Genomic DNA, 174,262 nt, shown 5'->3' with positions numbered 1-174,262 from the left:
ATCCAACACTCATTTTTGAATCTACAGGGATTTATTCAAGAGGTATGGTTCGATTTTGCCGAGTCAATCAAATAAATTATATTGAATTAAATCCATTGGAGGCAAAATTCAAAACAAGTTCTTTAAGATCATGGAAAACAGATCAATCTGATGCCCATAAATTAGCCCAATTAGCTCCTAACCTTCAATCCATTAAGCACCAACAAAGCTATTCTGGTATTTTCTTTGAATTACGTGAACGTGCACGATTTCATTTAGAGATGGAAAACGAACAAAATCGCTTGAAAGTAGAAATTGTTGAAGCATTACATCAAACTTTCCCTCAATTAGAAAAATTATTTAAAAACCGTTACTCTCTCATAGCACTTAATATCGCTCAACAATTCCCTCATCCTGACATCGTCTATCAACAAGATTTAGAAACGCTTATTACGAGCATACTCAACTCTACAGATAAAGGTTTATCTATTAAGAAAGCAGAAAACTATGCGAAAGAATTAGTTAAACTTGCACATGAAAGTTATCCTCATGTAGCTAAACATTCTTTTCTAGTTCAAAAAACGAAATTACGCATTCAACAATTAAAAACTTCTATACAACAAATGAGACAATTAGATAAAGAGATGATTCAATTGGCTAAACAACTTGATGCTTTTCAAGCGATTTATTCTATTCCAGGCATTGGAGAACTAACAGCAGCGATGATACTTGGAGAACTAGGAGATGTGACTCAATTCAAATCGAATAAACAATTAAATGCTTATGTAGGTATTGATATCAAACGATATCAATCTGGAGGCACTCAATCCAGAGATACAATTAATAAAAGAGGTAATAAAAAAGCGAGAAGATTATTATTTTGGGTCGTAATGAATATCATTCGGGGGCAGCGACACTATAACAACCATATTATAGATTATTACTATAAATTGAAAAAGCAGCCTAATGAGAAATCTCATAAGACTGCAGTAGTCGCCTGTATCAACCGACTATTAAAAACAATTCATTACCTGATAGTCAATCATAAATTATACGATTATCAAATGGCCCCTCATTAGCCAACCGTACAATCAAATATAGTTTAACACCTTATTTAAAAAAATAAAATTTAAACGGTTGAGTTAAGTATGCTTATTTTATTGTAGAAGCGCTTGACTAATCGTAGGAAATGAGGCTGGGACATAAATCCCAGCCTCTTCAACATCTCGGCAGTAGATGGCTGATTTGAAAACGCGCTTGTATCAAGCTTTTTTCAATTCTAGTCATCCTTGCCGGGGCGGGACAACGAAATCTTCTTATTCAAATTAGATTTCTGTCCCGCTCCCCCTTCGTATAATTGACTCGCTTTCCTATAATGCCGTTTCAGCCTCGGTCTTCGATTAGCACTGCCCCATCTGACACTCTTTGAAGAAACGGATGAATAGGTAAACTTTGAGATTTTGTCGTAAATACTACGAAAATCCCGAAGTTTATGGCTATTTAAACATATTTATATCTCTGGATTCACTTCACACATAGCAAAGTTATTCAACGGACATTAAATAAGGGTAAATAGGCTGTTGTCCATTTTGAATATCAACTTCAATGTCAGGATAGTCCTGCTCAATATAATTGATAACTTCATTCGTTATCGCTTCTTCACTGTCCTGTCCTGTTATGAGTGTAATTATTTCACTCTCTTCAGTTAAAAGGTGACGTATTAAACTTTTAAGAGTTTGCAATAAATCACTAGAGCTAGTAACTATTTTATCTTCCTTTAGTCCTATAAAGTCTTCCTTATAAATTTGGAGTCCATCGATTTGTGTATCTCGCACAGCTTGAGTTATTGACGCAGATGATACAGTAGTTAAAGCCTCTACCATCTCTTCTTTTATTTCGTGTAAATCATTATCATGGTTCACGTGAAATAAAGCTGCTACTCCTTGAGGTATAGATTTTGAAGGAACGACTTCTACGTTAGCATTGACGAGCTCAGCTGCTTGTTCACTTGCCATAATGATGTTCTTATTATTAGGTAATATGATAGCTTCCTTACACTGCGATTGTTCGATTACTCGAGCAATATCTTCAGTAGACGGATTCATTGTTTGTCCACCATGAATAACGTGAGTTGCACCCATCGATTTAAAGATTTCAGTAATACCTTCACCCATTGAAACAACTATGATAGCTCTATCAACAGTTTTGATATCCTCCTCAGACGACTGTCGCTCTTTTTTAACCACTTCACGATGCTGTTCACGCATGTTCTCAACTTTAAGTTTAATTAATTCGCCAAACGTTTGGACATAGTTAAATACATCACCTGGTTTCTCCGTATGAACGTGAACTTTAACTATCTCATCATCATTAACGACAAGTAATGAGTCTCCAAACTGACTCATTTTATCTTTGAAATCTTCTACATCAAACTTCCCGCTCTTTTGTTTAGCATTGAAACGTGCCATCACTTCGGTACAATAGCCATACTTGATATCTTCAGTGTTGATTACACCGTGAAATTCGTGACTCTCTGTAGATAAATCTTCATCGCTTGGTACGCCTTGACGATGTGGTGTGATTTCCTTGCCTTGTATAGCTGCAAAGAATCCTTCAAATATAGTCACTAATCCTTTACCACCGCTATCGACTACTCCTACTTCCTTTAACACCGGTAACAAGTTTGGTGTATTTTCAAGCGAACGATTAGCTTCCTCTAACAATTGTTTGAAAAATTCTTCTAAATGAGTAACTGATTGTTTCAATTGAGTTGCAGCCTTTGCCATATCTTTCGCTACAGTAAGAATAGTTCCTTCAACAGGTTGTATAATTGCTTGATAAGCTGTATCTGCTCCAGCTTGGATAGCATCAGCTAAATTGGAAATATCGATAGTCTCTAAATCTTCTATTTGTTTACAAAATCCTCTAAATATTTGAGATAGGATTACTCCTGAGTTACCTCTAGCTCCCATTAGTAACCCTTTGGAGAAGACTGCACCTACCTCACCTATATGTATATTTCCTTGATTTGCTACAGCTTCCTTCCCAGAACTCATTGTCAGATTCATATTCGTACCGGTATCACCATCTGGTACAGGATATACATTTAGTGAATCAATTAAATCTGCATTATTCGATAAGTTCTGCGCTCCTTGTTGAATCATACGCGCAAACATTTTACCATCTATTTTGCTAACCATGTTCCTTTATCCTCCTATTTAAGTCACTCTACCAATGACTACACCCTTCATTAAATAACTTTAGTCTTTGTAATTCATACTTCGTTAGTAATGTTACTTTGTCTATATATTCATGATAGTTGTATAAATGATACTATTACTCTATTTAAATTTATTTTAACTGCATCTTAACCTCTGAATAACATTTTACTCCCTTAAAACACTCATAATACGGAATTATAACATAAAGTTCAAACCAGTCGAAATAAAACTTCGAAATTAAGCCGTATTTAATTGCTTTGCATACTTAAATATGGTAAATTTTAGAGGTATGTAGTAGTTAAGTGTATTTATATTTATTAAAGGAGGTAGGCTCATGGCTAAACAATGTTACGTAACTGGCCGTAAAGCTTCAACTGGTAACAGACGTTCACACGCTTTAAATTCTACTAAACGTAGATGGAACGCTAACTTACAAAAAGTTAGAATCTTAGTTGATGGCAAACCTAAAAAAGTTTGGGTTTCAGCTCGTGCACTTAAATCTGGTAAAGTTACTAGAGTTTAATAAATATAATGCACAAATAACGTCCAACCTTTATGTGGAAGGTTGGACGTTTTATTTACATTTAGACATTAGAGATTGCTTGTGCAAGCATGGTAATGCCTGAGGTCTATATCTTATAACTTAAACACTGCGTTGAAGAATTAGAAGAGCGAGGCTAACTCCCTATTGAAATAGTGTTTTACTTTATGTAAATAAGCAATGATAAAGAGGGTTTAATGACGCTATTTCAGTTTACACACACTCTATTTTTCTTTTTGAGCGTGGGTAACATGGAAGAGCGAGGCTTACTCTCTTTTGAAGCAGCGATTTTACTTTATGTAAATGAGCAATGATAAAGAGAGTTTAACGACGCTATTTCAGCTTACACACACTCAAAAGGTTCCTAGTCAGAGCTGCGAGAGAGAATAATGCCCCCCCAACAAACCTCGACTTCCCCCACATCACCTTCTAATTCATTTGAGATAGTTAAGGTTGAACCTAATCGAAGCACTTCTTTATTTAAGTTATATTTAAAGTGTGAGAGTGACAATACTGTAGGATACATCACTGGGATAAGTGAGATATAGCGGTATTTCAAGTCTTTCTTCACATAATGTTTGCCCTTGCCTAGATACTGGAGCTCATTTTTATCGTCTATTAATTTAATAGTTATGTTTTGAGCTTTATACTCTGGTTTTTCTAGTATTTGTAGCGCGCCTAAGAAGTGATCTAAGCGTCCTCCAGTTGCGCCGTAAATATTTATTTCTGTGTAACCCGCTTTTATAGATTGGATCACACCTAAAGCTAAATCAGTGTCATCCTTTTCTGACTTATGAGCATCTAGTTCGATATATTCACTAATATATTCCTTTTCTTCTTGAGAAATTGAATCGAAATCTCCCACTGCCATGACTGGTATAATATTCTTTTTTAACAAGAGGAGTGCCCCTATATCGACTCCGCCCCAGGGTTCATTTTTCTTCTCAGTGAATAGATGCTCAGGAAGATTTCTAAGACTACATAATAAATTAATCTGCATCCAATCAACCTTTCAATTGTTTTGCTGCAGTACTATAATCCGCTTGTTGAAAGAAGTAGGACCCAGCTACTAACATGGTAGCACCATATTCTATAACTTTATTAGCTGTATTCTCATTTATTCCGCCATCGACTTCAATTTCATAATTTAGATTTAATTCATTCCTCAAAGTAGCAAGATACTTAACTTTTTCCAAACAAGAATCAATAAAAACTTGGCCTCCAAAGCCTGGATTAACTGTCATAACTAATACATAATCGATGATTGAGAGCAGTGGTTCTATTAAAGAAACTGGCGTTCCTGGATTAATAGCGACTCCAGCTTTAACATCTTTATCCTTGATCTTTTGTATAACGCTATGAATATGGGAAGTTGCTTCTACGTGGACTGAAATCATGTTGGCGCCATAGTTAGCGAAATGCTCTACATAGTGCTCGGGCTCTTCTATCATTAAATGGACATCTATAGGTAAATTTGTGCCTCTGCGAACTGCATTCAGGACCGGTAAACCTACAGATATGTTCGGAACAAATTGGCCATCCATAACGTCAAAATGAAGACCATCCACACCTGCCTCCTCTAATGCGTTTAGTTCTTTATCTAAATATAGGAAGTCAGCAGCTAATAATGAGGGGAATAATTTAGTCATCTTAATATCTTTCCTTTCTTTGAGCCAGCTCCTCATACAATTGTACATAATGATTATATCTCATTTGGCTGATGTCACCATTTTCTACTTTAGCTTTAACGTAACATTGTGGCTCTTTTAAATGCATACAATCTCTGAACTTACAAAGAGCTCCAGCTTCATTAATTTCTCTAAAGTGATGTTTGAGTTGTTCTTTGTCGATATGATCAAAATCTAGAGCACTAAAACCAGGTGTATCAGCTATATAGCCGTTATTGATTGAATATAATTCAACGTGACGCGTTGTATGACGTCCGCGGTTTAGAGCTTTAGATATATGCTGTGTTTCTAGCGATAGTTCGGGATTTAATTGATTTAATAAGGTCGATTTTCCAACTCCAGATTGACCACTCAAGACTATTAATTCCCCTGCTATATCTTTAAATAGTGTTGAAGTCGTATCGTCTTGCCCTTTAGTATTAACCATATAACCAAGTTGATCATAAATCGCTAACTGCTGATTTAATTGCTCATATTCTTCATCGGAAAGCAGATCTACCTTGGTCACTATAATCTGTGGTTTAAGGTGATATGAATGTGCAATAACTAGAAAACGATCAAGCAACTGAGCCGAGAAGTCCGGTGACTTAGCGCTCATCACTATTATTAAGCGATCGATATTACTTACAGGTGGGCGCTTTAGAAAATTCTTGCGCTCATGTATATGATATATGTATCCTTCTTTTTCATTTTCCACTTCAAAATCAACCATATCTCCGACAATTGGAGATAACTTTTTCTTTCTAAATAACCCTCTAGGTTTCGTATTAAATAATTCACCTTTAACATCAACTTGATAGACACCACTCACTAACTTCACTATTCTTCCTGTTCGCATAATCACACATCACCTTCTTCCACTTTTTTATTATTATATCAGAGCTTGTACGATTATTATATTTAACTGATTATAAAAAGGGGTGAAAGAGAACTCCGTATTCCGTAACGAATTCTCCTCCACCTCGTTTTTATCCATTATTTAATTCACGTTTACTTTTTAACGCTTATATAGTATTTAAATTTGTTGCTAGTACAAGTTCAGATGTCCATACACCAGTGCAAAGTGTTTTAGAATTAAGCGTCATCGTAATCTATGTCTTTATCAGCTACGATTTTATTATCTACGCGGACTGTATAACCAGCGTCATGTCCCTTTTCAATCTCAAGTGGTATTGTCACCTCTTTATCACTTGAAATTGAATACGTCTTATAAGGTGAGTCACCAGTATAGTTACTGTCTCGCTTAATAATCTCTACTTTTTGTCGCTTACCATTTTTATCTGAATAAGGTATTTCTACTGTAGCGTCATGCTCTTTAACGCTCTTTTCATCCTCAGAATCTTGAGCTGTGGTACGGCTCTCAGACTTTTTATCCTTTGACTCGTGCTCACTATCTGTATCTTTATTATCGTCATGTTTTTCAGCTTTATCTTCTTTCTTAGCACCTCGAGAAATAATAAGTTGAACCGTTGAACCTTCATCTACCTTTTTATTTTTAGGCGTCTGGGATATGATGTGATTTTTTTCAATTTCATCATCATATTGTTTTTTCGTTATAGTGACATTAAAGCCTTTTTGTTGGAGCTCTTTTGTTGCTTCCTTAACATCATCGCCCTCGTAATCGCCCACTTTAACTTGTTTGACACCTAGCGATTCTGTTAACTTAATATGCGTTCCGTGGATTTTCACTTTCTTTCCTGGTTCGATACTTTGGTCCTCAATATGACCTTTCGCTATATTGCTTTTAGTATAGGCTTGGTCAATCTCTACATCTGTAAAACCTAATTTCTCTAAATGATCTTTCGCTGACTCCTTCGTCATATTAAATAGACTCGGCATTTCGCTCATCTTTGGACCTTTGGAAAGAACTAAGTTTACTTTAGACCCTTGCTTTACACGACTACCAATCTTAGGGTCTGTACGAATGACTTTCCCCTCTTCCACTTTATCGCTGTATTCATGCTGGATTCTTCCTGTTTTTAACTTTTTATTTTTTAACAGACGTTCGGCTTCATTCTGAGTCTTATGGCTTACATCAGGTGCTTCTGAATATTTGTTACCAAACATGCCCCAAATAACAAAACCAATAAGCGCCGCTAAGAGAAGAAGAAAAATGAAAGCCAAGAATATCTTCTTCTTTCTTGAACGCTTTTTAGCTGGTATAGCATAAAATTGACTTTCATCACTTTGAAAGTGTTGGTGGTTTGGTCTATCCTCTGCACTCAAAGAAGACTGGTCATTATCTTGAGTCATGACCTTAGTATCTCGGTTGAAGTTCTCTACTATCTTATCAGTTTGAATAGGCACCGTTTTAGTTTGGGTATTATCAGTATGATACACCTCTTCATTTTGACGTGTTTGATTTAAACATGAATTTAAATCTTCCCTCATTGCTTCAATAGTTGGATACCTATCATTTTTATTTTTTTCTGTTGCTCTAAGAACAACGTTACTCAATGATTGCGGTATTTCTTCGCGCTGTTCAGTGGGATTAGGTACGGAAGATTGAATGTGTTGTAAAGCTACACTAATCGCTGTTTCACCAGTAAATGGTGGCTTGCCTAGAAGCATTTCATAAAGCACGATACCAATTGAATAAATATCCGTCGCTTTATCTGTACGCTCGCCTCTAGCTTGCTCAGGCGATAAATATTGTACCGTCCCAAGCACGCTATTAGTTTCAGTCTTAGCCGTTTCGCTAAGCGCTTTCGCTATACCGAAATCCAATATTTTAAGCTTCTTATCTTTAGTTATTAAAATGTTGTGCGGTTTGATATCTCTATGGACAATTTGGTGAGCATGAGCATGTTCGATGCCTTCTAAAATTTGATGAGTAAAGTTGATTATTGTAGGCACATCAAGGGGATGGTGCGCTCTGATGAAATCATTTAACGTAGGCCCCTCTAAATACTCCATGACGATGTAGAAGTTATCATCTTCACCCTCATCGATATCGTACACATCTACTATATTCGGATGTGAAAGCTGCGTTAAATTATGCACTTCTTTTTGAAAGCGTTGCAGTATTTCTTCCTTTTCACCCGCGGAGACAGCAATCGCTTTCACTGCAACTGAGCGATTTAATATCGTATCTTCTGCTAAATAGACAGTGCTCATACCACCGCCACCTAGCTTTTTTGTTATCCGATACCTCTCATTAACGTAGTGACCCATCATACCTTATCACCGTCGATTTCAGCTATGATAAAGCTGACATTATCCTTTGACCCATGTTGTTGAGATAAAGCTAACAAAGCTTTTCCATGAGAATTTAAGCCATCGTTATCAGCTAATTGAGCTTGTATTTCATGATTGCGTACGTAATCTGTTAAACCATCTGTACACAATACTAGGTAGTCGAAGAATTTAATCTTTTTAGTAAAAAGATCAGGTGTAACGCGTCGATCAGTCCCCATTACCTTCGTGATGATATTACGTTGAGGATGATGGAAAGCTTCTTCCTCAGAAATTTGTCCTGACATCACTAAGTGATTGACAAACGAATGATCACTGGTGATTTGATCAGTTTCTCGACTATTGAATAAATAAGCTCTTGAATCACCGATATTCGCTACAATGATATGGTTATCATAGATCATAGCGCAAACACAGGTCGTACCCATCCCATGATACGCGCTGTGTGCTTCAGCATGTTCATACAAATCGCGGTTAACTTGTTTCAATGTAGTATTAAGCCACGTTTCAGCTTGATCAGGTTCGATATAGTTCTCTTCCTCAAAACGTGTCCTTAACGCTTCAGTTACGAATTGACTAGCTACTTCCCCTGCTTGATGACCTCCCATACCGTCACAGATGACTAATAGTTGTTGCTCCGTTTTGTTGTAGAAGATACCACCTGCATCTTCGTTCTTCTCACGATATTGTCCAGCGTCAGTAAATAATTCTGCATTAAGCATGAGCATCTACCTCGTTTCTACTTGACGTTCTTTTGCTCTTAGTTGACCACAAGCAGCATCTATATCTGAACCTTGTTCACGTCGTATAGTTGCGTTGATACCTAGTCGTTTTAATTCTTTTTCAAATTTAAATATATCTTCTTTAGGTGTTCTGACATAATTTCTTTCTGGCACATGATTGACTGGGATTAAATTGACATGACACTTTAAATGTTTGATTAAATCAGCAAGTTCTCTCGCATGTTCGACTTGATCATTGACGCCACCAAACAAGCCATACTCAAACGTAACACGTCTATTTGTCTTTTCTTGATAGTAATCAATAGAGTCCATCAGTTTCTGCACATCATAGGCGCGGTTGATAGGCATGAGCCGCGAACGAATTTCATTGTTAGCTCCATGTAAACTTACAGCGAAATTAATTTGAATGTCTTCTTCAGCAAAATCATAGATACGTGGAATGATACCGGATGTTGATACGGTAATATGACGAGCCCCAATATTTAAACTTCTGTCATGATTGACTATATAAAGAAAATCCATCATTTCATCATAGTTCTCAAAGGGTTCACCAATACCCATGATAACAATTTGAGATACACGCTCATCTGTCTGATCTAAAGCCTTTTGAACTGTCAACACTTGCGCTACTATTTCTCCTGATTCTAAATTACGGTTTAAACCACCAATTGAAGAAGCGCAAAATGTACAACCGATACGACACCCCACTTGAGTTGTCACACAGACGGAATTTCCATACTCGTGACGCATTAACACCGTTTCGATTGTGTAACCATCCTGTAGCTGAAATAAAAATTTAATCGTACCATCACGACTTTCCTGTTTCACTACGGTAGAAAGGGTGGTAATCGCAAAGTTATCTTCTAACAACTCTCGCAATTCCTTGGATAAGTTAGACATTTGGTCAAAACGGTCAACGCGTTTTTCATATAACCACTGATAAATTTGTTGCGCTCTAAACTTTTGTTGTCCATGTTCTACTAGCCAATCCTGTAATTCATCGAACTTCAGTGAATAAATAGATTGCTTTTCAAAGTTAGGAAGAAACTTATTTTTTTTCTTCTTCTTTTCAGTAATCATTTTAACTATCCTTTCTTCTAATACGTGTTATAAAAAATCCATCTGAATTAAAGTCTTGGGGTAGTATTTGAAGTGTTTTAACCTTCTGATGAGTTCTCGGGTCTTCAATAGGGTCAAATTCAAAGTCTTTATTTTGCTTCAGAAATGTATAAATAACATTCTCATTTTCCAATTGCTCTATCGTACATGTAGAATAAACTAATTTACCACCAGGTTTTAAATGAGATTTAACATTATTAAGAATCTCTAGTTGTAAATCTACTAAAGTATTTATTCTTACTTGTGATTGTTCATACTTTATCTCTGGTTTATGTCTCAGCACACCTAATCCACTGCACGGCGCGTCAACTAAAATTCTATCGTACGTACCTTGATAAGATTGAGTAGCGTCATGTTGCAGGGCATCAATATTATCTAATCCTAATTTAGCTATATTGTGTTCAATCAAGTTTATTTTATGCTCATGAATGTCCGTGGCAGTCACTTTACCTGTATGATTTAATAATTCCGCAATATGACAAGCTTTTCCACCAGGAGCACTACATGTATCTAGCACTCGGTTATCATTTTCTAGATCAAGATAACGTGCTACAAACATAGAGCTTTTATCTTGAATTGAAACCAACCCATCGGTAAAGACTGGTTCTTGAATGATAGAACCGCCTACTACGTGTAGACATTCTGGGATATCTTGATCAAGCTTTACTTGAAAGCCTCTTTCATTCAATAGCTTTGAGACACGTTCGACAGTTGTTTTAGCTGTATTCACCCTCACGGTCTGCCCAGGGTTTTCCAACATCGCTTGCGCTATACGTTCAGTCGTTGCAAAGCCGTGGTGTGTAACCCAATGTTTCACAATCCATAGCGGCACACTGTACGTTACCGAAAGACGCTTGTTGTCATCTTTAATATCTTCGAGAGACGAGAGGCCCGTACGTGTCATAGTTCTTAAGATACCATTAACTATCTTACTTTGATGATGTCCTCCATGTCTCTTTGCTATTTCAACTGCCTCATTGATAACTGCATGAGCAGGTATCTTATCTAAGTAATAAAGTTGATAAATACTCATCCATAACAGTATACGTACCCAGCGTTTCACTTTAGTTTTCAAGAAAGGTTTCAGGTGATACTCAAGGGTGAGTTTGCGCTTTAGTGTGCCATAAACAAGTTCAGTGAACAAACTTTTATCTCTCACAGATAGATCATATTGATTCAATACTTGATTGATAGCGAGGTTGCTATAGGCCTTGTTATTTAGAACATGCTCTAACGTGTTAAAAGTTAAATTTCTTACCGACACATCTTTGGTCATACAAGCACCTTGCCTACAAGTTGTACTTGTACACCACTTAGAAAGTTAGCGACTGACATACGTTTCTTACCAGCCAGCTGAATTTCGGTCAAAGCAATTGCATCTTCTGAACCAGTACCTACTATTAATGCTTTTTTAGTGGTCTCGACGATTTCTCCAGGTTGCCCATTTACACCTTCTACTATTTCGGCAGCAAATAATTTCATATTTGCACTATCTAAAGTCGTATAAGCCACTGGCCAAGGCGAAAGTCCTCGGATGTGATTGTAGATTGTTCGAGCGTCGCTATTCCAATTCACGCGCTCATCTTCTCTAGAAATATTAGAGGCAAAGGTAGCTTTATTCTCATCTTGAGGTATGCTGTCATTAATACCTTTAATGATGTCTGGCAAGGTAGATTGCAATAATTCTGCCCCTAGAAAACTCAATTTATCGTGTAAGCTTCCCACGTTATCTTTATCCTCGATAGTTATCGCTTTTTGAGAGATAATATTTCCCGCATCTAATTTATTAACCATATACATAATACTAATACCTGTTTCTTTCTCTCCATCAATGATCGCTTGGTGAATAGGAGCGCCTCCACGGTATTTAGGTAGTAAGGATGCATGTACATTGATTGCCCCTAGTTTAGGAGCGTCCAATAGCGACTGTGGCAATATCTGACCATAAGCTGCTGTAACTATCAAATCGGAATTTAACCCTATGAGCTCTTCTAAATCTTCGGAACTAGACAGTTTTTCCGGTTGGTAAACGGGAAGACCAGCTGCTTGAGCCACTTTTTTAACAGGTGGGGGCGTTAACTTACGTTTGCGTCCCACTGGTCGGTCTGGTTGTGTGACTACAGCGATAACATCATGTTCTGATATTAACATTTCAAGAACATGGGTTGAAAAATCAGGTGTTCCCATAAATATGATTCTACTCATCTTCAAAATACGCCTCCATTTCTGTTTCAGTTAATTCTCTTTCAATTAAATCGGTAAACCAGATACCATTGAAATGATCTACCATATGTAAGATCATTCTTGCGATATCATCGCAGGCGGTCATCTCTACTTCTCGTCCTCGTTTATCATTACTTTTTAGTACAATCATTTGAGGGCGTAGGACATAACCATACACATCTGGCTTGCTAATTGAGCCTTCTAACTCGTTTAATACCTGTTCGGACGTACGAATAATAGACGGATTGATCAGTTGAAGCAGGCCATCTTGTTCCATATCAATAATTGCGACCTGTTTAGATATACCAATTTGTTGCGCACATATTGCAGAAGCACCAACGTCATACATCGTATCCTCTAAATCGAGTAATAATTCTTCCACTTCTTGATTAAACTCCGTCACAGGTTGTGCAGGCTCATTGAGAATAGGATGACCTGCTGATATGAGGTGTTTGACCGACATACATACTTCTCCTTATAAAATATCATTAAGTAATTATAACTTATTTAGTGAAAAATTGCGATGGTTCTCTCTCATGTCATTAAGAGTTAGGGACATAACGTTAAGGACTTGAGCAGAACCGAACGCTGAGTGAAATCGTTACCAATGTTGACGAGTCGTGAGTGTTCCCGTCGACAATCCTGCTTTTGAGTCGGTGTTAATCGGTTTCGGAGAGTACAGAAAACTTATGTCGTAACCTCAGCTGTGTTAATATTGAAGTCGAATTGCAACAATTTAGGGGAGCGGGACAGAAATCTTTTTAGTCAAATTAGATTTCTGTCCCGCTCCCATTTTTTCTAAAATTAAGGCGATCTTCTAGATCACATCATCATTTGCGGATTAACATCAATTTTTAACGATAACTTGTCCTTTAAATACAAGTCATGATAGTAATCATCTAAATATTGTAACGCTCGGTATAAATCTGGTTCACTTTTGTACTTTATAAGAACTTGGAAACGGAAGGCATTGTTTATTCTAGTTAAAGGCGCAGGTGATGGTCCCAATACCAACGCCTTGTCCGAGAGATGGTTGAGGAGAACCTGATGTACATGTTTTGAAGCTTCTAATACTTTCTTCATATTTTCATGGGATATAGTAAAGTTAATGAGAAAATAGTACGGAGGGTATTTTCCCATCTTACGATAATTCATTTCTTTATGATAAAAAGTTTCATAATCGTTCTGTTGAACATCTTGAATGGCGTAGTGATCAGGGTTGTAAGTCTGAATAATAACTCGCCCTTCTTTCTCGTGACGACCTGCTCGGCCTGCAACTTGTGTTAAAAGTTGATAGGTCCTCTCACTCGATCTGAAATCAGGAAGATTAAGCATCGTATCAGCGTTAAGCACACCGACCAAAGTGATGTTCGGGAAATCGAGACCCTTAGCTATCATTTGAGTTCCTAATAAAATATCGCCTTTTCCTTTACCAAAATCATTTAGTAATTTTTCATGAGCACCCTTACGGGAAGTGGTATCTACGTCCATCCTAATGATGTTGGCATCTTCAAATTCTCGTTGCAACAGTTCTTCCACGCGTTGAGTTCCAGTACCAACTTGTCTAATATGTTCACTTTCACAATTTGGGCAAAGAACGGGTGGTCTCTCTTGATAACCACAGTAATGACACTTTAATTGGTCATTCGCTTTGTGATATGTTAGAGAAATATCACAATGAGGACATTGAGGTACGTGACCACAGTCGCGGCATAAGATAAAGGACGCATAGCCTCTTCTATTTAAGAACAACACGATCTGTTCTTTATTCTCAAGACGTGTTTGAATAGCTTCACGCAATTCATTTGAAAACATAGAACGATTACCTGTTCCTAATTCCTCACGCATATCAACTATATCAATATGGGGCAACGCTTGATTATTAACTCTATTTGGGAGGCTTAATAATTCATATACACCTTTACTTGCCCTCGCGTATGACTCAAGGGAAGGCGTCGCACTACCGAGGATGAGGGGACATTGATGATACCTACTACGCCATTCGGCTACATCACGCGCATGATAACGTGGATAATCCTCTTGTTTATAAGAGGATTCATGCTCCTCGTCGATAATAATAATCCCTAAATCTTTGAATGGTGCAAACACACTAGAGCGTGCACCTACACTCACACGTGCTCGACCATCACGGATCTTTTGCCATTCATCATACCTTTCCCCTTTAGATAATCCTGAATGAAGCACAGCTACTTCATCGCCAAAGCGTCTCTTAAAGCGCACAACCATTTGAGGCGTTAAAGCTATTTCAGGCACGAGCATCATTGCTTGTCGATCTACTTCTAGTACGCGTTCTATAGTTTGTAGATATACCTCTGTCTTACCTGAACCTGTGACACCGTGTAATAAATAAGTATTATAATCGCGGTTATCAATACTCTTCACAATTTGATTATAAGCTTGTTGCTGATCTTCAGTTAAATCGCGCTTGCGTTCCTTTTCAAAAACCCGTGTATCAAAAGGATCTCTTTCTACTACCGCATCGTATTTTTCAATCAAACCATTCCGCGTAAGGGTATTAATACTTGAAATGGAAAAATCCATTTCTTGTAATTCTTTCAATGTAACTACTCTATGACGTTCATCGCTTAAATAAGCATATAAATCATATTGCTTAGGTTTACCTTCTAATTCGGTTAAAACTGTATCAACATCATACAGTTCTGAAACTTTTACAGCACGTTGCGTTTTTTTACCTACATTTTGCGATAATAATGTTTCTTCAGTAATTTCTCCGCTTGATAAGAAGGGAATAATGTCATTCAAATCATTATTTTTTTGAGCCATTTTATACTCATAGTTACCTTTGCTGTCGAAACGGTTCACTAGCTTTGGAGGGACGTTCTCTTTACTGTTTAACTTAAATATTTTAGTGTACTTAGCCTTTAAAGCAGCTGGCAACATAACTTCTAACATTGAAATTCGTTTAGTCACATGATACTTACCGTACCATTTGCTTAGTTCAATAAGCTCAGTCGTAAGTTCTGGCTTGATGTCTCTAACTTCTATTACTTCTTTTAATTTAGACATATCTAAATCACTATTCGCTTGATCCGTAAGTTCCATTACATATCCTTGAATGGTTCTTGAACCAAACGGAACGACCACGCGCATACCCACCTGAATCATACGCTCTAAATTTCGAGGGACGAGGTAATCAAAGTTATAATCTACGTTTTTAGATGGTACGTCTACAATAACTTTCGCGATCATTTAACCCCACCTATTCTCTAATTCATCAATTATCTTCTTAGCTAAATTAACTTTAGATTCTCTGCCCAGCGGCACTACCGTTTCATCTTTAAAGTACATCGTATAATCATTGTTATCAGAGCTAAACCCTATCGTGCGATCACCAACATTATTAGCTATGATGACATCAGTATTCTTACGCTTTAATTTATCTAAAGCATACTGTTCAATATCTCTCGTTTCTGCAGCAAACCCTACTAAATATTGATGTGTCTTATGCTCGCCGAGGTACTTTAAGATATCCTGCGTACGTTTAAAAGTGACACTTAATTCGCCTTCTTGTTTCTTTAATTTATGGGGCAGCATTTCAGCAGGTGTATAATCTGAAACAGCAGCTGCTTTAAATACGATATCGGATTGCTCAAACTGACTCTGTACTGCCTCAAACATTTCATGAGCACTTTCGACTTGAATTACCTTGACGTCCTTAGGCGGTTGCAAAGCGGTTGGTCCTGATACGAGAGTAACTTCGGCTCCACGCGATTGAAGTGTTTCAGCCAACGCATAACCTATTTTACCTGAAGAACGATTAGATAAATAGCGGACAGGGTCTAGCTCTTCTATCGTAGGACCAGCAGTAATTAAGGCCTTCTTTCCATTAAAAGTGCTCTGTTCGTAAGATGCTTCTTTAGCCTCTTCACTAAAGTAAGAATTTATACGTTGAAGTATCTGCAGAGGTTCTTCCATACGGCCTTTCGCTACATAACCACAAGCTAGGAAACCATCCCCAGGCTCAATAAAGTGATAACCATCTTCCTTAAGCACTTCTATATTTCGTTGTGTTCTATTATTCTCATACATATGAACATTCATGGCTGGAGCTATAAATTTAGGAGTTGTCGTAGCTAGGAGTGTCGAAGTTACCACGTCATCTGCTATACCCACACTTAACTTAGCGATCGTATTAGCAGTCGCTGGAGCTACAATAATGACGTCCGCCCAATCTCCTAACGCTACATGCTGAATCTCGTTAGGATTTTCTTCTAAAAAAGTGTTAGTGTACACGGGGTTGCGACTGATTGCTTGGAAAGCCAAAGGTGTTACAAACTCTTGAGCGTTGTCAGTTAACATAACTCTAACATCATACTCTGCTTGTGTGAGCTTGCTAGTTAAATCAATCGCTTTATATGCCGCAATGCCCCCGGTTACAGCTAGCAGTACATTCTTCATTATACTTATCCTCCGTAATACTTATTATAATGTCGTCAATTTACTTTTCATTATACATTAAATCTAATTTGAAAGAAAAAGGAAGTGAGAGGAATCAATATGTAATACACATTAGAATTCCTAAGCTCACTTCCTTATTCAAATCATCTTAATATTTGCGGATTAATCACGAATTTCAGTTTAACTTACCGTCTTATACTCCTACATTCATGACCGAACAGATTGAAATTGATATTTTTTAATAAATCATTTCTTATATATACAGCTGCTGACTGAACATATAAAGCTCTGCAATAGTAGCAGGAATGGATCTTACAAATAAAATGATACGTAACATAATGTCTAACTCATATCATGTCTCATCTTGCTGGATTTACTACTGCTAAAAGATCAGCGCTTAGTTTGGGGCTGAGAGATACCAATAGTAAATCGTCTTAAAAGGCTCATATTGTACCACTGAACATCTACGACATTCCATAGGTCGGGACATAAGCGTTTAGGATTTGAGGAGGGGGCCCCAACAAAAAGAAACTGGTAAACCAGTTTCTACAAGCACAGCGAGTTGGGGTGGGGCCCCAACAAAGAGAAACTGGGACTTAATGTAATGTATCAACTTCTTTCAGCATCTTGGCAGTAGATGACTGATTTGAAAATGCGCTTGTATCAAGCTTTTTTCAATTCTAGTCATCCTTGCCGGGGCGGGACTACGAAATCTTTTTGTTCAAATTAGATTTCTGTCCCGCTCCCAACAAGCACAGCGAGTTGGGGTGGCCTTATAAAAGCGAAGCCGGAGGCTGGAACATAAAGGTCTTTGACTAGAGAGAAAGAGGCTGGGACATAATGTAATGTCTCAGCCTTTTTCAGCGTCTTGGCAGTAGATGACTGATTTGAAAATGCGCTTGTATCAAGCTTTTTTCAATTCTAGTCATCCTTGCCGGGGCGGGACTACGAAATCTTTTTAGTCAAATTAGATTTCTGTCCCGCTCCATGAGCACAGAAACTTATATCGCAACCTGCTAGTTGGTAGACGTTCACAGGCTAACATGGCTAAAAACGCTGCCTGACATGATAAGAATCAACATTGGTAAATCTTTAAGCTGTCATCTTCTAAAATGTTAATGACCTACTGCGGCAAAAGCTAAATCCTCTCATAAGAGCTCTCTAACGATTTGATGTTAAACTCTTGCCATTACATAACACAAATTATTTGTGGTCGCCTACTCCATCAGGATAAACATTTCCACCGGCAATTTCTTCTAAAGCTTTGCCCACTGTCTTAACAGACTTATAGTTATCTAATAAAGTGTTCTCAGGTTTATCTTCTAACTCTCTCGCACGTTTAGCTGCGGTAGTTGCAATTAGATATTTAGAACGAACTTGGTTAGTTAAATCGTTTAAAGCTGGATATAACATTACTTTTTTGCCTCCAATATCATTTTTCTATATTTAGCTTCAATTCGTTCACGCTTTAAGTGTTCTGCATCAACAATTGACTGAATACGTTGCTTAGCTAATTCAACTTCGTCATTGACCACGACGTAGTCGTATAAATTCATCATCTCTACCTCGTTGCGCGCTTCATTCACTCGACTTTGAATCTTTTCATCGCTTTCTGTCCCGCGTCCAACCAATCTTTCGCGCAAATGTTCCAAGCTAGGCGGCGCTAAAAAGATGAATAAAGCATCAGGAAATTTCTTGCGCACCTGCTTAGCGCCTTCTACTTCAATTTCTAAGAACACGTCGTAACCCTCTTCCATCGTGTCCTTGACGTATTGCGTAGGTGTTCCGTAATAATTACCGACATATTCAGCATACTCAATAAATTGGTCTTGTTTAATTAATTCCTCAAATTCCTTACGTGATTTAAAGAAATAATCCACCCCATCAAGCTCACCTTCACGCATTTGACGTGTAGTCATCGAAATAGAGTATTTATATGATGTAGAAGGATCTTCAAATATCTTCTTCCTCACTGTCCCTTTACCTACACCTGAGGGTCCAGAAAGAACAATTAGCAAACCTTTCTCATTATCCATGATAGACGACCTTTCTATCTATTCTTCTATTATTACAATATGATACCATACCGACCATTTAGTTGTATAGCTTCAATCGTAAATCAAGCACAATGACCAATCCTACCACTCATGTTACAATAAGAGAACTGAATTTATAGAAAGTGGTTGATTTAAATGGCATACGATGGACTTTTTACTAAAAAAATGGTAGAAGAATTACAATTTTTAATTAATGGGAGAATCCATAAAATAAACCAACCTGAGAATGACACGATCATCATGATCATACGTCAACAGCGTAAGAACCATCAGTTACTATTATCTATCCATCCTAGCTTTTCAAGAATGCACATCACCGAGAAAAAGTACGACAATCCTTTCGACCCGCCTATGTTTGCTAGAGTCTTTCGGAAACATCTTGAGGGAGGCTTTGTTAAAGAGATCAATCAAATCGGTAACGATCGACGTGTTGAAATTGAAATAGAGAGTAGAAATGAAATTGGAGATACTATTCACCGCACCGTCATCCTCGAAATCATGGGTAAACATAGCAACCTTATTCTTGTGGACTCTGAACGGAACATCATAGAAGGATTTAAACATTTAACTCCAAACACAAATCAGTACAGAACGGTTATGCCTGGATTTAAATATGAGACACCTCCAGCACAGGATAAAATTAACCCATATGAAGTAGAAGCTGAGGAAGTTAACCAATATATTGATTTCAATAGCGGTAACATCGCTCGCCAATTACTTAACACATTTGAAGGCTTCAGTCCATTAGCAACAAATGAAATTACACTTAGACGTCAATTTATGACTACGAAAACCCTTCCCCAAGCTTTTGAAGAATTTATAACTGATACTATGGCAAACAATACCCCGGTCTTTCATAAAAACCACCAAACTGGTAAAGAAGATTTTTACTTTATGAAACTAGAGCAATTTCACGATGACATCATCGTCTATGATTCTCTTCATCAACTACTTGATCGTTATTATGAAGCGCGTGGTGAGCGAGAACGCGTCAAACAGCGTGCCAATGATTTAGTGAAGTTTGTGCAACAACAATTGCAGAAAAACCAACATAAACTCAGTAAATTGATCGATGAGTCTGAAAGCGCAAAAGACAAAGAAACTCAGCAACTATATGGTGAACTTATCACAGCGAACATTTACCGCATCCATCAAGGTGACGACTCAATTATCACACTTAATTATTACTCAGGTGAAGAGGTTAAGATACCACTTGACCCTACCCTATCTCCATCTGAAAATGCTCAGTATTATTACAAACAGTATAATCGACTCAAGCGCCGCGAACATGAACTAACACACCAAATTCAATTAACTAAAGCTAACATTTTCTATTTCGAGAACATTGAACAACAACTCTCACACATTACAGTGGATGATATTGAAGAGATTCGTGAAGAGCTAAGAGAGCAAGGCTATTTAAAACAACGTAAACCATCCAAGAAAAAGAAAAAAGCTCAAATTCAATTACAAACTTATACATCTACAGATGGGGATACTATTCTAGTAGGTAAAAATAATAAACAGAACGATTATTTAACGAATAAAAAGGCAGCAAAAAATCACTTATGGTTTCACACTAAAGATATTCCTGGCTCACACGTTGTTATCTTAAACGACTCACCTAGTGAGGAGACAATTAAAGAAGCGGCTATGTTAGCTGGGTATTTCTCTAAAGCGGGTAACTCTAGTCAAATACCAGTTGATTATACTCGAATTAAACACGTACACAAACCTTCTGGTGCGAAACCAGGCTTTGTAACCTATGATAGCCAACGGACGTTATATGCAACTCCAGATTACGACCATATCAAGAAGATGTTTCAGACCCAATCTAACGCTTAGATACAACAATAAACGACGAAACTTAAGGTTTTTTCCTAGGAATACTTAAGAATATGTCTCTTATTAGGGAGCGGGACAGAAATCTAATTTGAATAAAAAGATTTCTGTCCCGCTCCCTATTTTTTCTAGAATTTAAATCTAGTATGACTTTAACTTCAGATTCTAACCAAGTTCATTTCTCTGGCAAGGCAAGTTGCCAATTGACACCAAAGCGGTCCTGAAGCCAAGAGAATTCTCTAAATGGCGGCATCTCAGTCTTCGGCATCAATATCGCACCTTTATCTTTCAACTTACTAAACAACCGCTCCATTTCCATAGCGTTATCTACCGTTACATATAATGACATTGCTGGATTCATTTCAATATCCATTCCGTTCACATTATCAATAGCCATAAATACTTGATCTTTTAATCTGAAGATAGCGTGTTGCAAGTAATCTGTCGGGGCATCATCATCTTCACCATATCGCACCAAAGCAAGTATTTCAGCATCTTCAAAGGCATCGACATAAGTATGAATTGCCTCTTCAGCTTGACCGTTAAACATTAGAAATGTTGTAACTTTAGGTATACTCATTGGATCACTCCTTCACACTGTTCTAGTTAATTCTCAAATAATTGTAACATACTCTCTCTAAACTAAGATTGAGTAACACTGCTAAACGTTCAACTTTGCGTTTAGCTTTCGCTTTGATAAAATAGAATCAATATAAACTACGGAGGTATAATATGTCACACCTATTAATTCCTTTACTCGTTTTTTTCTGTGCAATCTTTATAGGCTGGCTTCTTATTAAATTGTTTATTCGTTAATTGCGATAATCAAGCTAATTACGTGCCTATCTGTTTTTTCGACGCACCCTTGTCATTGCTATTAAACAGGAGATATCATTAAGTAACAAATTCCCAAGCGCCTTCAGTAGCTAAGCTTGGGAATTTAAAATATAACTTTATTATATTATCATATAAGATTATAAATTATCTCGCCATTCAACGAGAGCCTCTATATCTTCTTTAGAAATTTGGCCTTGTTCTTCAGCAACCTCTATGAGTTCGTTATAGTTACTCAAAGTATAAAATTGTAGACCAGCTTGTTCAAAAGCTTCAGTAGCTTTCTTCAAACCGTAAGTAAATATAGCTACCACGCCTAATACTTCGGCTCCGCTTTCTTTCAATGCTTCCACCGCTGTAATCGAAGAACCTCCAGTTGAAATTAAATCTTCAATCACAACCACTTTTTTACCTTCGCTCTTAGCACCCTCTATTTGATTTTGTTTACCATGACTCTTACTTTTAGAGCGAACATAGTTCATTGGTAAATCTAATGCTTCCGATAAATAGGCAGCATGGGGAATACCTGCTGTTGCAGTACCGGAAACTATTTCTACTTCTTCAAAGTGTTCTCTAGTGAGCTCAGCTAGACCATCACGAATTTGACGTCTAACGTTAGGGTAACCGAGCGTAACTCGATTATCACAATATATCGGTGATTTTATACCTGAACTCCAAGTATAGCGATCTTTCGGTGACAATGATACCGCTTCGATATCTAATAATGATTGCGCAATTTCTTTAGCCATTATGCATTACACCAACTTTCTTTAATTTTCTGATACTGTGCTACAGGATCTTGACTCTGAGTAATAGGTCGACCTACTACAATATGAGTCGAACCATTGATCTTCGCTTCTTGTGGCGTCGTAACTCTTTTTTGATCGTTCGTTTGAGCATCTTTAGGTCTGATGCCTGGCGTTACTTTAAGGAACTGCTCACCTAAATGTTCAGTTAACAAGCGGGCTTCCAGGGGAGAACAAACTACGCCATCAAGATGGGCTTCTTTAGCTAATTTGGCATAATTGAGTACTGCTTCTTCCATGGAGGAATGGATTTTTTGTTCTTGATGTAACATTTCCTCTGTAGTCGAAGTTAATTGCGTAACAGCAATGAGTTGAGTTTGAGGATTATGTTTACGCAAACCTTCAAGCGCTTTTCTCATCATCTCTGTACCACCTGCTGCATGCACGTTAACCATATCTACATCAAGCTGTGCTAATCCTTCCATTGCTTTTCCTACGGTATTAGGTATATCGTGCAGTTTTAAATCTAGAAAGATTTGATGCCCTCTTTCTTTAATTAACTGAATGAGTTCAGGCCCAGTTTGATAAAATAATTCCATACCTACTTTCACGTAAAGCGATTCATCAAATAGGTCTAAAAATTGAAGTACCTTCTCTTTAGAATTAAAGTCTAAAGCAATGATAGGTAATGAATTCACCGTTAGTTTCACCTCGATTGCATATAGTGCTCTAGGTATGATAGAGAACTCGCAACACTTGAGTTCTCTACCTTCTAAAGCTAATTAATCATAATGAAGTTATGGGACCTCGTTACATCGTTCTCATTGAGAATGTCATACTTTCGATGACTGAAGTTAAAGCATCTGCAGTATCTAAAGATGTAAGACAAGGTACACCATTTTCTACTGAAGCACGACGAATTTGGAAGCCATCTCTTTCTACTTCTTTACCTTTCGTCATGGTATTAATTACGATTTGTACTTTATTATTTTGAATTTGTGTGAGAATGTCATTTTCACGACCGATTTTACCAATAACTTGAACTGGGATATGATGGTCACTTAATTTCGCAGCTGTTCCTTTTGTCGCTATAATCTTATAGCCCACTTCATTTAATCGCTGTGCGATATCGACAATCTCATCTTTATCTTTATCACTTACCGTCATGAGCACAGTACCATGATCTTTCACTTCTACACCACTAGCTGTGAGGGCTTTAAACAGCGCTTTATCCATAGTTAGGTCTTTACCCATTACTTCACCCGTTGATTTCATTTCTGGTCCTAGTGTGATGTCCACATTTTTTAACTTATTGAAACTAAAGACTGGGGCTTTTATAAAGACACCTTCGCTATATGGTTGAATTCCTTGTGTGTAACCAAGTTGTTTTAAACTGTCACCCATGATACCTTGCATAGCAATTTGAGCCATTTGAATATGCGTTATTTTACTTAGGAAAGGAACTGTACGACTTGAGCGAGGATTTACCTCTAGAACGTACACTCCGTCATGAGCGATAACAAATTGAATGTTAATCAGTCCAACAATATTTAAACCTTTAGCTAATCGAATAGTATAGTCTTCTAACGTATCAATCTCTTCTTGAGATAGTGTTTGCGGCGGATATACTGCTATAGAATCTCCTGAGTGTACACCTGCTCGTTCGATATGTTCCATGATACCAGGAATAACAACTGTTTCTCCATCTGAGATAGCATCTACTTCTATTTCTTTACCTGTTAAATATCTATCGATGAGCACAGGGTGATCAGGGCTAGCTTTCACAGCTTGATTCATATAGTTTTTTAATTCATCATCACTGTTGACAATTTCCATTGCTCGGCCACCTAGCACGTACGATGGGCGAACAACTACTGGATAACCAATCTCTCTCGCATTTTGAAGCGCGCCATCTGGAGAAGTAGCTGTCTTACCTTTAGGTTGTGGTACATCGATTGTGTGTAACAACGCTTCGAATTCCTTGCGATCTTCTGCACGGTTTAAATCTTCCAAAGTAGTACCAAGTATATTTACACCATGCTTAGCTAACTTGTCAGCTAAGTTAATCGCTGTTTGTCCACCAAACTGTACGACAACACCCTTAGGCTGCTCTAAGTCGATGATGCTCATGACATCTTCTTCAGTTAACGGTTCAAAGTAAAGTTTGTCTGAAATTGAAAAGTCTGTGGATACTGTTTCTGGATTATTATTGACAATAATTGCTTCATAACCGGCATTTTGAATAGCCCAAACAGCATGAACCGTAGCGTAATCAAATTCTACACCTTGACCTATACGAATAGGACCAGAACCTAATACAAGAATCTTCTCTTTTTCTGTAACTACAGATTCGTTCTCTTGCTCATAAGTGCCATAATAATACGGAGTTGTAGATTCAAATTCAGCTGCACAAGTATCCACCATTTTATATACTGGTTTAATACCGTGGTCTTTACGTAATTGATATACTTCCTCTTCTGTCATGTCGAAACGATGAGCGATGACACGATCGCTGAAACCATAATTTTTTGCGAATTGTAAGTAATCAATATCACCTTTATGAGCTTTTAAGTCATGCTCTATATCGATAATCTGTTGGAATTTATTTAAGAAGAAATAATCGATTTTCGTCATTTCATGAATTTCTTCTAAGGTTGTACCACGACGTATCGCTTCACCTATAAAGAATAATCTCTCGTCGTCCTGTTCTTGAATACGTTGTTTAATATACTCTAAGCTAAAGCTTTCACCGTTAGGTAATCCGAGGTGATGCACGCCGTATTCTAAAGAACGAATAGCTTTAAGTAATGATTCCTCATAAGTGCGTCCGATAGCCATAACTTCACCTGTGGCCTTCATTTGAGTGCCTAATACACGTTCCCCTTTTTCAAATTTATCAAATGGGAAACGTGGAATTTTAGAAATAACATAATCTAGTGCAGGCTCAAATGCAGCGTAGGACGTGCCTGTAATAGGGTTTAACATCTCATCAAGCGTTAAACCGACTGCGATCTTTGCTGCTAATTTCGCGATAGGATATCCTGTAGCTTTAGAGGCTAACGCAGATGAACGTGATACCCGTGGATTCACTTCAATGATATAGTAACTCATTGAATCGGGATCTAAAGCTAATTGTACGTTGCAGCCCCCTTCTATTCCTAAGGCACGGATGACTTTTAAAGAAACATCACGTAACATTTGATATTCCACATCTGACAGCGTTTGACTCGGGGCAACAACTACTGAATCCCCTGTATGAATTCCTACCGGATCAATATTTTCCATATTACATACGACGATCGCGTTGTCGTTCTTGTCACGCATCACTTCGTATTCAATTTCTTTGTATCCCGCTATTGATTTCTCTATTAAACATTGTGTGGCAGGGCTGTAGTGCAAACCGTTTGAGACGACTTCTTTCAAGTCATCGTCATTGTAGCAAATACCGCCACCTGTTCCCCCCATTGTAAAGGCAGGGCGCACTATTAAAGGGTAACCTACTTGCTCTTTGAATTGAAAGGCTTGCTCTACCGTGTTGACAATATCACTTTCTGGAACAGGAACCTCTAGTTCATTCATTAAAGTTCTAAATTGTTCTCTATCCTCAGCTTGCTGTATAGATTCAAGTTTAGTACCTAGTAGTTTAACACCATTCGCCTCTAAGACGCCGCTATCATGTAATTGAATAGCCATATTCAAGCCTGTTTGACCACCCAAAGTAGGTAAAAGCGCATCCGGTTGCTCTTTACGAATTATACGCGCAATAAAGTCATGGGTTAATGGTTCGATGTAGACCTCGTCAGCAATTTCCTTATCCGTCATGATCGTTGCAGGATTTGAGTTAACTAAGATGACACGATAGCCTTCTTCTTTTAATGCTAGACATGCTTGAGTGCCTGCGTAATCAAACTCTGCTGCTTGACCAATAATAATAGGGCCTGAACCTACTACGAGAATCGTTTCTATATCTTTACGTTTAGGCATTGATATGACGCTCCTTTTCTTTAAATTCATTCATCATTGCTATAAACTCATCAAATAAATAATTAGAATCTGTAGGGCCTGGTGAAGCCTCAGGATGATATTGTACTGAAAAGGCTGGATGCTTTTTATGTCTTAACCCTTCTACTGTATCGTCATTAATTGCGATATGCGTTACTTCTAAATCTGTATGGTCTAGCGAAGCCTTATCAATTGAGTAACCGTGATTCTGACTTGTCAATGCAATTCTACCCGTTTTTAAATCTTTTACAGGGTGATTAGCGCCACGATGTCCAAATTTCATCTTGAAGGAAGTAGCACCTTGTGAAAGTGCAAATAATTGATGACCTAAGCAAATACCAAAGAAAGGGATTCGTCCTAATATACCTTTTATCATGTCGATGGCTACCTCGACTTCTTCAGGGTCACCAGGTCCATTTGATAACATGACACCATCTGGAGACATCTGTATAATTTCTTCAGCTGACGTATCATAAGGTACGACTGTCACGTTACAACCACGTGCATTAAGTTCTCGTACAATATTTTGTTTTTTACCGAAGTCAACGAGTACTACACTCTTGTCGAAACCAGTTGAGACATAGGGCGACTTTGTAGAAACTGTTTGAACTTCAGTACGTGGTAACTCCGTTGACTTCAACTGATCAATGACTGTCTCAATTTGGTCTTTATTATCTGTGAAACCAGCTTTGAGAACTCCGTACTTTCTAATCTTACGAGTGATACTACGCGTATCTACGCCGGAAATGCCCGGTATATTATACGCTTCAAGCACGTCGTGAAACGTCCGTTGAGAGCGGAAATTACTCGGGTGTTGGCTGGCTTCTTTAACAACTACGCCGTTAAGTGTTGGAACGAGCGATTCGAAATCATCACGGTTAATTCCGTAGTTACCGATTAAAGGATAAGTGAAAGTAATAATTTGACCAGTATAGGATGGATCAGAGATTGTTTCTTGATAGCCCGTCATCGCTGTATTAAATACAATTTCTCCTATTTTTAACTCTTTAGAGCCTAAAGGGTAACCTTCATAATATGTCCCATCTTCTAAGACCAGATAACGTCTCTCAATCATTAAAGTTCCTCCTTAAATTTAACTGTACCTTCTACCATCGTTAATACAGGATTGCCATATACTTTTGCTCCTAAAAATGGTGTATTACTTGCTTTAGAATGGAAATCTTCTGCTTGAATTTCACGTTCTTTATCTAGGTTAATAATTGTTAAATCAGCTAAACTGCCCTCTTCTAACTTTCCATAAGGCAAATTAAATATTTCAGATGGTTTGATCGTTAAATAATCAACGAGTTGTTGTAAAGACCAATCTCCATTTTTAACAAAATGAGTGTAAAGTAATGGGAACGCTGTTTCGCTACCCACAATACCAAAAGGCGCACGTGTCATAGGTTGGTCCTTCTCTTCAGCAGCATGAGGGGCGTGATCAGTTGCGATACAATCGATAGTCCCATCTAATAAACCTTCAATTAAAGCCTTGCGATCTTCCTTACTTCTAAGCGGTGGATTCATCTTGTAAATAGCATTGTCTCCAGGCACATCGTCCTCAGTAAGCAATAAGTGATGAGGAGTGACCTCAGCTGTCACTTTAATGCCAGCCTTCTTAGCATCTCTAATCGCTCTAACGCTTTCTTTAGTAGATACGTGACAGACGTGATAATGTGCTCCAGCAGCTTCAGCAAGCAAGACGTCTCGCGCAATTTGAACTGCTTCACAAATATTAGGAATACCTGGAATACCTAACTCTTTGCTACGTGTTCCATCATGCATAGCACCACCATATATCAAGCTGTTATCCTCACAGTGTGCAACGACAGCCTTTCCTTGTTGTGCTGCTTCTTTCATCGCTTCATACATCATGCTCGCTTCTTGAACACCTACACCGTCATCAGTAAAAGCAAATGCCCCATGTTGAGATAGACCTTTGAAGTCAACATGTTCTTTACCTGCTTGTCGTACCGTAATTGCTGCGTAAGGTAACACTCTCACATTAGCAGTGTCTTTAATGATTTGTTTAACATGTTCTAAATTCTCAACAGAATCTGGAACTGGCTTAGTATTAGGCATTGGGCAAACAGTTGTGAAACCGCCTCGAGCCGCTGCTTTAGTACCTGTTTCGATTGTTTCTTTGTGCTCACCACCAGGCTCACGTAAATGAACGTGTACATCCACCAATCCTGGTACTACGAGCTGATTCCCAGCATCTATAACTTCAGCACCCGTAGTATTATTAATTTCAGTGTCTATAGACTTGATTCTGTCATTATCAATTAAAATATCGACCTGTTGTAATTGGCCTTCCTTTAGTATTTGAGCATTTTTAATTAATTTCATATTTGATGTTACCCCTTTCTTCCTTTTAAGATTGTATCAATTACAGCCATACGTAAATACATGCCATTTTCCATTTGTTTAAAAATTCGAGATTGAGATGCTTCGACTAATGGATCTGCTATTTCTACACCCCTATTCACTGGTGCTGGATGCATAATAATAGAATGCGATTGCAATTTTGAGTAGCGCTGTTGATTCAAACCATACTGCTGGTGATAATCTTGTGCTTTAAATGTGCTTACTTCTGACTTGTGATGTCTCTCATGTTGCACTCTCAGCAACATAACAATATCTACTTGGTTAATTACCTCGTCGATGTCTACATAAGAAGCTCCGATGGACTCATCTTGCCATTCTGGTGGACTTGAGAACATCACTTCAGCTCCTAAGGCTGTTAAACTGTGATAATTACTTCGTGCTACACGAGAATTTTTAATGTCTCCACAAATGAGTACTTTTAAACCTTTAAAATAACCATACTCCTCGTAAATTGTCATGAGGTCTAACAAGCTTTGAGTGGGATGTTGACCGCTTCCGTCACCGCCATTAACAATTGGTATATTGATATTTCTTAGCTCTTCGTAATAGGCATTATTAGGATGCCGGATGACGAGTAAATTCACTCCTATACTTTCCAGCGTCTTACAAGTATCATAAAGTGATTCACCTTTTTGAACTGAAGAGGTCGACGTTTCAAAGTCCACTAAGTTTAAACCGAGCTTTTGCTCAGCAACAAGAAAGCTACTTTTTGTTCTCGTCGAGTTTTCAAAGAACAGGTTTGCTACGAACGTATCGTTATATTTAGGATGATCGCTCTTTCTGGCTTTAAACTCACTTGCTCGACTGATAAGTTGTTCGATTTCTGTGGTACTTAAATCTTCCATCGATAATAAATGTTCCATTGTTAAGCCTCCTTGTTATGTCAAATCATTTATTTGCTTTATGTTGAGGTAAAATTAAATTCAAGATAATGCCTGCTAATGCCGCTAATGCCATGCCTTCGATTTGAAGGTTTATTCCTAAACCTTTTAAATTGAACACTAAATTACCTATGCCAATAACTAAGATAACTGACGCGATGACTAGGTTGCGGTTCTGTGCAAAGTCAACTTTACTTTCTACTAACATCCTTAGTCCACTTGCTGCAATAATACCAAACAGCAAGATTGAGACACCACCCATAACAGGCGTAGGTATCGACGACACGAGTGCAGTGAATTTACCTATAAAGCCCAGTATGATAGCTATGAGGGCAGCTCCACCGATCACATAAATACTATAGATTTTTGTAATCGCTAAGACACCTATATTCTCACCATAAGTTGTACTAGGTGGCCCTCCTATTACGCTAGCAAGCATAGTCGAAACACCATCGCCAATAATAGATTTATCAAGTCCAGGATTCTTGAAGAAATTTCGTCCTACAATTTTATTGATAACCATCTGATGACCGATATGTTCACTCACCGTGACGAAGACAATTGGAACCATCACTAACACTAATCCTAAATGAAAAGATGGCGTATAATCTTTAAATGGCAAATAAATATCTGGTAACTGGAACCACTTGGCATGGATTACTGTAGAGAAATTGACAATTCCGAAACAAACTGAAACCACGTAACCCACAATAATTCCTATCAGCATGGGTATGAGCGATAGAAATCCTCTAAAGCATCCTTGCATAACTATAGTGACTAAAAGCGTAATGATTGCAACTAGTAAATAAGTTAAATTATAACCTTTCATCTCACCAGCATTTTCGTACATAGCCATGTTGACCGCGGTAGGTGCTAAACTTAAACCGATCACCATAATAACAGGGCCAACCACCACAGGAGGCAATAAGTGCATTAACCAATTGATGCCGACTAAGCGAATAAATAATCCAATAAGGACGTACATGACACCACTCATAAATAATGCTACTAGCATATCGCCAAGACTATGGTTTGCGATGCCAGTGATGATGGGTGTGATAAAAGCAAAGCTTGAACCAAGATAAGCCGGGATTTTCGCCTTTGTTATAAGTATGTATAATAGAGTTCCTATACCAGAAGCTAACAAAGCAGCGGATATAGGTAAGTGTGTTAAGAAGGGAACCAGAACAGTAGAACCAAACATGGCAAATAAGTGTTGCATACTAAGCAAAGCCCATTGGGTAGGTTTAGGTTTCTCATTTACATCTAAGACAGGTTTTGATGTCCGTTCAAATAGTGTTTCATTTTCCATAAGAATTCTCCTTAAAAAAAGTCTCTTTACTTGGCGCAAAGAGACTGAAGAAGTGTCTTTAACTTTATAATACGTCGACAAGGCGTATCATAAGTGATATCAAGACGGTGTATTGTGACATGAGCTACTCGGTCCCCGAGTATATACTCATCACAATTGCACACTGCTTTTTCAGTCTCTCGTACTGATTTAAAAGCTAACTATTCAATTATCACTGCATTCCTGTGATCTACTTCCTCTAGATAAACAGATACAGCTTCATCGCGTGCAGTGGGAATGTTTTTACCTACGAAATCAGCTCTAATAGGTAGTTCTCGATGTCCACGATCTACTAATGCTGCAAGACCTATTCTATAAGGTCTCGCGTTTTTTAATATTGCATCTAAAGCCGCACGTACTGTTCGACCAGTATACAATACGTCATCTATGATGATGACTACTTGATTAGTAATTTCAGCATCGATTTCATAAGGAGGATTCCCATCAGCATGGCCATTCAATTGTAAATCATCTCTATATTGAGTGATATCAATCGCGCCAGTAGGTACTGTGTAATCTTCTATTGCTTCAATCTTCTGTTTAATACGCTCCGCTAAATGCGCGCCTCGAGTCTTAATACCTAATAACACGAGGTTATCAATTCCTCTATTATATTCAAGAATTTCATGAGCAATGCGAGTTACAGTACGTTGTATTGCTGCTTCGTCCATAATAATTCTTTCTGACACCTTAACTCACCTACCATAGAATTTCACCAGTGCTAATCCGATCAGGCTTTAATATAGTAAAAAACCCCACGTCTTAACAAAGACATGAGGTCATATAACTGCTATAACAATAGACTCTACACCGCTAGCTCTTTATCGCTACAGTTAATCGATTTAATGCTATAGCGTAGCTTCGACAATAGCAGCCATCAAAACACTTTATCACTATAGTTAATCGATTTAATGTTAGAGCGTCTATCATATACACACGTATGTTATATTATGAATCATCATGTCTTCGAAGCCTCTCTGGGCTTTCAATTAAAGACTTAAATCATTTCTATTATCAATGACTTTACCTAAATTCTACACGTATATTAGACAACGGTCAAGGCAACTGAGGATCTTCTATCCATCAGTACTGCGTATATCTTGTAACACATCTTCAAAAGATTTAGGAGCCGGTGCACTTCGTTCAATATACTCTCCTGTTCTCGGATGCTCGAAGCCGATTATACCAGCATGTAAAGCTTGCCCCCCTATATCTAACGTCTTCTTCGGTCCATACTTTGGATCCCCAACTAATGGGTAACCAATATATTTCATGTGAACTCTAATTTGGTGCGTGCGTCCAGTTTCAAGTTGGCATTCTACGAGTGTGTAATGATTAAAGTGCTCTTTCACATCAAAGTGAGTAATTGCTTCTTTACCATCATCGACAACGGCCATCGCTTGACGATCGTTCTTATTACGTCCTATAGGTGCATCAATCGTGCCGTAGTCATGGGGTATATTCCCATGTACTAAGGCCGAATATTTACGCGTAACTGTCTTAGCCATAAGTTGCTCAACTAAATTACGATGAGCCACATCATTTTTAGCTACCATTAATAATCCGGAAGTATCTTTATCAATTCTGTGAACGATCCCTGGTCTGATTTCGCCATTAATACCAGATAGATTGTTGATTTGATACATGAGTCCATTGACTAATGTGCCGCTGTGATGACCTGCGGAGGGATGTACCACCATACCTTTAGGCTTGTAAACGATAGCTACGTCGTCATCTTCGTAATAAATATCTAAATTCAAATTTTCAGGCGTAATATCTGCTTCTTTAACTTCTTTCTCCGTAACGATGATCTCATCATTTTTTTTAACTTTGTAGTTTGCTTTTATCGCTTTACCATTTACTGTTACAAGCCCTTCTTTGATCCACTCTTGCATTTCTGAGCGCGACCACGTGCTATTAAAGTCAGGAAGCACTTTATCTATACGTACACCTTGATATCTTTCGTCTTCTATGTGAAATGTATGTTTCTCCATCATTTACCTCCTAACTTTCTTTGCGATTAATATCCTTTATTAAAGCAATAATTATTAATAGAACGCCTATAGTCAAGCTTGAATCAGCTATGTTAAAAATAGGGAAGTCATACCCGAATATATTAGTATCGATAAAGTCCACTACTTCACTATGTAATAAACGATCAATAAAATTACCAATAGCTCCAGAGAACAGTAAACTTAGAGCAATTTGCATAAACAGATTGCCTTTTGCTTCTTTGAGATAAAACACAATGAGTAGTACTAATATAATCAGAGTAACGATGACGAAGAAACTCATCTTACCACTTAGAATCCCCCAAGCAGCACCATTATTGCGATGAGAAGTAATATTTAGAAAGTGTGGTATCACTTCGAATGAGTCACCAACGCGCATGGTGGTCGCTATTATATATTTAGTTAGTTGATCTAGAAGTAGTACTACTACAGTTATAAATAGTGTGAATCCTAGATAATACTGTCGCTTCACTTAGGCCCCTCCTTAATAATGATCACTCTTTAACAACATCTTATATTATATCTCAATCAATCCTTAAACAAAAGTCAAGCTTTTATTAACACATAGAGTTTAACCAAATAGTTATTTTAAGCTACAAAGCGGTAGTTAAGTGTTAAAGGCTACGCTATTAGACTCTGCCCCCTTTAAAATACTGGAACGAATACGTCATTCACTGAGCTAACGTTTCGTATTTTTAGCGTCTTACCACCTTCAAATACTAGAGTGAATACATCGTTAGGAGCTAGCTAGCGAATCTTCTACACATCTATATTTATTCTTTTTACGTCATATAGCTTACGCTCTAACCAAAGATGGCGCTACGTATGGATTAATTAATAAGAATTAAAAAGAGGTAGCAAGGAAACGAGCGTTATGTCTCCTTACTACCTGAATTTAATTATGTTTAAAACGATGTTATTACATAATGCCTGTTCAACTCTCACTCGGGTGCTAAGCAAGATGTAAGCTCATTAATTTAATAGTTAAGATTAGCTATTAATACCGTCTGACTTATATGAGCGTTTCAACTACTTGCTGGCAACGAGGACATAATTCTGAGAATTCCCCTATTGAACCTAACTTTTCACTGTAGTTCCAACAGCGTTGACATTTCTCACCATGTGCATGCTCCACTTTAATATCTCCGTGTGCATAAGAAGTGGCACCGTCTACATTATCTTTAACTTCTGCCTGAGACGTAATGAACAATTGCTGTAAATCATTGAATTGCTGTAAGAAGTCGGCCGCTTTAAAATGCTCATTATTGCCAACAATCACTTTGGCTTCAAGTGATTTCCCAATTACTTTTTCATTACGGGCAGTTTCTAATGCTCGATTGACATCGTCACGTAGTTTCATAAATGTATCCCATTTATCAATGATTTCTTGATCAACAGACTTAACTTCTGGCATATCAGTTAAGTGCACACTTTCCTCTTCAACATGTGGTATATAAGACCATACTTCATCTGCTGTATGGACTAATATAGGTGCTAGTAATTTCGTCATATTTACTACAATTTCATAGAGTACAGTTTGCATACTACGACGTTTATGAGAATTTTGTTCTTCGATGTAAAGAATATCTTTACCATAATCCAAATAGAAGTTACTCAATTCTACGTTGATAAAGTTTTGGACTTCTTGGTAAATATTGAGGTAATCGTAATTATCATAATTCTCAATGGTGCTTAGCATAAATTCACGGAAGCGGTTTAGAATATAACGATCAACTTCTAATAACTCACTCTCATTAATAGCGTCAGTGTTAGGATTAAAGTCATTAACATTACCCAACATGAAACGTAAAGTATTTCTAATCTTACGGTAGACGTCTGCTGTTTGTTTGATGATTTCATCAGAGATACGCGCATCAGCCAAGTAATCTACGCTGCTGACCCATAATCTCGCAATATCTGCACCTTTTTGTTTCACGATTTGCTCAGGTACAATAACGTTACCTAATGATTTACTCATCTTTTTACCTTCACCATCCATGACGAAACCATGGGATAACAGCATCTTATATGGTGAACGACCACGTGTAGCTACTGATGTAGTAATAGATGAGTTGAACCAACCGCGATACTGGTCACTACCTTCAAGGTAAAGATCAGCTGGGTATGATAATTCAGGACGCTGTTCTAATACTGCACGATGAGATGAGCCTGAATCAAACCAAACGTCCATGATATCTGTTTCTTTAGTGAACTCACCATTAGGACTTCCCTCATGAGTAAATCCTTCAGGTAATAGTTCCTTAGCTTCTCTCTCAAACCAAACGTTTGAACCATGCTCTTCTACTAGATCCGCAACGTGATTAACTGTCTCTTCAGTCATGATAATGTCACCGTTCTCAGCATAAAATACTGGTAGTGGTACACCCCAGACACGCTGACGAGAAATCACCCATTCGCCACGATCTCGTATCATGTTATAAATTCGTGTTTTGCCCCACTCTACTTTAAACTTCGTCTCATCAATGGCATCTAGGATATCTTGACGAACTTGATCGATAGATGCAAACCATTGAGGCGTTGCGCGGAAGATAACTGGTTTCTTCGTACGCCAATCGTGTGGATAACTATGAGTTATAAATTCTAATTTAAGTAAAGCACCTTTCTCTTTTAATAAATCAGTAATCGGTTTGTTTGCTTTATCATAGAACATACCTTCAAATTGGTCTGCTTCTTCTGTAAAGACGCCTTTATCATTAACTGGACTGATCACAGGCAAGTTATACTGAGTACCCACTATATAGTCATCTTCCCCATGACCTGGAGCGGTGTGTACACAGCCTGTACCCGCATCAGTAGTAACGTGCGAACCGTTAATGACAAGCGATACACGGTCTTCGATGAAAGGATGAGCCGTTTCTACATACTCTATTTCTTTACCTGAGAATGATTTTACCAGCTCAATATCATCCTTATCCCATTCTAAACTTTCAGCTACGTCATCTACTAAATCTTGCCCAATGACATATTTTTCACCATTAACAAGGTATTCACCATACGTTAATTCCGGGTGTACGGTAATTGCTACGTTAGATGGTAACGTCCAAGGCGTAGTCGTCCATATGATAAACTTTGCATCATCATCTACTACATTCTTACCATCTTTAACATCAAACGCGACAAAAATGGATGGTGAGCGTTTATCGTGATATTCAATTTCTGCCTCTGCTAGAGATGATTCACTAGATGGTGACCAATATACCGGTTTTTTCCCTTTATAGATTAAACCTTTATTTGCCATCTCGCCAAATAGACGTAGTTGAGCTGCTTCGTATTCAGGTTCAAGCGTAATGTACGGCTGTTTGAAATCCCCACTAACGCCTAAACGTTTGAAGTCTTTCTTTTGTTGTTCGATTTGATCTAAAGCAAACGCTTTACATTTTTCTCTGAATTCTGAAACAGACATTTCTTTACGCTTTACACCTTTTTTAGTGAGCGCCTGCTCGATAGGTAATCCGTGTGTATCCCAACCAGGCACGTACGGTGTGTAGTAACCACGCATTGTCTTATAACGTGTGATGATATCTTTTAATATTTTATTAAGCGCGTGACCCATATGTAAACTACCATTTGCATACGGGGGACCATCATGAAGAATATATGATGAATTTCCTTTGTTCTTATTCAAAGATTTTTGATAAATATCTTTCTTATCCCATTCTTCTTGAATCTTTGGTTCTTTGTTAGGTAAACCTCCACGCATTGGGAAATCCGTTTTTGGCATGAGTAAGGTATCTTTATAGTCCATTACTTTCACTCCTTTATTCTGATTAAAAAAAGAACTCTAAGTGCAATTAACAGGGACGATTATACCGCGTTACCACCCTGATTAACTCAACTTAGAGTTCTCTTCGTTTAAACTATAGGTCCTGGTCAACTAGTGATATAAGAAACATACATATACTAGGCTTCCACCATCCCTAACTCGCTTAAATATGTTCACTGTTTCTTACGTGTCTATTGACGTCGTACATTTAAAAGTTAACTAATGCGTTCAGTGTAATTCAAACTATTTCTCATTATGTTGCTCATCTTCGTCTTTCTGAGACGCTTGACTCATTTCTTTCTTAGCCTTTTCCTCTGGTGTTAAGTCATCACTGTGTAGGTGCTGTAAATTTTCTTCGGTAACTTGTTGAGCATCTAAATCATAATTCAATAAGTAGTCCCAGTCTTCGTTTTTCAAAAGATCTAGCTGGGCTTCAACTAGCATGCGAAAACGCGATCTAAATATCTTAGACTGCCGTTTCATATCCTCTGTTTGGAAAGATAGACGGCGGGCTTTTTCAATCGCATCATTTACGATTCGATCGGCTTCTACTTGTGCTTTCTCCTTAGTAGCTTCTGCCTCTTTCTCAGCTGCTGCTTTAGTTTCTTCGCCAGCTTTTTGAGCTTGAACTAATGCATCGCTAACGGATTGATGTACGTCTTTATAAGATTTAATATTGGATTCTTTATCTTCGATTACTTTTTCTAACTGTTTTTTATCTTCCTTTAGACGTTCAATTTCTGTACTTAACTGGTCTAAGTAATTCGCTACTTCAGTAGCTTCATAACCATTTTTCACACGTGAAAACGATTTGTTTTTTATTTCACTAGGTGTAAAAGGCATTGATTAACCTCCTCGATCATATCACACGATATTATATAGACAGATATTTTTAATAGTATCTTAATTATTACAACTATTAAAAGGGATAGCTATGCTTAAATTATGTTATTACTTGAATAAAGTTTCAAACTTAATATGCAATTTATCTTTCTTAGTCTTTCCACCAATTTCAGTTATACGGGCTCTACCAAAGCCTTGTATAGATAGCACATCGTCTTTATCAAGTTGAAAGTTAACCGAATTAACAGGCACGTGGTTAACCTTAACCTTTTTTCTCTCTATTAATTGCTTAGCTATAGAACGTGATTTACGAATCATCTCTTTCAAAACTACATCTAAGCGCAATGCACTGACCGTAGCGGAGTATGCTTTCCATTCCTCTTTAGATTGTATCATATCTTTAAGAGGAATAGAATTAAGTTTGACTGACGCGCCCTTAACATGTGTTAATTCCATCATGATATAAGATTCTAATTGCTTTGTCAAAGTAAACTGAACCTTAGAATCTACCACAATATCACCTAGCTTTTCTCTTTCTACACCTAGTGACATAATCGTACCAAGTACGTGTTGATGTTGAATATTAACAAACTTCGTAGGATAGGTCAGTTCAATAAGTGAGATCTCATAATCTGCAATTTCTGGTTCAAAATAGGATGGTGAAATAATAGCTCGTTTACGTTCAGCTTCTTTCCCACCATAGAAACGGATGTGAAGTTCCTCAAAACTGTTCGTTACAACTTCACCTATATACTGTCCTCTAGGATCTAAGAAATGAGTTAGTACAGGAGCGTATTGATCTTGAGCTTGCTTACATTTATCTAACAATTGATCTATAATCTCTTTTTCTTCAGGTCTGAAATGTTGGTATATATCGATGATACTCACTCCACGTGTAAATAGAATTTCTTTCTCTCACTCTGCTCATTTATTGAGAGCAGTCGGGTTAAAAGCGTTGAGGATTTGAGCAGGGGGCCCCAACACAAAGAAACTGGTAAACCAGTTTCAACAAGCACAGCGAGTTGGGGTGGGGCCCCAACACAAAGAAACTGATAAATCAGTTTCTCCAAGCAATGCAGGTTGGGGTGGGCCCCAACACAAAGAAACTGGTACATAATGTAATGTCTCAATCTCTTTCAGCATCTTGGCAGTAGATGACTGATTTGAAAATGCGCTTGTACCAAGCTTGTTTCAATTCTAGTCATCCTTGCCGGGGCGGGACTACGAAATCTTTTTAGTCAAATTAGATTTCTGCCCCTCTCCCTCTTCCAGCATCTCGGCAGTAGATGACTGATTTGAAAACGCGCTTGTATCAAGCTTTTTTCGATTCTAGTCATCTTTGCCGGGGCGGGACTACGAAATCTCTTTATTCAAATTAGATTTCTGTCCCGCTCCCGAATTGTAGCGTATCTACCCACAATACTGCTTGTAGGACGCCGTTAAGCAGTTTATCTAAGCACAGAAACTTTGTGTTTCAACCTCATTTAAAAAGCCCCAACGCTTATTAAATCTAACATAAGTTGGGACTTCTCTCATTTTATTCATTCAACTATACTAACGCATTTATAATCATATTAAAGATAGTAGCTAACCCTCTTTGAAATAACCCTAGAACAATTAGGGCTACTATAGAGGAGATATCAATCATACCTATTGGTGGAATGATACGACGAAATGGTTCTAAGTATGGCTCATATATTTTTGCCATAAATTGGCCCAAAGCATTCTCTCGCGCTCCAGGAAGCCATGAAAGTAAGAAATATATTAGCATACCAAACGAATATATACGCACTAATATTAATATGATTGAAAAAATACTATTTAATAGATGTATGTCCATAAATAAACCTCTATTCGCTGTGGAATTCTCCATTTTCAATTTGATCTGTTATCGTTCCAGCAACTTCCACGTTATCCGGTGTACATAAGAAAATATCTGATCCTACGCGTTGGATATCGCCGCCAATAGCATAGACAGTACCACTTAAGAAGTCAATTATTCTTTTAGCTGAAACCTTGTCAATACGTTGTAGATTAACTAACGTAGCACGGCGGTTTTTCAACTCATCAGCGATATCTTGAGTATCCGAGAATACACGTGGTTCAAATAAACACATCTTTGAACTCTCTTGCACGTATTGACCATCACTTTGATTGTTCATATTTACTACATTGTGTTGAGATTGATTCATTTGATACTTCCTTTCACCTTTATTAGATGACTGGTATCTAGACGATTGCTTTTTAGGTACGGATTGCAACGAACGTTGACGTTCATTTCTATTAGTTGAGGAGGGTTCAGTTGCTTGATTCTTTTCTTGCACAGGCTCTCTATGTTGCTCCTTTTGAGGGGGTGCTTCTAACTCCTCATCCTCTTCTTCCACAGTGAAAAATCCATTAAATAAATCCTTTAAAGCCAATTGCTTCACTCCTTATCTCCTACTAATTTAGTTCCTATTCTTACGTAAGAAGCACCTTCTTCGATAGCAAGTAAGTAGTCATTGCTCATACCCATTGAAAGTTCACTACAAGGCGCATGTTTCAAATTAAGTGATTGAATTTCATCACGTTTCTTTTTTAACTTTTCGAAAATTTGCTTGATATAAATCTCATCTTCTGTATATGGAGCCATGGTCATTAGACCTACTACCTTGATATTAGAGTAATCAGCTAAAGATTGAATAAATGATTTAACTTCGGTTAATTCAAGTCCATGTTTAGTGGATTCACCAGAAATATTAACCTGTACAAAACACTTAACTTGATGATCAGCACGCTTATCGATTTCTTTAGCTATCTTTAATCTATCAAGGGCGTGGTAATAGTCTATCTCACGGACAACTTCCTTTACTTTACGAGATTGAAGCGGTCCAATAAAGTGCATGATGGCGTCATCAGGCAAAGCCGCTTTCTTCTCTAAGAAGCCTTCGACGCGATTTTCACCGAAATGTCTAATACCAGCTGCATATGCTTCTTTAGCTCGGTCTATTGTAACATATTTTGTCACAGCAATCACGTTAGGCTGTGTCGACCTTTTAGCTTTTTGGCTTCTCTCGCTAATTTCTTTTTGAATTTGCTCGAGATTATACTTCACAGTCATGTTGGAAACCCTCCTATCTTTGACCTATATAAGCTAACATTCGTCCGGTATTTCCCTTTTCCACCCTGTATGAAAAGAAAAGAGAAAGATCTTCAGACGTTTCATATTGTGTGATATCAATTTGACTTCTATCGATGCCGTTCGCTTCTAATAACAAAGCATTAGCTTCCTTCAAATCGATACCATAACGGTTCTTACCTCTATAAAAAATATACCTTGAGCTATCAATATTTAATGCTTCAAATTGCTTTCTCACATCTTCATTTATTTCATAGGATGTAGAGGTAGCCGGCCCTATGACTATCCGTAAGTCTTTACGAGGAAAATTGACTTTCTTTAGCATTTCTACAACGATTTGACCCACTGTGCCTCTCCATCCCGCATGAGCTAAACCGATGTAATTATTCTTTTCACTATAGAAGTATATAGGTACGCAATCTGCATAGCACATGGTCAATAAGATGTCACGACTATATGAATACATACCATCGACACCGTGTAGTTGTTGTGAAAGTTCTATGATATTAGTCCCTCTATCACTTTGATCTACTTCCACTACTTTATTCTCATGAGTTTGAATTGGAAAGACCCAGTTCTCGCGAGACATTTGGATTATATTTGAAAGCGTTTCTTGGTGTGCATCAATATTACTGGGATCATCGTTGATATATCGTGCCATATTAAAAGCTCTTTCTGGATATGAGCTCAACCCATCTTCGCGCGTCGTTATTCCTAGAAAGGTATGTTGTAACTGTGGATTTTCATAATTTAAAATATGGTGATGCTTTATAAATTTTTCAGTCATTTTTCTTCACTATCCTACCTATAAATTGATTATAGTAAGCGCACTTGTAAAAAAAGAGTGGGACAGAATCTAAAATTTTGTACAAATTTCGACTCAGTGTCCCACCTTCAAAGGATAATACTTTCCATGTTAAAGATACTTTTATGCAGTACTTCTATAACTATGATCGCTGTGATCTTTTAAAGAAAGCCAAACACTTTATGATCTCAACTGCATGAGCATCTATAGTCAAATTCAGCCATCTAGAAGATTACAACCACTCATCATACTAGGAATGAAAAGCAATCTATGACGATGTCGTTGTTCAATATAGGAATTGTTAGCTGCCTTAACTCATTATTACTTTATAGCTAACAGGATTTAAAATATTGGTACCTAGGCGCTCTAGGTTAAGTATAGATACTAACAATCATAGTCATAGACCTTGAAATTAATTAACGTCTAGATCTTCTTGAACGTCTTTCTTCTCGATTTCTAATAAAGCTAGGAATATCGTCTTCTTTAGTAGAGTGACTTCTCGTTTCTGTAGTGTTCTCAACCCCACCCGCACTTTCTGTTGTACGCGTAGAGAATGAGCTTTCTTGACTACTGCTGGAAGCACTAGAACCAAATCCAGTGTTAGACGCTTTACGACCTTGTGAAGCAGGTTTATCTTCGAAGCCTGTAGCAATGACTGTGACAACAATTTCGTCTTGTAATTCTGGGTTGATAACCGTACCGAAGATCATGTTCACATCTTCATCCGCAGCATCTTGAACGATGTCAGCTGCTTCTTGAGCTTCGAATAGAGATAATGATTCTCCACCAGTAATATTCATTAACACACCTTGAGCGCCGACAATTGACGTTTCTAATAAAGGTGAAGAGATAGCTTTTTTCGCCGCTTCTACTGCACGGTTTTCACCTGAAGATACCCCAATTCCCATCAAGGCAGAACCTTGGTTAGACATAATTGTCTTAACGTCTGCAAAGTCGAGGTTCACTTCACCGGATACAGCGATTAAGTCAGAAATACCTTGAACACCTTGACGTAACACATTGTCAGCTTCCTTAAATGCTTCCATCATTGGTGTTGATTTATCAACTATATCTAATAAGCGATCATTTGGAATAACGATCAGAGTATCAACTGCTGACTTCATTGACTCTACGCCAGCAGCAGCTTGAGTTTGACGTTTACGTCCTTCAAAGCTAAATGGGCGTGTTACAACACCTACTGTTAAAGCACCCATTTCTTTAGCAATCTTAGCAACAACCGGAGCTGCACCAGTACCTGTGCCGCCACCCATACCTGCTGTTACGAAGACCATGTCAGCGCCTTGGATAGCATCTTCAATTTGCTCACGTGATTCTTCTGCAGCTTTCTTACCAATTTCTGGATTAGCACCTGCACCTAAACCACGTGTTAACTTTTCACCAATTTGAATTTTTGACTCAGCTTTAGATAAATTTAAAGCTTGTCCATCTGTATTAATAGAAATAAATTCTACATTATTCATACCATGATCAATCATTCGGTTAACGGCGTTGTTACCGCCACCCCCTACACCGATGACCTTTAACGTCGCTAAATGATTAAATCCTTGTTCAAATTCTAACATTGTATTTCCTCCTAAATTTAATGGCCGATCATTCAAATAGAGATTTCATCAATTTCTTAAATTTACTTTCTTCTTCTGGTTGTTCTTCATGTTGATCGTGTTTAGTTTGTTCTACAGTATGTGGTTCTTTAGCACTCGTCCGTGCTGACTTATCTTCATGATGTGCATCAGATTTACTTGTTTTCTTTTTAAACCAATCAAAACCACTTGTTTTTGAAGAATTCTCCTTATCATTAGCTTCTATCTCTTCTTCTTCAAATTCTTCACTATCATGATTACTAATTGTAACATAATCTAACAGCTCATCGAAAGTAATGCTGCTAGATATTGTTGAAATAGCTGAAGAGAATTCAGGCTTTCTAATGCCCATCTGTGAAGGTGTATGAATTCTAACTTTTTCATTAACCATATCTTGCAGTAATTCTTTTACACCTAGTAGGTTAGCTGAACCTCCTGTAACTATAAAGCCACCGTTCACTTTTGTTAAACCTAACTCTTGCAACACATCAAACACATTGAAGAATATCTCTTCCACACGTGCTTCAATGATATCTGCTAAATCTTTCTGAGTGTATTGAACCGTTTCTTCACTCTCTAATTGATTGACACTAAATACGTCTTGATCTGAGGCGGAATCAAAGAAAGCGTGACCATATTGGTGTTTAATCTTCTCAGCCGACTCATGGGTAGTATTTAATCCTTGAGCGATGTCATCAGTGATATCACGTCCGCCCATCTCAATAGCGTCAGCGTCGACAAGTTCACCGCGCTCATAGAAAGCAATCTGAGTTAAATCTTCGCCAATATCTATGATACAAGCTCCTAACTCTTTCTCAGTAGCCGTGAGAATTGGGCCGTAATTATAGGCGTCAGAATAGACATCTAACACATCAACACCACAAGATTCTACACATTTAATCATATTGATTAAGATTGAGCGCTCAATAGCAATCACGCCCGCCTCTACACGTAGAGCGTGTCTAGCCACTAATTCTTTCGGATCTGAGACTTCATTATCTCCATCCACATAAAACTTAATTGGGAAAGTATCAATGACTTCGGTGCCCTCAACATCATTCTTGTCACGAATGCCTTCTAGGACATCTTCAATATGCGCACCATTGAGTTCTGTATCTTCGTAAAATTCTATTTCATTTGTTTCGTCAAATACTTCTGTTTCAATAATTGGTAATTTCAAGAATACTTCTTTAATATCAACACCTGAAGCAATTGACGCTTTCTTTATAGTGTCTTTAATCGCTTGTTGAGCGATATCAAAGTCGTCTATCAATCCATTTTTAATTCCACTCGTATAGGTTTGTCCCGTACCTATCACATTTATTCCATTATGAAATTTTTCGCCTACTATTGCTTTTATACTCGATGAACCTATATCTATACTTACATAATAATGTTCCTCCATAGATAGGCACCTCCTGACCATAACTTTTCAAATTTACACTACATTCAGTTTACAATACGTAATGTACCTTGTGAACTATAAACACATCCGTTTAACTAATTTTTTTAATTATTTTTTTCTTTACCTTTATCTTTGTTTTTATCAATCTTATTCAAAGTGTTTTGAAGTTCATCTTTAGCTTTATCCTCATGATCAGAACCTTCTTTAACGTTCTTTTCACTATTTGATTGATCACTAGTATTTTCACTGTACGGTACGAAAGCTGCTCCCACAGTCAGATCGATATAACCTGAACGTTTGAGGTTACCACTTTCATCACGTTCAAGAGACTCCGACATTTGAGGATAGTATTTCATCTTACTCGCGATAGTGCGAATATTTCCCAATACTTGGATATCGTCTGACGTGTAAAGTTTGATTTGATTTACATTACCTTTTTCAGGTTGGTAACTAATTTCTGAAATTGACGACCGAACATCCTTAGGTATCTTACTGAGTTCGCTAATCATATATTTTTCTTTTTCTTTGTTGAAATTAGTGAGCACTGGCCCATTATCTTCGCCGGCGTCGTCTTTATCTAATACTTTACCATTCTCTAATATAGGTACATAATTATCTTTTCTCTTAACCAAGCCTACAATTTGATATTCAGCTACTTTAACTGCAAGACTGTTAGGAAACTGTTTATGCACAGAGGCACGTTTAATCATAGTTTTATCCTCTAACTTCTTCTCAGCTTTACCCGTACTAAAAGTGTACATACGAGAGTGAGACGTAACATTGACAGTTTGACGTATCTCTTTGGTTGAAATATTATCATTGCCTGAAATATAAACATGCTTTACTTTGCTTAAAGGCGTAAACATATACAGTAATATCAATATGATGATTAAGAGTAATATACCAAACCCAACTACTTGTATACGTCTTCTTTGTCGTCGTCTTGCAATACGTTTTGCTTTCAGATACTTAGAGTCAAACTTGCTTACGTTCTCTGCCAAATTATTTCACATCCTTTAAAAATGGGGTAAATGTGAACGGAAGCGATCAATAAATTTTTGACCCCGTTCTTCAAAGGTATTATATTGATCCCAGCTTGCACATGCTGGCGAAAGAAGTACAATATCGTTCGGTTCGATAACTTCTTGTGCCTTATCAACTGCATCTTCTACATCAGTAGCTCGAATAACGTATTTCCCTTGACTTGAACCTAACTTAACAAATTTATCTTGCGTTTCTCCAAAAGTTATCATCACGCGAACATTATTCATATATGGCGCTAATTCATCAAATGAATTTCCTCGATCTAGCCCACCACATAACCAAATAATGGGTTGCTCGAATGAGTTTAAAGCAAATTGAGTAGCTAATGTATTAGTTGCCTTAGAATCATTATAGTACTTATTCGTCTTATTAGCTCCTACATACTGCAGGCGATGTTCTATACCAGAGAAAGTGATTAAGCTATCAATGATAGCTCTTACTGGAACACCCGCAAGTAATGATGCTAACACTGCAGCTAAGACATTCTCTAAATTATGTTCTCCTGGTAACACTACATCATCTACGTGAATAATTCTAAACCCTTGAAAAACAATGTAGTTATCCTGAATATAAATACCATCTACTTCTTGCTGTGTCGAGAAGTAATATGTACGCGCTTTTAATGATTCGGATTCAATTAAATGACGTTGATGGTAATTGCAAATTAAATAATCATTTTCTGTTTGATTTTTATAAATATTCTTTTTGGCATTTTGATAATTCTCTAATGTTTCGTGATAGTCGAGATGTGCTGAATAGATATTAGTGATAATAGCGATGTGAGGGCGATATTGCTCGATGCCTAATAATTGGAACGACGAAAGTTCAGTAATCATGTAATCATCTGAACTTACTTCTTGAGCTACTTTTGAAGCTACAAACCCGATATTACCTGATAAACGCCCTACTTCACGACTCTTTTGAAACATATCACCTATAAGTGAAGTTACAGTAGTCTTCCCATTAGTACCTGTGACACCGATGATAGGTGCTTCAGAAACAAGATAACTTAATTCTACCTCTGTTAGTATTTTCAATCCTCTATTAACCGCTTCCACTAAAATAGGTACTGAGTACGGAATACCTGGATTTTTGATAATTATAGGATCTCGATCAAGTAAGGATAAGGGATGATGACCCCCTACAATTTCTATGCCCATGTCTTCTAGATCTTTCGCATGTGAATCTTGGCTTAAATCCTTACCATCATTAACGACGACTTTAGCACCTAATTTATTAAGTAGCTTCGCCGCTTCATATCCGCTTTTGGCTAACCCTATTACAAGTACATTCTTATCTTTTAAACCTGTATAACTCAACATTTATATTAGTGCACTCCAATCCATAAACCAATTAAACCAGCTACAAGGCCTACAGTCCAAAACACAGTAACGACTTTTCGTTCATTCCAACCACATAATTCGAAGTGGTGATGTAACGGTGACATTCTAAATATTCTTCTACCCGTTAGTTTATATGAGGTCACTTGCATCATTACTGATAGCGTCTCTGCAACGAAGACTAAACCTATAAATAAGAGAGATATCTCAGCATTTAAAAGTATGGAGATCGTCGCAAATATACCGCCCAGTGCCAAACTACCTGTGTCTCCCATAAAGACTTTAGCTGGATTAAGATTAAATGGTAAAAAGCCTGCTAGAGCGCATATCATGATGATACAGAAGACACCAATAGCTGCTTGCCCTAATAGAAAAGCCATGATTGCATACATGACGAAACCTATAATAGATAACCCTGTAGCTAAACCATCGAGACCGTCCGTAAGATTGACGGCATTCGAAAAACCAACTTGCCAGAAGATAATAAAAATTACATACACAACAGATAATGGGAGATCAAAGTGTGTAAACGGTATGTGAATACCTGTAGAGAAATCAGCAAGGTTAAAGGCGTAACTCAAAATAAAGAAGATGACTGCTATAGCTATTTGAGCTAAGAACTTCTGTTTAGACGTGAGCCCTTGATTATTCTTCTTTACCACAATTATATAATCATCTATGAAACCTATTAATCCAAACCCAATTGTCACAAACAATAACAGGATGAGTTCGTTTTGATAGTCTGTAAATATAATTCCTACAATTGTAGTTACAATTATACTTATGAGGAAAGTCAAGCCCCCCATCGTAGGGGTACCTGTCTTCTTCATATGACTTTGAGGCCCTTCTTCACGAATGCTTTGCCCAAATTTCATCCTCTTTAAGGTTGGAATGAGTAAAGGCACCAATATAAATGTTATAAGAAATGCACTAATTGCTAATAAATAAACCATATTATCCTCCTTGAATCTGGGAACAACCTTAATTGAACACCGTAATCACCTTATTGAGACAATTTATTACACAAGCTGAGAAAAATTGTCGCTCTATGTTAGCGAAAACTCCCATTATATTGGATTACAATTTCAAACTCTCATGAATATCTCTAAAGGAGCTAAATGCTACCGGAGCTCATGATTAACCTCACACTTGTGAACTAACCGTCTGTTTCAACTAAGAACCTTTCTAAAATTGTATAACGATAGTTGGCTATAATTTAAATTGAGAACGCACTAGTAAACGTCTGTATTACCTTAAGTGGATTTGTCCTTATGTTTAGAAGCATTTTTCTTATCTTTTTTATCCTTTTCTTCTTTTTGTTTACCACTTAAATCTTGCTTCTCATTATTTTCGGTTCCTTCTATTTCATTTGCAGATAATTGCACTGTAACTTTGTCTTTCTTACCAACACTTTCACCCTGTTTAACAGATTGATCACTAACGTAACCACTACCTTTGATATCAACTTTAATATGAGTTAATCGTTCGAAGGCTACGACCTCTTCTTTAGACCAACCGCTCATGTCTGGCACTGTGACATCTCCGTCGGTTAATAGCAACACTCTACTATTCGGAAGTAATGATTTATTGGCCGCTACAGATTGCTTAGTAACTTTTTTACCGCTACCTATAACTTCAGCTTTTAGCGATTTGGATTCAATACTATCTTTAGCATCATCAAGAGACTTGCCTTCTACTTGAGGAACTTTACTATATTTTACGTCAGACTTATCTTTAGAGTTCTTATCAGTAACATTTAGGTATTTAAGCGTATTCTCCATTATAGGTTTAAATGCTTTACTTACACCCATTTCATAAGCCTCTTGGTCATTTTTCTGCGCTAAACTCATTCCGGCGTAAACGATGACTTGAGGGTCTTTCTTTGGTGCTGCTCCAATAAAGCTAACGAAATAAGGATTATCGCCAGTTTCATATCCTCCATTCTTACTTGCCACTTGCGCTGTACCAGTCTTACCTTCCAAACTATAGCCTTTCAGACGATAGTTCTGAGCATGGCTCTTTTCACTATTAACCACCTTATCGAGTTCAGTACGGACTTTTTTAGTCGTTTCTTTAGTCACGGGCTTGCCATTGTACTCTGTCTTTCCTTTATAAAAGGTATCTTTAGTAGAAGGATTATTGATGCTACTCACATACCAGGGTTTAACCATATTTCCGTCATGATAAAACGCTGAATGTGCTTGAAGCATCTGTATAGGCGTAACTGTAGTGGATTGACCAAATGCTGAAGTCTTTTGTTGCGCTTCGTTGTCCCAAGCTATACCACCTTTAGCTTCACTGTCGAATAATCCGTTGGTTGGTTTGCCAAAACCAAACTTTTCATACCACGTCTTCATCTTGTCAGCGCCTACTAAATCTTGAAGGTGCATCATCAGAGTGTTGGATGAGTATGTAAAGCCTAATGTCATCGGAATCTTGCCCCAACCAACTTTATTCCAGTCAGATATTCGTGAACCCATAATATCTCTATGACCTGATTTGTATTTTTCATTCGGCTTAAACTTTCCTTCTTGAATAGCAGCTGCTAAACCATAAGTTTTAAACGTAGAACCAGGCTCATAAGTATTTTGATAAAGGTCATTTGCCCATTTCTTACCGAAGTCTTTTCCAGTTTCTGGATTGAAAGTTGGTCGCTGACTGTAACCTAGTATTTCACCCGTTTTTGCATCCATCACGACTGCAAACAAGTCTTTCGGCTTAAAGTGATCAACCATTTCATCAAGGGCACGTTCCACGAAAACTTGAATGTTTGAATCTAATGTGAGATGAACATCATCACCGCGTTTGGGCATTTTCTCTTTTTTACTATTCGGTGCGATATAGCCCCAAATATCACTAATATATGACAATGAACCTTTCGTTCCTGATAGATAACTATCGAAGATTTTTTCTACTCCCATTGCGCCTTTAAGGTTACCAGTATCTGGGTCTTTTTGAGCTAGTCCAATCAAATGGGAGGCGAAGTTACCGTTAGGATATGAGCGTTCAGTTTCAGGATAGAGTGCTATTCCAGGTAAGTGCATTTTCTCTATTTTCTCTTTTTCTTTATAAGTCAAATTGGTTCCTTTTTGCCCAAATTCAACTTGGAATGCTTTTTTGTTGTCTAATTTGTTCTCAATGTCCTTTGCTGACATATCAAGTACAGAAGATAATTTTTTAGCAGTCTTCTTTTTATCTACCACGTGTTTGGGTTTATCGCTGTCTTTACTAGCTGCTTTATCAATTACAGCTACTAATTTATAGCGCTCGACATCTTCTGCTAGTATCTTTCCATTTCGATCATAAATTTTTCCGCGTTCGGGTTGTTGCGTCTTCTCAGCTAAGTACTTTTGATTCGCTTTTAATATAAGATCCTGGCCAGAAGAATGTCCAGTAAGCATGATATATGTAAATCTTAAAGCTAACGTAAAAAAGAGCAGTCCGAATCCAAGAGTGAGTAGGACTGCCCCTATTTTATTTTTTTTTATTTTAAAAAGAGGTTTTTTTAGTCTAATTTTTCGCTTCGCCATTATTACGCACTACCTTTACATTGTCGTTCTTAAGGCTCATTCCTTGTTCTTTAGCCTTATCGTAAATGCGCTGATATGAGGAGTTTTTCTTGATTTCTGATTCGATAGCACTATTTTCACTTGCTTGTTTTTCTATTTTATGATCTAGATCTGCTATTTTACCATGAGTGTCGTACGCATCCATTTTTAAAGATAGCATATAAATACTTACGAAGGCAATTACAGTTATCAAACCTATGTATAACATTTTTTCAAATTTAGTTAGTTTAACTATGACCTTACGTTTAACAGACTGATCTGCCTTTTTATTAGGTTCTGGTTGCTGTTCAGGTACGTGTTGTGCAGTATTGTATGGTTCATAAATTTTTTCTACAGCCATCGTTATAATTCCACTCCTTATTTTAGTATTTCTGCAACGCGTAACTTAGCACTGCGCGCTCTGTTATTCTCTTCTACATCTTCGTCGGTCGCGACGATTGGCTTGCGATTAACTCTTTTTAATTTAGGTGTGTAAGCTTCAGGTAACATCGGTACGCCTCTTGGTACTTCAGGACCTTTCTCATACTCCTGAAACATCTGTTTACACAATCGGTCTTCTAAGGAATGGAAAGATATTACTGATATTCTTCCATTAACACGGATCAACTCAATTGCTTGTTTAAGCGATTCTTCAAATGCAGAAAGCTCGTCATTAACAGCGATTCTTATTGCTTGAAAGACTCTTTTAGCAGGATGTCCACCTTTACGCCGTGCCTTAGCAGGAATCCCTTCCTTTATAACATCAACGAGTTCCAAAGTAGTTTCGATGGGTTGCTTAGCGCGATGTTGTTCAATACGTCTAGCAATTTGCTTTGCAAACTTTTCTTCACCATAGCGATTGAAAATCCGCACAAGTTCTTGAAAAGTCCAATCATTTACTACATCATAAGCCGTTAACTCTTGAGTCTGATCCATACGCATATCTAACTTTGCATCATGATGATAACTAAAGCCGCGTTCAGGTACATCTAACTGCGGACTTGAAACGCCGAGATCGTAATATATACCATCGACTTTCTCTATATTTAAATCATTCAAAATTTCTGTTAATTCACTAAAATTACTATGTATAAAAGTAACTTTGCTTAAGTGATCTTTAAGCACATCTTTCGCGTTATCTAAAGCAGTTTGGTCTTTATCTATAGCGATTAGATGCCCTTTATCACTAAGTTGTTGTACTAAATAGAGTGCATGTCCTGCTCCGCCAAGCGTACAGTCAACATACGTACCATCTTGTTTTACGTTAAGTTCGTCAATGGTTTCTTTTAACATGACGCTGACGTGATGAAACACACAAATACCTCCATTTAAAATTCAAAGTCAATTAAATCTTCAGCAATATCCTCGAAACTCTCTTCAGATTCTTCATAGAAGTTGTTCCAAGTTTCGCGATCCCAAATCTCAATGCGATTTGAAACCCCAATTACTGTACATTCCTTACTTAAATTAGCGTATTGTCGTAAGTTTGACGGAATATTGATACGTCCTTGTTTGTCTAACTCTACTTCGATAGCGCCAGAGAAGAACATACGCATGAATTTACGTGCGTCTTTTTTCGTCATAGGTAAGGTTTTCATCTTCTCCTCTATCGTTTGCCATTCTTCAAGTGTATAACCAAACAAGCATTTATCGAGGCCTCTAGTGATAATAAAACGTTCATTTAAATCGTAACGAAACTTAGAAGGAACGATCATACGACCCTTCGTATCAAGTTGGTGCTCGTACTCTCCCATGAACATTTTATTTCACCTCACCTTCTATATATATAATTTACCACATCTCCCCACTATCCTCCACTATTTATACAACATTTACCTCATTTCTTTATTTTGCATAAAAAAATACCCGATTTGATTCGACGTCAAATCGGGTAAAACGCTGTGGCTCTAAGGTTTTACAAGGATATGTTTGAATGTGTAATCAAGTGGTGGAAAAGTGGAGCGACTGAACACATCTGTCCCAAATTCGTTCATAATTTGTAACGGATTCCATATTCTCTCTTGTAAACCACCCATAGGATGGAGTACAGATTCAATCTCACGGAAGTGTTTCATGCTTATATCGTTTTCTCGTTCAATATTTAATAGATATCTTTGTAGTAAATACTCGTATTGTTTTTGATGTATTTCATTATTTTTGTCTACTAGCAATTCATTATCGTTATTACCTTTAACTTCAAGCTTAAGTAACTTATAGAGTTCTGATTGTCGCTTTTGCATATGCTCTACTTGTTGTATAAATGAACTTGAAGCTTTACTTCGAATAAATTCCGACTTGTACTTTTCCAAACCACCTTCAATTGCGGTGCTTGTATCTACTTGGTATCGAGAAAGTAACTTTTCTGTGCGTGCGTTGAGATAACTTATTCTAAGTCTAGGTAAGACTATCGGCATTTCAATTTCTAATACTTTAAAGATTTGATTCAATTCAGCCCAATACTTAATTTCACTAGGACCGCCTATAAAAGCAATAGTATTAAAAAGCCATTCTTGCATCAGTGGCCGTGTTACCACATTATTTGAAAACCTTTCAGGTTCATTATCAATTAAGCTAACTAGTTCATCATACGTATAGTATTTATTTGATTTAGAGGTTTTGTAACTACCTTCTTCGAAAGTCAATAATTCTCTGACTTCATCCTCTTCGATAAACAGATGGACATTTGATTCTGTTTGAATCATCTTTTTTAACCCTTGATGTTCTACATCTGTTTGAGCTTGTTTGAACGCTTGATCAATTGATTGATGGTTGTACAGTAAAGATTTTAAAAATGATTTTTCATACTCACGAAGTGGTTTGAATTGAGCATCAATGATTAATAGACCATATTCTTTAAAAACTTGATGAATCAATGCTCGAAACATATCCGACCAATTATCATTGGTCATTATAATTTCTTCACACATTTCTATTAATGGCTTAGTATGCTCAGTCTCAGGTAGCTCTTTAAAGAAATCACGCACTGCTACTTTAAGATCGCTCTTACTAGGATGATAATGAGTAACACTATTTTGCGGCGGCTTTAAAGTATGATATTTAACTTTATTCAAGTTCGCCTCTCCTTGGTTGTATGCAAACGTGTGATTTACTTCATCAAAATCATGATCTTCACCAGCTATCCAAAAGACGGGGACAATTTGTTCACTAAATTTGTCTTTAAGAGAACGTGCTAAAGTTATAATAGAAAAGATTTTATGAAAAGAGTAAAGCGGGCCGCCCAGTAATCCAGCTTGCTGACCTCCAATAACAACTTTCGCCCCATGGCTCAGCGCTTTTAAGTTATCTAATTGCTCAGAGGATAAATCTAAACCTGCCATATATTGTTGAATAATTTCAGAAACCCCTTGTTCTCTTCCATTATTTGAACTATTCATTTTTAATTGATAGCTTTCAGAATCCATCGCATCATATTCGAAAAATTGTGTTAGAACTGTATCGCTGTCTTCTATATTTTTAATAAATTGATCATCATGACTTAACTCAATCGTCTTACTGTGCATTCCCATTCTCCTTAGTCATTTCATTCTATTACAGTATAAAGATTATATTGCCTGATGACAATTATACGGCTTACTATATAAAGAGAAGAAAAAACTAATATTTAATATGCAGATAGCGAGTAAACTCAACTATTCAATCCCATCCATTGATCCTATTTAACAAAGAGGCAGAAGAAAAGGGAGCGGGACAGAAATCTAATTTGAACAAAAAGATTTCGTCGTCCCGCCCCGGCAAGGATGACTAGAATTGAAAAAAGCTTGATACAAGCGCGTTTTCAAATCAGCCATCTACTGCCAAGATGTTGAAAGAGGGAGCGGGACAGAAATCTAATTTGAATAAAAAGATTTCGTAGTCCCGCCCCGGCAAGGATGACTAGAATTGAAAAAAGCTTGATACAAGCGCGTTTTCAAATCAGTCATCTACTGCCAAGATGTTGAAGGGAGCGGGACAGAAATCTAATTTGAATAAAAAGATTTCGTAGTCCCGCCCCGGCAAGGATGACTAGAATTGAAAAAAGCTTGATACAAGCGCGTTTTCAAATCAGTCATCTACTGCCAAGGCTGAAAGAGGCTCGGATTTATGTCCTAGCCTCTCTCTCTAGTCAAAGACCTTTTTGTCCCAGCCTCTTTCTTTCTAGTTAAAGACCATTATGTCCCAGCCTCTTTCTTTCTAGTTAAAGACCATTATGTCCCAGCCTCTAGTTTTCAATAACCAGTCCTATTTGACAAAAAGCCAAAAAAAATACAAGGTCAACGTGTCAGAAAATTATTTTCTTGACACATATTTGACACTTGCAATCGGTAAACGTTGTCATATCAACGTTGTTTAACGTCCTGGGAGGGATTCGAACCCCCGACCGATGGCTTAGAAGGCCATTGCTCTATCCAGCTGAGCTACCAGGACATAACTATTTTTAACACAATATCAATTATAACTAACTGCTTTAAAGAAAGCAATACGTGTATTGTTGAATTTTAAAAAGATTTTTCACTAAATTAGGCTATTTGCAACGTAATATTAAATATGCCCTATATTATTTAATAGTGTCTTTTACCTATTAACTATATAAATTGCTTTCCTCTATCGTATTAAACAGTTTATCATTAAGAGGACAAATGGGAGCGGGACAGAAATCTAATTTGAATAAAAAGATTCCTGTCCCGCTCCCTGAAATTAAAATATTTGTTATATTATAGCTTTTAAATTAGTTATTAGGTGCCCACAGAAGTACATCGTTGCCTTCTTGATTCTGTTCCCCTGTATCTTCAAAACCATGTTTAAGGAAGAAGTCTTTCGAACGATTGCGTGCGATAACTTTAATTGGTAGACCTTGATCTTTGGCAAAATTAAGAAGTTGTTCACCGTAACCTCTACCTTGGAAAGATTTTAATACTTCTAATTTCCATAACACAAGATAGTCATCATATTTAGGGAAATAAGTTTCCTCGACTTCGCCTTTGCGATAGAGAGCCATTCGTGCTCCTAAACGATCACCTACGTAGATACCATAGAAAGGCGAGACTGAGCTTGCGTCAATCATCTCGCCACGCAATTCGTCTACCATAAATAAATCTTTATTTCCAAAGTTACGGAACTCTTCGAAAAGTTCGTCGGTTTTATAATTGATATCGAGACGCTTTACGTCACTCATTATGTACCCCCACCTTTAGTTTATTTAGTACTATTATACATGATTATGTTCAGTATTGACAAAATATTGTTGTTGTTTGTAGATAATGTGACGAGTTTCTTCATTAATATAGGATGGAGGTATATGGTTTCTATATCCTAAAAAACGAATTTACTATTTCTCAAAAGCAGGATGTTCAACAGAGTCGCTCAAATCCTAAACGCTTTAGTCTAGCCTTCTTTTTTAAACTAAAAAATCCCGCCTCCGAAGAGGCGGGTAGAAAGTGTGTAGACATAACACCTTCATACACCTAACTGTTCATTAAATGTAGGTATTAAACCTACTATTTAATTATATCATATTGTTTAGTAAAAACACACTAAAAATTTCTAACTCGCCTCTACGTATATATAGAATATGAGTTTGAATAGAATAACCCCGGGGAGCGGGACAGAAATATAATTTGAATAAAAAGATTTCGTAGTCCCGCTCCCTTTCTCTCTAATTAAAAACCTTTATGTCCCATCCTCATATTGCTAAATATCTATAAAGCTACAATTGAAACACTTCTTCACTAATGACGTCGTGGTTACGATTTCTAAATTTTAGATAGACTTTTCCTATTTTATCATCTACATTTATTTCGGCATATGTTTCTTCAATCCTGCTCCGCGATTGTGAAATACTTCCTGGATTTATAACATGAATGCCCTCTATTTCTTCATGCTTTGCCACATGTGTATGACCATAAAAAGCGAATTGACAACGGTGCATCTTAGCTTGATTAACTAATATATCTCTCGTACGATTGACTTCATGTACATGACCATGCGCACAAAAAGCCCGAACTCCATTAACATTTACGATTTCTTCGGCTGGAAATTCAGGATAAAAATCTGTATTACCTTTTACACGCACAAACTGACTTAGTTCAATGTCGTCATATGTAAATTGCGAATCACCGAGGTGGATAGCTACATTACACTCAGGGAATTGTTTCATTACTTCATATAAGATACCCTGCTCCATGTGATTATCACTAACTAATATCATCTGCGTCATATCATTCATCCTTCAAATATCTTTCTAGTTTCTCTATAGCACGTTTACGATGACTAATTTGATTTTTCTCCTCTGGAGACAGTTGCGCCATCGTTTTACCTTTTTGTTTTAAGTAAAAGATCGGATCATAGCCGAACCCATTTGCTCCACATTTGATTCTTGTTATCTCGCCTTCAACCACACCTTTAAATTGTATCGTCTCCTCATCTGGAGCACTCATGCTAATAATACATATAAATTGCGCATCACGTTGGTCGGTATCTCCTAAGTTATTTAATACTTTCTCAATATTATCGTCGTCGTTTTTACCTTCCCCAGCATAGCGAGCAGAATAGACACCTGGTTCTCCCCCTAATGCATCTACATTTAAGCCACTATCATCAGCAATAACTCTTTTATTTAATGCCTTAGCCGCAGCTTCAGATTTCAGTTTGGCGTTTTCTTCAAAGGTTGTACCCGTCTCTTCTACATCGAAACCTTCAATAATTTCACTTATACCTATGACATTATATTGAGGAAAGATAACTTTAAAATCTTCAATTTTCCCTTTATTATTAGATGCAATAACTAAATCTTCCACATTTATAACTCCTTTGTTTCAAGTTCTATCTGTTTAACTTTAATATTTAGACCTAACCATTCTTTAATAATGTATTCAATATGTTCCGTATCTCCAGTTGCAAAGAATTGGTGCTGTGGAGAATTTTTAAAACCCGCGTGCTCATTACTAAACGTCAGCAAAGCACTGACCTCTCGAGCAGTCTCTAATCCTGATGAAATCACCGTTTTCTCTCCGCCAAAATATTGATAAATTTGTTGATAAAGCAAAGGATAATGCGTGCATCCTAATATGACAGTATCTGCTTCACTATGTCTCCACTGCTTCAACGTTTGATGGATAATAATACTCGTAATCGTCGGTTCACGATAGCGTAATTGTTCAACTAAAGGGACAAAACCCGGACAAGCTACCCCAGCTACATCGACATTAGGATTAATATGCTTAATATGATGGCGATAAGCCTCAGATTTGATTGTCCCCTCAGTTCCTAGTATTAGAACATTATTGTTTGTAGTCGTCATGATAGCTGTGCGCGCACCTGGTTCAATCACTCCTATCACTGGAATAGGAAGTATGCTCTTTAGTGTTTCGAGAGCTACAGCAGTAGCAGTATTGCAAGCTATGACAAGCATTTTAATCTCGTACTGCATTAACGTCTTAGCTAATTCAATCGTAAACCGTTTAACTTGGTCAGCGTCCCGAGGGCCATACGGACAGCGTTTAATGTCACCTAAGTAATAAATTGTTTCATTAGGGAGTTGACGCATAATTTCTTTAGCTACTGTTAAACCGCCAACACCTGAATCTATCACACCGATGGGTTTCTCCATGTTAACAAACATCCTTAGTATTTATTTAATTATATTTTAGCACAATCCTAATTCTGCCATCATTTACTGCGCTTAAAAATATGAAAGTTGGAAACAGTAGCTCAATTTAATCATATAAAAAACATTGCACGATATATACTCTTCTCCGGAACCTATCATTCAATGTACAAATCATTTTGTAGCTCATCCAAAAAAGGGAGCGGGACAGAAATCTAAATTGAATAAAAAAATTTCGTAGTCCCGCTCCCGGTTTTCATTAACCAGTCCTATTTGACAAAGAGCCTAAATACGGTCAGCAAATATTAACTAACTGCTAAAAATACAACCCATATATAACTAAGAAACCCCGACTTAGTGCCGGGGCTTCATCTTCTATTGATTAGTCTACTTTGTGATCTGAACCAAAGAATGATTTAAACATATGGAATGATGTTTCTCTGTTCATAGCCGCAATAGATGTTGTTAATGGGATACTCTTAGGACAAGCGTTTACACAGTTTTGAGAGTTACCACAAGCTTGTAAACCGCCGCCACCCATAAGGGCATCTAAGCGTTCATCTTTAGTCATTGAACCCGTCGGATGCAAGTTGAATAATCTAACTTGAGATATAGCTTGCGCACCGACAAAGTCATTTGTACTAGTCACGTTAGGACAAACCTCTAAACAAACGCCGCAAGTCATACATTTAGATAATTCGTATGCAGTTTGGCGTTTCTTCTCTGGCATACGTGGTCCTGGTCCTAAGTCATACGTACCATCGATAGGTACCCAAGCTTTCATACGTTTCAAGTTATCAAACATTCTTGAACGATCAACTTGTAAGTCTCTGACTACTGGGAACGTGCTCATAGGTTCTAATTTAATAGGTTGTTCTAACTGATCGATAATGGCTGAACAAGACTGTCTAGCCTGTCCATTAATCACCATCGAACAAGCACCACAAACCTCTTCGAGACAGTTCATATCCCAAGTAACTGGTGTTGTTTTTTCACCTTTAGCATTAACTGGATTTCTACGGATGTACATTAGACATGCAATGACGTTTAAGTTCTCTTTATATGGAATCTCAAACTCTTCATAATATGGTTTTGATTCGCTATCGTCTTGGCGTTTAATGATGAGTTTGATGGGCTCTTTATGTTTAGTTTGTTGCTGTGTTTGATCCTTAGTTTGCTCTGCCATTATTTTTTACCTCCTTTAGACTTTTGAGTGTAGTCACGTTTACGAGGTTCAATCAGGCTGATATCCACATCTTCGTATGTGAACTTAGGTGCTTCAGTTCTACCTTGGTATTCAGCTAATGTTGTTTTCAACCATTCTTCGTCGTTACGATCAGGGAACTCTGGTTTATAGTGAGCACCGCGTGATTCATTACGATTGTAAGCACCTATAGTGATTACACGTGCTAATTGTAACATGTTCCATAGTTGGCGAGTGAAGAAAACTGCTTGGTTACTCCAAGTTTGTGTATCTTCAATATCGATATCCTCATAACGTTTCATTAACTCTTGGATTTTCTTATCTGTTTCTAATAACTTTTCATTATCACGGACAACTGTAACGTTGGCAGTCATGATTTCACCAAGCTCTTTATGAAGTTTATAGGCATTTTCTGTCCCCTTCATATTAAGTAACTTGTCGAAACGTTCTTGCTCTTCTTGAACACGTTTATCGTAAATGCTTTGATCCATATCTTTATATGTGTCTTCAATATTTTCAACGTATTTCACTGCATTAGGTCCGGCAACAGTACCGCCATAAATAGCAGATAGCAATGAGTTAGCACCTAATCTGTTACCCCCGTGTTGAGAATAGTCACACTCACCTGCTGCGAATAAACCTTTGATATTAGTCATTTGATCATAGTCAACATACAGACCGCCCATTGAATAGTGAACGGCTGGGAATATCTTCATTGGAACTTTACGTGGATCATCACCGGTGAATTTTTCATAAATCTCAATGATACCACCGAGCTTAACATCTAATTCATGCGGGTCTTTGTGCGATAAGTCTAGATAGACCATATTCTCTCCGTTGATACCTAATTTCTGGTTCACACACACATCAAAGATTTCACGTGTAGCGATATCACGAGGTACAAGGTTACCATAGTCAGGGTATTTTTCCTCTAAGAAGTACCAAGGCTTACCATCTTTATAAGTCCAGATACGACCTCCTTCACCACGTGCAGATTCACTCATTAAACGCAATTTGTCATCGCCAGGGATCGCAGTTGGATGGATTTGGATGAATTCCCCATTAGCGTATTTAGCACCTTGTTGATAAACTACTGAAGCTGCTGATCCAGTGTTGATCATAGAGTTCGTAGTTTTACCAAAGATTATACCAGGTCCTCCTGTGGCCATGATAACTGCATCTGAACCGAAACCTTTAATTTCAGCTGTAGTCATATCTTGAGCGACGATACCACGTGCACTGTCATCTTCACCTTTTACAACACCTAGGAATTCCCAACCTTCATATTTAGTCACTAAGCCATCAACTTCGAAACTACGTACTTGTTCATCTAAAGCGTATAGAAGCTGTTGACCCGTAGTAGCGCCTGCATAAGCAGTACGGTGATGTAAGGTACCTCCGAAACGACGGAAATCTAATAATCCTTCGTTTGTACGGTTAAACATAACGCCCATGCGATCTAGTAAGTGAATGATCTTAGGTGCTGCTTCTGTCATCGCTTTAACTGGTGGTTGGTTTGCTAAGAAATCCCCACCATAAACAGTGTCGTCAAAGTGAATCCATGGTGAGTCACCTTCACCTTTAGTATTAACTGCCCCATTAATACCACCTTGCGCACATACTGAGTGCGAACGTTTAACTGGAACAAGTGAGAATAAGTCTACGTGTGCCCCTTGTTCCGCTGCTTTAATTGTTGACATCAGACCGGCAAGTCCTCCACCGACAACAATTACTTTTTTCTCTGCCATAAATGTCACTCCCCTAGTTATACTCTTAGACTAATTAAACCTTTTACTCTATACGAATGCGATAATTGCACTTACACCAATGTATCCGATAATTAAGAATACAATTAAAGATACCCAAGTAAACACGCGTTGTGAAAACTTAGATTGTAGGACACCCCAAGTTACTAAGAATGACCATAAACCATTAGAAAAATGGAAGACTACTGCTAAGATACCGATAATGTAGCCGCCTAACACTAGTACAGGATGACTTTGGATTAAATCATGGATCATATTATAGTTAACTTCGTGTCCACCAATAGCCTTTTGAATACGCGTTTGCCACAAGTGAATTGCAATGAATATGAATGAAATGATGCCTGTTACACGTTGTAAGAAGAACATTACATTTCTGAAACGAGAATAATGTCCTACATTGACTTGAGCTGTAAACGCGATATGTACACCATAAATTCCATGATAAAGTAACGGTATATAAATAAATAAGAATTCAAGAATAATTAAGAACGGTAGTGATTCCATAAATCCTGCTGCTTGGTTAAATGCTTCTGCTCCTTTGGTTGCTTGATGGTTTACTAACAAGTGAACGATCAAGAAGCCACCAATAGGAATTACGCCTAGCAACGAATGTAGACGTCTAAGATAGAATTGATTTTTTGTATAAGCCAAAAGGAAGTCCCCCCTGAAAAACTAATTAATTTCGATTTCTTTTATAGATATTCCTCTACGCCCTTTTAGGTTGAACTAGAATTCTAATTAATCATCACTTATTTTAAAAACTAACATAAGTTACTCTCACAGATAACCCGTGAGAAAAATCCTCTTATATAAATAGGTTTAAAAATAAGTGATAACACTTCTCAATTAGAAAACGCTTCCACATATCTATAAAAAAAGAAATCCGCTTCACACACATTGTAACACTAAATGGAAGAGTTTTGGGCATGAGAATGATTCTCACACCCTAAAAATTACTTTTTCTTCTCCTCTAAAGCCATTTGTAAATTTTCTGCGACCTTGTGTGGTAAACCTGCATTTTTCAAATCCTCTAGAGAAGATTCTCTCATTTTTTTAATTGAACCAAAGGTACGTAATAGACGTGTCTTACGCTTGGCTCCTATACCTTCAACGGTATCCAATACTGATTTGAAACCGCTTTTCTGTCTCGTTTGTCTATGGAAAGTAATAGCAAAACGGTGAACCTCGTCTTGAACTCTCTGCAAGAGATAGAAAGCTTGACTGTTCTTCTTAAGTGGAACAACTTCTGCATTCTCACCGTAGAGTATCTCAGAAGTTTGGTGTTTATCATTCTTCCTTAAACCTGCTACAGGAATATCTAATCCTAATTCATTTTCTAGAACGTCAATAACACCGCTCATATGCCCTTTACCACCATCTACTATGATCAAGTCAGGCAACGGTGTTCCTTCGTTCAATACGCGAGTGTACCGACGGCGCACCACTTCTCGCATCGATTTATAATCATCAGGACCTTCTACCGTTTTAATCTTATACTTCCGATAACCTTTTTTGTTAGGTTTCCCATCCACGAATGAGACCATGGCGGATACGGGATCCACGCCTTGAATATTTGAGTTATCAAATGCTTCAATTCTTATCGGTGTTTGAATGCCCATACGATCCCCCAGTTCTTCAATAGCTTTAACTGTACGGGATTCATCTCTAGCTATAAGTTCAAATTTATTATCTAGTGAGACTTCAGCATTGTGGTTGGCAAGATCTACCAATTCTTTTTTCTTGCCCCGTTTAGGTTGAACAATCTTAGTATCAACTACCGATTTAATCACTTGAGGATCTAACCCTTTAGGTATGTGCACTTCTTTAGGTAAGAGATGTTGATTCAATTCGTAAAATTGACCGATAAAGGTATAGAACTCTTCTTCTTCAGTTTGCTGTAGAGGAATCATAGTTACGTCTCTCTTAATCATATTACCTTGTCGTATGAAGAAGACTTGTACGCACATCCAACCTTTTGAAACGCTATAGCCAAACACATCTCTCGTAGATTTATCGGGCGACATTATTTTTTGTTTACGTGTTAAATTGTGAATGTGTTGGATTAAATCTCTGTATTCGCCCGCTTGTTCAAAGTCTAATTTCTCACTAGCCTCTAACATACGCGTTTCTAAATTTTTTAATATCGTTTGATCTTCTCCGTTGAGAAAGTCACTAATTTCCCTAGTCATCTGGGCATATCTTTCTTCATTTACATCATAGACGCAAGGGCCTAGGCATTGACCAATGTGATAATACAAACATAATTTATCAGGCATCTTATCGCATTTTCTAAAAGGATAGATTCGATCTAATAGCTTTTTAGTTTCTTGAGCGGAGTAAGCATTAGGATATGGGCCAAAATACTTACCCGTACCTTTCTTTACACGTCGCGTTACTATGAGTCGAGGATACTTTTCCTTAGTGATTTTAATGAAAGGATAACTCTTATCATCCTTAAGCAAGATATTGTAGCGAGGTTGATATTGCTTGATCAGATTTAATTCTAACAGTAAAGATTCAGTCTCATCTGAAGTGACAATAAACTCGAAATGACGTATCTCAGCTACTAACCTCGTCGTTTTAGTATCGTGTGCTCCCGTGAAATACGATCTAAGACGATTGCGTAATCTCTTAGCTTTCCCTACATATATTACCTGATCATTACGATCTTTCATTAAATAACAACCTGGCTCCATAGGAACGACGGCTAATTTCTTCTTAATATCCTCCTGTACTGTGTCCACTACATCACCCTCCCTTCATTGTAACTGTAATATCACACAAATAAGACTGGGAGAAGTTGTCCCAGTTAGTTTAAAAAGAGCCTAAGACAAGTATTGTTGTCTCAGACTCAGCTGTTCACATCATTTAATATAAGCGTGATGACATCATAGTTGCCATAAACGTCCATCGATATGAGCATCGCTTAAAAGCATAGCCTTACTCTTACTTATTGCTAGAGAACATACTAGTCGGCTAACGTAAAGTACGCACGTCTAGTCGTTTATCTAAATATCGCGCTTATAAATGTTTTTCAATTACTTCTGCTAGGTTTTCCTTCGGTTGGAAACCTACCACTTTATCTACAGGTTCTCCGTCTTTAAATAAGACCAATGTTGGTATACTCATCACTTCAAATTTAGCTGCTGTTGATGGATTTTCGTCAACATCTAATTTTAATATATTCGCTTTGCCATCGAAATCTTCAGCAAGTTCTTCTAATACTGGAGCGATCATTTTACATGGACCACACCAAGTCGCCCAGAAATCTACTAAATTGACACCTGATTGTATATTTTCATCAAAGTTAGAATCAGTTACTTTTACGATTGCCATAAATGCCAATCCTCCTTAATATCAAATGTTGTGGAAATTATAACAGAATTTATAATTTCCTGCATACCTTATTGCTCAAATCCTATTTCAGCTGAGCTACCGTAACGCCAAACCCACCTTCGCTCGGCATACCGTTGCGATAGGAAGAGACGCTTTTATGTCGTTTCAGATGTTTTTGCACACCTTTTTGCAAAGCGCCTGTTCCTTTACCATGAATAATGTACACTTGCTCATAATTACTTAATACTGCTTGATCAAGATATTGATCTAATTCAACTAATGCTTCTTCATAGCGGTAACCGCGCAGATCGAGCTCCATTTTCACATTCTGACGATTATGTCGTTTCACCATTCTTTGTGGCTGTGGCTTTTCTTTCTTAGTTTTCTCTAAATCTTTTAATGGCAATTTCATTTTAATGATACCCATTTGGACGACAGCTTCTTCGCTATCAACGAGTTCAATCACTGAGCCCTTTTGGCCGTAAGTAAGGACTTTAACTTCATCGCCTACGCGAATCGCGTCCCACTTTTTCTTTTTAACATCCTTTTTAATAGATTTTTCCTCATATTGATCTTCAAGTGCTTTCTTCTTATCGATGAGTTCATGTTCTTTAACATCAGCGCCCTTTTGATCACGCATCTCACGTAGTTCTTTAAGAATTTCATCTGCTTCACGTGTAGCCGTTTTGATTTTCTGATTTGCTTTATCCTGTGCTTCGGCCATCATATGTTTCTCTTGATTCTTAAACTTATTATATTGATGCGTTAGCTCATCGTGAGTGGATTGCGCTTCTCTTAACAAGCGATCGAGTTCAATTCTTTGATTCTCAACACGTTTCGAGTTTTTTTCAAGTGACGCAATCATATGATTAATTTCTTGTTCATCCTGACCAATCATCGTCTTAGCTTTAGAGATGATCCTCATTCCTAATCCAAGCTTTTTAGAAATATCAAAAGCATTTGAACGCCCAGGAACTCCCATTAATAATTTATAAGTAGGGCTTAGTGTATTAACATCAAATTCCACACTCGCATTCATGACCCCTTCTCTACTATAGCTATAAGCTTTAAGTTCAGGATAATGTGTCGTAGCCATAACTAAAGAACCTATATCTTTAACATAGTCGAGAATACTCATTGCTAAAGCTGCGCCCTCGCTCGGATCAGTACCGGCACCGAGTTCATCAAATAGGATGAGACTATTAGGAGTAGCCTCTTCTAATATAGACACGATATTTTTCATATGAGAAGAGAAAGTGGATAGTGATTGTTCTATCGACTGCTCATCGCCAATATCGCAATAAACATTTTCAAACACCCCTAGTTTACTACCATCTAACGTCGGTATCAGCAACCCTGATTGAGCCATAATGATGATCAGCCCTAAAGTTTTCAGTGTAACCGTCTTACCACCAGTATTAGGCCCGGTAATAATAACAGTTTCTATATCATCTATAAATTCTATCGTATTAGGCACGACCGTCTCTTGGTCTAATAAGGGATGGAATGCCTTAGGTAAGTATATCGAACGATCCTTAGTAAATTCTGGCTTCGTAGCTTTGATCTTATGTGCATACCTAGCTTTGGCCACTAGAAAATCAATTTGTCCCATAATCGTTTCAGACGTCAAGCAATCTTCTGCCACCTGAGCGACTTCTGCAGTTAATTCAGTTAATATGCGCTCTACCTCTACTGCTTCGTCATTGCGCAATCGACTGATTTGATTATTCATCTCAACGATTGATGAAGGCTCTATATATAAAGTTTGACCAGAGGATGATTGATCATGAACTATCCCCTTAAAATCTTGGCGGTACTCTGCTTTCACAGGTATTACATTACGATCGTTACGTACAGTCACAATTGAATCGGATAACTTTTTCTGATTGGAGTGACTTTTAACTACTTTATCTAAATGTTGACGTATGCGTTGATTAATACTAGAAATTCTACTACGAATACCTTGCAACTTATAACTTGCGCTGTCATATAACTCATGTGCATCACACTTTTCGTGAATAGTATGATAAAGATCTGTTAACACAGGTAATTGACGCATTCTTTCATGTAAGATTGGATAGTGTATTACATCTTCGTCATCTTCTAGCATATTAAAGTAGAATGTCTTAAATTGATTTTGAACTTGTATTAAGCGCTTTATATTATTTAACTCAGCAACGTTGAGAACGCCACCAATTTCAGCTCTTCGTATAAAAGGTGAAATCTTAGTGATACCAGTCAGACTTGGCAAACGTAACTTATTATACATTTGTGATATTTCATCAGTTTCGTTCATCTGAAATTCCACAGTTGCAAAGTCAGTTTGGGGCTGAAGGGCTCTGGCTTTCTCTTGACCTAAATCACTTACGGCTTCATTCTCAACCTTACTCACTATTTTATCGAATTCTAAGACATCTAATGATTTTAGTCTCATACAATCCCTCTATTTCGTATTTTTCTCACTAGTAACAAATTGTTTAAACGCTTCACGTGACATAGTATTAATAACTCTATTTTTATTAACAAAGCCTTTCTGTGCAGTGGCAACCCCATATTTCATAAATTCGAGATGCTCTGTATGATGCGCGTCAGTGTTTATCGTCAATTTGACATTCGGATGCTTACGCACTACCTCTGCACTTAAATCTAAGCGTTTAGGATTAGCATTTATTTCTAATACTGTACCTGTTTCTTCCGCTAGTACACATAGCTTATCTATATTCGGCTTATAACCATCCCGCTTCCCAATAATTCGTCCAGTTGGATGAGCAATATGGCGGACATATGGGTTGCGACAAGCTTGTTCTAAACGATACATAATTTCATCTTCAGATTGATTAAAACTTTGATGAATCGCAGCGATGACGTAATCTAATTGAGCTAAAATCTCGTCTCCATAATCTAATTTGCCATCCGGTAAAATATCCATCTCAACTCCGGAATAAATATCTATTTCTTTATACTCTTCATTCAAACTAGCTATTTCATCTCTTTGACGTAATAAACGTTCTTCAGATAAACCATTTGCTACCCGTAGACTCTTCGAATGGTCCGTAATCATCATGTATTGATACCCTTTAGCGATATTAGCTTCAACCATTTCTCTCAAGCTAAACGCACCATCACTCGCAGTAGTGTGCATATGAATATCGCCATTGATATCTTCTAGTTGGATGATCTCGTCTAAATGGCGATCAAATTCGCTACCATCTTCTCTTAGAGCTGGAGCTATCCATTTACAACCATAATGTTCGTAAATTTCTGCCTCACTTTGATATTGAATGAGTTCGCCTGTTTCTTTCTCAATGCCATATTCACTAATTTTTTCATCATTTGCTTTAGCTAATTGACGTATGCGGATATTGTGATCTTTTGAGCCAGTAAAATGTTGTAACGTGTGGTAAAAAGCAGACGGTTCGATTAAGCGGAAGTCGACCCCTATCGTTTCATCATCATACGTCAATTCAAGAGAGACCTTAGTTTGTCCTACCGCGACTTCTTTCACTTTGTTTGGTATAGTCAATAATTGCTGTTGGACTTCTTCTGGTTGGTCAGTACTAATAATATAATCTAGATCCTTACTTTGCTCTTTATATCGGCGAAAGCTACCAGCAACTTCAAATTGATCGACGTGTTTAAGTTCACTGATAAACACATCGATTTCCTTGCTTAAACGGCGCATTAAATCGATGGGATAACGCTCTTTTCTTGCGCCTAGTGCTTTAACAGCTTCTAAGATATTTTTCTCAGTTTTCTTCGCAAATCCACTTAATTCACTAACTCTGCCATCTTCACAAGCTTCTTGTAAAGAAGCTTTATCAGTAATATTTAATTCCTTATATAGTTTTGAAATTTTTTTGCTGCCTAAACCTTGTATCTTAAGTAAAGGTATTAGTCCTTTAGGAACTTCTTGTTGTAGTTGCTGTAAGGTTGAAGAACGCTCTTCTGTACGATATTCATTGATGACCTCGCCAACACCTTTACCTATCCCCTTTAATTCAGTTACATCTTCTATTTCATCCAATGTGCGTTCATCTATTTCTAGCGATTGAGCAGCTTTACGGTATGCGGAAACTTTAAAAGTGTTTTCACCTTTGAGTTCCATGTAAGTCGCTATCTGTTCTAATAGTTTGATTACATCTTTTTTCGTCATTTTCTCACTCCATAGAAAATGGCCAAGACATCTCGCTTCTAATATAAAAATAGAAATTAGTTAGCCCTGACCATAAAATTTAAAGTTAAATGTGTTGTACAAAATTTGAGATATAAGGAATTTCATTAAGTAAAGCATTAGATAAAAATGAAGTTGCTAATTGATGTTGAATCGTTTCATTAGGGTATAAAGAAACCGTATACAACCCTAGTGAAATGATAAATAGTGCAACAATAAGGCTTGGGGCAATGCCTAATAGTCGACTAATTAAATGCGGTCGCTGAGAATGAAACGCATTGCTCAACACACCAATTACAAACTGAAGTAATAGACGCGCTACTAAGGCTATAATTATAAAAGCAATGACATCATCAAAACGTTGCTCTAGGTTATCGAAGTGATATGTGTAATTCATACTATAAGCTTTTGTTTTAGGAAATGGTATCAAAGAGTCTAGTTTTGAGGCGAGTGGCATATAGAAATAGTACGCAATGAATACTGCCCCACTATTAATTAGTAAATTAACGAGACTAGACCACAAACCACTGCTGGAACCTCTCATCACTAGGGCGTAACATATAAAGATTATAGCTGTATCAATAATCATTCTCTTTATACCTCAACTGTTTGATTTCTTGTTCTAAACGGCGCTTTTCCTCTTCTAATTGGACTTTCTCATGCATTACATTAACCGCTGTCAGTATAGCTTTCCGTGTAGTATCAAGGCCCGTACTTCGACTGCCTAACTCTTTTAATTTCTCATCAACCAAATGCGCAACGTGGCGTATATGCTCAGGATTGTCCTCTCCTACAATAGTATAATGTTGGTCATTAATAGTTACATTAATACGATTCTTAAATTCTGCCATAATCTAACTCCTGACTTCATTTTCTTTAAATATTGAAAAGTATATCTCAATTTTAAATGCTCTATTCAAAAATATTTATCACGCACTATTATACACGAGAGCCTTGTATTATGTAAGTAGTTGTATATATATCTTAACTTTTTAATTAACGGTTAAGAGGCTGGGACATAAAGGTCTTTGACTAGAGAGATAGAGGCTAGGACATAAATCCCAGCCTCTTCAACATCTCGGCAGTAGATGACTGATTTGAAAACGCGCTTGTACCAAGCTTTTTTCAATTCTAGTCATCCTTGCCGGGGCGGGACAACGAAATCTTTTTTGTTCAAATTAGATTTCTGTCCCGCTCCCTTTTAGCATCTTGGCAGTAGATGACTGATTTGAAAATGCGCTTGTATCAAGCTTTTTCAATTCTAGTCATCTTTGCCGGGGCGTGACTACGAAATCTTTTTATTCAAATTAGATTACTGTCCCGCTCCCTTGCTCGTATATAAATATGTCAATTCTAGAATTCAAGAGAGGTGAGCTACTTCACTCACATGCCTTCTAGTAACAAACCTCTAGTGAAATAATGTTTTCTAATCAGTGTGTGTGATAAAATTCTAACTGATATTTAACACAAGCGAGGGAAATTGACAATGACAAATGTGGTGGAAAAATTATCTGCGAATCAAGTGGAGTCTTTACTCAAGAAACTACCATTTGAAACCTCCAACTTGCCACAAGGAATGCGCGCTCGAATTAAGCATCAAGGAACGACTATTTCAGTATATCAGTCCAATAAAGTTATGCTTCAAGGGAAGAATGCTACGACATTAGCTAACCAGCTCTTACCTACCAAGGCTGTTAGTACTGTTTCTTCTACCCAAACTAAAAATGTGTCGTCGACGATTCACTTTGATGACTATAATTGTATAGGTAGCGATGAAGCTGGTAGCGGTGACTACTTTGGTCCTCTTACTGTTTGTGCAGCCTATGTCTCACGTCAAAATATTAAATTACTCAAAACGCTAGGGGTTGATGATTCTAAAAAGTTAAACGATAACAAAATTGTAGCACTTGCAGAACAAATCATCTCATTTCTTCCCCATTCTTTACTCGTACTCGATAACGTTAATTATAACAACAAGCAGAGGGAAGGCTGGTCTCAAGTCAAGATGAAAGCAGTATTACATAACGAAGCTATAAAAAATGTAACGCAACGCATCGATCAAGGGGACCTCAACTATATAGTGATAGACCAATTTGCTCAACCTAGCGTATATAAAAAGTACGCTTTAACAGACATACCTTATCCCCAACTCACTCACTTTGAAACAAAAGGTGAGTCTAAATCCTTGGCTATCGCAGCAGCAAGTATTATTTCTCGCTATGCCTTCATCAAACACATGGATCAGTTATCTCAGGCTTCTCATTTCACCTTACCAAAAGGCGCGAGCAACAAGACGGACCTAATCGCAGCACAAATGATTACCAAATATGACCTGAATTATCTAGATAGAATAAGCAAGAAACACTTTGCTAACCGTCAAAAGGCTATCAACCTGGCTAAAGCTAGAACGCGTCCTTACAATTAATGTTTCGCTTCTATCACTGTAAAACTCCTCCAGCTACAAAATCACTCTGCTCATGAGTTAATTTAGCATGCTGGAGGAGTTTCTTAATCTATATCATATAATGAGGGTTTATCTAATTGTTGCACCGCTAGATTCTAAAGCTTCTAGTATATTATTATGCACAGCGTTAACGCGTTCGTCTGTTAGCGTGTTCTCAGTATCAAGATAAGCGAGGCGAATTGCAATAGATTTTTCATCTTCAGCCACATGCTCACCTTCGTAAACATCAAACACTTCAGCATGTTGCAAAATATCGTCACCATTCTGTTTAATAATTCCTATAATGTCTGACGAAGGTGTTGAGCGATTAATCACGAGCGCTATATCTCTTGAGACACCAGGATAGCGCGGTATATGTTTATAATTAATATAGCCAACACTTTCTTGCATTAATCGATCATAATTCAATTCGAATACGTAAGTGCGTGATAAATCTTTTTCTTTCTCTACTTCAGGATGTAATTCGCCAATAACGCCGATACATTCATCACGTAAATAGATTTGAGCTGTACGACCTGGATGGAGACCATCGATCTCAGCAGCAGTATACGTTAATTCTAAATCAAGTTTTTCAGCAATACGCTCTACTATCCCTTTAACTATATAGAAATCGATTTCTTCTTTTTTATTCTGCCATTTATTCACGACATAGTTACCTGTCAGAATACCACTTAAATAAGTTACCTCATCTGGTAATTGATCAGTTCCATTACCGAAGAATACTCGACCGAGCTCATATAAACGCACATCGTGATTTTTACGTGCTACATTGTAAGCCGTTGCGTCAATTAAATTAGGAATCAAACTTTGACGCAGTGTTGAATGCGCTTCGCTCATAGGCATTAAGAGCTCTACGACTGAGCGTTCAGCCAGAGCATAACTAGACGCGTCTTCTTTAGATACTAATGAGTAGTTAATAGCTTCGTTAAGACCAGCGCCTTCAAGAGTTGCTTTAACCGCTCTTGTCTTAGCTTGTTTGTCAGTTAATGCCCCGTTCGTTACGTCGTTAAATACTGGCAGTGTGGAAGGTAAAGCATCATAACCATAAATTCGCGCAATTTCCTCAATTAAATCTTCTGGAATCGAAATATCTTTACGTCTAGAAGGAGCATAAACCGTAAATATAGCTCCCTCACGCTGATGATTAAATCCGAGTTGATTAAATATCTGTTCAATATCGTCAGCGCTCAGCTCAAATCCTATCGTATCATTAACTTTCTCTACTGAAATTTGAATTGGTGTTTCAAATTGACCTAAGTCTCCAGCACTTACTCGACCTTTACGCGTCTGACCATTCGCGTATTGTTCGAGGAGGTAGCATGCACGATCAACGGCTTCATCTACTAACTCAGCAGCCACACCCTTTTCAAATCGACTTGATGCTTCACTGCGTAAATTTAAGCGACGTGAAGTATGACGAATTGAAACGGGATTAAATATAGCGCCTTCAATAATCACATTGGTAGTGCGTTCGGTTACTTCTGAGAAATCTCCACCCATCACTCCTGCTATAGCAATTGGTTCTTTGCCATTTGTGATGACGATATCTTCACTTTGTAATTCCCGTTCTTGTTTATCTAACGTAGTTATTTTTTCATTTGGTTTCGCTTGTCGTACAATGATAGAATTTGAACCGATTTCATCTTGATCAAACATATGTAACGGCTGACCATATTCTAATAATACATAGTTAGAAATATCTACCACATTGTTGATTGGACGTATGCCAGCTTTAATCAAACGCATCTGCATCCATAAAGGAGAAGGTTGAATGCTCACGTCTTTAACGATACGCGTACTATAATAAGGAGCTATTTGGCTCTCTGCTATGCTAACACTTAGTTCTTCTTGCACATCCCCTTCTTCTTTCTCAGGTGTGTGGGGAGGCTTTTGCATCTCTCTATCATATAAGGCTGCTACCTCATAACCCGTACCTATCATACTTAATGCGTCCGCGCGGTTAGGAGTTAAATCAAATTCCATCATTTCATCGTCTAGATACAAAGCGGTTAAAGCATCTGTACCTGGTGCGATGTCACCTGGGAGAACGTATATGCCATCTTCAAATGATTTAGGTATAACATTCGAAGCAATACCTATCTCTTGCAGAGAACAAATCATACCTTCAGAACGCTCTCCTCTGAGTTTAGCTCTTTTAATCTTAATACCGCCTGGTAAGCGTCCGCCAACTTTCGCTACAATTACAAATTGACCTCGTTGCACGTTGGGTGCACCACATACGATTTGTACAGGTTCTGATTCTCCTAAGTCGACCTGACAAATATTTAATTTATCTGCATTTGGATGAGGTTGCTTATCAATGATATAGCCCACAACTAGATTTTTAATATCTTGAGTTAAATCAGTTATATCATCAACTTCAATACCTGTGCGTGTAATTTTTTCGGCAAGTTCTTCTATAGGCTCGTCAATCGATACGTAATCTTCTAACCATTCTTTAGATATTAACATTCAGCTTCACCTCTGTCTTCTACTGATTTAAATTGCTCTAAGAAGCGCATATCATTTGTATAGAAATGGCGGATATCTTCAATGCCGTATTTCAACATCGCTATACGGTCAGGTCCTAAACCGAAAGCAAAGCCGGTATATTTCTCAGAGTCAAATCCTGCCATCTCAAGCACATTAGGATGTACCATACCTGAACCTAACACTTCTATCCAGCCAGTGTGTTTACAGACGTTACATCCCTCGCCTTTACATTTAAAGCATGAGACATCTACTTCAACAGAAGGTTCTGTGAATGGGAAATAACTAGGTCTCAATCGAATTTCACGATCTGCTCCAAACAACTCTTTCGCTAGCAATTCAAGTGTGCCCTTTAAATCGCTCATCCTAATATTTTCAGCCACGACTAAACCTTCTATTTGAGTGAACTGATGACTGTGAGTTGCATCATCTGAATCGCGACGATAAACCTTACCAGGACAGATAATTTTCACTGGTCCTTGACCATTGCGTTTCTCAAGCGTTCGAGCTTGGACCGGTGACGTATGTGTTCTCATCAATATCTCATCGGTGATATAAAAGCTGTCTTGCATATCACGTGCAGGATGGGATTTAGGTAAATTGAGCGCTTCGAAGTTGTAATGATCGTGCTCGACTTCAAATCCTTCTACTATTTCATAACCAAGACCAAGGAATAAATCTTCTATTTCTTCAATCGTACGAGTTAGCGGATGTTTAGCTCCGAGGCTAATTTCGCGACTTGGTAGCGTCACATCAATTTTCTCTTCACGCAGCTGGGCTTCAAGCTGTTCATTAGCTAGTACCTCTTGTCGAGATGCTATTTCAGACTTAATTGTTTCACGTAACTCATTTACCTTTTGACCATATGCAGGTTTCTCTTCATTAGATAATTCCTTCATATGTTTCATTAACCCTGAAACAGATCCCTTTTTACCTAAATATTTAACTTTGACATCTTGTAAAGCCTTTTCATCTTGAGCTTCATTAATATCAACTAGTGCTTCTTGCTTCAGTTGAGACATTTCTTCACTTTGAGTCATAAATTCGTCCTCCTTTGTTAAATGTGATGTGACAATGTGTTAAGACATTTGATCGGTTAATGAGAGAAATAAAAAAAGCCTTTCATTCCCTAGCAATGGGACGAAAGACTTCCGTGGTACCACCCAAATTTATACGATCTACCGTACACACTTGATAAGTTGATAACGAACGCATAGTCCGACTTAAATCTCTTTAAGTAGCCAAAAAGACGAAAGAACTAATTTCAGACGGAATAACTTTCAGTCATGATTATTCTCCCTGGGCGACTTACTACCATAGTTCACTTCTTTTTATAGGCATATATATAGTTTAAACATCGATTTAATTATATATGAAAGCATACATGACGGTCAACCTTTCAAATGATAGATCAGAATGCTTCCAGCTATTGCAACATTGAGGCTTTCGGCTTGTCCATAAATAGGAATAGTAAGATTTTGATCTGTGCTTGAAAGTATTTCAGAGCGCACTCCTGCCCCTTCATTACCTAGTAGTAGCGCAAATGAGTCACTTGGTTGTATTTCTTTAAAAGACGTAGCTCCCTCTATCGAGGTGCCATAAACGCAGCCATCAAATTCCGAAATAAAAGTTTTTAAATCTCGATAGACTATTGGCTGATGAAATACACTACCTTGACTGGAGCGTAACACCTTATCTTGATATGGATCGGCGGTGCCTTTCTCTAATACAATCAAATCTAAACCAGCAGCGTCAGCTGTGCGGATCAATGTACCAAGATTACCAGGATCTTGTATTTGATCGATTAAAAGCACTTGCTTTGGTTGTACAACTTCAAAGTCTGGTTGTTTAATCACAGCAAAGATACCTTGTGGAGTGACCGTTTCAGACAGAACTTCAGCAACTTTAGTAGTGATTTGATAAGCGAAGTGGGCATAACCTAAAGTCTCTTCATCAATTCTATTCGGATCAATACAAAAGAGTTGCTCTACAACTATGTTGCTTTGAATGGCTTCTTCTATGAGGTGGTGTCCTTCAATGAGTGCTAAACCTGTCTTGTCTCTTTCTCTCTTCTTCTTTAATTTATTCGCTTGTTTAATCTTACTATTTTGTACAGACGTGATTTGCTCCATGATTGTCCTCACTATAAAATTATTATATTTAATACTATAAATTAACTTACAATTGTAATTTCAGAAATAATCGAACATTTTATGTATTAAATCAAGAGGGAGCGGGACAGAAATCTTTTTATTCAAATTGGATTTCTGTCCCGCTCCCTCTTATTGAAATACAATATCTAATTATTTAGATACAACTTCTTCGCCGTTGTAAGAACCACAGTTTTTGCAAACACGGTGAGATAATTTATATTCACCACAGCTTGGGCATTCAGTCATGCCAGGAGCTGAAAGTTTAATGTGCGTACGACGTTTATTTTTTCTAGTTTTAGACGTTCTTCTCTTAGGTACTGCCATGTTTAATCCTCCTTATTATATAAAACACAAAATCAATTAATATCAGATTCAATAATCCATTATACTATAAATTATTAGAAACTGCTATTTCTCATTATCGTATAGATGTTGTAATTTTTGAAGCCGTGGATCAACTTGTTGCGTTTCCTCTTCTTTTTGCTGCTCAAGCTCTAATGCTTGATCTTCGTCAATAACTTCCCAACCATTTCCTTCACGTAACATTTGATCACTTTGTTTAGAGAAAGCTCTCATCGGTTTTTCAACTACAACAATTTCTCTTACAACCTCTTTGAGATTGACCATGCCATCTGTCACATCATGATAGTGTTCTTCACCTTCATCATCTTCGTCAAATTCAAAAGGCTCAAGCTCAAAGATTTCTTGTGTAGTAACATTCAACGGGACTTCAACTGGTGTTAACGTTCGGGCGCATGCCATCGTATACGTTCCCTTAATTTGAATGTCCGCAATGACTTCTTTAGATTTAACATTGATTTCACCTTCAACATAAATAGAAGACAAATCTATTAAATCTAATGAAGATTTGAGTTGATCAAAATTCACGTATTCTTGAATTTCAAATGGTTTACCTTGATATTTACGCAATTGTGTTATCGACCATTTCATATGGCTTCACCTCTAACAAGCACAAAATTTATTTTAACTTTATAGGAATTAGTTGTCAAGATAATTTCTTAACACGCTCACGCTTTAATATACCTCTTACCTAAATCGTTTAGATGAAATTTACTACATTCTATGAACTTCTGATACAATACTAATATTGAATCTTCTTAAGGAGAAATGCAAATGAAAAGTGTTGCTATCATAGCTGAATATAATCCATTTCACAACGGTCATCAGTATCAAGCTACCACTGCTAAGTCTTTAGCTCATGCCGACGTGACCATTGCTATTATGAGTGGGCAATTCGTCATGCGCGGTGAACCTGCCATATATAATAAATTCCACCGTACTTTAATGGCTTTGTCAGAAGTAGATTTAGTTGCTGAAATGCCGATCCATGCTACGCTTTCTGGTGGAGAATATTTCGCAAATACTGGCGTCCAAATTGCTCGATATCTAGATGTTAATTCTCTCTCTTTTGGCGCTGAAAGTGATGATATTACACAATTCACTACGCTTGCAGAACAACTCAATACTTCCAACTATCGTGAGCAGCTCATTTCTAAGGTGAAAGAAGGTAAAAGTTACGCTCGGGGGTTAGCAGAGATCTTTCCTAATGAGCCGTTACTATCTTCACCTAATAATACACTAGGTCTCTCATATGTCCGCGCTATATTGCAACAGAATGCTGGCATCGAGCCGCTTCCTATTAGAAGACTAGGAAATGCACATCATGATACTCAAATCCACGAGAAGCAATTTGCAAGCGGAACAGCTATACGTCAAGCTTTACAAGATCAAAACGCTGAGTGGAGAAAAGTTGTCCCTTATCGTATTCAAGATCTTTATACTGAACCGTCATTTAACCTGGATGATATTTTTCCATATTTAAAATATGTGATTATAGCTCGAGATAAAAATGACTTAAAGCACATTTATGGTATGACGGAAGGGATCGAATCACGTCTCAAAACTTATATTGGTCAAGCACACTCGTACGAAGAATTTATTCAACTGATCAAAACGAAAAGGTATACCCGCACACATTTGCAACGACTGTTAATGAATGTATTATTAAATATTAAAACATGTGACGTTACTCATGACGATGTGACAGGTGTTCGAATATTAGGAATGACGGAACATGGTAGACGCTATTTAAAACATTTACAAACACTTTACCCAGAGCGAAATTTTGTAACTAACGTCACTAAAAAAAGTGCCCCTCTATTTAAAAATGAAATAAAAGCCACGACAATTTTCAATTTCTTTTCCGGAAATGATCAGACTGATTTTAATACTCCTGTTATTAGAAGATGACAGAGTTACAGAGCGAACTAGCTATTATTTCAATTGATTTCATTGTAATGGATTGGAACGCCTCGAAGGTCTGACGCGTCCTATCACGTTCTTATACTTCCTATCCTAAAAGTAAATTTAAATAGTTGACCCAAGGAATAGTTAGTCACTTTGTTAAATTTATTAAAAAAACACAGAAATCTTAGAGCCTAAAATAGATTTCTGTGTTATAACCCTTATCACCACCGCTACATTCTCTGATAGGTTAAATTTCATGTTCAGTAGCTATAGTGAGTAAGATGAATTTACGTGTAAGGATTTAGTTCTATTATGTATGCCACACTCGCCTAAGTATGACTCAGTTGCTAGATTCACGCATGAATGACTCTAAGCATTGATAACCATCGAACTTCAATAACTGACCCTTAGTCGGAATAATAATAATTAACCTCTGAACTTTCTATTCAGTGCTTCTTCGACATGTTGAGGTACGAAATCAGATACACTCGCCTTGTATTGTGCCACTTCTTTCACGACACTTGAACTAATGAATGAATAATTTGTACTGGTCATCATATACATTGTTTCAACTTCATCGTTTAGCTTTTTATTCATTGAAGTTAGTCGTAATTCGTACTCAAAGTCACTGACAGCACGTAGCCCTCTCACGATGGTTTGAGCTCCAATTTCAGTACAGAAGTCAACGAGTAACCCATTAAAATGATGTACACTCACATTATCAAGATCTTCTACAGATTTCTCTATTAAATCGATTCTCTCTTCCAGTGAGAATAACCCAGATTTACTACTATTCTTAAGAACACAGACGTGAATCTCATCAAAACGCGTTGCACTACGTTGAATAATATCTATATGCCCGTAAGTAATTGGATCAAAACTACCGGGGATTACAGCCTTAGTTATTGACATTTTGTTCTCCTTTTTCTAATAACATTGTGTTAGTTAATCCATAGTTATAACGTTTAATCATCTGAAAATTACCGATATTGATATCCTCACGATGATTAAATTCACAAACGATAATACCAGTTTCTTTTAATAAATCAAATGATGCAATTGCTTCAAGCGACTCATCAATAAGTCCTTTTTCATATGGTGGATCGAGAAAGATAACATCAAATTGCATTTCGCGTTTGGCAAGAATCTTTAACGCACGCGCGGCATTGTTCTTGTACACTTCGGATTGATTCTCTAACCCCAACTGCTGTAGGTTGCCCTTAATAACTTTAAAAGCCTTGAAGTTCTGATCGATGAAAATCACCTTATCCATACCTCGTGAAAGAGCCTCAATACCTAGTGCGCCGCTTCCTGCAAATAAATCCAACCCTACTCCTCGTATTTCGTGAAGACTATTAAATATCCCCTCTTTAACTTTATCCGTAGTAGGTCGCGTAGTTCGGCCCTCTAAACTGTCGAGTGGTTTGCTTTTATGTCTACCGGCAATTACTCTCATCTCTACCCCTCTTTCTTTTGTCCTAAAAGTTCTATATAATGCTAAATCAAAAGGAGGATTCTAAATGAAACAATCATTTATATATTTAGGCAATGGCTTAAGCGATCTATTTGAGTTCTTAACGCTTATCGAATATAACCATGAACGCACTTCCAAAGTGGTCTACTTTCATACACCCTTATCCCATAACAGACTAACTTCTGTAGCACTTATTATGAAACCAACTGCTGACAATCACTTTCAAGCTATGTATTATATGCAAGACGCTCTAAGATATCCTTACCCTTCTTCGAATAAAAAGTTTGAATTCATTAATAAATGTGCTGAAAAATTTAATATCCCTATCAAAGAAGTCGATGTACATCCTCCGGAGTCTTATCATGAGCAAGAGCTATATTACAATTACTTGACTAGTGTATTGCGCTTGCAAAATTGGATTCCGCCACTGCAGTGAGTCATATCAAATGCACATGAGGAGTGAATGAAAAAGCTAACTGTTTAGAAGCTGACTTGAAACTTAACTACCCACGACCTCGTACATAATTTAAGTGATCGTTGGATCAATTAAGAGAGTTCATGTTTCTCTTTTTCATAGACCTTTTTTAGCGTCTTATATGGCGAACCTTCAATATAATCTACATATTTTAAATTCATAAGCTGAGATACTATACGATTTACATCGTCTTCATTCACATACAGAATCACATAACTGCGTCTGGAGTTAGTATAAACTACATGGCCATATTTCTTTAACTGTCTAACATATTTTAAATTTTTCAAGAATATAATTAGACTTACTCTTGGGACGGATTTCATCAAATAATCACTCCAATTATTAACTCCTATATAATATCACGTCTACGTTATTTTATAAATATATAGAAGAATAAGATCTATCTCGCACTTAACATTTTACAACAGCAGAGAATACAGTCTACGTGTAAACAGTATGAAGAAACTACTTGACGAGGACTTTATACACTTTGAGCTAGAAGAGGTCGGTACAAAAGCGTTTAGGATTTGCACAGAACCAAACGATGAGCAAAATTGCTCTCCGTATTTAGTCGAATCGTGATATTTCTACCGGCAACCCTGGTCTGGGACGCCGTCAATCGATTATCCAGAACACAGAAACTTTATGTCTCAAACTCGATGATATAGTAGTAGATATGTAAGTATAATAGCTAAGCATTTGAATGATGACTCATTATTTATTGGGTGCGGGACAGAAATCTAATTTGAACAAAAAGATTTCGTAGGCCCGCCCCGGCAAGGCTGACTAGAATTGAAAAAAGCTTGATACAAGCGCATTTTCAATTCAGTCATCTACTGCCAAGATGCTGAAAAGGCTGAGACATTACATTATGCCCCAGCCTCTTTCTCTCTAGTTAAAGACCTTTATCTCCCAGCCTCCATTTAATATATGAGTTAAAATATTATCTATTACCTTCAGAGAGAACATTTACATGACCCGCCTGAAGCACATCCTCCTTTATCATATTGAAAGAATGGATTTCCTGCCTCTATCTTCACATGTTCTGAAACTGAGTAAGCTATCGTCGCGATGATTTGATCGATCAAACTTTGTAACTCCGTTTCTTTCTTCTTATAATCAATCACACAGGGCACCATTTCATATGCTCTCTTCCGCTTTCTAGTTTCTAACATAATTTGTTGATAATCTGGATGATATTTTCCAAACCGTTGGACGTCATCATATTGATCCTTGGCCTTCAGGAAAGCTTGATACAATAAATGTGCTTCCGCATCATGATTTAACTTCTGTTCTGCTACTTTAAATTCATGATAAATTCTCGATTCTAGAATCATATCAGTTAGTGCTTCGATTTGATCTAAAACTTTCAACGTTTGTTCAGTGATCATCTTTATCCCCCTATAAACTACTCTTCAATAAAGATAAGGTTATAATAACTATCATTAACTTCGCCGCCCATCTGACTGTAGTCAGTACTCAATAATCTTGAACGGTGTATATCAGAGTTAAGCCAGCTATTAATCAAAGTGGGAACGTCATTAAAGTCAGACCCAACATTCTGCCCTGCACTCTTAAAGAGTATATTTCGTTCTTTAAGTTGGTCTTCAAGTACATCTTCTCTAAACTCAACATCCTCTTTTGACGTAGCTTGGTAAAGATTAAGAAAAGCAATACGCGAAACATCTTTATCGACCTTAAGAGGTCGTAGCCCCTTCAGCTTGCGCATTTCATTAGTTACTTCATATAACGTTAAGAGTTGATTCGAGTTTTGTTCATAAGGTGAACTTTTATCATCATGATTAAACTCTCGAGTTTCAGTATCATTCAACGTTTGATAAGGCTTGAAGTTCATTAATGCTTCACTATCTAGGTAACGTACTGCTAAGATCTCGTTTGTCTGTTCATCCATATATATCTGAGCGTAGATTTGACCGAATTTCACTAAGGCTTGCGTTTTCATATCGTGATCAGATAGCTCTATATCATATTTTTTATGATGCGTTCTTATCGTTGGTTCTGTATTTATACTTAAATTCTCATATATATGGGAACCACTTTCCATTATTTTTAACGGTTGAACATTAACATCTTTCCCAGTAGCATACACAGATTTAATGATATTATCTTTAACGGAGACTATGTAGTATTGGTTTTTTCTTTTAAACACATAATTTTTATAGCTGTTATAGAATGGATACACTCGATCTGCCTGACCAAACTTCTTAGTTAACTTATTTAAACTCTTACCTACCCACGTACCAATACCATGTTTAGGCATAGTATTCTGCGCCTCTTCAGTATGATGTGAAGGATGTGCTTTGTCACTTGATATGCTGGAGTGCTTGTTAGGATTCTTTAGAACATCAAACTTGAGACGAGGTGAGTAAAATAAATAAATTATAACGAGTATCACTACGATGACTCCCAATACTTTAAGTATTATTCTACCCATAACTCACCTCTCCTTTTAACCTTATATTTAACACTCTACACCCCGTAAGGTAGCACACATCTATGAAATGGATTGAAGTTCAAATATGAGTGCTGATATTGAACATTTCTGCTGAGTTATATTCAAGTACTAGTGTGCCATACTTTATTATTTCTATAAATATAGTATTAACATATTTATCATTTATCTAGCCTGATTATATCACGAGTTAAGTAAAAGAAATACGGCTTTACTAATGGTTATCAATCTGCACAAAGTACACTCACACTCAATGGAGCACCCTCATCCATAGAAGTAGGACAACTACAGCCTAAATTAAGTTCAATCTCATCTAGATTCTTTGTTATACTCTAATTCAAGAGGTGAATCGAATGTCATATATAAAAGTAAAAGGTGCCACACAAAATAATTTGAAGAATATTTCAGTAAATATACCGAAAAATCAAATCACAGTCTTTACTGGACGTTCAGGTTCAGGTAAATCTTCCCTCGTTTTTAATACGATAGCTGCTGAATCAGAACGCCTGCTAAACGAAACTTATTCAACCTACATCCAAAATCAATTATCGCAATTTAGTAAACCGAACGTAGAAGCGATTGAAAACTTGCCTGTAGCGATGATAATCAATCAAAAGCGTTTGGGTGGAAACTCTCGTTCAACGGTTGGTACGATTTCAGATATCTATGCTTCTGTTCGCTTGTTATGGTCACGTATCGGCGAGCCATTTGTAGGTTATTCAGATATATTTTCATTTAACAACCCTAAAGGTATGTGTACGACTTGCTCAGGATTAGGTTATATCGAAGATATTGACTTAAATGAATTATTAGACTTTAATAAATCTTTAAATGAAGATGCGATTAATTTCCCTTCTTTTCGTCCTGATAGTTGGCGTGGTAAACGTTATCTATACACTGGACTATTTGATAATGATAAGAAATTAAAGGACTACACACCTGATGAACTTGACACTTTTCTATACACTAAACCTACGAAACTTAAAAATCCGCCTGAAGAGTGGCCGAGAACAGCTAAATTTGAAGGGCTTGTTCACCGCTTTAGACGTTCATTCTTACTGAGCGATAACTTTGAGAAAAAGCGTTTTAAAAAGGATATTGATAGAGTTGTGACATCTAAGAAGTGTCCTGATTGCGAGGGCAAACGACTAAACCATGAAGTGTTGTCATGTAAGATTAAAAATTATGATATAGCAGATTTTACAAATCTATCTATTGATGATGCCATCACTTTTTTACAAAATATACAATCTCAAAAAGCTCAATTTATTATCAAACCATTACTGAAACAATTAGAAGCGCTTAGCTATATCGGTTTAAATTATTTAACCTTAGGAAGAGAAACACCTACACTATCAGGCGGTGAGTCGCAACGTATCAAACTCATTCGCCATCTCAACAGTCCACTATCTGACCTAGTCTACATCATTGATGAACCAAGTATCGGTTTACATCCAGATGACATTAAACGCATAAATGAAATCATTCAATCTCTTAAAGACAAAGGTAATACAGTACTAGTGGTGGAACACGATCCTGATGTCATTAAACATGCTGATCACGTCATTGACATCGGTCCATACGCAGGTAAGAATGGAGGCCAAATAACGTTTTCAGGTTCGTACGAAGACTTGTTAGCCACTGAAACGAGCACAGGTCAAGCACTGAATCGTACACATCAACTTAAAAGTAAACCGCGACAATCTACAGAGAAGATTCAATTGCGACGAATATCTCGAAATAATATAAAATCCCTATCGGTCGATATTCCTAAAAATGTACTCAACGTAGTTACTGGTGTTGCTGGTTCCGGAAAGTCTTCGCTAATTTCCGAAGGTCTAAAAGACAAAGCCAATGTAGTATATGTGGATCAAAAAGGTGTCCACGCATCAAATCGTTCTAATTTGCTTACCTATTTGAATATATTCGATGAAGTTCGGACATTTTATAGTAAGCTTACTGGTCTGAAGAAGAGCTTGTTTAGCTACAATTCAGCAGGTGCTTGCCCTGAATGTCATGGGAAAGGTATATTAAAGACTGAACTCGCCTTTATGCCCGACTTTACTCAAATTTGCGATGTGTGTCAGGGCACGCGTTATAAACCTGAAGTGCTCGAAGCACAAGTTGAAGGATATTCAATAGCTGACATCCTAGCCCTAACGGTGGAAGAAGCAATGGATTTCTTCGAAGGTCAAGAAGAAGTTACTACCGCTCTACATTCTTTAGCTGAAACTGGTTTAGGTTATATGGCACTTGGTCAATCGATGGACACTTTGTCTGGAGGCGAGATGCAACGCGTCAAATTAAGTAAGTACCTATCACGTGAAGTTAGCGAGCAAATATTCGTTTTTGATGAACCTACTACGGGCTTACATGAAGATGACATTCCATTGTTAATCGAATCATTTAATAAACTCATCGCGGCTAATAACACTGTTATATTGATCGAACATAACTTAACTATGATAACAGAAGCTGATTGGATCATAGATATCGGTCCATACGCAGGCGATCAAGGTGGTCGCTTGCTCTATTCAGGTTTACCAAAAGGGCTATTAGAGGTTAATGAATCTGTTACTGCCAAACACTTAGAACGCTATATTAAATAAGATATCTTATATTCTTAATCTTATACTAAACGACCACCATCTCAGCATTCTGTTTCTTATTCGATTAGACGAAGCAAAGAGGCAACAATCCTGAATAAAGAACGGTAAGATGTTGAGAAAGAGGTCGGGACATAAAGTTTCTATGCTCTGGGAACCTGATTAACGGCGTCCCAACTGCTGGATTTCGACAGAACTTTCACGATTTGGGAGCGGGACAGAAATCTAATTTAATTAAAAAGATTTCGTAGTCCCGCCCCGGCAAGGATGACTAGAATTGAAAAAGCTTGATACAAGCGCGTTTTCAAATCAGTCATCTACTGCCGAGATGTTGAAGAGGCTGAGACATCTCATTATGTCCCAGCCTTTTTTTCTCTCTAGTCAAAGACCATTATGTCTCAGCCTCCGGCTTCGCTTTTATAGGGCCGCCCCAACTTGTATGGCTTGTGGAAACTGGTTTACCAATTTCTCTATGTTGGGGCCCCGCAAAAAGGGACCGGAACAGAAATCTAATTTGAATAAAAAGATTTCTGTCCCGCTCCCCATTATTAAGGTAACTTCTTCTATTAGACTAAGACCGAATAACTAAAGATAAGATTTTGACACGTGCATTTCCTATATTTTCAATATATAACAGCGTGGCTCACAAAATGTGTTCGTAAACAAGACAAATTACAAACCTAACGTTGCTTTGAGTAAAGAAGTTGTTTCTCCTCCTGGATATAACACATAGAGTAAAATATAGACTGCTACACCAGTTATAGCAGTGAAAAACCAAATGATTGAAGCAACTGGTCCTACCTTGCGATGAATGTGAAATTTATCTTTATAGGCTAAGATGATTTGTACTAAACCTAGTACACCACCTACTGTTGCGAGAACAATGTGAAATACGAGGAATATAGTGTAATAAACTTTAATAGTATGAGGTCCCCCAAAAGCTGTATTACCTATAATAGCAGTACGTGCTGCATAAATGAGGAAAAAGGCAAGAGCAAAGAAAGCTGCCCAAAGCATAACTCTCTTGTGCGTCTCTATCTTGCGTTTCCATATCATCCGCCAGCCAATCGCTACTAATATAGCGCTTATAACTATAAAGCTAGTACTTAAAGTTGGTAAAATAGGTACATTCATTTTCTACATCCTTACTATCTTAATTACAAATTGCACTGCCCGTAAATACGAATGCAATTTATAATAATTTTAATTTGTAGTAGTAATTAATTAAAACATTTTAATTAATGAAATAATAACAGTAAATACGAAAAACACCACTAAATAGTTGAGAGAATAAATAAACATATTAGTTGCCCACTTAGTTTGGTTTGAATTCTGCTTAAAACTAGTGAAACCAACAAATAGCCAACCAAGATTTAATAGAGTGGCAAGAACTATAAAAGTAGTTCCTAACTGGTTCAGTAAGAAAGGAAGTGGTAATAGACAAATTAACCAAACAAACATACTAACACGTGTACGTTTGAATCCTTTCACAGAAGGCAACATAGGAATATTAGCAAGTGAGTATTCATCTTTACGTTTAATAGCTAAAGCGTAGAAGTGAACAGGTTGCCAACAAAATACAACTAAAAATAAAGCTATAGCAGTGAGACTCAATTGTCCCTCTAATGCAGCCCAGCCGATGAGTGGCGGAACAGCACCTGGAAAACTTCCAATCACGGTATTCCACACTGTATGGCGCTTAGACCAAATAGAGTATAGAGAAACATAGCCTACAATGCCCATTAGACCGAGTACTCCTGATGCTACATTAAGTGTGAATAGTAATGCTTCCCCTACAAGCATCATCCCAAAACTTAGTATGAGTAGATTTCTGTTGGAAATTCTATTATTTACAGTTGGTCGCTTTTGTTTACTTGGCATGATACGATCAATATCTTGATCATAATAATTATTGAGAGCACAAGAACCTCCCATAATGAATGTTGAACCAACTATCATGATTAAGATTTGTGGTATAGATGAGAAGAAGGAATGATGTGCAAACACTACCGCTAACCACGCTCCAGCGAACGCCGGAATTAAATTACCTTGAACAAGACCTAACTTGATAATTTCTTTGAGCTCTTTCAAGCTAACACGTGTTGAAGTGTGTGCCATCGTTTGTTCTTGTTTCATAGTTTCCCTCCTATTTTTTCATATAGTATCATGATATTACATTTTCATATGAATGACTACAAGCTTAATCAATAATTTGTGACAGACAAGCGACAAGTTAAATTCTTGTTGAGTCTCACTCATAAACATCGTAGTGTGAGGTCTCATTTCAACTATTCTCATAACATAGCCGTCATAAACTCTGATTAGATATTATGATATCGTTTCATGAATCAGGTTAACTGCATCATGTGTTCCCCTTTATACACAAAGCACCTAGTTAAGTTAGTTTAAGGATGGTTTATTAAATAATAAAAAATAACCCTATTTTATAAGTATTTTACTGTCAGCTTACATTTCGGTGGAGAGTATCAAATCAATAGAGAACGAAGTTGAGACATAAAGTTTCTGTATTCTGGGAAATTGAGGTACGGCGTCCTCAAAACATGATTTTTCGACAAAAATGCTCACGATTCGGGAGCGGGACAGAAATCTTATTTTCAAATTAGATTTCTATCCCGCTCCCTAAATCGTCATTAATAAGTCACAAAATCAACTCTTATTCTTGCTATAATAATAATGAGATTTTACTATGTTTAGTAGAGAAAAAATAAACATACGGCTTATAAATAAAAAATAAGGTTTTCACTTATTTTGATGGGGTGTTTATCATTGTTTAAAAAACGTAACCTCAAATGGTTATCTGTAATAACTACACTCATCATGGCATGGGTACAACTCGGCGGCGCTCTAGTCACTAAGACCGGTTCCGAAGATGGTTGCGGAACAGATTGGCCGCTTTGTCATGGTGCGTTAATACCTAGCAGTTTACCAATTCATACATTAATTGAACTCAATCATCGAGCAGTTTCTGGATTATCGTTAATCTTTGTATTATGGCTCGTTATCGTTGCTTGGAGACACATCGGCTATATTAAAGAAGTCAAACCCCTGTGTATTATCAGTTTAGGCTTTCTATTAATGCAGGCTTTGATTGGCGCTGCTGCTGTGATATGGCAACAAAACGCCTATGTGCTTGCCTTACATTTCGGTATTTCTTTAGTGAGTTTTTCTTCTGTCTTCGTATTAACTTTAATCATTTTTGAAGTGGATAGAAAATATGAGGCTGATGAATTATTTATTCAAAAACCCCTCAGATTACTCACTTGGATAATGGCAGTGATCGTCTACTTAACTATTTATACAGGCGCATTAGTTAGACACAAGAAAGCTAGTCTAGCTTATGGGGACTGGCCACTGCCATTTCACGATATTATTCCACACAGTGAAATCGATTGGGTTAACTTTACTCATAGAGGAATGGCGCTCATCGCTTTTATCTGGATATTAATTTCATTTATTCACGCTATTAAGCATTATCCTAACAACCGCACTATACGTTACGGTTATACAGTGGCTTTCATACTCATTATCTTACAAGTTACAACGGGTGCGCTTTCAGTTATCACTCACGTAAATCTTATTATTGCGCTATTGCATGCGCTTATCATTACAATTTTATTTGGTATGATTGCGTACTTTATAGTCTTAATGCTTCGTACTGTACGTAGTAAGAAACAGTCATTGTAGCTGCACTATTAGCTTCGTTAGAATGTGTTTTATCTCCATTGAAAAAAGATATTACTTAATATTTAAATAGTCATTTACTCTCGTAAGGATGAAATGAGCAAATCCGTTGTGATTTCTCTCTCATCCTTTTTTGAATAAAGAAGGGGAGCGGGACAGAAATCTAATTTGAACAAAAAGATTTCTGTCCCGCTCCCCTTTGATTAATAAAATGCTATTATCTTCTAAAATAGTTACCTTGTCTTTGTTGTTTAAGCGCTCTCTTACGTTTCGCTTCCTCAAGTTTAATCTGTTTAGCCGTAATCAGCAGTAATCCCATAGCAATACTCAAACTAATCATGGAAGAACCACCAAAACTGATAAATGGCAGTGGTACCCCAGTTAGAGGTATAGTACCTGAAATCCCTCCTAAGTTAACGAAAGTCTGACTACCGATATAACTTGCAATACCGACGCACACAAGCTTATAGAAATAAGAAGTCGTCTTATTCGCTAATATAAACGCCTTGTAAACGATGTAGAAGAGTAAACAGATGACAAACAAGCCACCTACTAAGCCTAATTCTTCACATATGACCGCAAAAATAAAGTCCGTATGAGGTTCTGGCAAATAACCGAGTTTAAGTATACTGTTACCTAATCCTCTACCAAACAAGCCGCCATTACCAATTGCAAGTAGAGAGTTAGACACATGATAACCAGTTCCAGACTCACTACCGAATGGGTTTGTAAAGGTGCTAAAGCGCGCAGCTAAATAATTAGGAAACGCTCCTAATAATAAGAATAGACCACCTACTAAAAGAATACCTATAAAAATAATACTGCCGTACTTGATAATCTTATCAATACCCACTCCAGCGTATAATATGACTGCGAATACGACCATTAAGATTAATAATGTTTGCCCTACATCTCGCTGAAATAGAACTAGTGTAATACATATGCCGACGAGGATTAATGGAAATTTAAGAACACTGACTTTCTTAAATACTTGAGGTCGCTTTTTCTCAATCATAAAAGATAGGTACAGAATCAACGCTATTTTAAGAAACTCAGAAGCTTGTAAGTTCATAAACCCAAGATGAATCCAACTTTTAGAACCATTGATATTACTACCAATTAATAAAGTGGCGACAAGTAGGACTAGCATGGTGAGCATCATCAATTTCTGAAAACGCAAAGTTTGGAGTACTTTCACATTCATAAAGAATGCCATAAAGAACACGATGGCGACACTTACTATTACATAAACTAGCTGCCTAGTGTAAAAGTATGTACCGCTTACAGGTATCCCGTTAGTTAAAGTACCTTTAGTCGCTGCCACCATACTCGCACTATAAACCATGATGATACTTATCAAACATAACACTATATAAGTAACGACGAGAGGATAATCAATGTATTTCGAATATTTACCTATGTAGCGGAAAAATTGTTTAACATTATTCATTCTTTTATCATCCAATTCTATTTTTTCAACAGAGCATTAAAGAGGAGTAAATATCTCAATTACACTACGTAATTAATTGGCTAGGAAATAAGGTTTACCGGCTTCAATATTATCTTGAACTTTAATTATGACTCTTACCGTCTTTGAAAAGGTTGAAGAAAAGCGCCGTACACCTGTTATATTCGAAGGCTAGCATCCAATTATTATGCCTCTAATTTGAAATACTTTCTGTTTCTTTGAAGCTACTAACTCATTTGTACAAATCACATTATAGCAAAAACTATTAGTGTTGCTCGAACAAAAATATGTATCGTTCGCCTTCTTAAATGTGAAATCACCAATATAAAAAGAGACTGAGTTGATCACTAGGCGATTACTCAGTCTTTAACTACTCTATCTATGTATAAGCACACACTACCTAACATAGATGAAAGGATGAGACATAACGTTTGTTGAAGAAAAAATAAACTGGTTTCTTCTTATTCTATACTTTGTATTGAACGGGTTCGCTTTTATAGGGCCCACCCCAAATCGCTGTGCTGGTGGAGCCTAGGACATAATGAGATGTCTCAGCCTCTTTCTGCATCTTGGCAGTAGATGACTGATTTGAAAATGCGCTTGTATCAAGCTTTTTTCAATTCTAGTCATCCTTGCCGGGGCGGGACTACGAAATCTTTTTATTCAAATTAGATTTCTGTCCCGCTCCCTCTTTGTTGGGACCCACCCCAACTTGCATTGCTTGTAGAAACTGGTTAACAGTTTCTCTGTGTTGGGGCCCCATCCTCAAATCCTAAACGCTGTTGTCCCGACCTCTCTTTATACTTAATTTCCACTATCTATATATACACTATAAATCGATGACCTTCATTTACAGTTGATATTTAGTTCAATTATACGTTTGTAAAGGCTTCATGTAATTTAGAAAGTTCTTTTTCTAGACGAAGCATAATATCTTTTGCTGCCTCACGATCAACCAAACCAAGCTCTACAGCAAAATCCACTTCTTTTTGTAAGCCATACATTTGAGTGTCTAATACTTCTTCGTATAATGGGCATTGCGGTAAAGTTAAATTATCCATTTGAACTTTAATCATTTGGAAAATTCTTTCCGCGTCCTTATTTAATTGGTCATATGCCGCACTTTTTAACTTTTGGCTTTTTACCATGACATACTCCCCCTATCATTTATAGCTTATAAGACAAATTCTATCTTACTCATTATTAAAAAGCAAGTGAATTTGAAGATTATACGCAAACCTATCAAATGTGATAAAATTAAGTCATGTAGACTAACGTATTACGAGTTTGTAGCTACTTAAATTAATTTTCAAAATACATATAACTATCAACTTGAGGGAGTGTAAGTATGATACAAATTAAGGGTAAGGTTAAATTTCCTATCACTTTAGATAGTACCACATGGATCTTTGACGATCGGAAAGTTAGATTAGAAGATTTAGAAAAAGGTGTGTTTGATGGAACTAAACCTATCGCTTTCGAAGATAATAGAGAATGGAACCGCGCCATTTTAGAAGGTCAGACCAACCCTCCAACTCTAAATTCAGAAATAAAGTACAAAAAGCGCTCAGTCTTAGAAGGCTCATTTGTCATTAATATGACGCCATTCTTTAAGAATGCAGAACCCGCTTCAGATGCAACGACTATCCGCCTGTCCAATGATGAGGATACGATAGATATTCCCCTAGACCTCTTACCATATCTATTCTTTCAATTTGCTAAAGATGGTAAAAGGTTATATGAAGATAATATGATTGATAGCTTTGTTTATATTCCAGAGGAAGGCTATCAATATAGTATTAAACATGTAACAAATATAGAGGTGTGCTAACTGAATGAGAAAGGTTCAATGTATCATCTGCGATACTATAGTATTTATCGATGAGAATACGCTTGAAGCTAAACGCCTTCGCAACGATCCTATTCATACTTTTATGTGCGACGAATGTAAAAGTAGACTAGATACTCCGAAGCAACGCCGTCAACAAACGACTTTTAATCATAGATAACAATGCTCTAAATATAAATCTTGATCGCATATCTTAGTGTAAATGCTACCGAGACAACTAAGCTATATCCTGTGAAGTTTAGTATGTTCTTAAGATGTCTCATCAATTTCGTGAAAAAGCACTATGATGATTTAAATGGTATGAGAACGTGTTCTTCAAGAGGCTGGGACATAATGTAATGTCTCAGCCTCTTCAACATCTTTGCCGGGGCGGGACTACGAAATCTTTTTATTCAAATTAGATTTCTGTCCCGCTTCCTTGAAGAACTACGGCCTTAAATCATCATAGTGCTTAAATTATTAATATGAGTCTTCTCATTAATGTTTATTCTTCATCTTGCATCATTTGCTTTACGCGTTTAGCTTCTTTTTCACGAGCGCCTTTTTCTAAGATTTTCTTTCTAATACGAATAGTTTCTGGAGTAACCTCAACTAATTCATCATCATTAATAAATTGTAAGGCTTCTTCAAGCGTTAAGATACGTGGGCGTTTCATAGTCTCTGTTTGATCTTTAGTGGCAGAACGTACGTTAGTCTGATGCTTAGTCTTAGTTATATTCACAGTTAAATCGTTCTCGCGATTATGTTCACCGACTATCATACCTTCATAAACCTCTGTACCTGGTTCCATGAAGTTAGTTCCACGATCTTCTAAATTGATAATAGCATAAGAACTTGCTTGACCTTTATCCATTGAGACTAACGCGCCATTACGACGACCACCTAAACGACTTTTAATACGTGGACGAAATTCTTCAAAGGTATGGTTGATAATACCATAACCACGCGTTTGAGACATAAATTCAGTAGTGTAACCAATCATACCGCGCGCAGGAACCATAAAGATTAAGCGTGTTAAACCATTGTCTGTAGTAATCATATCTTCCATTTCACCTTTACGCGCTCCTAGTGATTCAATTACAGCCCCTGTGTAATCAGAAGGCACCTCACATTGCACGCGTTCAAACGGTTCACAAACCTCGCCATCAATCTCGCGTAAGATAACTTGAGGTTTAGAGACCTGTAATTCATAACCTTCACGTCTCATATTCTCTATTAAAATAGATAAGTGTAATTCACCGCGTCCTGCAACGACCCAAGTATCAGGAGAATCTGTTTCCGTAACTTTAAGTGAGACGTCTGTTTCTAATTGCTGATCTAAGCGTTCTTGAATTTGACGTGCAGTTACGTAATCACCTTCGCGTCCAGCAAACGGTGAGTTATTAACCTTAAAAGTCATTTCAAGTGTGGGTTCGTCAATTCGTAACACAGGTAAGGCTTCTTGATTGTCTTGCGGAGTTACAGTCTCCCCTACGTTAATATCTTCCATACCTGAAACTGCAATTAAATCTCCTGCTTTAGCTTCTTCAATCTCTTCACGGTTTAAGCCGAAATAACCAAATAATTTAGTCACGCGGAAATTCTTAACTGAACCGTCTAATTTAAGCAACGACACATTGTCCCCTACTTTAATTGTGCCGCGAAATACGCGACCAACACCTATTCGGCCTACGTAATCATTGTAATCCAATAAGGCTACTTGAAATTGTAAAGGCTCATCACTATTATCTATAGGAGCTGGTACATAATCAATGATTGTTTCATATAGAGCTTTCATATTTTCGTCTTGTTGTTCTGAGTCTAAACTTGCAGTACCATTGACTGCTGAACTGTACACAACTGGAAAATCACATTGTTCTTCTGAAGCTTCAAGTTCGATGAATAAATCTAATACTTCATCAACTACTGCTTCCGGTCGAGCAGTTGGTTTATCAATTTTATTAATAACAACTACAGGTTTTAAATCTTGTTCTAAAGCTTTTTTTAACACGAAACGCGTTTGTGGCATAGTACCTTCATAAGCGTCCACTACAAGTACAACACCATCTACCATTTTCATGATTCGTTCTACTTCACCACCAAAGTCAGCGTGACCTGGTGTATCTAATATATTGATGCGGTTGCCATTGTAATTAACCGCTGTATTTTTAGAAAGGATTGTAATACCACGTTCTCTCTCTAAATCATTAGAATCCATAGCACGCTCATCGACATGCTCGTTCTCACGGAAAATACCTGATTGTTTCAATAGTTCATCAACAATAGTTGTCTTACCGTGGTCGACGTGAGCGATGATAGCTATATTACGAACATCTTCTCTTAAATTAGTCATTATATATTTTCCTTTCTTATAGTAGATTCCCACTTTTAATTGCAACTTTTTTATTATATCATATAATTGATGAAAGAATACAAGAAGGTGTGGTCTAGATGCAAGACAATCAACAAAAAAAGTCTAAAGCAATATTCTGGGTACTTGCAGTACTCGCTATATTATTCCTAACGCTTTTTAGTTTCAGTATAGGCGCTGGAAATATTCCATACATGATTTTAACACTTATACTATTCATTGCAACATTTGGCGTAGGTTTCTCCCTTAAGAAGAAATACCGTGAGAATGATTGGTTTTAAGGAGCTGTTGCAAAGTTATAAAAATAAATCACTAGTGATGACTTTGATGTTTTTTGCTATTAACTCGCCAACATGTAACTTATTTCATGACATGGTGAAAAACCGTAGATCTGAAGAGACCTGCGGTTCTTTTTATACAATCCATAAACACATTCAATGCCTTTAAGTGTATTTTTAGCTGTATTTAAATTTTGATATTTCCCTTCTCTTATTTTAATATGACGATGGTCTTGTTCAATTAAGTTGTTGAGATATTTAGACGTACAATGACAATCTTTGTTGAGGTTAAAATCTTTAATTGCTTTAGATATAGCTGCCTTTGTTGATGGTGCTTTGTCAGTGATAATCATCTTAAGTTTACTAAATTGTTTAATCAGTCGCTTAATAAATGCATAAGCTGAAACCTGATCGCGTTTTTTACGCAACCAAATATCTAGTGTATGACCATCTGCATCAATCGCACGATATAAGTAGCACCATTGCCCTTTAATTTTGATATACGTTTCGTCTATATGCCACTTATAATAAGCTTTTTTATTCTTTTTCTTCCAAATTTGATACAAAATAGGTGCATATTCTTGAACCCAACGATAAACGGTGGAGTGATGAACGTTCACACCACGTTCTCTTAATATTTCAGATATATCACGATAACTCAGTGCGTATCTTAAGTAGTAGCCAACGGTTACGGTTATGATATCTTGGTTAAATTGCTTATATCTGAAATAGTTCATAGAAAATACCTCTTTTTGTTAAAATTATACTACAAAATTAACTTTGCAACAGAACCCTAGGGAGGGATTAAATGGGTATTTGGTTCTTTATAATTATTGCTATAGTGGGTAGTATCTTTATATTGTGGAGATTAATGTTTAGAGATTAATAAAATTAAAAGGAGCAATTCTCACAACTTGGAGCTTGTCATGGTTATAATGAGCGATGACACTGTTTTTCTTACTTATATCAATGCCTAAATAATTGATAAGTCAAACCTCCAATATCGTTTTTGAGAAGCAAGAACTTTACTTAACCTTTCTCATTTCACTTTCCTATACACGGTTTCAAGAACCCAACATACTCCAATCGAATTTCAAAAGGCGAGAGTAAAGCTGATCGGTTTTGAATACGGATTTAAAATCCAAAAGACCGCACGATCTACTTCTCTCTTTAACTATAAAAAATGAGTCTGGGACATAATGTAATGTCCCAGACCCTTTTAGCATCTTGGCAGTAGATGACTGATTTGAAAACGCGCTTGTATCAAGCTTTTTTTAATTCTAATTGTCCTTGCCGAGGCGGGACTACGAAATCTTTTTATTCAAATTAGATTTCCGTCCCGCTCCCTTTACTTATTCTATATTGCGTATTAACATGACATGAGGTATGCCTATCTTAATATAACGGCGAAACCTTCCCTGAAAAAAAACGTACAGTACATGATTACCATTTAGCAATTAAAAAGCAGTTCTGAATTAGACTAAATCTTTACAAAATGCTTAATTAAGAGTTATCTTAATCCAAGTAGTGTCAGTATGTTCAAAAGAACTATAGTTAATGCAGCTGTAACTGCGATCTTTAGGAGTTTTGATCCTTTGGCTTCATCATATTTTTTATATTTAATACTACAAATAATACTTCCTATCGCAAATAACGGAGTAATAATTGTTAATACTATAAAAATCCACGCCCATCTTTTTAAACCTTTTCCATTCTGTTCCATATAAATTTCTCCTTTATAATATATTTCTTGTTAAAAGTGCTTAATTAATAGTTATCTTATCCAAAGTACGCCAGGAAATTTAAAATAACCATGATAACTCCAACTATAATTGCGATCATTAAAAGTTTTGATCTTTTGGCTTCGTCATATTTTTTATATTCAATACTACAAATAATACTTCCTATCGCAAAAAATGGACTGATAATAGTTAGTACTATAAAAACCCATGCCCATACTTTCCAATCTTTTTTATTCTCTTCCATATAAATATTTCCTTTATAATGTATTTCTTGTTAAAAGTGCTTAATTAATAGTTATCTTATTCCAAGTAATAACAGAAAATTTATAATAAACATGGTAACCCCGACTATAATTGCGATCATTAAAAGTTTTGATCCTTTGGCTTCATCGTATTTTTTATATTTAATGCTACAAATAATACTTCCTACCGCAAATAACGGAGCGATAATTGTTAATACTATAAAAATCCATGCCCATACTTTTAAAGCTTTTCCATCCTTTTCCATATAAATATCTCCTTTATAATGTATTTCCTGTTGAAAATCGATTTACCCTAAAATAATTGTTCCTATAATTATCCAAATTGTTACAACTAAAGGAACAATTGTTTTAAATAAAAATATGTCATATTTTTTCTTACGATAAATATCGATAGCTAACCAAATCAATACAATTATTATTCCAATTAATATAAATATTGGATTCATTGATAATTGATCTTCTCTTAAATTATCCGGCATTTTTAATTTGGTAATTACTAGAAGAACAATTGATATGATAAAATAGTAAATTGATCTAATTCTAGATGTTTGTAAATCTAGTTCTTTAGATGCCAGTTCTTCATTTTCTGGCTCTTCGTTTTTTTGTATCAGATATATTAATAAACGGGGTTTTATCCAAAAGTATTTAATAGCAATATACATATAAATATATGAACCTAAATGTGTAAAAAATAAAACATTGTCTAAATCACGTCCCTCTAACTTTCCAGCTATATAATAAAAGCTAATTAAAGCTATTAAAATTAGAATATCGATTAAAAATGATAGCAAGGAAAAACCAGCGTTTTTTAATACACTTATAGCTCTAACAGCATAAAACATTATAAACAAACTTATTAATACAATATATATCAAATCATTCACTCCCATCTTCAATCCCAATAACTAATCATTTTCAAAAACCTTTGCTTTCACATCGATCCAGCCATTTTCACTTTTTCTATCAGTTTTAAAGGTATGATAGTACGGTGAAACGAAACTCAAGTTATTTTCTTTAGCAAACTTATTCATATCTTCTAATAACGCTATTTCATCCTCAACAAAATTATTTGAAGTTATTCTTCCTTGTAATAGCATATCTATACAAAAATATGTTCTAAAATTCAAATCCTTGGTTGGTCTAAAACCTTTATCTACTTGCATAAAAACTTCTATATTAAACTTTTTTTGTAAGTCTATTTGTGTTACTGCGAAATTAATGGGTCCAGTAGAACTAACACCGACATCTTCACATAAATATATAAACTGTTTAAAAATCATCTCGTAATCTTGGATAGTTATATCTAAAAATTCTTTATATGCTACATTTTTTAATCTGATTGATGAATAGCTATGTTTATTCACTATTATCACCATCGCTCAGTTCTAATTGAGCATATATTTCAAAGACACTCCCACCAAAGTAATCAACCATTACATGGTAATAGGGTTGGTCTAGTATTTTAACTTCATTTTCCTTTGCTGCTAGCTCTATTTGGCTATAGACTTGCTCAAATTCACTTTCTTCGAAACATTTTTCAGATAGTGTTGGACCAACCTCTAACATATCGATATATTCTATATTTAATTCGGGTATATCATGTAATTCTGTATTTAATGAAATAAACGCTGTATATTCATACTCACCGATTCCAATAGACTTTTTTTGAAATATGATTGGACCAGTAGGATATATATCTTTGTCCTTAAAGAATTCATTCACAGTATCTAAACCATCCAACCAATCATCATTTTTATCAATTTCAAATGTAATTTTTACACAAAATGGCATTATTAGCATTCCTAACTCCACTATAAATCAATCCCGTCTTTTTCTGAATAAAAATCAAAAAGTGTTAAATAAAAATACGATCTCCCTATAAACATATGACAACAAAAAAGCATTATCATTCCCATCCAAATCGTTGTATATTCTTCAGAGTCTGCTGGTACAATCATTGATAAATAAAATAAACCAATAAATTAGATGATGACTAAAATAAATCCGCAAAACTTTTTTATTGAAATATATTTTTCAATAAACATTTTAAATTCACCGCAACTAAAAATAAATAAAACTACTGCGGACATGAAAATTAACCCTGCTATGATTAACCAGTAGTCAAATGCATCACCTCTAGAACCCGAACAATAAAATACATAGACAGTGCTCATCTAAAAAGGTATATTATAACCAGAAAGTAAATTAACTATAAAGTAATTTATCAACCTCGACTTATAATGATCTCATTAAAATCAGAGAGTAATTTTTCCTTTTTATTGTAAGTATAGAACGTACCATAATAATAGAGAAATACATATATAGACTTTCATATACATAGGCACTCCACCCTTAAATCCCACTCCAAAATAGATAAACAAATACAAACCATATGCTATTTAATCGACTCACGTGAACCTAATTAAATGTGAATGCCTAATGTTCTCTATACATTGTCTTTGAATATCTTCTAAATCCATATTTTCACCTCCTAATTAAATACTGATTTAAATCCACTTGCTACTTGACCCCAACCATTACTAAATGCATCTTTTGTTTTGTTTAAACCACTATTAATCCCATCTTTGACATGATCTTTTATAGCTTTATCTCCTATTTTAAAGTCAGCTGCCATCCCTACAAATCCACCTGCAATTGCACCGAGTATTGGTCCGACTACTGGAATTGGAATAGCAGTACCTATAGCTGTACCTGCTGCGATACTCCCACTAGCTATTGATAAATCAACGCCCAGGCTTACTAGTTGTTCTTGTTTTGAATCTTTATTTAAATTATCTGTAAAAGCACTAACGAACGCTATTGGTTTAAATATTTTGCCACCCCCATTCAATAACATCCCTGATTTCCCTAATATATTTTTATTTTTAAAACCTTTTCCAAATTCTTTAACTCCTTGTTTTATATCATCATTCCAATATTTTTTTATATTTTTTTGAAAAGCAGTTGCTGATTGAAAATTTTCTTTTTTCAAAATTGTTTCTCTAAAACTTTGCTTTACAAATGTATTTTTAAATTCTGTTTTTGCCGCTTTTTTCACTTCAGCTTCATCAAAAAACTTTTTAGCATCACCGAATTGATATTGGAAGTTTTTATCTTTTACAATTTGCTTCAATAATTCAGCGCTTTTACTATCATATTCTTGTACTTTAGTCATCCAATTCACTAAATTCCCTTTTTCAAATGGATTGCTTTTAACAAATTCACCTGCATTTTTAATAACGTTCTTAATCTTAATATTTCCTCTATCAGTATTAAAAATTGTAGCCATTTTACTTAAAGTTTTTTTATCTAAATTGTTAATGAGTTTATCCATGTCTCTGATATTCATATATTTACTAAATCCTTTTCTTGCACTACCTCCGCCAATTGCTTTCAAAGCAAAATACTCTCGTCCCGCCGTTAGAATTAAATCATAATTCTTTTTACTTAGACCTGGTACGCTATATAGTTTGTCACTTGTAGACTCCATAAGCTTTTGCCATTTAATGAGTTTTTCACTCGTTTTGTGCCTTATAATAGCATTCTCTATCTTAGAACTTGTAGATTTTATTCTAGCTCTATTTGGAGATAATCCTTTTACATAGGAACTCAAGCCACTTAACTCAGTTATCAAGTTATCTGTTCTATCTCCGTCAATAGAATTATTCGAATCAAAGCTAGTTAATTTTTCAATTGTTTTATCAATATGCTTATTAAATTCGCCCATTTTATTAAATAAGTTATCTTTTTTTATTTCTGTAGCTGTAGTTAATTCTGATACTTTTGCAATTGCTTCATTTGCTTTACTTGCTGATCTATAAACTTCTTTTATTGCATCTTCAATATCAGTCTTATATTCTTTAATTTGATCTTCAACTAAAATTGCAGATTCATTATTATCTACTTCACTTTGAAATTTTTCTATAGACTTAGACATATCCGATTTAAATCGTTCATTTATCTTTTCTATTTTATCAATTGTTTTAATGTGAAAGGTATTAGTATAGGTTTTTACACTAGTGGCAGCTTCTCCTTCAAAGCCTTCAGCATTAACAAGATTTGACATACTGCTGCTTAATGAATTGACTTTTTCATTTACAGAATCTAAAGAATTACTAATACTTTTTTTCAAATTGCGTACTTCACTCATATCTACTTTTAATCCCAACTAAATCCCTCCTTATAATTTCTCAACTTATAATTTAGCTCTCAAAATATTTATTTCACTGGTTAAGGAACTAATTTCACCTTCTACACCAGAGATCTCAATTTCTTTTTTTGATATATCATTCTTTAAATCCGTAATACTTTCATCAAAATCATCTGCAACTGACTTCATTTCTTTATCTATGTCATCTTTATGTGTATCGCTTTTACTACGCGTTTGACCTTTCCAATCTAAATCACTTATTTCCGTCTTATCATATAAACTTTTCGCACTAGTAAAGTCATCTTGTGATGATTCAACTTCCTTTAAAGCCTCTTTTAACCTCCTTAAGTCATCTTTTAAATCAATTAATTCTATTTGTTTCGTACCTCTTTCACTCTCTTTTCTCGTAATTTGTCTTCTGATTTCACCCTTGTTACTCATTTTAATCTCCCCCTATGAGCTATTTATTTGACCTGCTATCTCTTGATCATTTGCAACAATTTCATTAACTGTTGTCTCCATCGCCGATACATCTTGATTTACTATTCCCTCATAATTAGAGATAGCTGTTTGATAATTTTCAAACATCTCTACGTATTCTTTGAAAGTGATTAGATTCGTTTTTGAAAGATTTGCTTCGCTATTGTTCAACATAAGTCCCTGACCATTACTTCGAATACTGCTTATATCTGCAGAAACCTCAGCTTGATTTAATTTAATCATAATGGTTACTCCCCAATAAGTTTGATTTTTTTGTATTCCTGATTATTAACATAGTACATTTCTCTAGCTTTTAATTCTGGTTCTCCATATTGATTTTTAACTTTTATAAATTCTTGTTCTGATATCTTATGCGCTATAACAGCTTGGCTCACTGTTCTAGTTAGCATTTTACTTTCTTTATCAAATGCTCCAACTGTATCAGAGTATAGCCCACTAGCTATAACAAACACATTATACTTTGGCCCTTCATTAAAGAGTGTTCTAATCTCATCTTCAGTCATTCCAGTTGTTTGATTAAAGCGTTTTATATTATTAATAAATACTATTTTTTTATCTTCACTTGAACGTTTACCTTCTTTTCTAGCATCTATTTCATGTTTGAATCCTGCTCTAAGATTACTAAATTCAGAATGCGTTGAATAATAAGAAGTAACGTTATCTTGATAGCTAGCTAAATTCTCATCCACATCTATTAGAATCACTAAATTCTGTTTGCTTAGTATGCTTAAATTATCTAAAATTAGATTATTCATGTATTCTAATTCATTAGGTTCTAATGCAGTAATAATAGATGGTTTTGACAAATCTAAACTCACTAACTCTACATCTTCAAAATCTAAGCCGAGTGGTAATAGATGGTCTTCCAAAATAACCTTTTCTAAATCGTAACGCGCCTTCATATCTTCTAGTAAAACTTTCTCCGGTATCATTGGAATATGTACAGGGTAATCACCGACATAATATTCTTTCATTTGTGCAACTTCATCTGCGATTCTACTGTTATAAGTTTGCCCATCATCCAATTCAAACGGCTGTGCTATCTGCATTTGAGTGAAATTATCATCATTAATCGCAGCACGACCTTTAATATCTTTCACACCTTTCTTATAAGAGCCAATAATATTCGTGAGCTCATTATTTTCAAATAAATAAAGTGCGATACGAGTTTTTATATTTGTGAATATCGCTGACTTAATCGCATTAGATCGAGAGCCTGTTAAGATAATATATACACCTAATGCCAGTCCTTCACGCGCAACTTTAGCCATCATTTCTTCAAATGATTCAACAAATGTTGATTCCTTAACAGTGTCGTAATTATCAATCATGATGAAGATGTTAGGAACAGTTGCTTGTGTTTCCTTATTAAATTGCTCAATATTGACTACACGTTCTTGGCTAAGAAGTTTCTTACGTTCTGATATTAATTGGTTAACTCTCTTAATCGCCTTTTCAATTTTATCTTCTTGATCTACTGTAAAATAATCTGCTACGTGCGGCACATCTGATACAGGCATCAAACCATTCGTTCCGAAATCAAATAAATACATGTGAGCTTGATCTGGACGATAGTGACGTGCTATATCAAATATTGTATTGTGTAAGAACGTAGTACGGCCATAACCTGGACTTCCAATCAAAGCGATATGGCCTGCTTGATTTAACTTAAGTGACATTGGGCCTTGATATTGTTCTTCTGGTACATCCTTAAGACCAATTGTTAATTCTACTTCTGGTGGTTGGTCTGACCATAGTTTTCTAAAGTCACTCTCTATTAACTCCGTTTGATATACCGCTTCAGGTAATGGTGGTAACCAAGGGCGTTTGACATGTTCTATACCTAAACGTTCAGTAACTTGCGCAATATGATCAATAACCGCTTCTAACTCTGTTAAAGTCTCTTCTGGTTCCTCATTGTCTAGACTACTTAAATCCTTATTGATCGCTTGTAATTGGCCAAAATCATTAACCATATAAATCGTCTTATCTTCCACTTCAAGTGCGTCTCCTATAGAGTCATAAACAGAACCGCTCCACGCAGATTGAAATAATTCATAAATTTCATTATTACCTACTTGTAAATAAGCACGACCAGGTAAGGTGATATCTGCTGCGTCAGGTGTTTTTAAGATTTCATTGCTATCTTGTCTATCCTGCACTTTTAACGCTAATTTAAATTTAGAGTTGGACCATATTTGATCATCGACAACACCTGAAGGTTTTTGTGTAGCGAGTATTAAATGTATCCCTAAAGAACGTCCAATACGCGCAGTTGATACGAGTTCTTTCATGAAATCCGGTTGCTCAGATTTTAATTCGGCAAATTCATCAGAAATGATAAATAGATGTGGCATAGGTTCAGTAGCTATACCTTCTTTAAAGAGCTTATGATACTGATTAATATGGTTCACATCAAATTGACCAAATAGACGTTGCCGTTTTCGCAACTCAGCTTTAATCGACGTCAATGCACGCATGGCTTCATCACCATCTAAATTGGTAATTGTACCTACAAGATGTTTTAAATCTTTAAATAAATTAGCCATACCACCACCTTTATAGTCAATTAGTAAGAATGCAATTTCATGGGGATGGAAGTTGACGGCTAACGAAAGTATATACGATTGGATAATCTCTGATTTACCTGAACCCGTTGTTCCTGCGATTAATCCATGAGGACCATGCGCTTTTTCATGTAAATCCAATGACAAAATGTCATCTTTGCCACGCACACCTAAAGGTACTGCCATCGTCTTAAATGTTTCATTTTGTTGCCAACGTTGCTCAACATTTAGTGCTTCCACTTCATTAATATTGTACATTTGTAAAAATGTTATACTATTCGGAATAGCATTTTTTATATGCTCAATATGATTTAAGTTCGCTAAACGTCTGGCGATATATTCTTTGTCTAAGTCACCCATGTCTTCTGGTATGAATTTCAATTGCTTTAATTCTTCCTCTTTCATTACCAGTTCGCCTTCAGTACGTGATTTAATGTCAATAATTGTCTCTACATGCTCTGGCAAACTTTCAATTACATCTTCAACAAAGATAAGCGATATACCATATTCTGATAAATCTTGGTTCACATATTCTAAGATAACGTGGTCTATAATGAGTGACATATCTGTAATCACAAAGATGAGGTGCGGATTGAAAATATTTTTTTCGTTACTCTTACTGTGTTCACGCGCTGTTTGTATACGTTCTTTAATCATGCTATATACTGATGTCAATATCTGATCCCGCGTGCGTTGATCGTATACAAACCCTCTGATATTTTGCGCTTGGAACGTCATATGAGGTAACCATCGTGCCCAATTAAACCACTGTCGTTCATCTTCTCGGATAACAAATAGAAATTCGATATCATGATAACTATGGAAAGTTGCTAACTGTAACATCATTTTTTCTAATTCTTCAATAATGAGATGACGTGTACCGATATATGCAATAGGTCCGTGTGTTAAGTCATTCACTAGTGGCGCTTGTTCTAAATCTTGATAAAATTCATATAGCTCTTTAGCATCATCAAACAACTCATCACGGCGTTGGATAAATTCATCTTCTTGGTAATCTATTTCGAAAGATTTCTCAATACTTGTTATCCCCAATTTGTAATGTAAAAAGTCATGGTGATGTGATGTTTTCTCATAAATACGAGGTGCTTTTGTTTCAACAATATCCTTAATTTCTGGCAATGTAGGATAATGAAAATTCAAACTAAATCGTTGATCTTTGATCGCATTATTGATTTCTGTCGCTTTATCACTCAGATACTGCTTATAATCCTTTTCTCGTTTCTCAACTTCTTCTCTATATTTCTTTTTTTCAGTAATATATGTTGTTATCCCGAAAATAATAGTAACTGCACTCATACCCACCATCATCAGTATATAAATACCAACAGGTCTTACTAAAAAAATCACTACAGTTAATGCAATCATTACGAGTGGCGGTATAATCGATCGCCATAACATTGTGTTATTTTTTTGAATAGGCTGTGGTGGTTTCTCTATTTTTATTTTATCTGTCGGTTCCCGATGAATAATTCTAGGGGAACGATGATAGTCATTAAATTCATCTAATTGAGCATTAGGCTCGTTTCTCATCAATCGAATTAACTGAGACTGCACTGACTTATGTGAACGAATCACAAGTCCTTCTGCCTGAATTTCTATCCAAACTCCCTCTATAAATACATGATCACCTACAAATATCTTTTTGATCTTTCCTTTTTCTAATTCATAGTTCACATATACATCAACACTACTATCATTACTTAACAATAGATATTGTTGGCGCCTAATATTATTGATATTTTTAAACATCAACACACTGGACAAATCATGAACTTCTATATCTTCAAATGAATTTGGCCCAATTGTCATTACATCTTGAGCTGATGGATATTCAAACGCAAGTGTTTCATCATCAGAATAAAGCATTAAATTAATGTTACCATGTTCACTTTTACGTACTAGAGATTGAAATATCGTTGTATGGTTTGCTTGCCACATGCCTGCGTCATTTTGCTCTAAATGAATAACTTCTTCTAAATTTTTAATTGTAATATCTGCGCTGTCATTATTACTAATCGTATACGTTTTATGGTCTTTCAGATTGAGCATTTTTAATTGTTCTTGGTGCTTTATAATTAATTTATGCATCGTGGTGTCTCAGTCCCATACTATTTATTACGTTCGGCCTTTTGTCTTTTCTCTTTATCTTTTTGTGCTTGTTCTTTTTGCTTTTTCTCGTTTTCTTCTTGTTGTTTTATTTTTTCATCTTTTTTCTTATCTGCTTCTTCTTGTTCTTTAGCCTTTTCTTCTTTAGCTTCTTTTTCTTTATCTAAAATATCTTGTAATTTATCATTATATTTTTTCGTTTCTTCTGAACGTTTATCATTTGATAAATCCGGATTATTTTTTATATCACTTAGTTTATTAATTAATGCTAGTTTCATAATGTCGTTGTCGTCTAAATATGTAGCAATATTTAGTGCCTCATCTAGATGTCCTTGACCTAACTCAAACCAATACAGCAAATAATCTTTGTTTGAGTTAGGTGTTACATTGTTTAATAAATTTTCCTTTTTCTTTTTCTCTAACCCTTGTTTATTCGTTTCTATATAACTTGTTGCATAAATATATAACGCTTCTTTATCTAACTTTTTTCCATTTAAATCTTTATAGTCATTTAGTACTTGCGTATAATCTGCTTTCACATAGGATTGATATCCATTTTCTACTTGTTCATTTATTTTCATTACTGAAAAATATATGTATGCCAAAAAGGCAATCAAGCTAATTGTTATAACGCTAACTGTAGTAGCCAACCATTTAAAAATGGTGTATCGTATTTTTCTTACGTATGTGAAATTTTGGGTGTAATCCTTTTGATGCTTATCATATTGACTATTCAAGAATGATTGTAATTCTGTTAGGGATTTTGTTTCTATCACTTTATTTTCAAAAGGCGTGCCTTTATGTAAATCTAAATTGCCTTCAACTAATGCTTCGAATGATGTCTTTTGGTTAAATGCATGAATGATAAGTGCTTTGTAACGCGTTAACAATTCTTCTTCTGACAAAGGTAATGGTGCAACTATATTTTTCAAACCTCGTGTTTTCACCAATGGTAAACCATCTTTTGTAAAATAAAGTTCTTCTGCACCTAAATTAAATGTATATCTCGTATTACCTATATCTTGTAATTTTGATATGTTTAATAAATATCTTAACTTTTCATTTTTGGAAAATGCTTTTATATTTTCAAAGGGTATTGCATGCTCGGAAAGATTATAGTGAATTTGATAGCTATCCTTGAGTTCTGTCACATTAGCATCTATGAAATATTGGCTACGTTGTTCGAGTAAATACATTAGATGATGGTGTTCTGATTTAATTGAAGCTTTAGATATTTCTCTCTTATCTATTCGTTGTATATTTTGATGATCCGTATCTATTGCACTGTCTAATGGTTCAAGTTCATTATTTTCTTTAGACATATTATTAGCCATTTTTCATTCCCCTTATAATAATTTCAAAATATCACCGTCAGCAATTTGAAAATCAATTAATCTATCATTTTCTACTAATAATTGCTTTTTGGTCATCACTTTAACTTGAATTCTCAGGTCGTAAATTTCAATATCTAAACTATCAATTACTAAAGGCAGCAAGCTTTTTAGCGGTAAATATATAGGTACAGCTAAATCGTACGTCCCCAAATTATAATTAGAAAAATCAAACGTCACTTTTTTGTGTTGTCTCATTGTTGTTTTCGTCTCCCTCTTCTAATTGAAAATATGACAAATCCAATTGTTAAAAAAGCTCCTATACTTAACAAAATGTACGGTAATATATTTTTCTCCTGCTTGTTTTGAATATAAGGTTTTTTATCACTTTGCGAACCTTTTTCAGAATTCTTTGTTGAGGTAAACAGTACTTTTTTTATATCATCCAAACGGGCCGATGTGCCGGGCTGAACATGAAATATATTATTTTTAATTTCTTGTTCTTTTTTTAGTTTCTTTTCTTTGATTCTTTCATTTACAGCTTTACTATCTTTATCAAACAATGTTGTATCATATTGATTTAAACCATTATTAATGATTTCTTTATCCTCTTGCTTAACATTAATATCAAGGCTTCCATGTTGTTTATCTGCAGTTAATAACGTCAAGGTCAATAATGCTTCAATCAACATCATAATAACCTCACTTTCTTAAACTGCTTAATAAACATGTTCAATACGAATCCCATAAGGGCCACGATAGCTAATATAATTAAGGCTAGACCCACTGGGTCTTCTGCATTTAAATAATTAAATATCATCGTATCGATATATGATAATGGTGAGAATTTATTCAATCCCTGATTATTACCAGTAGGATTTAAATAATTCATTGTTACAAAGTACATAGCTAGTACTAAAATCATAATAAACATACCAATGGACTTTAATTGTCTTAATAAATAAGTATTAATCAATACAAATACAACCATCGTAATAATAATCATCAACATAAATCTTACTTTATATCCTGATAATATCGCATAACGGTTCAATGCGATGATACCTATAATTATGCCCTCTACTAAACCAGCCGTAGCAATGATTGCAGCGTTAATTAAATTATTCCATAAATGATTATGCCTATTAAAATCTTCTTTAACGATATTCAATGCTCCTTTGGTACGTTCATAACTATAGAATACGTAGCCAGTCATCATTGCTAATAAGTACATGAGTAGGACAAGAATTGTTGAAGACATTGTGTCTTTTGAACTGTTGTTTGCCAATACATTTTCTAGATTTTTCTTCTGTATAGGGTTACTCATAAATGCTTTTAAAGCTTCATTCTGACGAGCCCCGTCTTTAGAATTAGCTAGAACTTTTTCAAAATGTTTTGAAAATAATTGGTTGTCGTTGTCATTTTCTGCCATTTCTTTATTTAAGTCATTTGCTCTTGTTCCAAGTGCCTTACCACTTGCATGAAGTTTGCTAACATTATCATCAAGTTGATTTAACTTTCCGCTTATTGACTCTGAGATAGACTTGGATTTTTGACTGTCTGATAATAATTGCGTACTTCTCTGTGATAATTTACTTATTTCAATATCTAAATTTGTAGATAAAGTTGTGAATTCTTTACCCTTTTCTCGATCAACCTTGGGTTCTACGGGATCGTCATTAAGTGTTTTTTCAGTTTCGCTTAAATCATTAACTAACGTATTGATGTCTTCTTTAATTTTACTCATTTGATCTTTGTTATTAAGAAGTTCATCGATCATCTTATCGGAAGAATCATTCATATCTTCAATTAGATTTAGTAATGATGATTTGTCCATTTTAAAGTGCTCCATATCTTTAATAACTTCGTTAACCATCATGTTTACAATATCTTCATTTTTTATTTTAGGATCTTCTAATTTCAAATCCATGTCTTTAAATATATTATATTGCGCTTTAAATCTATCTAATGAACGTAACTGTTGCTTGACTTCCGCTCTAATTAACTGCCCTTCTAGGTTATGATTAATTGATAAATCGACAACACTTATATTTTCTCCTTCTTGTTTCTCAGTTGATTTCGCTATTGTCCCTTCGTCTGTTTTTTCATTATTTTCATCTTTATTCTTGTTCGCTTGACCAAATATTAATTGTAAACGCATCATTTTATCTTTAAGGAAAGCTTTTTGATATTTATCTTCTGGCTTTAGTTTGGCTACACCTTTCACTTCAATATTATAAGTTCTTCGGGTAGTATCTAATTCGATATTTTGATCTTTTATATCGTATTTTTTACCATTTATCTTCACAGTACCTTCAAAATTAAAATTTGGGTCTGTTGCAATTGTTAACTGATTTAAATCTTTACTTTTTATTGTTTCCTGACGTTCAACATTAACGCCTTTATTAATTAACTTCGTCGTATCATCCGCATTTAATTCTTCATGATAATTATCCTGACGAATGTGTTCACCTGGATGAGATTTATTAAAATCTTCTTTAAATGTTTGAACATCGTCTAATATTTGCTGATACTCAGAAACTGATTCTGGAGACAAACCTGTTTTTTTCAAATCTTGCGCTGACATATTGAGAATATAAAATGCATCGTCACTCGTATGATTATTTTCTATTGCATTGCGTAAATTATTAATCATCGTGTCATTAACTTTTTGTCTTTCTGTGTTAGATGATTCTAAAGCTTCTTTTAGTTCTTTGTTATTGTCTAACTGCGTCTTCATAGACTCTGTGAGTTTTTGTCTATATTCATCAACCATCTCTTCTGTAAATGGTGATTCCTCTTTTTTAATATCTTTCTCTATTTTATTTAAAGTCTCTTTAAAAGCTTTTTTATATACTTTTCTTGACCGATTTTCTATATCTGTCTGTTGATCCAAATGACTATTTACTTGTTTTAATTGGTTAATATAGTTATTGATTTCTACGCTGCGTTTCTGAGATTTATAATCATTCAATGTCTGTTCTAAAGCCGAGATATTTTCTTCAAATAGCGAATTTTGATCTTGCACAATTGTTGATGCTGAACTATTCGTATCAATATTAAAAACACTAGAATCAGAACTTAACAATGAATTATTATAGTTTTGAATCATTTTTGTAATGTCATGATTAGCACCTAATGAATTAACCAAGGCATCTGTAAATAGCGATGGGAAATCATTTAATGGATTGAGTAAATAATCAGAAAATCTATTATATACGCTCTGTTCACGCTTTATAATATCCCTAACGTTTTCTTGAGCATTGTGTAAATTATCAATAATACTTGTTAAATATATCTGAATCAAATATTTATTAAAATCATTTAATACGCTGCCAACAACCTTCTCAGTTTCTCTTGCTACGCTTTCTTTTTGACCTACAGCCGTTTTATACTGTATAGACATTTTAGATGGTGTTTTTTCATCTATTTGCATAGCTAATTTTGAAAAATTCTTTGGTATGACAAGCATGACTTGATATTTACCTTGTTTCAATCCATTTTCTGCAATACTTCTAGATACTGTTTCAAATTTGTATTTATTCTGATAAGATAACCTCTCAATAAATGGTTCACCTAATTTAATTTTTTTACCATTATAAGTTGTTTGCTGGTCCTCATTTACTATTGCTATTTGAATATCTTTATTCTTTTTTACTTCATTTTTAATACTATTTTCAGTTTGGTCACCATTTTTTTGTTGAACAACCATCAAAATTCCCGTGAAAGTTATCAAAACGATTAATATTATGGCTAACGTATAAATCCATTTTTTCTTTTGCATAAGTTGTTCCTTTCAACTCTTTTAAAATATTTAAATTGAAGCCACACTTTGACATGTGGCTCAATATTTTAAAATAATTACTGTAAACCAAAATTATTTGATAACTGTTGGTCATGTTCTTGTACAGCATCAGCAGTGCTATTTAACTGTTGTTTGATTTCTTCTAATAATTGAGCAAACTTATCTACCTTTGGACTTAATTGTTGGAATTGTTCTTCGAAACGACTAAATGCTTGTCCTTCCCAGTTAGCAGCAATTTCACCTTGTGCACGCGTTAAATCTGAAAGTATTTGATGAATTTGTTCAGCACCATTACCGTATGATTGAGACTTAGCTCTTATTTCTTCTGGACTCATTTTAATCATTGCCATAATAAAAACCTCCTGAAATGGTATTAACCAAACTTTTTAAAAGTCACATTTAAAAAAACAAAAGTTTTTAAAGATATGTACTTTAAACATAATAATAACCTAACGGGCTCATGTTGTATACACTTTTATTCAAAATTTTCAAAAAAATGAAAACCCATTCATAAAGTGAATGGTTTGCTCTCTGGCCAAAAGTCTAAGTTACTGATCACTCATTGAACAGCCACTGGAAAAATTCAGCAACTTTACTACTTCCTCAGCGACCCTTAAAAGGAGTCTAAATTTTTCTCAATCTATTATTCTCTTCTCCTGTTAATAGAGCTATATATTCTATCATTGTTAGTTATTCTGCAACGATGTCCTCTTGTAATTGATTTTGAATATATGCTTCTATAATCTTGTTATTTCTTCCAACCTTAAGTATAACGCAGAATTTACAATTAGCTATAAAAATTCTCTGATTATACAATTTACTTATTTATTTATTGAATAGGGTTGTGTATAATCGTAAATAATACTTAAAGAAAGGGCTTACAACTTTTGCTATGAGAAAAACTATATTAAGAGGATCTGTATTGCTCGTTATGATTAGCAGTTTAAACGTCATTTCTTCTACCAATACTTACGCACAAACCTATACTACTATTGAGGAAGCACAAAAAGCACATCCATATGCTCAATTTAAAACGAATCGATCAGATGGCACATTTATGTATACATATGGAGGATCAAATGTACAAAGTAAGGACAATACGACTAGAAGTAACCGATTAGAAAATCACTCTTTTATAAAAAAACGTAACGCCAATTCAATCAAAAATAATCAACCATCCTCACATGAAACAAGCGGGGATAATTCTAGTCAAACATTTACTAAAACGAATGATTCTTTACCTATGGCGCCTGGGCCGCATAATATACATAACAATTTAGGTTACCCAGTAACGACGAATGATACACCCATTCTAGAACCATCACCTCCAGTTACTAATCTCTTTCCATCAGAAATCGAAAATGAGGATTATAAAGATTTAAATAAGGCTTACAAAAAAGATGATCACGGTATGATTACATATATAGATATGGATATTTTATATGACGAATTACAATTAGATGAGTTCAATGAAAAAGCACAGACCATAGATGGAAGACCACTTGCAATAGGTAATGGCAAAATCATCGATACTCCTTTATTTACCAGTAAGAATAATTTATATACTTCCGGTCAATGTACTTGGTATGTGTTCGATAAGCGTGCCAAAGATGGTAAAACGATTAGTACATTTTGGGGAGATGCACGTAATTGGGCGGGACAAGCTTTGGCTTCAGGATTTAAAGTGGATCACAAACCAACAGCGGGCTCAATCTTACAAACAGTTAATGGACCATATGGTCACGTAGCTTATGTAGAGCGAGTTAATTTAGATGGCAGCATATTTATTTCTGAAATGAATTGGATTGCACCATATATAACATCAACACGTACAATTTCATCATCTGAAGTGAGTTCATATAATTATATTCACTAAAAACGTGTCATGACTATTACTGAACTCAGACTAGACTTAGTCTTATCCTTAAATTTCTAAAAAAAATGAAACATCAGCTATTTTTTAAAAGCTTTTGTCTCATTTTTCTGTCACTATTTTATCTATATATTCTGTATAAAATTTATATCAATATTTATTATCAAGCGTTTCATATCCTTTAGTTTAAGCACATAGATCCGCCGATATAATTATGAATATAGTAAGTCAAAATGTTGAGCCTCGTCTCTATACATTAAACTTGTATTAGATAAATAATACCGAATCACTTCTATTTTAGTTTGAATAGATATAGGCGTTTCTTCCTTTAATACACCTCGGGCTTAGGAATGTAGTTCTTTAGTCCTTCCAGAAGTATATCTTATATTAGCATTGTATTACAACGGTAGTATAAGATATGTAATATTTAATGATTAATTCTATTAGTTAAGCGCTTGTAATAAAATACTCTTCTACAACTTATTTAAAAAAATGAAGGGTAACGTTTATTACTTTTATTTTTGAGGCAATTTTCACAACGAATTTTATATTTTCCTAACAATATTTTACAACTTTGTCACCTAATAATTAACCCGTACTTAGTTTTAGAGGAACACCTGATAAATATTTATCCAAACACGAAAACGCCTCTATTTAACTTTTTACTTTATGTATCCGGTGTAACGGAGGCATATCAAAAGTATACAGCCTATAATATCTATATATAATTTGTCTTCTATACTTAGGTGTTAAAACTATGAGATACTGACTGTTTCACTTTGTATGTGCTAAACTATTTGTGTCGTTAGACATATTGGCATCTCCTCGTATAGTTAACATTGATTGACTGACCAAATATTAAACTAACATGAGGGATGCCAATTTTAATACAACGTAAAATCCTTTCTTGAACTACACGCCTAGCGACATGGTTTACATACAATAATTATAAAAAGTTTAAGCGTCGAATTAATAGTGTTTAAGCCGTATTATTATCATTCATCTCATAGTTTAAATTTATTTAACAACACCTGAATCACTAATACTTCTTAAAAGTAGCAATGATAAAAGAGCTAATAAAATAGAAATAGTTATAGACAAATTAAAACTATCATCTATAGAGAATAGAATACCTCCAACTAATGAACCTAATCCAATACCTAGATTTAAAATTGAAATATCATAACTTAGTATTTGACTAGGATCTCCTCGTAAAAATTTCAATAATCCGTACTGAACTGTGGGATTCGTTCCCCAGTGAAATAAATTCCAAATAAACACGCTCATTATTAGCACAAATACACTCTGGCCCATAAATAGAATAAATGTAATAGATAATATATATATAAATATAATAATAATCCCTGATACACTATATCCCTTTTTTTCTGACAGAATATTTCCTAATTTAGAACCTAATACCCCGGCAACACCTGATAAAAACAAACATAAACTTACAATAAAAACATTATGTCCTTTACTTTTAACTAAAGGCTCTAAATATGTAAATAAAATGCTATTAGATATCATCATAAATAATAAAAAGCACAATATCATAACGATTCCTCTATAACTTAAAATTGTGTATTCACTAGTATTATCATTATCTTGTTTTATATTACTAGGTATAAAATAAATTACACTTAATAAGCACAGAAAAGTGATAATGGCTATACCATAAAATGGAATTTTCCAATCATAATAAGAAGCAATTAACGTTCCAATTGGGATACCTAGTATGTTCGCAGCACTAAATCCAACATAAATATTAGCAATAACACTAGATTTTTTTTCAATAGGTACGATATTCGCTCCTGTTGACATTAATTTAACAGTAATTAATGATGCTGTACCAGCCAACATTACTCTTATAATACAAAGTAATACATAATTTTCAACAATCGTTGTTATTATAGTCAATATAATAAAAAAAGCTAAACTATATACTAATAATTTTTTTTCATTTATATTTTTTGTTAACTTAGTTAGTATTGGGCTAAGTACAGAGAATGAAATAGCATATATGGTTACTAACTGACCAATAAGTGAAGTACTAACATGAAATTCCTCACTCATTTCATTCATCATTCCTACAATAATTAAATCAGAAACCCCAACAAGAAACATAGTTAAAAAGCCAATTATAGTTACTATTTTGTTAAGTGACATCAGCTACCTCTCAAATCTCTATTGATAAAAATTCTCAATTTAGAAACAGGGTTTTCCAATTTTAATTTCTCTCTGCTATGACTCCCCCATGCTACTGCGCATGAAGGTACATCAGCACTTTTGGCCAATTGTATATCAAATACAGCATCTCTTATATATATAGTTTCTTTTTTGTAAAAATTGTACTTATTTAAAATGTATAAAATCCCATCTGGAGACGGTTTATATTCTTTAACTTTATCTGACCCTACGACTTCAAAAAATAATTGTTTAATTCCTAATATTTTTAAACTTCTTTTTAATAGATCAGTTTTTTTACTTAAAACTACGAATAGTTTCGCTTTTTTCCAAAGCTTCTCAAGTTGTTCTAACGTATTGTCATAAATTTCTAAATACGAAGTTTCAACTTTTTTGTAGTTTTCTCTAAATAAGGTTATAAGTTCATTACTTTCTTCGAGTTTTAATTTTACTGAACTCATCAAACCAAATAATTTCTCTATAGGAATACCCATATAATATGCAACTTGGTTATCACTAGGTTCTTCTAATCCATAATCTAAAAAAGATTTTTTAGTTGTAATAAAACTACATTTCTTTGAATCAGCTATTGTTCCTTCAAAATCAAAAAATAAATTTTTATACAATGTTCATCCTCGTTTCTAAAATAATTTTTAACTATTAATTTTATATCTTAAAGCTAATAGATCATTAAAATAGTCTATATCAAAAACATGATAGTATGCAGCTAGATTTTTGTCGAAGGTTGCTATATTAATACTTTCTCTATATTTTTCTATAGTTGTAACATCATTTGTCAGTAATAAGTTCATGTTATTTATATATTCAGTATTATCACAATCAGATAAATTTTCAATATTTTCTCTTCTAAACAGACTTTGAAAATTTTGAATTGATGTTGAATATTTTTGTAATATCGTATCATCTATAATAATTTTTTTAGGTATAAATCTTTTGAACTTCCATGGCTCATATGATTTTTCTTCATTTGTATCACCGATAAAGTACGATAATTTCGCCGGCGAAAATTTTCCTGAACCAATAACTGGGCCTAATCCTGGATGTACTGGGCATCCGTCATACTTTTCAGCAAGGTCTCTTACAGTTTTTTGTGCCTTAGCTTTAACTTTCATATTAGAGTTAAAATATTCATCAGATTTACTTAAAGTTTGCATAGCTAGTGTTATAAAAGCTCCAAGGTTTCGAGATTTTCTATTTTGATAACTATTCGAACTAAAATTAATAAACCATAGCTCATTTTTAAATAAAAAAGAATACCCATCGGTTAATGGATCATTATCAATAGTATCTTCTTCATTACCATATTCATTTTTCATTGTTGACAGAACTTCCCAAACCATAAACTGTTTAGCATGAATGTTCATATCACCTATAGGTTCAAAATAAACTAATAAACCTGAAACACCTCTATCTTTCTTGGGCATTGTTTCTAAATTAGTTAAATAATCAGTGATATCCTGTGCTAATTCTTTAGAACTATAAGGATATTTTAAAGCTGAGTAAAAATGTACTTGTTTATTGTGTCCTTGCACTCCAAAAACACATGGAAACCCTTTAGATTCAATAACTTTTTGAGTCTTTTCAATTTCATTTTTTAACCATTCATACTTCTTGTCTAAATTCTTGACATTATTTTGAGAAATAAACACTTAATCACCCCTAGATAATATACACTATAAAAATTATATCTTAAACTATAGAATATTCAAATATATTTTTATAGTGGTTAACAATCAACATCTATTTTTAAAACTTTAGACTTTACATGATAAATAAACCTAATATTTAGAAGCTTCTAATTTGACTATATTACACTTAATTAATTTTATAAATCTCGAAAGCAATATATCCTTTACTGTTATGTGTTTTATCATACGTTTTAAATTTTCAACGTGTGGTAGATAATGGTTTAAAGCGATTACCTAATGAGACTATACGTTAATAGGTCATTCATTGGATTTAGACTGTGAATTTTAGCTAAACATTAACCTTTTTAAATTTTTATTCTGAAATTAAGGGGGTAATTGTTTAGCTTATTTATTTGATGAACTTGGCTCTTAGACGCCATCTTTTTAAGTAATTCCTCAATTTATATCTATTAATAATGATTAACTACTCATTCTAATAGTGGCATTTTTGAGAGCTAGGTTTTGAACCAATATTCACTTATATTTAATTCTTATCAATAAACAAAGCCTAAGAATCTTTGGGAGAAGTCCTCAACAAGCAGACGCGGCACCATGTCAGTGGCTCGGTTTCCCAGGGTGCCTTACCTGCAAAGCTTGGTGGGAGCGGGACAGAAATCTAATTTGAATAAAAAGATTTTGTAGTCCCGCCCCGGCAAGGATGACTAGAATTTAAAAAGCTTGATACAAGCGCATTTTCAAATCAGTCATCTACTGCCAAGATGCTGAAAGAAGCTGAGACATTACATTATGTCTCAGCCTCCTTGTGTTGGGGCCCCACCCCAACTCGCAGTGCCCGTCGAAACTGATGAATCAGTTTCTTTGTGTTGGGGCCCCACCCCAACTCGCAGTGCCCGTCGAAACTGATGAATCAGTTTCTCCTTGTTGGGGCCCCACCTCTATAACCTTTCAATTATTTGCTATTTAAATATTGATGAAATGCTGAAATGTCTTCATTATGATGAGATAAATAATGTGTTAGTATTTCCTCATGTATTTGTGGATTAGCAGCGATGACTGAGCTAGGCTTGATGAGAGACAAAGGATTTCCTAATAAGTCGGTTACTACACCATTAACCTCTTCTAAAATGATAGCGGCTCCAGCATAATCCCACGGACTTAACCTCGGAGTCATATAAGCTGCTAGTTTCCCTGTTGCTACGTTTACTATTTCTAAAGCAGCTGATCCATACGCCCGTGCACTTCGCGCATCAGCTACTATTTGTTTAAATATGGCTTCTGATTTAGATCGCGTGAGCCAATTAGGATTAATACCAATGATACTTGTTTTTAAAGTTGTCTGCTCTACCGTTTTAATACGCTGTCGATTAATATAAGCGCCTTCACCCTTTTTAGCGTGATATAACGTATCACTTATTACATCGTACACGAAGCCAGCATATGATTCGTTATCTTTATAAATACCTATAGAAATTGCGAAATTATCAGCTTGATGTACAAAGTTCAGCGTGCCATCTATTGGGTCGATCACCCAACTGAAACCTTCCAATTGCGTTAGCTCATGACCGTGCCCTTCCTCTCCGATAACTTGATGATCAGGGTAAGTATCGAGAATGCTATTATAAATATAGTTTTCCACTTCTCTATCAATATTTGTCACAAGATCATTTGGGTTAGATTTAGTTTCAACCTGGATAGACTCATCCATTCTAGACCTTACTTGTCCACCTGCTTCTAATATTAGACCTTTCGCAAATTCATACACTGTCATATGATCATCTCCTGTTTATTACATTAAAACTCAACCTTTTTTATTTCAGCTCACACAAGTATAAAGGGGATTCGTATCTTTCACATTTTTATTAAAATTAGCTCTTTAGATTCAAATACTTGCGTAAGCGTTTACAACTTAAATCGTTAAGTATTAAGCTCCTTCAATATAACCTAACAATTCAGAGTGAATTACTAACAATTCTTAGTGAACTTAATAGTAACACGCTTATACTTAAAACCAAAATGAATTATATTATTTTACACACAATGTGATATATTCATTTTAACTTTTAACCAATGGCACTTACAATGAGTATTTTCTTAAACTATGCTACAATATCTACAATATATAAGCTTATGAGGAGGATACAATGACTCTATATACATTTAAACCTAATGATTTTAAAGTATTTGAAGTTGATGGTCTCGACGCACGAATGGAAGCATTAAATGAGCATATACGCCCTCAGCTTCAGGAATTAGGTGAATATTTCTCTCAATTTCTAGAAACAGAAACTGGCGAAGTATTCTACCCTCACGTGGCTAAACACGCAAGGCGCAGTGTTAACCCACCTAAAGATACATGGGTAGCATTCGCTACGAATAAACGTGGCTATAAGATGCAACCTCACTTTCAAATCGGCTTATTCCGTGACCAACTGTTCGTCATGTATGGTGTTATGCATGAAGCTAAGGATAAAGAAGAACAAGTCAAAGTATTTGAAGAACAGTTGGATTACTTAACTTCGCTACCTGAAGATTACTGTTTAAGTCTTGATCATATGAAACCGGAGAAAAAGTATATTAAAGATTTATCTACAGAAGATATTCAATCAGCAATTGATCGAGTGAAAAATGTTAAAAAAGGCGAACTATTTGTTGCTAGAACGTTAGATCCAAATGACTATCGACTAAAGAAAGATCAAGCATTTCTATACTTTTTAGAAGATACGTTCAAACACTTATTAAGATTTTTTAAATAGCTATTCAATGAGTCATACTCCTAACTATTACCTATGTGTCACTTGTGCAAAAGCGGAAGTCACTTAGTAAAAGTATAGCTCATGAATATCGTCCAAATTATAACCTTACAATATATCATACAAAAGGCAATGCCTACTTTAAGCGGATGAACTCCGAAAGTAGTCATTGCCTTTTAGCTTTACAAAGTACTGTTCGATTAACTCATTATCTTCGTTCTGGAGCCTCGAAATGATAACGATTAAATCTATCTGAATGTCTTTTATTTCTGTGATGACGCGTAATCAGTAGTATTCCAGAGATTAACCATAATATAGCAGCAATCCAATTATATGTAAATAAACCTACGAGTGCCATCGCAATCAGTAACATAGATGATAACACACGCTTCTGCTTAATAATTAATAATGCAATTAGAGCAAAAATTGTACTAAATAACAGTCCAACTAATATATAACTACAAACAAAAGTTATTTGATCAACCGAAATAGATTGATTTTGTTCCTTAAATTGATTTATAATTTCTTTTTTCGTTTGAGGTATGTATAGACTTATGACGATAAGTAGCATGAAGAAAGTATATATCGCACTCAATCCGACACCTATCCAACCAATTATTTTTTCAAGTTTACTACTCATATCCTTCCTCCTTTTCTTCTTAATATTATCTTATCAGATAAATACTTTTACAGAAAATATAAATCCTAACACTCTGATAGGTTCAAATTTTTATACATATTGGGCTGCACCTGAGGGAATAGAAGGGAGCGGGACATAATGTAATGTCTCAGTCTCTTCAACACTTCGGTAGTAGATGACTGATTTGAAAACGCGCTTGTATCAAGCTTTTTTCAATTCTAGTCATCCTTGCCGGGGCGGGACGACGAAATCTTTTTTATTCAAATTAGATTTCTGTCCCGCTCCCTCTCCAAAGTTATTCAAAATTATTTTTTAGGTTGACCTAACTTTAAGTTTAGATTAAGGTGTTATATATAAGTTTTAATATGAAGGTGATAAATTGAAGCAGAATATGCAAGCATCTAGAAAAAGTTTAGAAGAAATTAATAATACCGTTTCGGTCAATAAAGAAGGCAAAGCAAGTCAAAAGTTGCTTTCTTATCTAGGACCTGGATTACTCGTCGCAGTAGGATATATGGATCCAGGTAATTGGATAACTTCAATGCAAGGTGGAGCACAGTTTGGTTACACCTTATTATTCGTCATACTGCTCTCAAGTATTGCAGCTATGATACTTCAAAGTATGACAGTACGGTTGGGGATAGCTACTGGCGATGACTTAGCGCAAGCAACAAGTCGTTACTTAAATAAACCGTTAGCTTTCGTATTTTGGATTATTGCGGAACTCGCTATTATTGCGACCGATATAGCAGAAGTCATTGGGAGTGCCATTGCACTTGATTTACTTTTTAATATACCTTTAATTGTCGGTGCAATTATTACCGTTCTTGATGTATTCTTATTATTATTTATTATGCGATTTGGCTTCCGTAAGATAGAAGCTATTGTAGGTGTACTTATTTTCACAGTTCTAGTTATATTTGTGTTTGAAGTTTTTGTAGCTTCACCCCACGTCAATGCTATGCTTGAAGGATTTCTACCTAGCAAAACGATTATAACTAACCATAGTATCCTCTTTATCGCATTAGGTATCGTAGGTGCTACAATCATGCCTCATAACCTTTACTTACATTCTTCAATCGTTCAATCTAGAATGTATGATCGCAACAAAGAAGAAAGCAAGGCTGAGGCTATAAAATATGCTATCATGGATTCAAATATTCAGTTAGGTATCGCGTTTATAATTAATTGTTTATTGCTCGTCTTAGGCGCAGCTCTATTCTACGGAATGGATAGTGATAAACTAGGTGGATTCTATGATTTATACAATGCGTTGCATCATCAACCGTTACTCGGGGCTACGATGGGTGCCGTTATGAGTACTTTATTTGCAATAGCATTATTAGCTTCAGGTCAAAACTCTACAATAACTGGAACGATTGCTGGACAAATCGTCATGGAAGGGTTTATCAACTTACGCCTACCTAATTGGCTTCGCCGACTCGTAACACGTGGTCTAGCTATCTTACCTATCATCTTATGCCTCATTATTTACAAGGGTAGTGAAGCTAAGATGGAAGAGTTGTTGGTATTCTCCCAAGTGTTCTTAAGTATTGCACTACCATTTACACTAATTCCGCTTCAACTCGCTACCAATAATAGAAAAATGATGGGTAAATTTAAGAATAAAATTTGGATCAATATCGTTTCATGGTCACTGATAATTATATTAAGCATATTAAATATTTATCTGATCTACGAAACTTTCCAAGAATTATAGATTAGATAGCATGTCACAGTTACAATGAAATTGCACTCCTAGAAGAGGTTATGGCATAAAGTCTCTGTACTCTAGGATACGGATTAACATTGTCATAGAAGTAGGAATGTCGACAGAAATGCTCACGATTCGGGAGCGGGACAGAAATCTTTTTATTCAAATTAGATTTCTGCCCCGCTCCCATTTTTTTAGAGTCTTATATCTCAGGCTCGTTTCTACATCACCAACTATTCTAGATGTAAAAATATATTATTTTTCTTTGTGATGTTCTGTCGATTCTTCTACGCTATCTTCATCGTGATGACTAGGGTTACCAGTGACCTTTTTTCGCTCCTCGTAATTCATACGACGCTGGTTCACTGCGCTTGGTTGATGTTTTCTTTTTTCTTTCAACCGTTGTTTACGCTCTTTCTTCTCTTGACGTGCTTGAGCCTTTTCTTCTTTTCGTTGTTGCTTTACTCGTGCAGCCTCTTCAGCTTCCTCTTGCTTACGTCGCTCAGCTTCTTCTTTCTCTCTTAGTCGTCTTTCCTCTTGCTGACGAATGGCTTCTTCTCTAGAAAGTCGTTGTTCATCATCATACACTTCTGGTTCCTTATCTTGCTCTATACCAGTGTTAAAGTCCTCAGATTTATATTTCTTTTTATAATTATATTTCTCTTGCCGAGACAGCACTTCAGGTTCTTCGTTAGTAGTAGTTGTGTAATCACTAGGTGCGTAACCTCCGCGTCGCAGATCTTCTTTATAGTGATTATTATTGGCTTCTATATCACGGTCTTGCTTGCGAGGATTATCATAATTGGGTTCAGGTTGATCATGCTGTTCATAATTTCTGTCATCATTGTAAAATGGCTGATTATAACCTGGACCATATGACATCGCATACTCAACTTTATCACGTCGCACAAACATCATAATTGACACGATAAAGAATAAGATAGGAATAATTAATGTCACAAATAATAATATGAGTGGCAACGTTATGACAGAGGCAATTAAAAATAGAATGCCACTTAAAATTCTAATATTCATTGAAATTAATGCGAGGAATGAGATAAGTAAACAGACAATAAAGTAAACTATAATTGCCCATATACCATTTTGTAACCAAACCACAAATTGAGTAGTATTCAAGTCCCAACTTGTAAACAGTTGTTGCGCGAAATCATTATTATTTAATGCCGCTTCTAATTTTTGAATAGACGTATCACTACTAAATGATACGAGCGCTATAAACATCATCATTACGGTCAAAAGCAAAAGAAAAATCCAGTTTAACCAACCTAGTACTTTCTCTCCCACCCGATTAACCGGGCGTCTAAGTTGAGTGAATTGTTCATCTGACATACTAACAGCTCCTTATATGTCTCATTAATATCTGACGTGTTAATCCTCTAACACGATTTTTAGCCTAAAGTTTCAAGATTAGAATTGAGGTCGAGACTAAAGCGTTTAAGATTTGAGCATGGGGCCCCAACACAAAGAAACTGGTTCATCAGTTTCCACTAGCAATGCGAGTTGGGGTGGGGCCTCAACACAGAGAAACTGATAAATCAGTTTCCACAAGCAAAGCAAGTTGGGGTGGGCCCCAACAGAGAGAAACTGGGACATAATGTAATGTCTCAAGCTCTTTCAACATCTTGGCAGTAGATGACTGATTTGAAAATGCGCTTGTATCAAGCTTTTTTCAATTCTAGTCATCCTTGCCGGGGCGGGACTACGAAATCTTTTTTATTCAAATTAGATTTCTGTCCCGCTCCCTCAACATCTCGGCAGTAGATGGCTGATTTGAAAACGCGCTTGTATCAAGCTTTTTTCAATTCTAGCCATCCTTGCCGGGGCGGGACTACGAAATCTTTTTATTCAAATTAAATTTCTGTCCCGCTCCCGACTCGTGAGCATTTCTGCCTTTGGGGCGCCGTTAATCGGTTTCCCAGCGCACAGAAACTTCATGTCTCAACCTTTGTCGGTACGCATGTGTTTACTAAAGTGCTAATAATATGTAATTCAAAATTTTATTACTTTTATTATATCTGATTTACAATAACATAACTACTCTCAGAATCTCTACCTTAAATTCATCTTAAATTCCAAAAAACGATCATTGTATTCACCTAATTTCTGCTGTCCTAAATCCCTGTATACTTCTAAGCTCCGTTGTTGGGCTTGAGTTGGATAGAAGCTCTTGTCATTTCTAATATGGGCAGGAAGTTGAGCTCGTGCAGCCTTATTCGGAGTTGCATAGCCTACCCATTCTGTATTCTGCTTACTATTTTCTTCATCTAATAAGAAGTTAATAAACCGATATGCTCCCTCTTTATTCTGTGCAGTCTTAGGTATAACCATGTTGTCCAACCACATATTTGAACCCTCTTCAGGCACCACATAATCAAAATTTGGATTGTCTTCCACTAAAGGTAAAGCAACGCCGCTCCAGACAACAGCTACATTAGCTTCATGGTGTGACATCATCAACGAAACCTCATCACCGACGACACCTCTAATCTGTGGTGCTAGTCTACTGAGTTCACTTTGCGCCTTATTTAAGTGGTCTTCATTAGTATCATTCAAACTAAATCCCAACTTATTCAGCGCCATCCCCATTACTTCTCTAGCACCATCAACTAATAAAATGTCATTGCGCAACTGAGGTTGGTTCAAGCTTGCCCATGAATTGAAATTGATATCGGCGTACTGTTCTTTATTATAAAGTATTCCTACCGTCCCAAAAAAGTAAGGAATTGAATAGCGATTTCCTTTATCGAAGTCTTGATTCAAATAAGCTCTATCAAGGTTGCAATAGTTGGATAATTTCTTGTGATCGATCGTGTGCAGTAGTTGCTCTTTCTTCATCTTCTCAACAGTGTAATCGCTCGGAAAAGCCACATCGTAATGCGTACCTCCATTACGAATTTTAGCTTCCATGGCCTCATTTGAATCAAACGTTTCATAGATTACTTTTATTCCGGTTTGCTTTTCGAACTTGTGAATTAAACTGGGATCAATATACTCACCCCAATTATAAATATATACTTTTTCTTTCGTCTTTGAAGCATGGTGAGAGGTATATTCGTGACTGATAATTAAGCATATGATGCCGATAACCGTAGCACTTGCACATATTTGAAGTAATGTTTTCATCGTTGAATACCTCTTTTTAAATATCTTTGAAATAATAAGTAGCCACTGATTCCTATGAGTATGGCTACAAAGAGTAATGTGGAAATGGCATTAATTTCCATATTGATCCCTTTTCTAGCCATTGAATAAACCTCTACTGATAAGACACTAAAACCATTACCCGTCACGAAGAAACTTACTGTGAAATCATCAAGTGAATATGTCAAAGCCATAAAAAAACCACCGATTATAGCGGGTGTCAATTGCGGTAAGATGACTCGATTCAATATTTGAATTTCAGTTGCCCCTAGATCTTGAGCTGCATCTAATATAGAAGGGTTGAGCTCTGCTAGACGCGGTAAGACGAGTAAGAATACTATAGGGATACAGAAAGCAACATGAGAAAGAAGGACAGTGAACAATCCTAAGCCTAAACCAGTTAAGTGTCCAACAGCAATAAACATAATTAGAAATGAAGCTCCAATTACAACGTCAGAAGAAATTAACAATATATTATTCATAGCTGTCAACATGCGCTTTAATCGTTTCTGCCTTAAGTAATATACACCTACTGCTCCCAGCGTTCCAATCAATGTAGATATTGCCGCAGCTATTAGAGCTACCCCTAGTGTATTAAAAATAATGCTCATCAATCGATTATCTTTAAATAAAGATTGGTAATGGTTGAGGGTGAATCCCTCGAAGTGAGTCATAGTATTTCCCGAATTAAAGGAGTAGACTATTAGAAATATAATAGGTACATATAGAAAGATCAGTAGAATAGCTATATAGAGTTTACCGTACCACTTCATATCATTATTCCTTCCTAGAACCTTTACTGAGCACCTGCGTGATAAGTAATACAATAATCATGAAAATAATGAGTGTCAGCGCTATTGAAGAACCTAAGCCATAATTCTGACTTACGAGAAATTGTTCTTCTATAGCAGTGCCGACGTTAATCACTTTATTACCAGCAATCAAACGAGTAATCATAAACAGTGATAATGATGGTATGAAAGTAACTTGAATCCCTGTTATTATTCCCTTTTTACTCATAGGAATTAGCACTCTCCACACAGTCGCCCACGTGCCAGCACCTAAGTCTTTCGACGCTTGAATTACATTCACTGGTATATCTTTTAAACTATTAAATATTGGTAAGATCATAAAGGGAATATAAATATAGGTCGCTACTATGACGAAAGCTGTGCCAGTAAATAATATATTTAGCGACGGTAAATGAAAAAAGTCCATGAGTTGGTTGATTATACCGTCGTGACTGAAAATACTTATAAAAGCATAGGTTTTTAGTAATAAATTAAGCCAAGTAGGCACGATAAGAAGAATTAAAAGTATATGTTGATAAGACGAATAAGTTAAAAAGTAAGCAGCCGGATAACTTACCAACAAAGTTAGAATTGTAATAAGCAAAGCAAAGAATACTGATTCTCCAAACATTTGTAAATAACTGAGTGAAAAGATTTGCTGGTAATTATTGATACTAAAATGACCATGTATATCAGTAAAAGAAAAATAAATCAGTAAAATGATAGGTATCACAATAAACATGGCCATCCATAAGATATAAGGTAACAGCAACAACTTTATTACTTTAGACATGAGTATTCGCCTCATAACTCTCAATACGCTTATCAAACTCTTCTTCTGATTCTCCAGGGACCATAATGTGGAGCGCTTCTGGAGCAAAATAAAGACCTATGTCATCTCCAACTGTGGCAGACTTCGTAGAGTGCACAATCCATTCATACCCTTTCTTATCAATACAACATATTTCATAGTGTACACCTCTAAATAACATCGAATCCACGGTAACTTTGAACAACCCCTGTTCAAGAGGTACTAAATCGATATCTTCCGGACGAATGACCACTTCCACACTTGTATGTGGGAGAATACCCATGTCGACACAGTCGAAAGCTTGTCCGTATATATTTACTTTAAAGTCTTCCACCATCATTCCTGGTATGATATTAGACTCCCCAATAAAATCAGCTACAAAGCGATTGACTGGTTCATCATAAATATCGTTAGGCGTACCAAATTGTTGAACTTGTCCATCTTTCATTACATATATGTAGTCACTTAGTGCTAACGCTTCCTCTTGGTCATGTGTGACAAATACGAAGGTAATTCCAAGTCGTGATTGCAGCTCTCTTAATTCATATTGCATTTCAGTTCTTAGCTTTAAATCTAAGGCGGATAAAGATTCATCTAATAACAGAATTTCAGGTTCATTAACGATCGCACGAGCAATTGCAATGCGCTGTTTCTGGCCTCCGCTCAATTCAGATATAGAGCGCTGTTCATAACCTTCAAGCTTAACTAGCTTTAATGATTCAGAAACCTTTCGTGTAATGTCTCTTTGTCGCATACCTTTTAACCTTAGACCAAATGCTATATTGTCAAATACATTCAGGTGTGGAAATAAGGCGTAGTCTTGAAATACAGTGTTAACTTGTCTCTTATTAGGAGCTAAACCTTGTATGTCTTCGCCTCTATAGATAATCTCTCCATGATCTGGTTGTACAAATCCTGCTATTAACTTTAAGATGGTCGTTTTACCGCAACCTGAGGGACCTAATAACGTATAAAAATATCCTGACTCTAACTCGATATTTATATTTCTTAAAATCGGAGTGTCATCAAATTGCTTTGACACCCCTTTGAAGGATAATAAAGACATGTTCGTCCTCCTATAAATAAGATGCAGTTACAACGATCAACGCTTGAGATGCTTGATCACTCGGATTAGATAAACAATGCATTTGGTTTGCTTTAAAGTACAGAGCATCACCAGGATCTGCATAATACTCATGTTCACCTAAGTCTAATTTCACACACCCTTTTAAACAATAAATAAACGTTTCAGAATCGGAAGGAGCAAATTGCTTATAAGAAGCATACGCTCTCAATGTTATAAGTAAAGGTTCCATCTCAAATTCATTCGATTGATTCACTAACCAATTTAGTAGGTAGCCATCATCATATTCGTCATAAGTAATCTGTTGTTCTTTCGGGTATAGAACTTTCATCTCTGCTTCTTGCTTGAAGAAATCACTTGGTTCGGTTCCCAGCACTTCTAGGATAATTAAGAACTTGTCTAAACTTGGCGATGCGTGCGAACTCTCAATTTGACTAATATATCCCTTCGTTAAATCTGTTCTCTCAGCAAGCTCTTCTTGAGTAAGATTTTTTACTTTCCTTAAGTCTTTAAGCTTTTGTCCTAAATTCATCTCATACCTCTTTATAGTCAAACGTAAAAAAGCTATATCTTGTTTACTTTTACTAAACTTTTTGTTTACTGCTTAATAAAAGTACCAAAATATAGCTTTAATAGCAAGAACTATTTTCACTCGTTAGAAATTTTTTCATCGGACTGAGATTTCGCTTTTTGCACCACTTGATATGAGTTGTAGCCACTTGCTTTTTCAAATGTCTTAAAAATTTGTTTCTCTTCAGCTTTGCTAGGGATTATTTCTTTAAATCTGCGGTATTTATCGATTACATGTTGTCCGATGACATATGACTCATAATAAGCTTCAACTTGGTTGAAGAACGATATGACATCCATCATTTCGTCGTTAGACCAATCTAAATCTAGAGGGTAATGATAATCCAAGTTAGATATCTCCTTTCTGCTACTTGTTTAATAAACTAATGACTCACTTCTGATAGATGAAATAAAAAACCACCAGAACTCCCTGGTGGCTTTTTAATAAATAGCTATATTTATAGAGTATTACATTGAGTGAATTGGAAGTCCAAGTGCTTTTTCAGCAGCTTCCATTGACATTTCACCTAATGTTGGGTGAGCGTGTACAGTTAAGGCGATATCTTCAGCATTCATACCTGATTCGATAGCTAAACCTAATTCAGAGATAACGTCAGAAGCTCCTGTTCCTGCGACTTGTGCTCCAATTACAGTGTTGTCTTCTTTTAACGTAATTAATTTAATGAAGCCGTTAGTATCATCTAATGATAAAGCACGACCGTTCGCTGCATATGGGAATTTAGAAGCTTTATAATCGATACCTTCTTCTTTAGCTTGAGCTTCAGTATAACCTACTTGAGCTAGTTCTGGATCAGTAAACGCTACTGCTGGCATACCGATATAATCTACTTCAGAAGCTTCTCCTGAGATTGCTTCAGCAGCTACTTTAGCTTCATAACTCGCTTTATGAGCAAGAGCTAAACCTGGTACGATGTCTCCAATTGCATAAATATTGTCAATTGAAGTTCTGCTTTGTTTATCAACTTCTAATAAACCACGTTCGCCAAATTTAATACCTAATTCTTCTAAACCTAACTCATCTGTATTAGGTCGACGACCAACTGTTACTAATACGTAATCAGCTTCGATCGTTTTTTCTTCACCTTTAACTTCGTAAGTAACTGTTACGCCATCTTCACTTTCTTCAGCTGACTTCGCCATAGCTTCTGTCACAATTTCGATTCCTTTTTCTTTCATACCTTTTTTAACAGGTTGCGTCATTTGCTTCTCAAAGCCACCTAGGATATCCTTAGCACCTTCAAGAATAGTAACTTCAGAACCGAAATTAGCATATGCTGTACCTAACTCAGAACCAATGTAGCCACCGCCGACTACAACTAATTTCTTAGGTACTTCTTCTAAATTAAGCGCACCTGTTGAATCGATAACGCGTTTGCCAAATTCGAAATTAGGAATTTCGATTGGTCTAGAACCTGTAGCAATAATGGCATTTTTAAAGTTGTAAGTTTGAGCTGACTTTTCATCCATAACTCGTAAACTATTATTATCAACGAAGTAAGCTTCACCTTTAACAATTTCAACTTTATTACCTTTTAGTAATCCTTCAACTCCACCAGTTAACTTGTTAACTACTGAGTTTTTGAACTCTTGTACCTGATCAAATTTCAATCTAACACTTTCAGCTACCACACCTAGGTTTTCAGAATTCTGAGCTTCTTCAAAGCGGTGAGATACGTGTAAAAGTGCTTTAGAAGGAATACATCCTACATTAAGACAAACGCCACCTAAATTGCCTTTCTCAACAATTGTTACTTTTTGTCCTAATTGTGCAGCACGAATAGCAGCTACGTATCCACCTGGACCTGCTCCGATTACTATAGTGTCAGTTTCAATTGGAAAATCTCCAACTACCATATTTTACCCCTCCATTAATAATAATTCCGGATTATTTAATAATCGTTTAATATGATTCATAGCATTTTGACCAGTAGCACCATCAATTTGTCTATGGTCGAAACTTAATGATAATGCAAGTACAGGAGCAGCTATGATTTCTCCATCTTTAACAATTGGTTTTTGAGCAATACGACCAATACCTAAGATTGCTACTTCTGGATGGTTGATTACTGGTGTAAACCATTGTCCACCTGCAGAACCAATATTACTAATTGTGCAAGTAGCACCTTTCATTTCTTCTGATGTTAGTTTACCATCTCTAGCTTTAACTGCAAGCTCATTGATTTCATCAGAGATTTCAAAGATTGATTTACGATCCGCATGTTTAACTACTGGAACTAATAAGCCTCTTTCAGTATCAGCCGCAATACCTATATTCCAATAATGTTTATGAGTAATTGTACCTTCGTCTTCATTGAATGAAGTATTAAGCGCTGGATATTTTTTCAATGCAGATACAAGCGCTTTAACTACATATGGTAAGAATGTAAGTTTAGTGCCTTGCTCTGCAGCAATTTCTTTGAATTTCTTACGGTGATCCCAAAGTTGTTGAACGTCAATTTCATCCATTAACGTCACGTGTGGAGCTGTATGTTTAGAGTTTACCATTGCTTTAGCGATAGCTTTACGCATTGCTGGGATGTTCTCTGTTGTTTCTGGGAAGTCACCTTCTTGAGAAACTGGTGCGGATTGACTAGTACTTTCACTTGCTGAATCATCAGAAGCTGTAGTTTCTGTCTCAGTAGCTGTGTCACCGTTTAGGTATGCGTCGACATCTTCTTTTAAGATACGACCATGTTTACCTGTACCATCAACAGCTTTGATATTCACGCCGTTTTCACGTGCATATTTACGTACTGAAGGCATTGCTTTAACGCGTCTATTCTCATCAACATCTTCCTCGCTAGAGTCAGCAGTGCTTGAATCAGCTTGTGAAGTGGCTTCTTCTTGAGATGAGTCAGTTTCCTCTTGTTCATCTTTCTTCGAATCGTCATGATCCCCACCTTTAAATTGCATCTCTTCAGCATCAGGGGCATCAATCTTAACGATAGTATCACCAACTACAGCTACTGTACCTTCATCTACTAATACTTCTTCAATAGTACCAGAAACTGGCGAGGGGATTTCTACGACTGATTTATCGTTTTGAACTTCAGCTAGTACATCATCTTCTTCAATTGTGTCTCCAGCTTTAACAAACCATTTTACAATTTCACCTTCATGGATACCTTCACCAATATCAGGTAATTTAAATTCAAACGCCACGGTCTTGTCCTCCTAATATTTCATAGTAAATTATCTATTTGACAGTTAAGTAAGTACAGAGGAATTAATTGTAAAGACGTATTCGATACTATAATCCCTATATACTTACTTATGAATAGACTTAAAACTCTAGAGTTGCTTTAGCTTGTTCTAAGATATCATTTTTATTTGGTAACCATACATTTTCAGCTTGAGTGAACGGATAAACTGTATCAGCTGCAGCTACACGTGCAATTGGAGCTTCTAAAGATAGAATAGCACGCTCAGCTAGCTCAGCAGCAACTGTTGCACCTACGCCAGCTTGACGTTGCGCTTCTTGCACTACAACAGCACGTCCTGTTTTTTCAACTGAAGCTACAAGCGTCTTGATATCGATAGGCTGAACAGTGCGTAAATCGATAACCTCTACAGAGTAACCATCTTTCTCTAACTCCTCAGCAGCCTTAAGTGATTCTTGAACCATTGCACCGTAAGCAATAAGAGTTAGGTCACTACCTTCTTGTTTGATACTTGCTTTATCTAATTCTACAGTGTATTCGTCTTCAGGAACCTCGTCACGGAATGAACGATAAAGTTTCATGTGTTCTAAAAATACTACTGGATCATTACTGCGGATAGCTGAAATAAGCAACCCTTTAGCATCGTATGGATTTGATGGGATAACCACTCTCAAACCAGGAGATTGTGCGAGAATACCTTCTAAATTATCAGCATGTAATTCAGGTGTATGCACGCCACCACCAAATGGAGCTCGAATTGTAACAGGTGCAGGCTTAGAATCTCCTGAACGGAAACGAGTACGAGCGATTTGACCAGCTATTTCATCAAATGTTTCAAACACGAAACCTAAGAATTGAATTTCCATTACTGGGCGATAACCTTGCGTGCTCAGTCCTAATGCTAAGCCGCCAATACCTGACTCTGCTAATGGAGTGTCAAATACTCGGTCTTCTCCAAATTCTTTTTGTAACCCTTCAGTTACACGGAATACACCGCCATTAACACCGACGTCTTCTCCGAAAAGTAAAACATTTTCATCGTTTTGTAGTTCAGTTTTGAGCGCGTTATTAATCGCTTGAACCATTGTCATTTGTGCCATGGGTTACTTCGACTCCTTCTCTTTGTATATTTCATATTGCTCTGCTAAATTTTGAGGCATTTCTTCGTACATAATATCCATCAAGTCAGTTACTTTTTGTTTAGGCGTGTTATCTGCCTCTTTAATTGCAGCCTTGATATCAGCTTTAGCAGCTTCAATCACTTCGTTTTCTTTATCTTCTGACCACAATCCTTTATTTTCTAAGAACTTTCTAAAGCGTACTAAAGGATCTTTCTTCTCCCATTCTGAGTCTTCATCAGAAGTTCTATACTTAGTAGGATCGTCCCCAGCCATTGTATGAGGTCCATAACGATAAGTCATAGTTTCGATCAACGTAGGACCCTCACCATTGATCGCACGTTCACGCGCTTCTTTAGTAGCTTGATATACGGCAAGCGCATCCATGCCGTCAACTTGAATACCAGGTATACCTACCGCTATTGCTTTTTGCGCCAGCGTAACGGCTGCTGTTTGTTTGCTTCGCGGTGTGGATATAGCGTAATTGTTGTTTTGAATAACAAAGATTGCTGGCGCTTTGTAAGCTGAAGCAAAGTTGATTCCTTCATAGAAGTCACCTTGAGACGAACCACCATCGCCAGTGTATGTAATTGCAACAGCTTGTTTACCACGCTTTTTAATACCTAATGCTACACCAGCAGTTTGAACATATTGTGCACCAATGATAATTTGAGGGCTTAACGCGTTAACTTTTTCCGGCATCTGGTTACCTTTAAAGTGACCACGAGAGAATAAGAAAGCTTCAGTTAATGGTAAGCCATGCCAAATTAATTGTGGCACATCACGATAGCCTGGAAGTATAAAGTCCTCTTCTTCTAAAGCGTATTGTGATGCTAATTGTGAAGCTTCTTGACCCGCCGTTGGAGCGTAGAAACCTAATCGCCCTTGTCTGTTTAATGAAATAGAACGTTGGTCAAGAATACGTGTCCACACCATTCTTCTCATGAGCTCAACAAGTTCCTCATCTGACAAGTCTGGCATTAAGTCTTCATTTAGTACGTTGCCATCTTCATCCAATATTTGAACCATTTCAAATTGAGATTCTGTATCGTGTAATACCTTCTCAGCGTCGAATTGGGCTGTTAACTTAGGAGCCATTCAATTCACCATACCTTTCCCGTATAATAGAAAAAATTTCTTTTTTATCAATTCGTATTGTACCACATCGAGATTATACTGTTAACAAATTATAAAATGTTCTGTATCAACGTTGATAAGTACAGACCTACATCTGTATTAGTTAAAATATGTTAACTGTATCAATATACTTCATACGACTTCCAGTTATATTTTAACTTATTTACGAAAGCGCATACAACATAAACGTGCTAAATCTATGTTAATTTCTTGAACTAATAGTTGTCATAATCAATTATTGCAATGTTTCAGCCTGTTGTTTTTTCTCATCAGCTTTTTTAGAAGCATCTTGATATTTCTTCAACTTATCAGAAATTTTTTCGTAAGACTTATTTACTTCAGTTGATTTGTTATTTAATTCATCCTGCTCTGGCTTCTCTTTGAGTACATATTGAAATTTATCTTTTTCTTTCTTTAAAGCGGTGTTATATGCTTTAGCATACTCATCAAAAGCTTTATATTTAGCTTTGAGTGCAGCATCCCATTCTTTTACTGCTTTGCGTCGCTTGTCATTCTCAATATTACTAATGTGCTCATGTGCTTTTTTATATTCTTCTTTAGAAGCATTCATAGCTTTTTCTTCTTTACTGAAAGCTTTTTGTTGTTTTTCAATACTTTTAATTAAATTCTTTGAGGGTTCTTTAATTTTCTTAAGATCTTTTTGTCCGGTTAACTTTTTCATTTCTTGTTGCTTGTCGCGTTGAATCTGTCCCATCTCTTTGTCAGATTGATTCATCACTTTTTCTTTAGCTTGAGCGTTTTCAATTTGATGATGATATGCCTTCATCTCTCCCTTGTCCGTCGTGCAACCAGCTAATAATAACGATGAGACGCATAGGACACTTATACCGTGTCTTAATTTCATTATGTATATTCCTCCTTTATATCAGTGTTATCGTAAAAAAATTTTTATCTAAAAGCAACTAGAAAACTGTATTTCAGTCGCTTAAATTTGATATAGTGAATAATTAAGGAAGGAGTATGACTCATGTTAACAATGAAAGATATTATTAGAGATGGTCATCCAACATTGCGTGAAAAAGCTGAAGAAGTAGAATTACCGTTAAGTGATCAAGATAGAACAACACTTCAAGAAATGCGTCAATTTCTCATAAATAGTCAAGATGAAGAAACAGCTAAAAAATATGGTCTGAGATCAGGAGTAGGTTTAGCTGCGCCACAGATTAACCTTTCAAAGAGAATGATCGCTGTTCATTTACCAGATGATGGTAGTGGTAAAAAATACGATCTCATGTTAGTTAATCCAAAAATAGTGAGTCACAGTGTACAGGAAGCCTATCTCCCTACAGGCGAAGGTTGTTTAAGTGTAGATAAAGATATTCCAGGGTTAGTACACCGTAAGAATCGAGTAACTGTGAAAGCTAGCGATATCGATGGCAATGAAATTAAATTGAGACTCAAGGGTTACCCAGCTATAGTCGTTCAACACGAAATAGATCACCTTAACGGCATCATGTTTTATGACCATATTGACGATGATAATCCTTTACAACCGCATGATGGTGCTGTAGAAGCCTGACAGTTAAGTTTGATCAATTTTAACAATACAGTGGGAGGAGCCAAGTGCTCTCTCAAATTAAAGGCTCGGTATAAATGCCATAGTGATGACTATATAATGTGAGCGGGACAGAAATTTAATATGAATAAAAAGATTCCTGTCCCGCCCGGAAAAAATGACTAGAATTGAAAAAAGCTTGATATAAGCGCATTTTCAAATCAGTCATCTACTGCCAAGATGCTGAAAGAGGCTGAGACATTACATTATGTCCCAGCCTCATATAATACCGAGTCTTTATATTTATGACTACAATTATTCTCACTTAAACTTATATGCGCTACTTCCTACCATTCAGCCTTATTTATGGCAAAATATTTATGACAAAAACGATTTGGACTCTGAAAGTCTATAAATTCAATGTCACGCTTTCCCTTCTAACTGTGCTAGTGTCTAGCTTATTAAGAAGCTCAATCAGTCGCTTTACCACAGCACAGCGATATCAATTAAACTTCTCCCTTTCTCTAAGTTCCACCTCTATATTAATTCCTTCGACCCTAATATGAAGTCATGAAAATGTATCTACACATTTCTATTAATGCTGCTGCCTGCAACAAATATTCCAACTATTTACAGTTCTATCTAAATTAGTTTGTCGTCACATAAAGTCATCTCGACGTTCAGTGAAAGGCAAACCTATTTCTGACAGTTTCGGCTTTAACATATCTAACTCTTTTAAATTTAAAAATTCTGGATCGTGATTATGTTTAACTGCATGAGGATTATCATGAATATTATCTATAGTCTCCTCATAGTTAAAAAACATGATGACTTGTTTGTCTCTAATTTCAAAAGTAATTTCTCGCAATAATTTATCAGTTCGGTTCTGTTCTCTCTTGATTTCTCTGATTAATCTGTCAATTTTCTTCATGACTATCCTTCTTTCTAGATTTAATACGAGTATACGTCTCTGACACCTCAGTTCTACTATACATTAAATCTCATATTAATTCCTCAATCATATAAAATGTATGCAACTTTCACAAGCTAATCCACTTATGAACTAATGAAGACCAACCACATTTAGTCTATAAACTCTAAAAAAGATACTTACATACCCTTTTTAATATCAAATTGCATTTTAGGAGTAAAAGTTAAGTTGTAATATTCTGAATATTAGTGTAATATACCTTTAATAATATACGCTTTAACATTAGGGGTATGTAGTTTGTTAATGTATATTATTCACTTCAAGGTGAATGGAGAGAAGTAAAATGACAAAGCATTTAAAACGTGAGTTGAGTAATCGTCATATTCAACTCATAGCAATTGGTGGAGCAATTGGTACAGGTCTCTTTTTCGGTTCTGGAAACACAATTGCTAAAGCCGGTCCTTCGATTCTATTTACGTATATGATCGTTGGCTTCTTCTTGTTTTTATTCATGAGAGCAATGGGAGAAATGTTACTCGCTAAAACAGGTTTTAATACATTTACTGAAATCACCTACGAATATCTCGGACCATTTGTAGGATTCGTCGTCGGCTGGTCTTATTGGATATCATGGGTCATTACAGTTATGGGTGATTTAACAGCGATAGCACAATACATGCAATACTTTAATCCCAACATTCCTACGTGGGTAAGTTGTTTTGCAGTACTTTTACTGTTATTAGCATTAAACTTAACGAGTACTAAAGTTTTTGGAGAATTAGAATTTTGGTTTGCAATCATTAAAGTTGTAACGATACTTGCTTTGATTGTAGTCGGGATCGTCTTGGTCGTCTTATCTTTCAAGACACCGCATGGCCACGCCTCTTTCTCTAACTTATACGTTCATGGAGGGATGTTCCCACATGGTCTAACTGGTTTCCTATTATCATTCCAAATGGCTGTTTATGCTTTCATTGGAATTGAGTTTATCGGTATTACTGCAGGTGAAACAAAAGACCCTGAAAAAACGCTTCCTCGTGCAATTAATAGCGTACCTTTACGTATTCTCATATTCTACGTAGGCGCTCTTGCTGTGATCATGATGGTGGTACCTTGGACACAAATCATTCCAGAAAACAGTCCATTTGTAAGTTTATTTGCACTAGCAGGTATTCCATTTGCAGCGTTAGTCATTAACTCAGTAGTCTTGACATCAGCTGCGTCGTCGGCCAATAGTGGTATATTCACAAATAGTCGTATCCTCTTTAGTCTAGGAGATAATGACCAAGCACCTGAAATGATGGTTAAATTAACTAAACGAGGCATTCCTCGCAACGCATTGCTAGTTACGTGCGTACTTATTTCTATAACTGTGGTGCTTAATTACATCATCCCAGATGGAGAGAAAGTATTTATTTATATCAGTGCCATTACGACTTCTATTACGATTGCAGTGTGGATTCTAATTGTTTGTGCGTATGTGAAATACGTGAAGAAAGACAAAGCACTTCATAAGGCGAGTAAATTCAAGCTGCCAGGTGGAATTGTTTCTGCTTATGCTGTAATTGCTTTCTTTATATTTATTATCGTAATTATGCTTTTCGACCAAGAAACTTTAATAGGATTTATTCTATCACCAGTGTGGTATCTAGGCGTTACAATAGCTTATTTCATACATAAGCGTGTGATGCAGAAGAGGTTAAAACCGTAATGTAGTCTGATTTAGACAGGCTTAGCAGCTCTGTTTACAAAAGCGATTTTCTTTGATGTTCAAATGATTAATTGACAACGCATCTTACTATACTAGCAGCATAGTCATGTTTGTAGGAAGACATCATTAATTGATTTACTCTCCGTAATTGATTTGCTCTCCGTCAAACATGGCTTTGAATTGCTAGTAAATACCCCCCCTTTATACCGACAAACCCCGCTATTATAACATCATTAATTTCCTCATTACTCACTCAGTAAAAGGCTTCTTTAAAGTTTATTCTAATTGTACAATTTCATAAGTATATGGATAACGTTTACCATCTAACTTCAATACGAATAAAACTGCTTTATTTATTTAATTACATAATGTAGAATAAGAAATAACTGAAATTAGAGTGTCTGACATTCTAATTTGCTGATGAACGACATAATTCGCCTTTGGAAACATACTGGGCAGAAAGCTGGTATGTTCTCTTTATATTTTGTAACAATACCTTTTAAAGCAGAGAAAGTTGTGACATCCTAACATATTACTTCTCCGTCTTTCCACGTAGTTAACCAAAGGCATTTAATATAATTAAGATAATAATTTACAGAATATATAATTATAGGAGGAACTATTTAAAATGGCAGTATTTAAAGTATTTTACCAACATAATCGCAACGAGGTTATCGTACGTGAAAATACTCAAACGATTTATGTTGAAGCTCGCACAGAAGAACAAGTTAGACGTTATTTAAAAGATCGTAATTATAATATTGAATATATAACTAAACTAGAGGGCGCACATTTAGACTATGAGAAACAATCTGAAGACTTCAATGTGGAGCAAGCTGAATAATGAAACAAATTCATAAGAATGAAGTCGCAGTATATGCGCTCGGTGGCTTAGGTGAAATCGGTAAGAACACCTATGCTGTTGAATATAAAGATGAAATAGTCATTATTGATGCCGGAATCAAATTTCCTGATGATAATCTTTTGGGCATTGACTATGTGATACCTGATTATACTTATCTAGAACAAAATGAAGATAAGATCGTTGGCTGTTTCATCACCCATGGACATGAAGACCATATAGGTGGTGTGCCCTACTTACTCAAACAAATAAACGTACCTATTTATGGTGGTCCTCTAGCACTTGGATTAATACGTAATAAACTTGAAGAACATCATTTATTACGCACTACTTCACTCAATGAAATTGATGAAAGCAGTGTCATTAAATCTAAGCACTTTGAAATTTCATTTTATTTAACTACTCATAGTATCCCTGAAGCTTATGGCGTAATAGTTAACACACCTGAAGGCAATATCGTTCATACAGGAGACTTCAAATTTGATTTCACTCCTGTTGGCGAGCCAGCAAATATGGCTAAAATGGCGAAGTTAGGTGAAGAAGGGGTTCTTTGTCTCATGTCAGATTCAACCAATTCACTGGTTCCTGACTTCACGTTGAGTGAAAGAGAAGTGGGTCAAAACGTAGATAAAATCTTTAGGAATTGTTCAGGCCGAATTATATTTGCGACATTTGCTTCAAATATCTATCGTGTTCAACAAGCTGTTGAGGCGGCAATTAAATATAATCGTAAAATTGTGACCTTTGGCCGATCAATGGAGAACAATATTAAAATTGGTATGGAATTAGGTTATATTAAAGCGCCTCCTGAAACATTTATCGAGCCAAATAAAATCAATAGCGTACCAAAGCATCAGTTATTGATCTTATGTACCGGTTCTCAAGGTGAGCCTATGGCCGCTTTATCTCGTATAGCAAACGGTACCCACAAACAAATTAAAATTATTCCTGAAGATACAGTTGTCTTTAGTTCATCACCTATCCCAGGTAATACGAAAAGCATTAATCGTACTATCAACGCCTTATATCGAGCAGGTGCTGAAGTCATTCATAATAAAGTGTCCAATATTCACACGTCTGGGCATGGTTCTAAAGTAGATCAGCAACTTATGCTGCGTTTACTCCGTCCTAAATTCTTCTTGCCTATTCATGGCGAATATCGCATGTTAAAAGCTCATAGCCAAACAGGCATAGATTGTGGCGTGGATCCTGACAACGTATTTGTGTTCGAGATCGGAGATGTACTAGCGTTAACTCATGATTCCGCACGATATGCTGGACGTATTCCCTCAGGAAATATTCTCGTTGATGGCAGCGGTATTGGAGATATAGGTAACGTAGTCATCCGAGATCGTAAATTATTGTCCGAAGAAGGTTTAGTCATCGTTGTAGTGAGTATAGACTTTAATACTAATCGCTTATTATCCGGTCCGGATATCATTTCACGTGGTTTCGTCTATATGCGGGAATCAGGTCAACTCATCTTTGACGCTCAGAGAAAAATTAAAACTGACGTTATCGGTAAGTTAAACCAAAATAAAGATATCCAGTGGCATCAAATTAAATCTTCAATTATCGAAACTTTACAACCCTATTTATACGACAAAACAGCGCGTAAACCTATGATTTTACCTGTTATCATGAAAGTTAATGAAGGTGAAAGTACTTCACGAAAACGTAAATTCAAACCTTCTTACAAAGGTTTTAAACAAAGTAAAGAGCAACGAGATAAATCATAGTAGTAAGAGCTTAGGTCGAGTCAAAAGTGTTTCGGCTTTGAGCAGGGGGCCCCAACACGGAGAAACTGGTAAACCAGTTTCAACAAGCACAGCGAGTTGGGGTGGGCCCCACCAAAGAGAAACTGGGACATAAATCCCAGCCTCTTCAACATCCTGGCAGTAGATGACTGATTTGAAAATGCGCTCGTATCAAGCTTTTTTCAATTCTAGTCATCCTTGCCGGGGCGGGACTACGAAATCTTTTTGTTCAAATTAGATTTCGTAGTCCCGCTTCCAAGAAGAAACACTCAGATGAAATGAATTAAATCATCTGAGTGTTATTTTTTCTGGGATTTATGTCTCAACCTCAGTAACTAAAAAAGCTTCAAGTTAAATAAGTTATATTTAATGTTCGAAGTACGTAATCCTATCAATGACGCACTATGCTGATAAGTAGCATAACTTTATATAGCTAAACCTAGAAGACAAATAAAAAAAGCATTGGAGCTAGTCCAAAACCTTTGTGTTGAACTTACTAGCTTCAATGCTTTTATTGTAGTGTTGTAGAGTTATTAACCTCGTACTACCTTTTTCTCAAAACGACTAAGGTCGTTATCATGACCAATCATTATCAGAATATCACCAAATTCGATACTCATGTTAGGGTCTGGAGATACGATAATATCCCTACCGCGTTTAATAGCTATGATACTAATTCCGTATTGTGCACGTATATCCATGTCTATTATGGATTGCCCTGCCATCTTCTCGCTAGCTTTAATTTCGACAATAGAATGCTCATCTGCAAGCTCTAAGTAATCTAGCACACTAGCACTAGCTACATTGTGAGCGATACGACGCCCCATATCACGTTCAGGATGGACCACGGTATCCGCACCAATTTTATTTAAAATCTTAGCATGGTAGTCATTCTGTGCTTTAGCCGTTACTTTTTTAACTCCAAGTTCTTTCAATATGAGAGTAGTTAATGTGCTTGATTGAATATTCTCACCTATAGCTACGATGACGTGGTCAAAGTTACGAATACCTAAACTTTTCATTACTGCCTCATCAGTAGTATCTGCTACAACAGCATGCGTAGCTATATCGCTATATTCATTAACTCTATTTTCATTGGAGTCGATAGCCATGACATCCATATCTAATGCGTTAAGTTCACGGACGATGCTTCCTCCAAATCGCCCTAACCCAATTACTACATATTCTTTATCCATAAAGTTCCTCCAAAATTAAGATGAGAATGATTGACAGTTTTCTAACGTCACTAGCGTATAGTAAAACAAATCATATTTCAATCATTCTCACCTTATAAATTAAATTTTATTTTTTTCCTTTTACGTAATCCTTATCAAAAACAAATAAACGCATTAATAATAACAATGATGGTATAAGTAGTACTAGACCTGCAATAAATGCGATAATTAATGCTAATGCCATCGCGCCATTTGCAGCGCCGTGGTCAATAGTGACGTAGGGATAAAGTAAATATGGTAATTTACTTATGCCATATCCGAAGAAAGCAAAGAACATTTGTAAGATTACCATGATAAAGGCAACACCATGAGCTTTTCTAGCTAAAGTTAATATGAGCGCCACTATAAAGCAGATGAAACTAATGACAAACATATACCAATAATCTTGTACTGCCGTTAAGAAATGGGCTCTGTTCTGAATTCTTAGCGTTAGAAATACAAACAAGGACATGGCTATCATAGGTGGTCCCCAGAATATAAACCAATATCGTACGAGCTTATATGCTCTCCAATCTTCAGCTCGTGAAGCATAGAAAGTTAAAAAGCCCGATGATATATACAGCACAGTTATTATAGCTAGAAATACTACAGACCATGAGAAGGGACTGAGAAAGAGTTCAGCCCATTTCAAATCTAAATGGTCACCATGCTTAGTGATATATCCTCCTTCTGAAATAGTTAATGCGGTAGCTAATGAAGCAGGAATAAATAACCCCGCTAAAGCATACATTGCAAGCCATTGTAATTTCGTATCAGGCCCGTAATTCTCAAAAGCATAAAAGCTTCCTCTAATCGATAACAGAATGAGCGAAATTGAAGCTGGCAATAACAGTACCGTCCCCATATACTTTGCTGTATCTGGAAAGAAACCAACTAATCCTACGAAGAAAAATACGAAGAAGACGTTAGTTACTTCCCAAACTGGATTTAAATATCTAGCAATAAGATGGTTAACGCGTTTATCTTGGTGTGTAATCTTAGCGTGTAACGTGAAGAAACCCGCACCAAAATCAATTGAAGCTACGATAATGTAGCAAAATAAGAATATCCATAAGACTAAGATTCCAATTTGAGCGTAATCCACTAAGCATCACCTCTTTTCGAGGAAAGTTCTTCAATTAGTTCGTAAGCTGGTTTGTCTTTAAACATACGAATAATAACATAGGCTGAAGTAAATAATAATACGAGATAGAGGACGCCAAACAGAATACTCACGAGCGTAAGCCCACCTGCTTCCGTGGCTGCTTGAGCTACTTTCATGTATCCTCTAATGATCCATGGTTGACGACCTTGTTCGGTTAAGAACCAACCAAATTCGATAGCTAATAATGCAGCTGGACCGGTCAATACTCCTAGATATAACATTATTCTTGAATAAGTCCATGTTCTTAAGCGTTTGAATAACCTTGTCAATATGAAGATGGCTGATACGATAAAGCAAAAGACACCCATTGTTACCATAAGATCGAAATAGTAATGTACTATCATCGGTGGCAATTCGTTAGACTTGAAATCATTCATTCCCTTTACTTTAGTATTCACGTTATTATCAGCGAGAAAACTAAGTAACCCTGGTATTTTAATTGCACCTGAGACTTCCTGTTTATGTTCATCTAAAATGCCGAAGAATACCAGATCAGCCTGACTAGCAGTATCGTAGTGCCATTCGTATGCTGCTAATTTTTCTGGTTGCTCTTGATGCAAGAATTTGGCAGAAGCATCACCTGCTATCATTGAACCGATAGTGAAGATTAGTCCTAATATCATTGTTAGTTTTAATGCTTTTTTATGATAAGAAGTGTCTTTCTTAAATTTATTCTTAAGCAACTTAAACGCGGCTATAGCGGCGAGCACAAAAGCCATAGTCATTAAAGCAGTTGCTACAACATGAAAGGAACGTACTAAGAATGAATCGTTAAGCATGGCTGCCCATGGCTCAACATTAACCATCCGTCCATGTTTCATTTCAAAACCTGCTGGCGTATTCATAAACGAATTCACTGAAGTAATGAAGAGAGCTGAGAATGAACCGCCCAGTATGACTGGTATACTAATAATGAGATGTGTCCATTGGCTTTTGAAACGGTCCCAAGTGTATAAATAAATGCTCAGAAATATAGCTTCAAAGAAGAAAGCGAATGTCTCCATAAATAGAGGTAACGCGATAACATGACCTCCTATCTTCATAAAGGAAGGCCACAATAGAGAAAGTTGCAAACCGATAATCGTACCAGTTACAACACCAACTGCTACTGTAATGGTATACCCCTTAACCCAGCGTCGCGCTAAAGTTAAATATTCAGCATCGTTTTTCTTGATGCCGAGAAATTCAGCTATAGCAAACATCAGCGGCATACCAACACCAATAGTGGCGAATATGATATGAACTGCTAACGTCATTCCCGTAAGTAAGCGAGCAATTTCTATTGAATTCATCCTATCACCTAAATAATAAATTTCTATTTAACTCAACTTATACTTTGGATTATATAATTATAAAAACTCAAATTAAATTATTCTGTTCACTAATTAAATGACATTTCTTTGACTATCAAAAAGGTAACAGTCAGAGCCACATCTAAATGGGAGCGGGACAGAAATCTAATTTGAATAAAAGGATTTCGTAGTCCCGCCCCGACAAGGATGACTAGAATTGAAAAAAGCTTGATACAAGTGCATTTTCAAATCAGTCATCTACTGCCGAGATGTTGAAGGGAGCGGGACAGAAATCTAATTTGAACAAAAAGATTTCGTAGCCCCGCCCCGGCAAAGATGACTAGAATTGAAAAAAGCTTGATACAAGCGCGTTTTCAAATCAGTCATCTACTGCCGAGATGTTGAAGGGAGCGGGACAGAAATCTAATTTGAACAAAAAGATTTCGTAGTCCCACCCCGGCAAGGATGACTAGAATTGAAAAAAGCTTGATACAAGCGCATTTTCAAATCAGTCATCTACTGCCGAGATATTGAAGAGGCTGGGATTTATGTCCCAGCCTCTTTCTCTCTCGTCAAAAACCATTATGACCCAGCCTCTTGTACTATTCTCGTTACGAGCACACTAAGTTAATGCAAACGCTCGCTTTTACTAAACTAAAAAGTAAAATTGAATCTGCTAGTTTCTCTGTACTACTAAATGTGATAAACTGAGCCTACTTGAAATTGGAGGAGGATTAACTAATGAGCGAAATCGTTATCTACACCCAGGATGATTGCCCGCCTTGTACATTTCTCAAAAATTATTTAAGCGAGCATCACGTTGATTACACTGAAAAGAATATCAACCATCCCCCTTATCGTAACGAAATGATTGATTATGATGCTTTCGCCACACCTTTTGTACTGCTTGATAACGAACCGATGTATTCTGTCGATATGGATAAAATCAATAAAGCTTTTAATATTAATTAGGTTAACACCCGAGTTTTTCCTTAAGTGAAAATCTAATATACAGAAGATCTGGTAGAAATCATGACACTGTCAAACCGCTATAAGAAACTCATCATTTCTCTTTCTACTTATGTATAAAAAGTTGTAAATGGTCGTCATTATAGTTTAAATTTTATAGAACCACAGGGGAGCGGGAGAGAAATCTAATTTTACTAAAAGATTTCTGTCCCGCTTCCTTCAATTCTAATTGAGATGATGGTTACTTAACTACACTACAGAGGATATAAAAAAGCTCCCTTCACAGCTTTCATTAACAATGAACACTATGAGGGGAGCTTTTGAAGAGCTATAGTTTATTAAATTGAGTTGTCAATCTACTTCACATATGATTGTACGAGTGTCTGTACTTCGTCAGCCGAAGTGCAATCAAGTGCGCGATGAGCTAATTCACGCATTTCGTTCTGACTCAAACTCATAATTTGTCGGCGAGCTTTTAATATAGAGGTAGCACTCATTGAAAATTCATCTAGTCCTAACCCTAATAATAATGGTATAGCAGTTTCGTCTCCTGCCATTTCGCCACACATACCTGTCCATTTACCTTCCTTATGAGAAGCATCTATAACTTGTTTGACTAATCTTAAGATAGATGGGTTGTAAGGTTGATATAGGTATGACACACGCTCAGACATTCTATCAGCAGCCATCGTATATTGTATAAGGTCATTCGTACCTATACTAAAGAAGTCAACTTCTTTAGCAAATATATCAGCTAAAGCTGCCGTTGCAGGAATTTCTACCATGATACCAAGTTCTATATCTTCTGCTACTTCTACACCTTCTTGTTGTAAATTAGCCTTCTCTTCATTAAGAATACGTTTTGCATCTCTAAACTCTTGTAAAGTTGCTACCATAGGGAACATGATACTTAGTTTGCCATAAGTAGATGCTCTTAATAGCGCACGCAGTTGTGGACGGAAGATCTCAGGTTGATTGAGACATAAGCGTATCGCTCTGTAGCCAAGAAATGGATTCATTTCTTTCGGTAGGTTTAAATATGGCAGCTCTTTATCTCCACCAATATCTAAAGTACGAACGACTACGCGCTTATTCTCCATTTGCTCTAGCACAGTCTTATACGCTTCAAATTGCTCGTCTTCTGAAGGCATTTCATCTCTACCCATATAGAGAAACTCTGTTCGATATAAACCGATACCTTCAGCGCCATTATCAATAACACCTGTTAAATCTTCTGATGTACCAATATTAGCTGCTAGCTCAGCGTGAACGCCATCTACTGTAACAGTTTCTTCATCTTTCAGTTTCTTTAACTCTTCTTTATCTTTGAAGAACCGTTCTCTTTTATTTTCATAAGCAATAACTTCATCGTCAGTAGGGTTGATAATAACTTCGCCAGTCAGTCCATCTACAATAACCATGTCTCCCTGTTGGACTTCTTGAGTGATGGTATGTGTACCAACGACTGAAGCAATTTCCATAGAACGACTCATGATAGCTGAGTGAGATGTTCTACCACCAATGTTAGTTACAAACCCTTGTACATATTGCTTGTTGAGTTGAGCGGTATCTGACGGTGTTAAATCATTACCAATAATCACGACGTTCTCATCTATCATGCTAGGATTAGGTAACTCGACACCTAAGATATGTGCTAACACACGTTTAGAAACATCTCGTACATCTGCAGCACGTTCTTTCATATATTCATTGTCCATAGATTCAAATATCGTTACAAATTGAGAAGTGACTTCGGTTAAAGCTGTAGGTGCATTGACCTGATCGTGCGTTATCTTATCTTCGACTGGTTTAATTATCTCAGGATCGTCGAGAATAAGTAAGTGCGCATCAAATATCGCCGCTTTATCTGGGCCAATGTTCTTTTCAGCATTGTTACGAATCTTAGTTAATTCTATCTTAGAAGTATTGATAGCATCTCGAAATTTATCTAATTCGGGCTCTACTTGAGCAACCTTGTCATTTTCAAAGGATAAATCTGGTTCAACAAGTAAATATGCTCGTGCTATAGCTACACCATCAGAAGCAGCTATGCCAGTAAGACGTTTAGACATATTATTCTGTTAAACCTTCTTTAGATAATATTTCTGTGATTGCCTCAATAGCATCGCCTTCATCGCTACCATCAGCATAGATAGTTATCTCTGCATCTTTACCTACACCTAAGCTCATAACCCCCATAATAGATTTTAAATTAACCTTCTTACCGTTGTACTCTAATTGAATATCTGAATCAAACTTAGAAGCTGTTTGTACAAGCATTGTAGCCGGACGTGCATGAATGCCTGTTTCGTCGATAATTACATATGATTTCTGTTCCATAATCCGCTGTCTCCTTCGTATAGTAAAATCGTTCGATGATATAAAACTTTCTTAGCCTTATAAGTAAACATTACCAAAATCTGAATTTAAATTCAATTCGTTAAACCCTAGTTGTTATAACATTTATAGAAGATTTCACCTATTTATGAAACTGTTTTCACTACCAAAGTGATTTAATAACATTTTCGCATTTCTGCATATGATCTTCGCCTAATTTTTTCATAAAATAAAAGCTAATTGAAGCTGATATTGCTTGTCCAACCACTGGGAACCACTTAGTCTGTTTCGCTGCAGCGCGTTTAGCCACATCTCTAATCACTACTTTAAGGATTGCGTTCGATACTTTCTTTCCAACAAACTGACTACCTTGTATTGCTGCTGCAGAAAGAATTCGTTGCTTAGTATCGTCTCCTAGAGAGTTGACTTGTTTATGATCTAATCCATAAAGTTTGTTTAGGTCTTCAATGATATCTCTCATTAACTTGATATCGACACCAAAATCAAGTCCCGGTATAGGTACAACGCTCATACTTGAAGACAGAAGTGACTTTTTCTTAATTAGTGACAACGCTCGTTTATGACGTTCATTTAATTCGTGTTCCGAAGTCGGAATGTTACTTTTATCCTTAATTTCTTCCATATTTAATACTTTACTACCTATTTTGTTCGTAACGTCGTTAGTAATTTTATTTTTAAAACTCATTAATATCGCTCCTCAATCAATAGTTTCACATGCTTACTTACCCGAATTTACAAATTTTATTTAAGTTGAATGAAAATTGCTTTTAAATACTTTGAAGGTTTGTAATGAGGGTGAGTCTTAAAATCTTTAGGTAGGCCCATTACTTCTACAATTTCATATGCTCTATTATGTTGAGCAAGCGTAGCTTGAATGACTTTCTTAAATTGCTTTTTCGTGAATTCACTGTGGTTTGTACAAAGTAGTAAGTTACCATCAGGCCGTATGATATCTAAAGCATTGGAGATCAACTTGTCGTAATCTTTCAATACTGAAAAAGTTTTCTTCTTGTTACGTGCGAAGCTAGGAGGATCAATGACTATCGTATCGTAACTTATATGATGGCGTTTAGCGTATTTAAAGTAATCAAAAGTATCCATCACATAAATATATTGTGTTTGAGGGTCAATGCCGTTTACACCAAAGTTCTCCTCAGTTAACTCTCGAGAGCGGTTTGCTAAATCTACACTGGTAGTTGAGTTAGCTCTTTTAGCTGAGACTACAGAGAAAGCTCCTGTGTAACTGAATAAATTCAGTACATCTCTGCCGTCAACAAACTGATCACGTAACTTTTTACGAACTTCTTTCTGATCTAAGAATAATCCTGTCATCATGCCATCATCGAGATTGATATTGTAGAAAGTGAAGTTTTCCTCAATCACAATTGGAAATTCCGGTTCGCGCCCTTCTACAAAACCACCTTCATAAGGATGATTAGAAAAACGCATTTTTTCATAAATAGAAGTAAATTGAAATACATTTCGCATGGCTTGAAGAATAAGGTATCTAAATTTGTAAATACCTTTAGAGTACCATTGAATAAGTAGATGTCCATTATAATTATCTATCGTTAACCCACCAATGCCATCTCCTTCCGCATTAAATAGTCGAAAGGCATTAGTACCGTCGATATTATAGAAATATTCACGTTCTGCTTTAGCTTGCAGAAATAATGTTTCAAAGAAAGATGCGTCGATATTGACTTGAGCATCGTAGCTAATTATCCAACCTATACCTTTATGTTGAAATCCTACGTAAGCCGTTCCTACATATTTATTTCGATGGTCTACAATTTGAAAGAGCTCTCCTTCTTTCAGATGGTCGTAGTCATACAAATCATTTTCTTCAACAAGAGGATAATGGTTGAGATATTTCGTTTCCTTGCCCCTGTTTAACACTGCTTTTTTCACTTTCATCTTCACTCCTTTTTCTAATCTTAGATTCATATCAATTCAGACTGGCACATCTGGGTTGTTAATAATAGTACATAAAGGCACCATTGAATTATCCACTATCATAATCATTGATTACCATTTTAAAAAACCTTTCTTAGTGGCGGAGAAAGGTTTGACTTTAATCTCAATAACTGAATAATACGCTAGATAAACTATAATTAATTAATATTTTAACACATCAACTTAGCACCGAATACTTGTAAACGCAATCGTATGTTATCTCAATTAGCGATAACAATCGTATTCTCTCTCAGAGCGTTCACGACATGTAATTAAATGCCATTGCAATTTATAAGTCAAATTAAATATCTCTCAGTATGTTCCCCTAAGAAGTACTGTTATGAGTTTCATGGACGAGTACTCTATCCTTTGTTGTTAATCGGTAAAAAGATCTGATTACTTAAAGTTTAAGTTGTATTTTCTTCGCGCTTGTCTAAGATCTCGTTTCGACTTAAGTTTTAGAGATCCAAATTTAAAAAAATAGCGGGACAGAAACCTAATTTGAATAAAAAGATTTCTGTCCCGCTCCCGCTTTTTAATCAACGTTGTGTATGATTGCCTCGCGTGCCATCTCACCCAATAACAATATTCGATAGAACACACTATTAGATTAAATTATTTCAACGATCTATTGTTTTTATCAGGTTCTCTCAATTTAATTACGAACGCTACTATAACTGCTATTAGCATAATAAAAAGAATTGGAGTGATAAACGTAGAAAACAATTGGCCATGTATCATAATATTGATGAATTCAGTGATTAATTTAAAGAATAAACCACTGATTATAAATAAATGTAAATAGTACAATTGTCGCTTAAAGTAATTTGTTAACGTAGTGATGATGTAAGCAATCATGACGAACATTAATAGTAATAATGTGATCCACTCGACGACGTATTGTGTTTCCGATAAATCCCATTTACCAGACATAAATAAAGAGTTGCGGTTATTGAATTCAATGAGTGTGAAGAACAACATAATAGCGCCACAAATGAGTTCTACATATAGCGTTTTAAGCCACTTAGGTCGTTTCATCCAGTTAGGAACATCATCTTCTTGTATATCAATTCGTTTTTTCCATTTATCAACAAACTGATTCTTTTTATTGCGCATTTTCTCTAAATCCATACTGCGCCGTGTGTTGTGAGTGAATTCATTCGTTTTATCTTGCAGATGTTTAATGCGTTCTTTCGTTTGACTCGTCACTGAGTCTTTTTGTGTTCTTGATAACTCAGGTTCTTCCTCTCCTAATTCTTGTTTAGTAAGCGGTAAAGAGCGACGAAGGAAGAGGAAATTCCAAATAGACATTTGACCTAATAACCACATGATGAGAAAGAACGTATTGACACTAATAATATCAATAGGAATAATGTCATTACTATCTATACGGCCATATAGCACAACTTGAGTGATAAGATAAGCTAAACCGTAAGCAAAGATAATCCAAAGATAATGATATTTTCGATGATGGCTATCTAACTCATCTTTATAGACGATATAACCGATATGAATAACAAATGGAATGACAAAAACTACCGCAAAGAAACTATAGACTTGCGTCATGAGGACAAGAGTTATTAAAAAGAATAATATTCCGATAACTAAAAAGAATATGGAGATATCATAATCATATGCCGTTGACCTATACAGCAACGTGCCAATGCCTATGAGCAATAGACCAAATAATATGATTAATATCGCACTGACAACAGGAAAACTACCTATAAATATACTCATAACTCTCAAGATTTCAGCAAAGAATGCATTGACGAAGTCCCATGTATCGTCGATATGCAAACTAATCTTATCTTTACCATTTAAGCTATGTATATATGATAAGTTTAAAAATATAATAAGGCCGATTAAAAAAGCTACAAGTCCTATAATATAGCTATATATTATTTCGGCGTGTTTCTTAAGGAAAGACATTCATTTCACCTCAGAACAATTATATATGAGAAAGTTACACCTGTCTTCAACTTTTGCGAGAAATAGGACCATGGTCTTATCTCTTTATACTTTACTTATTACAGATGTAAGGTGTCTAAATAACTACGCTCTATGAAGAGTTTACCATTAATAGGGCTAAACCATTACTACTTATTCTCTTCACATATAGTAAATAGCAGTGCGATCTATTAATAAGTCTGACAAAGTTATACTCCTGATAAGCAACAATATGATAATTACACCTTACTTTCTCTCACTATACATAACATATTACCAAATATACAAGACAACAAACGGATTACAGTAAAACCACGTGTAAACTTCTTAGATAGAGGGTATACTTATTACAAGATAACTATAAAGGAGTGGTGTTCAATGAGCACTGAAGAAACAAATAAAAATGCAGCACAACAAGCTAAAGAGAAAGAAGAAGAATTAAAAGAGAAAAAAGAACAAAGTAGAACTGATGATCAAGAAACAGAGCAAAATGTTCAAGATACTTTAGATTAAAACCCATCGTCCCCACGCGATGTCGACATGAGTGTTCGATAATGAGCGCTCTACTCACAACTCGAAACATTAATCAATTTTTCATATTATTAATAAAGTGTTCAAATCAATAAGCAGTAGCTTACTCAATTCAAAACTTCGACATCCTTGTGCTAACCAGCTACTGCTTATAGACGATATTTAACTGAGGTCGGGACTTAAGCGTTTAGGATTTGAGCGGGGGCCCCAACAAAGAGAAACTGGTAAATCAGTTTCTACAAGCACAGCGAGTTGGGGTGGGGCCCCAACAAAGAGGGAGCGGGACAGAAATCTAATTTGAATAAAAAGATTTCGTGGTCCCGCCCCGGCAAGGATGACTAGAATTGAAAAAAGCTTGATACAAGCGCTTTTTCAAATCAGTCATCTACTGCCGAGATGTTGAAGAGGCTGGGATTTATCTCCCAGCCTCTTTTTTCCTCTAGTCAAAGACCTTTAAGTCCCAGTTTCTACAAGCACAGCGAGTTGGGGTGGGCCCCAACAAAGAGGGAGCGGGACAGAAATCTAATTTGAAAAAAGATTTCTGTCCCGCTCCCTCATCTCAGTATGTTTTTTAATATGTAGTGAGAACCACTTTACTTAGTCTTTAACATCACGTGCTAAACCCTCCCCTTTTACATATGTAGCCATCACATACTAAATTCTTAACATCAAACATCACTCATCAATACAAAATATTACTGAGAGTTAGAGAACAATATTAGCAATACACCTGTCAAATTTGACTGTCTTTATCTCGTTAATAATCAAACAAGACACATTTTACTATCACATCATTAACTTAAAAAGCCTTGACAACCATTATCTTACGTTCTACATTAGAAATAACTAAAATACTATATTCGCACTAGGGGTGTTTTGTTAAAACTGAGATGAGGTAAGACCTCAAACCCTTTGAACCTGATCTAGATGATACTAGCGTAGGAAAGTGGAACTATATTGACGCCTTAAAGAGGTTGACTGGAACACTTATGTCTCTGTAAACTCTATCGATACGCACTTGACTAAAGTTGAACTAGCGGTCTTAATGAGTAGTAATTCATTGGTTATTTCTTCTTTAACCATGATAAGACCTAACAATCTTGTTCTTTCAATCTCTGTTAATAGATAATGCTTATTCGCGCAACTCTACTAGATTAGGTTGTGCGTTTTTTATTGGGAGGAAATAGTAATGACAAGAGGTTTAAAATTATCAGATATACTCGTCACAGTATTAGTTGCAGTTGTCTTCGCAATTATTTATAACGTGTGGCACTTCGTATACGATTTTTCAAAGATTACTGGTTTACATATTGAAGAAGTGGTGTATGGAATGTGGTTTATGGCTGCAGTCGTGGCCTATTTGATCATTCCTAAACCTGGAATCGCTATCCTAGCTGAATTTGCTGCAGGTGCAGGTGAGACTATCGTTATGGGTCGATTCGACGTGCCTACGATAATCTATGGTTTACTTCAAGGGCTTGCTTGTGAAATCGTCTTTCTCATTTTCCGTTATAAATCACGCAGTGCGATGGTTTCTATGTTGAGTGGGTTTATGGCTGCCATCATCACTTTACCGCTTGATTTTGCTTACGGTTATTTAAATGAATTGAGTGGTTGGAACCTATCGTTGTATATCATTTTTAGATTATTAGGTGGAATATTAGTAGCCGGTTTATTATCCTATTACATTGTAAAAGCTTTAGATCAAACCGGAGTGACGAAACTCTTCCGTCCAGCTTCCAAGAATGATTACGATAACCTGTGAGGAGTCGATAACGTGTTATCTATAAAAAATTTACGCCTTAAGTATCCTAATGCAGACCATAAGATCTTTGATGGCTTAGACCTCACAATTGAAGATAAAGAAAAAGTACTCTTGCTTGGCCCATCAGGGGCAGGCAAGAGTACATTATTAAATGTACTCAGTGGCATAGTTCCGGATTTAATAGAACTACCAATGAAATATGATAGATTAAATATTGATAAACACTGCGCCATGATCTTTCAGGATCCTGACACACAATTTTGTATGCCTAAGGTCAAAGAGGAGCTTGCTTTCATACTAGAAAATAGACAAGTGCCTCGATCTGATATGGATGAAGCGATAGATAAAGCATTAAGATCAGTAGATTTGACAGTTAATCCAAATCAATATGTAAACAAACTGAGTGGCGGAATGAAACAAAAGCTAGCTATAGCTGAGACTCTACTACAACAAGCGGATACACTCTTCTTAGATGAACCGACTGCCATGTTAGATACTAAATCTACAACTGAGCTGTGGAATAAAATCAAACGTTTCTGGAAAAATCAAACAGTAGTTATCGTGGAGCATAAAGTAGAGCATATTTGGGAACACATCGACCGCGTTATTTTGTTAAATTATAATGCTGAAATCATCGCGGATGATACACCTGAAAAAATACTACAACACCACGAACGATTACTTAGTGAATATGGCGTTTGGCATCCACGTGCTTGGGAGCATGCGCCAGAACCGGTTCTAACCGCTAACAACGACGCTACTAAAGAATATGCTTTCACTTATAAGAATGGGGTAATCCGACGTAATAAACAAGCATTGATTTCTATAGAAGATTTCTCAGTGGCGCCTGGTGAATGGATTACGATTACAGGTCAAAATGGCGCAGGAAAAACCACGCTTTTCGAATCGATGATGCAACTCATCTCTTACGATGGTAAGATGTATTACCATCAGCAACCCATACGTAAAATAAAAGAGGCTGCTAAACATATGTATTTAGTCTATCAAAACCCAGAACTACAATTTATTACTCAATCCGTATACGATGAAATACATATTCAGTTTAGTCAAAAAGACAAAGAACAAGCCAAATTAAAGACGGAACAAATGCTAGAGTTGTTAAATTTATCTCAAGTGCGCGCTCAACACCCGTTTGAACTATCTATCGGTCAAAAGCGACGATTAAGTGTTGCTACAGCACTAAGTTCTCCTGCTGATATCATCATGTTAGATGAACCTACTTTCGGTTTAGATAGTCATAACACATTTAACTTAATTCAGCTTTTTCAAGAGCGCGTTCAAAACGGGCAAACGATTATAATGATCACACATGATCCAGAGATTATATCTCGTTACCCAACACGACGATTTCATGTTGAAGATCAAACCTTGCTAGAAGTTAGAAAGACGGGTGAAGATAATGTTTGAAGCCTTTAAAGTACGTCATACGTTCGTAGATGATGTCAATGTTATCACTAAAATTGTGGTAGCCATCTTACTCTTTTTCTTTGTTATTTTTGTACATCAATTTGACGTCATTATATATAGTACGTTGTTCATGTTTCTCTTTTTAGTTCTCTTTCATGGAGTGAAATTCAAAGTTTTTGCAGCTTTTATTATCTTTACATTTCTTTTCGCGCTCATTTCTTCTTTATCCATGATTTTTTACGGTGAAGGTACCCATACGTGGTTCAAGCTAGGCTTTCTACATATTACACGTGAGAGCTTCGTAAGAGGTATACATCTCACATTGCGACTCATAACTGTCTCATGTTTAGGAATACTGATATCCTTGACGTCAGAGATTGTGATGATTTTCTATAGTGTTATGCAGCATTTAAAGGTCAAACCGAAATTTGCCTACGCATTCATGGCAGCTATACGCATGGTACCTATCATGCTTTCGTCATTTATTCAGCTTAGACATTCTTTAAAAATGCGGTATCAAGTCGTGGATCGACAACATTATAAAGGCTTGAAGCGATTAAAACATATGTTTATTCCGCTGCTAAGCCAAAATATTCGCAGAGCTCATCAACTTTCTGTCGCTATGGAAAAGAAGGGATTTCAAGATGGTCCTAGAACATATTACTATAAAGCTCCTTTTTCTTATAAGGACGTGTTATTTGTTATAATCATCTTACTCTTAATCGTGTTAAGCTGCTCATTACCCCACTGGCTACCTATCACAGCCATTCAAGATGTAAGGAGTCATAATTGGTAATATGTCAAGCGAATTTCAGTGTTGAGGAGCAAAGCTTCCATCAGCACTTTAGAATATTATACTCACTTTGGTATTACAGTTTATCAAACCAATATGATTAAATCGTTTCAAGAGGTCGAGGCAAAAACGTATAGCATTTGAGCAGGGGGCCCCAACAAAGAGAAACTGATAAATCAGTTTCTACAAGCACTGCGAGTTGGGGTGGGGCCCCAACAAAGAGGGAGCGGGACAGAAATCTAATTTGAATAAAAAGATTTCGTAGTCCCGCCCCGGCAAGGATGACTAGAATTGAAAAAAGCTTGATACAAGCGCGTTTTCAAATCAGTCATCTACTGCCAAGCTGCTGAAAGAGGCTGAAACATTACATTAACTCCCAGTTTCTACAAGCACTGCGAGTTGGGGTGGGGCCTCAACAAAAAGGGAGCGGGACAGAAATCTAATTTGAATAAAAAGATTTCTGGCCCGCTCCCTACCACTAAAGGTTTTACTCTAGTTTTTACATAGCTTAAATATTACGTAATAACTATTCTGTACTTGAAGTTAATAATATGACATTAATGAATTGCTTTGTTTCCTATATCTTCTCGATAGAACAATGCTTCATTTTCTATCGCATTGACCGCTTTATAAGCTTCTCTTTTAGCCGTAGCAATATCTTTGCCTTCACCTAGCGCTAGGACCACGCGTCCACCAGAAGTAACGAAATGACCATCCTCGCGCTTTAATCCGCTGACGAAATACGTACCGTTATTCGTCTCAAAGTCACTTACTTTTTTACCTTTTTCATAGCTTCCTGGATACCCTTTAGAGGCTAACATCACGCCAACTATTGATGAATCTCTCCACTTAAACTGAATAGGCTGTTTATTCTTTAAATCTATGATATGTTGCATGAGATCGCTTTCCATACGCTTCAGCAATACTTGTGCCTCTGGATCACCAAAGCGCGCATTAAATTCTATAACTTTAGGCCCCTCGTTTGTAAGCATAGCTCCTATATAAAGTAATCCAAAGAAATGATAGCCTTCACTCTTTAAAGATTGCGCAATAGGTTGCGCTATCTGCTGATTAGTTTCTTTAATGACGGAGTTATCGATATGTGGCACAGGACAGTACGCCCCCATCCCTCCTGTATTAGGCCCTTGATCATTATCATATGCACGCTTGTGATCTTGGGCTATGCAATCGAAAGGTACAGCATAATCACCATTTACGAGCGTCATTAGAGAGAATTCTTCTCCCTCTAAATATTCCTCAAATACGACGACTTCATTTTCACTGTCATGTAATTTTTCAATAGCTGCTATCGCTTCTTCACGATTAGTTGCTATAATTACACCTTTACCTGCAGCAAGACCATCCTTCTTCAATACGATAGGATAGTCGCATTGTGAGAGGTAATCTAACGCTTCCTGTTTAGAATGACTTTCATAATACTGCGCAGTAGGTATGTCATACTTTGCCATAAGGTGTTTAGCGAAGCGCTTTGAACCTTCAATTTGAGCAGCTGCTTCATTCGGGCCGAAAGTATTTATACCTTTAGCTTCTAGTTTATCCGCTAAACCATCAATTAAGGGTTGTTCCGGACCGATGATAACCCAATCTATACCCTGTTGCTCTGCAAACTCAATGATTTCTTCGTGCGCGCTCTCCCCTATTTCCGGGTGAGTTTGAGCGATATGAGTCATTGCATCATTGCCAGGAATCACATGTATTTCACTTACTAAAGGCGATAGATTAATCTTATAAGCTAAAGCATGTTCGCGTCCGCCAGCACCAATTACTAGCACTTTCATCTTATACCCTCCAATCAATTAATGTTTAAAATGACGTTCACCAGTAGTGACCATAGCTATGCCATGTTTATTAGCCATGTCTATAGAATCTTGATCTTTAATCGAACCACCTGGTTGAATGATAGCTTTAATACCATGTTTTGCAGCTAACTCAACAGTGTCATCCATAGGGAAGAAACCATCAGACACCATTACCACTTCTTCATTAATATCAATTGCACGTTCAATTGCTATCTCAGCAGAACCCACGCGGTTCATTTGACCCGCGCCTATACCGACAGTTTGTCGTGGGTTACTTAAGATAACCGCGTTACTTTTAACAGCAGCAACAACTCTCCATCCTAATAGCATAGCATCCCACTGAGCTTCACTAGGTTGAGCTTCAGTAACGACTTTCATTTCATCTCTACCTATTGATGAATGATCTTTCTCTTGGACTAAATAGCCACCTGAGACGGAAACGAATTCTTCTTCATCTTCGTTAATCGTCATGTCAATTTCTAATAAACGAATATTTTTCTTCTGTTGAAGTATATCTAATGCTTCCTTAGTGAAGTCGGGTGCTATGACAACCTCTAAGAAGATACTGTGTAGCGATTCAGCGAGTTCTTGATCAACTGTTCTATTTAAAGCAACGATACCACCAAAAATAGATTGACTATCCGCTTCATAAGCACGTTCATATGCTTCATTAATCGTTTCACCTACGCCTACACCACAAGGATTCATATGTTTAACGGCTACTGCTGCAGGTTCATTAAACTTCTTAACGAGTGAAAGCGCTGAATCAGCATCTTTGATATTATTGAAACTTAATTGCTTACCATGAAGTTGCTTGGCACCTGCAATCGTATTAGCAGCATTAGATTGTCTTACAAAGTAAGCAGCCTGTTGAGGGTTCTCACCGTATCTCAAATCTTCTCTTTTACCGCTAAAGAAATTCACTATTGCATGATCGTAATCATTTGTATGCTCAAACACTTTAATCATCAATGATTTACGATAGGCTTCATCTAATTGGTCAGCTTTAATACGCTTGATAACTTCGTCGTAGTCAGATGGATCAACTACTGTCGCCACATGTTTGAAGTTTTTGGCAGCTGCTCTCAACATAGTTGGGCCACCAATATCAATATTCTCAATTGCATCGCTCTCTGTAACATTAGGGTTAGCTACAGTTTCTTTGAAAGGATATAAGTTTACTACTACCATATCGATTAAATCAATTTCGTTCTCTTTCAATTGTTGAATGTGCTCTTCTTTATCACGATCAGCTAGTATTCCTCCATGGACAGCGGGATGCAAAGTCTTGACACGCCCATCCATAATCTCATCAAACTGAGTCAGTTCGGAAATTGATTTGACCTTTACTCCACCTGCTTCAATGGCTTGTAACGTTCCCCCAGTGGAATAGAGCTCATAGTCTAATTCACTTAAGTTTCGCGCAAATTCTACTACTCCTTCTTTATTAGATACACTAATAATTGCTTTCTTCATTCTGTCACTCGCCTTTCTTATTGAATCACTCTAGCAATCACTTTGGGATAAAGTTCATATTCTAATGATTTAACTCTGTTTTCTAATTCTTCCTTCGTGTCATTTTTTAAAATGGGACAACGACTCTGTTCTATAATTTGCCCTGTATCCATCCCACTATCTACGTAATGCACTGTCGTACCAGTTTCACTATCTCCACTGTTGAACGCTTGTCCAATCGCATCTTTCCCTTTATATTTCGGTAACAATGATGGATGGATGTTTAAGATACGACCTTCGTAAACGGACAATATAGTAGGACCAATGAGCTTCATATAACCCGCCAGTACAATCCAGTCAACTTGTTCGGTAGTCAATAAATCTAGAATTTTACGCTCATATGCTCTCTTATCTTCAAATTGGTTTAATTCGTTGATATGAACGGGCAAATCGAAATGTCGTGCACGTTCTATGCATTTTGCGTTCTCATGATCAGTATATAATGCTGTGACTTCAATGTTTGGAAGTTGTCCATCTTCAACCCGTTGCATTATATTCTCAAAGTTAGTGCCTGAACCTGAGGCAAATAGTGCTATTTTCACCATATTAAACACCTTTCAATTCAAGTGGCTCGTCACTTTTAGTAATATGTCCAATTTCATAGGCGTCAACGCTATGTTGACCGAGTATATCTATCACTCTTGCAGCATCATCTTTATCAACTACTAATGTAAAGCCAATTCCCATATTGAAGATACTATACATTTCATCGCGTTCTATTTCGCCTTGTGATTCTATCCATTCAAAGACTTCCGGTGTCGGAAAAGCTGTCGTGTCTATTACGGCAGACACCCCTTCTGGTAACGCACGTGGTATGTTCTCATAGAAACCACCACCAGTAATATGAGTCATAGCGTGAATCTTAACTTCTTTTTTTACAGCTAACACTGGTTTAACGTATAGTCGTGTAGGTTCTAAGAAGGTTTCTAAATAAGTTCGTCCATCTTCAAACTGGGCTTGCAAATCAATTTCTGATTGATCGATTAAGCGTCGAACCAGACTATATCCGTTTGAATGAATACCGCTAGAAGCTAAACCTATAATGACTTGTCCTTCTTCTACCGTGGAACCATCAATATATTCATCTTTTTCTACTGCACCTACTGCAAAGCCAGCTACATCGTATTCTCCTTGATGATACATTTCACCCATTTCAGCAGTTTCACCGCCGATGAGCGCAGTGTTCGTCTCTCTACACCCATCACTTACCCCTTTGACAATTTGTTCAATGACTTCGGGCACAACTTTATTCGCAGCAATATAGTCGAGGAAATATAAAGGTTCTGCGCCAGTTGTTAAGATGTCATTCACACACATAGCAACTGCATCAATTCCAATTGAATCATGTTTGTCGTTATCAATCGCTAACTTGAGTTTCGTACCTACACCATCCGTTCCAGAAACGAGAACTGGTGCTTTCATATTGAGCTGTGATAAGTCAAATGTCGCGCCAAAACCGCCTAATCCTCCTAAAACTTCTGAACGCAAAGTTCGTTCTACGTGCCCACGCATGCGTTCAACCGCTTCATAGCCAGCATGAATGTCGACTCCTGCTTCTTGATAAGATTTAGACATTGTAATTCCCCTCACTATCAAAGTATTGTTTATGCTCATTGAGATATGCTTTCTGCTTAGGGCTTAAGCTCGCTTTATAATCTGTTTCATAGTCGTATAAACCTGCTGGATAATCACCAGTGAAACTTTCAACACATAAACCTTTATATGGTGCATCAACATCTAGACCGATTGACTCTATCAGTCCTTCTACAGAAAGGTAAGCTACGGAATCAGCACCAATGTGCTCACTAATTTCTTCAGGCGTTTTATGAGCTGAAATAAGTTCAGCAGTAGTTGACACATCAATGCCGTAGAAGCTCGGGAACATGAATTCTGGAGAAGCGATACGTACGTGCACTTCCATCGCTCCAGCTTCTTTTAACATACGAACGATGCGCTTACTTGTAGTTCCACGAACGATTGAATCATCAACTAGAACAATATTTTTACCTTGCACAATGTCTTTAACCGGCGATAACTTCGTACGAACGCCTTGTTCACGGAGCTCTTGCGTTGGCTGAATAAATGTGCGAGCGACGTATTGATTTTTAACTAGCCCCATTTCATAAGGTAACTTTATTTCTTCAGCATATCCTGAAGCAGCAGAGAGAGATGAATTAGGAACACCAATGACCATATCTGCCGTATCCACCGGACTTTCCTTTGCCAAGCGTTTACCTGAAGCTTTTCGAACGGCATGAACGTTTTTACCTGCTATCGTTGAATCAGGTCTGGCGAAATAAATATACTCCATCGCAGAAATGGCAGTCGTCGTTTGATCTGTATATGATTCGACACGTATACCGTCGTCGTTAATAACGACGTACTCTCCTGCGTGAATATCTCGAACGAATTTCGCACCTAAGACGTCGATGGCACAAGTTTCACTGGCGATGATGTATGCGCCTGTAGACATTTGTCCTACTACAAGGGGGCGGATAGCATTGGGGTCCACCGCTCCATATAAAGCATCTTTAGTCAATATTGCAAAGGTGAAACCACCTTTTATTATTTTCAAACTTTCTTTCAATGCTTCTTCAAAAGTCTCTTTCTTACTACGACGAATTAAATGCATGATCACTTCTGTATCTGATGAGGAATGAAAGATAGCGCCTTGTCGCTCTAAATCTTGACGCAAACTTTGAGCATTAATAAGGTTCCCGTTATGACAAACACTGACGCTCATATCGTAGAAGTGATAGAGAAATGGCTGTATATTTTCAATACCTTTGTTTCCTGAGGTCGCATAGCGCACGTGACCAATCGCATAGTTGTATCCTTGAAGGCGGTTCATCTTTACCTTGTTTATCGCATCAGTCAACAGTCCCAGACCTCGTTCATTTACGAATTCGTCACCATTAGAACAGACGATACCTGCGCCTTCTTGACCGCGGTGTTGCAGACTATGTAACCCCATATATGTTAGTTGTGCTGCCTCCGAATGGTCCCAAATTCCAAATACACCGCATTCTTCATTTAATCCGTTGTAGTCATACATTGAGGAATTGCTCCTTCCCACTGTTGATTGAGTTCTTTCACGTCACGTGAAAGAGTTATCTGCTCATTTGTAACTTCAAACTTAGGTTCTGAAATCAAACTACCTATTTTAACTGCGTTGTCGACTGGTAACGTTTGACCTTTCTTGACAGTAATGAGATATCTTCCTTGTGTTTCACTAAATAATTGAGCGTTAGAAACATTTAATGAGACTTTTAAACCAAGCTGGTAGTAAGCGCTTAATCGAGCGAGTGATACTAATAGACCACCTTTACCAACTGCTTGTACATGTGAAGCCTGTCCGTTGCAGATAGCTGTGCGAATCTGCTCACCTTTTTCTACTTCTTGAGAAAGATCGATGGAGTCGAATTCATGGTTTACCGCCCCATAAATTAGCTTTTCAACTTGGCTTCCACCAAAGTCATCACGCGTATCACCCACTAAATAAATCTCTTCGTCCGGTTGAGGCGTGAAATCTCGAAGATAATCGATATCTTCTATCAAACCTACCATCCCTACTACAGGTGTCGGGAATATTGAGGAATGCGGTGTCTCGTTATAAAGTGATACATTACCTGATACCACAGGTGTTTGTAACGTTTCGCAAGCTTCAGCCATCCCTTTTGTAGAATCAATCAGCTGCTGATAGATCTCTTTCTTCTCTGGCGAGCCATAATTTAAACAATCCGTCATAGCTAATGGTTTGGCACCTACTGAAATGAGATTGCGGTAAGCTTCCGCGACGACCATCTTTCCGCCTTCATAAGGTTGGTTAAACACGTAACGCGCTTCACCGTCTATCGTCGAAGCGATTGCTTTGTTAGTTCCTTCAACTCGAACTACTGAAGATTGCAGACCTGGCTTGATAATCGTATTAGCGCCAACTTGTTGATCATATTGTTCATATAAATACCGCTTTGATGCTATAGTTGGATGGGTAAACAAACGGTTAAAAGTATCTTCAACATCTAAGTCACTATAATCATTTCTCGATGTGTTATAAGCTTTTTCTTCCCCTTCAAGAATGTATTCGGGTGCTTCATCTGCAAGTGGTTGTACGGGGATATCTGCAAAGACCTCGTCTTCATAAGTTAATAAGAAGCGGTCATCATCTGTCACTTCGCCAATAACGGCACTGTCTAATTCATAGTCCTCAAATAGATCTAAGAACTTTTGCTCTGTCCCTTTTTCAACTACGAGCAACATACGCTCTTGTGTTTCGGATAACATCATTTCATATGGGGAAATCCCTTCTTCCCTGACAGGAACCTTTTCAAGTTGTAAATGAATACCACTTTTGCCTTTGGCAGCCATTTCAGACGAAGAAGAAGTGAGTCCGGCTGCACCCATATCTTGTATACCGACAAGCTCTTTGTAAGTTATCGCTTCTAGCGTTGCCTCCATTAATTTCTTGCCGACAAATGGGTCTCCTATTTGAACTGAAGGACGCTTACTTTCGCTTTCCTCATTAAGCTCTTCCGAAGCAAACGTTGCACCGTGAATACCATCTCTACCTGTCTTAAGGCCGACATAAATGACTGAATTTCCTGTTCCTTTCGCAGTTCCTTTTTGAACCATATCATGGTCAATAACGCCCACACACATAGCGTTAACGAGAGGATTGCCATCGTAGCGCTCATCGAATTCAATTTCCCCAGCAGTCGTTGGAATACCGATACAGTTACCATAACCTCCAATACCAGCGACTACTCCGCGTAATAACCGACGATTTTGTTTTTCAGTGAGCTCACCGAATCGCAAACTATTGAGTAAGTTAATAGGACGTGCACCTATTGAAACGATATCTCTGATAATGCCACCTACACCAGTAGCTGCGCCTTGATAGGGTTCTACAGCGGAAGGATGGTTGTGAGATTCTACTTTAAACACAACTGCTTGCTTATCGCCGATATCTACTACTCCAGCACCTTCACCTGGTCCCATAAGCACGTGTTCACCTGATGTAGGAAACTGTTTAAGAAATGGCTTAGAATGTTTATAAGAGCAGTGTTCACTCCACATCACGGAAAAGATTCCAACTTCAGTAAAGTTCGGCTCACGCTCTAAAATGTCACAAACTTTCTCATATTCAGCATCTGTTAAACCAAAGTCTTGATATAATCGTTCTGCTTTAATTTCTTCGCTACTAGGCTCAATAAATTTAGACATTTTGTTCCCTCCAACTTTCTACCATTGCATCAAACAATTTTTTACCATCATCTGTGCCCAAGATAGTCTCTAAAGCACGCTCAGGGTGAGGCATCATTCCGCATACATTCCCCTGTTCATTTACTATGCCAGCTATGTCTTCATGAGAGCCGTTAGGGTTATCCACATACTTCAGAATGACTTGATTGTTCTTATGTAAGTCGTTATACATTTCTTCTGTACAGTAATAGTGACCCTCTCCATGTGCAACAGGGTAAATCACTTGCTCGCCTTCTTCGTAACCTTTAGTAAAAGGCGTTTGGTTATTGACTATTCTCAGTTTTTCATTGCGGCTAATAAATAAATGTGAATCATTGTGAAGCAGCGCACCAGGTAATAAACCAATTTCTGTTAGAATTTGAAAGCCATTACATACACCTAATACAGGTTTACCTTCTTGAGCCAAACGTTTTACTTCTTCTATAATAGGAGCAACACTAGCTACAGCGCCTGAACGCAAATAATCTCCAAATGAAAATCCTCCTGGAATGAGCACACCATCAAATCCGTCTAATGAAGTGCGACGATAATCGACGTACTCTGCAGAGGCACCGCTCTTCAGCGCTGCATTATACATGTCCCGATCACAATTAGAACCTGGAAATCTAAGTACAGCAAACTTCATTAGAACGTCTCTCCTTCTTCAATAACTTTGTAACTATACTCTTCAATGACAGTATTAGCGAATAGTTTCTCACTCAAAGTAGTTACGACATTGTCAACTGCTACTTCCGACGTCTCATCTACAGTTAAGTACAACACTTTTCCAACACGAATATCATCGACTTGTTCATATCCTAAATCGTGTACTGCACGCGTTAAAGCTTGCCCTTGTGTATCGAGTACTTGTGGTTGTAAAGTAATGTGTAATTCAATTTTCTTCATTATTTAATATCCTCCAATTTATTTAAGAATGATTGGTAAACGTCTATGATTGAACCACGGTCTTCACGGTAAACATCTTTATCAAAGTTCTCATCACTATCTTGAGCCCAAATTCGACAAGTATCAGGAGATATTTCATCAGCTAAGATGAGGTTGCCATATTTCGTCCGTCCAAACTCAATTTTGAAGTCCACGAGGCGCAAGTCCATTTTACTCATCAGTTGCTGTAGATGATTATTGATTTCTAACGCTGCTGATTGTAAAGCTTCAATGTCCTTATCATCAGCTATTTCAAGTACTTTAATATGCGCATCTGTGATGAGAGGATCATTAAGATCATCATTTTTATAGAAAAATTCCACTAACGGTTCATTAAACTTGTGTCCCTTTTCAAATCCTAAACGCTTAGTAATAGATCCAGCAGCGATATTTCTCACTACAACTTCTAAAGGTATAATTTCAACTTGTTCAACAATTTGTTCAGTTTCTGATATGCGTTCGATAAAATGACTTTTTAAACCTTGGTCATTAAGGTATTCGAATATTTTAGAAGTTATTAAGTTATTAAGACGTCCTTTTCCTGGTAGATGATCTTTCTTCGCACCGTTTCCAGCTGTTACTTCATCTTTGTATTCTACTTTTAAGACATTTTCTTCTTCAGTAGTAAATATGCGTTTCGCTTTACCTTCATATAATAAAGACATTAATTATTTCTCCCTTTAAAGTAATTTAGTAACTCTTCTTCAGCTTGATCCACGTCATTTGTAAGCACTGTAAGATGACCCATTTTACGATCAGGCTTACGAGTAGTTTTGCCATATATGTGTGTATGCCACTCAGGATGATTACCGAATTCATCTTCCAATAGATCTAAATCTCTACCTAAGAGATTCATCATTACTGCTGGTTTGAGAACATTGATAGCTTGAGGTAATCTCTGTCCTGTTATAGCCAAGATGTGGGTATCGAATTGCGAATAATCGCATGCTTCAATAGAGTAATGGCCTGAATTATGAGGTCGAGGAGCAATTTCGTTTACGTATAATTTATTTGATTTGTCAATAAAGAATTCAACAGTAAACGTTCCAATAAAATGAATATGATCAGTTATCTTCGTCACTTCTTTGCGAGCTTCTTCCTCTTTATTAGAGCGAGCTGGAACGACAGTTTTAAAGAGTATTTGATTTTGATGTTCATTCTCTTGTAAAGGGAAATAAGCGATTTGATTATCGTTGCCAATTGTTACGGTTAACGAAACTTCTTTATCCAAATTTAGGAATTGTTCGGCTACGCATTCTTGCTGTTCAATTAGCTCTGTTGCCTCTTGTAAATCCTGTTCTCCCTTTACGAGTACTTGACCTTTACCGTCATAACCACCAAAACGCGTCTTCACCATAAATGGATAACCTAATTGCTCTTTAGCCTTATCTAAATCTTCTACACGGCTCAACTGTTTATAGGGAAGAATATGAGCCCCCGCTTGCTCTAACGATTGCTTTTCAGTTAATCGGTCTTGTAATAATTCGATCGCTTGATAGCCTTGAGGAATATTATAGATATTCACTAATTCTTTTAATTGAGAGGCGGAAATATTCTCAAATTCATATGTAATCACATCAGTCGCTTCACCAAGCTGCTTTAAAGCGTCAATATCGTCATATTCCGCATTGATAAACTGATGAGCTACATGCTGACAAGGACATTCTTTGTCAGGATCGAGAACGATCACTTTGAAGCCCATTTTTTGAGCAGATTGAGCCATCATCTTACCTAATTGACCTCCGCCTATAATGCCAATCGTGGAACCAAACTTAAGTTTATTGAAGTTCACTTTGCATCTCACTCACTTTCTGGGCTAACGATCTTTCATAATTTTTCAAGTTTTCATACAACGAACTATCTTGCAATCCTAAGATTCGAGCTGCGAGTATACCTGCATTTTTAGCGCCTGATTTACCAATTGCAGTTGTGGCTACTGGAATACCTCCTGGCATCTGAACTATAGATAAAAGTGAGTCTAAGCCTTGTAAAGCCTTTGATTCAATAGGCACGCCGATTACAGGTAATGTGGTCATTGAAGCAATCATTCCTGGCAGATGTGCCGCTCCCCCTGCACCAGCGATGATGACATCATAACCGTTGAGACGCGCTTGTGAAGCGAAATCAACCATTAGCTGTGGCGTACGGTGTGCTGAGACGACTTGTTTTTCGTACGGTACGCCTAGTGTTTCTAATATCTGACAACTTTCTTTCATCGTAGACCAGTCAGATGAGCTACCCATGACTACTGCCACTTTCATAATGAACACCCTTTCAAAGATTTGAAATAATTAATGCATAAGTTGTATATTACAAGTATAAGGTTAACAAGAATGTGAAAGAGTTTCAATCTAAAAATCGAACTTTTTAATCGATTTCGTGTTCAATTTACGTTTTATTATGTAAATTAGATTACATTCATTGTTGAACGTAAGGTAAAAGTTCAGGTTTAAATGAGGAGGATTTGCATATGTCTGCAAAAATATTAGATGGTAAACAAATTGCGAAGGATTATCGCCAGGGACTGAAAGAGCAAGTAGAATCCCTACAGGAAAAAGGGTATACCCCTAAGCTTTCCGTGATCTTAGTAGGTAACGATGGCGCTAGCTTAAGTTATGTTAAATCAAAGAAAAAAGCAGCAGAGAAAATTGGAATCATCTCAGAAATCGTACATTTAGATGAAGATACTTCAGAAAATGAGGTATTAAACGAACTTGAACGCTTAAATAAGGATGACTCCGTTAGTGGTATACTCGTTCAAGTTCCATTACCTGAGCAAGTAAATGAGCAGAAAGTATTAGAGGCTATTGACCCTGCTAAAGATGTCGATGGCTTCCATCCAGCAAATATAGGAAAGTTATACATTGATGAGCAAACTTTCGTTCCTTGTACACCCTTAGGCGTCATGGAACTCTTAGATCATGCCGATATTGATTTAGAAGGAAAAAATGCAGTAGTCATTGGACGAAGCCACATCGTCGGTCAACCAGTATCCAAATTGTTACTGCAGAAAAATGCAACAGTGACAATCCTGCATTCTCGAACTAAAGACATGCACAGTCACTTAAAAGATGCTGACGTCATCGTAAGTGCTGTTGGACAACCAGGTCTCGTCACTAAAGAAGACGTTAAAGAAGGCGCAGTAGTCATAGATGTAGGTAATACACCAGATGACAACGGAAAACTTAAAGGCGATGTTGCTTATGAGGAAGTTAAAGAAATAGCTGGCGCAATCACACCCGTTCCCGGCGGCGTTGGTCCAATGACAATAACGATGGTATTAAATAATACGTTGTTAGCTGAAAAAATGCGAAGAGGAATTAAATAAAGATAAAAATTACAATATGCATTTTAATGCTGCATGACATCATCCAGAGCCCATTTATTTTCAGGCTTTCTCAAAGCGTCAGACTGGGTGGTTGTCTCATCAGTTGCTACGACTTTAGAACATATATATTTAGATATCGGTCCATAGTACGATGTATTTTCAATTTGAAGAAGGTATAGTATAGTTAACAATAAGTCGTGACTTCAGACGGAGGTTAACTATTATGGATAAACTTTTACAATCACTATCAGCAATTGGTGTTTCAGCAACCCTCGTTTCACCAAATTTAAGTGCGGATGCGACGCATAATTCACTTCCTGAAATTAAGGGCGTTAAAGATGTGATCATTAACAAAGGATCAGATTGTAATTTGCTCAAGGGGATCCGCGCTTATGACAAAGAGGATGGAGATTTAACTGACCAAATTACCGTAGAAGGTCACGTCAATACTGATAAGGCAGGAAAATATAAAATATCGTATCATGTGAAAGATTCTCATGGTGCTGCAGATCAATCAACTCGCTATATTGAAGTTAAATGACTTATATAAATTAATTTCTTAATTCTGCACTATTAATTTGGTACAACGTTTAGCACTTTTTTATAAAATTGACGATAGTCACAAAATGTACACATAAATTTAACAATTGCTCTAAAGCCCGTCAGACGCCGTGTCTGTAGGGCTTCTTTTAAATTTACAATAATTTTTTCCTCGTCAGCTCTTGTAAATATTCCGTAATATCTTAAAATTGATGATAAGCCCTACAATTGTAGTATTAGGAGGTCAAAAAAGTGTCAAAATTTAAGTCTTTGCTTCTACTTGTTGGCTCACTTATCTTGCTAAGTGGGTGTTCTAATGTAGAAGTCTTAAACCCTAAAGGGCCAATAGCAAGCGACTCCAAGTTCTTGATCATGTACTCAATCATCTTCATGCTTGTTATTGTTGCTGTGGTACTTATCTTATTCGCTGTCTTCCTATTTAAATATCGTTTAAAAGGAAATGATGAATCAGGTAAGATGCATCACAATTCTCTAATCGAAACAATATGGTTTATTGTTCCGGTTATTATCGTAATTGCCTTAGCTATTCCAACAGTTAAGTCACTTTACAATTACGATGAACCGCCGCAAAAAGATAAAGATCCAATAGTTATCTATGCGACAAGTGCTGGTTACAAATGGTTCTTTGCTTATCCAGAGCAAAAAGTTGAAACAATTAACCATGTAACTATTCCTAAAGATCGACCAGTTGTCTTCAAGCTCCAATCTATGGATATGATGACAAGTTTCTGGATTCCACAACTTGGTGGTCAGAAATATGCTATGACTGGTATGACGATGGATTGGACATTAACTGCAGATCAAACAGGTACGTTCAGAGGACGGAACTCAAACTTCAACGGTGAAGGTTTCGCACGTCAAACGTTCCAAGTACACTCAGTTAATGATGGTGATTTCAACAAATGGGTAAAAGATGCTAAACGTCATAAGACGCTCGATCAAGATACGTTCGACAAACAACTTTTACCTGTGACTAAGAACCAAAACCTAACATTTAGCGGTACTCACATGGCATTTGTTGACCCTGCAGCAGATCCTGAATATATCTTCTATGCTTACAAACGTTATCACTATGTTCAGAAAGATCCTAACTTCCATTCTGAATCTGAAATTAAAGATAGCGTTCTTGACAAGCCAGATAAGAACAAACCTGCCCGCAAACATCAAATTACAAATGCTAACTACAAACGTCATGGTATGAAAGAAATGATCTTACCAAATGACAAACCATATAATAATGAGTTCAAGAAAAAAGAACATCATAATATGGATGAAATGGAAAAAATCTCTAAAGGTGCTAAAGATGATAAAGATTCTAAGCACGATAAAGATCATGAACATGGAGGTGGACATTAATGAATTTTCCATGGGATCAATTGATAGTACATGGTAACTGGATGATTACAGCAGCCCAAATTGGTGCGCCTTTCTTAGTGATCGCACTAATTGCAGTCATCACTTACTTTAAATTATGGAAATATCTTTACAGAGAATGGTTCACATCCGTTGACCATAAAAAGATCGGCGTCATGTACTTGATCTGTGCGGTATTAATGTTTGTTCGTGGCGGTATTGATGCGTTACTCATTCGTACTCAACTTACGATGCCTGACAACAAATTCTTAGAAGCTAACCACTACGATGAAATCTTTAGTACACACGGCGTTATCATGATTATCTTTATGGCAATGCCATTTATATTCGGTTTATGGAACATCGTTATTCCATTACAAATTGGGGCACGAGATGTTGCCTTCCCTGTACTTAATAATGTCAGTTTCTGGCTATTCTTCGCAGGTATGATATTATTCAACCTTTCATTTATTGTCGGAGGTTCTCCGGCAGCAGGTTGGACTAACTATGCACCACTTGCAGGAGAATTCAGTCCTGGTCCAGGTGTTAACTACTACTTAGTAGCAATTCAGATCTCCGGTATCGGTACACTGATGACAGGTATTAACTTCTTTGTAACGATACTCAGATGTAAGACACCTACAATGAAATTTATGGAAATGCCAATGTTTACGGTGACAACTTTCATCACTACTCTAATCGTTATCTTGGCATTCCCTGTATTGACAGTTGCATTAGCACTATTCACTACAGATAGAATCTTTGGCACTGCATTCTTTACTGTTGCAGATGGCGGTATGCCAATGCTCTGGGCTAACTTCTTCTGGGTTTGGGGGCACCCTGAAGTGTATATCGTTATCCTACCGGCATTTGGTATATATTCAGAAATCATACCAACATTTGCTCGTAAACGCCTATTCGGTCATAAGAGTATGATCTGGGCGACAGCAGGAATTGCATTCTTAAGTTTCTTAGTTTGGGTTCACCATTTCTACACAATGGGTAATGGTGCGTTAATTAACTCATTCTTCTCAATTACGACAATGATGATCGGTATCCCTACCGGTGTTAAATTATTTAACTGGTTATTCACCCTATTCCAAGGTCGAATTACCTTTGAATCACCAATGCTATTCTCATTAGCATTTATCCCTAACTTCTTATTAGGTGGGGTAACAGGTGTCATGCTAGCCATGGCAGCAGCAGACTATCAATACCACAACACTTATTTCTTAATTGCACACTTCCACTACACATTAGTTACAGGTGTTGTATTTGCCTGCCTAGCTGGTTTAATCTTCTGGTATCCTAAGATGATGGGATACAAGCTAAACGAAACACTTAACAAATGGTGCTTCTGGTTGTTTATGATTGGATTCAACGTTTGTTTCTTACCACAGTTTGTTCTAGGTTTAGATGGTATGCCACGTCGTCTATACACTTACATGCCAGAAGATGGATGGACAACATTGAACGTTATTTCAACAATCGGTGCGTTACTCATGTCACTCGGTTTCTTATTCTTAGTAGCAAGTATCGTTTATAGTCATATCAAGGCACCACGTGAAGCTACAGGTGATAACTGGAATGGTTTAGGACGTACTTTAGAATGGTCAACAGCGTCAGCTCAACCACCTAAGTACAACTTTGCTATCACACCAGATTGGAATGACTACGACACATTCGTCAACATGAAAGAACACGGTCGTCATTTCCTTGATAACCGTAATTACAAAGATATTCACATGCCAAATGATACGCCTGTCGGCTTCTTAATGGGTATCTTCTTCACAATCGGTGGTTTCTTCTTCATCTTTGAAACGATGGTACCAGCTATTATTTGTCTGTTAGGTATTTTCGGTACAATGATTTATAGAAGTTTCCAAATCGATCATGGTTATCACATACCTGCTTCAGAAGTCGCTAAGACAGAAGAGCGCCTACGCGAAGCTCGTAGAAAAGAAAAGGAGGCTGTAAGTCATGAGTCATAATACCACTACGATTGATTCTCGTTCACACGAAGGTAATTTAAATAAACTTGGCTTTTGGATCTTCCTTACAGCTGAATTCGCATTGTTCGGTACCTTGTTTGCAACGTTACTAACGTTGCAACATGGTGGCGATTATGCGGGCAAGATGACTACAGACCTATTTGAATTACCACTTGTTCTAATAATGACATTCTCATTATTAATCAGCTCTTACACATGTGGTATTGCCATTTACTACATGCGACAAGAAAAGCAAAACTTAATGATGATATGGATGATCATCACTCTCCTCTTAGGTGCAGTCTTTGTTGGATTTGAAATCTACGAATTTGCTCACTATGCATCTGAGGGAGTTAATCCAACAATCGGTTCGTACTGGTCAAGTTTCTTCATACTTCTCGGTACGCACGGTTGTCACGTAACACTAGGTATCTTCTGGATCATTTGTCTTTTAATCCAAATTGGAATGCGTGGATTAGACTCTTATAATGCTCCTAAGTTATTTATAGTAAGTTTATACTGGCACTTCTTAGATGTTGTTTGGATCTTCATCTTTACTGCCGTATATATGATAGGGTTGGTGTATAGCGGATGAATACAATAGCAAAACACACAGTTGGTTTTATTGCTTCTATTGTTTTAACGATCCTAGCAGTATTTGTAACACTACACACTTCAATGGATTTAAACGCAAAGATTACTATAATCTTTGGATTTGCCTTCATCCAAGCTGCAGTCCAATTACTCATGTTCATGCACTTAACTGAAGGTAAAGATGGTAACTTACAAAGTTTCAAAGTTATCTTCGCTATTATCATTACCCTTGCTATCGTCATCGGTACGTATTGGGTAATGCAAGGTGGTCACTCTCACCACTTATAATTCTCACGAGAGTACAAAGCGTCTGAGATCTAAATATCTCACTGACCGACAAAACTTCGAGATTTTCGTAAAATTTACGGACAATCTCGAAGTTTTTTGTTTTAATTAGTAAGAGTTTAGGGAGCGGGATAGAAATCTAATTTGAATAAAAAGATTTCGTAGTCCCGCCCCGGCAAAGATGACTAGAATTGAAAAAAGCTTGATACAAGCGCATTTTCAAATCAGTCATCTACTGCCGAGATGTTGAAGAGGCTGGGACATAAAGATCTTTGATTAGAGAGAATAAGGCAATTTCTATTGTAATAATACAGAAATTGCCTTTTTTACTATTATTTTGACTATAGTTAGCTCGTTGAGCTACTACTTTTCTTAT

At 36.4% G+C, this 174,262-nt stretch carries 152 protein-coding genes, 1 tRNA gene, 1 pseudogene and 1 riboswitch; of the genes and pseudogenes, 30 read left to right on the top strand and 124 right to left on the bottom strand.

The genetic code is table 11. From position 1 onward, the window contains the following. The coding region (locus N9R04_RS03525) for an IS110 family RNA-guided transposase (RefSeq protein ID WP_444544740.1) at positions 1–1,058 on the top strand (1,058 nt) is incomplete at its 5' end. 465 nt (positions 1,059–1,523) lie between these two features. On the opposite strand, the gene fakA is transcribed toward N9R04_RS03525, so the two are convergent. Further along, positions 1,524–3,179: a DAK2 domain-containing protein gene (fakA, locus tag N9R04_RS03520; protein WP_262855132.1), complete on the bottom strand. Its 1,656-nt coding sequence runs from the start codon at positions 3,177–3,179 to the stop codon at positions 1,524–1,526. Positions 3,180–3,534: 355 nt separating this feature from the next. On the opposite strand from fakA, the gene rpmB reads away from it, so the two are divergent. After that, positions 3,535–3,723: a 50S ribosomal protein L28 gene (gene rpmB / locus N9R04_RS03515; RefSeq protein WP_262855130.1), complete on the top strand. Its 189-nt coding sequence runs from the start codon at positions 3,535–3,537 to the stop codon at positions 3,721–3,723. A gap of 382 nt (positions 3,724–4,105) precedes the next feature. Here the strand turns inward: rpmB and N9R04_RS03510 are convergent, their stop codons facing one another. From N9R04_RS03510 to coaBC, 11 genes are all read right to left on the bottom strand, one after another. Next, positions 4,106–4,741: a thiamine diphosphokinase gene (locus N9R04_RS03510; RefSeq protein WP_262855129.1), complete on the bottom strand. Its 636-nt coding sequence runs from the start codon at positions 4,739–4,741 to the stop codon at positions 4,106–4,108. Between the two features lie 4 nt (positions 4,742–4,745). Next, complete coding sequence (gene rpe, locus N9R04_RS03505) at positions 4,746–5,390, bottom strand: ribulose-phosphate 3-epimerase (protein WP_262855128.1); 645 nt, start codon at positions 5,388–5,390, stop codon at positions 4,746–4,748. 1 nt (position 5,391) lies between these two features. Then, a complete protein-coding gene (gene rsgA, locus N9R04_RS03500) occupies positions 5,392–6,267 on the bottom strand; it encodes a ribosome small subunit-dependent GTPase A (protein ID WP_262855127.1) in 876 nt (291 codons plus the stop codon). 236 nt (positions 6,268–6,503) lie between these two features. Beyond that, positions 6,504–8,606 carry a Stk1 family PASTA domain-containing Ser/Thr kinase gene (gene pknB, locus N9R04_RS03495; protein WP_262855125.1) on the bottom strand — a complete coding sequence of 701 codons (2,103 nt, stop codon included), beginning with the start codon at positions 8,604–8,606 and terminating at the stop codon, positions 6,504–6,506. Continuing rightward, positions 8,603–9,346 carry a Stp1/IreP family PP2C-type Ser/Thr phosphatase gene (locus N9R04_RS03490; protein WP_262855124.1) on the bottom strand — a complete coding sequence of 248 codons (744 nt, stop codon included), beginning with the start codon at positions 9,344–9,346 and terminating at the stop codon, positions 8,603–8,605. The genes pknB and N9R04_RS03490 overlap by 4 nt, the downstream gene beginning before the upstream one ends. Positions 9,347–9,352: 6 nt before the next feature. After that, positions 9,353–10,447 carry a dual-specificity RNA methyltransferase RlmN gene (gene rlmN / locus N9R04_RS03485; RefSeq protein WP_262855123.1) on the bottom strand — a complete coding sequence of 365 codons (1,095 nt, stop codon included), beginning with the start codon at positions 10,445–10,447 and terminating at the stop codon, positions 9,353–9,355. A gap of 1 nt (position 10,448) precedes the next feature. Next, positions 10,449–11,762 carry a 16S rRNA (cytosine(967)-C(5))-methyltransferase RsmB gene (rsmB, locus tag N9R04_RS03480; RefSeq protein WP_262855121.1) on the bottom strand — a complete coding sequence of 438 codons (1,314 nt, stop codon included), beginning with the start codon at positions 11,760–11,762 and terminating at the stop codon, positions 10,449–10,451. Further along, positions 11,759–12,691: a methionyl-tRNA formyltransferase gene (fmt, locus tag N9R04_RS03475; protein ID WP_262855120.1), complete on the bottom strand. Its 933-nt coding sequence runs from the start codon at positions 12,689–12,691 to the stop codon at positions 11,759–11,761. The genes rsmB and fmt overlap by 4 nt, the downstream gene beginning before the upstream one ends. Continuing rightward, a complete protein-coding gene (locus N9R04_RS03470) occupies positions 12,684–13,172 on the bottom strand; it encodes a peptide deformylase (RefSeq protein ID WP_262855118.1) in 489 nt (162 codons plus the stop codon). Before N9R04_RS03470 ends, fmt begins: the two co-directional genes overlap by 8 nt. A gap of 359 nt (positions 13,173–13,531) precedes the next feature. Then, positions 13,532–15,940, bottom strand: coding sequence for a primosomal protein N' (gene priA, locus N9R04_RS03465; RefSeq protein ID WP_262855117.1), 2,409 nt, complete (start codon positions 15,938–15,940; stop codon positions 13,532–13,534). Next, positions 15,941–17,149 (bottom strand): bifunctional phosphopantothenoylcysteine decarboxylase/phosphopantothenate--cysteine ligase CoaBC, encoded by a 1,209-nt coding sequence (gene coaBC, locus N9R04_RS03460; RefSeq protein WP_262855116.1) that lies wholly within the window; start codon positions 17,147–17,149, stop codon positions 15,941–15,943. A gap of 690 nt (positions 17,150–17,839) precedes the next feature. Here coaBC and N9R04_RS03455 point away from each other — a divergent pair. Continuing rightward, positions 17,840–17,968, top strand: a complete 129-nt coding sequence (locus tag N9R04_RS03455) for a hypothetical protein (RefSeq protein WP_262855115.1) — start codon at positions 17,840–17,842, stop codon at positions 17,966–17,968. Positions 17,969–18,352: 384 nt separating this feature from the next. Here N9R04_RS03455 and rpoZ read toward each other — a convergent pair whose 3' ends face one another. After that, complete coding sequence (gene rpoZ, locus N9R04_RS03450; RefSeq protein WP_262855114.1) at positions 18,353–18,562, bottom strand: DNA-directed RNA polymerase subunit omega; 210 nt, start codon at positions 18,560–18,562, stop codon at positions 18,353–18,355. Next, entirely contained in the window at positions 18,562–19,185 is a 624-nt protein-coding gene (gmk, locus tag N9R04_RS03445; protein ID WP_262855113.1) for a guanylate kinase, read from the bottom strand. The genes rpoZ and gmk overlap by 1 nt, the downstream gene beginning before the upstream one ends. Positions 19,186–19,341: 156 nt before the next feature. Here gmk and N9R04_RS03440 point away from each other — a divergent pair, with 156 nt between their 5' ends. Then, positions 19,342–21,051 carry an Rqc2 family fibronectin-binding protein gene (locus tag N9R04_RS03440; RefSeq protein ID WP_262855111.1) on the top strand — a complete coding sequence of 570 codons (1,710 nt, stop codon included), beginning with the start codon at positions 19,342–19,344 and terminating at the stop codon, positions 21,049–21,051. Positions 21,052–21,223: 172 nt separating this feature from the next. Here the strand turns inward: N9R04_RS03440 and N9R04_RS03435 are convergent, their stop codons facing one another. The 42 genes from N9R04_RS03435 to zapA form a co-directional block, all read right to left on the bottom strand. Then, the gene (locus tag N9R04_RS03435; RefSeq protein ID WP_262855110.1) at positions 21,224–21,628 is read right to left on the bottom strand and encodes a VOC family protein; all 405 of its coding nucleotides are present in this window, start codon (positions 21,626–21,628) and stop codon (positions 21,224–21,226) included. A gap of 394 nt (positions 21,629–22,022) precedes the next feature. Beyond that, complete coding sequence (gene pyrE, locus N9R04_RS03430; RefSeq protein ID WP_262855109.1) at positions 22,023–22,631, bottom strand: orotate phosphoribosyltransferase; 609 nt, start codon at positions 22,629–22,631, stop codon at positions 22,023–22,025. Then, positions 22,631–23,326 carry an orotidine-5'-phosphate decarboxylase gene (pyrF, locus tag N9R04_RS03425; RefSeq protein ID WP_262855107.1) on the bottom strand — a complete coding sequence of 232 codons (696 nt, stop codon included), beginning with the start codon at positions 23,324–23,326 and terminating at the stop codon, positions 22,631–22,633. Before pyrF ends, pyrE begins: the two co-directional genes overlap by 1 nt. A 112-nt stretch (positions 23,327–23,438) precedes the next feature. Next, on the bottom strand, positions 23,439–26,612 hold the full coding sequence (carB, locus tag N9R04_RS03420) for a carbamoyl-phosphate synthase large subunit (RefSeq protein WP_262855106.1): 3,174 nt from the start codon (positions 26,610–26,612) through the stop codon (positions 23,439–23,441). Then, positions 26,605–27,705 (bottom strand): carbamoyl phosphate synthase small subunit, encoded by a 1,101-nt coding sequence (locus tag N9R04_RS03415; protein WP_262855103.1) that lies wholly within the window; start codon positions 27,703–27,705, stop codon positions 26,605–26,607. The genes carB and N9R04_RS03415 overlap by 8 nt, the downstream gene beginning before the upstream one ends. Further along, positions 27,705–28,979: a dihydroorotase gene (gene pyrC / locus N9R04_RS03410; RefSeq protein ID WP_262855102.1), complete on the bottom strand. Its 1,275-nt coding sequence runs from the start codon at positions 28,977–28,979 to the stop codon at positions 27,705–27,707. Before pyrC ends, N9R04_RS03415 begins: the two co-directional genes overlap by 1 nt. Positions 28,980–28,987: 8 nt before the next feature. Continuing rightward, positions 28,988–29,881, bottom strand: coding sequence for an aspartate carbamoyltransferase catalytic subunit (locus N9R04_RS03405; protein ID WP_262855101.1), 894 nt, complete (start codon positions 29,879–29,881; stop codon positions 28,988–28,990). 25 nt (positions 29,882–29,906) lie between these two features. Then, positions 29,907–31,211, bottom strand: coding sequence for a uracil-xanthine permease family protein (locus tag N9R04_RS03400; RefSeq protein ID WP_262855100.1), 1,305 nt, complete (start codon positions 31,209–31,211; stop codon positions 29,907–29,909). A 200-nt stretch (positions 31,212–31,411) separates the two neighbouring features. Continuing rightward, positions 31,412–31,939, bottom strand: coding sequence for a bifunctional pyr operon transcriptional regulator/uracil phosphoribosyltransferase PyrR (pyrR, locus tag N9R04_RS03395; protein WP_262855099.1), 528 nt, complete (start codon positions 31,937–31,939; stop codon positions 31,412–31,414). Positions 31,940–32,326: 387 nt separating this feature from the next. Further along, positions 32,327–33,244, bottom strand: coding sequence for an RluA family pseudouridine synthase (locus N9R04_RS03390; protein WP_262855098.1), 918 nt, complete (start codon positions 33,242–33,244; stop codon positions 32,327–32,329). A gap of 10 nt (positions 33,245–33,254) precedes the next feature. Beyond that, positions 33,255–33,734: a signal peptidase II gene (lspA, locus tag N9R04_RS03385; protein ID WP_262855097.1), complete on the bottom strand. Its 480-nt coding sequence runs from the start codon at positions 33,732–33,734 to the stop codon at positions 33,255–33,257. Between the two features lie 540 nt (positions 33,735–34,274). Then, positions 34,275–37,028 carry an isoleucine--tRNA ligase gene (gene ileS, locus N9R04_RS03380; RefSeq protein WP_262855096.1) on the bottom strand — a complete coding sequence of 918 codons (2,754 nt, stop codon included), beginning with the start codon at positions 37,026–37,028 and terminating at the stop codon, positions 34,275–34,277. Positions 37,029–37,289: 261 nt separating this feature from the next. Further along, the gene (locus N9R04_RS03375) at positions 37,290–37,889 is read right to left on the bottom strand and encodes a DivIVA domain-containing protein (protein ID WP_262855093.1); all 600 of its coding nucleotides are present in this window, start codon (positions 37,887–37,889) and stop codon (positions 37,290–37,292) included. Between the two features lie 108 nt (positions 37,890–37,997). Further along, a complete protein-coding gene (locus N9R04_RS03370; protein ID WP_262855092.1) occupies positions 37,998–38,777 on the bottom strand; it encodes a YlmH family RNA-binding protein in 780 nt (259 codons plus the stop codon). Between the two features lie 661 nt (positions 38,778–39,438). Continuing rightward, entirely contained in the window at positions 39,439–39,729 is a 291-nt protein-coding gene (locus tag N9R04_RS03365) for a YggT family protein (protein WP_262855091.1), read from the bottom strand. Positions 39,730–39,739: 10 nt separating this feature from the next. Further along, on the bottom strand, positions 39,740–40,309 hold the full coding sequence (locus N9R04_RS03360) for a cell division protein SepF (protein ID WP_262855090.1): 570 nt from the start codon (positions 40,307–40,309) through the stop codon (positions 39,740–39,742). Between the two features lie 5 nt (positions 40,310–40,314). Further along, entirely contained in the window at positions 40,315–40,989 is a 675-nt protein-coding gene (locus N9R04_RS03355; protein ID WP_262855089.1) for a YggS family pyridoxal phosphate-dependent enzyme, read from the bottom strand. 13 nt (positions 40,990–41,002) lie between these two features. Then, a complete protein-coding gene (pgeF, locus tag N9R04_RS03350) occupies positions 41,003–41,794 on the bottom strand; it encodes a peptidoglycan editing factor PgeF (RefSeq protein WP_262855088.1) in 792 nt (263 codons plus the stop codon). 434 nt (positions 41,795–42,228) lie between these two features. Continuing rightward, entirely contained in the window at positions 42,229–43,395 is a 1,167-nt protein-coding gene (gene ftsZ, locus N9R04_RS03345; RefSeq protein WP_262855087.1) for a cell division protein FtsZ, read from the bottom strand. Positions 43,396–43,423: 28 nt separating this feature from the next. Next, positions 43,424–44,818 carry a cell division protein FtsA gene (gene ftsA / locus N9R04_RS03340; RefSeq protein ID WP_262855086.1) on the bottom strand — a complete coding sequence of 465 codons (1,395 nt, stop codon included), beginning with the start codon at positions 44,816–44,818 and terminating at the stop codon, positions 43,424–43,426. A gap of 104 nt (positions 44,819–44,922) precedes the next feature. After that, positions 44,923–45,819 carry a cell division protein FtsQ/DivIB gene (locus tag N9R04_RS03335; protein ID WP_262855085.1) on the bottom strand — a complete coding sequence of 299 codons (897 nt, stop codon included), beginning with the start codon at positions 45,817–45,819 and terminating at the stop codon, positions 44,923–44,925. Between the two features lie 15 nt (positions 45,820–45,834). Next, the gene (murD, locus tag N9R04_RS03330; protein ID WP_262855084.1) at positions 45,835–47,184 is read right to left on the bottom strand and encodes a UDP-N-acetylmuramoyl-L-alanine--D-glutamate ligase; all 1,350 of its coding nucleotides are present in this window, start codon (positions 47,182–47,184) and stop codon (positions 45,835–45,837) included. A gap of 5 nt (positions 47,185–47,189) precedes the next feature. Then, positions 47,190–48,155: a phospho-N-acetylmuramoyl-pentapeptide-transferase gene (gene mraY, locus N9R04_RS03325; RefSeq protein ID WP_262855083.1), complete on the bottom strand. Its 966-nt coding sequence runs from the start codon at positions 48,153–48,155 to the stop codon at positions 47,190–47,192. A gap of 300 nt (positions 48,156–48,455) precedes the next feature. After that, positions 48,456–50,732 carry a penicillin-binding protein gene (locus tag N9R04_RS03320; RefSeq protein ID WP_262855082.1) on the bottom strand — a complete coding sequence of 759 codons (2,277 nt, stop codon included), beginning with the start codon at positions 50,730–50,732 and terminating at the stop codon, positions 48,456–48,458. Beyond that, a complete protein-coding gene (ftsL, locus tag N9R04_RS03315; RefSeq protein WP_262855081.1) occupies positions 50,713–51,111 on the bottom strand; it encodes a cell division protein FtsL in 399 nt (132 codons plus the stop codon). The genes N9R04_RS03320 and ftsL overlap by 20 nt, the downstream gene beginning before the upstream one ends. 17 nt (positions 51,112–51,128) lie before the next feature. Next, positions 51,129–52,064: a 16S rRNA (cytosine(1402)-N(4))-methyltransferase RsmH gene (gene rsmH, locus N9R04_RS03310; protein WP_262855080.1), complete on the bottom strand. Its 936-nt coding sequence runs from the start codon at positions 52,062–52,064 to the stop codon at positions 51,129–51,131. Positions 52,065–52,078: 14 nt separating this feature from the next. Further along, positions 52,079–52,510: a division/cell wall cluster transcriptional repressor MraZ gene (gene mraZ, locus N9R04_RS03305; RefSeq protein ID WP_262855079.1), complete on the bottom strand. Its 432-nt coding sequence runs from the start codon at positions 52,508–52,510 to the stop codon at positions 52,079–52,081. Positions 52,511–52,657: 147 nt separating this feature from the next. After that, positions 52,658–54,271, bottom strand: coding sequence for a bacillithiol biosynthesis cysteine-adding enzyme BshC (bshC, locus tag N9R04_RS03300; protein WP_262855078.1), 1,614 nt, complete (start codon positions 54,269–54,271; stop codon positions 52,658–52,660). Between the two features lie 830 nt (positions 54,272–55,101). Then, positions 55,102–55,175, bottom strand: a tRNA-Arg gene (locus tag N9R04_RS03295). Between the two features lie 301 nt (positions 55,176–55,476). After that, a complete protein-coding gene (locus N9R04_RS03290; RefSeq protein ID WP_262855077.1) occupies positions 55,477–55,923 on the bottom strand; it encodes an N-acetyltransferase in 447 nt (148 codons plus the stop codon). Between the two features lie 531 nt (positions 55,924–56,454). Continuing rightward, positions 56,455–56,964 carry a YfcE family phosphodiesterase gene (locus N9R04_RS03285; protein WP_262855076.1) on the bottom strand — a complete coding sequence of 170 codons (510 nt, stop codon included), beginning with the start codon at positions 56,962–56,964 and terminating at the stop codon, positions 56,455–56,457. A 1-nt stretch (position 56,965) separates the two neighbouring features. After that, positions 56,966–57,544, bottom strand: coding sequence for an XTP/dITP diphosphatase (locus tag N9R04_RS03280; RefSeq protein WP_262855075.1), 579 nt, complete (start codon positions 57,542–57,544; stop codon positions 56,966–56,968). 2 nt (positions 57,545–57,546) lie between these two features. Continuing rightward, on the bottom strand, positions 57,547–58,356 hold the full coding sequence (gene racE, locus N9R04_RS03275; RefSeq protein ID WP_262855074.1) for a glutamate racemase: 810 nt from the start codon (positions 58,354–58,356) through the stop codon (positions 57,547–57,549). Between the two features lie 379 nt (positions 58,357–58,735). After that, positions 58,736–59,539, bottom strand: a complete 804-nt coding sequence (sdhB, locus tag N9R04_RS03270) for a succinate dehydrogenase iron-sulfur subunit (RefSeq protein WP_262855073.1) — start codon at positions 59,537–59,539, stop codon at positions 58,736–58,738. Next, a complete protein-coding gene (gene sdhA, locus N9R04_RS03265; RefSeq protein WP_262855072.1) occupies positions 59,539–61,305 on the bottom strand; it encodes a succinate dehydrogenase flavoprotein subunit in 1,767 nt (588 codons plus the stop codon). The genes sdhB and sdhA overlap by 1 nt, the downstream gene beginning before the upstream one ends. A gap of 48 nt (positions 61,306–61,353) precedes the next feature. Next, positions 61,354–61,974, bottom strand: a complete 621-nt coding sequence (locus N9R04_RS03260; RefSeq protein WP_262855071.1) for a succinate dehydrogenase cytochrome b558 subunit — start codon at positions 61,972–61,974, stop codon at positions 61,354–61,356. A gap of 302 nt (positions 61,975–62,276) precedes the next feature. Next, a complete protein-coding gene (gene uvrC, locus N9R04_RS03255) occupies positions 62,277–64,067 on the bottom strand; it encodes an excinuclease ABC subunit UvrC (protein ID WP_262855070.1) in 1,791 nt (596 codons plus the stop codon). Positions 64,068–64,344: 277 nt separating this feature from the next. Next, positions 64,345–64,659 (bottom strand): thioredoxin, encoded by a 315-nt coding sequence (gene trxA / locus N9R04_RS03250; RefSeq protein ID WP_262855069.1) that lies wholly within the window; start codon positions 64,657–64,659, stop codon positions 64,345–64,347. Positions 64,660–64,741: 82 nt separating this feature from the next. Further along, complete coding sequence (locus tag N9R04_RS03245) at positions 64,742–67,093, bottom strand: endonuclease MutS2 (RefSeq protein ID WP_262855068.1); 2,352 nt, start codon at positions 67,091–67,093, stop codon at positions 64,742–64,744. A 9-nt stretch (positions 67,094–67,102) separates the two neighbouring features. After that, positions 67,103–68,812 (bottom strand): DNA polymerase/3'-5' exonuclease PolX, encoded by a 1,710-nt coding sequence (gene polX, locus N9R04_RS03240; protein ID WP_262855067.1) that lies wholly within the window; start codon positions 68,810–68,812, stop codon positions 67,103–67,105. Between the two features lie 85 nt (positions 68,813–68,897). Beyond that, a complete protein-coding gene (locus tag N9R04_RS03235) occupies positions 68,898–69,374 on the bottom strand; it encodes a CvpA family protein (protein ID WP_262855143.1) in 477 nt (158 codons plus the stop codon). Positions 69,375–69,408: 34 nt separating this feature from the next. Continuing rightward, positions 69,409–69,681, bottom strand: a complete 273-nt coding sequence (gene zapA, locus N9R04_RS03230; protein WP_262855066.1) for a cell division protein ZapA — start codon at positions 69,679–69,681, stop codon at positions 69,409–69,411. 635 nt (positions 69,682–70,316) lie between these two features. On the opposite strand from zapA, the gene rnhC reads away from it, so the two are divergent. Next, on the top strand, positions 70,317–71,255 hold the full coding sequence (gene rnhC / locus N9R04_RS03225) for a ribonuclease HIII (RefSeq protein ID WP_262855065.1): 939 nt from the start codon (positions 70,317–70,319) through the stop codon (positions 71,253–71,255). 108 nt (positions 71,256–71,363) lie between these two features. Here the strand turns inward: rnhC and pheT are convergent, their stop codons facing one another. The 5 genes from pheT to N9R04_RS03200 all read right to left on the bottom strand — a co-directional run bounded on the left by pheT (position 71,364) and on the right by N9R04_RS03200 (position 76,888). Beyond that, positions 71,364–73,766: a phenylalanine--tRNA ligase subunit beta gene (gene pheT / locus N9R04_RS03220; RefSeq protein WP_262855064.1), complete on the bottom strand. Its 2,403-nt coding sequence runs from the start codon at positions 73,764–73,766 to the stop codon at positions 71,364–71,366. Continuing rightward, on the bottom strand, positions 73,760–74,824 hold the full coding sequence (gene pheS, locus N9R04_RS03215) for a phenylalanine--tRNA ligase subunit alpha (protein WP_262855063.1): 1,065 nt from the start codon (positions 74,822–74,824) through the stop codon (positions 73,760–73,762). The genes pheT and pheS overlap by 7 nt, the downstream gene beginning before the upstream one ends. 351 nt (positions 74,825–75,175) lie before the next feature. After that, positions 75,176–75,916 (bottom strand): TrmH family RNA methyltransferase, encoded by a 741-nt coding sequence (locus N9R04_RS03210; RefSeq protein ID WP_262855062.1) that lies wholly within the window; start codon positions 75,914–75,916, stop codon positions 75,176–75,178. Positions 75,917–76,087: 171 nt separating this feature from the next. After that, on the bottom strand, positions 76,088–76,261 hold the full coding sequence (gene rpmF / locus N9R04_RS03205) for a 50S ribosomal protein L32 (protein ID WP_002472844.1): 174 nt from the start codon (positions 76,259–76,261) through the stop codon (positions 76,088–76,090). Positions 76,262–76,345: 84 nt separating this feature from the next. After that, entirely contained in the window at positions 76,346–76,888 is a 543-nt protein-coding gene (locus N9R04_RS03200; RefSeq protein WP_262855061.1) for a YceD family protein, read from the bottom strand. 183 nt (positions 76,889–77,071) lie between these two features. Here N9R04_RS03200 and N9R04_RS03195 point away from each other — a divergent pair, with 183 nt between their 5' ends. Further along, positions 77,072–78,208, top strand: a complete 1,137-nt coding sequence (locus N9R04_RS03195; protein ID WP_262855060.1) for a nucleotidyltransferase — start codon at positions 77,072–77,074, stop codon at positions 78,206–78,208. 423 nt (positions 78,209–78,631) lie between these two features. Here N9R04_RS03195 and coaD read toward each other — a convergent pair whose 3' ends face one another. Then, positions 78,632–79,117, bottom strand: coding sequence for a pantetheine-phosphate adenylyltransferase (coaD, locus tag N9R04_RS03190; RefSeq protein ID WP_262855059.1), 486 nt, complete (start codon positions 79,115–79,117; stop codon positions 78,632–78,634). Further along, the gene (gene rsmD, locus N9R04_RS03185; protein ID WP_262855058.1) at positions 79,104–79,661 is read right to left on the bottom strand and encodes a 16S rRNA (guanine(966)-N(2))-methyltransferase RsmD; all 558 of its coding nucleotides are present in this window, start codon (positions 79,659–79,661) and stop codon (positions 79,104–79,106) included. The genes coaD and rsmD overlap by 14 nt, the downstream gene beginning before the upstream one ends. 64 nt (positions 79,662–79,725) lie before the next feature. Here rsmD and N9R04_RS03180 point away from each other — a divergent pair, with 64 nt between their 5' ends. Continuing rightward, entirely contained in the window at positions 79,726–80,115 is a 390-nt protein-coding gene (locus N9R04_RS03180; RefSeq protein WP_262855057.1) for a DUF7147 family protein, read from the top strand. Positions 80,116–80,225: 110 nt separating this feature from the next. Here the strand turns inward: N9R04_RS03180 and N9R04_RS03175 are convergent, their stop codons facing one another. The 3 genes from N9R04_RS03175 to N9R04_RS03165 form a co-directional block, all read right to left on the bottom strand. Then, entirely contained in the window at positions 80,226–80,477 is a 252-nt protein-coding gene (locus tag N9R04_RS03175; RefSeq protein ID WP_262855142.1) for a DUF2129 domain-containing protein, read from the bottom strand. 633 nt (positions 80,478–81,110) lie between these two features. Continuing rightward, positions 81,111–81,545 (bottom strand): YlbF/YmcA family competence regulator, encoded by a 435-nt coding sequence (locus tag N9R04_RS03170; protein ID WP_262855056.1) that lies wholly within the window; start codon positions 81,543–81,545, stop codon positions 81,111–81,113. Positions 81,546–81,562: 17 nt separating this feature from the next. Further along, a complete protein-coding gene (locus tag N9R04_RS03165) occupies positions 81,563–82,609 on the bottom strand; it encodes a CAP-associated domain-containing protein (RefSeq protein WP_262855055.1) in 1,047 nt (348 codons plus the stop codon). A gap of 371 nt (positions 82,610–82,980) precedes the next feature. Between N9R04_RS03165 and N9R04_RS03160 the strand changes: the two genes are divergently transcribed. Next, on the top strand, positions 82,981–85,236 hold the full coding sequence (locus N9R04_RS03160) for an ATP-binding cassette domain-containing protein (RefSeq protein ID WP_262855054.1): 2,256 nt from the start codon (positions 82,981–82,983) through the stop codon (positions 85,234–85,236). A 669-nt stretch (positions 85,237–85,905) separates the two neighbouring features. Here the strand turns inward: N9R04_RS03160 and N9R04_RS03155 are convergent. Then, complete coding sequence (locus N9R04_RS03155; protein ID WP_262855053.1) at positions 85,906–86,367, bottom strand: DUF420 domain-containing protein; 462 nt, start codon at positions 86,365–86,367, stop codon at positions 85,906–85,908. Between the two features lie 90 nt (positions 86,368–86,457). Next, the gene (gene cyoE, locus N9R04_RS03150; protein ID WP_262855052.1) at positions 86,458–87,369 is read right to left on the bottom strand and encodes a heme o synthase; all 912 of its coding nucleotides are present in this window, start codon (positions 87,367–87,369) and stop codon (positions 86,458–86,460) included. Between the two features lie 651 nt (positions 87,370–88,020). Here cyoE and N9R04_RS03145 point away from each other — a divergent pair. Further along, positions 88,021–88,938 (top strand): COX15/CtaA family protein, encoded by a 918-nt coding sequence (locus N9R04_RS03145; protein WP_262855140.1) that lies wholly within the window; start codon positions 88,021–88,023, stop codon positions 88,936–88,938. 214 nt (positions 88,939–89,152) lie between these two features. Here N9R04_RS03145 and ftsW read toward each other — a convergent pair whose 3' ends face one another. Both ftsW and N9R04_RS03135 read right to left on the bottom strand, forming a co-directional pair. Next, positions 89,153–90,385 carry a cell division peptidoglycan polymerase FtsW gene (gene ftsW / locus N9R04_RS03140; protein WP_262855051.1) on the bottom strand — a complete coding sequence of 411 codons (1,233 nt, stop codon included), beginning with the start codon at positions 90,383–90,385 and terminating at the stop codon, positions 89,153–89,155. Between the two features lie 890 nt (positions 90,386–91,275). Then, positions 91,276–91,551, bottom strand: coding sequence for an Fpa/YlaN family protein (locus N9R04_RS03135; protein WP_262855050.1), 276 nt, complete (start codon positions 91,549–91,551; stop codon positions 91,276–91,278). A 200-nt stretch (positions 91,552–91,751) separates the two neighbouring features. Between N9R04_RS03135 and N9R04_RS03130 the strand changes: the two genes are divergently transcribed. Further along, the gene (locus N9R04_RS03130) at positions 91,752–92,234 is read left to right on the top strand and encodes a hypothetical protein (RefSeq protein WP_262855049.1); all 483 of its coding nucleotides are present in this window, start codon (positions 91,752–91,754) and stop codon (positions 92,232–92,234) included. Between the two features lie 4 nt (positions 92,235–92,238). After that, the gene (locus N9R04_RS03125; RefSeq protein ID WP_262855048.1) at positions 92,239–92,412 is read left to right on the top strand and encodes a YlaI family protein; all 174 of its coding nucleotides are present in this window, start codon (positions 92,239–92,241) and stop codon (positions 92,410–92,412) included. 324 nt (positions 92,413–92,736) lie between these two features. Here N9R04_RS03125 and typA read toward each other — a convergent pair whose 3' ends face one another. Continuing rightward, positions 92,737–94,584 (bottom strand): translational GTPase TypA, encoded by a 1,848-nt coding sequence (gene typA / locus N9R04_RS03120; protein ID WP_262855139.1) that lies wholly within the window; start codon positions 94,582–94,584, stop codon positions 92,737–92,739. A 98-nt stretch (positions 94,585–94,682) separates the two neighbouring features. Between typA and N9R04_RS03115 the strand changes: the two genes are divergently transcribed. Further along, positions 94,683–94,883 (top strand): DUF5325 family protein, encoded by a 201-nt coding sequence (locus N9R04_RS03115; RefSeq protein WP_262855047.1) that lies wholly within the window; start codon positions 94,683–94,685, stop codon positions 94,881–94,883. A gap of 59 nt (positions 94,884–94,942) precedes the next feature. Here N9R04_RS03115 and N9R04_RS03110 read toward each other — a convergent pair whose 3' ends face one another. The 16 genes and pseudogenes from N9R04_RS03110 to N9R04_RS03035 all read right to left on the bottom strand — a co-directional run bounded on the left by N9R04_RS03110 (position 94,943) and on the right by N9R04_RS03035 (position 111,716). After that, positions 94,943–95,617: an IS6 family transposase gene (locus N9R04_RS03110; protein ID WP_262855046.1), complete on the bottom strand. Its 675-nt coding sequence runs from the start codon at positions 95,615–95,617 to the stop codon at positions 94,943–94,945. 773 nt (positions 95,618–96,390) lie between these two features. Next, positions 96,391–96,609, bottom strand: coding sequence for a hypothetical protein (locus N9R04_RS03105; RefSeq protein WP_373316336.1), 219 nt, complete (start codon positions 96,607–96,609; stop codon positions 96,391–96,393). 50 nt (positions 96,610–96,659) lie between these two features. Beyond that, positions 96,660–96,866 (bottom strand): hypothetical protein, encoded by a 207-nt coding sequence (locus N9R04_RS03100; RefSeq protein ID WP_262855044.1) that lies wholly within the window; start codon positions 96,864–96,866, stop codon positions 96,660–96,662. Between the two features lie 51 nt (positions 96,867–96,917). After that, a complete protein-coding gene (locus N9R04_RS03095) occupies positions 96,918–97,130 on the bottom strand; it encodes a hypothetical protein (protein ID WP_262855043.1) in 213 nt (70 codons plus the stop codon). A gap of 42 nt (positions 97,131–97,172) precedes the next feature. Next, on the bottom strand, positions 97,173–97,760 hold the full coding sequence (locus N9R04_RS03090) for a DUF5080 family protein (RefSeq protein ID WP_262855137.1): 588 nt from the start codon (positions 97,758–97,760) through the stop codon (positions 97,173–97,175). 30 nt (positions 97,761–97,790) lie between these two features. Beyond that, a complete protein-coding gene (locus tag N9R04_RS03085; RefSeq protein ID WP_308445805.1) occupies positions 97,791–98,249 on the bottom strand; it encodes a DUF5085 family protein in 459 nt (152 codons plus the stop codon). Next, positions 98,242–98,676 carry a DUF5085 family protein gene (locus N9R04_RS03080; RefSeq protein ID WP_262855041.1) on the bottom strand — a complete coding sequence of 145 codons (435 nt, stop codon included), beginning with the start codon at positions 98,674–98,676 and terminating at the stop codon, positions 98,242–98,244. Before N9R04_RS03080 ends, N9R04_RS03085 begins: the two co-directional genes overlap by 8 nt. 700 nt (positions 98,677–99,376) lie before the next feature. After that, complete coding sequence (locus N9R04_RS03075; protein ID WP_262855040.1) at positions 99,377–101,053, bottom strand: T7SS effector LXG polymorphic toxin; 1,677 nt, start codon at positions 101,051–101,053, stop codon at positions 99,377–99,379. 27 nt (positions 101,054–101,080) lie between these two features. Continuing rightward, complete coding sequence (locus N9R04_RS03070; RefSeq protein WP_262855039.1) at positions 101,081–101,476, bottom strand: YwqH-like family protein; 396 nt, start codon at positions 101,474–101,476, stop codon at positions 101,081–101,083. 12 nt (positions 101,477–101,488) lie between these two features. Next, complete coding sequence (locus N9R04_RS03065; protein ID WP_262855038.1) at positions 101,489–101,758, bottom strand: TIGR04197 family type VII secretion effector; 270 nt, start codon at positions 101,756–101,758, stop codon at positions 101,489–101,491. Between the two features lie 5 nt (positions 101,759–101,763). Then, positions 101,764–106,212, bottom strand: coding sequence for a type VII secretion protein EssC (gene essC / locus N9R04_RS03060; protein ID WP_262855037.1), 4,449 nt, complete (start codon positions 106,210–106,212; stop codon positions 101,764–101,766). A 20-nt stretch (positions 106,213–106,232) separates the two neighbouring features. Next, positions 106,233–107,564, bottom strand: a complete 1,332-nt coding sequence (gene essB / locus N9R04_RS03055) for a type VII secretion protein EssB (protein ID WP_262855036.1) — start codon at positions 107,562–107,564, stop codon at positions 106,233–106,235. Between the two features lie 12 nt (positions 107,565–107,576). Next, positions 107,577–107,819, bottom strand: coding sequence for an EsaB/YukD family protein (locus tag N9R04_RS03050; protein WP_262855035.1), 243 nt, complete (start codon positions 107,817–107,819; stop codon positions 107,577–107,579). Continuing rightward, positions 107,791–108,253 (bottom strand): annotated as a pseudogene (essA, locus tag N9R04_RS03045) (type VII secretion protein EssA). The gene N9R04_RS03050 and the pseudogene essA overlap by 29 nt, the downstream one beginning before the upstream one ends. Then, on the bottom strand, positions 108,253–111,345 hold the full coding sequence (esaA, locus tag N9R04_RS03040; protein WP_262855033.1) for a type VII secretion protein EsaA: 3,093 nt from the start codon (positions 111,343–111,345) through the stop codon (positions 108,253–108,255). Before esaA ends, essA begins: the two are co-directional and overlap by 1 nt. A 77-nt stretch (positions 111,346–111,422) precedes the next feature. Continuing rightward, complete coding sequence (locus tag N9R04_RS03035) at positions 111,423–111,716, bottom strand: WXG100 family type VII secretion target (RefSeq protein ID WP_262855032.1); 294 nt, start codon at positions 111,714–111,716, stop codon at positions 111,423–111,425. Positions 111,717–112,297: 581 nt separating this feature from the next. Between N9R04_RS03035 and N9R04_RS03025 the strand changes: the two genes are divergently transcribed. Beyond that, entirely contained in the window at positions 112,298–113,242 is a 945-nt protein-coding gene (locus N9R04_RS03025) for a CHAP domain-containing protein (RefSeq protein WP_444544741.1), read from the top strand. A gap of 1,014 nt (positions 113,243–114,256) precedes the next feature. Here N9R04_RS03025 and N9R04_RS03020 read toward each other — a convergent pair. From N9R04_RS03020 to N9R04_RS03005, 4 genes are all read right to left on the bottom strand, one after another. Continuing rightward, on the bottom strand, positions 114,257–115,408 hold the full coding sequence (locus N9R04_RS03020; protein ID WP_262855030.1) for an MFS transporter: 1,152 nt from the start codon (positions 115,406–115,408) through the stop codon (positions 114,257–114,259). Next, positions 115,408–116,052 carry an HAD family hydrolase gene (locus N9R04_RS03015; RefSeq protein WP_373316335.1) on the bottom strand — a complete coding sequence of 215 codons (645 nt, stop codon included), beginning with the start codon at positions 116,050–116,052 and terminating at the stop codon, positions 115,408–115,410. Before N9R04_RS03015 ends, N9R04_RS03020 begins: the two co-directional genes overlap by 1 nt. 27 nt (positions 116,053–116,079) lie before the next feature. Continuing rightward, the gene (locus N9R04_RS03010) at positions 116,080–117,096 is read right to left on the bottom strand and encodes a YqcI/YcgG family protein (protein ID WP_262855029.1); all 1,017 of its coding nucleotides are present in this window, start codon (positions 117,094–117,096) and stop codon (positions 116,080–116,082) included. A gap of 949 nt (positions 117,097–118,045) precedes the next feature. Further along, entirely contained in the window at positions 118,046–118,864 is an 819-nt protein-coding gene (locus N9R04_RS03005; RefSeq protein ID WP_262855028.1) for an inositol monophosphatase family protein, read from the bottom strand. A 373-nt stretch (positions 118,865–119,237) separates the two neighbouring features. Here N9R04_RS03005 and N9R04_RS03000 point away from each other — a divergent pair, with 373 nt between their 5' ends. After that, positions 119,238–119,849 carry a YktB family protein gene (locus tag N9R04_RS03000; protein ID WP_262855027.1) on the top strand — a complete coding sequence of 204 codons (612 nt, stop codon included), beginning with the start codon at positions 119,238–119,240 and terminating at the stop codon, positions 119,847–119,849. Between the two features lie 205 nt (positions 119,850–120,054). Here the strand turns inward: N9R04_RS03000 and N9R04_RS02995 are convergent, their stop codons facing one another. Beyond that, entirely contained in the window at positions 120,055–120,486 is a 432-nt protein-coding gene (locus N9R04_RS02995) for a DUF4064 domain-containing protein (protein ID WP_262855026.1), read from the bottom strand. Between the two features lie 391 nt (positions 120,487–120,877). Here N9R04_RS02995 and N9R04_RS02990 point away from each other — a divergent pair, with 391 nt between their 5' ends. Then, positions 120,878–122,206: an Nramp family divalent metal transporter gene (locus N9R04_RS02990; RefSeq protein WP_262855134.1), complete on the top strand. Its 1,329-nt coding sequence runs from the start codon at positions 120,878–120,880 to the stop codon at positions 122,204–122,206. Between the two features lie 249 nt (positions 122,207–122,455). Here N9R04_RS02990 and auxB read toward each other — a convergent pair whose 3' ends face one another. The 12 genes from auxB to N9R04_RS02930 all read right to left on the bottom strand — a co-directional run bounded on the left by auxB (position 122,456) and on the right by N9R04_RS02930 (position 134,920). Then, complete coding sequence (auxB, locus tag N9R04_RS02985) at positions 122,456–123,550, bottom strand: lipoteichoic acid stability factor AuxB (protein WP_262855025.1); 1,095 nt, start codon at positions 123,548–123,550, stop codon at positions 122,456–122,458. Between the two features lie 720 nt (positions 123,551–124,270). Then, entirely contained in the window at positions 124,271–125,344 is a 1,074-nt protein-coding gene (locus N9R04_RS02980; protein WP_262855024.1) for an ABC transporter substrate-binding protein, read from the bottom strand. Beyond that, the gene (locus N9R04_RS02975) at positions 125,341–126,135 is read right to left on the bottom strand and encodes an ABC transporter permease (RefSeq protein WP_262855023.1); all 795 of its coding nucleotides are present in this window, start codon (positions 126,133–126,135) and stop codon (positions 125,341–125,343) included. Before N9R04_RS02975 ends, N9R04_RS02980 begins: the two co-directional genes overlap by 4 nt. 4 nt (positions 126,136–126,139) lie before the next feature. Continuing rightward, positions 126,140–126,946, bottom strand: a complete 807-nt coding sequence (locus tag N9R04_RS02970) for an ABC transporter permease (protein ID WP_262855022.1) — start codon at positions 126,944–126,946, stop codon at positions 126,140–126,142. Next, complete coding sequence (locus N9R04_RS02965; protein WP_262855021.1) at positions 126,939–128,030, bottom strand: ABC transporter ATP-binding protein; 1,092 nt, start codon at positions 128,028–128,030, stop codon at positions 126,939–126,941. The genes N9R04_RS02970 and N9R04_RS02965 overlap by 8 nt, the downstream gene beginning before the upstream one ends. Positions 128,031–128,040: 10 nt before the next feature. Beyond that, positions 128,041–128,580, bottom strand: coding sequence for a helix-turn-helix domain-containing protein (locus N9R04_RS02960; protein WP_262855020.1), 540 nt, complete (start codon positions 128,578–128,580; stop codon positions 128,041–128,043). 116 nt (positions 128,581–128,696) lie between these two features. Continuing rightward, a complete protein-coding gene (locus tag N9R04_RS02955; RefSeq protein ID WP_262855019.1) occupies positions 128,697–128,966 on the bottom strand; it encodes a UPF0223 family protein in 270 nt (89 codons plus the stop codon). A gap of 120 nt (positions 128,967–129,086) precedes the next feature. Next, entirely contained in the window at positions 129,087–130,493 is a 1,407-nt protein-coding gene (gene lpdA / locus N9R04_RS02950; protein WP_262855018.1) for a dihydrolipoyl dehydrogenase, read from the bottom strand. A gap of 3 nt (positions 130,494–130,496) precedes the next feature. Further along, entirely contained in the window at positions 130,497–131,801 is a 1,305-nt protein-coding gene (locus N9R04_RS02945; protein ID WP_262855017.1) for a dihydrolipoamide acetyltransferase family protein, read from the bottom strand. 121 nt (positions 131,802–131,922) lie between these two features. Beyond that, positions 131,923–132,900 carry an alpha-ketoacid dehydrogenase subunit beta gene (locus N9R04_RS02940; RefSeq protein WP_262855016.1) on the bottom strand — a complete coding sequence of 326 codons (978 nt, stop codon included), beginning with the start codon at positions 132,898–132,900 and terminating at the stop codon, positions 131,923–131,925. A gap of 3 nt (positions 132,901–132,903) precedes the next feature. Continuing rightward, positions 132,904–134,016 (bottom strand): pyruvate dehydrogenase (acetyl-transferring) E1 component subunit alpha, encoded by a 1,113-nt coding sequence (gene pdhA / locus N9R04_RS02935; RefSeq protein ID WP_262855015.1) that lies wholly within the window; start codon positions 134,014–134,016, stop codon positions 132,904–132,906. A gap of 274 nt (positions 134,017–134,290) precedes the next feature. Beyond that, positions 134,291–134,920, bottom strand: coding sequence for a YkyA family protein (locus N9R04_RS02930; RefSeq protein WP_262855014.1), 630 nt, complete (start codon positions 134,918–134,920; stop codon positions 134,291–134,293). A gap of 123 nt (positions 134,921–135,043) precedes the next feature. Between N9R04_RS02930 and def the strand changes: the two genes are divergently transcribed. Then, positions 135,044–135,595, top strand: coding sequence for a peptide deformylase (def, locus tag N9R04_RS02925; RefSeq protein ID WP_262855013.1), 552 nt, complete (start codon positions 135,044–135,046; stop codon positions 135,593–135,595). 634 nt (positions 135,596–136,229) lie between these two features. Here def and N9R04_RS02920 read toward each other — a convergent pair. Then, positions 136,230–136,502 carry a hypothetical protein gene (locus N9R04_RS02920; RefSeq protein WP_262855012.1) on the bottom strand — a complete coding sequence of 91 codons (273 nt, stop codon included), beginning with the start codon at positions 136,500–136,502 and terminating at the stop codon, positions 136,230–136,232. Positions 136,503–136,845: 343 nt separating this feature from the next. Between N9R04_RS02920 and N9R04_RS02915 the strand changes: the two genes are divergently transcribed. The 3 genes from N9R04_RS02915 (at position 136,846) to rnjA (ending at position 140,814) form a co-directional block, all read left to right on the top strand. Further along, complete coding sequence (locus N9R04_RS02915) at positions 136,846–138,213, top strand: amino acid permease (protein WP_262855011.1); 1,368 nt, start codon at positions 136,846–136,848, stop codon at positions 138,211–138,213. 628 nt (positions 138,214–138,841) lie between these two features. Then, positions 138,842–139,057 carry a DNA-dependent RNA polymerase subunit epsilon gene (locus N9R04_RS02910; RefSeq protein ID WP_262855010.1) on the top strand — a complete coding sequence of 72 codons (216 nt, stop codon included), beginning with the start codon at positions 138,842–138,844 and terminating at the stop codon, positions 139,055–139,057. Next, positions 139,057–140,814, top strand: coding sequence for a ribonuclease J1 (rnjA, locus tag N9R04_RS02905; protein WP_262855009.1), 1,758 nt, complete (start codon positions 139,057–139,059; stop codon positions 140,812–140,814). Before N9R04_RS02910 ends, rnjA begins: the two co-directional genes overlap by 1 nt. Positions 140,815–141,365: 551 nt before the next feature. Here the strand turns inward: rnjA and N9R04_RS02900 are convergent. The 3 genes from N9R04_RS02900 to N9R04_RS02890 all read right to left on the bottom strand — a co-directional run bounded on the left by N9R04_RS02900 (position 141,366) and on the right by N9R04_RS02890 (position 144,503). Next, positions 141,366–142,028: a potassium channel family protein gene (locus N9R04_RS02900; RefSeq protein ID WP_262855008.1), complete on the bottom strand. Its 663-nt coding sequence runs from the start codon at positions 142,026–142,028 to the stop codon at positions 141,366–141,368. 106 nt (positions 142,029–142,134) lie between these two features. Continuing rightward, positions 142,135–143,151: a cytochrome d ubiquinol oxidase subunit II gene (locus tag N9R04_RS02895; protein WP_262855007.1), complete on the bottom strand. Its 1,017-nt coding sequence runs from the start codon at positions 143,149–143,151 to the stop codon at positions 142,135–142,137. Then, on the bottom strand, positions 143,151–144,503 hold the full coding sequence (locus tag N9R04_RS02890; RefSeq protein ID WP_262855006.1) for a cytochrome ubiquinol oxidase subunit I: 1,353 nt from the start codon (positions 144,501–144,503) through the stop codon (positions 143,151–143,153). The genes N9R04_RS02895 and N9R04_RS02890 overlap by 1 nt, the downstream gene beginning before the upstream one ends. A gap of 741 nt (positions 144,504–145,244) precedes the next feature. Between N9R04_RS02890 and N9R04_RS02885 the strand changes: the two genes are divergently transcribed. Next, on the top strand, positions 145,245–145,475 hold the full coding sequence (locus N9R04_RS02885) for a glutaredoxin family protein (RefSeq protein WP_262855005.1): 231 nt from the start codon (positions 145,245–145,247) through the stop codon (positions 145,473–145,475). A 353-nt stretch (positions 145,476–145,828) separates the two neighbouring features. Here the strand turns inward: N9R04_RS02885 and ptsP are convergent, their stop codons facing one another. The 5 genes from ptsP to auxA form a co-directional block, all read right to left on the bottom strand. After that, positions 145,829–147,544, bottom strand: a complete 1,716-nt coding sequence (gene ptsP, locus N9R04_RS02880; RefSeq protein WP_262855004.1) for a phosphoenolpyruvate--protein phosphotransferase — start codon at positions 147,542–147,544, stop codon at positions 145,829–145,831. A 1-nt stretch (position 147,545) separates the two neighbouring features. Continuing rightward, positions 147,546–147,812, bottom strand: coding sequence for a phosphocarrier protein HPr (locus N9R04_RS02875; protein ID WP_262855003.1), 267 nt, complete (start codon positions 147,810–147,812; stop codon positions 147,546–147,548). Between the two features lie 160 nt (positions 147,813–147,972). After that, the gene (locus tag N9R04_RS02870; RefSeq protein WP_262855002.1) at positions 147,973–148,515 is read right to left on the bottom strand and encodes a DUF697 domain-containing protein; all 543 of its coding nucleotides are present in this window, start codon (positions 148,513–148,515) and stop codon (positions 147,973–147,975) included. Between the two features lie 56 nt (positions 148,516–148,571). Beyond that, a complete protein-coding gene (locus N9R04_RS02865; protein WP_262855133.1) occupies positions 148,572–149,741 on the bottom strand; it encodes a class I SAM-dependent rRNA methyltransferase in 1,170 nt (389 codons plus the stop codon). A 660-nt stretch (positions 149,742–150,401) separates the two neighbouring features. Next, entirely contained in the window at positions 150,402–151,718 is a 1,317-nt protein-coding gene (gene auxA / locus N9R04_RS02860) for a lipoteichoic acid stability factor AuxA (RefSeq protein WP_262855001.1), read from the bottom strand. 396 nt (positions 151,719–152,114) lie between these two features. Between auxA and graF the strand changes: the two genes are divergently transcribed. The 4 genes from graF to N9R04_RS02840 all read left to right on the top strand — a co-directional run bounded on the left by graF (position 152,115) and on the right by N9R04_RS02840 (position 156,256). Beyond that, complete coding sequence (graF, locus tag N9R04_RS02855) at positions 152,115–152,249, top strand: glycopeptide resistance-associated protein GraF (RefSeq protein WP_262855000.1); 135 nt, start codon at positions 152,115–152,117, stop codon at positions 152,247–152,249. An 875-nt stretch (positions 152,250–153,124) separates the two neighbouring features. Continuing rightward, positions 153,125–153,229, top strand: a riboswitch (TPP riboswitch). Positions 153,230–153,456: 227 nt separating this feature from the next. Then, positions 153,457–154,032 carry an ECF transporter S component gene (locus N9R04_RS02850; RefSeq protein ID WP_262854999.1) on the top strand — a complete coding sequence of 192 codons (576 nt, stop codon included), beginning with the start codon at positions 153,457–153,459 and terminating at the stop codon, positions 154,030–154,032. Positions 154,033–154,044: 12 nt separating this feature from the next. Continuing rightward, on the top strand, positions 154,045–155,460 hold the full coding sequence (locus tag N9R04_RS02845; protein ID WP_262854998.1) for an ABC transporter ATP-binding protein: 1,416 nt from the start codon (positions 154,045–154,047) through the stop codon (positions 155,458–155,460). Continuing rightward, a complete protein-coding gene (locus tag N9R04_RS02840) occupies positions 155,453–156,256 on the top strand; it encodes an energy-coupling factor transporter transmembrane component T family protein (protein WP_262854997.1) in 804 nt (267 codons plus the stop codon). The genes N9R04_RS02845 and N9R04_RS02840 overlap by 8 nt, the downstream gene beginning before the upstream one ends. A gap of 554 nt (positions 156,257–156,810) precedes the next feature. Here the strand turns inward: N9R04_RS02840 and purD are convergent. The 11 genes from purD to purE are packed head-to-tail and all read right to left on the bottom strand — an operon-like array spanning position 156,811 to position 168,035. Beyond that, positions 156,811–158,052, bottom strand: coding sequence for a phosphoribosylamine--glycine ligase (gene purD, locus N9R04_RS02835; protein WP_262854996.1), 1,242 nt, complete (start codon positions 158,050–158,052; stop codon positions 156,811–156,813). An 18-nt stretch (positions 158,053–158,070) separates the two neighbouring features. Further along, complete coding sequence (gene purH / locus N9R04_RS02830) at positions 158,071–159,549, bottom strand: bifunctional phosphoribosylaminoimidazolecarboxamide formyltransferase/IMP cyclohydrolase (RefSeq protein ID WP_262854995.1); 1,479 nt, start codon at positions 159,547–159,549, stop codon at positions 158,071–158,073. Positions 159,550–159,566: 17 nt separating this feature from the next. After that, the gene (purN, locus tag N9R04_RS02825) at positions 159,567–160,133 is read right to left on the bottom strand and encodes a phosphoribosylglycinamide formyltransferase (protein WP_262854994.1); all 567 of its coding nucleotides are present in this window, start codon (positions 160,131–160,133) and stop codon (positions 159,567–159,569) included. A 1-nt stretch (position 160,134) separates the two neighbouring features. After that, positions 160,135–161,163 (bottom strand): phosphoribosylformylglycinamidine cyclo-ligase, encoded by a 1,029-nt coding sequence (gene purM / locus N9R04_RS02820; protein WP_262854993.1) that lies wholly within the window; start codon positions 161,161–161,163, stop codon positions 160,135–160,137. Then, complete coding sequence (gene purF, locus N9R04_RS02815) at positions 161,156–162,643, bottom strand: amidophosphoribosyltransferase (protein WP_262854992.1); 1,488 nt, start codon at positions 162,641–162,643, stop codon at positions 161,156–161,158. The genes purM and purF overlap by 8 nt, the downstream gene beginning before the upstream one ends. Next, positions 162,622–164,811 carry a phosphoribosylformylglycinamidine synthase subunit PurL gene (gene purL / locus N9R04_RS02810; RefSeq protein ID WP_262854991.1) on the bottom strand — a complete coding sequence of 730 codons (2,190 nt, stop codon included), beginning with the start codon at positions 164,809–164,811 and terminating at the stop codon, positions 162,622–162,624. The genes purF and purL overlap by 22 nt, the downstream gene beginning before the upstream one ends. Continuing rightward, entirely contained in the window at positions 164,804–165,475 is a 672-nt protein-coding gene (purQ, locus tag N9R04_RS02805; RefSeq protein ID WP_262854990.1) for a phosphoribosylformylglycinamidine synthase subunit PurQ, read from the bottom strand. The genes purL and purQ overlap by 8 nt, the downstream gene beginning before the upstream one ends. Next, positions 165,475–165,735: a phosphoribosylformylglycinamidine synthase subunit PurS gene (purS, locus tag N9R04_RS02800; RefSeq protein ID WP_262854989.1), complete on the bottom strand. Its 261-nt coding sequence runs from the start codon at positions 165,733–165,735 to the stop codon at positions 165,475–165,477. Before purS ends, purQ begins: the two co-directional genes overlap by 1 nt. After that, positions 165,735–166,439: a phosphoribosylaminoimidazolesuccinocarboxamide synthase gene (gene purC / locus N9R04_RS02795; RefSeq protein ID WP_262854988.1), complete on the bottom strand. Its 705-nt coding sequence runs from the start codon at positions 166,437–166,439 to the stop codon at positions 165,735–165,737. Before purC ends, purS begins: the two co-directional genes overlap by 1 nt. Further along, entirely contained in the window at positions 166,439–167,566 is a 1,128-nt protein-coding gene (gene purK, locus N9R04_RS02790; protein ID WP_262854987.1) for a 5-(carboxyamino)imidazole ribonucleotide synthase, read from the bottom strand. Before purK ends, purC begins: the two co-directional genes overlap by 1 nt. Beyond that, positions 167,553–168,035 carry a 5-(carboxyamino)imidazole ribonucleotide mutase gene (purE, locus tag N9R04_RS02785; RefSeq protein ID WP_262854986.1) on the bottom strand — a complete coding sequence of 161 codons (483 nt, stop codon included), beginning with the start codon at positions 168,033–168,035 and terminating at the stop codon, positions 167,553–167,555. The genes purK and purE overlap by 14 nt, the downstream gene beginning before the upstream one ends. 209 nt (positions 168,036–168,244) lie before the next feature. On the opposite strand from purE, the gene folD reads away from it, so the two are divergent. From folD to qoxD, 6 genes are all read left to right on the top strand, one after another. Continuing rightward, the gene (gene folD / locus N9R04_RS02780; protein WP_262854985.1) at positions 168,245–169,102 is read left to right on the top strand and encodes a bifunctional methylenetetrahydrofolate dehydrogenase/methenyltetrahydrofolate cyclohydrolase FolD; all 858 of its coding nucleotides are present in this window, start codon (positions 168,245–168,247) and stop codon (positions 169,100–169,102) included. A gap of 223 nt (positions 169,103–169,325) precedes the next feature. Further along, the gene (locus N9R04_RS02775; RefSeq protein ID WP_262854984.1) at positions 169,326–169,643 is read left to right on the top strand and encodes a DUF5011 domain-containing protein; all 318 of its coding nucleotides are present in this window, start codon (positions 169,326–169,328) and stop codon (positions 169,641–169,643) included. 251 nt (positions 169,644–169,894) lie between these two features. After that, positions 169,895–171,019: a cytochrome aa3 quinol oxidase subunit II gene (qoxA, locus tag N9R04_RS02770; protein ID WP_262854983.1), complete on the top strand. Its 1,125-nt coding sequence runs from the start codon at positions 169,895–169,897 to the stop codon at positions 171,017–171,019. Next, entirely contained in the window at positions 171,019–173,007 is a 1,989-nt protein-coding gene (qoxB, locus tag N9R04_RS02765) for a cytochrome aa3 quinol oxidase subunit I (protein ID WP_262854982.1), read from the top strand. Before qoxA ends, qoxB begins: the two co-directional genes overlap by 1 nt. Beyond that, the gene (qoxC, locus tag N9R04_RS02760; protein WP_262854981.1) at positions 172,997–173,602 is read left to right on the top strand and encodes a cytochrome aa3 quinol oxidase subunit III; all 606 of its coding nucleotides are present in this window, start codon (positions 172,997–172,999) and stop codon (positions 173,600–173,602) included. Before qoxB ends, qoxC begins: the two co-directional genes overlap by 11 nt. Then, the gene (gene qoxD, locus N9R04_RS02755; protein ID WP_262854980.1) at positions 173,599–173,889 is read left to right on the top strand and encodes a cytochrome aa3 quinol oxidase subunit IV; all 291 of its coding nucleotides are present in this window, start codon (positions 173,599–173,601) and stop codon (positions 173,887–173,889) included. Before qoxC ends, qoxD begins: the two co-directional genes overlap by 4 nt. Positions 173,890–174,262 lie beyond the last annotated feature (373 nt).

Source organism: Staphylococcus marylandisciuri (genome assembly GCF_025519785.1).
Taxonomy (GTDB): Bacteria; Bacillota; Bacilli; order Staphylococcales; family Staphylococcaceae; genus Staphylococcus; species Staphylococcus marylandisciuri.
This window is presented reverse-complemented; position numbering and strand designations above follow the sequence as displayed.

What these genes read in the sequence shown, in the direction of transcription:
- fakA (WP_262855132.1), bottom strand. Translation starts at nt 3,179, where the DNA reads ATGGTTAGCAAAATAGATGGTAAAATGTTTGCGCGTATGATTCAACAA.
- rpmB (WP_262855130.1), top strand. Translation starts at nt 3,535, where the DNA reads ATGGCTAAACAATGTTACGTAACTGGCCGTAAAGCTTCAACTGGTAAC.
- N9R04_RS03510 (WP_262855129.1), bottom strand. Translation starts at nt 4,741, where the DNA reads ATGCAGATTAATTTATTATGTAGTCTTAGAAATCTTCCTGAGCATCTA.
- rpe (WP_262855128.1), bottom strand. Translation starts at nt 5,390, where the DNA reads ATGACTAAATTATTCCCCTCATTATTAGCTGCTGACTTCCTATATTTA.
- rsgA (WP_262855127.1), bottom strand. Translation starts at nt 6,267, where the DNA reads ATGCGAACAGGAAGAATAGTGAAGTTAGTGAGTGGTGTCTATCAAGTT.
- pknB (WP_262855125.1), bottom strand. Translation starts at nt 8,606, where the DNA reads ATGATGGGTCACTACGTTAATGAGAGGTATCGGATAACAAAAAAGCTA.
- N9R04_RS03490 (WP_262855124.1), bottom strand. Translation starts at nt 9,346, where the DNA reads ATGCTTAATGCAGAATTATTTACTGACGCTGGACAATATCGTGAGAAG.
- rlmN (WP_262855123.1), bottom strand. Translation starts at nt 10,447, where the DNA reads ATGATTACTGAAAAGAAGAAGAAAAAAAATAAGTTTCTTCCTAACTTT.
- rsmB (WP_262855121.1), bottom strand. Translation starts at nt 11,762, where the DNA reads ATGACCAAAGATGTGTCGGTAAGAAATTTAACTTTTAACACGTTAGAG.
- fmt (WP_262855120.1), bottom strand. Translation starts at nt 12,691, where the DNA reads ATGAGTAGAATCATATTTATGGGAACACCTGATTTTTCAACCCATGTT.
- N9R04_RS03470 (WP_262855118.1), bottom strand. Translation starts at nt 13,172, where the DNA reads ATGTCGGTCAAACACCTCATATCAGCAGGTCATCCTATTCTCAATGAG.
- priA (WP_262855117.1), bottom strand. Translation starts at nt 15,940, where the DNA reads ATGATCGCGAAAGTTATTGTAGACGTACCATCTAAAAACGTAGATTAT.
- coaBC (WP_262855116.1), bottom strand. Translation starts at nt 17,149, where the DNA reads ATGAAGAATGTACTGCTAGCTGTAACCGGGGGCATTGCGGCATATAAA.
- rpoZ (WP_262855114.1), bottom strand. Translation starts at nt 18,562, where the DNA reads ATGTTATATCCAGCTTTAAACGATTTAACTAACCAAGTTCGTTCTAAA.
- gmk (WP_262855113.1), bottom strand. Translation starts at nt 19,185, where the DNA reads ATGGATAATGAGAAAGGTTTGCTAATTGTTCTTTCTGGACCCTCAGGT.
- N9R04_RS03440 (WP_262855111.1), top strand. Translation starts at nt 19,342, where the DNA reads ATGGCATACGATGGACTTTTTACTAAAAAAATGGTAGAAGAATTACAA.
- N9R04_RS03435 (WP_262855110.1), bottom strand. Translation starts at nt 21,628, where the DNA reads ATGAGTATACCTAAAGTTACAACATTTCTAATGTTTAACGGTCAAGCT.
- pyrE (WP_262855109.1), bottom strand. Translation starts at nt 22,631, where the DNA reads ATGGCTAAAGAAATTGCGCAATCATTATTAGATATCGAAGCGGTATCA.
- carB (WP_262855106.1), bottom strand. Translation starts at nt 26,612, where the DNA reads ATGCCTAAACGTAAAGATATAGAAACGATTCTCGTAGTAGGTTCAGGC.
- N9R04_RS03415 (WP_262855103.1), bottom strand. Translation starts at nt 27,705, where the DNA reads ATGATTGAGAGACGTTATCTGGTCTTAGAAGATGGGACATATTATGAA.
- pyrC (WP_262855102.1), bottom strand. Translation starts at nt 28,979, where the DNA reads ATGAAATTAATTAAAAATGCTCAAATACTAAAGGAAGGCCAATTACAA.
- N9R04_RS03405 (WP_262855101.1), bottom strand. Translation starts at nt 29,881, where the DNA reads ATGGAACATTTATTATCGATGGAAGATTTAAGTACCACAGAAATCGAA.
- N9R04_RS03400 (WP_262855100.1), bottom strand. Translation starts at nt 31,211, where the DNA reads ATGGAAAATGAAACACTATTTGAACGGACATCAAAACCTGTCTTAGAT.
- N9R04_RS03390 (WP_262855098.1), bottom strand. Translation starts at nt 33,244, where the DNA reads ATGGAGAAACATACATTTCACATAGAAGACGAAAGATATCAAGGTGTA.
- ileS (WP_262855096.1), bottom strand. Translation starts at nt 37,028, where the DNA reads ATGGACTATAAAGATACCTTACTCATGCCAAAAACGGATTTCCCAATG.
- N9R04_RS03375 (WP_262855093.1), bottom strand. Translation starts at nt 37,889, where the DNA reads ATGCCTTTTACACCTAGTGAAATAAAAAACAAATCGTTTTCACGTGTG.
- N9R04_RS03365 (WP_262855091.1), bottom strand. Translation starts at nt 39,729, where the DNA reads ATGGACATACATCTATTAAATAGTATTTTTTCAATCATATTAATATTA.
- N9R04_RS03355 (WP_262855089.1), bottom strand. Translation starts at nt 40,989, where the DNA reads ATGACTGTGAAGTATAATCTCGAGCAAATTCAAAAAGAAATTAGCGAG.
- pgeF (WP_262855088.1), bottom strand. Translation starts at nt 41,794, where the DNA reads ATGACTGAAAAATTTATAAAGCATCACCATATTTTAAATTATGAAAAT.
- ftsZ (WP_262855087.1), bottom strand. Translation starts at nt 43,395, where the DNA reads ATGTTAGAATTTGAACAAGGATTTAATCATTTAGCGACGTTAAAGGTC.
- ftsA (WP_262855086.1), bottom strand. Translation starts at nt 44,818, where the DNA reads ATGGAGGAACATTATTATGTAAGTATAGATATAGGTTCATCGAGTATA.
- murD (WP_262855084.1), bottom strand. Translation starts at nt 47,184, where the DNA reads ATGTTGAGTTATACAGGTTTAAAAGATAAGAATGTACTTGTAATAGGG.
- mraY (WP_262855083.1), bottom strand. Translation starts at nt 48,155, where the DNA reads ATGGTTTATTTATTAGCAATTAGTGCATTTCTTATAACATTTATATTG.
- N9R04_RS03320 (WP_262855082.1), bottom strand. Translation starts at nt 50,732, where the DNA reads ATGGCGAAGCGAAAAATTAGACTAAAAAAACCTCTTTTTAAAATAAAA.
- ftsL (WP_262855081.1), bottom strand. Translation starts at nt 51,111, where the DNA reads ATGGCTGTAGAAAAAATTTATGAACCATACAATACTGCACAACACGTA.
- mraZ (WP_262855079.1), bottom strand. Translation starts at nt 52,510, where the DNA reads ATGTTCATGGGAGAGTACGAGCACCAACTTGATACGAAGGGTCGTATG.
- bshC (WP_262855078.1), bottom strand. Translation starts at nt 54,271, where the DNA reads ATGCACAGTAAGACGATTGAGTTAAGTCATGATGATCAATTTATTAAA.
- N9R04_RS03290 (WP_262855077.1), bottom strand. Translation starts at nt 55,923, where the DNA reads ATGAGTGACGTAAAGCGTCTCGATATCAATTATAAAACCGACGAACTT.
- N9R04_RS03285 (WP_262855076.1), bottom strand. Translation starts at nt 56,964, where the DNA reads ATGACGCAGATGATATTAGTTAGTGATAATCACATGGAGCAGGGTATC.
- racE (WP_262855074.1), bottom strand. Translation starts at nt 58,356, where the DNA reads ATGGAGAAACCCATCGGTGTGATAGATTCAGGTGTTGGCGGTTTAACA.
- sdhB (WP_262855073.1), bottom strand. Translation starts at nt 59,539, where the DNA reads ATGGCAGAGCAAACTAAGGATCAAACACAGCAACAAACTAAACATAAA.
- sdhA (WP_262855072.1), bottom strand. Translation starts at nt 61,305, where the DNA reads ATGGCAGAGAAAAAAGTAATTGTTGTCGGTGGAGGACTTGCCGGTCTG.
- trxA (WP_262855069.1), bottom strand. Translation starts at nt 64,659, where the DNA reads ATGGCAATCGTAAAAGTAACTGATTCTAACTTTGATGAAAATATACAA.
- N9R04_RS03245 (WP_262855068.1), bottom strand. Translation starts at nt 67,093, where the DNA reads ATGAGACTAAAATCATTAGATGTCTTAGAATTCGATAAAATAGTGAGT.
- polX (WP_262855067.1), bottom strand. Translation starts at nt 68,812, where the DNA reads ATGACGAAAAAAGATGTAATCAAACTATTAGAACAGATAGCGACTTAC.
- N9R04_RS03235 (WP_262855143.1), bottom strand. Translation starts at nt 69,374, where the DNA reads ATGAGAGGTTCCAGCAGTGGTTTGTGGTCTAGTCTCGTTAATTTACTA.
- zapA (WP_262855066.1), bottom strand. Translation starts at nt 69,681, where the DNA reads ATGGCAGAATTTAAGAATCGTATTAATGTAACTATTAATGACCAACAT.
- rnhC (WP_262855065.1), top strand. Translation starts at nt 70,317, where the DNA reads ATGACAAATGTGGTGGAAAAATTATCTGCGAATCAAGTGGAGTCTTTA.
- pheT (WP_262855064.1), bottom strand. Translation starts at nt 73,766, where the DNA reads ATGTTAATATCTAAAGAATGGTTAGAAGATTACGTATCGATTGACGAG.
- pheS (WP_262855063.1), bottom strand. Translation starts at nt 74,824, where the DNA reads ATGACTCAAAGTGAAGAAATGTCTCAACTGAAGCAAGAAGCACTAGTT.
- N9R04_RS03210 (WP_262855062.1), bottom strand. Translation starts at nt 75,916, where the DNA reads ATGGAGCAAATCACGTCTGTACAAAATAGTAAGATTAAACAAGCGAAT.
- rpmF (WP_002472844.1), bottom strand. Translation starts at nt 76,261, where the DNA reads ATGGCAGTACCTAAGAGAAGAACGTCTAAAACTAGAAAAAATAAACGT.
- N9R04_RS03200 (WP_262855061.1), bottom strand. Translation starts at nt 76,888, where the DNA reads ATGAAATGGTCGATAACACAATTGCGTAAATATCAAGGTAAACCATTT.
- N9R04_RS03195 (WP_262855060.1), top strand. Translation starts at nt 77,072, where the DNA reads ATGAAAAGTGTTGCTATCATAGCTGAATATAATCCATTTCACAACGGT.
- coaD (WP_262855059.1), bottom strand. Translation starts at nt 79,117, where the DNA reads ATGTCAATAACTAAGGCTGTAATCCCCGGTAGTTTTGATCCAATTACT.
- rsmD (WP_262855058.1), bottom strand. Translation starts at nt 79,661, where the DNA reads ATGAGAGTAATTGCCGGTAGACATAAAAGCAAACCACTCGACAGTTTA.
- N9R04_RS03180 (WP_262855057.1), top strand. Translation starts at nt 79,726, where the DNA reads ATGAAACAATCATTTATATATTTAGGCAATGGCTTAAGCGATCTATTT.
- N9R04_RS03175 (WP_262855142.1), bottom strand. Translation starts at nt 80,477, where the DNA reads ATGAAATCCGTCCCAAGAGTAAGTCTAATTATATTCTTGAAAAATTTA.
- N9R04_RS03170 (WP_262855056.1), bottom strand. Translation starts at nt 81,545, where the DNA reads ATGATCACTGAACAAACGTTGAAAGTTTTAGATCAAATCGAAGCACTA.
- N9R04_RS03165 (WP_262855055.1), bottom strand. Translation starts at nt 82,609, where the DNA reads ATGGGTAGAATAATACTTAAAGTATTGGGAGTCATCGTAGTGATACTC.
- N9R04_RS03160 (WP_262855054.1), top strand. Translation starts at nt 82,981, where the DNA reads ATGTCATATATAAAAGTAAAAGGTGCCACACAAAATAATTTGAAGAAT.
- N9R04_RS03155 (WP_262855053.1), bottom strand. Translation starts at nt 86,367, where the DNA reads ATGAATGTACCTATTTTACCAACTTTAAGTACTAGCTTTATAGTTATA.
- cyoE (WP_262855052.1), bottom strand. Translation starts at nt 87,369, where the DNA reads ATGAAACAAGAACAAACGATGGCACACACTTCAACACGTGTTAGCTTG.
- ftsW (WP_262855051.1), bottom strand. Translation starts at nt 90,385, where the DNA reads ATGAATAATGTTAAACAATTTTTCCGCTACATAGGTAAATATTCGAAA.
- N9R04_RS03135 (WP_262855050.1), bottom strand. Translation starts at nt 91,551, where the DNA reads ATGGTAAAAAGCCAAAAGTTAAAAAGTGCGGCATATGACCAATTAAAT.
- N9R04_RS03130 (WP_262855049.1), top strand. Translation starts at nt 91,752, where the DNA reads ATGATACAAATTAAGGGTAAGGTTAAATTTCCTATCACTTTAGATAGT.
- N9R04_RS03125 (WP_262855048.1), top strand. Translation starts at nt 92,239, where the DNA reads ATGAGAAAGGTTCAATGTATCATCTGCGATACTATAGTATTTATCGAT.
- typA (WP_262855139.1), bottom strand. Translation starts at nt 94,584, where the DNA reads ATGACTAATTTAAGAGAAGATGTTCGTAATATAGCTATCATCGCTCAC.
- N9R04_RS03115 (WP_262855047.1), top strand. Translation starts at nt 94,683, where the DNA reads ATGCAAGACAATCAACAAAAAAAGTCTAAAGCAATATTCTGGGTACTT.
- N9R04_RS03110 (WP_262855046.1), bottom strand. Translation starts at nt 95,617, where the DNA reads ATGAACTATTTCAGATATAAGCAATTTAACCAAGATATCATAACCGTA.
- N9R04_RS03100 (WP_262855044.1), bottom strand. Translation starts at nt 96,866, where the DNA reads ATGGAAGAGAATAAAAAAGATTGGAAAGTATGGGCATGGGTTTTTATA.
- N9R04_RS03095 (WP_262855043.1), bottom strand. Translation starts at nt 97,130, where the DNA reads ATGGAAAAGGATGGAAAAGCTTTAAAAGTATGGGCATGGATTTTTATA.
- N9R04_RS03080 (WP_262855041.1), bottom strand. Translation starts at nt 98,676, where the DNA reads ATGCCATTTTGTGTAAAAATTACATTTGAAATTGATAAAAATGATGAT.
- N9R04_RS03070 (WP_262855039.1), bottom strand. Translation starts at nt 101,476, where the DNA reads ATGAGTAACAAGGGTGAAATCAGAAGACAAATTACGAGAAAAGAGAGT.
- N9R04_RS03065 (WP_262855038.1), bottom strand. Translation starts at nt 101,758, where the DNA reads ATGATTAAATTAAATCAAGCTGAGGTTTCTGCAGATATAAGCAGTATT.
- essC (WP_262855037.1), bottom strand. Translation starts at nt 106,212, where the DNA reads ATGCATAAATTAATTATAAAGCACCAAGAACAATTAAAAATGCTCAAT.
- essB (WP_262855036.1), bottom strand. Translation starts at nt 107,564, where the DNA reads ATGGCTAATAATATGTCTAAAGAAAATAATGAACTTGAACCATTAGAC.
- N9R04_RS03050 (WP_262855035.1), bottom strand. Translation starts at nt 107,819, where the DNA reads ATGAGACAACACAAAAAAGTGACGTTTGATTTTTCTAATTATAATTTG.
- esaA (WP_262855033.1), bottom strand. Translation starts at nt 111,345, where the DNA reads ATGCAAAAGAAAAAATGGATTTATACGTTAGCCATAATATTAATCGTT.
- N9R04_RS03035 (WP_262855032.1), bottom strand. Translation starts at nt 111,716, where the DNA reads ATGGCAATGATTAAAATGAGTCCAGAAGAAATAAGAGCTAAGTCTCAA.
- N9R04_RS03025 (WP_444544741.1), top strand. Translation starts at nt 112,298, where the DNA reads ATGATTAGCAGTTTAAACGTCATTTCTTCTACCAATACTTACGCACAA.
- N9R04_RS03020 (WP_262855030.1), bottom strand. Translation starts at nt 115,408, where the DNA reads ATGTCACTTAACAAAATAGTAACTATAATTGGCTTTTTAACTATGTTT.
- N9R04_RS03005 (WP_262855028.1), bottom strand. Translation starts at nt 118,864, where the DNA reads ATGACAGTGTATGAATTTGCGAAAGGTCTAATATTAGAAGCAGGTGGA.
- N9R04_RS03000 (WP_262855027.1), top strand. Translation starts at nt 119,238, where the DNA reads ATGACTCTATATACATTTAAACCTAATGATTTTAAAGTATTTGAAGTT.
- N9R04_RS02995 (WP_262855026.1), bottom strand. Translation starts at nt 120,486, where the DNA reads ATGAGTAGTAAACTTGAAAAAATAATTGGTTGGATAGGTGTCGGATTG.
- N9R04_RS02990 (WP_262855134.1), top strand. Translation starts at nt 120,878, where the DNA reads ATGCAAGCATCTAGAAAAAGTTTAGAAGAAATTAATAATACCGTTTCG.
- auxB (WP_262855025.1), bottom strand. Translation starts at nt 123,550, where the DNA reads ATGTCAGATGAACAATTCACTCAACTTAGACGCCCGGTTAATCGGGTG.
- N9R04_RS02980 (WP_262855024.1), bottom strand. Translation starts at nt 125,344, where the DNA reads ATGAAAACATTACTTCAAATATGTGCAAGTGCTACGGTTATCGGCATC.
- N9R04_RS02975 (WP_262855023.1), bottom strand. Translation starts at nt 126,135, where the DNA reads ATGAAGTGGTACGGTAAACTCTATATAGCTATTCTACTGATCTTTCTA.
- N9R04_RS02970 (WP_262855022.1), bottom strand. Translation starts at nt 126,946, where the DNA reads ATGTCTAAAGTAATAAAGTTGTTGCTGTTACCTTATATCTTATGGATG.
- N9R04_RS02965 (WP_262855021.1), bottom strand. Translation starts at nt 128,030, where the DNA reads ATGTCTTTATTATCCTTCAAAGGGGTGTCAAAGCAATTTGATGACACT.
- N9R04_RS02960 (WP_262855020.1), bottom strand. Translation starts at nt 128,580, where the DNA reads ATGAATTTAGGACAAAAGCTTAAAGACTTAAGGAAAGTAAAAAATCTT.
- lpdA (WP_262855018.1), bottom strand. Translation starts at nt 130,493, where the DNA reads ATGGTAGTTGGAGATTTTCCAATTGAAACTGACACTATAGTAATCGGA.
- N9R04_RS02940 (WP_262855016.1), bottom strand. Translation starts at nt 132,900, where the DNA reads ATGGCACAAATGACAATGGTTCAAGCGATTAATAACGCGCTCAAAACT.
- pdhA (WP_262855015.1), bottom strand. Translation starts at nt 134,016, where the DNA reads ATGGCTCCTAAGTTAACAGCCCAATTCGACGCTGAGAAGGTATTACAC.
- N9R04_RS02930 (WP_262855014.1), bottom strand. Translation starts at nt 134,920, where the DNA reads ATGAAATTAAGACACGGTATAAGTGTCCTATGCGTCTCATCGTTATTA.
- def (WP_262855013.1), top strand. Translation starts at nt 135,044, where the DNA reads ATGTTAACAATGAAAGATATTATTAGAGATGGTCATCCAACATTGCGT.
- N9R04_RS02920 (WP_262855012.1), bottom strand. Translation starts at nt 136,502, where the DNA reads ATGAAGAAAATTGACAGATTAATCAGAGAAATCAAGAGAGAACAGAAC.
- N9R04_RS02915 (WP_262855011.1), top strand. Translation starts at nt 136,846, where the DNA reads ATGACAAAGCATTTAAAACGTGAGTTGAGTAATCGTCATATTCAACTC.
- N9R04_RS02910 (WP_262855010.1), top strand. Translation starts at nt 138,842, where the DNA reads ATGGCAGTATTTAAAGTATTTTACCAACATAATCGCAACGAGGTTATC.
- rnjA (WP_262855009.1), top strand. Translation starts at nt 139,057, where the DNA reads ATGAAACAAATTCATAAGAATGAAGTCGCAGTATATGCGCTCGGTGGC.
- N9R04_RS02900 (WP_262855008.1), bottom strand. Translation starts at nt 142,028, where the DNA reads ATGGATAAAGAATATGTAGTAATTGGGTTAGGGCGATTTGGAGGAAGC.
- N9R04_RS02890 (WP_262855006.1), bottom strand. Translation starts at nt 144,503, where the DNA reads ATGAATTCAATAGAAATTGCTCGCTTACTTACGGGAATGACGTTAGCA.
- N9R04_RS02885 (WP_262855005.1), top strand. Translation starts at nt 145,245, where the DNA reads ATGAGCGAAATCGTTATCTACACCCAGGATGATTGCCCGCCTTGTACA.
- ptsP (WP_262855004.1), bottom strand. Translation starts at nt 147,544, where the DNA reads ATGTCTAAACGTCTTACTGGCATAGCTGCTTCTGATGGTGTAGCTATA.
- N9R04_RS02875 (WP_262855003.1), bottom strand. Translation starts at nt 147,812, where the DNA reads ATGGAACAGAAATCATATGTAATTATCGACGAAACAGGCATTCATGCA.
- N9R04_RS02870 (WP_262855002.1), bottom strand. Translation starts at nt 148,515, where the DNA reads ATGAGTTTTAAAAATAAAATTACTAACGACGTTACGAACAAAATAGGT.
- auxA (WP_262855001.1), bottom strand. Translation starts at nt 151,718, where the DNA reads ATGTCTTTCCTTAAGAAACACGCCGAAATAATATATAGCTATATTATA.
- graF (WP_262855000.1), top strand. Translation starts at nt 152,115, where the DNA reads ATGAGCACTGAAGAAACAAATAAAAATGCAGCACAACAAGCTAAAGAG.
- N9R04_RS02850 (WP_262854999.1), top strand. Translation starts at nt 153,457, where the DNA reads ATGACAAGAGGTTTAAAATTATCAGATATACTCGTCACAGTATTAGTT.
- N9R04_RS02840 (WP_262854997.1), top strand. Translation starts at nt 155,453, where the DNA reads ATGTTTGAAGCCTTTAAAGTACGTCATACGTTCGTAGATGATGTCAAT.
- purD (WP_262854996.1), bottom strand. Translation starts at nt 158,052, where the DNA reads ATGAAAGTGCTAGTAATTGGTGCTGGCGGACGCGAACATGCTTTAGCT.
- purH (WP_262854995.1), bottom strand. Translation starts at nt 159,549, where the DNA reads ATGAAGAAAGCAATTATTAGTGTATCTAATAAAGAAGGAGTAGTAGAA.
- purN (WP_262854994.1), bottom strand. Translation starts at nt 160,133, where the DNA reads ATGGTGAAAATAGCACTATTTGCCTCAGGTTCAGGCACTAACTTTGAG.
- purM (WP_262854993.1), bottom strand. Translation starts at nt 161,163, where the DNA reads ATGTCTAAATCTTATCAAGAAGCAGGAGTCGACATTCATGCTGGCTAT.
- purF (WP_262854992.1), bottom strand. Translation starts at nt 162,643, where the DNA reads ATGTATGACTACAACGGATTAAATGAAGAATGCGGTGTATTTGGAATT.
- purL (WP_262854991.1), bottom strand. Translation starts at nt 164,811, where the DNA reads ATGTCTAAATTTATTGAGCCTAGTAGCGAAGAAATTAAAGCAGAACGA.
- purQ (WP_262854990.1), bottom strand. Translation starts at nt 165,475, where the DNA reads ATGAAGTTTGCTGTACTTAGATTTCCAGGTTCTAATTGTGATCGGGAC.
- purS (WP_262854989.1), bottom strand. Translation starts at nt 165,735, where the DNA reads ATGAAGAAAATTGAATTACACATTACTTTACAACCACAAGTACTCGAT.
- purC (WP_262854988.1), bottom strand. Translation starts at nt 166,439, where the DNA reads ATGTCTTTATTATATGAAGGTAAAGCGAAACGCATATTTACTACTGAA.
- purE (WP_262854986.1), bottom strand. Translation starts at nt 168,035, where the DNA reads ATGAAAGTGGCAGTAGTCATGGGTAGCTCATCTGACTGGTCTACGATG.
- folD (WP_262854985.1), top strand. Translation starts at nt 168,245, where the DNA reads ATGTCTGCAAAAATATTAGATGGTAAACAAATTGCGAAGGATTATCGC.
- N9R04_RS02775 (WP_262854984.1), top strand. Translation starts at nt 169,326, where the DNA reads ATGGATAAACTTTTACAATCACTATCAGCAATTGGTGTTTCAGCAACC.
- qoxB (WP_262854982.1), top strand. Translation starts at nt 171,019, where the DNA reads ATGAATTTTCCATGGGATCAATTGATAGTACATGGTAACTGGATGATT.
- qoxC (WP_262854981.1), top strand. Translation starts at nt 172,997, where the DNA reads ATGAGTCATAATACCACTACGATTGATTCTCGTTCACACGAAGGTAAT.
- qoxD (WP_262854980.1), top strand. Translation starts at nt 173,599, where the DNA reads ATGAATACAATAGCAAAACACACAGTTGGTTTTATTGCTTCTATTGTT.